The following is a 211,397-nucleotide window of genomic DNA, read 5'->3' as shown; positions in this document are numbered from 1 at the left end:
TCTTGACTCCAGCGTGACCGGCTCCAACCCGCACACCGATCCTTCGGACAAGCCACAACCCGGACCCACCACACAGGCTAACCCCCACACCCCGAGAAGGTCTTGACCTAAAGGGGTGCCATTTCCGTGCCGAGTCACGCGACGCGCGCGCCGCCGTTCCTCGTCTCGGAAGGGGCATGCGGGCGGGCAACGGAGCGGCCAGCAACCTCCTGAGGACACCTCAGCAAACACCGAGTGACCTCTATTGCGGAGCGCGCGCAGTGCACATACTTCGTATGTACTCCGGCAGACGTAGCGCTCCGAACGCCGGTCGCGATGTACCACCGAGAGACACCCCGAAACATTGTCGAGAAGGGACCGCGGGTGAACGTCCTGGTCGAAATGACCGCCCTGACTCTCGGCCGCCCCACGGCCGAGACCAACGACATCGAACGCGCCGCCTGGTATGAGGCCGTAGCCAACCTGCACTGGTACCTCGCCGGACAGGGCGGCCCCGACGCGGCCCGCGAAAACGCCCTGGCGGCAAGGGCACACGAGCGCTCACTCGAGCTGTTACGCCACCGGAACTGAACGATCTGTGTCCGGCTGCCGCCGACGCGACAGTGCACGTCGATGAGGCCCCGAACTGAGGGCGTGCCCGTCGGCGGCGCGAAGGCAAGGATTGGTGTGTGAACCCGCTGGCAGGCCGGCTCGAGTCGGACGCGAATTGCCATACGTGGGCAGACTGTTGACCGAAGAGATGGCTGAAGAAAGGCTATCCGCGCCAGGCGTGGCGGGCAGCGGATCTGATCGGATGCCGCGGCGACACGAACCCCGCCACCAGCCCACGAGTGGGTCAGCCGACTCGTTCGCTGGGGACGATGCGCACACGCACGTCGGTGACGATGCCGAGGCCCCGGTTCGGATCGCCGCCGATGCAGGCAACAGTGACGCCCCGGGAAGCACTGCCGAAGCCGAGTTGCGTGTATCGGCCCACGCCGGGCGCCAGCCCATATGTCAGAAAGACGCCGACACAGTCGACATCCACCTCGGCGCCCCAATCCGGGGGCAAGCCGGGACAGGTCACCGTGGCAGCGGTCAGTTGACGGTTCTCGACGCAGCCTTGCGGAGCAGCGGCGTGCGCGGGGCCCGAGCCGATCACCACAGTCGCGGCTCCCACGGCAGCGACGCCGAAGGCAGCGGCCGTCCGGCGCTTGCGGTTCGTCATAATCCTCCTTGTTCGGGAATTCCCGACGATAGCCGCCCCCAGTGCTCAGGTCATCCCCCCGAAAGCACCGGCAGCCCATTTCACGACATACCCACGGCACCAAGGTGTTTCGACAATGTGCGACCACCCTGTGGCCCACGAGGGGGATGGTGACCGCGTTCGAAAGGCTCCTTGCGGGTCGCCGAAGCGCTTGATCCTGTTCGAAAGTCGAGCAGCCGCATCGAGGATCGCCTCGAAAGTGCCCGGTAAGCGCTGCTGAGGGGTATGTGGGAGGTGCGGAAACGGTGGCCTCGAAGTCGAGTTGAATATCTGGGGCGCGCGCGAAACAATTATGTCGTGCAATCACTTCCAACTAATCCGTCTCCACCTCGGTTGAAAGTGGTTCTTGTTTCTTGATGCAGTACATAACTGGGGGTGTTTTATCCATGACAGCCGTAAAACGTTTGGTGCTGGCGTTCGATGGCACATGCGGACAGTGCAATGAGGTCGCGCATAACGTCGCACGGACATGCAAGGGCAGACTCGAGGTCCTGCCACTGGCGAACGCTGAGGTGCGACAGTGGCGCGCGCGAGCACTGGGGCCCAGTGCGCCATGGGCGCCGACTCTCATCAGGGTCGACGCCACGGGTGAGGTACGAGCGTGGACAGGCCGTTCGATGTCACGCCCGCTTCTGCGTTCGCTGGGACCGCGCATGAGTATGCGCGTTATCGGCGCCCTGGGTCGGCTACGCTACCCCGACATCGACCCACCACAGGCCACCGCGGCCCGCGCGACGATAAATCGTAAGAGCTTTCTGCGTTACGGTGCGGGTGCCGCCGTAGCCGCCGGCTTGCTGGCCACCGGCAACATCCCCGCCTTCGCCGCTTCGGGTCAGTCCCCAGTGCGGCAATGGGTCGAAGCGAATAGAAACCGGCTACCGCAAACGTATGACGAGTTCGTCGCACACTCGATGCCATATCGAAGGGCGATTTTCTCGGCGCTCGAACCGCGAGTCAAGAGCCAACTGTGGGTGACCCATCTAGCACGGTCACGCGACGCGCGGGCCGATCTGACCACGCAGCAACGCGAGGTGATCAACCGCGCCGTGGCGATTCTCGGCTCGGAGACCACGTATGCCCCTGCGGATCCAACAGCCGTCAAGACGGAGCTTGCCGCGCTCAAAGAGGCCGCAGTGGCGGCGTACGGCAGGCAAGACGCTGGAGCACTATTGGCTACGCTCGGGCCCGCTGACGTCGCGGCCTCGCCGGGTCCTGACTGTGCGTGTGCCGATCAGGATCCGTATTGCGATGATCCTCATATCTGCAAGTACAAGCTGCACGATTGCAATTTTGTCGGTGGATGCGGAACCGGATGGGTGTATGTGTGCAACGGCCTGTGCGAGTGATCGCGACACGTGTCGTGCGGGATGACCGGGCCCGTCCGAAACACGAGCATCGACGATCGTCGCCCCCGGTCCGACCGGAGTTACGGACCGACGGTGATCATGCGCCCCGGGTCGGCGGGGTTGTTCACAAAGAAGGTGGCTGACACCCTGTCCCATGAATCCCCCGTCGGACAGGAGGCGTCACCGGTTGTCCGGCTCGGCACCGTATCGAGGACCGTCATCGACGGCAGCGACTGCAGGCCGCCGTTGTTCACGCTGTTGGTGTAGGTACCGGCCACCGTCGCGGGCCCGTCCGGCGCGTATACGGTGGTGCAGTTCACAGCCCCGCTGGTTGTGATGGTCACTCCCCCTTGGGGAATGACCAGATCGGCGGCGATCGAGGACCCGTTCTGTGCCGCGATTCCCCAGCTGCCGGTGGTTGTTACCTCGACGGTGCGACCGGACTGGTCGGTGCTGCATTTGCCCAGGGTCAGGGGCCCGAGCGAAACGGTCACCGGTCCGCTCGAGTTCTTGTTGTTCGGTGCCGCGGGAACGGAACCGCCACTGGTCGTGCCGGTATAGCAATTGACGGTCGAGGTGCCCGTCCCGAAGACCACCGCACCGTTGTTCGCGGTTGCGACGCCGGCTCCGGCCGGGCTGACCGTGGTCGAGCTGTCGGCCTGTGCCGGACCGGCGCCGACCACCATCGCGGCCGCGGTACAACTCACCGCGATCAGGGCCGCCCGTGCGTAGAACAGTTTTCCGAACATTGCGAAACTCCTTCGAGCGATCCAACAGCGAGTCAACGACATTCCCGCGGATGCCCGAGTCACCTACTCCGCATCGACGACGAACTCTTCGACACGGCTGGTGATCTCGGACCGGCCGAAACCGGCGGCATGGTGGGTTCGCGAATGCTCGTGTTCGATAAATCGGTGCGGTAATCACATCGGGGTGTCACACCCCGTGCTCGATCATCGAACGCCCGGTTTGTCCGGTAAAGCCCCTATAACGTTGGGGCTCCCAGTTCTCGAGAACCGGTTGATGGAACCGGCATGCTCCGGTATACGCCCACACGGAAAGACGTAGTTTGTCGGTTCGGTGGACCGTCGGCCAGGAGAAGTTGCCGGGGGCGACCGTTGGATCTTGCCAGAAGGTTTGCCGCACAAGGCAGTTCGGTGAACGCGGAGTAGCCGGCTGGTCTGCTGGGCAATCCCCTACCTCGATCGTCGAGTCGAGGTTTCACCGAGGCGCCACCCCGGCTTCACTTCCGATGATCGGGTTTCATCCGCCCCCTTTGGAGGAGCCGACATGCCTCGCATCCCTCGCCGTGTCAGGGTCGGTCTCGTCACCGCCGTCGCTACCGCTCTGCCGCTCGTGCTGTTGTTCGGGCCGGCCGGGTCCGCCAGTACCGAAACCGGCGCGCCGCCCGAGCGGCAACTGGCCGACTCGATCGATATGCGCAATGTCAAGCGACATCTGGAGAAGTTGCAGTCCATCGCCAACACCCACGGCGGCACCCGAGCCTCGGGCACATCCGGAGACGACGCCTCCCGTGACTACGTGGCCGGCGAGCTACGCGGCGCGGGTTATCAGGTGACCCTGCAGGCGTTCACCTTTCCGTCCTTCCGGGAACGAACGGCACCGATCATGGAACAGGTCTCCTCCCACCGCGCGACGTTCACTCCAATTCCGCAGGGCAGCAACGCTTTCGGCGACTTCGCCAGCTCGATCCATTCAGGCTCGGGGGATGTCGAGGCGGCGATCCAGGGTGTCGATCTCACCCTGCCGCCCGGCCCGCGACCGAACTCCTCGACCTCTGGTTGTGAGGCCGCGGACTTCGCCGGCTTCACTCGTGGCAATATCGCGCTGCTGCAGCGCGGTATCTGCACGTTCGCCGACCAGGCGCGAAATGCCCAGGCGGCAGCGGCATCCGGGGTGATCATTTTCAACGAAGGCCAGCGCGGTCGCACCGAAGTCTTCACCGAGCCGCTCGATCAGACCGGCATCACCATCCCGGTGGTCGGCGCGAGTTTCGCTGTCGGCCAACGGCTCGCCTCGCCCGGCAAGGTGGTGCGGTTGAAGACCAACACCGAGTCCGCGCCCCGAACCACCTACAATCTCCTGGCGGAGTCCAAACAGGGCAACGCGAACAACGTCGTCATGGCCGGGGCACACCTGGATTCCGTGCGCACCGGGGCCGGGATCAACGACAACGGTTCCGGCGTCGCGGGACTGCTCGAGGTCGCGCGCCGGATGGCCACCGTCCAACCGAAGAACAAGCTCCGCTTCGCCTTCTGGGGCGCCGAGGAACTCGGCCTGCTCGGCTCCAAATATTACGTGTCGAACCTGTCCAAAACCGACCACCGCAGGATCGGGCTCTATCTCAACTTCGACATGATCGCCTCGCCGAACTTCGCCTACATGATCCGCGACGGCAGCGCCGGACCGGCCGGATCCACCGAAATCGAAAAGAACTTCGCCCGCTACTACGACGTCCGCAACCTCCCGCACATCAGCGCACCACTCAACGGCCGCTCGGACTACGACCCGTTCATGCGGGCCGGAATTCCGATCGGCGGCGTGTTCACCGGCTCGGACGGCATCAAAACCCCCGAAGAACAGCGGATGTTCGGCGGCCAGGCAGGCCGGGCCTATGACTACTGCTACCACCGCCCTTGCGACACGACCACCAACATCAACGACACCGCACTGACCGTGAACACCGGCGCGATCGCCCACGCGGTACAGACATACGCCTCCACCGACGATCTACCCGCCCGCCACACGGCACGGAATCCCAGCCTCCAACCTCCTCGGTCCCGCGGTCCACACCGATGATGCTCACCAGTATTTCGTGTAGTGAAAGGGTTCCTACACTGCGGTCATGGTCACCTCGTTGCCTGTTGTCGCGGAAACGGGCCGACGCGCCGGCTCGGCTGGACGATCAACGGGCGACACCGCGTACCGGGTGCGGGGCTGGCGCACCAGGTGTGTGCCGCGACTGTTCGGGTAGGCGGTGAACAGGCCATCCATCATGAATGGCCGGTCCTACCGGACGATTCGAGGAGGCACTCCATGACCACCGTGCGCGACATCATGACTACCGGTGTCGAATGCGTACGTACCAGCGATACGGTGCTCGACGCGGCACGCAAGATGGCCGAACTGGATATCGGCGCCCTGCCCATCTGCGGCGAGGACGACCAGCTGAAAGGCATGCTCACCGACCGCGACATCGTCGTGAAAGTAATTGTCCAGCGCAAGGATCCGATCGGCGTGCATGCCGGCGAGCTGGCCGAGGGCACACCCGTGACAGTACAGGCCGACGACGAGGTCTCGAAGGTGTGCGAGCTGATGTCGCAGCACCAGATCCGCCGAGTGCCCGTGCTGGACAACGACCGGTTGGTCGGCATCGTTGCCCAGGCCGACGTGGCTCGCGAACTGGAAAACCCGCAGTCGGGCAGCGTCCTCGAGGCCGTCTCGAAGGAATGATCGAGCCTCGACTACGTGCGCCATACACCATCGGAGGTTGCGAATCTCCGCACCGCGGAAGGTGATTCACGGCAATCGACCGTGGGCACCATCGTGTCGGTGACGCCCGAACGGTAGCTGTGCGGGCCCGTGATGCGGACGATGCTCGGTGCGGTGGCGTTCCCGGCGTGGGGTAGGCGCGTCGGGCTGCGGGTCGGAAGGCACGTCGACCTCCGGACCACTCGGTGCGTCGGACGCGCCGGAGGAGGTGTCCGGCGAGACGGGATCGCCTGCACTCGTCGAATCCACCTGCTGTGGCTGCGCCGCGGGCGGCGGTGGCGCGGGCGGCTGAGGCAGTGCCGCGGAAGGCGGATTCGGTTGCGCCGCGGTCTTCAACCGACGGTCCTCGTTCTGGGCCCTCGGTTCTCGGGGGGCGTTCTGCGGTGCCAGGACGGCCTGCGGTTGCGAGGTCTTCGTCGGTCCCGGCTGCATGAACAGCGTCCCCGCGGACACCGCCACGACGGACAATGCGGCGGCCCCGGCCAGAACCAGCGGCCGACGACCCGTGCGCGCGGTCTCGACCACCCGCGCGTCGGCGGTCCGGGCCGCCCGGACGGCGGCTCCGATCGCGGCACTATGCCCCGGATCGGCCGATGCGACCACGGGACGCCCGAGTTCTGCCATGACACCCGCGACTTCGGACCCTCGGGAAGCGCCGCCCACCACCAGGATTCGATCGACCTCGCTGATGCTCGTCAACGCCGATCGCAAGCATTCGTCGACCACGCGGAACGAGTAGCGCACGTGCGCGGCTCGCAGCTCGTCGCAGTCGGTGAGCGCGGAAGGCGGCCGACCGTCGCCGGACGGGGCGACCTTCTCGGCAATCCACTCGCCGAGGGGCCTGCCGCCGAAATCATAGGAGCGCACAGGTGTGCCGACGATCATCGGTTGCCCCGGACCGACCCGCACCAGTGCGACGTCCAAGGAGGTCGCGCCGAGATCGTAGACGAGGACGAGCCCCGGGTCCGGTGTATCACATTCGTGCGCAAGCCATTCCACGGCGGCGACCGGTTCGGGCACCAGGAGCACCGACCGGGTGACCGACAGTTCCAGCGCCTGCCGCAGCAACTCCACCTGTTTGTCGGAGTAAACGGCGGGGTAGGTGATGGCGACATCCGCGGCGGGGCGGACCGAATCGAGGAGGTTGCACACCAGCGAGGCGATCAGCATCGTCGGGGACCAGACCCGGCCCGCGACCGTGACGGTCTCCGGTTCCCGGGCCAGATCCGCGAAATCGGCGATAACGGTACCGAGGGCGCCGTCGGCCTCGGCCGCGGCGGCGCCGGACGGATCGATTGTCACGGCGGTCTTGCGGCTCGAGACCGCGGTCCGCCCGGCGCCGGTGACCGACGCCGATACCGTTTTGACGGCGCCAACGCTGATACCCACGCCGACGACCGACGTCCTGCGGCTCCGGCGCGGCCGGTGCCCGTCGAGCGGACCGTTCACAACAACCATGGGGACTCCCTCGAATCGAGGTGCGCCGATCAACTGGTCATGCGATCGTTTGCTGAACGGTAGCTGAAGGTGGAGTCGGACCGCCAGGGCCGTGTTGCGTGAATCATGTTCGACCTTCAACCGAGCATCCGGCGCCGCGCCCCGGAACTCGCCTCATCGGTTGCGCGCCGGTCGAGTCCAGGGCCAGGTCATCAAGGCCCACACGAAGAGGAGGAGAACGGCAACGGTGGCCAGGTACCAGGGCCAGGGGCCCAGTACATCGAGCAGCGACGGCGTGGCGGGTTTCGCGTTGACGAATCCGTAGTTGGTCCCGGCAATGGAATTGAATACGAAGGTGACCGCGACCCACACCGTGGTGGTCAGCACGGCGATGCGGTAACTGCGCCAGTCCGGATGTATGCCGATACCCCAGGTCAGATAGATCGCCGCCCAGACCACGACCAGGTGGATCGCCCAGAAGGCCACGAACTCGGGGTGCGGGAAGTCGAGGCTCTGCAGTGCGGGCGACACGAGCGCTTGCGTGCTCAAGGTGAGGCACCAGTAGTAAGTCAGCGCGCACGCCCAGGGGCGGTGCGACCACAGCGCGTACGCGGCGACCATGGTTGCCAGATCGGTCAGGCGCAGCGGAACAGCGCGATCGATGGTCGGAGGAACCAGTGCGACGAGGTAGATCGTCAGATACAGCGCCAGCGTCAATGCGCCGAAGATCCGACCGAAACATCGTGCGGTGTCAGCACTTCGGTGACTGCGCCCTATCCGGACGATCACTATCGCACCCACCACGAATACGGCCAGCGCCACCCAGTGCGACAGTCCGTACGCGGAGAACTCTCGTTGCGCCGACGGCGTGTCCACAGCTCCCAGTGTCAGCCCCGACGCCCATTCTCGCTGACGGTCCCGAAACCGGACCGGGCGGTTCCGAAGGCGGGGGCACCACCACGAACCGAAACATGCTGCAAGATAGGACATTCCATCGGTGGGTGCACATCGCGTGACTACAACACCCAGCGCGGCCTCAGTGCGTGGTCCAGCCCCCGTCGATCGGCAGTGCCTGCCCCGTGACATAACTCGCCCCATCCGACAGCAGCCACGCCGCCGCCTCGGCGATTTCCTCGGGTTCGCCGTGGCGGGCCATGGGGATTCGAGAGAGCATTTTCTCGTTGTCCAGGATTCCCTTTCGGAATCCGTCGTCGAGCATGGGCGTGTGGATCGTGCCCGGACAGATGGCGTTGACGCGGATGCCGGTTGCGGCGTAATCGACCGCGGTGACCATGGTCAATCCGATCAGGCCGTGTTTGGCGGTGGTGTAGCAGGTCTGGCGCGGGGAACCGCGTAGTCCCGCCACCGAGGCGGTGTTGACGATGGCGCCGCCGCCTTGCGAAAGCATCTGTGGGAGCTCGTATTTCAGGCACAGCCACACGCCGGTCAGATTGACAGCGAGCATTCGGTCCCAGTCCGCCCGGGTGACCTCGTGTGCGATCGCGGGGTGGCCGTCGATACCGGCGTTGTTGAACGCACAGTCCAGACGGCCGAACCGTTCGACCACCGCTCGCATCATCGCCGCGACGTCGTCCTCCGAACTGACGTCGGTGTGCACGAACAGAGCTTCCCCGCCGGAATTTTCGATCTCGGCGGCGAGTTCATTGCCTTTCTCATCATTCAGATCCGCCAAAACCAACTTGGCACCGTGCGCGGTGAAAACCCGCGCCGCCACCGCACCGATTCCCGATGCGGCCCCGGTAATCAGAGCAACCTTGTCCCCGAGAAGCGAATCGTTCATCTGTTCACTTTCCTCGATAGGGCGAATGAATCGGAAATTTCCTCGGCCGACCGCACACTGGCCTCTAGACTAATCGTGAGTTACTTCATGGCAATCTATTGACGAACGTGACGGGACCGCGAGTCTCCGGCCGAATCGCCCGGCGCGGATCGCCGCAGCGGGTGTCTATTACGTCATATTGACGTCGAGGGGGCGCGCGGGAACGGGTTATGGAGTTAGCCTTCAAGTGTAGTTGAGTTACCGACTGGTTCGTCAACTTGGAAGGAAAACTGCTATGACCAGCAAACTCGCAACAAAGGATGGCCGCATTGTCGAATTGACCGCTGAACCCTGCTCGGTGCGTGTGGAGCACGCGGAGGGCCCCTTCTGGTACGACAATCGGCTGGGTTGGGTGGACTCCGGTACCGGCGTGCTGCGCACGGCGGCCGTCGACGGCACACAGGTCACCGACATCAAGGCTTATGAGACCGGCCAGTGGCTGGGGTCGGCGGTGCCCAAGGCCCGCGGCGGCTGGCTGGTCGCAGCCGGTACGCAGATCCTGGACCTCGCGACCGACGGCACCGTCACCCCGCTCACCCCGGAGCTGGGGGACCCCGCCGTCGTGCAGATGAACGACGGCAAGTGTGATCCGGCGGGCCGTTTCTGGGCGGGTTTCATGCCCGCGCAGTACAACAGCGACTTCCCGCACCATCGCGGGCAGCTGTTCCGCTTCGACGGCACCGCCCGTCCGGTTCTCTCGGAGGTGAGCTGGTCCAATGGACTGGCCTGGAGCCATGACACCCGCACGATGTATTACATCGACAGTTCCGACTACCGGATCGACGCCTTCGACTACGACCTCGACAGCGGCGCGATCACCAACCGGCGCACTTTGGTCGACCTCGGAAGCCACAAGCGCTACCACGCTTTCGACGGCATGTGCATCGATGACGAGGGGTGCCTGTGGGTCGCGGTCTACAACAAGGGCGCCACCACCGGCACCGTCCATCGCTATGCCCCTGACGGCACCCTGGCCGCGCGCGTGCACGTATCCACTCCCAATGTCACCAGCTGCTGCTTCGGCGGCCCGAACGGCGACGTCCTGTTCATCACCACCTCTCAGATCCAGATGACCGCCGAACAACGCGCCGCCGACCCCAACGCGGGCCGCATCTATCGGGTCGAACCCGGCGTCGGCGCACCGCCCGCCACGCCGTACAACGGCTGACAGAGCGGTCGACTGCATTTCGCGCACGACAAAGGTGCTCGGTGTTCGAGCACCCTCTTCGATCGAAAGGGGAGAAAATATGTCTGGACACGCGGATATGGCGGCGGCGCCGGATACGGCGCTGGCCCGGGCGGCGACCGACCTGCTGACCGACTGCGCACCCGAGGTGCTGGTCAACCATTGCCAGCGGGTCTACCAGTGGAGCTGTGCCCTCGGCGAAAACCGCAACTGGCAGGTGGACCCGGAGCTGCTGTACCTGGAGGCCATGCTGCACGACCTCGGTGTGACCGAGCGTTTCGACGGGCCGGAATCGTTCGAGGTGGAAGGGGGCAACGCCGCCGAGAAGTTCCTCCTCGAGCACGGCTACCCCAAGAAGCGCGCCGAGACCGTGAAGGAAGCGACCCTGCTCCACGTCGACCCCACGACCTTCCAGGACCCCAGGCACGAAGTGGCCTTGCTGGCCATGGCCTGCGCCATGGAAAACCGGGGCGAGTTCTCCGACGAGTTCGACGCGGACTTCGTCGACGCCGTCCTGCGGAAATGGCCACGCCAGGCCTATCGGGACTACACCCGGCGTGTCAGCCAGGACCACGCCGAACGCAAACCGGACTCCCTTTCCGCCCAGCTCGTCGAATCCGGCGTTTTCGAGCGGAAAACGCAATGGGGATGAACCTTCTCGACGGCAAGGTTGCGCTGATCACCGGTGCCGCGTCGGGTATCGGTGCGGCAGCGGCACAGGTGTTCGCCACGCAGGGCGCACGCCTGGTACTGGCCGATCTCAACGAGGAAAAAGGGCGCGAACTCGCGGATGCGGTCCAGAATGCCGGTGGCGAAGCGATATTCGTACGAACCGATGTGTGTTCGCACGACGACGTCGCCGCCATGGTCGCCGCGGCCGTGACCCGATTCGGCCGCCTGGACTGCGCCTTCAACAACGCGGGCATCTCCGGAACCTCGGCTCTGCTACACGAGATCACCACCGAGAACTGGGACCGGATGATCGCGGTCAACCTCACCAGCGTATGGGTTTCGATGAAATACGAGATCCCGCAAATGCTTTCCCAAGGCGGGGGCGTGATTCTCAACAACGCTTCCGTCGGTGGCCTGGCGGGTTTTCCACGGCAGGCGGATTACGACGCGGCCAAACACGGGGTCGTCGGACTGTCCAAACAGGGCGCGGCCGAGTACGGCCGACAGGGCATTCGGGTCAACGCCCTCTGTCCGGGCGGGATCCGAACGCCGATGATGGAAACCGCCATGCAGACCGGATCCCTCACCGAATCGATGGTGTCCCGAATCCCTTTGGGACGGTTCGGCGAACCCATTGAGGTCGCCGAGACGGCGGCATGGCTGTGCTCCGACGCAGCCAGCTACATCACCGGACATGCGGTGCCCGTCGACGGCGGGCTGATCCCGTAGGAGGATTCTGATGGCTCGGATAAAACTTCTCGACCCGTCGGAGATGGAGCCCGACAAACGCCGGGTGTATGAGGCTTTCCCCGCCAACCTGATCAGAGGCATGCTCACGACCAGCCCCGAAATCGCGGAGGGCTATCTGCGGCTGAGCATGAGTTTCGCGCAGTCCTCCCTCGACCCGGCCCTGCGGGAGCTGGCGATCCTGCGGGTCGGCACACTCACCGGCTGCGACTACGTATGGCTCCAACACGTCGGCCGGGCCAAGGACGCAGGAGCATCCGACCAGCAGATCGATGCGGTGCAGACGGGCGATTACGCGACACTCGACAAGCTGTCGGCAACCGCGCTCGGCTACGTCGACGAATGCGTAGCGAATTTCCGTGTGCCCCAAAAGACCTTCGACGCGGCCCGCGCGGCGCTGGGCGACGAATACCTCGTCACGCTCACCCTGCTGGTCGGCCACTACCTGGGGACGGCACGATTCGCGGAGACCTTCGACATCGACCTCGACGCCAAACCCAGCGCCGTGGGCTCGGCCGCCAATTCGTGACGACCAGCGCCCCACATCTCGCCCGAGCGATGTGCCGCTCGCTCACATCGCGTTGAGGGCATCCAGCGCCGCGGCTTGGGTGGCGAAATCGGGCGGGTCGTCCGGGCGCGCCGGGCCCTGCCATCGGAAACCGAATTCGTCGGAATCGATTGGCAGTGAATTTGCCTGGTGGGCAAGGAATTCCAGGCTGGCGGTCCGGGAACGGCCGGTGTCCAGCAGTTGGCGGTAGTTGCGGACGAAGACGCCCTTGAAGGTTTCCGCGTCGCGGCATTCGGGGCCGGGGCAGTTCGTGGCGCTGGGTTCCCGCAGGACGCCGTCTCGCATGAACGGTGAGCCCGCGCGGGTCGCCGCCGCCGCGATCGTATCGGCGGTGGCGAGCAGATCCTCGCGTCCGGTGGCCCGATGCAGCGCGACCAGTCCGCCGATCAGCGCGCCTTGGACATAGGTCCACCGGGTGCCCTCGTCGGCGAGGGCGCAGGTCTTGCCGTCCGGCGAGCGGTCGAGGTGGTCGTTGATCAATCCGGAGGGATCGAGCAGCGCACGTCCGGCGCGGGTGGTGAACCAGTCCCAGATCCCTTGCGCGCGAGCCAGATACGACGAGCGGTCGGCGGGTTCGACCCGGGTGCTCAGCTGGGCGGTCGCCGTCAGGTACAGCGCATTGGTTATCGCGTTGACCTGCGTCCACGGCCGCTGTTCCGGATCGGTCCCCACGCGCGCCCAGGCCAGCCCGCCATCGCAGAACGACGCCCGCTGATCGTCGAGCCCATCCACGATCGGCCGTGCGGCCGTGCGGTAGCGCGGATCGTGGGTGAGGTCGAAGGCCCGGATCCAGGCCAGCGCCCACCACAGTTCGTCGTCGTTGTAGCCGGTCTTCGCGGGCACTCCCCGATCGGTGTGCCGATACGTCGCGTCGGCATAGGCGAGGTACTGCGGATCGCCGGTGCGCGCCGCGAAGTCGATCACAGCGGTCAGGGCGTTGGCGCTCTGCCAGATACCGGGGTCGTTGTGCCACAACCCCGTTCCCATGTCGTAGCGGTCGAGCAGTCGCTCGACGGCCCGCAGCCGCCGGTCCGGTGGTCGGTCGGCCGCCGCGGTCCACCGGGTACAGCGGATTTCCGGACGGTCACCGGCCTTCCCGCAGGCGCGCACCGGACCGTTGTCGTATCGGAGCCACCGCGTCTGCCCGGTGGTGGCGCCCGCGGAAACGGTTGCGGTATCCGCTCTTTCGGCTTCGACGCCGATCCGGTCGAGCCACACCGAATCGCCGGGCTGCCCGTTCGCGATCTTCGCCGAGGCTCCGCGGTCGTCGGTGGTCAGCGTGATCGCGCGCGCCCACACCCGTACCTGCGAATTCACAGCGCTCGCACCGACCGCGGCCCGGGGTTCCGGTTTCCCAACCAGATACACCGCCAGCACCAGGCCGACAACCACGCCGAGCCCAACGGCTCGCCGAGCCCATCCGCCTTCGACCACGCGCCCACGATAGCCTCACCCAACCTTCGCACCCTGTATCGCCCTTCGCACCGGTTCCAGGCAGTCGGAACGGGTGCGAAGAGCGGGAAAGGGTGCGAAGAGTTCCGGGCGCTAAGGCTGCGGGACGACGATTTCTATCGTGGCCGGATTGGGGTTGGTGCTCACCGACGCCTCGATCCGGCCCGGCCCGCGAAGGCTCACCTGAGCCCCACCCTGCCGAAAACCGGTGGGCGTAACCATTACCGTCTCGGTTTTCTCGGCCCCGGTATCCAGGTTGCGCAATGTGACCGTCGCCGGCAGCGCGCAGGCAGAATCGGGCACAACCGGCGCATCGGACTTGTCCCGATCGAACCACACGGTCACTTCGGAAAACGTGTAACTCCCGACATCCATGCCCTCGTACGCGGGCGACGGAATCGCCGATTGCCCGCGCACCGAGGCCCGAGCCGTCCCCGTACACCCCGGAACCGGCGCACTGACCGGCGCCGCCTCGAACTCCTTGAACACCTCGCTGTCGGCGGCCGCAATGGATCCGCTCGACATCAATCCGGCCATTACAGCAGGCACCACAGCCGCGCCAATAAATGTGATGAATCTCATCCCAACCTCTTTTCCGAATCTCGGTGGTTACGGACGTGAAACAGCAGATCTGCGCACTGAACGAACAAAGTCTGGATCGTGCAGACCTCGTCCACTGTTACACAAATCGAGAATTCTCGACAGACCGATCGTCGGGTTGTAGCTGTGACCGCCTATCCGCGTGTTTCACACGGGATAGCAACCAGTAATCCAGTCGAGGCCGCCAAAGCGCTCGTGTGGGTGTGCTGGAAACCAGCACGGCGCAGCAGCGCCGAGAATTCCGCGAGGGTACGTTCCCGGCCGGGGTGCAGGGCCAGCATGATGATGTCGCGCAAGATGCCGTCGTGCTCGCAATTGTGTTCGGGCAGCACGGCATCGATGACGAGCAGCCGACCGGTGGCGGGTATGGCCGCGCGGATGGCGGTGAGGATTCGGTGGGCGCGGGCGTCGTCCCAGTCGTGCAGGATCATCGACAGCAGATAGGCGTCGCCGCCGGGTGGAACCGATGCGAAGAAGTCGCCGCCGATCAGCTCGATGCGGTCGGCGACACCGGCGGCGGCCACAACCGCTGGGGCGTCGGCGATTACGTGCGGGCGGTCGTAGACGACGGCGGTCATCTCCGGATACCGGCGCAGGATCGTCGCCGCGAGGTGGCCGTGGCCGCCGCCCACATCGATCAGGCGGCGAACGCCGGACAGGTCGCAGGTGGCCACGGCGGCGGCGTGGATCTGGCGCGCCAGATCTCCCATGGCGCTGTTGAACAGCGCGGCCTGCTCAGGATGCGCGCTCAGATGGGACCACCAGTCGGTCCCGTGGATCTGTTCGAACGCCGGGCGGCCACTGCGCACACCGACGAGCAGTTCGCTGATCGCCCGGCCGCGCTCCGGCAGCCCCCACAGTCGCGCCCAGTTCCGTATCGATCCGGGTGCGTCGGTGCGCAACGCGTCCGACAATTCGGTCGCCGCGAAGCGCTGCCCGTCCACCTCGCGGAAGACGTCGACGCTCGCCAGCGCCCGCAGCACCCGATACAGCGATGCGGCGTCGGTGGCGGTGGCCGCGGCCAATTCGCCGACCTCGCGCGGGCCGTCGGCGACCAGATCCGCGATACCCAATTCGGCGGCCACCGCGAGCAACTGCGTGACCAGCGACGCCTGCAACATCGTCATCAGCCGCTGCTGTGGCGCGAGCCACGACCGGATCTCATCGACGTCGTCGATCGCGTTCATCGCGAACCTCCCAGATGATGGTCGCGCAGCAGCGCGTCCAGCCGATCCAACCCGATATCGATCTGCGCGGGTGTGAGCGCACTGCACGACAGCCGCAGCTGATTTCGGGGCGCATGCCCGTCGTAGAAGTGGCACAGCGGCGTCCACAGCACGCCGTATTCGCGCGCCGACAGCTCCAGCAACTCGTCGTCCACTGGAAAGCCCGCGTCCAGCACCACGAAGAAGCCGCCCCGCGGGGTATTCCACCGCACCGGCAGATCCGCGCAGCGCGCACGCAATCCCTCCAGCAGCCGACCCAGATTGCGGCGGTACACCTCGATCTCGGCCGCGTTGGCCTTCCCCACGCTGCCACCGTTCTCGAGCAGTTTGCCGCCGATCACGGCCTGCGCGATGGGCGAGGTGTTCACCGTGAACATGCTCTTGACCTTGGCCAGCTGGTCGGCGAACGGACCGATGACGCGGCCGCGGTCGGTCACCGGCTGGTCGGCGACCACGAACCCGACACGGGCACCGGGCAATCCGGTCTTGGCGAAGGAGCCGAGATAGATCACTCGGCCGTGCCGGTCGAGCGCCTTGAGGGTGGGCGGGCGGCGGTCGGGTTCGGCGTGGAAGATCCCGTACGGATTGTCCTCGAGTACCAGCAGGTCCAGGCGCCGCGCCTCGTCGAGCAGCCGGTGCCGGGTCGCCGGATCCAGGCTGATTCCAGAGGGATTGGCGAAGTCGGGCACCAGATACAGCGCGCGGGGACGCCACCCGGCCTGTTTCGCCCGTCGCACCTGCAGGTCCAGATCCTCGAAATCCACACCCCGTTCACCCGCCGCGACACCGAGTACCGGCATGTCCAGCAGGCGCGCCACGCCGGTCAGTCCGACGTAGGTCGGCGTCACCGCGAGCAGCACGTCGCGCACGTCGGCGCGCAGCGCGCGCAGCACCAGCACCATGGCCTCCTGGCAGCCGACGGTGACGACGATGGTTTCCGGATCGACCTCGATGGCCTCGTCCAGGCGCAGCTGCTCGGCGATCAGGTCGTGCACGATGCCCTTGGTGCGGCCGTACTGAAACAGCGTCCGCCGGATCCGGTCCTCGGTCAGCCCGCAGTGCTCCCGCAGGTGGCGACAGTAGTTGTCGAGATAGCGCGGTATCGCATCGAGCTCGAACAGCTCCTCGTAGGGCCGACCGGGGGCGAAGGACACCGCATCGGGAAACCGGTTGGCCACCTCGTTGAGGAAGTTCATCGACTCCGCGGCCGGATCGGCCAGGCCCGGGTGCAGATCGGACAGTCGCAGTTCGGTCATTCGAACATCACCACATCCCACGACGGTGTGACGGTTCTGGTGCCCAGGTTCGCCGCCGACGCGAGATCGGGACATCCGGCCAGGCGCATGGCCGTATGCAGTTGCTGCCGCAGCAGCGACAACGTCCACTCGACGCCGTCCGCACCGGCGAGCGTCAGCCCCCACAGCACGGGTCGGCCGATCAGGACGGCGCGCGCGCCGAGGGCCAGCGCGCGCAGTACATCGGTTCCACACCGGATTCCGCTGTCCAGCAGCACTTCACAGTTCCCGTCGACCGCCTCCACCACGCCGGGCAGGGCGTCGATGCTCGAGATCGCACCGTCGAGTTGCCGGCCACCGTGATTGGAGACGATCACCGCGTCGATACCGAACGCCGCGGCCAGCGCGGCATCGCGCGAATCCAGAACACCCTTGAGCACCAGCGGAAGTCGGGTGTTGTCGCGCAGCCACCCCAGATCCGACCAGCAGAGCCCGGGGTCGAACAGGTCCTCGGTATGCGCGATCACCGCCGACGCCCCCGCCCGGCGGAGATGGGCGGGGCCGCGGGCCTCCTCCGGCAGATGGACCGCCCGCACGGTGTCGGGCACGGCGAAGCCGTTGCGCATATCGCGCAGCCGTCGTCCCATGACCGGCGCGTCGACCGTCAGGATCAACGCCGCGCAGCCCGCCGCCTCGGCGCGCCGGATCAGCTTCCGCATGAGGGCCCGATCGCGCAGCCAGTACAGCTGGAACCAGGTGTCCGCCCCGGTGGCGGTGATCCACTCCACCGGAACGCTGCTGAGTGTGGTTGCGGTGAAGGGGATTCCGGCCGCCGCGGCGGCGCGGGCGGAGGCCAGTTCGCCGTCGGGGTGCACCAGCCGCTGATAAGCCATGGGCGCCACCGCCATCGGCGCGCTCGCCGGACGACCGAAAAGCGTTGCGCCGCAGTGCACTCGGTCGACGTCGACCATCACCCGCGGCACCAGTCGAACGCCGTCGAGGGCGGCCCGGTTGGCGGCCAGGGTCTGCTCCGACTCGCTCCCGCCGGTGACGAAATCCCGGATATCGGCGGGCATCCGCTGTTCGGCCCGGCAGCGCAGCTCGTCGATCGAATGCACCGAGCGCAGGTCGTCGAGGACGTCGGTCATCGGATCGCGGACCCTTCGTGCTCGAGCTCGACGGCCTCGTACAGTGCCCGGATATTGCCGCTGCCGAAGGTACGCGCGCCTTGGCGCTCGATGATCTCGGCGAAATAGGTGCCGCGTGAATGGGTGGAGCGGGTGAAGATCTGGAACAGCTGACCGTCGTGGTCGGTATCGACCAGAATGTCGCGCGCCCGCAGTTCGGGCACGGTATGGCGGTCCAGCGCCGCCCGCCCGGCCAGCAGCGTGTAATACGCATCCGGCGCCCGCAGGAAGCGCACGCCCCGCGCGCGCAGCGCGCCGACCGATTGCACGATGTCGTCGGTGCCGAAAGCGAGGTGCTGCACCCCCGGGCCGCCGTGATCGCGAAGGAACGCGTCGATCTGCCCGGGCGACGCGGTCGGGTCGGGCTCGATCAGCACCAACGTCACCCCGCCGGCATCGTTCTGCACCACCGTCGACAGCATCGCCTGATCGCCGACGACGACGCGCTCCTCGTAGACGACGGCGAACCCCAATGTGTCCCGGTAGAACTCGACGGTGGCGGTGAGGCGCCCGGGCTGGACACAGACCGCGATGTGATCCACCGTCGCCAACCGCGCGGCGGACAGCGGGGCAACGCCGCGCCGGGCGGCGCCGTGCTGCACGAAGGTGTGCACGACGTCGCCGAAGGCGCCGATGGTGGCGGTCACCGCCCCGGTGTCCGGATCGACGGCCGGGTGTGTCACCGGCCGCGCTCCCCGCCGCACGGCCGCGGCGAAGGCGGCGCGGGCGTCACTGGTGGTGAGCGCGATATCGGCGATCCCGTCGCCGTGTGCGGCGACGTATTTTCGAGCCGGGTGATCGGGGTCGTCGCTGGTGGTCAGCACGATCGTGATGTCGCCCTGACGCAGCCGGACCGAACCGGCGGCGGTGGCGGTATCGCTGATGAAGCCGTATCGATCGACGAACTCGGCGGTCGACTCGGACAGCGAATCGACCTGGAATCCGATGTAATCGATCGCCAGCCCTGCCAGGGCGGCAGGCAATGCAGTAGACACCGCTACTCTCCTATCGCGTCGAAAAAATGCCTGCCGACCCGATCGACGAATTCCGTCGCCACCCGCTCGCTCTGGTAGGTGAATTCGACCATCGCGGAACCGTCGCATTGCGGCCACACCTCGGTGATCAGCTCGAACGGGGCACGCTGGCGGGGCATGCGTCGAAATTCCGCGGTGCGGCCGGGCAGGGTCAATGCGGGACGTTCGTTGTTCTGCAGCGCGAACATCGTTTGATGGGGCGAGGTCCGGCCCGACTCGGGTCGCGGTGCCATCGCGGACAATTCGAGAAAAGGCACGTCCTGGCCGGACAGCGCGTCCTGCACGGCGGTGTGCAGCGCCGCGATGGCCCCGTCGCGGTCGTCCGCGCCGGCCAGGCGGACCCGCACGATGATCATGTCGATGAAGCAGCCGATCGCCCGCTGCCGAATCGGCGTCTCGCGCTTCACGATCGGCACGCCGATGCCGAAATCCGAGCGGCCCGTGACGGTGTGCAGCGCCCACGCGTAACAGGCGAACAGCACCGTGAATCGGGTGCTGCGGTGGTGTGCGGCCAACCGATCCACCCGCCGCATTCCGGCCGCGCCGATCCGACGCGCCCGGACGCCGACCGGCCCGGACGGGACAGCGGAGCGCGGCGCGGGAAAGTCCAGGAATGGGATGTCGCGCAGCGTATTTCGCCAGTATGCGCGCTGTGTCGCGAGGTCGGCGAGCGCGAGCTGGCGACGACGCTCGCTCTCCAGTTCCGCCAGGGTGGCGGTGGCCGCATCGAAACACGGCGCGGCGCGGCCGCTGCGCGCGGCGTAGCAGTCGCCGAGTTCCTTCGCCAACACCGCCTCCGACCATCCGTCGAAGGCGACGTGGTGCACCGCGACACCGAGCAGGCAGTCCGCGCCGACGTCCACGATCGCGGCGCGCCAGATCAGTCCCGCCGCGAGATCCAGCGGAGCGGTCAGCACGGCCAGCAGTTCGGTCTCGGCGGCGGTCGCGTCGGGGATGCGGCGCAGATCGATGAGCCGCACCGGCGGCGGGGGGTCGGGCAGCACCGCGACCGGATCCGCACCCAGGTGCCGGTACGCCGCGCGCAACGGCTCGTGGCGCAGGTGCAGATCGATCATCGCGTCGGTCAGCACGCTCCGCTCGACCGGACCGTCGATGCGCCAGACCATCAGGCAGTGATACGCCGGACTGGCCGGATCGGCGCGGTGGCGTGCCTCGAAGAAGGCTTGGATCGGCGACAGCGGCACCCGGTCGGCCGTCTCGACCGCGCATTTCCCGTCGGCGGCCGGGGCCGCCGTGGTCAGCCAGTGCGCCAGTTCGACCACCGTGGGGTAGCGCGTCAGGATCGACAGCGGAACCGGCAGGGACAGCCGCGCGGACAGCCGGGTCGCGAGCCTGCCCAGGCCCAGCGAATCGCCGCCGAGCGCGACGAACGAAACCTCGTGCGGCACGGTTCGCATGCCGAGCACCGAGCCGAAGGCGGCGGCGACCTCCGCCACGAACGGCAGCCGCGTCGTCCTCTCGTCCGGCCACACGGGTTCGATCGCGCTCCGATCGATGCGCGACAGCAGCGCCGCGCTGTCGAGTTTTCCGTTGTCGTTCCACGGAAAATCGGCCACCGCCTGCAGCAGCCGCGGCACCAGATACCCCGGCAGCCGGTTCTCCAGGTGCGCACGCAACCGCCGGGCGGTGTCACCGTCGGGGTGTTCGCCCCGATAGAACAGCGCGAGCCCGCGATAGCCACCCGCCGGATCGGGCAGCGGAACCGCGGCGCACCGACCGAGCCAGGGCAGTTCGGCCGCGGTGCGCTCGATTTCGGCCGGCTCGACGCGATGCCCGCGAATCTTGACCTGCCGATCGACTCGGCCGTCGAAGTAGAGCAGTCCGTCGGCGTCCCGGTATCCCACATCGCCCGTGCGATACGCCAGCCGCTGTGCCCCGTCCAGGTGCAGCGGCACGAACCGCGCGGCGGTCTGCTCGGGATCGGCCAGATAGCCCAGGGCCAGGCCGTCGCCGGTGAGCACGATCTCCCCGCGGCGTCCGGGCTCGAGGACCTCACCGTCGTCCCACAGGTGCACGCCGGTGTTGGGCACCGGCAGTCCGAGCGGAATCCCGTTCTCCCGCAGCCGATCCCCGGCCGTCACTCGGTAGGTGGTGGCGAAGATGGTGCTCTCCGCCGGGCCGTAGCAGTGCACCAACCGGATCGCCGGATGCCGCTCGACGAACCGCCGGACATGCTCCGGAGAGACCCGCTCCGCACCCACGAAAAGTTGCCCGATGCCGGTGAAACAGTCGAGGTCCTCGTCGACGAACATGGCGAACACCGAGGCGGTGAGCGACACCGTGTCGACGCCGTACCGCTCGACACCCGCGCGCAGCGCGCCCGGGGTGAGATACGGCTCGTCGATGATCACCGAGCAGCCGCCGTTCATCAGCACGCTCCACAACTCCAGGCCGAAGGCGTCCCAGGGCACGGCCGCAGCCAGCGGCATGACCGTCTCGGGCCCGAATCGCGCGAACGGGCAGTCCCCGAACAGCCGCACCGTCCCGCGATGCGGGGACACCACGCCCTTGGGTTTGCCGGTCGTTCCGGAGGTGAAGAACACCGCGCACGGGCTGGTGCCGGTGACTTCGACCGCCGGAGCATCCGGCCGCGACAGCGTGACCGCGCCGGATTCGGGCACCCGGCAGGTCGGCACGCCGCCCGCGCGCAGCAGTTCGTCGCTGATCACCACCGGCGGTGCGAGCAGCCCGAGCAGGTCGCGAATCCGCTCGTCGGGCCAACGGGGATCGAAGGCGGAATAGGCCGCGCCGCACTCCAGCACGGCCAGCAGCGCGACGACCAGCCGCGCCGAGCGCGGCATAATGACCGGCACGACGGTACCGGGTCCGACGCCGAGACCACGCAGCTCGGCGGCGAATATCCCCGCGGCCGTATCCAATTCGCGATAACCGATGCGTCGACCGTCGTGGATCAGTGCGATCGCCTCCGGCCGCTCGGCCGCGCACCGGCGAAACAACTCGTGGATCAGCTCGCCACGCGCATAGGGCCGCGCCGTCACCGCTCCTCCCCGCGCAATCGCACCGGCAGCTTGTCGATGCACATATGCCTGCCGTTCTCGTAGAACCGCCGCACGGGGCCCGCCGATTCGACGATCGGGATGCGGGCCAGCCCGCGTAGGACCGCGCTCAGTTCCGCCCTGGCCAGATGCACACCGAGGCAGAAGTGGATGCCGTGGCCGAAGGACAGATGCCGGTTCGCCGGGCGATCGAGGCGGAACTCGTCGGGTGCGTCGAACTCCTCGGGATCGCGATTCGCACTGCCGGACAACAGCATCACCCGGGCACCCACGGGAATGGTCGTCCCGCCCACCGACACCGCGCGGGCGGTGCGCCGGGTGCCGTGATCGACCGGCGTCCACAACCGCAGCGTCTCGTCGATCACCCGCGGCGCCAGGTCGGCCTCGCGGCGCAGTCGCCGTTGCAATTCGGGATCGGCGGCGAGGTGAGCGAGCAGGTGGCTGATCGCGTTCATCGTGGTCTCGTGGCCCGCGATGCTCAGCGGCACCAGGATGTTCGCCACATCCGCATCGGTCAGCGGGCGGTCGCCGAAGCGCTGGCCGACCAACCAGGACAGATAGTCGTCACGGGGTTCGGCTCGGGCACCGGCGATCTCGGCCGCGAACAGCGCGGTGAACTGCGGCCAGAAGCCGTCCGGATTGTCCTCGGTCGGCATCCGCCGCCAGGTGTTTGCGGTCAACTCCCGGATCCGCTCGCCCACCGTCGCCGAGACGCCGAGCGCCAGGCACAGCACGGTCAGCGGCAGCGGAACGGCGAGCCCGGCGACGAGATCCCCGCCGCCCCGCTCGACCAGCGGTCGCAGCAGATCGTCCACGACTCGATCGATCCGCGGCGTCAGCTCGCGCACCGCGGCCGGGGTGAGCGGGGGCTTCACCAGCGCGCGATAGGAGGTGTGGTGGGGCGGATCGAATTCCAGCGGTGGGAAATACGGCGTTCCGGCCGCACGCGGATGGAAGACGCCGTGCCCGGAGCGGAAGGTCTCGTGGTCGCGCAGGGCGGCGTGCACGTCGCGGTAGCGCCCGAGCACCCACACCCCGCCGTGTGCCGCCGTCCGGGTGACCGGGCAGCGGTCGCGGATCTCGCGATACACCTCGGTGGCCAGTTCGGGGGTGAAATCCGGATCGTGTGGGTCGAAGTTCCGCACGAATTTCTCGATGCGCGGATCGCTCATTCGGCGACCACCTCCGTCGGAGCCAGCGTCTCGGCCAGATAGTCGATCAGGGCCGCCGCGGTCGGACGGTCCCACAGCACCGAACCCGGCACCGCGACGCCGAACCGGTGGCCGAGGCGTTGCCGCACGGCCGTGGCCAGCAGGGAGTCCACACCCATCTCCGCCAGCGGCCGACGGAGATCCAATTCGGCCGGTTCGATGCGCAATTCGGTCGCCACGGCCGCGCGCACCGCGTCGGCCAGGTGGTCGCCGAGTTCGACGCCCGACAGCTCCGACCAGTCCGCCGGTCCCGGGCTCTGCTCGGCGACCAGATCGTCGCCGAGTTCGCGCTCGACCGCGCCGAATCGCACACCGGTCAGGAAGGCGATGCGGACGCCGTCGGGTCCGAGGAGTTCGATGTCCACGTCGACCTGCTCGGGTGCGTCCGAATCGGTCTGCGGGCCGGTGGGTTTCACCAGATCGACGGCGACGACGAGCTCCGTGTCGGGTGTGTCGACGAACCAGGCCGTGCGGAAGCGGCCCGGCATCCGCAGCATCGGCGTACCCGGAAAGATCATGGGAGCCACCGACAGTGCGGCGTCCAGCGCACTGCCCCACCGGCGCGCTCCGGTGTCGCCGGTGTCGATGCGGGCGATCAAACATCCCGCACCGCGCCGCAATTCGGTCACCCGCCAGGGAAATCCGATGCCGTCCACGCCGATTCGACGTAATCGGGTCGTGACCGCGCCCGGATCCAACCGCTCATCGCACCGCCGCCGGATCATCTCCGGATCGACGGGCCGGTCGAGCGGCTTTCCGCCCAGCGTCGCGGTGGCGTGGGTCAGCCAGCCGTGATCGGTGCGGTCGGTGACCAGACGCGAGCTCAGGCGCAGGGCCGAGTCCTGCGCGACGACCTGCAGATCGCGCGGGGCCGACAGCGAAACCGGCACGCGCAGTTCGAGATCGGTCAGCAGCACCGGCAGTTCGGTCCGCGCCGCGGCGACGAAGGTGTTCAGTACGACCGCGGCCGGAATCACTTCGGTGCCCAGGACGGCGTGCCCGCCGGGGTAGGGACGGGTCGCGAAGTCGAGCCGCGTCTGCCACAGTATGACCGGCGAGCCGCCCTGGACGACGGTGCGGCTGCCCAGCAGAGTCTGTTCCTCGGGATCGTGGCTGCTGGCGGCCCCGCCCGGACTCGATACGGCATCGACCCAGTACCTGCGATGCTGCCAGGCGATGTTCGGCAGGTCGGCCAGCTCGCCGGACGGCTGGAGTACCGACCAGTCGACCCGGGCGCCGTGGCAGTACAGCGCCGCGAGGTTGTCCAGTAGGGCGGCCTGCTCCGGCTGTCCGCGGCGCAGCGTGCACGCCACGAAGGCATCGTCGATGTGGTTGTGGGCCAGCGTTTCCCGGATCGAATGCGTCACCACCGGATGGGCGGAGATCTCGACGAACAGGCGGTGCCCGTCGGCCGCCGCGGCCGCGATCGCCGCCGCGAAGCGCACCGGATCGCCCAGATTCGCCGCCCAGTACTCCGCGTCGCGAGCATCGGTGGCGCGCGGATCGGCCAGCGCCGTGGAGTACACCGGCAGGGTCGGTTCCCCGGGCATGAGCGCCGCGAGCGCCTGTCGCAGATCGGGCAGCAGCGGTTTCATGTCCGGACCGTGGAAGGCCACATCGGAGTCGATCCACCGCACGGTGAGCTCCGCCGTGGCCTGCCACTGCGCGAGCACCTCCTCCACGGCGGCGCACGCGCCGGACAGCACCGTCGAATTCGGTGCGGCGGCAATGGCGGCCACCACGTCGCGGCGGCCCGACAGGCGCGCCTCGACCTCGGCGAAGGAGCGATCGACCAGCGCCATCCGCCCCTTGCCCGCCACGCGGCGCAGCAGCAGCGAGCGTCGGCAGATCAGCCGCGTCGCATCCCGGATGTCGAGCATGCCCGCACTCACCGCGGCCGCCACCTCGCCGACGGAGTGGCCGACGACGGCCGCGGGCCGCAGCCCATAGGACCGCCAGATCCGGTCCAGGCCGACCTGCACGAGGAAGATCAGGGTTTGGACCCGGGCGACATCGCCGAGGTCGTCGGACAGTAGGGCCTGTCGCGGCGAGAACCCCAGCTCCGCTTCGACGATCGGGGTCAGCTCGTCCAGGGCGCGCCCCAGCAGCGGCTCGCGGCGCAACAGGTCGCGGCCCATGCCGACCCACTGCGCGCCGTGTCCGGAGAACACCCAGACCGCGTCGCGGCCGCGTGTCGCGCGCGACACGCGTGCCGACGCGATGCCGACCACGTCGTGCCCGGCTGCCAGTTGCCGCAGCCGGGTGGCCAACTGGGCGCGGTCGGCGGCGACCACGCAGGCGCGCGCATCCAGATGGGCGCGGCGGTGGGCGAGCGTATGGCCCACCGATTGCAAAGGCGCATCATGGGTTTCGAGCCAGTCGGCCAGGCGTGCGGCGGTCGCGCGCATACCCGCCGTCGACGCATGCGACAGCGGATACAGCCGCGGGCCCGCGCCGACGGGTGGTTCGGAAACGGGTTCGGCCGCGGGCGCCTCCTCGACGAGGACGTGGGCGATGGTGCCGCCGTAGCCGTAGTTGGCGATTCCGGCCCGGCGCGGCCGATCGGCCGCGGGCCACGCGGTGCGCCGGTCGACGATGCGCAGTCCCGAGCGATCCCAGGCGATGGCCGGATTCGGCTCGGTGGCGATCACCGTGGGCGGAATCTCGGCGTGGGTCAGCGCGAGCACGACCTTCATCACCCCGGCCACCCCCGAGGCCGCCTCCAGGTGACCAATGTTCGTCTTCACCGAACCGATCAGGCACGGCCGGTCGGCGGCTCGCCCGGTACCCACGACCGCGCTCAGTGCGCCGATCTCGATCGGATCGCCCAGGGCCGTGCCGGTGCCGTGCGCCTCGATGTAATCGACTGTGCCGGGGTCGATTCCGGCGTCGCGGCAAGCCTTGTGGACCATATGTTCCTGCGCGGCGCCGCTGGGAGCCATGATGCCGTCGGTGCGGCCGTCCTGACAGACCGCGCTGCCCGGGATCACCGCCAGCACCCGATGGCCGTGCCGCCGCGCGTCGCGCAGCCGCTCCAGCACCAGCACGCCGCAGCCCTCACCGCGCCCGTACCCGTCGGCCGAGGCGTCGAACGCCTTCGACCGGCCGTCCGGAGACGTCGCGCCGGCGGCTGCGAGCACCAGCGCGAAGCTCGGGCTCGCGACCAGCATCACACCACCGGCCAGTGCGAGTGTGCTCTCCCCCGCGCGCAGGCTCTGGCAGGCCTGATGCACCGCGACCAGCGAGGCCGAGCAGGCGGTGTCCACCACAATGCTCGGTCCGCGCAGATCCAGCGCGTAGGACACCCGATTGGCCACCCCGCACAGCGAGGAGCCGATCCCCATCCACGCCTCCAGCCGGGGCAGATTCTCGAGCAGGCGGCGACCGTAGTCGTCGCAGCAGACGCCCATGAACACGCCCGTATCGCTCCCCGCGAGGGCCTGCGGATCTATCCCACTGTGCTCCAGAGCTTCCCAAGCCACCTCGAGCGTCATCCGCTGCTGCGGATCCATGAGCTCGGCCTCGCGCGGGGCTATGCCGAAGAATTCGGCGTCGAATCCCGCGATGTCGTCCAGATATGCGCCCAGCGGGTTGGCCTGGCGCAGCGCCGCGGCATTGCCGTCACCCGCCGCCCGATAACCGGCCCAACGCTCGGGCGATATCTCGCCGACGACATGGCGGCCCGATTTCAGGAATTCCCAATAGCTTTCGGGGCTGTCGATGCCGCCGGGAAAACGGCATGCCATGCCGACGACAGCAATGGGTTCCGCGGTCATATGGCCTCCACTACAGGATGGTTGTCGAACCTGCGTCAACACCCCCGTGACGCCGAAAACCGTAGCAGCAGAAGCTTTTAGAACTCCATGATAATTCGTCAATTATGCATAATGCCCCGCTCCCGCCAGCGGATGGCGCAGTGATACTCGGTTGTTTCCGCCGTTGCATCGGCTCTCGCGCCGCGATGTTCAGGAAAGATCCAGGGCGGCCGAGACGATGCTGTCGGTGTCGATGCCGTGCAGGCGGTAGACGTCGTCGAGATCTCCGGCCTGGCCGAATTCGGTGACACCCAGGCCGATGTGGCGGACCCGGGATACGGTGGCGAGGAAGGCGAGGGTGTGGGGGTGGCCGTCGAGGACGGTGATCAGCGGGGTGCGGCGGTGTTCGGGGAAGAGCTGATCGAGGATCCAGGTCTCCCCCGTACCGCGGCCCTGGCGCGCCCGCAGGGCGCGGAACAGCAGACCCGGGCTGGTGACGCAGAGGACATCGGTGGCGACGCCGACCTCGTCGAGGCGCCGCGCCGCGGCCAGGGCCTCGGGCAGCACCGCGCCCATGGCGGCGATGGTCAGCGCCGGATCGGCGGTGCGGCGCAAGGGATATCCGCCCGCGACTACCTGGCGGCGACGACGCTCCCGGGCCGCACTGTCGGTGGGCACGTCGGCGAGGGTCTGGTCGATCGGCCGCGTGGACAGCCGCAGGTAGGCCGAGCCGCCATCGGGTCGGCCCAGGCGCGCCAGGCAGGCGAGCAGGGTCCACTCGGCGTCGAGGGCGAAGGCGGGCTCGTAACCGACGCAGCCGGGCTGTTCCAGGGCGATCGACGGCGTGGTGATCGATTGGTGCGCACCGCCTTCCGCGGCCAGCGTGACGCCCGAAGGCGTGCCGACCAGCAGTGACTGCCCGCCCGCGTACATGCCGAACGACCACGGCTCGAGCGCGCGCTCCACGAACGGGTCGTAGACGACGCCGATCGGGAACAGTGGGCGGCCCCAGCGGCTCCAGGTGGCGCCGAGCTCGCCGAGCAGGCCGACGAGATTGGTCTCGGCGATGCCCAGCTCCATATGCTGCCCGGTGGGCTTCTCGCGCCAGTGCAGCAGAGTCTCGCGGTCGTCGGCGAACCAGTCGTGCCGTTCGCTCGGCGACCACACGCCCACCTTGTTCACCCAGCCCGCGAGATTGGTCGTCGAACTCACGTCCGGGCTGACCGTGACGACCCGCCGGGCCGCCTCGGGCGCCTCCCGAGTCAGGTCCAGCAGCGCCCGGCCCAGCGCGGCCTGGGTGGAGGAGGTGCCCTTGGGGGTCCGACCGAAATCGGCGGGGACCGAAGGAGGTTGAGTGATCGCGGCGGGCTCGCGGCGCAGCCGTTCGGCGGTGGCGCGGCACAGTCGGCCCGGATCGCTGTCGGCCGGGAACCGTTGCCAGGGCCGCTCCGGGTCGATGCCGAATTCGGGTGCCAGGCGGCGGTATTCGTCGACACTCAGCAGCGAGGAGTGGTTCTGCGGATGACCTTCGATGGGCAGGCCGTAGCCCTTGATGGTGTAGGCGAGAATGACGGTGGGGCGGGTGTCATCGATCTGCCGATAGGCGGCCGACAGTGCCGACAGGTCGTGACCGCCGAGGTTGCGGATGGCGGCGGCCAGGGTGGCGTCGTCGAGCGCGGCGATCAGCGCCGCGATCTCCTCGCGCCCGGACCCGTTGCCCGGCAATCGCTTTCGCAGCTCCTCGGCGTCGCAACGCAGCAGCCGCTGATACTCCGGGTTCGGCATGTCGAGGATGCGGGTCCGCAACTCGGCCCCGCCCGGGCGGGTGAACAGCGATTCGAGCAGTCGCCCGAACGCGACGGTGATGACCTGCCATCCGGCCGCGTCGAACATCTTGGCCAGCCTGCGCGCGGCGATATGCGGCACCACCCGGTCCAGCGACTGCCGGTTGAGATCGACGATCCACACCACCTCGCCCAGGTCGACCACGCCCGGGTCGAGAATGGCCTCCCACACCGCGCCCTCGTCGAGTTCGGCGTCGCCGACCAGCGAGTACTGCCGTCCGGTTCCGGCGTCCCCGCCATGGGCGTTGACGTAGCGGCGCGCCACCGCGCCCCAGATCGGCGCGGTCGCGCCGATACCCACCGAACCGGTCGAATAATCCACCGGATCGGGATCTTTCGTCCGGCTCGGATACGCCTGCAGCCCCCCGAACTCACGCAGCCGGGTCAGATAGGACTCGTCGAGCTCGCCCAGCAGGTAGTTGACCGCGTGCAGTACCGGCGACGCATGCGGTTTGACCGACACCCGGTCCCCGGGGCGCAGGTGCTCGAACCACAGCGAGGTCATGATCGAGACCATCGAGGCGCACGACGCCTGGTGCCCGCCGACCTTCAGCCCGCTCGGATTGGGCCGCACCCGATTGGCGTGATGAATCATCGCCGTCGACAACCACAGCACCCGGCGCTCGATCGCGGCGAGTGCGTGCGGGTCGGCCCCCAGCTCCGGCTCCGTGACGGCGTGCATCAAATCTCCTCGATCGATTGTGCAGAACTGCCGAACAGTGCAACAACCTCGCGAAATCTGCGCAATACCCGCTTGTGGGCATGAGCATATTGCACACCGTCGAGCGATGCGGCGGACGCGCAGTGCACCGGAATGCTCACACGGAGGTCACGGCGCGACCGCCCCGCGCGGTGCCGGATTCGGCGGCGGGCTCGGCGTCCGGCAGCGCCACGCCGATGCGCCGGCTCAGCTGCTCGACCTTGCGCAGGATCGGCTCGGCCTCCGCGGCCCGACCGGCGGCGGTCAGCGCCCGCCCGTGCACGCGCATCGCCCGCAGCCGCCGAACCGTCGCCGAGACCTCGGTGAGCGCCCGCACGGCCTCCGCGGCGATCGGCACGGCCGCCTCCGCGTCGCCGCCGTAGAGGATCACCTCGGCCAGGCGGGTCAGCGCCCAGCCCTCCTGATGCCGCCGCCCGCCGCGGCGCGCCACGTCCAGCGCCGCGACGCACAGCTCGCGCGCGGTCGTGGGGTCACCGCGTTGCAGCACCGCGAATCCCAACTCGTGCAATGCCATCGACTCGATCCGCAGGCTGCCGACCAGCCGAGCGATGAGCAGAGCCCGCTCGGCCGCGTCCACGGCCTCCGCCCAGCGCCCGGCGTCGCAGTAGGCGCGGGCGATCGTCGCCCAGCTCATGCCCTCGCCCCACTGCGGGCCGGCCTGACGGACCAGCTCGATGGCCCGCCGGAAGTGTTCCACGGCATCGTCCAACCGGCCCTGATAGGTTGCGGCCGTGCCGAGCATCTGCTCGGCGATGATCATGCCGGGCCGGTCGCCCACCTCGCGCAGAACCGCACCAGCGCAACGCAGTTCACGTCCGGCGCGCAGATCGCCCATCCCGACCAGCCGGGCGATGGCGGCGGCCAGCTGGGCCCGGGCCATGGTGCGGCGATCCCCGTCGGCCGCGGCGGCCCGGCCCAGGACCTCGAGCGCCTGCGCCACTTGGGGCAGATGTTCCCCGGCATCGCCGGCCACCGCGAGCAGCAACGCGAGATCCACTGCGAGCGTGCGGGTTCGAGGATCCGGCAGAGTGGCCGCCTGGCGATAGAGCGCCACCAGGCCGAAGCGCTCCGAGGTCGCCCACACGGTGCACTGCCGCTCGTCGGCGAACCGCTGCCCGGCTGCGTCGGTCACGGCATAGTAGTCGGTACCCACCCCCGGGTCACGCAGTTCCGCAACGTTTTTGGCGGTGGCGAGGTAGAAGTCGGCCAGCCGCCGCAGGGCCCGCGGCCACTCCTCCCGATGCTCTCGGTCGGCCACCTCGCGCCCGAACAGGCGCAGCAGGTCGTGGTAGCGGTAGCGGCCCGGTTCCGGCGATTGCACCATGCTCAGGTCGACGAGCGTTTCGCACAGCCGCTCGGCCTCGGCCGGCTCGCGGTCGAGCAGGGAGGCGATGGCGGCGACCGACAGATCGGGTGCGTCGGAGAACGTCAGCAGCACGAAGGCGCGAGCCAGTTCGGGGTCGAGTTGCCGATAGCTGTGCCGGAAGACCGATTCCACGGTGGTCTGGCCGACCGTGAACTCGGCCAGCCGGCCGCGCTCGTCGGCCAGCCGCTCGGCGACCGCGGCCAGCCGCCAGGTCGGCCGGCTCGCGAGCCGAGCGCCGACGATGCGCAGCGAGACCGGCAGCCGGCCGCAGGCACGCAGGATCTCCTGTGCCGCATCGGGTTCGGCCGACACTCGCTGCGCCGACACCATGCGCTCCAGCAGCGTGCGCGCCTCCTCCGGGGTCAAAACGTCCAGCGGAACCAGCCGCGCGTCGAACAGCTCGGCCAGGCTGGAACGGCTGGTGACCAGCACCGCGCTCGCACCCACGCCCGGAAGCAGCGGCGTGAGCTGGTTGACGTCGCGCGCGTTGTCCAGCACCAGCAGCATCCGTCTGTGCGCAACGGTGCTGCGCCACAGGGCCGTTCGCTCCGGCAGGTCGGGCGGCACGTCGCCCGGATCGACGCCGACCGAGCGCAATGCGACGGCGAGCAGCACATTCAGCGGCCGCGGGCGCTCGTCCATGCCGCCGAGGTCCAGATACAGCAGGCCGTCGGGGAATCGTTCGCGCACCCGATGCGCGAGATGCACTGCGAGAGTCGTCTTTCCGACGCCTCCCATGCCGGTGATCGCGACCACGGGACGTCGATCGGAGTCCGCGCCCAGCTCGGCGGCGAGTTGGCGGATCAGATCGTCGCGGCCGACGAAATCGGCGATGTCGGGCGGAAGCTGCCGTACCACCGGCGCCGGCCGATCGGGCCCCGGTTCGCCCCTCGGCGACAGGTCGATCGAGTTCGGCGCCGGCGGCCGCGCCGCGAGAATACGCTGATGCAACTGCACCAGCCGGGGGCCGGGTTCCAGGCCGAGTTCGTCGGCGAGCAGGCGGCGCGCGTTGCGGTACACCTCGAGCGCCTCGACGCGCCGACCGCCGGCGTCCAGTGCGAGCATCAGCAGTTCGTGCCACCGCTCGCAGTGCGGCTCGGCCGCGATGAGTGCCTCCAGTTCCGCCACCGCGGCCGAATGCCGGCCGAGATCCATCGCGACGGCCATCGCGGATTCGCGCAGGGTGGAGCGCAGCCGACGCAGGCGGGTGCGCTCGCTCTCGGCCCACGGCCCGGGCAGGCCGACCAGCGGGTCCCCACGCCACAGCCGCAGCGCCGCGGCGAGTTTCGCCTCGGCCTGTTCCGCCGCCCCCGAATCGCGATCGGCCTCGGCACCCGCGATCAGTGATTCGGCCTCGGCGACATCGGTTTCCACCGGCACGGTCAGCTGGTACCCGCCGCGGGTCGAGGCCAGCCACTCGGCGCCCGCGCCCGTGCGGCCGTGCGCATCGAACTGGCGACGCAGGGCGAGTACCAGATTGCGCAGCACCCCGACCGCCGTCGCGGGCTGCCTATCGGCCCACAGGCGCCCGGTCAGCTGCGCCGTCGACAACGTCCTCCCCCGCTCGGCCGCGAGTACGGCCAGCACCACCAACTGTTGCGGCGCGGCGATATTCAGACGGCTCTCACCCAGCCACACCTCGACCGCGCCGAGCAGATGCAGTCGAAGAACCCCCGAACCCGTCTCGCCACCACACCGGTCCTGCCGTCCTGCCAAGCAAATCCCTCACATCCGGCGCGGATGCCACCGCGCCACCAGCGAGCTTACTTCCGATCAACAGTTTCGGCCCATTTTTCGGTGCGGGACAACCTGTTCGGCGCATCATGGACCGATGGAACTGACTGCCGTGCGCATCGACAAACCCGACGATCTCAACGTCATCATCGGCCAGTCCCACTTCATCAAAACCGTCGAGGACCTGCACGAGGCCCTGGTGGGCACCGGCCCCCACCTGAGATTCGGCCTGGCCTTCTGCGAGGCCTCCGGCCCCCGTCTGGTCCGCCGTTCGGGCAACGACCCCGACCTGATCGAACTCGCGACCAAGAACGCCACCGCCGTCGCCGCGGGCCACTCGTTCATCGTCTTCCTGCGCGAGGGCTACCCGGTCAACGTCCTCAACGCCATCCGCCGCGTCCCGGAGGTCTGCGCAATCTTCTGCGCCACAGCGAATCCGGTGGACGTCCTGATCGCGGAGACCACGCTGGGCCGCGGCATCGTCGGTGTCGTGGACGGTCAGCCGCCGCTGGGCGTGGAGGGTCCGCAGGATCAGGCCGATCGCCGCCAATTGCTGCGGACCATCGGCTACAAGCTCTGAGTCCGGCGCTCACAGCAGGGCCTTGCGGGTGACGGTGAGTTCGCCTGCCTGCTCCAACGCCTCGATCACCGGGCCGAGTTTGGTTCGGTTGTCGATGATCAGGTCGAAGGTATAGCCCCTGCCCTTCGCCCATTTGGCGTACGCGCTGATCTGGTTGACCGCGCGGGCGTCTCGACCCAGGTCGGTGACGTTCTTGATTTCCACCAGCACCTTTTTCGCCTGGTCCAGGACATCGGGGATGAATTTGTCCTTGCCCACCCAGATGGGGGTCTTCCTCGCGAAGGGGTCGCCACCGCCGCGCACCTCGCCGATATCGCCCTTGATTCCGGCCTCCTGCGGCGGAGCACCCTTGGGCGCGCCGGTCTCTCGCATCCTGGGCGCGGCGCTTGCCTCCTGTTCCGCCAGATGCTTGCCCTTCGCCTGCACGTCCGCCAGCTCTTCCGCGATCTCCTGATCGGTGAATTGGCTCGGGGTGCCCGGTTTACGCGGCCCGGACCCGGGGGCACCGGCCTTGGACGGATGCACCTTGGGCGGCACCAGATCGGAGACCTTCGCCGGTGCGGTGCGGGTGGGCAGGGCGCGCGATTCCAGCGCCGCCGCGCCCTTGGTGTCGGGAACGGGCATTTCGACGCCGCCCACGTTCGTCTCGGCGACCTCGGGCAGCATCTCCGCCATCAGCGCGCGCAGCTTGCCGAGCAGGGCCTTGAACTTCTCGAAGACCTCGGCGGCCCTGCCGCTCATCGACTTTCCGATGCGCGCCACCCATTCCACGGCCTGGCCGAGCATGCGGCCCACCGCGCGCACCACGGTCACGACGCCCTCGACGGCGCGGGCGGCGATCCGGCCGGCGAGCTCGGCCGCGCCCTTGACGATATTGCCGATGGCGTCCGAGGCGACCAGCAGGACGATCTCGAACAGCACACGCCCCACGACCTTGCCGATATCGCGGCCGAACGAGTACCAGTCCTCCTCCGCCAGCGCGAGGATGTCCTTGGCCGCGCCGCGCCCGAACGAACGCACCTTCGCCAGGGCCGCCTGCGCGACCAGCTCGGCCATCCCGCTCAGCGCCTGCCAGGTCTCCTTGGGATTCTTCAGCAGATCCGCGACGAGACCCTTGATGCCCCCGCCCTCCGCGAGGGCCTGCTCGAGGCGCGGACCGTATTTCGCGGCCAGCGGCGGCAGCGTCTCGTAGGCGAATGCCGCGGTCTTGTAGGGCAGGGTGACCAGGGTCCACAGACCCTCGACCAGGCCCCACAGACCCTGGCCCAGACCGATGACGAGGCCGACCAGATACCCACCGGCGTACTTGGCGGCATTGATCGGGCCGAAGTCGTCGAACTTCTTGTCGATGCGGGCCTGCTGGTCCGCTTCGACCGAGGCCAGCCCACCGCGCAGCCCGCGCAGGAATTCCCGGGCGATCGTCCACGACGTCGGCCCGAGCACCGCCTCCCCGGCGCGGGTCACCAGGGCGTTGTCGAGCGCCCCGAGCGAGACCTTCGCATCCGGATCGTCCTGATCGGCGGGCTGTCTGGCCAGCACGACCGACCCGCGGGCCTGCTGCGCGACATGGGTGAGCTCGTGGGTGAGCGTCTGCCGACCCGCCCGGGTATCGGGTGCGAACCGGCCCGCGCCGAACACGATATGTGACCCGACTGTATAGGCTGCGGCGTCGACCGCCCGCGCGGAGGACTCCGCACGCGGGCCGGTGTGGATGCGCACGTCGCTGAAGTCGGCACCGAGTCGTGTCTCGGCATCGCGCCGCAGCCCGGCGGGCAGGGTGGCGCTTGGCTCCGAAAGCGCCGCGCGGACCGAACTTTCGGCCTCCGGACGCAGCGGCCGTTCCTCGGAGCCGTGCGCGTGCGGTTCGGGCCCGGGCGCGGTCGCCGCCAGCTCGCGCCGGTCGGAGGGCGTCGTCATACGCAGCGGAATCGCCGCCAGATCCGTTCCGTACCAGGCGGGCTCGTCCGCGATCTCCGGCGTGGTTCGCGAATGCTCCTGACCGGCGGCGCTTTTCGGCGGCGCGGTCGCCGACCGTGCACGTCTGGAAAGGTGAGCATGCTCAGGCATCGGGCAGATGATCGAACTGGTGACGGCGATCGGTGGCCTTGCCCTGGCCGTCGATGAAGGCCAGGGCCGCATAGTGATAGCGCACGCCGTCGGGCAGGCGCGGAATCGGCCCGTCCTCACCCTGCGGCCATTCGATATCGCCGGTCACGGTGCGTGCCGCGAAGATCCAGTGATCTCCGGGCCGATAGGTGCCGGTGACGCGGTCGTTGTCGCCGTCACTGGGCATGGGCTGCGAACGCGGCGGGGTGAACAGCACCTCCAGCCCGTCTTCCACTGCGATCCAGACGTTTTCGACGATCGGCAGCGCGCCGTCCGCCGCGATGTTCTGCTTGTCGGAGTCGTACCGCGTGGGTGCGCTGTGATCCCACCGGCGCAGCATGGGATGCCTGCTCCGATGCATCCCGCACTCCCCCGGGGTCCGTCCCGACAGCGTGACCGTGCGGGAATCGGCGTCGATGGCGGTCACCCGAAGCAGCGCGGGCGCCCGCTGCACCGTGGTGAGATCGCGATCATCGGCGACCCGGGCAGCCACCGCATCATCGGTGAGTTCGACCCAGTCCCCGATCTCGAGTCCCAGTTTCCCGTCGCGCCCCAGCGAGGCGAGCCGCACCTGATTACCGCTGACGGAGACGACCGGAAAGACCACCGACCCATTCTCTCGCGACCACTTGAAGGTCGCCCCGCTCAACGCCTTTCGTCTTCCCTGCTCGGGGAGCACGGCCGCGGGCCCACCGCTGTGCACCTCGATCCGATAGAGCTGATTCTCGGGCCCGCGGAACCTCGCCTCCGGCGGCAGGTGGCACGGATCGGCATCGACATCGTGCGGCCGTCGAGCACGAGCGACCATCCGTCCCGGCCGCGGGTGCGCCTCGGCAAGCCGATTCGCCAGTACGGTCACCACCCTCGTGCCCGGATCGCGGGTCACCGGCAACGTCGCCAACTGCCAGACCACCCGCGCCCGCGCCGCCGTGTCCGGGCCGGGATCACCGAGCGCGACCTCGCGAATGCGCGGCGCCTGTACCGAGTTGACCAGCTGTTCCCACACCCGCAGATAGGCGACGAACGGCTTGCCCTGCGGCAGTTGGTCACCGGGGGCGTCGGGGTCGAGGAAGCCATCGGGCTGGTTCCAGTAGCCGGTCCAGGTGGTGTCGTCGTCCCGATCGCCGCCGTCGTTCTCGACGAGCAGGCCGTCGACATACATGCGGCCGGGACCGATCGCCAGCTCGGCGATCTTGCCGTCGTCACCCTTGACGACCCGGATCTCGAATCCGGCGTCGCGCTTGGGCGCGGCGGCCGGGCCGACGATATCGGCGACGACCGTACGCAGATAGTGCAGCATGATCCGGGCGTGCTCGTTGAAGTCGGCATCCAGTTGCACCCGGCCCTGCTGGAACAGCACCGCGGCGAAGTGGTCGGCCGCCTGGAAGGTCTGGCGGGAGAAGTCGCCGTGCATCGTGGTCTCCTAGGTGACGATGAGGATGGCGGAATCGGTTCCGGCCGGGGTGTATTCGTCCAGCCGCAGGCGCAGGGTGTCGGTGCGCTGCGGTTGGAACAGGTCATGGAAGACGCCCATTTCCGAGCCGTCCTCCGCGCCGCGGCGGATCTCGTCGGGACACCGGATCGCGAGTTGGCCGTAGCCCGGAGTGCCGTAGCGGATGCTGGTGAACCGCGGAAAGACACGGTCGGGGTCACCGGAATGCGCTGGTTCGCAATGAAATCGCGCAGGCGTTCGGGAGCCCGGCGGGAGCCAGCAGAAGCGGAAGCAACCGACCTGCCGCCGCGCGATACACACCTCACCGGTGACGATCGAATTCTCGAACAGCAGCGCCGAATGCGCCCGCACCCGCCCGAGAATCGTACAGCGGCGAGCGCTCACCTCAGCGAAGGCGAACCCCTCCCCCGCGCCGATCAACGCGGCCAGACAATCGTCGGTGGCGTCGATGATGCTGTCGGACAGCCGGATTCGGTTCGGCTGGTGCCGTGCCTGATCCGCGTCCACGAGGATCATGCCGACGATACTGCGCTCGATCTGCACGCAGGCGGTGGTGTCGACGAGCTCGAGGCTGGGTTCCTCCCGATGTTGCGGACCGCAGCGCTCGTCGAGCGTCCAGCCGGGCACCAGGGTGGTATGTCGGATCGTGACGGTGCCGATGCGGCCCTGCACACGCACGCTGCGGCCGGTGACGAGCAGGCCGTCGAAGACCACCGTGGGCGGTGACTCGCATGTACCGGTCGGCCCGAGCACGCGCAGCGCGTCCGGGCGGTTGCTGTACCAATCCAGCATCCGGATCACCGGGCGCGCGCCCTGCGCCGCGCGCAGCGTGAGGTGATCACCGTCGTCCAGGCGAATCTCCAGCTGCTCCTGATACGCGCCGCTGTCGGACAATTCGATCACCGCCACCCGGGCGGCCGGATGCGCCCGCTTATCGGAGTGCCATTGCCGCAGCGCCTCGGTGATCTGTGCGAACCGCTCCCCCGGCCCCACCCGGTACAGCTGGTCGGCGACCCGCGGCCGGAGCGGCCGATGGTATTCGCCACCGCCGAGGTCGTCGGAGAAGCCGTAGTGATAGTCCACCCACGCCCCGGTATCGGGCGCATGCCGGGCGGGAAAGGCAATGCGGCCCAGTACTGGATCGATCGCGACCTGACCGGGTCGCGGACGATAGCGCCAGTCGGACAGATCCGCGGGCACGATCGCCGACAGCGGCACGGCGACCCGTTCGGTGGCCTCCGCATCGTCGACAGCGGTGTAGACGCACAGGCTCTTCCCCGGCCCGTAGTAGTCGGCCAGTCGTTCGGCGAATGCCTGCCGCCGGATGAAGGCGGGCACATTCGTCTCATCGGCGATATGGGTCGCAGCCGGTTCCCGCTCGGGCCTGGTGATGAGTGCGGTGTCGTTGCCGAGAATGCTGAAGGTGAACCGGGCGCGGGCGCGATCCTCGCAGTAGGCGGGTGCGCCGGTGATCGGGTAGGCGCGCAACCGCCAGACAAACAGGCCGATCTCGGGAATGTTGTAAAGGCCCTGCCCGCGAACGGAATCGACGCGCCGCATATCGACGGTGTGGGCCAGCGCATCGAACGGACCGTCCACCCGATCCAGTACGTCCACCCGGTGCACATCGGTCAGCGTGCCGCGACGCAGCCGCCGCGCATCGGCGCGAACGTCGCGCCCGTACAACCGGATCGCCTGGGTGACCCCGAGCAATCGGCGGAATTCCACCGCGCGGGCGGGCCATCCGGCCGCATCGGCCGCCAGCTCCTCCAGCAGCGCCAGGGTCCCCTTGCGCCGCCGATTGCCCACGGTGTGGGCGACATCGCGGCGAACGGCAATGGCGGCCAGCAGTTTTCGCGCTTCGTCGGTCGCCTCGGCCAGCGCCTCGGCCATGCCGGGACCCGGCCGGAACCCGACCAGCTCACCGAGATAGGGCAGGATCCAGTCCTGGCAGGTCTCCACGAACCAGTCCTCGCCCAGCCGCTCGATATCGCCCTCGAGCAGATCGGCCTGTTCGGTGACGACGCCCAGCAGCGCGCGCAGCGGTCCGCCCTGTTCGGCGTCGCGGGACTGGTAGACGCGGGGCAACAGCTCGAAGAGCCGATCGGGTGCTCTGGTCACGAGATCCTCCGCAGGGTCAGGGCCTCCGGCACGTCACCGGGAAGCACGGCGATCCGGGCGGGCCGAATGCCCCGGAACACGGTCAGCGCCCGGTCGCCGATCTCGATGTCGGCCAGGCCGGGATTGAGTTCGGCCAGCTCGCTCAGCGTCAGCCCGACCCGCAGCGCGAAGTCGGTGAGCGATTCGCCGTCGTTTACCGCCACGGTGACCTCCTGAAATTCGGCCGGACCCGCCGCGACGCGATGTTCGACGCCGGTCAGCCCGGCGGCCAGGTTCAGCAGCTCCAGCGGGGTGACGGTGTCGGGCACACCTTGGAAGACCTCGATGTCGACGTAGTCCACGCCCGGCACCGACTGCATGGCCGCGATCGCCCGGCTCAGGTGGGCCGGTTCACCGAGCCCGCTTGCGGCGAAGGAGAATTCGTTCAGCACCGCGGCCCGCACGGCCGGTTCGACCAGATCCCAGGAGTGGTCGGGCAGCACCGCGACACCCGCGCGCAGGATCAGCAGCACCAGCTCGCGCGCGTCCACCCGCACCGGAACGCCGATATCGCCGAACGCGCGCAGCGCCTGTTCCAGGCCGACGATCAGCCGCGCCGACGGATCGAGCGGGGCATCGCCGACGGCCGCGACCGTCACATGCACCACCTCGGCCTGCCCGTCGAACAGCTTGCGGGCCGCGGCCTTCGCGATACCGGCGCGGGCCCGGGTGAAGTCCTCGTAGTCGCGCACCGACACCAGCCGGTCCAGCGCGAACATCCGCAGCGGTATGGTGGCGCGCATGTCGTCCGGCCCGTCGCCGTCGGTTCCGCCCACGGCCGCGACGGGGTTGACGACCGCGTTCACACCGAGCGGGCGACTCGCCAGCTGAGCGATCTGCTCGGCCGCCACATTGCCGGAGCGTCCCGCGCCGACCCGGAAGGCCGCGGTGACATTCTCCACACCGGTCGCGGGGCGCGCGCCGCGCTCGCCGTCGCCGAATCGGACGGTCAGCGAGTTGTCCACGGCGACATCGGTAGCGTAGACCCGATCGGTGGCCGCGTGCATGGCCAGCGATTCCGTTGCGCGCCAACGCACTCCATTCACCGACACCGACAGGGTGTCGTCGAAGCCCGCCGGGTTGTCCGCGGGCAGCGCGGTGAGCGGGGTGGCCGGCGAGATCTGGCGGACCGGGAAGCGCTGCCCCGCCACGGTGGCATCGCCCGCGCCGAGGACCTCGCGCCGGGTCTCACCCTGATTCGCCTCGGCCACGTTGCCGTAGACGGTCACGGTGTCGCGGCGATAGCGGTAGGCGAGTTCGCCGGACAGTTCCAGGACCGTTCGCAGCGCCGAGCCGGGGCGATCCGGGTTCATTCGCTGCCGCACCCCGGCCAGCAGGGTCACCTCCGCCGCCCGGACACCGCTGGTGTGGGGCACATCGGTGCGCTCGCCCGCGACGACGAGCAGGCGGCCGGGTTGCAGGCCCGGATAGACCTGCGCCAGTTCGACTTCCGCGCCCGCGATGTCACCGGTGATCGGATCGCCCTGCGGTGTCAGCGTTTCGCCCTGTGCCCATACCGCCGTGCCTACCGCCGGACCCTGATGGCCCTGGCCCCAGGGCTCGCTGCCCGCCACGGTCAGCACCGTGCACGGAATCGACACCTTGGCCGCCGCATTGCCGGGGACGGACTCCTGGCGCACCCCCTGCACCACGTCGACGACGCGATGTGCCTCGGTCCGCACTGTCTCGCCCAGGACGCGGCTCTGGTCCACCAGCGTGACGACCACCCAGCTACCCGCCAGGATCTGGTCGTAGACCGTATCCAGCCACACCTCCCCGACGGGCCGCCCGCTCGGCCTCGCCGCCACCGTCGCCTTGGTGCGCAGCACCTGCAGCCCGGCCAATTCCGCTGGGGCCGTGAGCTGTTGATTGGTCCAGGCGTGATGCAGATTCGGGGCCAGTCGGCGATCCGCGGCGATCAACAACTTGGGATGCGCATCGGAATCGGGCCGGAACTGGTCGGCGGTCGCGGCGGCGGTGTCGCGCGGCCTGCGCGGCGGTCGCGACGGGTCGCGTCGCAGCCACGGCAGCACGGGGGTCAGGGCCGCCAGTGCCGCGCCCTCGTCACAGTCGCGATCCGCAGCGAAGCAGTCCGCGTCGCCGGGTGCCACCGCGCGACCGGCCACCCGGTCGCCCCCACATCCAGGGCACAGCGTCTCGTAGGCCATCCACCGGGTGGTGGCCAGTTCATCTGGCAACCGCCGCTCGGCCCGCCGCAGCAGTTCGGCCAGGGCCCGCCCGGCGTCGATCACCGGCTGCACGTGACCGATGCACCAGTCCACGACGGCACACGAGTCGCGCACCACCGCCAACGCTTTCGCCTCCGCGAGCCGATCGATCAGAGACAGCGGCAGCGCGCCGCCGTCCCATTCGGCCAGCGCGTCGTCCAGCGGCTTCAGATACCGTTCATCGATATCGGCCGCAGACCTCGCCATCGGCACCGCCTCGCGCGCCGCGGTCACGGCGGCGTGCAGTGCCGCGATGGCGGCCTCCCGGGCGTCGTCGGGCGATACCAGCGTCACCACCGTGCGATCGGCGGGGAAGTCGGGTTCGCTGCGCTGCACCACCCGCACCGCGGTGTCGGGCTTGCCGCCGAACAGGAACAGCAGGCGGTCACCGGCCTCGAGATGGGCCGTGGTGCCCGCGATGATCACGCTCGGTTTGGTGCGCACGTCGTCGGCGCGGCCACTGGCCGGATCCGCCGGCGCGTAGTAGGCGATATCCACCGGTCGGGTGCGCGCGGGCGTCAGGGTGTTCCATTCCGCGCGCGCCGACAGGTCCTCGACGGTCTCGAAGGTCTGGGGCAGCTCGTTCTGCTTCGCGATACTGCGCGCGCCGGAACCGGCCGGAATCACCGTCGCCGCACCGGGATCCAGCGTGAAAGCGAGGTAGGTGCTCGCGCCCAAGGCCGGGCGGGGGCGGTAGCCGACCAGGCGGCCCAGCCGGGCGAGCGAATACGGTTCGGTCGCGGTGCGCAGATAGCCCTCGTTCGCGATGCGTTCGGAATAGAAGGTCAGGACATCGCCGAGCACCGCGAAGCAGTCCAGCAGCGCGATCGCGGGATCGTCGGCCTCGCGCGTGGTCAACCGCGCCAGCTCCGGTCGGGTCGCCAGCCGGGCCAGCAGCGTCTCCCGGAAACTGCCGTAGGTCCCGACCCGATAGCTCAGGGCGGGCAGCCCCGGCCGGTTGTAGGACCCCGCCGGGGTGCGCGCCCGCACACCGACGCAGCAGTCGCAGTCACCCGCGCAACTCATCGCCCACCTACCAGATTCAGTCGCAGCCGACCGTGCTCCGGCCGCGTGGGATCGTTGTCGAGCCGGGCCACCTCGAGCGGCCCCAGCGGCAGCACCCCGGTGTCCAGCGCATTGCCCGACGGCCCGAAAAGCCGCTCCGCCGTGGTGAACTCGGCGCTGCGCACCCCCGGCACCGCGACCACGGCCGCGATGATCCGACTGAGCCGGACCGGCGTGCCGAAGCTCAGGCCCCCCGGATCGAAGATCCGGCCGAGTACGCGCAGCACGGCCGCGCGCACGTGGCCCGCGAGATGATCCGGGGCGACCTCGACGCACAGTCCCAGATCCAGTGCGACCGTGATCGCGCTCGCCACCGCGAGATCGTGGCCGATGCGCCGATACCGGTGCAGTGCCGCCCGCACCTCGTCGAGCAGCCAGTCCGGCGCCTCGGCCGCCCCGAACGGCAGCACACCGACCTGTGCCTCGTACCAGCTCCCGGTCCAGCGCAGATCGGCCGCCGCTGCCCGCACGCCGGGCACCGTCGCCGCCGCGGCGGCGTAATCGGCCGCGGTGACGGCGCGCAGCTGCCGCAGCCGGGCCTCGTGCGGGGCCTGCATGCGGACCTGGGCGACCGGCTCCGGGCCGGTGCCGCCGGTGGCGGCAATCGGGTTGCGCACCTTGGTGATTCCGTGGCCGTCCACATCGGTGAGTAGACGGTCGATCGCCTCGGCCCCGACATTGCCCGCGCGGCCGCTACCGACGCGATAGGTGATGGTCGTGGGTGGTTCGTCGCCGCGCGGCAGACGCTCGAGCGGTTCGAACACCGCCCCATTGCGGCCGTCGCCGAACCGCAGGCACAGATATCCGTCATCGTCGGTCTCGCCGACGAAATGCCGGTCGTCCGGATCGCTGTCGAGCAGATCGCGCCGTGGCGTCCACTCCTCACCCCACCGGTCGACCACGGTCACCGCGGGCAGCGCCGCCCGCGGGTCCACGCTGAGCGCCGCCGCCGCTGCGCCGTGAAACGCCGGATTGCCCGGGTCGATCGCCGCGCCCTCGGCCTCGCCCCACTGCTCGCGGATCTCCCACCCCTCGCTGTCCGCGGTCAGTAGATAACCTCCGCGCGCCCGGAACGTCAGGTGGTCCAGGCGAGCCAGCTTGCTGGCCAGCAGGTCGTCGAAACGAGCCAGCAGCAGTTTCAGCGCGGGTCCGGCCGCCTCGCCCAGGTGTACACGGCGCAGTGTCCGCGCACCGAATATTGTTGTCAGATAGGCGATATCGCCCTCGCCGAGCTCGTCGTGCATCGCCTTGTCCCGCAACGCCCGCAGCCGCACCCGCACGCGCTCCGGCAGCGCGTGCAGCCAGCGAGCCTGTTCGGCGGCCACCACCGCGGGCGCGGGAAACGGCGCGGCCTGGGTGACCGGCCGGTGCTCAAGCCGGGGCCGGAAGCGGATCGGCAGCGGCGGATAGTGCGGCCGGTGCGCGGGGTTGGTGACATCGGCGCAGCCGAAGCAGGGTGTGTCGGGACACCCGGGCTCGTCGGGCTCGGCGACGGGCACCTCGGGCCGTTCGGTCACCGTGGTGCCGCCGTGCTCGACCAGCACGACATTGCCCCGAGCCACCGCGACGGTCAGGTCGGTGCAGTGAGGGCCACCGATACTGTTGATACACAACGGGAAACGCAGCGCATCGTCGCGCGCCCAGCTCACCTCGAGCAGGGCCACGTCGTAGATCCGATCCATGGTCTCGGTCACCGAGGTCAGCCGAACGGCCTGGCGATGACCGCGATCCGCGTCGGCGGCAAGCCCCGTCTTCGGACCCACCAGCTCCTCGAAGATCAGCACATCCCCCGGTGCGAGCCGCAATCGCCGCCGCGGCCCGCCGTCCGCGCCGGACCGCCTGCCGTCGACCAGCGTGGCCGAGGTCGCACCCGTCGGCAGGCAGCATTCGTGATCGCCCCAGGTCCACAGCTCGATTCGGTTGTGCGCCCGGCGCAGCGACAGTTCCCGCGACCCGATCGGCCGATAGATCTGCGGGCCCGCGGCAAACCGCACATCGGCTGGGTTCAACCGCACATCGTGCGACACCTCGAGACACACCCAGGCCCGCGCCGCGCACCCGTCGTGCATCGTATAGTCGACCAGCCGGGCATGCCTGCGCACCGAAGCGCGCAGCCGGGCGGTGTCCAGATACGCCTCGGTGGCCGCGGCATCCTGGCGATAGCTGAGCCGATCCCCCTCGTGCGCAAGCAGTTCCACCAGTGCGACGCCGATATCGGGCACATGCCGCTCGGTCCACTCCGGCATGATCAGGCTCATCCGTTCCAGCAGCAGCTGCCGGAAACTCGCATAGTCCTTGGCCAGATAGTCGATCGCCACCGACGGCTCCGGTTCCGGCGGCCACTGGCACGCCGGGGCGCAATCGAGGTCGTCGCATCCGGTCACGAATCGGAATTCCGCACTGCTGTACCGGGAATCGAAGCCGTGCAACCCGACCACGCGCAGCCGATAGGTGGAGATGTCGCCGACCCGGTCCACACGTAGCCGCACACTCGCCACGACCTCCGGATCGTCGGACGGACCCGGCTCCACCCCCACCACGCGAATTCCGCTGACCTGCACACCGCCCTCGATACGGAAGTCGCGCGCCGTCGGCTCCTCGTCGAGCGGGGCGAAGAACAGCACCGTCAATTCGTGCCGATCCGTCCCCACGTCCACCGAGTCGATTCCGTTGTGCCCGTGCGCACGCACCGCCGCGCGGCGGCGTTGGTCCGAGCAAACCGGCCCGTTCATGCCGCACTCCCCTCGATGACGTCCGTGCGGCGCTGCCCGGTGGCCAGCAGCAGGTATTCGATCTCGATCCGCAAGGTGCACTCCTCGGCGGTGACCGACAACCGCTGTACGGCGATCACATCGCCGAGCCAGCGCATCAGCGCACCCTCGGCCGAGACCTGCACCGCCGCGGCCAATTCCGGGCTGTTCGGCTCGAACACCAGATCCAGCAGTCCGCAGCCGAAGTCGGGCCGATTCAGCCGCTCCCCCGGCCGGGTGAACAGCAGTTGCTCGATCATCTGCCGTACATGGTCGGCGTATTCCGCGTTGGCGGTGCCGCCGCGGCCGTCGATGGTGAGGGGAAAGGCGATATCCACGGCCATCACATCCCGGTGACCTGTAGCTGGACGGCCATGAGCACGGGCGGCCCGGGCGTGGCCGAGCCGAGGCAGGTGCCGTTGCCCGGCCCCGGCGGCGGATTCGATTGCAGCAGTAGCGGTTTGCCGCCGAGCAGCGTGGTGCCCACATTCAGCCACTGCACCTTGGTGCACGGCGACGACGACCCGGTCAGCGAACAGCCCGTCACCAGCAGCTGATCCGCGGCCGTCGCGACCGGTTTGCCCGCGATCAGCGCCAATGGCGGTCCGGCGGGCACGAAGTTCACCTTCCCGCCGTGCGGGCAGGTCATCAGGGTGCCGAAATCCACTACGAAACCAGGCATTGGTACTCCCCCTTCACGGAGCGATGTTGACGGTCTTGCCATTGATCAAGATCCCGGCGGCGGTGATCGTGATCGTCGCCCCGGCGGGCCCGGCCGAGAGCACGATGCCCACCTCGCTGATCTTGATCGAGGGTCCACCCGGCGCTTTGATCTGCAGCTGAATGCCACCGGTCGGACCTGGTGCGTCAGTAATGAGCAGGCTGTTCTGGAGCGAGGTCCCCATGACGACCTTGGGCACTCCGGGCGGCACGGCCGCGGCGATGGGTTTGATCTGGTCCAGATCGCTCGGCCAGAACCCGGTCCACTTGGCGCGGTCGATATCGCCGTCGGTGAACTGCACCACGACGCCGTCGTTGATCTTCGGTACGACCACCATGCCCGGGATCGCTGTCACCGGCTCGCACCAGATGCACGGATCGTCGCCGAGCACGTCGCGCACCCGCACCATGATTCGATTGCCGCCGGTGAGATCGACATTGTTCACCACCACCCCGCGGTAGAGGTGCGGGAATTTCTTGGCATCGGTTGTCATGGCAGCACCTTCGGGATCAGGGGACCGAAACCGTCGCGGGTGAGGGTGAAGCTCTGCTTGTACTCACCGCGTTTGATGTCGTGAGTGACGCTGGCGACGTAATACAGTCCGTCGTAGGTGATTCCGGCCCCGCGCACGCCGACCAGGCTGCGCGCCTTCAGCACGTGGCCGTAGCGCAGCACGTCGAGTTTGCCCTGCGCGGTCACCGCATCGGCGCCGCGCGCGGATTCGCCGAGCCCGCGCAGGGCGATATCCATGACGGGCCGATCGTCCACATCGGGTAGCGGCTGTTCGCGCAGCGCGATCGCCGGGCGCGGCGCCAGCGGCGGGCGCAGCAGCGAGATGTCCGGAATCGGCACGGCGATACCGAGTTTGGTGTTCGGCTCGGTGAAATGAATGGTGTATTGCGTGCGTGCCAGGCCGTCGAAACCGAACGACAGCGATTCGACATTGGTCGCGGTGCCGCTGTTCACGGTCAGGGCGGGCTGCACCATTCCGGCCCTGACCTCCGGGCCCCAGTACGCGGTGCTCACCCCTGGAACCGGTCCCGGGATGAGGAAGAACGAATATCCCGCCTCCGACGCCAGCGCCCGCACGTATTCCAGATCGGTGCCCGACTGGATGGGAATGCTCTGCAACGGATTGGGCACGCTCACGATCACCGGCGGCACGGCGGCCGGAATGATGCCGTAGCGCGCGTATTTCAGCAGGATGAGCATGACCCGCACGTTGAACGGCATGGCCGGATAGCACTCGTGCTCGTGACGCAGATCCATCAGCAGCGTAAGGTCCTCACCGGTGAGGGTCAGCGTGGACTGACCCGGGGTCTCGGCGGGCCCGAATTCGTGACGGGTGATCACACCATCGATCAGTACCTCCGGCAGCCCGCCGAGCAGCCCCACGATCACCACCCGCGCGGGCGGATCGAGCAGTCCGGTGGGCAGCAGGGTGTCGGCGATGAGCGAGTTCTTGCTCACCGCGAAGGTCAGCTGGAAACCGCTGCGCTGTCCCGCACTCGTGGTGACCTGCACCGACTGCAGCGCGTCGATGAGTGGCCGCGGCACCGGCCGCGGCACCACCGGCCCCATCAGCAGTTGCACCTGCAGGCTCTTAGCCATGGCCGGGACCCGCCTCGGCGATCAGGCCGCCCGCGGGCAGCTGCGACGGCAGCGTCACCCGCAGAATCCGGCCGGGGCGGGCGGTCAGCTCGTCCGGATCGTCGGCCCGGTTGCCGTCGGCGAGCCGCCACCACTGTTCGGCGTCGCCGAAGACCGCGAAGGCGATGTGATCCGATCGCCGCGCGGGACGCACGGTGTGCGAACCGATCTGGGCGAGATCCTCCGGCTGCGGCAGAATACGGCGGCGCACGTAGGTGATCGCCCGGCCGTCGGCGGTGTGCTGAACCGCTATTGGAATCCCCTGGTAGCGACTGGTTGCGGCGAACATGTCATACCCCTAGATCGAGGACACGCCGAGCGTGCCGAGTGCGGAATCGACCGGATGCGCGAAGCGCTCCTTCTGCGACTGATGGGCCAGGTACAGCAGCCCGCCCTTGTGCCGATAACCCAGATCGTCGACGGTCAGCACGCGCACCCCGATGCTCACCTTCGCGCGGATCGGCGCGAGCGCCTGATCGAACGCCTCCTCGGTGACGCTGAAATCGGCGATCCGCACCGGCACAACGCGTTTGGGCCCGAGCACGAGAACGGTCAGCGGCGCTTCGACCGGCGCGATCTCCAGGGTGCCCCGCCCGGCCTGGGCATCCTCCTCGCGCAGCTGCGCGACGTTCGGGTACATGCTCAGTTCCAGCGCCGCCAGCACCGGATGCAGGCCGTCCGGATGTTTGTCGGCGGCGTCGGCGGCGTCGAATTCGGCCTCGAACTTCATCGTTTCGTGCGGTGGGCCCTTCAACCGCAGCGCCTCCAGCCGATCCCCGGGCTCGCTGCCGATGCCCTGCGGCTGCAGTGTGCGGGTGAGGGTATCCGGATTGAATTGGAACGGAATGGTTTTCACCGGCTGCCCGGTATCCGGATCGACCAGGACGAATCCGCCGCGTACCGATTTCGCGCGTCCCGGAAAGCCGCTCATCGGTCTCTCCGTTCCAGATATGCCGCCGCGGCCCGCGCGAGCGGGGCGATCGCGGCGGTCCGGACGAGGACACGCGGCCACTCGTGCCGCCGCAGGGAATTCGCCAGCGGCGGCGACAGCCGGTAGTACGCCCGGACGAAAGCGCGTCCCGTGGCGTGGGTTCGCAGGACACGGTCCCGGAACGTGCGCAGTACCAGCACCTCCCGGGCCGATGGTGAGCCGTAGCAGGCCGTCGCGATGAAACACCCGCCGCCGGAGGCGCGCGGATCCTCCTTGCTCGCCATCCGCAGATCCGGATAGCCGAGCGAGAACGAGATCAGCCGCTCGGAGCTGCCGAGATACGCCTCGCGCGCCGCCGCGCCCCAACCCCGGGAGGCCTCGGTCACCGACACCGTCTCGATGCGGTTACCGCTGATCACCAGGCTCTTCAGATCCATGCCCATATAGGCGGTGCCGCCGCCCAGCTGGCCCGAGACATCGGTTTGATAGCGCACCAGCAGGGTGATGTTGACGAAGGTGGGGGTGCCCGCCGCCGCGAGGCGGTCGATGGTCGCCTGCTGGGCGGTGATCAGCTTGTCGATGCGGTCCTGATACTTGTCCAGATCGCGGGAAAACGCCTCGGCGTTCTTCTCGTCGAGAATGTCCTGCACGTAATGCTGCACGACCAGTTGCGCGATCACGTCGACGATCGCCCCGCCGACCGCGATGCCGACTCCCGCGCCGCCGCCCCCGGACCGGCCGCCGGTGCGCGGGGTTCCTTTCGGGGCCACCTTGGGCGCGGCCGGTTTCACCTCCGGTTCCTTGGGCGGGACAACAACTTTCGGGGCCGCCGGTTTCGCCTCCGGCGCCTTGGGCGCTACCTCGACCTTCGTGCCCGGTTTCGGCGCTTCGCCCACCTTTGTGCCCGCCTTCGGCGGCGGTGCGTCGAGGTCCCTGAATTCGACCCCCTGCCCGGCGAGCCGGGCGGTGACCCCGGTCGAACGGCCGCCGACACCGGTGACGATGAGCCGGACCGTCGTCGAAAGCTTCTGCCCGGCGGCCAGGGCCTTGCGCGCCGCGGCCAGTTCCGCGCGAATCTCGCCGATACGCGGAACATCGTCGAAATCCTTGGAGCCGATCCGGCTGATCAGCTTGTCGAGATTCTTGCCGAGGTTCTTGGTCAGCGCCGACGCGCTGGACACATTGCCCTCGCGGGCGAGGGACTTGTTGTCCAGGATGTGGATCTCGATCGCGCCCTTGGTCCGCACGGCCACGCCGTCGAACCCGGTGGCGGTGATGCCGTGGCCCTTCGCACCGCTGGGACCCTCGAGGAAGAACCAGCCGTCCTCGGCGCGGTAGCCAAGAAATCCCATGCCCTGTTCCCCGGCGTGCCCGCGGGCGTGCGCGGGCGGGATATTCGATCCGGTCGGTTGCCGCCGCACGATCGGCGCGGTGGTGAGCGTCTCGCCGTGCTCGGCGGGGTCGTCGCGATCGCCGACGCGCAGGTCGCCGAGATCCGCGCCGGAGAGCGGACGCTGCTGCGTGGTGTGCATCAGCTCGTGTTCCAACAGGCGCTCGGAATCGGATGCGCCGCTGTGGTATTCGCCGGGGGCGAAGACGATGTCCTTGCCCGCGGTGTAGGCGCGGGCATCGATCGCACGTGCGGAATCGCCCGCGCGGGCATCGGTATGTACGCGAATCGCGCTGAAGTCGCTACCGAATCGGCCTTGCATCCGTGCCCGCTCGTCGGGCTCGAGCGGGCGTCCCGGCCCGGCCAGCGCCTCGCCGACGGCATCCGGTGCCGCGTCGCGCGCGACGGGCGGGCGAACCGTCGGTTCGGGCTGGGGTTCCATATGCTGGGCCGTCATCGTGCGCCCCGTTCGCCGTCGAACAGTCCGGCGCACAGCGAGCGCGCGATGATCCCACCCCATGCGGCCGGATCGGCCGCGATTTCGTTCGCGTGCACGGTGATTCGGCGTCGCTCACCCGCCCGCCACGACGCGGCCGAGGTCGTGGCCAGCAGCCGGGTCAGTTCGGCGCACACGGCCTCTCGCACGGCGACGGCATCCGTCCTCGAACACCCGTGCCGCACCGCGGTATCCACCACGATCCGATCGATCCGCACCTCGATGGTCATGACTCGCTCACCTCGTCGATGACGAAGTCGCGGTCCCGGATCGGCAGCTCCAGCTTCTCGAATTCGGTGCGTGCCGCCGCGAGCGCCTCGCGCATGGTGATGTCGCCGCCGCGGGCCGCGGCCAGGAAGGCGGCGTTGACCGCGATATTGCGGGCCATGCCGCCGCTGACGGGCAGCCGCGCGAGCCGATCGAAGTCCAGTCCGGCCACGGGTGCGTCGGTGGGAAAGGAGCGCTCCCAGATGCCCTTTCGCTCCGCGATGCCGGGGAACGGGAAGTCCACGATGAATCGCAGCCGCCGCAGGAAGGCCGGATCGAGCGCACTGCGCAGATTGGTGGCCAGGATGGCCAGGCCGCGATAGGTCTCCATGCGCTGCAGCAGATAGTTGATCTGGATATTGGCGTAGCGATCGTGCGAATCCTTCACCTCGCTGCGGCGGCCGTAGTAGGAATCGGCCTCGTCGAAGAACAGCATCGCCCCGCCGCGTTCGGCGGCGTCGAAGACGCGGCGCAGCTTCTTCTCGGTCTCGCCGATGTACTTGTCGACGACCTCGGAGGGATCGATCCGGTACAGATCCAGTTTCAGTTGCGCCGCAAGCACTTCGGCCGCCATCGTCTTACCGGTGCCGCTCGGCCCGGCGAACAGCACGCTCACCCCGAGCCCACGGCTGATCCGGGCCCCGAATCCCCACTGCTGGTAGACGGTGGTCCGATGCGATACCTGATCGGTGATCCGGTGCAGCACCGCCAGCACCGCATCGGGCAGCACGATATCGTCCCACCCCACCCGCGGTTCCAGCCGCTGCGCCAGCGCGTCCATCCGCGGCCGGGTCCGCGCCCGGCAGGCCCGCCACGCCTGCTCCGCGCTACCCCCCGCCGTCCGCGCCACCTCGCGAATATCGCTGTCCTCCAGCGCGAACTGCGCCGACAGCGCATCGATCACACCCGCGTCGGCGCCCGGCGACAGAGCTTCGCGCCAGGCCACCGCCCGCTCATCGGCCGTCGGCGCGGCCACATCCAGCACCAGCGCCCGACGCCCCGCCTCCGACCAGCTCTCCCGACTGGCCAGCACACATCGCCCCCGCACCCGCGTCAGAAATCGCTCCACCGGCGGCCGATCCGCCCCACCCTCATCGACCTCCTGCGCGTCCAGATACAGCACCAGCGGCGCAAGCACCGCCTCCCGCTCCCACAGCCGCGCCAACTCATCGAGCTCCACCGGTGCGGCAGGCAACAGCGCGGCGGGCAGCCGATAGACGACGAGGCCCGAATGGGCGGCGGCCTGCGCGGTAACCAGTTGCTTGGCAGCCGGTTCCGCCCCGGCCAACTGGATGATCGGCGCGCTCGGGACGAACCCGCGCCACTCGCGAGCGCGGTCGTCGGCCACCCCGCGCTGCGAGGACGACAGCGAATCATCGGTCGATTCCACCTCGACCTGCTGACCGCTGAGCGTGTCCCCACGCGATTCGCGGGCGTTTGCCCCCGCAGACTGGACGCTCGGCCCGCCCGGGGTGTCCCCACGCCATTCCCGAGCGAGCTCCTCGGCGACTCGTTGCTGCGAGGGCGGTAGCGGACGCGCGGCCGGTTCCAGCTGGGTGACCAAGGGGGTGAGGCGAATGTCCAGATGGTCGAGCCCCTTGAGGTAGTTGAGGATTCGCTCGTCGACGCGTAGGCCCGCGGTGAGGATGCCCTCGCCGGGGCGTTGGGTGATATCGATGAGTCGCCACCGGCGCAGACCGGAGCACGGTGCGACCGCCTCCCACGCCGGATTCGGCAGGATCGCCAGGGCCAGGCCGAAGGTCGGGCAGCGCAGCTGCTCGTCGCCGTGGGCGCGGGCGCACAGCGGGCCCGCCGCCGGATCCAGTTCGACGGCCGCGCAGAGCAGCAGCGTGTCCCGCTCGAATCGCGACAGGCCGAGGCGACCGGCCAGCCGGACCAGGGCCGGGGGCGGCGAAATATCCGCCGCGGCGGTCACATCGGCGGCGGCCGTGGCGATCTGGGACTCGGTCACCCGGGCGGAGAACTCCTCCTCCCGGCGGCCGCCCGGCCAGCCCCGCCGAGGTGCGACCGCGATACCGGCGCGTTCATCGATGCGGCGGCGCAGCAGCAGCCGGATCCAGGCCAGCGAGGCCGCCAGGAAGCGGCCGTTGGCCGTTTCCCAGTCGTCGTGGTCGAGGATCGGGCTCATCACGTCACCGTCAGGGTCTGGGCCGGGTCGAAGCGCGGCTTGGGCTGCGAGCGATCGATCAGCAGACTGTCCACGCCCGCGATCCGCAGCCGCAGCGGGTGATCGCCCGGCTCGGCGCGGTCGATGACGAACGTCAGGGCGGTCCCGGTGATCGGGATGCCGGTGCCGGAGCGCTTTTCGGCCACCGCCCGGCCGCCGACGATGAGCGATGCCGGCTGACCCGACCGCACGGGCGGGTCGCAGGTGAGGCCGACCGTCGCCACCCCTGCCGGATCACGCGCCACGCTGATCGGCAGGGCGCTGGTGATCCGCGGCGCGACGCCCAGCGGTACCGCATTGGTCGTGGTCGAGACCTGTTGTCCGGCAACGGTATCGGTGAGCTCCAGCGCCACCGACCACAGTCCGGCGGGGATGCCCGCGGCGGGCAGGACGAATTCGACCGCGGTGGCCGCGATCTTCGACACCGGGACCGGTACGGGATCGGCCAGCAGCGGATGCACCAAGTGCACCGCCACGCTCGCGGCCGCGAGATTGGCGCCCCGCAGCACGACGATGTCACCGAGACGCGCCGCACTCTGGCCGTTCGGCGGCGACGCGAGCTCCAACTGCGGGAAGGGCGAGCTCACCTCGCCGCGCGCAATCGGTCCCTCGTCGGCGAGTCCACGCTTGATCACCGGCACCGGGGCGCGCGGCGCACGCCTGCTGTCGATGAGCACCACGCGCACCTCGAAGGCCGCCGACAACCGATACGGCGTCTGGAACGCCGACCACAGCGAGTAGATATCGCCCGCGGCCAGCGGCTGCCAGGTGATCCGGATCCGGTCCAGCTGCGCCGCGACATTGCTGAACGGGCCGGAATCGGTGAGGCTTCGGCGACTGAGCAGGCTCTGCTCGTGCACCGCGCGCACGGCCAAGCCGAGCAGACGATGCGCATCGGGATCCTTACCGCCCTGGATATATGGCGTGATCAGATAGTGCAGCACCAGCGGCAGCGGCGGATCCCCGGACTCGCCCGGCCGCAGCTCGAGCGGCTCCTCGTTGCGCAGCGCGGCGTCCACCTCGGTGCGGTAGAGGAACAGATTGCATTGCAGCGGTTCGATATCGGTGCGCACCTCGTGCGGCGGCTGGGCGATCACCTTCACCCCGCCGCCGAAGCCCAGCCCGGTGTCGTTGACGGCATCGTCGATGAGCTGCAGCAGCGTCCTGGTGACCGCCTCGATGGCGCGCGCGTCGCTCATGAGCGGACACCTCCGTCCCGCCCGCGCAGATAGTCGTCCAGGCTCAGGCGGGGCCGTTTCGGCGGGTCGGTCCGGCGGGTCGGCTCGGCGGCCGGGGCGGCAGCTCGGATCTCGACCCGGCCTATGCTTATCCGCACTTCGGGTTCGGGTGGGCGTCCGGCACGGGACGCGGTGGCTCGGCGGGACGGGGACGCGGGCGGGACCGCGGCGGGCTCGTACACCGGAACCGATTGCCTGTGAACGAGTTTGGTGTGCGCTACCACGCTCGTCGCGGACCTGTGCGCCGGCTCCGACGGCATCGGTGGCTCGACGACCGGTACCGTCACCGGCGGCTCGCCCGACCGCGACTGCGTCACGGGTTCGGGCGCGGCGACCGGCACAGCGGAGCTCGGCTGCCGCTCCGGAGGCAACGCACCCACCGTCGGCCGAGGCTCGCGCGCCTGGAGGATCCGGATCGGATGCGACTGTGCCGCTGGTGGGCAGATGGGTTCCGCCGCGCCGCCGCTGTTTTCGCCGTGCGCGGTATCGGTGACCGTGCCCAACACCAACGGCTCCCCGGCGCGCCGCCTCGCCAACGGCTCGAACAATGTGGGAATCATCGGCCGAATGGCCGCACCGGTCGCGCGGCCCAGCAGTCGATCGACGAAATCGGTCATGACGCCGCCATTTCCAGATAGCGCCGCCGCCGCGCCGGACCCACCGCCAACACCTCGGCCTCCGACCAGCCGTAGCAGCTCGCCAGCGCGTGCACCTCGTACAGCAGCCGCCGCGCATGCGCGTCCAGCTCCGCCCACAGATATGCGCTGATCTCGAAGGGAGCCGACCACTTGTATTCGCAGACCGCGCAATCGAGTTCGACCATCACATCGGCCTGCGGATCCAGCGCCGCCAGCTCGGCGACGACTACCGCCTCATCGGCTCGCCCGAAAACACACCGCGACAACAGCTCTCGGCGCGGATCGGCGGCTCCGGCCACCGCCAGCAGATCGGCGGAGGTGATCGCCCGGCAGAGCGCGCCTTCCGATTCGGCCGGTGCGCGCCGCAGCTGCGCGGCGGACAACGTCAATTCCAGCTCCACCGCACAACCGGGACAGCTCACCACACAGTCGAATTCGTCACCCAGCCACCGCTCGCGCAGCACATGCGTGAACTCGTCGCGCCGGCCCACGCTCAGCCGAGCGACGGTCCGCGCATCGGCCCCACCGGCGACCGCCAGCACCAGCGCCCGCCCGATCGGGCCCTGCCCGGCCGCCGATTCCCAGATCGACAGCAGCTCGACCTCGCTGACCCCGGACATCACATCACCGGATCGGTGAAGGAGACATCGGCGGGCTCGGGCAGATCCTCACGCACCCAACCCTCGTTCTCCAGCCGGATGTGCTGGATGGCAACGGCATTGGCGTTGGCATCCAGATCCGAAACCGGCTGCCACTCCGACACCCAGCAGTTGAAGACCTGATACGACAGCACCTTCTGACCGCCCTCGTTGAACACGTCCACGATCAGGTCCTGGCGAAAGTCCTTCAGCGAGGTCTCCAGCCCGCCCGCCGCATTGGTGAAACTCCAGACCCGGTTGGCCCACTGCTCGAACACCTTGTCGGTGGTGACGCCGCGCTCGAGCACGATCGGGTCGAATTCGGTGCGTCCGGGCAGTTTGGTGCTGGTGGCCGGATCGCCCCCCGCGCGATGCTTGATCACCTCGGTGGTCCGCTTGAATCCGGTCACCTTGCTCACTCCGAGCATGTACTCGCTACCGCCGCTGAACTTGACCCGGAACCGGAAGTTCTTGAACGGGTCGCGCCGCTTGGTTTTTGCCTCGCCCATGACTGAAAGTCCTTCCCTGCCTTCAGACCTGGATCTGACCGGCCAGCTGCTGAATGTGGATGATCACGAATTCCGCGGGCTTCAGCGGCGCGAAACCGATCAGGATATTGACGATTCCGCGATCGATGTCGTTCTGTGGATTGTTCGTGCTGTCGCACTTGACCAGATACGCCTGCTGCGGGGTGCGGCCCTGGAACGCGCCCTGGCGGAACAGGTTGTTCATGAACGCGCCGACATTGAGCCGGATCGAGGACCACAGCGGCTCGTCGTTCGGCTCGAACACCACCCACTGCGTGCCGCGGTACAGGCTCTCCTCGATGAACAGCGCCAGCCGCCGCACCGGCAGGTACTTCCACTGATCGGCCAGCCGGTCCGCCCCGCGCATGGTGCGCGCGCCCCAGGACACCGGGCCGACCACCGGAAAGGAACGAAGACAGTTGATACCCAACGGATTCAGGATGCCGTTCTGCAGATCGGTGATCTTCAGTGGCACGTCGTGGCCCAGCGCCGCGACGCCATTGAGCGAGGCCGCGGTGCCCGCGGGCGCCTTCCACACCCCGCGCTGCACGTCGGTGCGCGCCCAGATGCCCGCCACCACACCGCACGGCGGGAACTTCTCGACCGCGCCGCCGTGCAGCGGGTTGCCGACGCGCACGTTCGGGAAATAGATCGCCGCGTTCTTGGTGGAGTCGCCCTTCAGGTGATGGGCCCTGTTGGGATCGGCCGCATCGTTGACCGTCTTCCACTCGTCGGGCGGGTCGACGATCAACATCGCCCGCCGCTCGACGCACAGCTGCAGCGCGGCATCCTGGACGGTGTTCGCCCCCGCGGTGCCCTCGGCGACGCCGAGCAGCCCCGGCAGGCAGAGCATGTTGAAGATGTCGGTCTTGCGCAGTTGATACAGCCCGGTGGTCGAATTGTCCCCGACGTAGTCGGCCTGAGCCATCGCGGCGCTGTCGGTGCCGCTGCCCGCGGGTGGCTCGGAGTACCAGCCGCCGGGCGGATCCCCGACCTTGCCGTCGGCGAAGGGGTCGAGGCCCGCGGTCACGGCCGCGTGGGCGTTCGGGCGCGTGGTGGCGTCGCCATCGAGTACCACCAGCCGTGACCCGCTCAGCACATTGGCGAGGTAACGCGGATTCGACTGGTCGATGCTGACGTTGAGATAGGTCTCCTGCGCCCCGATGCCCGCGTCGCGGATGGTGAGGTTGTAGAGCTTGGTGTCCGAGGGATCCTTGGTGTCGTAGTCGACCCGGACCCGCAGCTTGTTGCCCCAGGATCCGCCGCTGGCCGCCTTCAGCTTCGGGCCGCCCCCGGCGGGTGGATTGCCAGCGGGTGCGGGCAGCAGCTGGATCGTGGCCGCGGCACTGGCACCGACGAGCCGGACGATCTCGGCCTCGCTGCCGCCGTTGAGGTAGAACTGGTACACCGCGTGGCTCATCGGGCTCTGCTCGTGCAGACCGCCGAAGGTCTGGGTGTAGTCGTCGAAGTTGGTGATGTGCACCGGATCGGCGGGACCGCGCGGCGCCCAGCCCACGAAGGCCGCGATCGAGGTCGGCACCCCGACGATGGTGCGGACCGCGCTGGGCAGTTCGTCGATGTACACACCGGGATAGGTCGGGCTCACTGGCATGGCGGGTTCTCCTCTGCTGACGCCGTGACGGCGTGGATCGTGTCGACGAGGGTGTCGATGGACGGCGCGCCGAGCGCGGTGCGCTGGGGCAGCAGCCGCCACACGGCACTGCCGCGGCCGTCGTCGATGATCGCTATGACCGGGAATCCGCCGGTGGCGCCGAACAATTCGGGTCTCCGGTCGAGCATCGCGTCGTCGTCGAGCTGCCAGACCACCACGTCGGGCGCGAGTCGACGCAACCGCTGCGGATCATGAGCCGGGGCGTCCTCGACGACGGTCACATCGGCGCGAGCGCGCAGGCCGCGACGGATCAGTCCGCCGATGATCCCGGAGCACGCGACCAGCGCGACCGTGGTCCCGGTCATGTCGTTCATCTGGGCCTCGTAACCGGCGTCGCCACCGACGCCACCGCATTCAGTAACGCCCCGCGGGCTCGGCCGGGACAATGGATCCCCCGGGTCCGACTTCGCCTGAACCCGGTCCGGATCCGATCCGGGCACGGCACGGACGAGGAAAGTTCGGTGAGCCGTTACTCCGAGAGATGAGCGGCGATCTCGGCGCGCTGCACCGCGCCGAGTTTGTCCAGGATGTTGTGGACGTGGTTCTTGACCGTGCACAGCTCGATGCCCAACCGCTCGGCGATCGCGCGGTTGCTGAGGCCGAGGGCGACCTGATCGGCGACCTCCCGTTCCCGGGCGGTCAGGCGGAATCGGCGGCCGGTGTCCGGGCGGCGACCGTCGGCGAGCCGGGCGACGCGGCGCATGAGCACGCCGGTGATCACCGGGGAGCACAGCATCTCGCCCTTCACCGCATGTCGCACCGCGGCGATCAGATCGTCGAGGGTGCCCTCGCGCGAGACGTAACCCACGATCCCGGCCTCCGCGCAGGCAATCACCGACTGCTCGGTCTCGGGCAGCGCCAGCGCCACGACATTCACCCCCGGCAACTCGCGGGTGAATACCCGGGCCGCGGCCGCACTGCCCACCGCCGTCATATCCAGCAGCGCCACCTGCGCCCCGATCCGTCGCGCCGCATCGATACCCTCGATCGCCAGCGCGCACGCGCACACCTCGGCCACATCATCGAGCGCGTCGAGGACCGCCGCCACGCCGTCGCGATACAACCGGATGGGCGACACGATGACGATGCGCAGGGCGACCGCCTCCAGCGACCGCACGACCACTTCGGCATCGAATCCGCCCGAGCCAGGCTTGCCGGTCACGGACTGGTGGGCCATCGCGCACTCCTTCGACACCACGTGGTACGAAGTCGCGGCGGCGATCCCGTCCACGCGTGCTGTTATAGCAATCGTCGATGGCGTCGCAAGGGTTAACCAGAGTGGTCGACTACTCGAATTTCCCCCGGCCACCAGTACGGCGGCGTGGAACGCTCGGGCCATCGTCGAGCAAGATCATCAAGCTGCTACTTCCTGGATCTGCCGAGGTATCGAAACGGCGTCGACGTCCTCGCCACGCTGCTGCACAACGAGGTCGTGGGCCACACCGCCGACGGTCGCCGGATTGCTCAATGGTTGCGCCGCGGCGCGGGCAGATCCAGGGTCGATCGCAGGGTTTCGGAGGACCACATCTGCCGCTCGGTCATCAGCGCAGGATGGCTGCCAAATAGGCGGCGGTCTCGGCGAGCACGGCCTGGTTGTATTCGGCGTCCCGGGTCGTCTTGCTGGACATGGTCGAGATGACGAGTGGGGCGGAGGCCGGGGGCCAGGCGATGGCTATGTCGTTGAGGGTGCCGTAGTCGCCGGTGCCGGTCTTGTTGGCGATTCGCCAGGTTGCGGGCAGGCCCGCGCGGAGGCGCTGGGCGCTGGTGACGTTGCGCTCCAACAGGTCCCGCAGGAAGGCGCGTTTGTCCTCGGGGAGGGCGTCGCCCAGCACGATCTTATGGTAAGCGGTGCCGAAGGCTCGGGGGGAGGAGGTGTCGCGGGGGTCACCGGGGGTGGCCTCGGTGATGAACGGCTCGATGCGATCCATGCGAGTGACCGTGTCGCCCAGCGTGCGGGCGTAGGCGGTCAGCTGAGCCGGGCCGCCGAGGTCGCGCAGCAACAGATTGCCCGCGGTGCCGTCGCTGAAGCGGACGGCGGCGTCGCACAGGTCGCGAATGGTCATGCCGGTAGCCACATGCTTCGGGGTGATCGCGGCATTCTCGGTCAGATCCGCTTCGGAGTACCTGACGACCATGTCCAGGTGCGACAGCGGGTTACGGCTCAAGACCGCGGCCGCCGCCACCCCCTTGAACGCCGAGCAGAAGGCGAAGCGCTCGTCGGCCCGGTGGGCGATGGTCGCGCCGGTGCCGGTGTGCACGGCATAGACGCCCAGCCGCGCGTCGAATTTTCGCTCGAGTGCGAGCAACTCGGGGACCAGCGGCGCGGGCCGGGGTCGCGTCGCGGTCACGGGCGCGGTCTTGTCGGCACCGCATCCGGCCAGCGTCACGAGAGCCGCTGTGGCCAAGAGGTTTCGGCGACTGATGGTGGTCACGATCAGAATCTAGTGGCCACTCCCCGCCCGGAACACGGCCAGATCGGGATCGGTGGCGATGCGCGCGGCCGTTTCCGCGTCCGGCGGATACGGACGCACCCGCACCAGCCATTCCCGGCGCAGTTCGGGGACGACGACCTGGAGGGCGTCGTAGTCGTGTACCGGCGTCGGCCGCCAGTCCATCCGGCACGGTTTCTCGGCGGCCGTCAGCGACATGGTGCGCTCCAGGTGGTCGTTCCACCTGCCGTAGGAGGTGGTCACGGTCAGCTCGTTCGGTATGTCGAGCTCGAGCAGGTCGACGCCACGGGCCCACTGGTCGTCGCCGAGCAGCAGATTCGCCGTCATACGCACCTGTTTGCGCGGCCGGGCCCGCCCCGGCCAGCACCACACCGGCGGACCGTCGCCGCAGTCGATGCCTCGGCGGCGCATCTCGATCAACATGTCCCCGTACGCGATTCGCCAATTCACGGGGACCCGGTCCCAGTCCGGTCGATAGCGGCCGGTGCGGCGAAGCGCACTCGCCACCTCCGGCGCCTGCAATGTCCACACTCGCATCGGCGTATCAGTCGAGATCGATCCGGATGGTGAGCATCCGCTCGCCGTGAGCCAGCCTGCGCAGCACAAGTCCGTCGAGCCGAAACATCGGCCGCCCCCGGCCGAGTAGCCGATGCCGGGCCGCCGCGTGGTCGTCCTCGAGCAGCGTCGCGGTGCCGGTTCGCCAACGCAACCGCACACCGTCGCGAAGCCGGGCCGGGCGCGCGCGAACTCGCACCCGGGGATCGGCCCGAATATTGCGTACGAACTGCGCCTCCGCACCCAGCCCCGCGATCAGCCAAAACACGTCGCCGTCCAGCCCGTTGGCCACCGGCGTCAGGCGGCGTTTCCCGGTGCGCCGCCCGGTCGTCTCCACGAGCGCATAGGTCGGCGGCCCGAACCGCTCGATCACCCAGCCGATCAGCGGATTGCACAGCCGAAGCACCACCAGCTCATAGCGTTTGAGCCGACTCACCGGGCCTCCCCTCCCGTACGACACTCCCCGATCCACCGTACCTGTCGTCCGGCCGACGCTACGAACCGACGCCGATTGCTTAATCAGGGCTTGAAATCTGTTGAGCCACGGCTAATGTTGCTCGCCCTTGGCCGGAGTGCGCATTAGCCTTCACTGCGCTTGGCGGAGCGGAGAGGGCGAGACTGATGGGTAGACATCGTCGGCGGAGCGAGACCACGATCAACCGGTGGGGCGCCCGGGCCGCGGTGGCCGCCGGGGTGACCGCGGCGGGGTTCGGTTCGACGGCCACCGCGCAGGCTCAACCGCTCTGGCCCGCCGGGCCGCTGTGGCCAGCAGGACCCGAAATACCTGCCGCACCGACCATTCCGAATCTGCCGGTGAATCTGCCCGCGCTCCCGGCTCTGCCGACACTCCCCGGTGTGCCGCCACTCCCGGCCCTGCCCGCCGTCCCGGGCCTGTCCGCGCTGCTTCCGCCCGCGCCGGTCACGGCACCCTGCTCGGCGCAGGCACGGGCCTGCTTCCGCCTGTCCACCAACGAGGGCTGGCTGATGGACAACGGAAAGGTGATCTACGGCCCCACCCCGGTCTCCTTCGGCCGCCCCGGCTACGAAACACCTCCGGGCGTCTTCCAGGTCAACTTCAAGGAGATCTACCACTGGAGCACCCTGCACAACGCGGAGATGCGGTACGCGGTGTTCTTCAACGGCGATATCGCCACCCATATCGGCCCGATCGAGGAACAGTCACACGGCTGCGTCCGAATGACTCCAGAGGGCGCCCGCGCGTTCTTCGAATACCTCGAACCCGGTGACGTGGTCGAGGTGGTGGAGTAACTCCCCAGGCCGCGCTCGGCACAACCCCGGAGTCAGGGCCGCTCGAGATCGAGATGGCCAGAGATGATCCCCGCTACCTCGGTGATGTGTGTGTCGAGGTAGAAGTGGCCGCCGTCGAAGGTGTGGGTGGAGAATGGGCCGGTGGTGTGGTTGCGCCACTGGTCGGCCTCGTCGGCGGAGGCGCGGGGGTCACCCGTGCCCCGCAGCACGATGATGGGGCAGTTGAGATCCGGGCCCGGGTGGAGGGTGTACGACTCGGCGGCCCGAAGGTCGTTGCGAGCGATCGGCAGGATCATCGCGCGCATCTCCTCGTCGTCCAGTAGTCGCCCGTCGGTGCCACTGAGACATCTGATTTCGGCCAGTACGTCGGCATCGGTGTCGAACGCGACCCGGTGGGCGGGCGGGAGCGAGGGTGCGCGCCGGCTCGAGACGAACAGCGACGACAGTGGGGTACCGCGTCGGGCCCAGCGCCGGGCGACTTCGAAGGCGAGGGTGGCGCCCATGCTGTGTCCGAAGAAGGCGGTAGGTAGCTCACCGGTGGCCAGTGCGTCGGTGAGCAGGTCGGCGAGGGTGTGGAGGTCGCCGATCAGTGGTTCATGCCTACGATCCTGCCTGCCCGGATACTGGACGGACTCCACTCGGACGGTGGGGCCGAGGGCGGCGGACAGCTGCCAGAAGTAGGTCGCTGACCCACCAGCGTGTGGGAAGCACACGAGCCGGGCGGCGGGCGCGGGGGTCGGATGGAACGTCTTGTACCACTTCGCGGTATCGAGGGTGTCGGTCATGGTCTCTGCCTTCGTGATCGAGCGGGTACCGTTCGCCGTCAACCCGCGGCGCCGATATTGGGCCGGTGGTTGGAATCGGCCAGTAGCACGAAGGTCAACTCGGTGCGGCGGGCCACGTTCAACTTTCGATAGACGCGGGTGAGATGCTGTTCGACCGTGCTGGTGGTGATGTCGAGGGTGCGGGCTATATCGGAGTTGCGCTTACCGTCGGCGGCGAGTTCGGCGACACGGAACTCCGCGGGGCTCAACGAGTCGATCGTCCGGGGCAGGTCGACCCGTGTGGGGACGGGCGTAACGTGCTGTGTGCGAACGGGGTCGAGTTCCTCGAGCAGCGCATCCGCCCCACATGACTCGGCGAGCCGGGCGGCGTTGCGGGTCAGCGTCCGCGCGCGGGTGCGATCACCGATGCTGCGATGCGTTTTGCCGAGTTCGGCCAGCACCATTGCCATTTCATACCGGTCGCCGCCGGCTCGTGCGATGGCGGTGGAGTCGCGCAGCAGTGGAATCCGTTGGTGCACGGTGCTCGTGAGCGCCAGAATCCGCAGCGACACCCCATCGGTGCGGTGGTGATCGCCGCACCCGGGCCGATCCAGATGCAGGGTGGCGAAGGTCTGCGCGCGGCGGCGATCACCCAGTCGCAGGTAGGCCTCGGCCGTGTCGTTACGCCAGGGCACGAGTCCCGGAACGTCCATCTGCCAGCGCTGCATCAGTTCGCCGCAGCGGTGAAAGTCCCTGAGGGCGTCTTCGGTACGACCGAGCGCGAGCAGATGATGGCCGCGAGCGTGCAGATAGGGCAGGCAGAATCGCGACTCGAGCATCGCCGCGGGCACCGGGCGTTTGAGCTGTGCGGCGGCCTGCTCGTGGTGTCCGCGCGCGGTGAGCGCCCGAACCAGTATCGCGAGGGGAAGGCCGACCTGGACGCCGAGGTTGCCCGCCGGAACCGCGTTGAGCGCCGCGGTGGCGTACTGCGCCGCGGCGTGCAGGTCGCCCTGGCGCAGCGCCGCATCGGCGCGAAGACTCGCGAAGGCCGCTTTCCAGGTCGGCGCGCCGCGGGCTTCGGATTCGGCGAGCAGCGCGTCGGCCCAGGTAGCGGCCGCATCGAGTTGATTGGCGATGAGCAGGCAGGTCAGCGCGGTCACGAGCGCCTCGACGGTGTCCATCGTGAGCCGCGAGTGCGCCAAGATGTGGTGCGCCAATTGGATATTCACCTCGAGCGGCTGCCCGCTGAAGGTCCCCTCCAACAGGTCGGCGACCTCCGTTCGCGCTGATCCACCACGGGGATCGCCGCCGCGGGCCGGGCCCATCTCGGAGCGCAGGCGCAGTGAACCGCGGTGTCTGCGATGGTGTTCCGGATGGGTGTACTTCAACCAGGTGTCCAGCGTGTGGAATTCGTGCGCCGGGAGCGTGGTGTCCTTGGCATTACCGCACAGTTGGTCGAGGGCGAGGTCCGCTTTGTCGCGACGGCCATGCCAGAGCAGATATCTGATCACGAGGGGGAGATCCCGGGCCGGGACGAGTCCGGTGCCGACCGCCGCGATCAACCGCGTGAAATGGCGCGTCCGCGTCGAAGGGTTTGTTCGCCACTCGGTTGCCACCAACGATACGGCGATAGCGGCCCGGTCGCAGGCCTGGTGGCTCAAGCGGTACGCCAGGTCGAGACAAGCGGTGGCCCGGTCGACCCGATCGTTGCCGACCTCCTGCTTCGCCCCGGCGAGCAGTACCGCGGGAGCCCAGGTGAAGCGGACGGTCACGGCCCCCAGGAGATGTTCGGCAATGGTGGCGGCGGGATGCCCGCGCTTGTACAGCACCGCGGCCGCGCGGTGGTGCAGCTCCTGTCGGGTGTCCATTCGCATGTCACGGAGAATTCGCTCCCGAATCGATCGGTGCGGTATCGCGGCGTTCTCGACGATTCCGACCGCGGTCATATCCTGGATAATCGAATTCACTTCGGCCACATCGAAACTCAACATATCCGCGATCAGCTCACCGGTACTGGAGGCGCCGAGAATTGCCATCACCCGGGCGACATCGATATGAGCTCGAGAACTATTCCTCAAATATGTCAGAGCAGCGCGGCCTCGATGCTGGCGCACCTGCCGAATAGGCACTCGACCATTGCTGGTACTCGGTATCTCAGACATTTCGTTCATTTAACGAACTCCCCTCGCTGCGATGCTGGCGCCGGAGTGGAGCTGGCGTACACTGCACCGTCGACGGCCGCGGCCATCGGATCCCCCCGGTGAGCCCGAACGAGATGCAACCGTATGTGAAGGTAAACCGTCAAGACGGTATCACTAAGGGCTTGACCGTGATTTCAAGATCGCCGAAATGATCCACAGGGGGTTCTAGGGGTAGTTACTCACGATATCCGAAGTAAAGATGTCCCGAGATGGGCATTGCTGATGTCCGGCTCTATTCGCCGTACCGTTAGGGAGACTTCCGCCATGGACCGAGGGCGCTATCGAATGTTGACGAGTGGTACAGCCGCGGCGATGGCGGCCCTGCGCGCCGCAGGTGCCGCGGAGCGTGATCCCAACCTGCGCCACCCCGACTACCTGGCCCGGAAGATGCTGCCCCTTACGCCGCATATGACCGTTTACACGAAGTTCCGCCCCTTCCTCGCGCTCGCTCCCCGGGTGTTCGAACTCGTCTCCCCCGGCGTCTACTACTACGAACTCGCGCGGGGCAAGCACATGGACAAGGTGCTCGCCGACGAGATTTCGGACGGATTGGACCAACTGGTAGTACTTGGTGCGGGTTACGACACCCGCGCGCACCGCTTCGCCGATGCCCTCGACGGCGCCATGACCTACGAGGTCGACCATCCGCTCACCCAGGAGAAAAAGCGACGCTCGGTCGAGCGCATATTCGGCAAGTTACCGGAAACGGTCCGATATGTATCGGCTAACCTCGAGGTCGACAATGTATTGGACTCGCTGGTCGAGGCCGGTTACATGGAAGACGTCCGAACGCTCTTCATATTGTCGGGTGTGAGCGGGTATCTCACCGACAACGCCATGTCATCGATATTCCGAGGTGTGGCCGAACGATCCGGAAAAGGCAGCTCGATCGTCTTCGACTACTGGCATCGCACGATCGTGCAGGGCGATTACAGCGCCTACGGCGCATACCGACTGGTGCGACGGGTCGAGCGATTGGGCGAGCCGTTCCGATCCGGGATCGACCCCGCAGCGCTGCCCAAGGTGCTTTCCGATCACGGTTTGCAGCTGATCAGCGATCTGAGCCCACGGGACATGTGCGAGCGTTATCTCGTCACCAGCTCGGGCGCCACGGCGGGGCGGCCCTACGAATTTCTGAATATCGCGCATGCGCGAGTTTCCGGATGAGGCTTCCGTTTCGGGGGCCTCGGAGCGAGCTCGGTCGTGCGAGCGACCAGTCGTCACCGCACCGGTTGCCGCTTGTGCAGGACGACCTGAATCCCGCGCTTGGGCCGGAGGATGACACCACGCCGATCCAGTTCATCGGGACGATCGGCGGCGTAGAAATCACCGTGGCGGACGAGGTAATGCAGCGAAGTGCGGACTTCGAGCATGGCGAAAGCGGCGCCGAGGCACCGTTTGATGCCGCCGCCGAACGGAATCCAGGTGAACGATCCGGGCGGGCTGTCGACGAAGCGTTCCGCGCGGAACTCCCACGGGTCCTCGTAGATGTCGGGTCGGTGATTGACCCCGCCGATGTGCAGCACGATCCAGGTGTTGGGTGGCAGCTGCCATTCGCCGAGCCGGTAGTGATCGGCAGTGACGCGAGCGGTGGCGACCGCGGGCGGCCGCAGGCGCAGCACCTCCTGGATCACGGCGTCGGTGAATTTACTGCCGCCGGTCTCGGCTTCCTCACGAACGCGCGCCATGGCGGCCGGGGCGCGGGTCAGTTCGTGGACGCACCACGCGAGGGTGTTGCCGGTGGTTTCGTGCCCGGCCAGCAGCAGGGTGATGAGGTCGTCGTGGATCTCCCGATCGGTGAGCAGTTCGCCGTCGGCTCCGACCGTCGCCAGCAGAATCGAGAGCACATCGTCACCGCGGTGGTCCGGTGGGGTCGCGCGCCGGCGCGCGACGAGGTCCTGGAGCATGGGGTCCACTTCGGCGAAGGTGCGCCGCAGTCGTCGCCAATACTTCAGGGTGCCGAACGAGCGATAGGCGTAGCGAATGACGATTTCCTCGCTGACACCGAAACGCAGCAAACGCTGGAGTGGGCCGACCATGGCGGCCACTTCCGCATCCTCGGTCACACCGAATATCACCCGGATAATAATGTCCAGAGTCAGACGGTGCGTTTCGTGTGACAGGGAGAATTTCTCATTCTCCGGCCAGGTGTCGAACGCCGCGGCGGTCCGTTCGAGCATGGTTTTCTCGTATCCGGCGAGTGCTTTGCCGATAAACGCCGGTGTGAGCATCTTGCGTCGCCGCATATGTTCGGGCTCCTCGTGCACGAACATCGAATCCGTACCGTAGATCGGCACGGTCGGCGATACACCCTTTCCGCCGAGCAAGATATCGGGCCGCTCGGTGAAGACCTGTTTGATGAGGGCAGGCTCGGTGACCACGACATTCTTGCCGAACATCGGCGCATTGAACTGGAATGCGCCACCGTACTTCTGGACCATCTCATCGACAACGGTTTCGCCGCGGAACAGATAACGCAGCCCGTCCCGCAGGAAGCGGAGGGTGCCCAGTGCACCCTCCGTGGGGCCGGGCGGAAAGGTGACACGGGGGGTATCGGCGGTTCTCACCGAATACAGTCCGAAGTGACGCACGCCTGTATTGTCGCGCGCGTCTGTAAATTGCCGAAACCCCTATCACCCCCCTCATATTTCGAGGGCAGATTTCGGTGCACAATAACGATTCCCTTGCTATCGTCGACGATATGAGACGCACGCTGGACAGGCTTCTCTATTTTCCCACTCGCCCGATACGGAGAACACCGGCCGCGGTCGGCGCCCATCATGTCGATGTGGAAATAGCGAGTTCCGACGGAGTGATCCTGCACGGCTGGTGGGTACCCGCCGTCGGTGAATGCCGGGGACACGTGCTCTTCGCACACGGCGCGGTGGGCAATATCGGCGACTGCGTGCTGCACGTCGCGCTGCTCGCCGAGGCCGGATTCGATGTGCTGGCCTTCGATTACCGCGGCTATGGCAGCAGCTCGGGAACACCCGACGAAACCGGTACATATCAGGACGCGCGGGCGGCGCTGCGGGAGTTGGCCCGACGCGATGGCGTGCATCCCGGTCGCGTGTTCTATGCGGGCGAGTCGATGGGCGGCGCGATCCTGCTGGAGTTGGCACTGACGCATCCCCCGGCCGGTCTGATTCTCACCTCGCCCTTCACGAGCGTGCGCGACGTCGTCGAGGCGATGGGCACGCTGGTGCCGCGCTGGCTGGTGCCGGATGCCTATCCGAGCCTGCGCCGGATTTCGGCGCTGCGCTCACCGCTGCTCGTCATGCACGGCAGCGACGATTCGGTCGTACCACTCGCGTCCGCACGGCAGTTGTTCGGCGCCGCGCCCGAACCGAAAACGTTCCAGGTCATCGACGGCGCCGGGCACACCGATGTCGTACTGGCCGAGGGCGCGGCGTGGGCGGAGCGCATCGTGGTCTGGACGGCCGGCCTTCGCGCGCATAACGACGACAGGCCGCGAGCGGGTAGGTACGTTGGGACGCAGCGGGATCGCGGTCCGCACGAGGAACGGTAACGGGGGTCTACCGATGGGCGTGTCGAGTCTGTCGAGGGTGCGGCTGCTGAACCTGCGCGAGTTCCGGCGGCACTGGGGCCGCGCGATCGCCACCGTCGGTGTCATCGCGGTCTCCGCCGCACTGCTCGTGGCGGTCATCGGCATCTCCGGATCCATCACCGGGTCGATCGAGCGGCTGGCCAACAGCGTCAGCGGCGATGCCGACCTCGAGGTCTCCGGAATCACCGACGCCGGGTTCGATCAGGCACTGGCCCAGGAGATTCGGCGGGTACCAGGTGTCGGTGCGGCCGTGCCGATGGTGCGCACGCAGGCCCCCGTCGCGAACGGGCAAGTGCTGCTGCTGGGTGTGGATCTCAGCGCCAGCGCGCTGGGCAGCGATCTGCAACGGTCGATCGATGGGCAGCTCGGCGGCGGCGGCATACTGCTGAGCGTCCCGAATGCCGCCGCGGTGGGCGCGGGCTCGGGTTACCGTGTGGGCGACACGATCACGACCGGAAGCCACCGGCTGACGGTGGTGGCGGTGGTGCACGGCGCGGAAGCCGAACGTCTCAATGGCGGCCGCTTCGTCATCACCACCCTTGGTACCGCCCAGGCGGTGACAGACCGCGCACGACTGCTGGATTCGGTTCTCGTTGTGGTCGCCGAGGGCACCGAGGTCGCTACCGTCCGCTCCGATATCGCCCGGGCGCTCGATGGCCGCGCGGTCGTCGCCGCGCCTGGATTGCGGGCAGCGCAGGCCAGTGGCTCGGTCATGGTGCTCGGTGCGATGGCACTGATGGCGGCGTCGGTGTCGCTGGTCGTCGCCGCGTTCCTGGTCTACAACGTCATGAGCATGGCCATCGTGCAGCGCCGCCCCACCCTCGCCATGCTGCGCGCCCTCGGCGGCAAGCGGCGCATGATCTTCGGCGACATGCTGATCGAGGCGGCGGTGCTCGGGCTCGTCGGTGGCGTGCTCGGATCGCTGTTGGGGGTACTGATCGGTGGCGTGTCCATCGGGCGGTTACCGTCCGCGCTGGTGCAGTCGCTGGAGGTGCAGAGCGAGTACGTGCTGCCGCCGTACGCGATTCCGCTGGCGGTGATCGCCTGTGTCGTAGCGAGTGTGGCGGCGGCGGCGCTGGCCGCGCGCCGCATCTACGCGGTCTCGCCGATCGAGTCCTTGGCGCCGGTCCTCGTGTCGAAACCGGAAGCGGGCGGCCTGGCGGCGCGGGTGGTCGCGGGTGTGCTCGGTGTGGCGGCGGTCGCCGGGGTCGTCCTGGTCGTCGTCTCGGATCTGGGGCGGGTCGCGATGATCGCGATCGCCCTGGCCTTCATCGCGGGATGTCTGCTCGGATACGCGTTCTCGGTGCCGCTGGTGCGGTCCGCGGCGGCGATAGCCAGACGCTTCGGATCGCCCGGCGCCTTGGCCGCGGCGAATATCGAACGCGCTCCGCGTCGCGTCTGGGTGACGGTGATGACGGTGTTCACCGCGGTCGCCACGACCGTGTCGGTGACCGGTGCGAACGCGAACGGTCTCGCGTCGGTGATCGATTCGTTCTCGTCGGTGGCCGAGACCGATATCTTCGTCAGCGCCACGCCTGCCGATGTTTTCCCCACCGCGCCGATCCTGCCGCAGGATCTCGAGCAGCGGGTCGCCGCGGTCCCCGGCGTCGAGCAGGTGATCGCGGGGCAGGCCGCCTTCGCGATGGTCGAGGGCACGCGCGTGATGATCCAGGGTTTGGAGGCGGGCTCGCACCGCGAAATCTATACGGCCATGTCCGAATCCGCGCGGACGCGGATGCTGCAGGGAGCCGGTGTCGTACTGTCGCGCGATGTCGGGCGCGGGCTGGGCGTGACCGAGGGCGACGAGCTGGCCTTGCCGACGCCGGGCGGTATCCGCCAGGTTCGGGTGCTGGAGTTGGTGCCGTTCTTCTCCGGCCTGACCGGGATCATCGCCATGAACCTGCCGCAAATGCGGGACTGGTTCGCCCGCGATGGTTCCACCGAACTCGAGGTCATGGTGTCGCCCGGAACCGATCGCGACACGGTCATGGCCGCCGTCCGATCGGTGGTTCCCGCCGAGTACTACGTCTTCTCCGGGACCGCGGCGCTGGAACAGATCGGCGGCTCGCTCGCGCAGATCACCATCGTGATCGCGGTCATGGCCTGGATCGTGGTTCTCGTCTCGGCGATCGCGCTGCTCAACACCCTCATGCTCGCCACCCTCGACCGCCGTCGCGAACTCGGGATGCTGCGCGCCCTGGGAGCCAACCGCCGCTTCGTATTGCGCATGATCCTGGCCGAAGCCGCCGGTATCGGCATTGTCGGTGGGGCCATGGGCATGGCGATCGGCACCGTCAACCAATTCATGATCACCACCACCCTGTCGGACGTGCTCAGTCTCGATGTCGCCTTCGAGATACGGCCGTTGATCCTGGCGATCGGTGTCGGTGCGCTGGCTATGTGCCTGGCAGGGTCGTTGCCACCGGCGATCCGGGCCGCGCGTTTGGAGATCGTCGACGCGGTGAGCGCGGATTGAGCGACGCCCGAACGGTTTCGGGCTCGATCTAGTTCCAGTCCGGAACGGAGTGGAACATCGCGACCGCGGCGGTCCAGGTGAACCCCAGGCCCGCATTGAGCAGCAGGACCAGGTCGCCCGGACGCACGAGTTTCTCGAGGATCAAGTGTTCGAGACCGGCGAACTGGTCGCCCGCGCCGAGGTGGCCGACCCCACGGCCCCATTCCCACAGCGTCCGATCGATCGGGATGCCGAGTGGTTCGAGGAATTCCCATTCGAGGGTCTCGCGTCCGACGTTGGGCAGCACCACGAATGCGATCTCGTCGATCGAAACCTGCGCCACGGCAAGCGCTTTGCGCGCAACGGTGCGGGTGCCCGTGGTGAGCGCGTCGAAGACCGTCGACGATCCGGCGCGGTCGAGAAAGTCCCGTTTGAGCCTGCGGAGATCGATCGGCGTGTCGTGCTGGAGCGCCGCATCGGAGAAGCAGCCGTGATCGCGAGTGAGTCCCTCGAGCGAGCTGTCCGCGACCGTCACGATGCTCAGCAGTTCGACGAATCCGGGTCTGGTCGATACCTCGATCGAGGTCGCGCCGTCGGAGTAGATCTGCCCGACGTCGGTGCGCCAGCGGTCGAATCCGGGTTCGGTGTAGCGGTCCGCGGTCACCACGTAGGCCGAGGAGGGCTCCGCGCGACCTGCCAGTCGGCTCGCCATCAGATCGAGGGCGAGCATGCCTCCGTTGGACGCCTCCCGCACGGTGAAGAACGGGCAGGAGCCGTGCAGTACGCGTTGTGTCACGTAGGCCGCCGGGCTCCAGAAGTCCTGGCCCTGGTGATAGAGGTGCGCGTACGCGAGCGCGCTGACCTCGGTGGGACTTGCCGGGGTGCGCTCGATGGCGGATCGTGTTGCGAGGACCGCCATTTCGGGTGCGGCGAGATCGGTGGCGACGCGGATTCCGGTGAGTTCGGTCTCGGCGAGTTCGTCCGCGGGGTACCGGCCGTCGGCGACGGCCGCGGTGACCGGCACCGGGTCGGGGAGATGGGTGGCGACACTGCGGATATAGATGCGCGGCCCGGTCATTGGTCGGCCGCTCGGTCCGACGGCGGCACCGCATCGGGCTCGCCGAGGATACGGAACAGTTCGTCGGTGGAGACCGGTTCCATCGCCAGGTCCGCGGTGGTGAGCGTGCCGGTTCCGGTGCGGTGGGCCCAGTTGGTGGTGAGCGCGTTGAGCCGTAGCGTGATTCGTTCGCGTAGCGCGTTGTCGGGCGCCAGCGTGGCAAGCATGGTGTCCAGGCGATCCAATTCCGCGAGGACGGTCGTGCTGTCACCGGAATCGTCCTGGCCGGGATCGGCGTCGTCGGCGAATGCCGTGACGAGGCATTCCGAGACGGCGGCCGGGCTGGGGTGGTCGAAGATCAGCGTGGCGGGCAGTTTGAGACCGGTTGCTGTGCGCAGGCGATTACGCAGTTCGACGGCGGTCAGTGAGTCGACGCCGAGTGCTTCGAAGGAGTGGTCCACCGACAGCGTCGTGGGATCGGTGACGCCGAGTACGGCGCACACCTCCCGGGCGACGAGGTCGTGCACGCGCCGCCGACGTTCTCGTTCCGACAATCCCGCCAGTTCGGGCCCAACGGAATACGTTGCGGCACTAGCGGATCCATTGGTCCGGACGAGTCCGCGCAGTACGTTCGGGACAGTGTCGGCGTGCGGCGCGGCGGTATCGAGGCGGGCGGCCACGACGAAGGCGTCCCCACTGTCGCGGGCAGCGTCCAGCAGCGCCGTCGCCTCGGCGGTCGCTAGTCCAGCCAGTCCGGTTCGCCCGAGTCGCGCGCGGTCGGCGTCACCGAGTGCGCGGGTGAGTCCGGTGGGTTGTTCCCACAGGCCCCAGGCGATGGCGGTGGCGGGCAATCCCATCGAGTGCCGGTGGTGGGCGAGGGCGTCGAGGAAGGTGTTGGCGGCCGCGTAGTTTCCCTGCCCGGGTGAGCCCAGAATGCCCGCCGCGGAGGAGAACAGGACGAACTCCGCCAGCGGGAGGTGCGCGGTCGCCTCGTGCAGATGCCACGCGCCATCGGCCTTGGGACGCAGTACCGCGTCCAGACGGTTCGGGGTGAGCGATTCGACGAGACCGTCGTCGATGCTGCCGGCGAGGTGGTATATCGCCGTCAGCGGATGCTGCCGCGGGATATTGGCGAGCAGCGCCCGCACGGCGGCGGGGTCAGCGATATCGCAGGACGCCACCCGGATGTCGGCGCCGGTCGCGGACAGCTCGTCGACGAGCGCGCCGACCTTGTCGGCGGAGTCGGCGTGGCGGCCGACGAGCACGAGTCGGCGGATGCCCCGGGTTTCGACGAGGTGGCGTGCCACGACGGCGCCGAGGCCGCCGGTGCCGCCGGTGACCAGGACGGTGCCCTGCGGATCCAACGATGCGGGGACGGTGAGCACGACCTTGCCGATATGCCGGGCCTGGGAAACGAACCGGAATGCCTCGCGGGCGCGCCGGATATCCCAGACCGTGGTCGGCAGCGGCCGCAGCGCGCCGGTGCGCAGTAGTTCGCGGGCCTGGTGCAGCAGTTGCCGGATGCGTTCGGGTTCGGCGTCGCGCAGGTCGAAATCCCGGTATCGGGCGGCGGCGCCGGGCGCGATCGCCGCGATCTGCTCGGGGGTGCGGACATCGGTCTTGCCGAGCTCGATGAAGCGCCCGCCGTAGCCGAGCAGGCGCAGCGAGGCGTCGATGTATTCCCGGGTCAGCGAGTTGAGGACGACATCCACACCGCGCCCGTGCGTGGTGTGGTGGAATTTCTCGGCGAAGCCGGTGTCGCGGGAGGACGCGATGTGGTCGTCGTCGAGGCCGAGATCGCGCAGGGCCTGCCATTTGTCCGGACCGGCGGTGGCGAAGACCTCCGCGCCGAGGAAGCGTGCGATCTGGACGGCCGCCGATCCGACGCCACCGGCCGCGGCGTGCACGAGCACCGAGTCCCCGGGTTGTACCGCGGCCAGATCGGTCAGCGCGTACAGCGCCGTCGCGAAGGCCATGGGCACCGAGGCACCGGTCGTCATGGTCCAGTCGTCCGGTATGCGGATCACCCAGTGGTGGTCGGTGATCGCCAGCGGGCCGAAGGCGCCGCGGAACAATCCCATCACCCGGTCACCGGGTGCGAGATCGGTGACGTCGGGAGCTGTTTCGACGACAACACCGGCGGCCTCGCTACCGATGACATCGTCGCCCGGGTATACACCGACGGCGATGAGCACATCGCGGAAATTCAGCCCGGCGGCGTGGACCCGCACGCGCACCGTGCCGGGGTCCAAGGGGCGCGTCGCCTCGGGAGCGGCAGCGAGGTGCAGGTCGTCCACGGTGCCCGCACCGGTGACCCGCAGCCGCCAGGCCGATGTCTCGGCGGGTATTCGCGCGAGCTCCCCCGGGTCGGCGCGATCGAGCCGCGGCTCCAGTGCGGCGCCGGAACGGATGGCGAATTGGGTTCGGTGCGCGGGCATCTCGCGGCGCAGCGCCGCCAACTCGGTCCGGTCGTCGATATCGACGACAATGAACCGGTCGGGGTGCTCGGCCTGCGCCGAGCCGAGCAGTCCCCACAGTGCCGCACCGACGAGATCGGTGACCCGGTCGCCGGGGCGTGCGGCCACCGCGCCCTGAGTGACGCAGACCAGGCGGCAGTCCTCGGTGCGCGGGTCTGCCAGCCAGGAACGGAGCGCGTCGAGAAGCCGGTGCGTCGCATCGTGCAGTGCGGCGACCATCCCGGGTGGATCGCCCTCCGCGTCGATGCCGTTGCGGCAGGGCAAGACGGCGTAATCCGGTAGCGGAGTGCCCTTGTCGGCGGCGGCGAGCAGCGCCGCGATATCGGGGTAGTGCCGCATCGATTCGGTCGAGCGGCCGGTACTCACCGAGGAGGCCGCGCTGCCCAGCATCGCCCAGGTTCCCGGTGTCGCGCCCGCCCGGTCGTCGAGAGGAGGGACCCAGCGCAGTCGGTAGAGTGAATCCTCCTGTGCGGCGGTGATTCCCAGCGGGCGGCGGAGCTGTTCGGGATCGACCGGGCGGGTACGGATGGATGCGATGCGTGCGACCGTGTTCCCGGCGGCATCAACCAGTTCTATGCTCAGCCTGTCGGTGTCGTCGGGCTCCCAGCCGATGCGCGCTCGGGTGGGTACGGCGCGCGGTCGCCAGACGGTGATACCGCTCCAGACGAAGGGCAGGCGTAGTCCCGCGTCCCGAGTCGCGTGCACCCACTGGTGCAGCGCGGAATCCAGAATCGCGGGGTGCAGCACGAAATCCGCGGCCCCCGCGGTCGGTGGCCGTTGCGGGTCCAGCTCGCAGTAGTACCCGTCCACGGTTCGCCACGCCCTGCGCAGCCGTTGGAAACCGGGTCCGTATTCGACACCCGCGGCGGCGAGTTCGGCGTAGATCCGGTCCACCGACACGTCGACGGCGTCGGTGGGCGGCCAGGGCGAGTCCGCCCACGAGCATCGCGGCGCGTGCGGGCTGTCATCGCGCGGCGCCAACAGCCCTTCGGCGTGCAGGCGCCAGGCGGTCTCGGTGTCGTCGGAATCGGGCCGTGCGTAGACCGATACGGCCCGGCCGCCGCCCGCGTCCGGATCGGTGAGGAGCACCCTGATCGCGAGGCCGCCGTCCGGTGGAACGAGAAGCGGCAGTCGAATGGTCAGTTCCTCGATGTGATCGTGGCCGGTCGGACCGCCGGCGCTCAGGAACAGATCGACGACGGCCGCACCGGGCACCAGCAGCGATCCGCCGATCGTGTGCTCGCGCAACCACGGGTGGGCGGTCGATGACAGTCGCCCGGTCAACAGGGTGGTGCCGGGTGCGGCCGCCGCGGCGGTGAGGATCGGATGGGTGAACGGATCCAGGCCCAGCATCCGCAGATCGCTGCCCGGCGTGGGCGGCGCGTCGAGCCAGTAACGCTGATGTTGGAAGGCGTAGGTGGGTAGGTCGACGGGCCGAGCGCCGGTGTCCGCGTACGGGATCGACCAGTCGATCGCGGACCCGTGGGTGTGGGCGGTGGCCAACGCGGTGAGGAACCCGTTGGTTTCGTCGCCGGTGCCGCGCAGCAGCGGCGCGGTGACCGATGCGGTGGAATCCGGATCGTCGAGGCAGTCGTGGAGCAGCGCCGACAGCGTGGCGCCGGGACCGGTTTCGAGGTAGACGGCGCGACCCTGGCCGAGCAGCCAGCGGGCGGCGTCGTGGAACCGCACGGTGGCGCGGACGTGGTCGACCCAGTAGTCGGGATCGCGCAGTCGACCGCTCTCGGCGGGCCGGCCGGTCAGCGTCGACACCACGGTGGTGGTGGGTTCGTGGTAGGTGAGACCGCGGCACACCCGGGCGAACTCGGCCAGCATCGGATCCATGAGCGGAGAGTGGAAGGCATGGCTGACGTTGAGCCGCTTGACCTTCCGGCCCCGACCGGTGAATGTCGCGGCCAGCTCCGCGACGACGTCGGCCGTACCGGAGACCACGGTCGCGGCGGGTCCGTTGATCGCGGCGACGCTCGCCCTGTCGCCGTACCCGTCGAGCGCGGCGGCGACCTCGGACTCGCCGGCGGCGAGGGAGATCATCGCGCCGCCGTCGGGCAGTGCCTGCATGAGCTGGCCCCGGGCGGCGACCAGCGTGCACGCGTCCGGCAGCGACCACAGGCCCGCGGCATAGGCCGCGCTTATCTCGCCGATGGAGTGTCCGAGCAGGAAATCCGGTCGCACGCCCCATGATTCGACCAAGCGAAACAGCGCCACCTCCACGGCGAACAAGCCCGCCTGGGTGTAGGCCGTCCGGTCGAGCAGCGCAGCGGTCTCGGTGCCGGGCGCTGCGAACAGCACATCGCGCAGCGGCGGATCGAACCGGGAATCGAACTGGGCGCAGATCTCGTCCACCGTGGCCGCGAACACCGGAAAGCGGTGGTACAGATCGCGACCCAGATCGTTGCGCTGTGCGCCTTGGCCGGGGAACAGCAGCACCGTCGCCGTCGGGTGGGTGGCCGCACCCGATACCAGCCCCGGCGCGGATTCGCCCGCGGCCAATGCCCGCAGCCCGCTGAGCAGTTCGTGGCGATCGGTACCGAACACCATCGCCCGATGATCGAAGGTCGCGCGCGTGGTCGCGAGCGCATATCCCACATCCACCGGGTCGAGTTCGGCATGCGTGGTGGAGAATTCGGCCAGTCGTTCGGCCTGAGCCGCCAGCGCCGCGGAGCCGCGTCCGGACACCACCCAGGCCAGTGCGGGCGTGTGGCCTCTGGGCTGTGAGCGCGGGGCCGGTGATTCGGGTGGTGACTCCAGTATCGCGTGGACGTTCGTTCCGCCCACGCCGAACGAGCTCACCCCGATTCGGACGGGCCCGGTCACCGCGGTCAAGCGATCGACGACCGAGAACGGGGTAGTGGGGAATCGGATGGCGGGATTGGGGGCGGTGAAATTGGCGGTCGGGGCGAGCATCCGGTGCTGGATCTGGAGAACGGCTTTGATGAATCCGGCGATTCCCGCGGCCGATTCCAGGTGTCCCACATTGCTTTTCACCGATGAGATGCCGCAGAACGACCGCTGGTCGGTGTATTCGCGGAAGACCTTGGTCAGTGCCGCGACCTCCATGGGATCGCCGATCGGCGTGGCGGTGCCGTGCGCCTCGATGGCGGTGATGTCGGCGGCATCTATTCCGGACAGTTCCAGCGCGGTCGCGATGACCTCGGCCTGCCCGTCGATGCTGGGCGCGGTGAACCCGATCTTGTTGTCGCCGTCGTTGTTCATGGCGGTCGCCTTGATCACCGCGAGCGGCCGATTGCCCTCGGCGAGGGCGTCGTCGAGGCGCTGCAGGAGCACCGTGCCCACCCCGCTTCCGAACATGGTGCCGTTGGCCTCGGCATCGAAGGAGCGGGTGCGTCCATCCGGCGAGAAGATCAAGCCGTCTTCGTAGAGGTAGCCGACATCGTGGGGCACCCGCACGCACACACCGCCGGCGAGGGCGAGGCGGCATTCTCCTCCCAGCAATGCGGCCACGGCCTGATGGACGGCGGCCAGTCCGGAGGAGCAGGCCGTCTGGACGGTGAACGCCGGTCCGGTCAACCCGAGTTTGTAGGCGGTCCGGCTGGCGACGTAGTCCTTGTCGTTGTGGATCTGCAGCAGAAAGGTGGCGGCGCTCATGCGCAGCGGCTCGCCGTGCAGCAGATTGCTGATCAGGTACGCGGGCATATTCGCACCCGCGAACACCCCGACATCGCGTTGCGCGCCGGGAATCAGTTTCGCGGTCTCGAAGGTATGCCAGGCGCATTCGAGGAACAACCGTTGCTGCGGGTCGAGCATGGCGGCCTCGCGGGCGGTGAAGCCGAAGAAATCCGCGTCGAATTCGGCCAGACCCGTGATCCGCTGCGCCACCGGCACATAGTTGGGGTCGCTCAGCAGGTCGGCGGGTACACCGGCGGCCCGCAGCACGGCATGGTCGAGGCGTTCACCGGAGTCGCTGCCCGCGCACAGGTTGTCCCAGAAGGCGGCGAGATCGGGGGCGCCGGGGAACCGCCCGGACATACCGATTACCGCGATATCCATCTCGTTGTCCATGGCGGGCGCCTCAGTTCTGCGAGCTCGGGCCGGGTACGCGCTGCCGTGCCGCCCGCCGGGCGCGGGCCCGCTCCCTACCGGTGCCCACGGCGTCGTTGGCCGGGGCGTCGCTGCGCAGCGCGGTCGCCAGCGAGCGGGCATCCGGATTCTCGAAGAGTTGGAGCAGATCGAAGGTGACGGACAGGCGTTGCGACAGCAGGGCGTGAATCCTGGTCAGCGCCACCGAGTTCGCGCCGGCCTCGAGGAATCGCTCGTCGGCTCCGACCCGGTCGACGCCGAGCACCTCGGCGACGGTGTCGGTGATGACGGTTTCGACGGGGTTGGCGGGTTCGATGTAGGAACGTACTCCGCGGTGGGTGCTGAGCCTGGTGCGCAGAGCGGCGCGGTCGACCTTGCCGCGATGGTCGATCGGCAGCCGGGTGAGCACCTCGATGCGGTGGGGAACCATGTAGTTCGGCAGCCGGTCGCGCAGCGTGGCGGTGAGTTCGGCGACGAGGGCGTCGACGTCCGCGTCCGCTACGGGTTCGTCGGGGACGACGAAGGCGGCCAGGGAATCGGGTGCCAGCACGACCGCGGCGCGGATCAGTGGATGCTCGAGCAGCGCGGCTTCGACCTCCCCGGCCTCGATGCGGTGCCCGCCGACCTTGAGCTGGAAATCGGTGCGCCCCAGTATTTCCAGGCAGCCGTCGGCGCGGTAGCGGGCCAGATCTCCACTGCGGTAGAGCCGTTGGCCGGTATCGGGGTGGGTGATGAAGGAGGCTTCGGTGCGTTGGGAGTCGTTGTGGTATCCCACGGCCAAACCCGTTCCGCCGATATAGATCTCACCGGCGACACCGTCGGGTACTTCTTCGAGTCGGTCGTTGAGCACGTGCAATTCGTGATTGGGCAGCGGATATCCGTACGGTATCGATGTCCAGGCCGGATCGGTGACGCCGACCTCGAAGGCATTGGTCCACACCGAGGTTTCGGTGGGGCCGCCCATGGCGATGACGCGGGCGCGCGGCGCGGCGGCGCGGATGCGGTCGGGCAGCGCGACCGGGATCCAGTCACCGGAGAGCAGCACCAGCCGCAGCGCGTCGAGTCCCGTGTCGGTGTGTTCGAGCAGCATCGTGAGCAGCGCCGGAACACTGTTCCACAATGTAATGCCGTGCCGCGCCATGAGTTCGGCCCAGGTCGCGGGGTCGCGGGTGCGATCGGCGGGCGGAAGGACCAGGGTCGCGCCCTTCATGGTGACGCCGAAGGTGTCCCACAGCGACAGATCGAACGACATGGACGACAGTCCCAGTACGCGGTCGGCCGCCGTGATCTCGAAGCGTTCGTTGACCCAGTGCAGGGTGTTCACGACGGCGCGATGGGTGACCGCGACGCCCTTCGGTGTGCCGGTCGATCCGGAGGTGTAAAGGATGTAGGCCAGATCGTCGGGGCCCGCCAGATCGCGCCAGCCCTCGATGGTGGTGGTGGCGGCGACGGGCAGCTCGTCGCGGTCGGTGAGCATCGCGCGGCAGCCGGAGTGCTGCGCGATCCACTCCTTGCGCGCGGCGGGCAGTGCCGGATCGATGGGCAGGACCGCAGATCCGGCGGCCATCACCGCGGCGACGGAAACGACTTGCCGCCAGCCTTTTTCCGCTTCCACTGCCACCACATCCCCGGGACCGAGGCCCTGTTCGCGCAGGGCGGCCGCGGTCCCGATGATGTGGGCGCGGGCCGCACCATAGGTGAGGGTGCGATCGGGGGCGATTATCGCGACGGCGTCGGGACCGGCCGGGGCGGTGAGGAAGCCGTCGTGGAGCATGGTGTCGAGCGGCTCGGTGGTGACCCGCGTCGCGGCTCGGATCCGGCGGGTGCGTGCGGGCAACGGCACCTTCGGTGCGGTCTGCCATCCGTCTTCGGTGGCGATGTGGTCGAGCAGGCGCATGTAGGCCAGGAACATCTCGTCGATGACCGTTTCGGAGAGCACGCCGTCCCGGGTGTCCCACACGATCAGCGCTCGCCCGTTCTGTTCGAACACTTGGTGGTCGAGGTAGACCTGCGGGGTCTGCGTGATCGCGAAGTCGGGTTCGCCGAAACCGGCGAAGACCGTGTCGTATCCCTCCTCCTCGCCGCCCAGGGTGCTGGTGAAAACCACCGGGAACAAGGCGGAGCCGACCCCGCAGCGCTGGGCGGCGAGTTCGCGCAGCGCCTTGATGCCGCCCGCCTGAGCGTGTTCGAGATCGGCCCACAGCCGCGACTGCACGGCGGTGGCGAGTTCGTGGAAGGTGGCGGCCCGCTCGACATCGACCTCGAGCAGATCGACATTGGTGAAATCGCCGACCAGATCGTTGATTTCGGGGTGCAGGGGCGGTCGATTGAACAGCGTCACGTCGACGGTGAAGTGTCCGGAGCCGCTCCACCGCGCCAGGACCACCGAGTACGCGGCCAGCAGGACCGCCGACGGAGTGACGGAGCGCTGCGCGGCGAGCTGCTTCAGCTGTGCCCACACCGGCCGCGAGACGTGGAATCGGCGCCGACGGAAGCGCTTCTCGGCGGCATGGACGGCCGCCGGGAGCGCCGGGGCATCGGGCAGTTCGAGAATTCGGTTCTCCCAATAACGTTGGGACTTCTCGAACTGCGGACCGGTGGCCATCCGGGCCTCGTGCAGCACCACGTCGCGGAAGGTGAGCCGCAGCGGCCGCGGATCGTAGGCCGGGTCGGAGTAGTAGCCCCACCAGTCGCGCATGAGAACGCGCCAGGCCCACAGGTCGGCCACGAACAGGTCGATGCTGAAGAAGATGCGCAGCGCCGTGCCGGGCAGCCGGGCCACCGTAATGTGGTACAGGGGCACGGTGTGCAGATCGAAGACCTCGTGGGAGCTCCGGTGGCGCAGATCCGCCAGCTCCTTGGTCAGCTGCTCGTCGGTGGCCGCGCGGAGGTCGAGAATGTCGAATCCGGTGCTCGGCGAATTCGCCGATACCTGCTGGCGCCCGTCGGGACGAACCTGCATGCGAAGCGCGTCGTGCCGGTCAACGACTCGATTCCACGCGGTGCGGAGCTGCTCGGGATCACCGGTGTCGCGGGTGAATTCGAAGTAGGCGTGGCCGCCGAGCCCGCCCAGTTCGAAGACATCGCTGCGGCCCATGAGATAGGCATACTGCAAGTCGGTGAGCGGGAATGGTTCGAACGCGTTGGCGGGGTCCGGCTCGATGTGGTCGACCGGCTCGTGCGCGCTCGGCTGTGCCGCCGCGACGAAATCTGCGATGTCGTCGATCGTTTGCACGGCCAGCGGTATTTCGACACCGAATCGCTCGGCGATCAGAGCACGCAGTCGGACGGTGCGCAGCGAGCTCAATCCGATTTGCGTCAATGGCGTAGTGAATTCGATCTCCCCCGGCGGGGCGTGGGTGATGTCGGCGATCTTATCGACGACCCAACGGACAACTTCGAGACGACTGGTCGTTTCTTGGCCTGTATGTGTCATCGCGCCCGCATCTTTCGATTTCCATGCTCTCGACCGAAGTTCGCGAGAAATTGCGAACCAGTCGCAAACTAGCATGTGCGACCCATTACCACAGCAGCACAGAACTCTCGTTCTGTCACACCAGTAACTCGACTATCAGCGGAGCCACTGGGCGGCCGTTGAGAAATACCAGGTCAACAAGCTTTCAGGGGCTCCGGGACCAATTCCACCCGTTAGGGGAGCATTAGGGGTTTTTCCCCCTCCCCGAGTGCGGGACCGTTGATGGCAACGCTGGGGAACGGTGTGCGCGAAGCGATTCCGCGCTCCGTCGAGAGCCCCGGAAAACAGTGGGAGGCGGAGGACATGGCCGACGAAGAAGAACTGCGTTCCTATTTGAAACGCGCCGCTCGCGATTTGCATCAGACGCGGCAGCGATTGCGCGAGATCGAGGAACGGGCGACCGAACCGGTGGCCATTGTCGGAATGTCGTGCCGCTATCCGGGTGGGGCGAATTCGCCGGAAGAGTTGTGGGACTTGCTGATCGAAGGCCGCGATGCCGTGCGCGACTGGCCCACCGATCGCGGCTGGGATCTGAATGTGCTCTACGACCCCGAGGGCAAACGCGAGGGCACCACGTATGTGCGTGAAGGCGGCTTCATGGAAGTCGCCGGATTCGATGCCGGGTTCTTCGGCATCAGTCCGCGTGAGGCTTTGTCGATGGACCCGCAACAGCGGCTGCTGTTGGAGTGCGCGTGGGAGGTCTTCGAACGCGCGGAGATCGACCCGGCCAGGTTGCGCGGCAGTGATACCGGTGTTTTCGCGGGGATTATCGCTGCCCCCTATGGCGGGCCGGTGTGCGATGATCGGGACGGCAATGCCGCATTCATGCTGACCGGGCGAACTGCCAGCGTCGCGTCGGGTCGGATCTCCTATGTGTTCGGATTCGAAGGCCCCGCGGTCACTTTGGACACCGCGTGCTCCTCCTCGCTGGTCGCCATCCACCAGGCCGTCCAGGCACTGCGCACCGGCGAGTGCTCACTGGCACTGGCCGGCGGAGCGTGCGTGTATCCGCATGCCGATGTCTTCGTCGGCTTCGCCGCCCAGCGCGGCCTGTCCGCGGATGGGCGCTGTAAGTCCTACTCCGACAGCGCCGACGGCACCGCCTGGGGCGAGGGCGTCGGATTGGTACTACTGGAACGACTCTCCGACGCACAAGCACACGGCCACCGAGTACTAGCGGTAGTCCGCGGCTCAGCGGTCAACCAGGACGGCGCCTCCAACGGACTCGTAGCACCCAACGGCCCCTCCCAACAACGAGTAATCCGCGCCGCACTGGCATCGGCAGGACTGTCGACAGGCGACGTCGACGTCGTCGAAGGCCACGGCACCGGCACCGCACTCGGCGACCCCATCGAAGCCCACGCACTACTGATGACCTACGGACGCGGACGCGGCAACGCCGAACCACTCCTACTCGGATCAATCAAATCCAACATGGGCCACGCCCAAGCCGCCGCCGGAGTCGCCGGCGTAATCAAAATGGTGATGGCGATGCAACACGGCCTCGTCCCCCCAACACTGCACGTCGACACCCCATCCTCACACGTCGACTGGACCGCCGGACAAGTCGAACTGGTCACCGAAACCCAGCAATGGCCACACACCGACCGACCCCGCCGAGCCGCCGTCTCCTCCTTCGGGATCAGCGGCACCAACGCGCACATCATCGTGGAGCAGGCTCCTGCACAACCGAATTCCGAAGAGTCGAACCAGCAACGGGAACGCGCGCGGCTGCCGCTGTACGCGTGGCCGGTGTCGGGTAAGGGCGCCTCCAGCGCTCTGGCCGCCCAAGCGGGCCGATTGGCCGAGTTCGTCGCGGCGCACCCCGACCTCGACCCGGCCGACGTGGCCTACTCGCTGGCGCGTACCCGGGCCGTGTTCGACCACCGCGCGGTGGTATTCGGCGCCGACCGCGACGAGTTGCTGTCGGGTCTGCGAAGCCTGGCGACCGGTACGGCCGCGCCGCTGGTGGTGACCGGCGTGACGGCCCGGCCCGCGGCAACCGCCCTGCTGTTCCCCGGTCAGGGCGCGCAGCGCCCGGGCATGGGCCGCCAGCTCCGCGAACGGTTCCCGGTCTTCGCCGCCGCGACGGACGAGATCTGCGCGCACTTCGACGGCCATTTCGATCCGCCGTTTCGCGAGGTGTTCTTCGCCGAACCGGACACCCCGGCCGCGGCACTGCTGGATCAGACCGCGTACACCCAGGCCGCTCTGTTCACCATCGAGGTGGCATTGTTCCGGCTCCTCGAATCCCTCGGTGTGCGACCGGATTTCCTGCTCGGCCATTCCATCGGGGAGATCAGCGCCGCGTATGTGGCCGGGGTGTGGTCGCTGTCGGACGCGTGCGCCCTGGTCGCCGCCCGCGGCACCTTGATGCAGGCGCTGCCCACCGGCGGGGCGATGGTGTCCATCGCCGCGAGCGAGGCCGAGGTGCGCGCACGGCTGAACGGGCACGGCGACCTGGTGGGCGTCGCGGCGGTGAACGGGCCCGCCGCCACGGTGATCTCCGGCGACGATTCCGCCGTCACCGAGATCGCCGCCCGATTTGCGTCCGAAGGACGAAAAACCAAGCGTCTCAACGTCAGTCACGCCTTCCACTCACCGCTCATGGAGCCGATGCTGGCCGAGTTCACCCGCGTATGCCACGGCTTGGAGTATCACGAGCCGACCATCACGGTGGTGTCGAACCTCACCGGAGCGCCCGCGACCGGCGCGCAGCTGTGTGATCCGCAGTACTGGGTTGCCCACGTGCGCTCCACCGTTCGCTATCACGATGCCGCGCGCTGGCTGCTCGATCAGGGCCCGGTCGTCCATCTCGAAGCCGGTCCCGGCACCACATTGACCGCGATGCTGCACGGCTGCCTGCCCGATCCCGATACGGCCGCATTCACGAGTGCGCCACTGTTGCGCTCGGGCGAGGACGAAGTTTTCGGCTTTCTCACGGCTTTGGGTACCGCCCACACCGGCGGCGCCACCATCGATTGGGCCCACGCCCACCGTGCCGCCGACCCGCGCACCGTCGCGCTGCCCACCTACGCCTTCCAGCATCAGCGTTACTGGCTCGATCCGGTCTATGGGCTCGGCGCCCGCGAAACCGGCGTGCGCGGCGTCGAGCATCCGTTGCTCGGCGGTGAACTCACCCTGGCCGACAGTGGTGGCGTACTGCTCACCTCGCGGCTGTCGCTGCACACCCATCCGTGGCTGGCCGACCACACGATCGGCGGCTCGGTCCTGCTGCCAGGCACGGCCTTCGTCGAAATGGCGCTGCACATCGGCGATTCGATCGACAGCCCCGTGGTGGAAGAGCTGATACTGCAGGCACCGCTGGTGGTGCCCGAGACCGATCCGGTCGAACTCCAGATCATCGTCGGCGGGCCACGCGAGACCGGCGGGCGTGCCATAGCGTTCTACTCCCGGCCGACGGGTGCGCCCGCCGATACGGCGTGGACCGCACACGCGACCGGTGTTCTCACCGCCGACGCGGCCGGATCGGCGGCGGACGCCGATTTCGGCGCCTGGCCACCGCCGGGAGCGGCCGCGCTGCCGATCGGTGCGGCGTACGAGGGGTTGGCCGAGTTGGGCTACGACTACGGTCCGCTGTTCCGCGGCCTGAAGTCGGTGTGGCGGCAGGGTTCCGAGGTGTTCGCCGAGGTGGAGCTGCCCGAGAACGCACGAGAATCCGCCACGCGGTTCGGAATTCACCCCGCGCTGCTCGACGCCGCCCTGCACGCCATCGCGGTCTCCGGTGCGGTCGGTGTCGACGAAGGCATGGTGAAACTGCCCTTCGCGTGGGAGAACGTATCGCTGTTCGCGGTCGGCGCGGCGTCGCTGCGGGTGCGGATCGCCGCGACGGGCGCCGACGCGGTGACCATCACCATCGCCGACCCCGCCGCCGGTGTGGTGGCCTCGGTGGAAACGCTGCGGTTCGCGGCGATCTCGGTCGATCAGCTCGCCCTGCGCGGCGAGGGCGCTGCCACCACCGCGGACGCGCTGTTCGAGCTCACCTGGGCTCCGGCGACCGCCCCGGCCGTGGAATTGCCGGACGCGGACTGGGCCGCGCTGACCGCCGAGACCGATATCGACGACGAGCAGGCGCAATCGCTGGCCGGTGTCGAACGGTTCGTGCGCGACGGCCACGAGGTGGCGGTCCTGACCTCACCGCACGCCGACGCCGTCGACGCGGAGTCGGTCCGCGAGCGCGTCACCGCCGTCATGACCCAGGTGCAGCGATTGCTCGCCGGCGGCCTGCCGGCCCGTATGCCGCTGGCGGTGGTCACCTGCGGGGCGGTGGCCGTCGACGGCGGCGAGGATGTGCTCGACCTGGCGGGCGCGGCGGTGTGGGGTCTGCTGCGCAGCGCACAGAACGAGAATCCCGGTCGGATCATCCTGATCGACGTCCCGGACCGGAACGCCTATCGCGACGGCGTCGCGACCGCCCTGTCCGTCGTGGGTGAACCACAGCTGGCGGTGCGGCGCGGAGGCGTCCTGGTGCCGAGACTCGCCCGTGCGGGCGCGGATTCGGTGGGCGGCGCGGCCGAGCTGATCGGCGGTGACTGGTGGCTCGAGACCAAGGGCGCCGGCACGCTGTCGGGAGAGAACATGGTCGCGGGCGAGCTCCCCTCGGTCGCGCTGGAATCCGGTCAGGTCCGGGTCGGTCTGCGCGCGGCGGGCATGAACTTCCGTGACGTGCTCATCGTGCTCGGCATGTACCCCGACCCGGACGCCCCGATCGGTGGCGAAGGCGCCGGCATCGTGCTCGAGGTCGGCCCCGATGTGACCGACTTCGCTCCGGACGATCGGGTCATGGGCCTGTTCCCGGGGGTCGGATCGGCCGTGGTCGCGGACTCGCGGACCCTGGTGCCGATTCCGGCGGGCTGGTCCTTCGAGGACGCGGCCGCTGTGCCGATCGTCTTCGCCACCGCGTACTACTCGCTGATCGACCTGGCGGGAGTGCGGTCCGGGGAATCGATTCTGGTGCATGCCGCCACGGGTGGCGTGGGTATGGCGGCCGTACAGCTGGCCCGCCACCTCGGACTCGAGGTCTTCGCGACGGCCTCCCCGCCGAAGTGGAATGTGCTGCGCGGCATGGGATTCGACGATGACCACATCGCCACCTCGCGGTCGGCGGAGTTCGAGTCGAAGTTCCTGACGACTACCCAGGGGCGCGGCGTGGATGTCGTGCTGGACTCGCTCGCCGGCGATCTCGTCGACGCCGGACTGCGATTGCTGCCGCGCGGCGGCCGGTTCGTGGAGATGGGGTTGACCGATCTGCGGGACCCGACGGCGATCGCGAATCAGTATGCCGGAGTGACCTATCGGGCCTTCGTGCTGATGGAGGCCGGGCCGGTGCGGCTGGGCCAGATCCTGCGGGAGTTGCTGGCGCTGTTCGATTCCGGTGCGCTGCGCCCGCTGCCGGTGACGCGGTGGGATGTGCGGCGCGCCCCGGAGGCCTTCCGGTACCTGTCGCAGGCCCGGCACATCGGCAAGAACGTGCTCACCGTGCCGCGCGGCCTGGACGGCGACGGCACGGTGCTGATCACCGGTGGCACCGGCGGGTTGGGGGCGATGCTGGCCCGCCACCTGGTGGTCTCGCACGGTGCGCGGCATCTGCTGTTGCTCTCGCGCCGGGGCCCGGCCGCCGAGTCCGCGGCGGAGCTGGACAGCGGGTTGCGCGCGGCCGGTGCGGAGACCGTGCGGATCGTCGCCTGCGACGCCGCCGATCGCTCCGCCCTCACCACGGTGCTGGCGGATATCGACGCGCGGCATCCGCTGACCGCGGTGGTGCACACCGCCGGCGTCATCGACGATGCGCTGTTCTTCGCCCAGACCGATAAACAGGTCGAGACGGTGTTCCGGTCGAAGGTGGACGCGGCGTGGAATCTCCACGAGCTCACCGCACACCTGGATCTGACGGCGTTCGTCATGTACTCGTCCATCTCGGGTGTCGTCGGTGGTCCGGGGCAGGCCAATTACGCTGCGGCGAACAGCTTCCTGGATGCGCTGGCGCAGTATCGGCGGGTCCGCGGGCTGCCGGCGCTCTCGCTGGCCTGGGGTATGTGGGGCCCGGCCACCGGAATGACGGAGCACCTCGGCGAGGCCGACCGGGCGCGTATCCGCGGCCGGGGTGTGGTGGCGCTGTCGGAGGCCGAGGGCCTGGCGCTGTTCGACGACTCCTGGGCATCGGGCGCGACGATGACGGTGCCCGCAGGCCTCGATACCGCCGCGATCCGGGCCAACACCGATGCCGACGAGATCCCACCCGCCTACCGCGGGCTGTTTCGGGCCGGTCGGCGCGCCGCCGATGCCGGTAGCGGTGAATCCTCGAAATTTGTTTCCTCCCTTGCCGGTTTGGATCCCGCGGAGCAGGAAAAGCGCATTCTCGAGGTGATCCGCACGCACGGTGCGGCCATCCTGGGCCACGATTCGCCCGATGTCATCGGACCCGATCAACCGTTCATGGAGCTGGGTTTCGATTCGCTGGGCGCGGTGGAGTTCCGCAACCGGCTCAAGGCGGCCACCGGCTCGAAACTGCCCACCACGGTGATCTTCGACTATCCGACCCCGGCGGCACTGGCCAGTTACATCCGGCAGGAGATAGCGCCGACCGACAAACCCGCACTGCGCATTCTGGCGCAGGTCGATTCGCTCACCCAGGCGGCCACCGGTGCCGCGTGGGAGGCCGGCGACCTCACCGAACTCACCACCAAACTCACCAACCTGCTCAACACACTGCGCGGCGTGGTACCCGACGGCGTCAGCGAAAAGCTCGAATCCGCGGATGATCAGGAGCTCTTCGAGTTCATCGATCAGTCCTCGACCCTCTCCTAGCCCGTACGGATCGGTGGGTGGCACATCATGGCCAGTGAAGCGGAACTGCGTACCTATCTGAAGCGGGCCGCCCAGGACCTGCATCAGACTCGTCAGCGGCTGCGTGAGGTGGAGGACAGGGCGCACGAACCGATAGCGATCGTCGGTATGGCGTGCCGCTATCCGGGTGGGGCGAATTCGCCGGAACAGTTGTGGGACTTGCTCGTCGAGGGCCGTGACGTCATCTCCGGGTGGCCTACCCAGCGCGGCTGGGACAGCTCGCTCTACGATCCGGACGGGAAGCGTGAAGGGACGACCTATGTGCGGGAGGGCGGCTTCATGGAGGTCGCCGGATTCGACGCCGGATTCTTCGGTATCAGCCCCCTCGAAGCGCTGTCGATGGATCCGCAGCAGCGGCTGCTGCTCGAATCCGCCTGGGAGACCTTCGAACGCGCCGAGATCGACCCGGATACGCTGCGCGGCAAGGACGTCGGCGTCTATGTCGGGTCGATCGCGACGCCGTATGGTGGCGCGCCCTCCGGCGATCGCGACGGGCTGGCCCCGTTCATTCTGACCGGCCGTACCCCGAGCGTCGCGTCGGGTCGGATCTCCTATGTGTTCGGATTCGAAGGCCCCGCGGTCACTTTGGACACCGCGTGCTCCTCCTCGCTGGTCGCCATCCACCAGGCCGTCCAGGCACTGCGCACCGGCGAATGCTCACTGGCACTGGCGGGGGGCGTGTGCGTCACCTCGACACCCGAACTGCTGGTCGCCTTTTCGATCATGAAGGGTCTCGCCCCCGATGGGCGCTGTAAGTCCTACTCCGACAGCGCCGACGGCACCGCCTGGGGCGAGGGCGTCGGATTGGTACTACTGGAACGACTCTCCGACGCACAAGCACACGGCCACCGAGTACTAGCGGTAGTCCGCGGCTCAGCGGTCAACCAGGACGGCGCCTCCAACGGACTCGTAGCACCCAACGGCCCCTCCCAACAACGAGTAATCCGCGCCGCACTGGCATCGGCAGGACTGTCGACAGGCGACGTCGACGTCGTCGAAGGCCACGGCACCGGCACCGCACTCGGCGACCCCATCGAAGCCCACGCACTACTGATGACCTACGGACGCGGACGCGGCAACGCCGAACCACTCCTACTCGGATCAATCAAATCCAACATGGGCCACGCCCAAGCCGCCGCCGGAGTCGCCGGCGTAATCAAAATGGTGATGGCGATGCAACACGGCCTCGTCCCCCCAACACTGCACGTCGACACCCCATCCTCACACGTCGACTGGACCGCCGGACAAGTCGAACTGGTCACCGAAACCCAGCAATGGCCACACACCGACCGACCCCGCCGAGCCGCCGTCTCCTCCTTCGGATTCAGCGGCACCAACGCCCATCTCATTCTCGAACAGGCTCCCGAGCCCGCACCCGCGGAACGCGATTCGGTCGAGATGCCATCGAGCCTGGCATGGGCGATCTCCGGGAGAAGCGCGGCGGCCCTCGCGGGCCAAGCAGAGCGGCTGGCCGATTTCGTCAGCGAGCACAGTGGGTCGAACCCCGCCGATATCGGATACTCGCTCGCGGCCACGCGCGCGGTCTTCGAGCACCGCGCGGTCGTCGTCGGACGCACCGGGCCCGAGCTGACGGCGGGTTGTCGCGCCGTCGCCGCGGGCGAATCCGCCGCGCACACGATCGCGGGCACCGCGAATGTCACGGGCAAGACCGCCTTCCTTTTTCCGGGGCAGGGTTCCCAATGGGTCGGCATGGCCGGGGATCTGCTGTCCTCCTCACCGGTGTTCGCGGCCGAAATGCGTGACTGCGCAGCGGCATTCGACGAATTCGTCGACTGGTCGCTGCTGGCGGTGCTGCGCGGCCAGCCCGATGCCCCGGGGTTGGATCGGGTCGATGTCGTCCAGCCGGTCCTGTTCGCGACCATGGTGTCGCTGGCCGCGCTGTGGCGGTCGGTGGGCATGGAACCCCAGGCGGTGCTCGGCCATTCCCAGGGTGAGATCGCGGCGGCGTACGTCTGCGGTGCGCTGTCACTGCGCGATGCGGCCCGCGTGGTGACCCTGCGTAGCCGGGTGTTGCTGGCCGTCGCGGGAACCGGCGGTATGGCGTCGATTCCGCTGCCCCTCGACCAGGTCCGGGCCCGCCTGTCGGCGCGTGCGGACGGAATCGGTATCGCGGCGATCAATGGCCCCACCAGCACGGTGGTCTCCGGCGCCGCCGAGGATCTCGACAAATTGCAGGCCGAACTCGAGACCGAGGGCCTGCGCGTGCACCGCATCCCGGTCGACTACGCCTCCCACTCGGAGCAGATGGAGCGACTGCGAGAACCGCTGCTCGACGCGCTCGCCGAGATCGCCCCGCGCACGTCGGAACTGACGTTCTTCTCCACCGTCCGCGGCGAATCGGTGGATACCGCGACCCTGGACGCCGAGTACTGGTACCGCAATATCCGCGAGACCGTGCTGTTCCAGACCGCGGTGTCGGCCGCCTACGAGGCCGGCTACCGGGCCTTCGTCGAGTGCAGCGCGCACCCGGTGCTCACCGTCGGCGTCCGCGAACTGCTCGACGACACCTCCGATGCGGAACGCACCGTGGTACTGGGCACGCTCCGCCGCGACGACGGTGGCCTCGAGCGGTTCCTGCTCTCGGCCGCGGAAGGGTGGATCCGCGGCCTGCCGGTCGACTGGCGACGCACCTACCCCGGGCACACCGGCACGACGATCCCCCTGCCCACCTACGCCTTTCAGCATCAGCGCTACTGGCTCGACACGGCCATCGGCGCGACGCAGTACGGCATGGTCGAATCCGATCACCCGCTGCTGAGCGCCTCGCTGGGGCTCGCCGCCGACGGCGGCCTGCTGCTCACGACCAAGCTGTCGAGCCATTCCCACGAATGGCTCGCCGACCACGCTGTCGGTGACACGGTGCTGCTGCCCGGTACCGCGTTCGTCGAATTGTGTTCGCACGCGGGCTATCTCGTGGACTGTCCGTCCTTGGCCGAACTCGTATTGCAAGCCCCGCTGGTGGTGCCCGCGTCCGGGTCGGTCGAGCTGCAGGTCGTCACCGGCGGACCGCAGGAGAACGGGGACCGTTCGGTCGCCGTGTTCTCCCGCTACCGGGACGCCGAGGCCGTGGCGGAGGCCGGGTGGACCCGCCATGCCACCGGCACACTCGCGCGCGCCACCGACACGCCCCCCGGGGCGGAGCTGACCGAATGGCCCCCGGCCGGGGCGTCGCCGGTGCCGATCGACGGACTGTACGAGGGGCTGGCCGAGGTCGGCTACCGGTACGGTCCGCAGTTCCGCGGCCTGCGCGCGGTCTGGCGGCGCGGTGCGGAGGTCTTCGCCGAGGTCGAACTGCCCGAGCCCGCGCGATCGGGCGCCGGGCGCTTCGGGGTGCATCCGGCGCTGCTGGATGCGGCCCTGCACGCGATCGGGGCGTCGGGTGCGGTGCGTACGGAGATGGGCAGTGTGAAACTGCCGTTCGTCTGGGAGGGTGTGTCGCTGTACGCGGTCGGCGCATCGTCGCTCCGCGTCCGCATCACCGTCCCCGAACCGGATCAGGTGGAATTGGTGCTGGCCGACCCGCGCGGCGGACCGGTCGGGCTGGTGCGGCGGCTGCGTTTCGCGACGCTGTCCCTCGACGCGCTCGGCGCCAAGGCGACCGCCGCACTCGAGGATGGATTGTTCGAGCTGGCCTGGACCGCCGCGCCCCGCGGCGCGACCGGTCCGGAGGGCGAATGGTCACCGTTCACGCTGTCCGACACCGCCGACGCGGAACTCTCGGTGAGCAGCGACCCGGACCGGTATCTCACCGCCGACGGACGCGAATACGTGGTGCTGCGGTTCGGCCCCGACTCCGCGGCGACGAATGCGGGCACGATACGGGCACGCGTGATCGATCTGCTGAGCACGCTACAGCGGCTGCTCGCCGGCGCGATCGCGCCCGACGCCACCGTCGTTGTGGTCACCCGCGCGTCGGTCGCGGTACACGGCGGCGAGCGCGTCGACGATCTGGCCGGGGCCGCCGCGTGGGGACTGCTGCGTAGCGCGCAGAACGAGAACCCGGGGCGCGTCGTCATCGTGGACGTCGAGGACTGGGCGGCGTATCGCGCGGGCGTGGTCGCCGCACTGCACGGGCCGGGCGAGCCCCAGGCAGCGGTGCGCCGCGGTTCGGTCTTCGTTCCTCGGCTGATCCGCGCCGGCGCGGATTCGATCGGCGCGGCCGAACGGGTGAGCGGCGGCGACTGGACGTTGCGGCTCAACGGCACGGGAACACTGTCCGGCGAGAACATCGTCGCGGCCGAGCTCGATTCGCCGCCTTTGGCGGCCGGTCAGGTGCGGGTCGCACTGCGCGCGGCGGGGCTGAACTTCCGGGATGTGCTCATCGCGCTCGGCATGTACCCGGACCCGGATGCACCGCTCGGCGGCGAGGGCGCCGGTGTGGTGATCGAGGTCGGCCCGCAGGTCACCGACCTGGCCGTGGGTGACCGGGTGATGGGCCTGTTTCCCGGCGTCGGATCGGCGGTGGTGGCCGACGGACGAACGCTGGTACCGGTACCGGCGGGCTGGTCGTTCGAGGATGCCGCGGCCGTACCGATCGTCTTCGCGACCGCCTACTACGCCCTGGTCGATCTGGCCGATGTCCGGGCCGGGGAATCGATTCTGGTGCACGCCGCCACCGGTGGGGTGGGCATGGCGGCCGTGCAACTGGCGCGCCACCTCGGGCTGGAGGTTTTCGCCACGGCGTCACCGCCGAAGTGGGATGCCCTGCGGCGCATGGGCTTCGACGACAACCACATCGCCAGTAGTCGCACGGACCAATTCGAGGCCGCCTTCACGGCGGCGACCGGCGGGCGTGGCGTGGACGTGGTCCTCGATTCCCTGGCCGGCGAACTCGTGGACGCCGGTTTGCGCCTGCTGCCGCGCGGCGGGCGATTCGTCGAAATGGGCCTCACCGATGTGCGCGACGCGACCGCGATCGCGAATCAGTATGCGGGAGTCGCCTATCGGGCATTCATCCTGATGGAGGCCGGACCGCAGCGGCTGGGTGAGATCCTGCGCGCGTTGGTTGCCCTGTTCGATGAAGGGGCACTGCGTCCGCTGCCTGTCACACACTGGGATGTGCGCCGCGCCCCGGAAGCCTTCCGGCACCTCTCGCAGGCCCGCCATATCGGCAAGAACGTGCTGACGCTGCCGCGCCCGCTGGATCCGGACGGCACGGTGCTGATCACCGGCGGCACCGGCGGTTTGGGCGCGCTGCTGGCCCGGCACCTGGTGTCCGAACACGGCGTGCGGCATCTGCTGTTGCTCTCGCGCCGCGGGCCCGAGGCCGACTCCGCGCCGGAGTTGCGTGCGGAGTTGACCGAGCTGGGCGCCGAGGTCGAGATCGTCGCCTGCGACGTGGCCGACCGTGCGGCGCTGACCCGGGTGGTGGCGGATATCGACGGCACGCATCCGCTCACGGCGGTGGTGCATACCGCGGGCGTCATCGAAGACGGCCTGTTCTTCACGCAGAGCCGACGCCATATCGAGAACGTCTTCCATGCCAAGGTGGACGCGGCCTGGAATCTGCACGAGGTGACGTCCTCGATGAACCTGTCGGCATTCGTGCTGTATTCCTCGATCGCCGGGGTGATCGGCAGCCCGGGACAGGCCAATTACGCCGCAGCCAACGGCTTTCTCGACGCGCTGGCGCAGTTCCGGCGCAGCCGCGGTCTGCCCGCGCTGTCGCTGGCGTGGGGCATGTGGGCCCCGACCACGGGGATGACCGCTCACCTCGGCGAGGTCGACCGGGCCCGTATCCGCGCCCGCGGCGTGGTCCCGCTGTCGGGGCCCGAGGGCTTGGCGCTGTTCGACGCGGCTCGCGCCCGCGGTGCGACGACGCTCGTTGCGGCACGCATCGACACCGCCGCCCTGCGCGCCCACACCGACCCCGACGAGATTCCACCGGTACTGCGCGGTCTGCTGCGGGCGGGGCGGCGCGCCGCGGACGGTGGTACCGGAGAATCCTCGAAATTCGTTGCCTCCCTCGCGGGTCTGGATCCGGCCGAGCAGGAGCGGCGCATTCTGGAGGCGATTCGCTCGCACGGTGCCGCCATTCTGGGCCACGACTCCCCCGAAGCGATCGGAGCCGATCAACCGCTGCTGGAGTTGGGGTTCGATTCACTCGGCGCGGTCGAGTTCCGCAATCGTCTCAAGGCCGCCACCGGATCGAAACTGCCCGCCACCGTCATCTTCGACTACCCGACCCCCGCCGCGCTGGCGAAATACATTCGCGCCGAGGTCGCGCCCGCCGACGATCCCGCCGCGCGCATTCTGGCCCAACTCGACTCGCTCGTGCGGGCCTGCGCCGCCACAACGCTGCCACCGCAGGACCACGGTCAGCTCACGACCCGACTTGCCGGCCTACTCGATACGCTCACCCCGGCCGCAGCCGCGCCGGTCGAGCCCGTACCGGACACGAACGGCGCCACCTCGCGAAAGTGGCGCGACAGACTGCGTTTACGTTCTCGCCGCAATGGTTCGCGTGTGCGTATCCTCGGATTGCGGTCGGAGTTCCGGCGGCGGATCGGTCGAAAGTGAGGGATCTGCGTGCGCGGTGCTGCCGACAAGCCGGAATCCGTACTCGTCATCGGCGCCGGTATCGCCGGGCTGACCATCGCCCATCAGCTGAGCCGCCAAGGGATTCGGGTGACCGTCTGTGACGGGGTCGGCGTCGGCGCGGGTGCGTCGTGGGGCAATGCCGGGTGGGTGAACCCGATCCAGGCCGGGCCCATGCCCGAGCCGCAGGTCGTGCTCGACAGTGTGCGGCACCTCGGGTCCGGGCAATCCAGCACCAAAATCGCGATGCGCGATATTCCCGGACTCGCGGGGTGGTTACTGGCCTTTCTCCGCAACTGCACCCCCGCCCGCTATCGCCGCGCGGCAGGTTGGCTGGCCGAGTTGGGGCGCACCAGTGTGGCCGATGTCGAACAGCTGGCCGAGGACGGGGTGGTTTTCACCCATCGCCGCGGTGAACTGCTCGCCGTGGCGCGCGACCCCCGGTTGGTCGACGCCTTTCTCGCGGCACGAAAACCACTGTGCACAAGCGGGTTACGGCTACCGTCAACGGTACTGACCGGCTCCGAGCTGCGGGATCTGGAACCGATTCTCTCGTCCCGGATCACCGCCGGCGTGCGTGTCGAGGACCACCTCGACATCGATTCGGCCTCGCTGCTGAGGGGCTTGTCCGATCACCTGAGGGACAGGGGCGTGATCATCGCCGAGGGGGTGACCGCCACCGAGGTGCGCGCGGTGGATGGGCGCGCCGACGCGGTCGTGACCGATCAGGGCGACTATCGTTCGGATGCCGTGGTCGTGGCGACCGGGGCGATCCCCAACCCGCTGTATCGCGGATTTCCGATGATCGGCGCACGGGGCTACAGCTTCGATGTCGCGGCGCGACGGCGGCCCGGCCGATCGGTGCTGCTGTTGGGATCGCATATCGCCTGTGTGCCGCGCGATGGCCGCGTACGCATTGCCGGCGGTGTGGATTTCGGACCGTCGGCGCGGCTGAGTTCGGCGCGACTGGACGCCATGGTCGCATTGGCGGAGCCGTCGCTGGTCGGTGTGGACTGGGGCGACCGTCGCAACGAGTGGACGGGACAGCGGCCGGTGACGCCCGACGGATTGCCGGTGGTCGATCGTCTGCCGCCGTACTCGAATGTCTTCGTCGCGACCGGCTATGCGACGCTGGGCATGACATTGGCGGCATCCATTGCCGTACTGGTGGCGCGCTGGATCGTCGAGGGCGAACGGGCTCCCGTGCTGGCGCCGTTCAGGGTGGATCGCTTCCGATAGCCGACGGCACGACGCGCCCGCCCTCGAGCGGTATCGAGGCGCGCAGTCGCCAGCCGGTCTCGCATCGCCCCGATGTCAGGGTGCCACCGAAGCTTTCGGCCCGCTGCCGCATGCCCGCGATACCCATACCGCCGCGCAGCTCCAGCGCCGACTTGGCGCTCGGGAGGTTGTTGGTCGCGGTGATCTCGACCACCGTCGGCGCGATCGTCACACGCAGGTGCGCCGCCTCACCGGGTGCGTGCTTGGCGATATTGGCCAGCGCCTCCTGAGTGATCCGAAATACCGCGAAACTCACCGCGGGAGAGATGGTCTCGGCCCGGTTGTCGTATTCGTAGGTCAATTGCAGTCCGGCGCGTTCGAATTCCCCCACCAGCGCTCTCAGGTCATCCACTCCGGGCTGCGGGGCGCCGGATTTCGCCTTGTCGAGCAACGCGATCGTGCGGCGGATGTCGACCATGGCCTGGCGGCCCAGCCGCTCGGCATCGGTGAGCGCTGCCATCGCCTCGCGCGGATCGTCGTCGGTCTCGAGTGCGTGCCGTGCCGCGGTCAGATGCAACAGCGTCACACTGAGCGAGTGCGCGATGACGTCGTGCACCTCGCGGGCGATGCCGCGCCGTTCCTCATCGGCCTCCCGCGCGTCGAGAATCGCCTGGTTCTCGCGCTCCTGGTGCAGGAACCGGCGTTGGTACTGCAACATGAGCCCCACCATGAACCCGAGCACGATGGCGATCAGATACGTTGGGAGGCTGTCGATTCCGGGGCCGAGCACGGCAAAGCCGATCAATTCGAGAATGGCCGCGACAGTGAACGGAATGCTGACCTTCTTCGGCGCGATGGCCGCCACTTCGCCGGCGATGATGGTCAACAACAGCGGCGAGACGTCGAAGGTCACCGGCTGGGTCAGAAAGAGTCCCTGCGCCACCAGCCCGGCGAGACAGAACGGTATCGGCCGGGGTTGCACGCCGACAATGGCGAGCAGCGGGAACATCACATTCACCAGCACGATGGCAAGGAGCGGCAGCACGGTCGGGAAGTACGAATACCGCTGAATCGTGGCCGCTACCGAGACGATCACCAAAGCGAGATCGGCGATCAAAACGACCGACGGCGGATAGTCCCACGGCAACTCGTCGACATGCCTGCGCAGCGCGGTCGCCGGATCGCGGAACAATTCGGCGAGCCGGCTCACCCCGCGGTGAAACACGGTCGGTGCGCCCCGCATCCCCGCTCCCGCCCCGGGCCTACCTCCAGCCTCGGAAGTGGCACCCATCACGTCCATCCATTGAGGCTATCCAACCACCATGGCCAGTGCATCCTGCCCGAACCGAAGCCGACAACCACCGAGAACAACTCGGTCGGCGCGTTTCACCGGACATCGGCGCCCCGTCGAACGTACCCTCGAACCATGCGGTCGATCTGGAAAGGCTCCATCGCGTTCGGACTGGTGAATGTCCCGGTGAAGGTCTATACCGCCACCGAGGACCACGACATCAGGTTCCACCAGGTGCACGCCAAGGATGGGGGGCGGATCAAGTACGACCGGGTGTGCACGGTGTGCGGGCAGTCGGTGCAGTATGCCGATATCGATAAGGCGTACGAGTCGCCCGAGGGGGACCGGGTGATTCTGACCGACGAGGATTTCGCGAAGCTGCCGGTGGCCGAGAAGCACGAGATTCCGGTGCTGCAATTCGTCCCGGCCGAGCAGATCGATCCGATCCTGTTCGAGCGCAGCTATTACCTGGAGCCGGATTCGAATACGCCCAAGGCCTATGTGCTGCTGGCCAAGACGCTCGACCAGACCGATCGGGTGGCACTGGTCAACTTCACACTGCGGCAGAAGACGCGCCTGGCCGCGCTGCGAGTACGCGACGGAGTGCTGGTACTGCAGACCCTGCTGTGGCCCGACGAGGTGCGGGCGGCGGATTTCGAATCGCTGGACGGGGTGGCCGAGCCGCGCAAGCAGGAGCTGTCGATGGCCGAGACCCTGGTCGACAGCATGTCCGACGACTTCGATCCGGGCCTGTACACCGACGAGTACCAGATCGAGCTGAAGAAGATGCTCGACGAGGCCATCGAATCGGGTTCGAGCAAGGTCACCCGCCCGGCCGAGCCCGCGCCCGCGGAGATGGATGCCGAGGTCGTCGACCTGGTGGCCGCCCTGCAGCGCAGCCTCGAGGCCACCGGCCGCCGCGGCACGGCCAAATCCGAGCCCGCGGCCAAGACCACCGCCAAGAAACAGCCCGCCAAGAAGGCCGCGAAGAAGACCACCAAGAAGGCGGCGGGCAAGGCGTCCAAGACCGCGTCCAAGACATCGGCCCGCAAAGGCGCCTGACCCCGTCTCCCGAGGTCGGGGGCCTCAGCTGGCAAACTGTCGGCCATGGATGTCGACATAGCCATCGTTCCCATGGGCCTCGGTCACCTGCGCGAGGTCCTCGACCTCGGTGACGAGGTCTTCGACACCGACACCAAACCCTATACGTCCTGGTCGCTGACCTCGATCGCCGAACATCTGGACAATCCCGACGGTTCCTGCTGGGTGGCCCTCGATTCCGACCGAGTGGTCGGCTTCGTGCTCGGATCCATGGAGTTCGAGCTGCGCGAGGACTGGGCCTATCTGGAATGGATCGGCGTCGCCCCGCATATGCAGGGCCGCGGCATCGCGGGCCGACTGGTCGACATGTGCTGCGCGGCGCTGTTCGCGCGTGGGGCCCGCCGCATCGTCACCGACGTCGAAGCCGGGAACACGGCATCGGCGGCGCTGATGACGCGGCACGGCTTCACCGATGGCACGACGGTGACCCTGTTCGTCCGCCCCAATCCGGATCAGCCCGAGGCCGCCGCCGATGCGCCGGGCCTGTCCCCCGCCACCAAGCGCACCTTCGCCCGCACCGGCCGCCTGCGCCGCTGAACCGGTCGGCCTGCGGTCAGGATTCGGCGGCCCGCTTGCGGCCCTCGTTGAAGAATTCGAGCAGGGCCGCGACCGTCGGCACCTCCGCGCGGGTGCGCATGGCCCCGAACGGGGCGTTCCAGAACTCGCCCTGGCGGCGGGTCCACGGGCCGACATAGGCGTAGGGCTGGGGGTTGTCCCAATCCCCCGGGGAGACACCGAAATTGGTCTGATCGACCGCGACCGACAGATCGAAATGCTCCGGCCACAGCACCGGCGGCTGATCGGCGAAGCGGCGCAACGCGGTGTCGCCGACGGCGAACCAGTCGTGGATCAGCTCGGTCGCCTCGCCGTCGAGGGTGAATGCCTCCTTCGGGTCCATATCGGTGCCGTCGCTGTACAGCCCCGGCGGCGGCCCCTCGGCCTCGAATCCGGCCAGCTCGCCGAGGTGTTCGTAGCTGCCGCGCAGCGGGGTGCGGCCCTCCGGCCACACCAGCTCGGTGCCCACCACCGACACCGGCCATTTCACGCCGACGAAACCACCCAGCACGATTCGCATCCGGACGGTGCCGAAGCGCCGGTACTGCGGACCGGCTATCAGCAGTTCGGACACCGCGTGCAGGGCGAAGCGGGTGTCCTCGTAGATGATGTCGTCCACCCGACCATCATTGCCGCAACCGGCACGGCGAGCGTGCCGATTCCATCGGGATTGCCGCGCGTTTCCGATCCCGCACCTACAGCCTCGACGCCATCCGTGGTGAAGTCTGAGCTACTCGCGGAACTTCGCCTCGAGCCGGCGCAGCGCTTCCCGCAGCTGGGCGGGATCGTTGGTCTTGAAGATGCCGTCGAAGCCCGCCTCGGCGCGAATGGCGGCCTCCACCTCGGGGTCGTGATAGATCTGCACCAGCTTCGCCAGCCTCGGGTCGTCCTGATCGGCGGCCCGAGCGGCGAAGATATTGATGTACTGCGCCAACTCCGGCCGCTGCGGATCGTCGGTGAAGATGACCTGCTCGTGGGTCAGACCCGCCTGCCGCGCGAAGGTGTCGTCGACGAACGCGGCGTCCACGCTGTCCAGCGACTGCGCGGTCAGCGTCGGATCGATCGTGGTCAGCCTTACCTTCGACGCCGCCGCATCGACATCCTCGAGCTTGGAATCCCAACTCCCGCCGCCCTTCAGGGCGACGAGTCCGGCCGCCTGCAGGCCCAGCAGCGGCCGCACCTGATTCGCGGGATTGTTGCTCAACGTGATCCGCCCGCCTTGTGGAATCTCGGCCACCGATCTGTGCTTCTTGGAGTACAAGGTCAGCGGGTAGATCTCGGTCGCGCCGATCGGCACCAGGGTGTCGTGATTGCGGACGTTGTAGTTCGCCAGATACCGGATGTGCTGGAACTTGTTGAGGTCGATACGCCCTTGCGCCAGTGCGGGATTGGGCTGGTTGTAATCGGTGAAGTCGACGAACTCCACCGTGATGCCCGCCGCCGCGGCCTTGCGCTGGTAGACCTGCCAGTGCGGCTGTGCGAGATCGTTCACACCAATGCGCACCACATCGCCGCGGTGCTCCGCACCACAGGAGGCGACGGCCGCGGCCACCGCGAGCAGGACGGGGATCACCAGAAACCGGCGCAGCCTTCGCATTTCGTGCAAATTAGACGTTCGGGACCTCCGGTTGCGAGGGTTTCGCTCATCGCAATCGGAAACCTTGTTCGCCGCCGGGCCCAGCCGCTTGGATGGCCGGGTTCTCATCACGACGATCTTTGGAGCACGAGTGAAATTCCGTCGGGCACTGGCGATCCCGGTCCTGGTAGCAACCGCGGCCCTCACCCTCGCGGCCTGCGGTGGAAATGGCGAGGCCCCGTCGGGCAATGTCGTGCGCATCGGCACCACCGACCGCGATCACACCTGGGAGGTCTTCGAGCGGAAGGCCAAGGCCAAGGGCATCACCCTGAAGACCACCAACTTCTCCGACTACAAACAGCCCAATCTGGCGCTGGCGCAGCAGCAGATCGACGTGAATCTGTTCCAGCACCTGCAGTTCCTGGGCCAGTACAACGTCGCCAACAACGACACCCTGACCCCGATCGGCGCGACCTACATCGTGCCACTGGGCCTGTACTCCAAGAAGCACAAGTCGGTGGCCGAGATCCCGCAGGGCGGCGAGATCGCCATCCCGAACGATCCGACCAATCAGGCCCGCGCCCTGAACGTGCTGCGGTCGGCCGGTCTGGTGAAGCTCACCGGCACCCCGCGCCAGCCCACCCCCGCCGATATCGACAGGGGCGCCTCGAAGGTGAAGGTCACCCCGGTCGACGCCGCCCAGACCGCGCTGTCGCTGAACTCCGTGGACGGCTCGGTCATCAACAACACCTTCCTGGAGCGCTCCGGCGTGGACCCGAAATCGGCGATCTACAAGGATGATCCGAAGGATCCGGCGGCCGAGCCCTATATCAACGCGCTGGTGACCCGGGCCGAGGACAAGAGCAATCCGTTGTATCTGCAGCTGGTCGACCTCTGGCACGACCCGGAGGTGCAGCAGGCGCAGGCCGAGACCACCAAGGGCACCGCGGTCGAGGTCGAGCGCAGCGGTCCGGAGCTGGAGCAGATCCTGCAGCGCGTCCAGCAGCAGCTGCGCGAGCAGAAGTGAGCGAATCGACCACGGCGGCCACCGATCTCGCCGCCGTCGAATTCCGTTCGGTCACCAAGACCTTCACCGCGGGCAAGACGAGCACGGTCGCGCTCGAGGAGATCGATCTGAGCATCGAGCGCGGCGAGATCTTCGGCATCATCGGCTATTCCGGCGCGGGCAAGTCCACGCTGGTGCGGCTCATCAACGGCCTGGAGAAGCCCAGCGCGGGCACGATCCTGATCGGCGGCGAGCCGATCACCGGTGTGTCCGAGGCGCGGGTGCGCGGGCTGCGCCGCGATATCGGCATGGTGTTCCAGCAGTTCAACCTGTTCCGCTCGCGCACGGTCGCGGGCAATGTGGAGTATCCGCTGAAGGTGGCCCGCTGGCCGCGCGCGAAGCGCAAGGCACGGGTCGCCGAGCTGCTCGAGTTCGTCGGCCTGTCGGACAAGGCGCGCAACTATCCCGACCAGCTCTCCGGCGGGCAGAAACAGCGCGTGGGCATCGCGCGAGCGCTGGCCACCTCGCCGTCGCTGCTGCTGGCCGACGAGGCGACCTCGGCGCTGGATCCGGAGACCACCCAGGAGGTGCTGCGGCTGCTGCGCAAGGTCAACCGCGAGCTCGGCGTCACCATCGTGGTGATCACCCATGAGATGGACGTCATTCGCGCGGTCGCCGACCGGGTGGCGGTGCTCGCCGAGGGCCGGGTGGTCGAATTGGCCTCCACCTTCGCGGTTTTCGCGACCCCGCAGGCGGCGCCGACGCGCTCGTTCGTGGATACCGTGCTGCACAACCGGCCCGGCGCCGAGGAGCTGCGCCGCCTCGGCGAGCGGCATCCGGGACGGCTGGTGACGGTCGATCTCGGCGAGGACCGCGGCATCGGGGCGGCGCTGGCGACCGCCACGCACGCCGGGGTGCGGTTCGAGGTGGTCTACGGCGGGGTGAGCGCATTGCAGGACAAGACGTTCGGCAGCCTCACCCTCGCCCTCGACGGTCCCGAGGACGCGGTGGACAAGGTGATCGACGAACTCACGACGGGGGCCTGATGCACACCGATTGGGATCAACTGCGACCGGTCCTCGGCGAGGCCGTCGGCACCACCATCTACCTCGTCCTGCTCACCTTCGTCGTGGGCGGGCTGGTCGGCCTGGCGCTGGGCACCGCGCTCTATGTCACGCGCAAGGGCGGCCTGCTGGCCAACGCGCCGATCCACCTGCTGCTCAACGTGCTGGTGAACGTCGTGCGCCCGATTCCGTTCATCATTCTGCTCGCGGCGCTGGGGCCGGTGACGCTGCGGGTGGTGGGCACCACCATCGGCACCGACGCGGCGGCGTTCGTCATGATCGTCGCGGCCTCGTTCGCCATCGCCCGCATCGTGGAGCAGAACCTGGTCACCGTCGATCCGGGCGTGATCGAGGCGGCGCGGTCGATGGGCGCGGGACCGCTGCGCATCATCGCGACGCTGCTCATCCCGGAGGCGCTGGGCCCGTTGATACTCGGCTACACCTTCGTGGTGATCGGCATCGTCGACATGTCGGCCATGGCGGGCACGGTAGGCGGCGGCGGGCTGGGCGATTTCGCGATCGTCTACGGGTATCAGCGTTTCGACTGGCAGGTCACGCTCGTCGCGACGGTCGTCATCATCGTCGGCGTGCAGGGCGTGCAGTTCGCGGGCAACTGGCTGGCGCGGCGGGTGCTGCGGCGCTGATCACACGCCCTTGGGCGCGGGGCCTTTCATGAATCCGAATAGATATCCGGCCACCCGCCGCATCTGGATCTCCTCCGCGCCCTCGGTGACCCGGTAGCGGCGGTGGTGGCGGTAGATGTGCTCGAAGGGTTTGTGCCGCGAGTAGCCGAGGCCGCCGTGCACCTGCATGGCACGGTCGGCGGCCTCGCAGCACAGCCGATTGGCCCAGTAGTTGCACATCGAGACCTGTTCGGAGGCGGCGAAGGTGCCGTGGCGGTCCATGGTCCAGGCTGTCTGGCGGATGAGCGCGCGCAGCATCGCGCACTGGGTGTGCAGTTCCACGAGGGGGAACTGGATGGCCTGATTCTCCGCCAGCGGCCTGCCGAAGGGCGTGCGCGCCTTGGCATATGCCACCGACTGGTCGATACAGTACTGCGCCGCGCCGAGACTGGACGCGGCCTGGCGGATGCGATTCTCGTTGAAGAAGTGCTGCACCACGGCCAGGCCGCGTCCCTCCGGACCGAACATCGCGGCACCGGGTACGCGCGCCCCGCGCAAGGCAACGCGGCCGTGGTCGGTGGGCATGTTGAAGGTCCAGAGATATTCCTCGATCGTGAAACCCGGTGTGTCCGTGGGCACCAGGAAGGCGGTGATGCCCGCGGCATCGCCGGGCTCGCCGGAGGTGCGGGCGAAGATCAGGTCGGCGTCGGCGCTGTGAATACCGCTGTTCCAGGTCTTCTCGCCGGTGATCACCCAGTCGTCGCCGTCGCGGATCGCGGTCGTCTCCATATGGGTGGCGTCGGAGCCGTGTTCGGGTTCGGTGATGCCGAAGGCGAAGAATCGGGTGCCGGAGGCCAAGCCGTCGACCCATGCGGATTTCTGCTCCGCCGAACCGTATTCGAGCATGAGCCGCAGGCCCACGTTGTTGGCGACCACGGCGTGCTCGTTCTGCAGATCGGCGTGCAGGCCCAGGCCGCGGTGGGCGAGGTGTTCGCGGATGACGGCCATGTCGAGGTTGGTACCGTCGCGGCCGCCGTGGGCCGCCGGGAACGCGTAGCGATAGTGCCCGGCGGCGTCGGCGCGGCGGCGGGTCTCGGCCAGCAGGGCCTCCCAGTCCCGGCTCGGCAGTCCGCCGCGGTCCCAGTCGGTGCGGGCGTTTTCACGGCGGTGGTCGAAGAAGCGGATATTGTCCTCGGCCTGTTCGAGCGGAACGATTTCGCGGTCGATGAACTCGTCGAGCTCGGCCAGATAGGCGACCAACTCCTTGGGCAGTTCGAAATCCACGGCGGCTCCTAACCTTCCGGCCGGATCTGCATGAGCAGATCCCACTCGATCTCCGAGATCCGTCGGCCGCTGGCCGCCATCACGATATCGCGCACGCTGCCGTCCAGATGGGCGGCCGCCTGCCCCGCCAGGCCGACGCCCCAACCGAGCGTGCACAGCACCTTCCACCAGCGAAAGCGATCGGCATCGAAGATCCCGCCCACCTGTTCGTAGCCGTGCCGGAACGGTTCTCGACCGGCGAAGCCACCGAATTCGGCCCGGTCGGCGCCGAATCGCCACATCCGCAGCGCCGCCCAGGCGGCGTCGCGCATGGGATCGCCGAACCGGCACGCGCCCTCCCAGTCCAGCACCGCTTGCAGCCCGTCGCCGTCGACGATGAGATTGCCATTGCGCATATCGGTGTGCAGCAGCACCTTTCGCGGCGGCGGCTCCGGGACGCGGTCGCGCAACCAGCGCAGCGCCAGCGCGAAGACCGGCCGGTCGGCGAGCAGCTCCGCCACCCCGCGCTCGACCTCGGCCAATTCCGCACCGACCGGATCGGTTTCGGCATCTCCCGGCAGCGCCGCCGGTGCGGAATGCGGATCGATGGCGTGCAGGCGGCCCATCGCCTTGCCGAGCTGGGCGGCCACCTGCTCGCCGATCCCGGCGGCGTGTACCAGCCGCAAGACCTTGCGCGGCACCGTTTCCCCGTCCATTCGCTCGGATACCAGGAAGGGAGCGCCGACGAACCGCGGATCGGTGCAGGTGGCCACGACCGGTGGCACCGGAACGCCGTGTTTGCGGGCCAGCTCGCGCACCTCGGCCTCGGCCTCGACGGGCAGCCGCTGTATCGCGGGCGGCACGATGGTCGCCACGAACCGCCGACTGCGTCCGCCGCGTTGCGCGTCGAACGCCACCGATCGCCGTCGCGCCCCCGCCGAGAGCTGTCGTAGATTCGAAACCGATACCGCCGCACCGATTTCCGCGCTCAAGAACGATGCGAGCCCCGCGGCCGTCCCCACGGTCATCGCCCCTCCCACTGGTCGTACCCCGGCTTGGCAATGGCCAGATCATCCCGCACCACCTCGACCAGCGCACGCCAGAGCGCCGCCTCCGTACCCGCGGGCACGACCCCATCGGCCACCTCGGGCCCGACGGCGGAGAGAAGTTCGTCTTCGCGACGCTGCGCGGCCGGGCCCAGTTCCAGTTCCCGGCGCACGATCCGGGTGAGATTGGCCGCCACCCGAGCCCGGTGCCGCAGCTCCTCGGGTAGCGCGGGCAGGAGGGTGTTGTCGAGCAGTTCGGCGACCGAGTCCAGAATCTCGGTCGCCGTCGGGCGATACTGCATGGCCGGACCTCCGTGGCATCCGGAATCAGCATCCCACGAACCGATTCGGCCACCACCGGATTCACCGGGATTGCGAACTCACTGTTGCAACTTCGTGTTGGGACGCCTACTTCTCGAGGTCGGCGTAGTACTGCTTCAGGGCCGGGTAGTAGTCGTCGAAGTCGGGGTGGGGTCGGTCCTCGCGGGCGGCGGCGAGGGCGTCGAGGTAGTACTCCCAGCCCGGTCCCACCTCGGCAATGGCGGCCTGCGGGTCCAGGTGGTGGATCAGGCGCAGTTCGGTGACGCCCGCGGTCTCGGTGAGCGACGCCTCCAGGCGCCAGGTTCCGAACTCGTCGCGTGTGGTCAGGGCGAGGTGATGCGGGGGCTCGCAGGCGTCGATGTGCGCGTCGCACCAGGGGGCGCCGTCCTCGAAGGCCAGCTGCATCTTGATCGTGCGCCCGGCGCCGCCCTCGCCCTCCCAGGGGCCGAACCAGCGTGCGGTACGGGCGGATTCGGTGATGCTCGCCCATACGTCGTCGATCGGGGCGCGAAAGGTCCGGGTGAGTTCGAGGTCGCGACCGTCGGGGGTGCTCAGCAGGCGGCCGGTGGGTGTGGTGGTCATGCGGTGTCCTCCCTGGGGGTGTCGGAGGAGCGGGTCGCGCGATGGTCGCGGCGCGTCCGGTAGACCTCCGTTTCGAGCGCGTCGAGGTGGCGTTCCCAGGCGTCGGCCCGCTCGAATTGCGCCAGCCACGTGGCGATTTCGCGCAGGGGCTCGGGGTCGAGCCGGTAGTAGCGGTGCCGCCCGACGAGTTCGTCGCGCACCAGGCCGCTGTCCCGCAGCACCCGCAGATGTCTGCTGATCGCCGGGCGGCTGATGGCGAATCGGCTCGCGATCGCGCCGACGGTCAACCGGCCGGTCCGCAGCATGGTGAGAATTTCCCGCCGAATGGGATCGGCTATCGCCGCGGCCACCTCGTCCACCCGGGAAGCGTAACACGTCGGTTACGCTTCCCGGTGGTGAACGAGCGCTCTCATGCCGTCCGCTCGGCCACCTCCCGCCCCCGCCGCGCCTGGATCGACCAGGCGGGGCGGCGCTCACCCGCGCCGAGTCGCTTACCCCAGCTCGAGCCCGCCGCAACGACTTCCGCCCTGGACAGCGGGCGGATGCCGGTGACGATCAGGCCCCAGGCCGCATAGGGCGCGACGAGGGCCTCCAGGGCCCCGGCGTCGGTGACCGGCGGCAGCTCGGCGCTGTGGTCCTGGTCGGTGACCGACAGCAGGATCGACAGCGCCGCACCGGGTTTCATGATCCGCACCAGGCCGCTCAGCACGGTGTCCTCGGCGGTGAGGAGGCCGCGAAGCAGGGAGCCCCACGGGAAGTTGATCGTCACCTCGTCGGCGACGCCGTCCAATTCGCTCGGCAATCGTTCGGCCGCGGCGACCACGAACAGCGTGTTGGCCAGGCCGTCCCGCGGGCGCAGCGACCGACGGGAGGCGTCGATCATGCCCGCGGCACTGGCGTCGATGCCGATGACCAGGCGGCCGGGATCCGACGCCGCGGCGGCCAGCACCGCGCGGCCGTCGCCGGTTCCCAGGTCGATCCGCACCCGCGAGTATCGGGCGATCAGTTCCTCGGCTTAACCGACGTCCACGTCACGTATCTTCTTGCCGTACAGAATTCGCATGACCGGTACGTTAACGACGCCCGCGGCGGACGGCATCCGATTTTTCCTCGGAACGCCTCAGTCGGCATTGGCGGTGCAGACCGACAGCACCGGTTCGGCCGCGCGCGGCGAGGCGCTGCCCAGATCCGGGAACGGCGGCGCGCTCAGGCCGAGCGATTCGACCGCCGCCCGCTCCGCCTCGACCTTGGTCGGCGCCGAGGCCCAGCCGAAACGATGGTCCGCCCCCTGGGCGACGGCCCCGCACGCATTGACGAAGCGCAGGACCACATGACAGTCGTACACCCCGCACTTCACATTGGCCCCCGCATCGGCGTGAATCCGATCGGTGTAGTCGACCGCATAGGCAACCGTCCCGGTACTCGACGACAGCGCCATCGCCCCATACAGATCCCCCGGCGCGGCACCGGCCGGCCCGACCCCCACCGACACGAGCGCGCCGACCGCCGGAACGGTCAGGCACCAGGCGGCCTTGTGCAGCAATGACATTGGAGAGTCCTCCCCGTCGGAGAATGCGAACGGGTGAATCCTCCCCCGCCTGCGCCCGGTATGTCCAAAGAAACGCTCGGCAACGCCGGGCCCGGGTGCGTGCACGCACGAATGCCTCGCGCGGAACCCGACAACCGAGGGACGTCATCGCCTCGCTGTGGAAACACGGTTGCGACACCCGCAACTCCTGCCGGGACGTCGACGGCCGGGCCATGGTGGTTCCGGTGGCGGGCCAGGTTCGCCTGGCCGTGCACATCCTGGCGGACACCGGAATCGCGGCCGGTCTCGTGGACGACGTCGTCTGTTTCGACCTGCCCACGGACCGGCCGTCCGGCGAAACTAGACCGTGAACCCCAACGCGCGCAGCTGTTCCCGGCCGTCCTCGGTGATCTTGTCCGGGCCCCACGGGGGCATCCAGACCCAGTTGATCTTGAGGTCCTCGACGAGGCCGCTGCGGACCAGGGCGTTGCGGGACTGGTCCTCGATGACGTCGGTCAGGGGGCAGGCCGCCGACGTCAGGGTCATGTCGATGACCGCGGTGTCCTCCTCGACGCGCAGGCCGTAGACCAGGCCGAGGTCGACGACGTTGATGCCGAGCTCGGGATCGACGACGTCGCGCATCGCCTCTTCGATGTCCTCGAGCAGACGCATCTCCTCGGCGGAAAGCTGCTGCTCCTCGGTCGCGGGTGTCTCACTCATGACGTTCCCCATTCCCCATGGCGGGCTTGGTCTCCTGTGCGGAGGATATCCGGACCACGGCGTCCTTGAACGCCATCCACCCCAGCAGGGCGCACTTCACGCGCGCCGGATACTTCGATACCCCGGCCAGCGCGATACCGTCGCCGAGCACCTCCTCGTCGCCCTCGACGGTGCCGCGGCTGGAGATCATCTCGTTGTAGGAGTCGACGACCTTCAGCGCCTGCTGCACCGGCAGGCCGATCACCTGGTCGGTGAGGATCGAGGTGGCGGCCTGGCTGATCGAACAGCCCTGACCGTCGTAGGAGACGTCGGCGACGTCGCCGTTGTCGTCGATCGCGACGCGCAGGGTCACCTCGTCACCGCAGGTCGGGTTGACGTGGTGCACCTCGGCACCGAACGGCTCCCGCAGCCCGCGGTGATGCGGGTGCTTGTAGTGGTCCAGGATGACTTCCTGGTACATCTGCTCCATGCGCATGATCTATGCAACCCCGAAGAAGCTCTGGGCCTTCCGCACCGCGGCGACCAGGGCATCCACCTCGTCGAGGGTGTTGTAGACCGAGAACGAGGCGCGGGCCGTGGCCGGAATGCCCAGCCGCCGCATGAGCGGCCACGCGCAGTGGTGACCCACGCGGATGGCGACGCCCTCGTCGTCGAGGATCTGGCCCACATCGTGGGCGTGGATGCCGTCGACCACGAACGACACCGCGCCGCCGCGGTTCACATTCTCCGTCGGCCCGACGATCCGCACGCCGTCGAGCGCGCCGAGACCCTCGAGCGCCGCACCGGTGAGCTCGTGCTCGTGCGCCGCGACGGCTTCCATACCGAGCTCGTCGAGATAGCGCACGGCCGCGGCCAGCCCGATGACCTGCGAGCTCATCGGCACCCCGGCCTCGAACCGCTGCGGCGGCGCGGCGAAGGTGGTGCGCTCCATGGTCACGGTCTCGATCATCGAGCCGCCGGTAATGAACGGCGGGGTCTCCTCCAACAGCGCGTAGCGGCCGTAGAGCACGCCCACCCCGGACGGGCCGAGCATCTTGTGGCCGGAGAAGGCGGCGAAATCGACGCCCAGCGCCCGGAAGTCCACCGGCATGTGTGGCACCGACTGGCAGGCGTCGAGCACCGTCAGCGCGCCGACTTCCTTTGCGCGCCGGACCAGTTCGGGCACGTCGGTGAACGCGCCGGTCACATTGGAGACGTGTGTGAACGCCACCACCTTGGTCGCCGGGGACAGCTCGAGCGAATCGAGGTCGATGCGGCCGTCGTCGGTGATGCCGTACCACTTCAGCGTGGCCCCGGTACGCAGCGCGAGCTCCTGCCACGGCACCAGGTTGGCGTGATGCTCCAGCTCGGTGATCACGATCTCGTCGCCCGGACCCACGTGGTACGGGAAACGCTTGTCGGCGAAGGAGTAGGTCACCAGGTTCAGCGACTCGGTCGCGTTCTTGGTGAACACGATCTCACCGGTGTCCACGCCCACGAACCGCGCGACATCCGCGCGGGCGGCCTCGTAGGCGTCGGTCGCCTCCTCCGACAGCTGGTGCGCGCCGCGGTGCACGGCGGCATTGCGGGTGGTGAGGAACTCCCGCTCGGCGTCGAGAACCTGCAGCGGACGCTGCGAGGTGGCCCCGGAGTCCAAGTACACCAGGGGTTTGCCGTCGCGCACGGTGCGGTTCAGAATCGGGAAGTCCGCCCGAATCCTCGCGACATCGAGTGTGCGCACGGTTGCGGTCATATCAGGCTCCAGCGGTAGCGGTCTGGGTGAAGCGCACGTAGCCGTTGGCATCCAGCTCCTCGGCGAGCTCCGGACCGCCCTCGGCCACGATGCGCCCGCCCACGAACACATGCACGAACTGCGGCTGGATGTAACGCAGGATGCGGGTGTAGTGGGTGATGAGCAGGACGCCGCCGTTCTGCCGCTCCTTGTAGCGGTTCACGCCCTCGGAGACGATGCGCAGCGCGTCCACGTCCAGGCCGGAGTCGGTCTCGTCCAGGATGGCGATCTTCGGCTTCAGCAGGCCCAGCTGCAGAATCTCGTGGCGCTTCTTCTCACCGCCGGAGAAGCCCTCGTTGACGCTGCGCTCGGCGAAGGCCGAGTCGATCTCCAGCTCGGCCATCGACTCCTTGACCTCCTTGACCCAGTGCCGCAGCTTCGGGGCTTCGCCACGCACGGCCGTGGCCGCGGTGCGCAGGAAGTTCGACATGGAGACGCCGGGCACCTCGACCGGGTACTGCATGGCCAGGAACAGGCCCGCGCGGGCGCGCTCGTCGACGGACATGGCCAGCACGTCCTCACCGTCCAGGGTGATCGAGCCCTGGGTCACCGTGTACTTCGGATGACCGGCGATGGCATAGGACAGCGTCGACTTGCCCGAGCCATTGGGGCCCATGATGGCGTGCGTCTCACCGGATTTCACGGTGAGGTTTACACCCTTCAGGATCTTGATGGGCTCACCGGTCTCGTCCGGATTGGCGACCTCGACGTGCAGGTCCTTGATTTCCAGGGTGGTCATCGAATTCGAGTTCCTTTGTGGGTGATTAGGTTCGTGGGTCAGACACCGATCGCGGCGAGCTCGGCCTCGATGGCCGTCTCGAGCCGCTCCCGGATCTCGGGGACCGCGATCTTCTGGATGATCTCGTGGAAGAAACCGCGCACCACCAGGCGGCGGGCGGCGTCCTCCGGAATACCGCGAGCGCGCAGGTAGAACAGCTGCTCATCGTCGAAACGCCCGGTGGCCGAGGCATGTCCGGCGCCCAGGATCTCGCCGGTCTCGATCTCCAGGTTCGGCACCGAGTCGGCGCGCGCGCCATCGGTGAGCACCAGGTTGCGGTTGGCCTCGTAGGTGTCGGTGCCCTCGGCCTCCGCGCGGATCAGCACATCGCCGACCCACACCGTGCGGGCGTCGCCCTTCGAGGAGTTCGGATCGCCCTGCAGCGCGCCCTTGTACAGCACGTTCGACTTGCAGTGGGGCACCGCGTGATCGACCAGCAGTCGCTGCTCGAAATGCTGACCCGCGTCGGCGAAGTAGAGGCCGAGCAGTTCGGCGTCGCCGCCGGGACCGGCGTAGCGCACGGTGCCGGTCAGGCGCACCACATCACCGCCGAGGGTGACCGAGGTGTGGCGCAGGGTGGCGTCGCGGCCGAGCCGGGCGTGATGCGCGGTGGCGTGCACGGCGTCGTCGGCCCAGTCCTGCACCGCGACGACGGTCAGCTTGGCGCTGTCGCCGAGCACGAATTCCACGTTCTCCGCGTAGGTCCCGCTGCCGCGCTGATCGAGGACCACCGTGGCGACGGCGAAGTTGTCCAGGCGGATCTGCAGGTGGCCGTAGGCCGTCTTCCCCTCGCCGGGACCGGTGACGGTGACGGTGACCGGCTCGGCCACCTCGGTCTCCTTGCCGACGGACACGATGGTCGCCCGCTCGAAGCCGGAGTACGCCTGGGCCGCAACGCGATCGGACGGAACGCCCGCCGCGCCGAGACGGGAGTCGGTGCGGTCCACCGTCTCCACGGTGACGCCGGAGACGGGGGTCACCTCGACCGAGGCCTCGCCGTCGCGGGTGGCGGTGCCGTCGTGCAGGCCGCGCAGCCGACGCAGCGGGGTGAACCGCCACGCCTCGTCCTTCGCCGAGGGCACCTCGAAGGCGTTCACGTCGAAGGACGTGAACACCTCGCCCTTGTTCAGCGCCGGGCTCAGCCCATTGGTCGCTCCGCGGGCTCCGCTCCGGTGAGCCTCGGCGGCCTCGGCAACGTTCTCGACCGGCATCAGCCGACGGCTCCTTCCATCTGCAGCTCGATCAGGCGGTTCAGCTCGAGCGCGTACTCCATGGGCAGTTCCTTGGCGATCGGCTCGACGAAGCCGCGCACCACCATCGCCATCGCCTCGTCCTCGGTGAGGCCGCGGCTCATCAGGTAGAACAGCTGGTCCTCGCTCACCTTGGAGACGGTGGCCTCGTGGCCCATCGTCACGTCGTCCTCGCGGATGTCGACGTAGGGGTAGGTGTCGGAGCGGCTGATCGTATCCACCAGCAGCGCATCGCATTTCACGGTCGACTTCGAGCCGTGCGCGCCCTTGTTGACCTGGACCAGGCCGCGGTACGAGGCCCGCCCACCGCCGCGCGCCACCGACTTCGACACGATGGTCGAGGAGGTGTGCGGCGCCAGGTGCAGCATCTTCGCGCCGGTGTCCTGATGCTGGCCCTCGCCCGCGAACGCCACCGACAGCACCTCGCCCTTGGCGTGCTCGCCGGTCATCCAGACCGCCGGGTACTTCATGGTGACCTTGGAACCGATATTGCCGTCGATCCACTCCATGGTCGCGCCCGCACCCGCCTTGGCCCGCTTGGTGACCAGGTTGTAGACGTTGTTGGACCAGTTCTGGATGGTGGTGTAGCGGCAGCGGCCGCCGTCCTTGACGATGATCTCCACGACCGCCGAATGCAGCGAGTCGGACTTGTAGATCGGCGCGGTGCAGCCCTCGACGTAGTGCACGTAGGCGCCCTCGTCGACGATGATCAGGGTCCGCTCGAACTGGCCCATGTTCTCGGTGTTGATCCGGAAGTAGGCCTGCAGCGGGATGTCGACGTGCACGCCCGGCGGCACGTAGATGAACGAACCGCCCGACCACACGGCCGTGTTCAGCGCGGAGAACTTGTTGTCGCCCGCCGGGATGACCGAGCCGAAGTACTGCTTGAACAGCTCCGGATGCTCCTTGAGACCGGTATCGGTGTCGAGGAAGATGACGCCCTGGGACTCCAGGTCCTCGCGGATCTGGTGATACACGACCTCGGACTCGTACTGGGCGGCCACACCGGCGATCAGGCGCTGCTTCTCCGCCTCCGGGATGCCCAGCTTGTCGTAGGTGTTCTTGATGTCCTCGGGCAGCTCGTCCCAGCTGGCGGCCTGCTTCTCCGTGGAGCGCACGAAGTACTTGATGTTGTCGAAGTCGATGCCGTCGAGGTTGGAACCCCAGTTCGGCATCGGCTTGCGATCGAAGATGCGCAGCGCCTTCAGGCGGATGTCGAGCATCCACTCGGGCTCGTTCTTCTTGGCCGAGATGTCGCGCACGACCTCCTCGGACAGACCTCGCTTGGCACTGGCACCGGCGACATCCGAGTCAGCCCAGCCGTAGCCGTACTTGCCCAGGGAGGCGATCGTCTCCTCCTGGGACAGCGGCTGCACCTGGTCGGTGGTCGTCGTCATTCGGCACTCCTTCCGGAGTCGTTCGTGGTCTCCGCTGCGGGCTGGGCAGCGGCCTCATCTGAGTTCTGGTTGTCGCCACTCGTATTCGGCAGTACGAACAGCGGGACGTGGGTGGTGCAGGCGCAATCGCCGTTGGCGATGGTCGCCAGCCGTTGCACGTGGGTGCCGAGCAGGTCGCGGAACGCCTCCAGCTCGGCGGCGCACAGCTCCGGGAATTCCTCGGCGACGTGCGATACCGGGCAATGATGTTGGCAGATCTGCACACCCGCTCCCACTTTGCGGGTCGAGGCCGCGAATCCGGCGTCGGTGAACGCCTCCGCGATCTCGTCGGCCTTGGCGGCCGTGGCGTCGGGCGTATGCCGGGCGAGCTTGTCGATTCCGGCCACGATCGTGGCGACCCGCTGCCGGGCGAAATCGACGATCGCCCGGTCCCCGCCGATCGCGCGCAGCTGGCGCATGGCCGCACCCGCGAGATCGTCGTAGGCGTGGCCCAGGCGGCCGCGGCCCGCGGCGGTGAGCTGATACTGCTTGGCGGGCCGGCCGCGGCCCTTCTGCTGCCACGGCGCGGACCGGGTCGCGCGCGCCTCACCGGATTCGATCAGCGCGTCCAGATGCCGACGCACCCCGGCCGGGCTCAGGCCCAGTCGCTGACCAATGGCGGTCGCGGTGATCGGGCCCTCCTCCAGCAGCAGCTGGACGACCGCCGCGCGGGTCTGCCCCTCCGCCGTCGGCGTCGCGGGCACGACAGCGGTCCGGGCGTCGTTGCGACGCCCGGCTTCCGTCTCCACGTTCCGCAAACCCACGGTTTTCACAACATCAGTGTGACGGAATTCCTTCCCGCATTCTAGTAAGGGTGACCTGAGTAAACGGCCGCCGCACCGGGGGTTCGTGCCTATTCCGCCGGTCGGTGTGATGATTTCCGCACTTCCCACACATAACGGAACGGTCGCGGCCGCCGTGCGCGAGACGAATCCCGCAATATCGCGACGGCGAACTAGGCTCAGCAGCGTGGTGGCACTCGAGGGCGCTCGGCGCAGCATGGTGGAGTGGGGACGCCGGGCCTTGGGCCTGGATGTCCCGCCCGCCGATCACACCATCGCCGTCCTGCACAGCGTGGAGACCGAGGTCCCCGGACTGGATGCGCGAGAGACCCGTCAACTCGGGCGGATTCGGCTACTCGGGGCCACCGGGACGGTCCTGATCGGCATCAGCGCCCTGGGGGTGGCCGCGCAGCCGGTGCTACAGAATCCGGTCTCCGGGGTGCGCGTGATCGGAGTGTTCGCGCGCTGGCAGACCTCGTCGCTGGCGCTGTCGATGATCGGCACGGTGCTGGTCGTGCTGGCGTGGTTGCTGTTGGGGCGCTTCGCCGTCGGCGGACTCGGCGGCGAGCCGGTGCACCGGCTGAGCCGGTCCCAGCTCGATCGGACCCTGCTGCTGTGGATTCTGCCGCTGTCGGTCGCGCCGCCGCTGTACTCCACCGACGTGTATTCCTATCTGGCGCAGAGCGAGATCGCCAAGCGCGGGATGGACCCCTATGTGGTGGGTCCGGCGCAGGGGCTCGGCGTGGGCGATGTGCTGACGATGAACGTGCCCAACATCTGGCGCGAGACGCCCGCGCCCTATGGCCCGCTCATCCTGTGGATCGGGCGCGGCATCTCGCAGCTGACCGGGGACAACATCATCATCGGCGTGTGGTGCCACCGACTCATCGCACTCGGCGGGGTGGCGCTGATCGTCTGGGCGCTGCCGCGGCTGTCGCGACGCTGCGGCGTCGCGGGGGTGAGCGCGCTGTGGCTCGGCGCGGCGAATCCGCTGGTGCTGTTCCACCTGGTGGCGGGCGTGCACAACGACGCGATCATGCTCGGGCTGATGCTCGCGGGCCTGGAGTTCTGCCTGCGGGCGATCTCGGACGAGGGCCGTGAGGTCGACAACCGGTTCGATCGGCGGGAGTGGACGCTGCTGATCTTCGGCGTGGTCGTCATCGCGCTGTCGTCGACGATCAAGATCTCCTCGTTGATAGCGCTGGGCTTCGTCGGCATGGCGCTGGCCCGGCGCTGGGGTAGGGGCATCCGGTCGGTGCTGGCGTCGGCCGCGCTGCTGGGCGCGATCGCCCTTGCCACAACGCTTTTCGTGAGCCTGGCCAGCGGGCTGGGGTTCGGCTGGCTCTATACGCTCAACACCGCCAGCGTGGTGCGCAGCTGGATGTCGATGCCGACCGCCATCGGCATCATCACCGGATTCGGCGGCGTGTTGCTGGGGCTGGGCGATCACACCACCGCCCTGCTGAGCATCACCCGGCCGATCGCGCTCGCCGTGGCGGGCTTCGTCACCCTGCGCATGCTCATCGCCACCTGGACCGGGCGGTTGCCCGCGGTCGGCGCGCTGGGCGTCTCACTGGGCGCGATCGTCTTGCTCATGCCCGTGGTGCAACCCTGGTATCTGCTCTGGGCGATCGTGCCGCTGGCCGCGTGGGCGACCACCCCGGCATTCCGGGTCCCGGCGGTGGCGTTCTCGGCGGTGGTGAGCGTGATGCTGATGCCGCGCGGTGCGGATTACGGGGTCTTCCAGATCATCGAGGCCGCGATCGCGGCGGTGGTGGTGACGGTGTCGTTCATCGTCGCGACGCGGAATCTGTTGCCGTGGCGCAAACCTGCGGGGGTGTCTGCTCCGTCACAGCGGGCCGCGGCCTACGGTATTTCTTCGTGAGCGCGCCCCCTGAGCCTGCCGTCCGCGTCGACGGTGTCGTGAAACGGTACGGCGACGTCACCGCGGTCGACGGGCTCAGCTTCGAGGTGCACCGCGCCGAGGTGCTGGCCCTGCTGGGCCCCAATGGCGCGGGCAAGACCACGACCGTGGAGATGTGCGAGGGCTTCGGCGCGCCCGATGCCGGTGCGGTGCGGGTGCTGGGTCTGGATCCGATCGCCGACTCCGACGCGCTGCGACCGCGCATCGGGGTGATGCTGCAGGGTGGCGGCGCCTATCCCGGGTCGCGGGCCGGGGAGATGCTGGATCTGGTCGCCGCCTATTCGGCCGATCCGCTGGATCCGGACTGGCTGCTGGACACCCTCGGCCTGCACGAGGCGCGCCGCACGCCGTATCGACGGCTGTCCGGCGGGCAGCAGCAGCGGCTGGCGCTCGCGTGCGCGCTGGTGGGACGGCCGGAGCTGGTATTCCTCGACGAGCCCACCGCGGGGATGGACGCGCAGGCGCGACATCTGGTGTGGGAGTTGATCGATGCGCTGCGCCGCGACGGGGTGAGCGTGCTGCTGACCACGCACATGATGGACGAGGCCGAGCAGCTGGCCGACCGACTGGTCATCATCGACCACGGCCGGATCGTCGCCGAGGGCACCCCCGCCGAGGTGACCTCCGCGGGCGCCGAGGGGCAGCTGCGCTTCACCGCACCGCCGAAGTTGAACCTGGGCCTGCTGAAAAGCGCCCTGCCGGAGGGCTTCTCCCCCACCGAGACCTCCCCCGGCTCCTATCTGCTGCAGGGCGACATCACCCCGCAGGTGCTGGCCACGGTGACGGCGTGGTGCGCCCGGATCGACGTGCTGCCCACCGACATTCGCATCGATCAGCGGCGGCTCGAGGACGTCTTCCTGGAGTTGACCGGGCGGGAGCTACGCGGGTGATGAGGAGTACTGCCGTGACCACGTCGACCGAACGTTTCGCACCGGGCACCTTCACCCCCGCTCCGCGCCCCGCGGCCCGGCCCGCGATGCTGGCGGCCCAGACTCGCATGGAGCTGATCCTGTTGCTGCGCAACGGCGAACAGCTGCTGCTGACCATGTTCATTCCGATCGCGCTGCTGATCGGGCTGACCCTGCTGCCGATCAGCGGTCTCGGCGAGCACCGCGTGGATCGGATCGTGCCCGCGGTGATGATGGTGGCGATCATGTCCACCGCGTTCACCGGGCAGGCCATCGCGGTCGGATTCGATCGGCGCTACGGCGCACTGAAACGGCTGGGCGCCACCGCATTACCGCGCTGGGGCATCGTCGGCGGCAAATGCGCCGCGGTGCTGATCGTGGTGGTGCTGCAATCGGTGCTGCTGGGAGCCATCGGCGCGGCGCTGGGCTGGCGGCCCTCGCTCGGCGGGCTGATCTGCGGAGCGGCCGTGATCGCCCTGGGCACCGCCACTTTCGCGGCGCTGGGGCTGCTGCTCGGCGGCACGCTCAAGGCCGAGATCGTGCTGGCGCTGGCCAATATCCTGTGGTTCGTCATGCTGGGCACCTCCAGCCTCGTCTTCGCCGCCGGCAATGTGCCGCACTGGTTGAGCGTGGCCGCCCGGATCATTCCATCCGGGGCGCTGGCCCAGGCGCTGGAACAGGCCCAGCGGCTCGAGGTCGACTGGTACGGGTTGATCGTGCTCGTCGGATGGGGTGTGGTCGGCGGCTATTTCGCGGTCCGCTGGTTCCGTTTCGACTGATCGATCAGCCCGCTTACGCGGTGGGCAGCAGCCGCTGGGCGAGTAGCGCGGTCACCGCGGTCAGCAGCAACAGGGCGATGATGTAGCCCGAGAACAGGGCCGGGTGCGCGGCGAACTGCTGCTTCAGCGCGGGAGTGGTGCCGCCGAAAACCGCGGAGGTGATGCTGTACGGCAGTGCCATCACGGTGACCCGATGGCGGGCCGGGGCGAGCATCGCGGTGGCTCCCGGCAGGATCGCCGCCAGGGTGACCACGCAGACCGCGGAGACGACGATGAGTATCCAGTAGGTCGAGAGGGTGGCCGAATTCAGCAGCAGTTGCATCGGCAGCGTCGCGATCGCCAGCACGATCGCGGCACCGGCCATCCAGCGCAGCGCACCGAATCGCTGTGCGAGCGTGCCGAACAGCGGGGCGGCGGCCATATACGCCAGCTGCGCGACCACACCCGCCCAGAGCACCTGCGCGTCGGGCATTTTCAGCACGGTGATCGCATAGCTGGTCGGCGCGGTGATCCACAGGTAGTACGACGAGAGCGTGCCCGCGGTGAGCCCCGCCACGGCCAGACCCGGCCCGAGCAGCGCCCGCCACTCCCGCCGCCAGGTCACCGGTTCGGTTGGGCCGGGCCGGGTTTCGGGCAGCGCGCGCCGGGCGAGCAGGAAGATCACCGAACCCGCCGCGGCCACCAGGAACGGGATGCGCCACAGTCCGTCCCGCAGCGCCGCCGCGCCGAATCCCGCCGCCAGTCCGGCCACGAACAGATTCGCGGCGATGGTTCCCAGGCCGTAGAAGATCGAGTACACGCTCGTGCCCGCGATGCGCCGGCCGGGCGGGGCGGTCTCGTAGAGATACGCCTGGGCCACGGCCTGTTCGCCGCCGAAGGAGAAGCCGAGCAGCAGCCGCCAGAGCAGCAGCAGGATCGGCGCCGCGGCGCCGATCGTGGCGTGGCCCGGCGTGATCGCCATGCCCAGCGTCGCCACGCCCGCGAGCGCGAGGGACAACATCAGCGCCGGTCGCCGCCCGCGCCGATCGGCCACCCGGCCCAGCACCAGCGCGCCGATCGGCCGGATCACGAAACCGACGGCGAAGACGCCGAAGCCGTAGAGCACCGACCGGGCCAGGTCGTTGCCGAAGTACTGCGGTGCGAAGTAGACGACGGTCAGTCCGTACAGCGACCACTCGTAGGCTTCGAGCGCGGCGCCCGCGGCAATCGCGGCGATCCGGCGGGCCGGACGCACGGACGGGGAGATCACGGTATTCATAGGCGGGCCCACCCTACACAGCGGTCACTTCCCTACTCCCCGAGCCGGTCCACCGCCTCTCGCAGGGCGCGGAATTCCGCGGCCAGGCCGTCGATCGTGTAATGCGCGTTGAGCCCGCTCGGATTGGGCAGCACCCAGACCTCGGTGTCGCCGAGGGCTTCCGGTTGGCGGCCGACGGTGGTGCGGGGGCGGTCGAAGGCCGTGCGGTAGGCCCCGAGGCCCAGCACGGCGAGCACCCGGGGCCGGTAGGTCGCGACGCGTTCGCGCAGGGCGATGCCGCCGTCGCGCAGCTCCTGTTTGGTCAGCTCGTCGGCCTTGGCGGTGGTGCGCGGCGCGACATTGGTGATGCCCAGGCCCAGATCGAGCAGCGCCTGCTGCTCGTCGGGGCGCAATTGCCGGGGCGTGAAACCCGAGCGATGCAGGGCGGGCCAGAAGCGATTGCCGGGGCGGGCGAAGTGATAGCCCGTCGCGCCCGACCACAGTCCCGGATTGATGCCGCAGAACAGCACGCGCAGGCCGGGGGCGACCAGATCCGGAATCGTCACATCGCGCGCGGCGGCCAGATCGTCGGGGGTGGGGCGGTAGGTCGGGGCGGAACGCGGCATCCGATCAGTCTGCCGGATGCGACAAACGACATCTTGTAGTAGCCCGGCCGATTCGGCCCGATGGGCGGCGACTACGATCGGTGCGTGCTGACTCGCGCCTTTCTGCGACTGGTCGACCTGCTGCCGCTGCCCTCGTTGCGGGCGCAGCGGATCATCGCGCTCGCGGTGATTCTCTCGCAGGCCGGGATCTCCGTGACCGGCGCGATCGTGCGCGTCACCTCCTCCGGACTGGGCTGCCCCACCTGGCCGCAGTGCTTCCCGGGTAGTTTCACCCCGGTCGCGCACGCCGAGGTGCCGGTGCTGCATCAGACCGTCGAATTCTCCAATCGGCTGCTGACTTTCGTCGTCACGCTGTGCGCGGCGCTCGTGGTGCTGGCCGTGGTCCGCGCGCGGCGGCGGCGCGAGGTGCTGGTGTACGCGTGGCTGATGCCGGGCGGGACGGTGGTGCAGGCGGTGATCGGCGGCATCACGGTGCGGACCGGTCTGCTGTGGTGGACCGTCGCCCTGCACCTGCTGGCCTCGATGTTCATGGTGTGGCTGGCGGTGCTGCTGTACGCCGAGATCGGCGAGCCCGACGACGGCGTGCAGGTGTCGCAGGTGCCCGCGCCGCTGCGGTGGCTGACCGCACTGGGCGCAATCGCCTTGGGCGCCACGCTGGTCGCGGGCACGCTGGTGACCGGGGCCGGGCCGCATGCGGGCGACAAGAGTATCGAGAAGCCGGTGCCGCGGTTGCAGGTCGAGATCGTGACGCTCGTGCACGCGCACGCGCAGTTGCTGGTCGCCTATCTGGCGCTGCTGATCGGGCTGGGCTTCGGCCTCGCCGCGGTCGGCATGACCCGGGCGATCCGGGTGCGCTACCTCGTGCTGATCGCCCTGGTGTGCGCGCAGGGCCTGGTCGGTGTCGTGCAGTACTTCACCGATGTGCCCGCCGCGCTGGTGGCCGTGCACGTCGGCGGCGCGGCCGCGTGCACGGCCGCCACCGCCGCGCTGTGGGCGGCGCTGCGGACGCGCGAGAAGGTCGGCGCCGCAGCGGCTTCGGCGGTCGCGCAGCCCGCCTGAGCGGGCCGGGCGTGACCACCTCGGGTGTCGTACCGGATAATTCCGCCATGCCGACCTACGCCTACCGCTGCCGCGAGTGCGGCGAGACCTTCGAACTCGTCCGGCCGATGAGCGAATCCGGTGCTGCCGCACCGTGTCCGGGCGGGCATGCCGACACCGTCAAACTGCTCACCACGATCGCGCTGACCGGATCCGCCGGTGCGCCCGCCGCCGCGCCCGCGCCCGCGGCGGGCGGCTGTTGCGGCGGCGGGTGCTGCGGCTAGGGGGCCCAGTCCGCACTCATGGTGTTCTGGAAGGCCAGGATTCGGCCCTCGCGCACGACGAGGGTCTGCACGCTGTCGTAGTGCCCCTGCCGGGGGCCGTCGGCCACGTCGAGAGCCGTGGCCGTGTGGAGCAGCGTCGTGTCCTCCGACAGCGGGCGGCGGTCCAGTTCCCACATCTTCAAATGACTGTTGCAATAGATGGTGTCGAGGATCTTGCGCGCCGACGCCTCGATCTCGGCCCGGCCGCGCTGCAGTCGAGCCACCACGTCGACGAAGTCGGCATCCTCGCTGAAATGGTCGGCCCACGCCTGACTGTCCCGGCGATTCCAGGCGTCGGCGAGTCCTTCGATAATCCGCTCGATGGTCACGAGCATCCCTCCTCCTATACTTGGAACATCGATCCAAAAGTTGGAACGTTGTTCTAGAAGGAGCATACATGGCCGATGATCTGCCGGGACTAGTGCGGCTGCGGGACCGCCGCGAGGCGCTGACGCTGCGCACGATCCTCACCGCGGCCCGGCGGCTGTTCGCCGAGCGCGGCTACGCGCGCACCCCGATCCGGCTGATCGCCCAGGAGGCGGGCGTCGCGCCGCAGACGATCTACGCCCACTTCGGCTCCAAGGCGGGGGTGCTGACCGGCCTGGTCGATCTGCTCGACGACGAGACCGGCATGCCGGATCTGATCGCCGCCGCGAACCGAAGCTCCGATCCCGCAACACTTCTCGGCCTGCTGGCCGCGGCCGCCCGCCGGATCCGCGAGAACTGCGGCGATATCGTCACGATGCTCGCCTCGGGCGCCGCGGTGGATCCGGATATCGCCGCCACCCAAGCGGAAGGCCAGCGCCGCAATCGCCTTGCCGTGGAAATGATCGTCGGCCGCATTCGCGCGGCGGGGGCGCCGGTCGCCCCGCGCGCGGCCGACGTGGCGGTCGCGCTGATGAGTCTCGGCGTGCACGACAGCCTCGTCGCCGAGGCCGGCTGGTCCTATGACGAATACGAGACCTGGCTGTCCGACATGCTTTTCACCGCCGTCGTCCAGAACGCGGCGGAAGCGCCCACGCCCTGAACGACATTCGCGCCCTGCCTCATCGTCGCGCGGGCAGCGCGGCATCCTTGTGCCCGGCCACGATCTCGCTGAGCCGGAAGACCGCGCGCGGGTCCGGCAGCACATGCTGTTTGGCGAACACCGCGACCCGTGCCAGGCGGCGCACCGCGACGGTGAAAACCCCTGGGGGCCGCGCGATCCCGAGAGTGTCGATCACATGTTCTTCGGAGAACGCCAGGGCCAGCCAGCGGCCGAACCAGCGCAGCGGCCGGGGAAACCAGCGCGTGGCGAACTGATCGAGCAGTGCGTTCGCCAGCCGCTGTCCGGCCGGTGAATACGCGAAATGCGGACCGTGTTCGTAGGACTCGAGCAGTTCTTCCATGCCGTGCCAGGTGTGTGGAATATCGGTGACGCCCAGCCTTTCCGATACCGCGCGCCAATGCCGGAGCTGGGCACGGCGCTCGGTGTCGCTCAGGCCGGGCGCCCCCGCGATTCGGCGCAGGAGCCGGTCGTAGATGAGCGTGAAGACCGCGGCACTGTGCTGGAAGGTATGCGCCGGCATCGGCCAGGTACGGGCGACGCCGGAGTGCCAGTGGCGCACCTGGTCGAGGCCTTCGCGGCTCGCGGCGTCGAACACTCCGTCGTCGATCCAGGAGAACAGCTGGAACATGGTCTCATCGGCGCGTCGGATGCCGTGCTCGTACACCATTCCCGTCCCGTCGCGGTCCACCGCGGCCGCCGACTCCGGTGGTCCGGCGAAGCGGACGAAACCGACGGTATAGAACAGATGCACCACGAGCAGGCTCCTCGGGAGCAGTCGGCAGCTGGTCAGGCGCACGATTCGCGCGCTGTCCGCCTCGGAATCGAGGCGTTCGATCTCGGCGCGCATCCATTTGCAGCCACGCTTCTGGGTTGTCATCGAATCTTTCCGATCACCGGTGGGTTGGGGCATTGTCCGCGAGCTCGTGCGCCGCGACCGGAGCGGGAGGGGTGCGCAGCAGGGCCACGGTCAGCACCGCGCCCAGCGCCGCCAGTGCGGCCGCCGCGGCGAAGGCGACGTTGAGACCGGCGCGGTAGGCATCGGCCGCGGTCCAGTGGCGGGTCACGAGGTCGGCGAGTAGGAGCACGGCGGTGACTCCGAGTCCCGATCCGACGCGCTGGGCGGTATTGACAATGCCGGCGGCGATTCCGGCGTCGGCGGTGTCGACCGAGGTCACCGCGGGTGCGGTGACGCCGACGAAGGCCGCGGGCAGGCCGATGCCGAGCAGCACCGCGCCGGGCAGCACGTCGATCGGGTAGTCGCCGTGTGCGGGCAGGCGGGCGAACCAGGCCATGGCCAGGGCCTGCAGTCCAAGGCCCGCCGCCAGCACTCGCCACGGACCGAAACGATCCAGCGCGAAGGGAATCAGGCTGCGGGAGACGACGATATTCACCACCGCCACGGGCAGCACCGCCAGACCGGACGCGGTCGGGCTGTAGCGCTGCGTGTTCTGCAGGTACAGCGCCAGCAGCGCGAAGGTGGGCACATGCGCCGCGCCCACGAGTGCGTTCACCACGGCCGACCCGCTCACCTGACGAATCCCGAACAGCCGCAACGGCATCAGCGGATGTGGGCTGCGGGCCTCGAGGAATACGAAGCCGCCCAGCAGCGCGAGCCCCACGCCGAGCAGGATGGCAGCGGGAACACGACTCGACTGGTCGCCGAGCGCACCGATGGCATAGCCGACGATCAGCAGCCCGGCCGTGCCGGTGACGGCGCCGGGCACGTCGAGCCGACCCAGGACCCGACTCGACCATGTCGGATCCGGCGGCAGCAACCGGGCGAAGGCGCAGGCGAGCACCCCGACCGGGAGATTGATCAAAAAGACCGACGGCCATCCGAACAGATCGGTGAGCGGTCCGCCGACCGCGGTGCCGATGGCCGCACCGGCAGCGCCCATGGCACTCCAGACCCCGAAGGCGCGATGGCGCGCGGCCGGTTCGGTGAACGCCCTGGTGAGCAGGGCCAGCTGGGCGGGGATGACCACGGCCGCGCCGAGCCCCTGCAACGCCCGGGCGGCGATCAGCACCGCGGGCGTGGTGGCGAGTCCGGCCAGGGCGGAGGCCACCGTGAACACCGCGATGCCGCCGACGAAAACCCGCCGCGGTCCGAGCAGATCGGCGGCGCGCCCACCCAGCAGCAGAAATCCGCCGAAGGCCAGCAGGTAGGCGTTGGTCACCCAGCCCAATCCCGCCTCGTCGAGCCCGAGCTCGTCGCCGATGCTGGGCAGCGTCACATTCAGCACCGTCGTGTCCAGGAAGATCACCAGTTCGACGACCGTGATCAGCAACAGGATCATGTAACACCTTCTCACTAGAGCAGCACTACAGTCAGATTTCACTGTAGTGGCGCTCTAGTCAAGTAGAATTCGGGATATGGCAGGCAAAACCACCGGTGTTCGCGCCGCCAAGACGACGGCGAACCGAGCGAAGATGCTGGCGGCGGCACGGGAACTGTTCACCACCCGCGGCTATCCGGCGACCACGATGAAGGCCATCGCCGAGGAGGCGGGCATGGCCGTGCAGACGCTGTATTTCACCTTCGCGACCAAGCGCGCGATCCTGGCCGAGCTACTCGACATCGAGATCGCCGGGGACAGCGAACCCATCGCCACCATGGAACGGCCCTGGTTCGCTGCCGCGGTGGCCGCACCGCCCGCCGAGCAGATCGAGCGCCAGGTCGCCGCGGCGGCGGCGATTCTGGCCAGGGTCGGTCCGCTGTTGGAGGTGATCCGATCGGCCGCGGCGACGGACCCGGAACTCGCCGAGATGTGGCAGACCAATATCGCGCAGCGGCATACCGTCCAACTCCGTCTCGCCGCGGCCCTGGCCGCCAAAACGCCACTGCGGGAAGGGATCACCCCGGCCCGCGCCGCCGATATCGCCCTGGCCGTGCTCGCGCCCGAGACCTACCAGCTGCTGGTTCACCAGCGCGGTTGGACTGGCGCACAATGGGAATCGTGGGCCACCGACGCGCTCACCCTGCAGTTGCTCCCGCCCCGGGGGAAGGACGACCGATGAGCGTGCTCGTGCTGGGCGGGTATGGGACGGTCGGCACCCACCTGGTCCGTTTTCTGCGCGCGGACGGGATTGCGGTGCTCGCGGCCGGACGCGATCCGGCACGTGCCGACCGGGTGGTCGATCTGGCCGCGGTCGACGGTTTCGGGACCGCGCTGTCCGGGGTGTCGGTGGTGGTCGATTGCGCAGGCGCCGAGGATATTCGGCTCGCCGCGGAGTGCGCCCGGCGCGAAATTCCGTTCGTCGAGATTTCCGCGACCTCCGACTACGTGCAGGCATTGGAACAGCTCGAGGGACCGATAGCGCTCGGAATCGGCTTGGCGCCCGGCCTGACCACCCTGCTCGCCGCCGAGGCGCTGAGGGACCGCCCCGGCCCGGTCGACATCATGATCGGCCTCGGCTCCGGTGAGCGGCACGGCCCCGCCGCGACGGCCTGGACCTATCGCCTACTGGGACAACACTTCCCCGACCCCGACGGCACCAGGGTCCGCAACTTCACCGGACCCGCGAAGTTCCCGATTCCCGAAGCGGCCGGATACCGGCCGTTCCCCGCACTGCGCGCCGACTTCGCCGACCAGCACCGGCTCACGCGCGAATTCGGCGTCCCGGTCCGCACCTACCTCAGACTGGACTCCCGCCCGGCGACGGCCGGGCTGGCCGCCCTGACCTGGGCCCCCGCGCTGCGATCGCTGGCACCGTCTCGAATGCCGGGCGGCGATCGCTGGGTCGCACTGGCCCGCGCCGCCGACGGGTCGACCCGATGGGCGACCGGTCGCGGCCAATCCGCGGCCACCGCCGCGATCGCGGCCGCCACCATCCGGGAATTGGCGCGCAACCGGATAACCGCACCGACATGGATCCACGAAATACTCGAGCTCGACCGACTGCGCCGCGATCCACCGGCAGCGGACATCGAATTCGGAACTGCCTGACGCCGCGGCAGCCCCTGTCTTCGCCGTCCCCGCAATTGCGGGCATGTTGGACAGCAGCCACCAAAGATACTGTGGCCGCGCACGTTTCAACGAGGCGAAAGGCATTTCGTGAAGTATTTCGGTATCAGGACCCTGGCCGCCGGTGTGGCCGTTCTCGCGATCGGCGCCGGGGCGGCACCCGCACTGGGTGCCGGCATCCCCCTGGAATCCGCGACGAACAGCTCGGCGACGGAGGTGAATGGCACCACGGTGGACAGCGGTTCGTCGAAGTCGCTGTCGGAGCTGCTCCTGAGCGGGTCCACCGGAAAGAAGTGCCCGCCCGCGTCGACCTGCTGATCTTCCAGGTCTCCCGATGGGAACGCCCCGGTACCAATGGACCGGGGCTTCTCTTTCGCTCAGGCCGTGGCGTGGGGGCCGATCCAGTCGGCGAACAGGCGGTCGATGCCGCCGGTGAGCCGTTGGATGGTCAGCCAGGTGTTCACCTCGGCGGCCAGGAGGGGGTCGTTCTCGCGGATGAGGAAGATCTTGTCGAAGGAGTCGAAGGGGTGGTCGGGGTGCAGGACCACTAGGCCGGGGTGCAGGCGGGTGCGGTAGCGGCCCTCGACCGCGTCGGTGACGAAGACGTCGGCGTTGCCCTGGGTGAGCTGGTCGAAGATGGTGATGTTGTCCGGCCAGAGGATGAGGTGGGCGTCGGGGAAGTGGGTGCGAGCGAAGGTTTCGTTGGTGCCGCCGCGGTTGACGATCACACGGACCTCGGGGCGGTTGATCCGATCGATCGTGGCATATTCGTCGGCGTTCTCGGCGCGGGTGATGGGCGCCTTGCCGTCGGTGCCGTAGGCGACCGAGAAGTCGGCGTATTCGCGCCGGGCCGGGGAGTCGGAGATGCCACCCACCGCCAGATCGCAGTGCAGGGCGGCGAAGTCGGTTTTCAGCGAGGCCCAGGTGGTCGGCACGAAGCGGACGGGCCGGCGGATCATCTCGGCCAGCCCGCGGGTGAGTTCGATGTCGACGCCGCGGTAGCCGCCGTTGCCGTCGGCCACCGCATAGGGCGGGTAGTCACCGGGGGTGCACACCCGCAGCTGCGCCGCGTCCTGCGCGTGCGCCGGAATCGCCAGCGCGACAACGGAAAGCACGGTGGCCGCGAGCGCGGCCGCGTACCGGCGAACCCCCATGCTCAGCGCTCGTTACGCGCCCTGGGGAAGCGGCTCTGATGGGCGACCCACCCGGCCATCTTCGCCCAGTGCCCCCGCGCCGGATTGGCCGCGGCGCTGGTGTCGCGATCCCAGTGCTCGGTCTCGGTGACGCCCTCGACGGCCTCGACCACGGCCTTGGCGGTCGCCAGATCGTCGACCACCCGATCGCCGAGCACGCCGTCGGCGCCGACGAGGGTGATCCGCACGCCGATGCGCCCGATCGGCTGCAGCACGGCGGTGGCCGAACCGCCGTGAGCGGCGACGAACTTACGCACCGAGGTGATGACGGCGGACGACGGCTTGGTCACGGTGGCGGTGTCGGTCATGCCGATCAGTTTACCGATGGGTAAGGTCGCGTCCAGCGGGTGCCGCGGACAGTGCGCGCGGGCCGGTGTAGAACTGGATTCCATGCGCGCCATTCAGGTTTCCGAGCACGGCGGTCCCGAGGTCCTGAAGTACGCGGAAGTGCCCGACCCGCAGCCGGGCCCGGGGCAGCTGCTGGTCCAGACCGAGGCGATCGGCGTCAATTACATCGATACCTACTTCCGCACCGGCGCATATCCGCAGGACGTGCCCTACATCCCCGGTTCGGAGGGCGCCGGCGTGGTGCGGGCGGCCGGCGACGGGGTGGGCGAATTCCGGATCGGCGACCGGGTGGCGTGGGCGGCCGCGCCGGGCAGTTATGCCGAGCGGGTGCTCGTACCGGCGGCGGTCGCCGTGCCGGTGGCAGACGGCGTCGAGCCCGCGGTGGCGGCCTCGGCGCTGCTGCAGGGCATGACCGCGCACTACCTGGTCGAATCGATCCATCGGCCCGAACCCGGTGCGGCGGTGCTCGTGCACGCCGGTGCGGGCGGCGTGGGCCTGCTGCTGACCCAGCTGGCGGCGGCCAAGGGCGCGCGGGTGATCACGACCGTCTCCAGCGACGAGAAGGAGGCGCTCTCGCGCGAGGCGGGCGCGGCCGAGGTGCTGCGCTACGGCGACGATCTCGCCGATCGGGTGCGCGAGCTCACCGGCGGCGAGGGTGTGGCGGCGGTGTACGACGGCGTCGGTAGGGCGACGTTCGAGGCGAGCCTGGCGTCGCTGCGGATTCGCGGCATGCTGGCGCTGTTCGGCGCGGCCAGCGGGCCGGTGCCGCCATTCGATCTGCAGCGGCTCAACCGAGCCGGATCGCTGTTCGTCACCCGCCCGACGCTGGCGCACTACACCCGCACCCGCGACGAATTGCTCTGGCGCGCGGGCGATATCTTCGATGCGATCGCCAAGGGCACGCTGCGCGTGCGCGTCGGTGCGACCTATCCGCTCGCGGAAGCCGAACGGGCACACCGGGATCTGGAGGGCCGCAAGACCACCGGCTCGATCGTATTGCTGCCATAGGTCTTTCGCGTCAGTAGTCGCGGCCGGTCAGGCCGCGGTAGACGAATCGGGTCAGACCGTCGACCGCCTGATCGTCGGTCAGCTCGACCGCGCCCTCCGCCACCGCCTGCAGCAGCGCGTGCATCATCAGGAACATCATCGCCAGGCTGCCCTCGCGCGTGCTCGGCAGCCGTAGGCCCGCGGCGTCGAAACCGTCGAGGTGATCGGCCACCTCCGCCCGCCCCTCGGCGGCGAAACGGCTTGCCAGCTGGGCGAATTCGTCATTGACCAGCGCGGCCTGGTCGACCGCGCGCAGCACCGGCCAGTGCCGACGCGCGAAATCCCAGTAGGCGCGCACGTGGTAGTGCACCGCCTCCGGATCGGTGAAATCCGGTTTGTGCTCGCGCTGCTCCGCCGCGGCGTCACCCTCCGCACCGAAATCCCGAAGCAGCGCCTGCAGCAGTTCCTCCTTGCTCGCGAAGTGGTTGTAGAAGGAACCGGCGGCGCGACCGGCGGCCGTGGTGATGTCGGTGATCTTGGTGTTCAGATAGCCGCGTTCGGCGAACAATCGGCGCGCGGCGTCCTTCAAAGCCTGTTCGGTTTCGGCCGACTGCTCCTTGCGGCGGGCCATCCTCACCTCCTTGTTGACAGCGGACCCTACCAACCCGAATACTGAATTCAGATTCATTGAATTTGGTTTCACTCACTGGAGGACAGGTGTCTACGCAGGTACTCGTCGCGGGAGCGGGCCCGACCGGGCTGACCCTCGGCATCGAATTGGCCCGGCGGGGCGTGGCCGTGCGCATCGTCGAGCGGGCCGGCCAGTTCTTCGTCGGCTCGCGTGGCGACGGCATCCAGCCGCGCACGCTCGAGGTGTTCGACGATCTCGGCGTGATCGAGGCGGTGCTGGCCGCGGGGGCGGCGGTGGCGCCGATGCGGATCCACATCGGCGGGGAGTTCGTGGGCGAGCGCCGGCGGGCCGAACCGCGCGAGCCCAGTCCGGCGATTCCGTATCCCAACGCCTGGGTGCTGGGACAGTCGCAGGTGGAGGGGATTCTGCGGGAGCGACTGGCCGAATTCGGGGTGAGGGTCGAATTGTCCACCGCGGTGGTCGATTTCACCCAGGACGAGGCGGCGGTGACGGTCGCCCTCGACGGCCCGGGCGGTGTGGAGACGGTACGGGTGGACTACCTCGTTGGCGCGGACGGGGGTGCGAGCACGGTACGCAAGGTGCTGGGTGTGGCGTTCGAGGGCAGCACCGACGAGGCGTTTCGCATGCTGATCGGCGATGTGCGCGCTGATGCGCTCGACCACGACTACGGGTACTGGTTCGCCCCGCCCGAGGCGGCCATGGACGGCGTCGCCCTGACTCCCCTGCCCGGCGGCCCACTGTTCCAGTTCATCGCGCCGCTGACCGATGAGCAGCCCACCCGCGCGGTGATGCAGGCCGCGTTGGATCGCTGCTCCGGCCGCACCGACATCGTGCTCGGTGAGCCGGTGTGGGCCTCGGCCTGGCGGCCGAATATTCGGCTGGCGCAACGGTTCCGGGTCGGGCGGGTGTTCCTGGCCGGGGACGCGGCGCATGTGCACCCGCCGACCGGCGGGCAGGGCATGAACACCGGCGTGCAGGACGCCTACAACCTCGGCTGGAAGCTCGCGGCCGCCCTGGAGGGCAACGGCGATTTGCTCGACAGCTACGAAAGCGAGCGGCGCGGAGTGGCGGCGCGGGTGCTCGGGATCAGTACCGATCTGCTCGACCGGCATCGGGCGGGCGACGAGGCGGCGATGGAGCGGGGCGAGGACACCATGCAGCTGGATGTCAGCTACCGATCGCCCGGCGCGACCGGACGGTTGGTCGCGGGCGATCGGGCGCCGGATGCTCCGCTGCGCCGCGCCGACGGGAGGTCGGTGCGGCTGTTCGACCTGTTTCGGGGGCCGCATGCCACGCTGCTGTCCTTCGACGCGCCCGCCGCACCCGCCGCGGCGGGGGTGCGCAGCTATTCGATCGCCTCCCCGAAACGGCCGCCGACCGGCGAACAACTCGTCGCCGTCGAGGGTCACGCGTTCACCGACTACGCGGCCGCGGCGGGCACCCGAATCCTGATTCGGCCCGACGGCTATCTGGCCTGGCGTCGAGAGGGGTGACCCGCACGTAACGCGGCGGCACGGATACTGGATGATCTGTGCTGCCGCACAAGCCGATTCGCCCGGTTCCCCGGTACCGTGGTCGAACGACCGCTCGGGCGGCCGACAGATGAGGCATCGATCAGGGGTTGATCACGATGTTGGTGAAGGTCCGCAACGACGACCCGTCGCGCCTGTCCGCCACCGAACGGACGGTGGTGAACTGGTTGAAGTCGTGGACCGGGGCGCATGCGCTGCCCGGGATCGCGGTGGTGAAGGCCGGTGGCGCCGACGCGATCGTGTGGACGCCCAAGATCTGCGTGGCGATGACGGTCAAGGGCTTCACCGAACGGATCAACGGCGCGCTGCACGTCGCCGCGGATGCGCCGTGGACGATCGACGATCGGGTCGCACCGCTCGAGGGCACGGAGAACGGCACCGAGGCGATGGCCGAGATTCGCGCGCGCACCGACGAGATCCAGCGCCTGCTGCGCGCCGCACCGGGCCGCGAGGACGTGGGCGTGATGGGCATCGTGCTCGTCATCCCGCAGCTGGGCACCCGGGTCTCGCTGGAGAAGGGCGAGTTGCCCGCCGACATCGATGTCGTGGTCGGTGACGGACCGTCCTCGCTGCGTTCGTATTTCACCCGCATCACCGCCGACGCCCCCGATTCCTGGAACGCCGCCCAGGTCGGCCAGGCCCTCGGCGCCCTCGGTTTCGCCGCCGCGGCAACCTATTCCGACCTCACCACCGAGGGTTTCCCCGCCCCCCGCGCCGACCGCACCCCACCCCGCCCGGCCACCGACCGCCCCGCCCCGGTCACCGCCCCCCAACCGGCAGCCAACCCCGCCCCCATCCCGGCTCCGACCGCCGCGGCCCCCATCCCAGCCGGCGGCGCACCCGTTCCCCCGCCGAGCGGCGCACCCATACCGCCACCGACCGCCCCCACGGCCAACCCCGGCGTACCGATCCCCCCGCCCAGCAACACCCCACGCGGCCCACAACCGGGCGCCCGCGAATTCGCCGCTCCCCCACCGGGACCCGCACCCACCCCGCAATTCACCCCCAACCCCCACCCCTATCCCCCCACCCCCCAGCCGTATTCGGTCCCCTTCGACCCCCGCCCACCCCAACCACCCCGCCGCCGCGGCCGCGGCATCGCCCCCCTGGTAATCCTGGCCTTCCTCGTAATCCTCCTGGCCACAGCCGCCCTGTGCTCCGGCGGCGCCAACAAACCGGCCCCTGCCCACTCCCCCGGCTCCACCCAAACCACCAAACTTCCCTTCACCCCCGCCCCCAACCGCACCATCCCCACCGAAACCCCCGGCCCGGCCTGCTACCCCTTCCAGCCCTGTCCGCCCTGATCGCCGGGACCCCGGCGCCGCCCGCTGGGCGGACGGCGCCGGGGACAAATGGAAGCCCGCCGCGCAGGGAATCAGATGAAGAGCCGCGCAGGGAATCAGATGAAGAGCCGCGCACGAAAATGAAGACCCCGCCCGCGGGAGAACGAGAGCCCGCCCGCATCAACCACCCGAGCGAGGTCCCCGCCCGACGGCCCTTCCGCTGTACCCGCCCAACGACCCTTCCGCTGTCCCCGCCCAACGACCCTCCCTCTGTCCCCGCCCAACGACCCTCCCTCTGTCCCCGCCCGACGGCCGCCCTCTGTCCCGACGGTCCTCCCTCTGTCCCCGCACCGTCCGCCCAGCGGGCGGTGCGGGGCCTTCAGCCGATGGACCAGAACGAAAACCGCGCCCGGTGAACGGACGAAGCCGTCAAAATAGGCGCGCCCCTCCGATTCGAGAACCGGAAGGGGCGCGCGGTGAAAGCCGTGGGGGCTCAGCCGAACAGGGTGTTCCCGATGGTGTGCCAGCCCAGGACCGAATCGACCGCCAGGCCGCAGAAGACGACCGCGAGATAGTTGTTGGACTGTAGGAACAGGCGCAGGGGCTTGACGGATTCGCCGCGACGGACGCCGGAGTAGAGCTGGTGGGCCATGAGGAGGAACCAGGCGCCCGCGGCCAGGGCGACAGCGGCGTAGACGACACCGGTGGCGGGGATGAGGGCGAGCGTGGCCAGGACCGTGAGCCAGGTGTAGATGACGATCTGCTTGGTTACGGCCTGTTCGGTGGCGACGACCGGGAGCATGGGGACGCCCGCGGCGCGGTAGTCCTCCTTGTAGCGCATGGCCAATGCCCAGGTGTGCGGCGGGGTCCAGAAGAAAATGACCAGGAACAGCACGATCGCGGGCCAGCCGATGGTGCCGGTCGCGGCCGACCAGCCGACCAGGGCGGGCATACATCCGGCCGCGCCGCCCCAGACGACGTTCTGCGAGGTGCGGCGCTTGAGGCCGAGGGTGTAGACGAAGACGTAGAAGAGGATGGTCGCGACGACCAGCACGCCGGACAGCAGATTGGCCTGCCACCACAGCCACGCGAAGGATCCGATGCCGAGCGCGACGCCGAAGACGAACGCGTTGCGGGTCGGCACGGCCTCGCGGGCCAGCGGCCGCCGCGAGGTCCGCTTCATCACCTTGTCGATGTCGGCGTCGGCGACGCAGTTCAACGTGTTCGCACTCGCCGCACCCATCCAGCCGCCGAACAGGGTGGCCAGGATGAGCCGGATGTCGACATGCCCGCGATCGGCCAGCAGCATCGTCGGAATGGTGGCGACCAGCAGCAGCTCGATGACGCGCGGCTTGGTCAGCGCGATGTAGGCCAGCACGCGCCGGGCCAGCGTCGCGACCGGACCCGTACCGGTCACCCGCTCAGCCAGCGCCGTCGCGGAGGAGCCATGCGCACCACCCGGCTGTTGCCCAATCCGCACTGTCTCTCCTCGCAGGTGGTGCACTCGATCCGATAGGAACTACTACGCACGATGGTAGACCCCGCGCCGGTGTGGTCTCGCACGCACCCGCCGCGAATCCGCCCGTGCCGCAGGCATGGTGCGCGTTCAGCGCGGTAATCATCCACCGTAACGAAGCGAGGACACCGGCCCGGCAGCGGGCGGGTTCCCGCATCGCGGGATTGCGATGACCTCTAGGGTGGTGGGTAGCCCGAAGCCGTGCCAACAGATGACGAGAAGGTCAGGAGAACCCCGGTCGTGTCGATCACAGACGACATCCGCGCCCTCACCCAGCCGAAGCACCCGAGCGACTGGACCGATCTGGACACGCGAGCCGTCGACACGGTCCGCGTCCTCGCCGCCGACGCGGTGCAGAACGCGGGCAACGGACACCCCGGCACCGCGATGAGCCTCGCCCCCCTGGCCTACACCCTCTACCAGCGCGTGCTGCGCTACGACCCGAGCGATCCGGACTGGACCGGGCGGGACCGGTTCGTGCTGTCGGCGGGCCACTCCAGCCTCACCCAGTACATCCAGCTGTACCTGTCGGGCTCGGGCCTCGAACTCGACGATCTGAAGAACCTGCGCAAGTGGGGCTCGCTGACCCCGGGCCACCCGGAGTACCGGCACACCCGCGGCGTCGAGATCACCACCGGCCCGCTGGGCCAGGGCCTGGCCTCGGCGGTCGGCATGGCGATGGCCGCCCGTCGCGAGCGCGGCCTGTTCGACCCGAACACCGCCCAGGGCCAGAGCCCGTTCGATCACTTCGTCTACGTCATCGCCTCCGACGGCGATATCGAGGAGGGCGTCACCTCCGAGGCGTCCTCGCTCGCGGGCACCCAGCAGCTGGGCAATCTGATCGTCTTCTACGACGACAACCGCATCTCCATCGAGGACGACACCACCATCGCCCTCACCGAGGACACCGCCGCGCGGTATCGCGCCTACGGCTGGCATGTGCAGGTCGTCGAGGGCGGCGAGGACGTGGTGGCGATCGAGCAGGCCATCGCCGAGGCGCAGGCCGTGACCGACAAGCCCTCGTTCATCCTGCTGCGCACCGTCATCGGCTATCCCGCGCCCAACAAGATGAACACCGGTTCCTCGCACGGCGCCGCACTGGGCGCCGACGAGGTGGCCGCCACCAAGAAGATCCTGGGCTTCGATCCGGAGCAGACCTTCGAGGTCGACGACGCGGTCATCGCGCACACCCGCGCCAATGCCGCCGACCGCGCCAAGGCCGCCCGCGCCGCGTGGCAGGACCAGTTCGACGCCTGGGCGCAGGCCAATCCGGAGAACAAGCAGCTGTTCGACCGCCTCGTGGCCCGCAAGCTGCCCGAGGGCTGGACCGATGGGCTGCCCTCCTGGGAGCCGGATCCCAAGGGCATGGCCACCCGCAAGGCCTCGGGCAAGGTGCTCGCCGCGCTCGCGCCCGTGCTGCCCGAATTGTGGGGCGGCTCGGCCGATCTCGCCGAATCCAACAACACCACGATGCCCGATCAGCCGAGCTTCGGCCCGGAGTCGATCTCGACCGGCATGTGGAAGGCCAACCCGTACGGTCGCACCCTGCACTTCGGCGTCCGCGAGCACGCCATGGGCTCGATCCTCAACGGCATCGCGCTGCATGGCCCGACCCGCCCGTACGGCGGCACCTTCCTGGTGTTCTCCGACTACATGCGCCCGGCGGTCCGCCTGGCCGCGCTCATGCGGGTGCCCGCGATCTACGTCTGGACCCACGACTCCATCGGCCTGGGCGAGGACGGTCCGACCCATCAGCCGATCGAGCACCTCGCGGCGCTGCGCGCCATCCCCGGCCTGAACGTGGTCCGCCCCGGCGACGCCAACGAGACCGTGCACGCCTGGCGCGCGATCCTGGAACTGGAGAGCACCGAACGGGATTCGCACTTCACCCCGGCGCAGGGCCCGTTCATCGACGGCCCGTCCGCGTTGGCGCTGACCCGCCAGGATCTGCCGATCGTCGAGGGCACCAGCTACGAGGGCGTCCGCAGGGGCGGCTACATCCTGGCCGAATCGTCCACGGGCACACCGCAGGTGATCCTGATCGCCACCGGTTCGGAACTGCAGCTCGCCGTCGAGGCCCGCACTAGGCTGGAGGAGCAGGGCATCGGCACCCGCGTGGTCTCGATGCCGTGTGTGGAGTGGTTCGACGCGCAGGAACAGTCCTATCGCGACGAGGTGCTGCCGCCCGCGGTCCGCGCCCGCGTCAGCGTCGAGGCCGGAATAGCGATGCCGTGGCACCGGTTCACCGGAGATGCGGGTGAATCCGTGTCGATCGAGCACTTCGGTGCGTCGGCCGATTACAAGACCCTGTTCCGCGAGTTCGGCATCACCGCCGACGCCGTGGTCGAGGCCGCCCAGCGTTCACTCGACAAGGTGAAGGGATAAGCGACAAATGGCACAGAACGAGAATCTCGCCGCGCTGTCCGCGGCGGGCGTGTCGGTGTGGCTCGACGATCTTTCGCGCGACCGCATCCGGTCCGGCAACCTCGCCGAACTCATCGACACCCGCAGCGTGGTCGGCGTGACCACCAACCCCACGATCTTCCAGGGCGCGCTCAGCAAGGGCCACGCCTACGACGATCAGATCAAGGAACTGGCCGCCCGCGGCGCCGACGTCGACGCGGCGATCCGCACGATCACCACCGACGACGTGCGCGCCGCCTGTGATGTGCTGGCCCCGGTCTTCGAGGCGAGCAAGGGTGTGGACGGCCGTGTCTCGATCGAGGTCGATCCGCGCCTGGCCTTCGACGCCGACAAGACGGTCGCGCAGGCGATCGAGCTGTGGAAGATCGTCGACCGGCCCAACCTGTTCATCAAGATCCCGGCCACCGAGGCGGGCCTGCCCGCGATCACCAAGGTGATCGCCGAGGGCATCAGCGTCAACGTCACGCTGATCTTCTCCGTGGAGCGCTACCGCAGCGTGATGGGCGCCTATCTGGACGGTCTGCGCAACGCGCGGGTCGCGGGCCACGATCTGGCCCGGATCCATTCGGTCGCTTCGTTCTTCGTCTCCCGCGTGGACTCCGAGATCGATAAGCGGCTGGAGCAGATCGGCACGCCCGCGGCGCTCGAGCTGCGCGGCAAGGCCGGTATCGCCAACGCCCGCCTGGCCTTCGCCGCCTATCAGGACGTCTTCGACGGCGGCGCGCACACCTCCACCTACGACCAGCTGGCCTCCTCCGGCGGAAACCGCCAGCGGCCGCTGTGGGCATCGACCGGGGTGAAGAATCCGGACTACCCCGACACCATGTACATCACCGAGCTGGTCGCCCCGAATACGGTCAACACCCTGCCGGAGAAGACCCTCGAGGCGTTCGCCGAACATGGTGAGCTGCGCGGCGACACCGTCACCGGCAAGGCCGCCGAGGCCCAGCAGGTCTTCGACAAGCTGGCCGCGGTCGGCATCGACCTCGACGACGTGTTCGCGGTGCTCGAGCGCGAGGGTGTGGAGAAGTTCGAGAAGTCCTGGGACGAACTGCTTTCCGCGACCAAGGCCGAGCTCGAGACCACCGGAAGCAACTGAGCGCGATGGCCGGCGTAGAGACGACGGCCGCACCGGTGAATCCGCTCCGCGAAGAGCGGGACAAGCGGCTTCCCCGGATCGCGGGTCCGTGCAGCATGGTGATCTTCGGGGTCACCGGTGACCTGTCGCGCAGGAAGTTGATGCCGGCCATCTACGATCTGGCGAATCGCGGGCTGTTACCGCCCGCGTTCGCCCTGGTCGGCTTCGCCCGGCGCGATTGGGCCGACGAGGACTTCTCCCAGGTCGTGCTCGATGCGGTGAAACAGCATGCGCGCACGCCGTTTCGCCAGGAGGTGTGGGATCAGCTCTCGGCGGGCCTGCGCTTCGTCCAGGGCACCTTCGAGGACGACAACGCCTTCACCGAACTGGCCAACACCCTCAAGCAGCTCGATCAGGAGCGCGGCACCGGCGGCAATCACGCCTTCTACCTATCGATTCCGCCGAACGCGTTTCCAACCGTGCTGCAACAGCTTTCGCGCACCGGGCTGGCCCAGCAGAGTCGGGCCGAGCCCGGTGAGCAGGCCCCGTGGCGACGAGTGGTGATCGAGAAGCCGTTCGGCCACGATTTGAAGAGCGCGAAGGAGCTCAACGCGCTGGTGAATCAGGTCTTCCCGGAGGAGACGGTCTTCCGCATCGACCACTATCTGGGCAAGGAGACGGTGCAGAACCTGCTGGCGCTGCGCTTCGCCAACGAGCTGTTCGAGCCGATCTGGAACTCCAACTACGTCGACCACATCCAGATCACGATGGCCGAGGACATCGGATTGGGCGGGCGCGCAGGCTATTACGACGGCATCGGCGCGGCCCGCGACGTCATCCAGAACCATCTGCTGCAGCTGCTGGCGCTGACGGCGATGGAGGATCCGGTCAGCTTCCAGCCGCGGCAGCTGCAGATCGAGAAGATCAAGGTGCTCTCGGCCACCAAACTGGTGGAGCCGCTGGACGAGACGACCGCGCGCGGGCAGTACACCGAGGGCTGGCAGGGCAGTGAGAAGGCCGTCGGCCTGCTCGAGGAGGACGGGTTCGATCCGAACTCGCGCACCGAGACCTACGCGGCCATCACCCTCAATGTCGACACCCGCCGCTGGGCGGGGGTGCCGTTCTATCTGCGCACCGGAAAACGCCTGGGGCGCCGGGTCACCGAGATCGCGATCGTGTTCAAGCGTGCGCCGCATCTGCCCTTCGATCAGACAATGACCGAGGAGCTCGGCCAGAACGCGCTGGTCATCCGCGTGCAGCCGGATGAGGGCATCACCCTGCGCTTCGGGTCCAAGGTGCCCGGCTCGGGCATGGAGGTGCGCGATGTGAACATGGACTTCAGCTACGGCGAATCGTTCACCGAGGCGTCCCCGGAGGCCTACGAGCGGCTCATCCTCGATGTGCTGCTCGGCGAGCCCTCGCTGTTCCCGGTCAACGAGGAGGTCGAATTGTCCTGGCGCATCCTCGATCCCGTGCTCGCGCACTGGGCCGCCGACGGCAAGCCCGAACCGTACGAGGCGGGCACCTGGGGTCCGGCGGCGGCCGACGAGATGCTCGCTCGCACCGGGCGGGAATGGCGGCGACCGTGATAGTGGATATGCCCGATACCACCACCCAGGACGTCGCCAAGCGGCTGGTGAAGCTGCGCGAGAGCAACGGCGTGGTCACCCAGGGCCGGGTGCTGACGCTGGTGGTGTGCACGCTGGACTCCTCGGAGGCCGAGGACGCCATCGATGCGGCCAACGACGCCAGCCGCGAACATCCGTGCCGGGTGATAGTGCTGGCGCGCGGTGACCGCTTCGCCGAGACCAAGCTCGACGCCCAGATAAGAGTCGGCGGGGACGCGGGCGCGGCGGAGGTGCTCGTGCTGCGGTTGCAGGGTGAGCTGATCAATCACGAGAGCAGCGTGGTGATTCCGTTCCTGCTGCCCGATACGCCGGTGGTGGCGTGGTGGCCGCGCGGGGCGCCGGAGTATCCGTCGAAGGATTCGGTGGGGCGCTTGGCGATTCGCCGCATCACCGACGCCACCTTCGCCGCCGATCCGCAGGCCGCGATCAAGAAGCGGCTGGCCTCCTACGCACCCGGCAACACCGACCTCGCGTGGAGCCGGATCACCTACTGGCGCGCGCTGCTGGCCGCCGCACTCGACGAACCGCCCTACGAGCCGGTCGAATCGGTGACGGTGTCGGGCCTGTACGAGGAGCCCGCGCTGGACGTGCTCGCGGGCTGGCTCGCGGCGCGGCTGAAGTGCCCGGTGCGCCGCCGCACGGGCGAGCTGAAGGTGGAGCTGCACCGGCCGACGGTCTCGATCACCATCTCCCGCCCCCAGACCGGGCGCACCGCGACCATGTCGCGCACCGGTGAACCGGATCAGCGTTTCGCGCTGGCGCGCCGGGAAACCAAGGACTGCCTGGCCGAGGAGCTGCGGCGGCTGGACGCCGACGAGGTCTACGCCGAGGCCCTGGCCGGAATCGAAAGGGTTGTGTATGAGTGAGCCCGGCGTCGAAATCCTCGCCGACACCGACGCTTTGGCGGTCGCGGCGGCCGAACGGTTCGTCGAGATCGTGACCGCGGCCCAGCGCGCACGCGGTCGGGCATCGGTCGTGGTCACCGGCGGCGGAACCGGTATCGCCACCCTGGAGCAGCTGCGCAAGCTGGGCGGCGAGATCGACTGGTCGCGGCTCGACATCTTCTGGGGCGACGAGCGTTTCGTGCCCACCGGCGACGCCGAGCGCAACGAATTGCAGGCCCGCCGAGCGCTGTTCGACCATGTCCCGGTCGATCCGTCGCGGGTGCACCCGGTGGCCGCCTCCGACGGCGAGTATCCGGACCCGGTCGAGGCCGCCGCCGAATACTCCGCGACCGTGCACGCCCACCTGGCCGAGTTCGGCTCCTTCGACCTGCACCTGCTCGGCATGGGCGGCGAGGGCCACGTGAACTCGCTGTTCCCGCATACCGATGCGACCCGCGAACAGCACGAACTCGTTGTCGCCGTGACCAATTCACCCAAGCCCCCGCCGGTTCGAGTCACCCTGACCCTGCCCGCGGTCCAGCGCGCCCGCCACGTCGTCCTCATCGTCGGCGGCGAGGCCAAGGCCGCGGCCGTCGCGGCGGCCCTCGCGGGAGCGTCGCACCTCGACATCCCCGCCGCGGGCGCGAAGGGCAGCGAATCCACGACATGGCTGCTGGACGAGGCGGCGGCGGCGGATCTGCCGCGCTGAGCGGATCGATAGACTGGGCGGCGTGCCGATCATCGAGGTGACCTACGCGCCGTCCGTTTCCGCGGACACGCTGCGGGAAATGTCGTTGCGGCTGCCGCATTTGGTGTCGGTGGCCGTGGAATGTCCGGAGGAGCCCTACGACGGGAATCTGCAGCCCGGGGATGCGGAGGTGCGGTTTCGGCAGTGGGGGCCGTTCGATCGGGGCGGGCTCGAGGTCGTGGTCGAGGTGAAGTCGAAGTTCTTCCCGAGCCGGGCCGACAATCGGCAGGAGCGGGTGGAGCGGCTGCATCGGGAGATCGAGAAGACGTTCGGCCTGGCGGAGGTGGGGGTGTATCTCTCGCTGCCCGTCGCCGCGTGGGAGCAGAGCGAATGAACCGGTGATTGGCAACGAACAGGTTTCAACCCGATCGGCTCGGGATGAGTGATCCGGGGGCAGCCGGTAGCGTCGGGCCGGTGGACGAGGCGATCACGACGCTGCGATCGGTGCGGCACTTCCAGCCCAATCCGGTGCCCCGGGTGACCATCGAGCAGGTCATCAATGTGGCACGCTGGACCGGTTCCGCGCGCAATCGGCAGCCGTGGCGTTTCGTCGCGGTGACCGATCCGCGGATGCGCGGCGCGCTGTCGCGCTTCGGCGACTACGCCATGCTGCTCAGCCGCGCGCCGCTGGTACTGGTGCTGCTGTCGGAGGACAACGGCATGGGCGACACCGAATTCGATCTGGGCCGCATCGCCCAATCGGTCTGCCTGGCCGCCCAGCAGCGCGGCCTCGGCAGCTGCGTCACCACCTTCCATCCCGACGAGAACGTCCGCCAGGCCGCCGACATCCTCGCCGCGCCGCCGGGCTGGCTGCCGCGCCACGCGATCGCCCTCGGCTATACCGACGACGAGAACCACCGCTCCCCCACGGCGATTCCGCTGGGGCGGCTGTCGGTGGACGATCTGCTCACCTGGGTTCCGTGACGGCCCGCGCCTCGGCCGGTGCGGGCAGGTCGAGGGCGGACAGGTGCCGGAGCAGGAAATCGTTCACGGCCGCGGTGCGTTCCAGCTGGACCAGATGTCCCGCGCCCGGGATCTTCTCGACCGCGCGCAGGTCGGGGACGTGTGCACGCATGGTGGTGAGCGGATCGCGGCCGCTGAAACCCTCCATATCCGGGTCGTTCTCGCCGTAGAGGAAGTGCGTGGGGACCTCGACGGTAGTGGGCAGGTCGGCGGTCAGCTCCCAGTTGCGGTCCAGGGCCCGGTACCAGCTGAGCGGCCCGGTGAAGCCGGTGCGCTCGAATTCGGCCGCGAGGGTGTCCACTTCGCTCTCGTCGAGCCACGGCCAGGGCAGCGCGGGGGCCTGCGGCAGGACGTCGAGGTAGCCGAGGCCGGGCGGATTCTTCCAGGTGTCGAGGTAGTGGTAGTCGCCGCTGAGGGAGTAGAACACCCGGGCGAGGAATTCCCGGGGGCGGGCGGCGAGTTCGGCATCGGCCACGCCGGGGGTCTGAAAGTAGGCCAGATGCAGGAAGTGGCGCTGGGCCGCCCGCTGCCAGAACGCCGACGGCGGCTTGGGCGGACGCGGCGCGTAGGGGTTGTTCAGCACGAAGATCGCCGCCACCCGCTGCGGCTCCCGCAGCGCCAGCTCCCACACCAGCTGCGCGCCGAAGTCCAGGCCGACGAATACCGCCCGCCGCGCGCCGATGTCGTCGAGCAGGGCGAGCAGGTCGCCGATCACCGCGCGATTGGTGTGCGCCTCGATCCCCGCGGGGGCCTCGGTGCGCCCGTAGCCGCGCAGATCCGGCGCGATCGCCCGGTATCCCGCGGCCGCCAGCGCCGCCAGCTGCCGATGCCAGACGAACCAGCCGTGCGGGAATCCGTGACAGAAGATCACCGGACAGCCTCGCCCCTGTTCGGCGACGTGCATCCGAACGTCGCCGGTCCGCACGAACCGATATGTCGGCTCCACGCCGCCTCCCGAGTACTAGAACGTGTTCTTATTTCACGGTAGTGTCCCGGAGTCGTGAACGGAATACTCGCCGACCGGGTCGCGGTCGTCACCGGCGCCAGCCGGGGCATCGGCAAGGGCATCGCGCTGGAGCTGGGCGCCGCGGGCGCGACGGTGTACGTCACCGGCCGCACCACCGCACCCGGCCGCCTGCCCGGCACGGTCGCCGAAACCGCCGCGGCCATCGACGAACTCGGCGGCATCGGCATTCCCCACATCTGCGATCATCGCGACGACGAGGCGGTTGCCGCGCTGTTCGCCAAGGTCGGAGCGGATCACGGCCGCCTCGACGTGCTGGTGAACAATGTCTACAACTCTCCGGCCTCGGCCCGCTGGCTGGGCAAGCCGTTCTGGGAGGTGCCGCCGAAGGCGTGGGACTCCGGCTTCGACATCGGCGTCCGATCCCATTACGTGGCAAGCCACTTCGCCGCCCGCCTGCTCATCGAAACGGGCGGGCTGATCGTGAACATCTCCTCGCCCGGAGCCGAGCACTACACCCACAACGCCGTCTACGGCGTCGGCAAGGCCGCCGTCGACCGCCTGACCGCCGACCTCGCCCACGACCTCGCCGACACCGCGGTCACGGTCGTCTCCCTCTGGCCCGGCATCGTGAACACCGAACTACTGCAACTGATCCCGCCCGATCCCGAGGGCCGTCGCCTGGTCACCCTGCCCGGCGAAGGCACCTTCGATCTGAACGACGCGGAAACCCCGCACTTCCCCGGCCGAGCGGTGGTCGCCCTGGCCACCGATCCGAATCGTCGCGATCGCACCGGAAGGCCCTGGCGGGTAGTCGATCTCGCCGACGCCTACGGCTTCACCGATATAGACGGCCGCCTCCCGTACTCGCAACCGATCACGCCACATCCAGGAAACGCTGGACCGAGCGAGGCGGGGCGGGCGTGACGCGCCAGACCAGGTGGACCTGCGACGGTGGGGCGTCGGGAACGTCGAGGTAGACCACGCCCGGATGCGGGGCGCGGTGGCGGGCCAGTTCCGGGACCGCGCCGATGCCGCGGTCGGCGGCGATCAGTTCGATCCATTCGTCGAAATTGGTGCAGGTGACGACGGGGCGGGCGGGGCGGGGTGTGGGCCAGGACGTTTCGTCGGTGGTGCCGGTGATGGTGTTGACCACCAACGGGTATCGGGCGACGTCGTTCCAGTTCAGGAAGCGGGCGCGGGCCAGCGGGGAGTGGGCCGAGACCGCGAGGACGCGCCGTTCGGTCGCGATCACCCGTGTGGCCAGCTGGGCGGGTAGCCGGATGTCCTTGCGGAACAGGGCGATATCGATGGTTCCGGACAGCAGCGCGGAGATCGGATCGTCGATGCGATGGATCTGCACATGACCGCCCAGGGCCTCGAAGCGGGTGCGAGCCGCGGCGAACCAGGCGTCGGGCAGCAGCCACGAGAAGCCGATCGACACCGCCGAGCGCAACTGCAGATCGGCGACGGCCGCGTCGAGATCGGCGACGATCCGGCGGGCGGCGGTCAGGAACTGCTCGCCGTCGTCGGTGAGGGCGAACCGGCGCGAGGTGCGCTCGATCAACCGGCAGTCCAGGACGCGCTCCAACTGCTGGATCGTGCGAGTCAGCGACGGCTGGGTCATATGCAGCCGGTGCGCGGCGCGGGTGTAGTTGCGCTCCTCGGCCACCGCGAGATAGGCGCGCAGGTGCCGCAGCTCCAGATCCATGCGTCCAGCGTATACATGGTGCGCAGAAAGCATTTCACGGGGTGGTTCCCGCGCCCTAGCGTCGAATGACGTGACAATCACGCTTCCTCGACAGCACACCCTGGCGCCCGCGGTCCGGGCCTCGGCGGGACTCGCGGCCGCTGTGGGCATCGGGCGCTTCGCCTACACACCGCTCATGCCGGTGATGGTCGGCGCGGGCCGGATCGGCGCACAGGCGGGCGCGGTGATCGCGGCCGCCAACTACGCCGGATATCTGATCGGCGCGGTCGCGCTGGCACGACGACCGGAATGGGTCGGGCGCACCACCTTTCGCGCCGCCGCGGGCACCCTGGTGCTCAGCGAGGCGCTGATGGCCTGGCCCGCCCCGGCCGCCGTCCCGGCGGCGCTGCGGCTGATCGCGGGCATCGCCAGCGCGGTGGTGTTCATCGGCTGTGCGGGGATCGCGGTCCGGCACGAGAACCGGCGGCGGGCGGCCGGGATCGCCTTCGCGGGGGTGGGCTGTGGCATAGCGCTCACCGGCGCGCTGGCGCTGGTGTTCGGGCCGCTGGTGTCGTGGCAGGCGCTGTGGCTGGGCGCGGCCGCGCTCACCGCGCTGCTGCTACTTCCGGCAGCGAACCTCGAGATCGTGCCGGGACGCCGGGCGCGGGCGGGCGCGACCCGGTCGGTCGGGGCGTGGCGGGCGCTGCTGATCGCCTATTTCCTGGAGGGGCTGGGGTACATCGTGATCGGCACCTTCCTGGTGGCCGCGGTGCGGGACGCGACGCTCGGCACCACCGTATGGGTGCTCGTCGGCCTGGCCGCCGCGCCCGCGACCGTGCTGTGGGGCGTCCTGGCCCGGCGGCGAACTCCGGTGCACGCCTTGGTGATCGCGCTCGCGCTGCAGGTTTGCTCCGCGCTGTTGCCGGCGCTGTCGCCGGGCGCGATCACGGCACTGGTGTCGGCGGCGCTGTTCGGTGCGACGTTCATGGGCATCACGATGCTGGCGATCGAGATCGGCGACGACCTGGCCGGGGCCGGTGCGGCCGCCACGCTCACGGCCGGATACGGACTCGGCCAGGTGCTGGGGCCGCTGGTGGTGACGCCCGTCCTGGGGTCGAGCTACGCCGCGGCCTTCGCCATCGCCGCCGTCGTGCTGGCGGCGGCGACCGGTGTGGCGCTGTGGATCAGGACGCGAACTTGATCTCGAAGCCGATGCCGAGAATCGAGATCAGCCAGATCAATCCGATGAAGACCGTGATGCGGTCCAGATTCTTCTCCGCGACGGTCGAACCCGACAGGCTCGCCTGCACGCCGCCGCCGAACAGGCTGGACAGGCCTCCGCCCTTGGCCCGGTGCAACAGGACCAGCAGCACCAGCAGCACGCTGGTGATGATCAGGAGGATATCCAGGAACATGCGCATGCCCGACAGTTTATGCAAACACCCGCGCGGGCCTCGAATCCGCCACGGCGATCAGCCCCGCCGCCATGTCCGCACCGGCTGGACCGGCGGCACGGCCACCAGATGCAGGGTGCGGCTCACCCCGGTGGTGTAGCGCTCGATCTCGTCCTCGGCCAGCCGGTCCTGGGCGGTCAGCCGCACTTGATGCTGGCGCATATGCTCCTCCCAGGACCGCACCACGAACGCCTCGATATAACGATCGACCGCGCCGACATCGCGATAGAGCCGCCACTCCATCGCACCCGTGCGCTGGCGGGAGCGACCCACCCGGGCCATGGCCGCGGCGAAGTCGGCGGCCGCCTCGTCGGGGACGTGATAGGTCACCAGCACCAGCACCGGCCCGTCCTCGGGGTCGGGTTCGATCTCGAGCTCCGGTTCGGGCCAGTACGCGGCGGGCGTGGTGTCGAGGGCGGTCACCCGCACCGGCAGCCACAGCGTGCTCACCGCGCACAGTCCCAGCAGGGCGGCGGCGCACCACAGCGCGACCGCCGTCCCGAACGCCCCGGCCACCACGCCCCACACCAGCGCACCGACCGCCTGCCCGCCCATGAACACCAGCTGATACACCGACAGCCCGCGCGCCCGCACCCACGCGGGCAACAGCAGCTGCATGATCGAATTCATCGTCGACAGCGCGGTGAGCCACGCGAACCCACCGAACACCAACGCCACCAGCACCATCCACGCCGACGGCGCCACCGCCGCGGCCACCGTCGCCGCGCCGAACAGCACCGCAGCCAGCGCCAGCAGGCGGGTCGGGCTCAGCGCGCGCCGCAGCCGCGCCAGCTGGGTCGCGCCGCCGACCGCGCCCACCCCCAGCGCACCCAGCAGCAGGCCGTACCCCGACGAGGACAGCCCGAGCCGGGCGTGGGCGACCACCGGCAGCAGCGCCCACAGCGCACTGGCCGGGCCGATGAACAGGATCGATCGCACCAGCACCCGCCGGATCGCGGGCGCGGCGCGGATGAACCGCAGCCCGGTCTGCAGGGCCGCGATCGGGCGCTCGGCGGGCAGGTCCTGATCGGTCGCGGGCCGCCGCCAGGCGACCAGCACCGCGACCACCCCGAGGAACGAGGCGGCGTTCACCGCGAACACCAGCGTCGGCCCGACCAGCGACACCAACGCCCCGGCGATCGCGGGCCCGACCGCGCGGCCCACGTTCTGGCTCATACTGCCCAGCGCCGCGGCCGCCGGAATCTGGTTGCGCGCCACCAACTCCGGCTGGATGGCCTGCCAGGCGGGCGCGGTCATCGCCTGCCCGACACCGAGCAGGAACAGCAGCGTCAACAGCACGCCCGGGGTGATCGCCCCGGTGGCCGTCACCACCGTCAGCACCCCCGCGCAGACCGCCATGGCCGACTGCGCGCCGATCAGCAGTCGGCGGCGATCGAGCAGATCGGCGAGCACCCCCGAGGGGATGGACAGCAGCATCACCGGCAGCGTCGTGGCGGTCTGCACCAGCGAGACCAGCGTCTCGGCATTCCGCTCGTCGACCAGCAGCCACTGCGCGCCGACCGTCTGCATCCAGGTGCCGAGGTTGGAGACCAGCTGCGCGATCCACAATGCCCGGTACACGCGCGAGGCCAAGGGCGCCCAGGTGGATACGGGTGCGGTCGGCGGTGCGGTCATAGTCGGAGCGTAGTCAGAGCCGTCGGGAGGACCCGGGACGCGAGCCCGAAGCCTCGGAATGAGAGCCCCCGGGCGCCTCGGGATGCGAGCGCACCGCTTCCGGGCCCGGGCGCACGGCATCGGTGACCCGAGCCCGGCCCGGTCCGTCGCGAGCCCCATCCGCCCCTCCAGCAGCGGTCCGCCGACGCGTCCATACCTTTCGAGTGGCGAGGCCACCCGGGGGCGCGAATCGCCGGATCGCGATCGCGGGTTCACCCGCCCGCACCGCGGCTACGATCGCCACATGTCGGCCATTTCGCTGCGCTGGATGCCGCTCATGGCGATCGCGGGTTTGGTGATCGGATGCTCGTCGGACCACGACCACTCCGACGGGCCGACGCCGATGGGCCACACCTTTGTCTCCACCAAGGTCGAGGGCGCCGCGATCCCCGGTGGCGGCCCGCTGGTGCTGACCTTCGCCGACGGGCGAATATCCGCGCAGGCCGGATGCAATACCAGCAGCGGCCCGGTCGAATTCGACGGCGCGGTGCTGCGGGTGTCCGGACTGGCGACCACGATGATGGGCTGCCCGGGTGAACGCGGCGGGGCCGACGGCTGGCAGACCGGACTGCTGCAGTCCGCGCCGACCTGGAAGCTGGACGGCAGCACGCTCACCCTGACCGGCAACGGCAGTACGGTCACCATGCTGGACAAGAAGGTGGCCCAGCCCGATCGGCCGCTCACCGGCACCGCCTGGACGGTGACGACGCTGGTGCGGCCCAACGGCCAGATCACCTCACAGGTCTTGGAGCAGGCGAAACCCAATCTCACCATCGGCGCCGACGGACAGGTCAGCGGTAGTGCGGGCTGCAACCGGATGACCGGAACGGCCGCGATCGCGGCGGGTGGCCAGGAGATCACCTTCCGGATCGCAACCACCCGGATGGCCTGCGAACCCGAGGTGATGGAGGTGGAGCGGCAGGTGCTCGAGGCGCTCGACGGCAAGACCCGCGCCACGATCGATGCCGACACCCTCACCCTGCGCAACGACGGCAACAACACCGGCCTCGTGCTGCGCGCCCAGGACTGATCCGATCCGATGGAAAAATTTCGGCCCACAGGCCGCTGCGACACAACATTATTGGAGATGTGATCAACGAACGAGAAGCAGAACTGGATCGACGGTTTCGCGAGGCGGTGCAGGCGGCGACCCCCGGACCCCGCCGCGCCGCCACCGACCCCATCCGGACGGGCAGCCCGTACACGGGTCTGACCTGTCTGGAGCTGTTCGACGCACAGGCCACCAGCCGCCATCTCGATCTGGCCGCGCGCCGCCTGACCGCGGCCGGGCGCGGGTACTACAGCATCGGCTCGTCGGGTCACGAGGGCAATGTGGCGCTGGCGGCCGCGCTGCGCACCACCGATCCCGCGCTGCTGCACTATCGTTCGGGTGCGTTCTTCGTCCACCGCTGCCGCCGAGTGCCCGGCCTGGATCCGATTCGCGACGTGCTGCTCGGCGTGGTCGCCGCGGCCGCCGATCCGATATCCGGTGGACGGCACAAGGTTTTCGGCTCCCAGCCCGCGGCGGTGATTCCGCAAACGTCGACCATCGCCTCGCATCTACCGCGCGCCGTCGGCCTGGGCTTCGCCCTCGACCGCGCCGAACGACTGGGTCTGCGTAGCGAATGGCCCACCGATGCGGTGGTGCTGTGCACCTTCGGCGACGCCTCGGCCAACCACTCCACCGCCACCGGCGCCGTCAACGCCGCGATCCACACCGCCTACCAGCAGGTTCCGATGCCGGTGCTGTTCGTCTGCGAGGACAACGGCATCGGCATCAGTGTCCCCACCCCCACCGACTGGATCGAACACGCCTACGGCTCTCGCCCCGGCCTGCGATATTTCACCGCCGACGGCTCGGAACTGCTTGCGGCCCTGGAGGTTTCCGCCGAGGCGGCCCGCTGGGTCCGCGAACACCGCCGCCCCGCCTTCCTTCGTCTGCGCACCGTCCGCCTACTCGGCCACGCCGGATCCGATGTCGAATCGGCCTACCGCCGCGCCGCCGACATCACCGCCGACCTGTCCCGCGACCCGGTCGCGGCCACGGCGGCCCTCCTGGTCGAATCCGGCGCCGCCACCCCCGACCAGATCCTCGAACGCTACGACTCGATCGCGGCCCAGGTCATCGAGACCGCGGCCCGCGTCGCCGACGAACGCAAACTGAGCACCACCGCGGAGGTGATCGCCCCCCTGGCCCCCAGCCACCCGGCCGCGGTCCGCGAGGACGCCCTGCGCACGGCCCGACTCGACACGCTGCACGCGGCCGCACCCGACCCCACCGACAACGATCGAGCCGCCCACGGAGCCAACGGCTTCGACCTACCACCGGTCCGCCCGGGCAGCTCGGTGGCCGCCGCGGGCGACGCCGCCGAATCCACCGCCAACCCCGTTGCCGGGCTGTGGGACTCCGCCACAGGCACATCGACCGCAACCGGCAACAGCGCCGAGAGCGCAAGCGGCATCGAAACCAGCGCAACCAGCGGCCACGCCGAAGCGCGCGCCGCACGGACCGACGCGACCGGCAACCGTAGCGCCGGGAGCGCGGGCGGCCCGCAAACCGAAGCGACCGATGACCCCCGCAAGGCGGGCTTCGCGGGTAGCGAGGTGGTCCGCGGAATCGCGAGGCCAAGTGGCGGGGGTTCCGGCGCGGCCGGTGGCGTGGCCGGCCGGATCGGGAATGGCGATGCGGGGAATACGGTTTCGCTTCGAAGCGGTGGTTCGGCGCGGGGCGGGCGACGGGCAGTCGCGGGTGGGGCGAATTACGCTGCGCGGGTAGCGGATTCGATGACGCTGGCGCAGGCGATCAATCACACATTGGGGGCGCTGCTGGAGCGGGATGGGGACATTCTGGTGTTCGGGGAGGATGTCGGGCGCAAGGGTGGCGTGTACGGGGTGACCAAGGGGTTGCAGAAGACGTTCGGGCGGGGGCGGGTGTTCGATACGTTGCTCGACGAGCAGAGTGTGCTGGGGACCGCGTTGGGGGCGGGGCTGGCGGGGTTCGTGCCGATTCCGGAGATCCAGTATCTGGCCTATGTGCACAACGCGCTGGATCAGATCCGGGGCGAGGCCGCGACGCTGCGATTCTTCTCGGGTGGGCGGTATCGCAATCCCATGGTCGTCCGGATCGCCGGATACGCCTATCAGAAGGGGTTCGGCGGTCACTTCCACAACGACGATTCGGTTGCCGCGCTGCGCGACATCCCCGGCGTCGTGGTCGCCTCCCCCGCTCGCGCCGACGACGCGGCCGCGATGCTGCGGACCTGCGTATCGGCGGCGCGGGTGGACGGGCGGGTGTGCGTGTACCTGGAACCGATCGCCCTCTATCACACCCGCGATCTGTACGAATCCGGTGACGACGACTGGCTCGCACCGGTCTCCGGCGATCCGGTCGACATCGGCCGCGCCCGGATCTACGGCGACGGCGCGGATCTGACCATCGTCACCTTCGCCAACGGCGTTCGCATGAGCCTGCGCGCGGCCCGCCGACTCGCCGAGCGCGGCGTCGCGGCCCGCGTTCTGGACCTGCGCTGGCTCAGCCCCCTGCCCACCGACGATCTGCTGCGGCACGCCCACGCCACCGGCCGGGTGCTCGTCGCCGACGAAACCCGCCGCAGCGGAGGCGTTTCCGAATCGGTCTGCGCCGCCCTCCTCGACGGCGGCTTCACCGGGCCGATCGCCCGAGTCACCAGCGTCGACAGCTTCGTCCCGCTCGGTCCCGCCACCGCGGCGGTGCTGCTGGACGAGTCCACGATCGAGACGGCGGCACAGCGGCTGGTCGAGCGCCCCGCCGCCGAGCCCGACGATCGGGTCATCGCCCGACCGTAGGCCGCCCGCGCCACCGGGTCCGTGCCGATCGCCGATCGGCACGGACCAGTGCCCCTCTGGATCCGGTCCAGCATCCCCGAACCCCCGGGCGTGATGCGGTGCGGCGCAACGGCATCGCCGGGCCGACCGGTTCGGGTGCGGTCAGCGAGTCTTGATCGTGGTCGGCACCGAGGCGAAGCCGCGGTTGTTGGACGCGTGCACTCGTTTCGTCCCGGCCGGATCGATCTCGTAGTCGGCCACCCGGGCGGCGATCTCCTGCAGCGCCACCCGCAGTTCCAGCAGGCCCAGATTGGAGCCGAGGCAGTGGTGGCGGCCGCTGCCGAAGACCAGCGACGCACTGGTATCGCGATCCAGGTCGAAGGCGTCCGGATGCTCGAAGACCTCCGGATCGCGATTGGCCGAGCCGGACAGCAGCAGGATGCGGGACTCGGCCGGGATGCGCACGCCGTGCAGCTCGATCTCCTCGGTGGTAGTGCGCAGATTCGACTGGGTCGCGGGGTCGTAGCGCATCCCCTCGGCGATGAACGCGTCGAGGCGACCGTCGAAGCCCTGCCGACGCTGATCGGGATGCTCCCATCCGGCGTACCAGAGATTGCCCAGCGTCAGCATCGTGGTCTCGATGCCCGCGCCGATCAGCAGGATCAGCACGCCGACGATCTCCTCCGGGGTCAGCCGGTCCGCGCCGTCGGCCGCGTCCAGCAATCCGGACAGCAGATCGTCGCCGCGCCGCTTGCTGCGCTCGATGGTCAGCTCGGTGTAGTAGCCGACCAGCGCACCGATCGCCTGCATCGCCTCCGGACGAAGGTCGGTAGACTCCTCATCGGTGTACATGATCTCCATGCCGAGCCGCAGAACCAGCTCGCGGTCGGCCTCCGGCACACCCACGAGTTCGGAGATCACATGCGTCGGGAACGGTCCGGCGAACTCGCTCATCAGGTCGAACGAGCCGCGTTCGAGCAGCGGCTCCAGCAGCCCGCGCGCGATCTCGCGCACCCGCGGCTCCAGCGACAGCACCCGGCGCTGGGTGAACGCCTTGGTCACCAGCCCGCGCAGCCGGGTGTGCTTGGGTGGATCCATGGCCACGAACGAGAAGAACTGCTCGGCCTGCGGGCCCCAGAACGCGGGCTCCATCCGGAGGCCGTTGCGGCTGGAGAAGCGATCGGAATCCCGAAACGCCGCCAGCACATCGGCGTGCCGCGACAACGCCCAGAAGTCGTCGACCTCGTTCCGGAACACCGGCGCCTCGGCCCGCAGCCGGGCGTAGTACGGGTACGGGTCGTCGTGAACGTCGAAATCGTAAGGGCTGTACTGCAATTGCATTGACCGAGCCTTCCATGAGCGCGGCGGTGTCGCTACCCGGTTCGCGAATTCGCGCTGACAGGATCACAGTAGTCGAGAGGAAAGGGGCGTAAGTGGACTCCGAATGGGCGCCGCCCGGAATTGACGTGTCGAAACCGCATCCGGCCCGCCGATACGACTATTGGCTGGGCGGTAAGGACAATTTCGAGGCCGACCGGGAATCGGCCGAGCTCGTCGCGGAGGCGTTCCCCAGCGTGCAGTTCTCCGCCCTGGAGAATCGCGCGTTCCTGCGCCGCGTGGTGACCTTCCTGGCCGCCGAGGCCGGGATCCGGCAGTATCTCGACATCGGCACGGGCCTGCCGACCGCGGGCAATGTGCACGAGATCGCGCAGGACATCGCGCCGGATTCGCGCATCGTCTACGTCGACAACGACCCGATCGTGGCCGTGCACGCCCGCACCCTGCTCAACAGCGCCCCCGAGGGCAAGACCGCCTATCTCGAGGCCGACGTGCGCGAGCCCCAAACCATCCTCCACCATCCGGACCTGCTCGCCACCCTCGACCTCACCCGGCCGGTGGCACTGATGCTGGTGGCGGTCATGCACTTCATCGTCGACGAGGAGCAGCCCTACGAACTGGTCCGCGAGCTGTGCCGGGCGCTGCCGTCGGGCAGCTACCTGGTGATGAGCCATGCGACCAGCGACCACCTCACCCCCGAGGACATCGCCGAGAGCGAGGAAGCCAACAAACGCAGCGGCATTCCGTTCCGACTACGCTCCACGGCCGAATTCGCCCCCTTCTTCGACGGCCTCGAGATCGAACCCCCGGGCATCGGATCGATCATGGCCTGGCGACCGGAGGGCTGGCGGGCCCACCCGCGTCCCGAGGCGGTCTCCATGCTCGGTGCGGTCGCGCGCATCCCGTAACCGCATCGACCGACCGGCGGCCGAACCGACTACGGCCCGGTATCGCGCGAGCGATACCGGGCCGTCCGGTCTTCAGCCGATCAGGGCAGGGGACCGCCCGCGGCGATCGCCGAGAGGGTGGCGAATTCGTCGCCCTTGAGCGACGCACCGCCGACCAGGGCGCCGTCGACGTCGGTCTGGGCGACCAGCTCACCGACGTTTTTCGCGTTGACCGAACCGCCGTAGAGGACGCGCACGCTCGCGGCGACCTCCGGATCGGCCAGCTCGGCCAGTTCGGCGCGGATGGCGCCGCACACCTCCTGCGCGTCCGACGGGGTCGCGACCCGGCCGGTGCCGATGGCCCATACGGGCTCGTAGGCGATGACGACCTTCGAGATCTCCTCGGCCGTCAGGCCCTTGAGCGAACCGCGCAACTGCTCGAGGTTGTAGGCGACGTGCGTCTGCGACTCGCGGACGTTGAGACCCTCGCCGATGCAGACGATCGGGGTCATGCCGTTCTTCAGCACCTGCTTGGCCTTGGCCAGCACGACGGAATCGTCCTCGGTGTGGTACTGCCGCCGCTCCGAGTGCCCGACCACGACGAAGGTGCAGCCCAGCTTGGCCAGCATGGACGCACTGATCTCGCCGGTGTACGCGCCGGAGTCGTGCACCGAGACGTCCTGCGCGCCATAGGTGATCAGCAGCCGATCGCCCTCCACCAGCGTCTGCACACTGCGGATGTCGGTGAACGGCGGGATCACCGTGACGTCGACCTTGTCGAAGTACTTGTCCGGCAGCGCGAAGGCGATCTTCTGCACCAGGGCGATGGCCTCGAGGTGGTTGAGGTTCATCTTCCAGTTGCCGGCGATGAGGGGTTTACGCGCCATGGCTCAGTCCTCCAGCACCGCGATGCCCGGAAGTTCCTTGCCCTCCAGGTATTCCAGCGACGCGCCGCCGCCGGTGGAGATATGCGAGAAACCGTCCTCGGGCAGGCCGAGGGTGCGCACGGCCGCGGCCGAGTCGCCGCCCCCGACCACCGTGAACGCCCCCTTACCGGTGGCCGTCACGATCGCCTCGGCGACACCGCGGGTGCCCGCGGCGAACTTCTCGAACTCGAACACGCCCATCGGGCCGTTCCAGAACACCGTCTTCGCCTCGGTGAGCAGCGCGCCGAACCGGTCGACCGACTCCGGGCCGATGTCCAGGCCCATCCAGCCATCGGGAATCTCGTTGGCGGGCAAGACCTTCGACTCCGCGTCGGCGGCGAACTTGTCGGCCACCACGATGTCGCGGGGCAGGTGGATGACGTCGCCGTAGGTCTCCAGCAGCTTCTTGCAGGTGTCGACCATCTCCTCCTGCAGCAGCGAGGTGCCCACCGAAAGGCCCTGGGCCGCAAGGAAGGTGAAGCACATGCCGCCGCCGATCACCAGGGTGTCGACCTTGGGGGCCAGCGCCTCGATCACCGCGAGCTTGTCGGAGACCTTCGAGCCGCCCAGGACGACGGCATACGGCCGCTCCGGATCGCTGGTCAGCTTCTTCAGCACCTCGACCTCGGTGGCGACCAGACCGCCCGCGTAGTGCGGCAGCAGCTTGGCCACGTCGTAGACCGAGGCCTGCTTGCGGTGCACCACGCCGAACCCGTCGGAGACGAAAGCGCCGTCGTCGCCGACCAATTCGACCAGGGCCCGGGCCAGCTTGCCGCGCTCGGCGTCGTCCTTGCTGGTCTCGCGGGGATCGAAGCGGATGTTCTCCAGCAGCAGCACATCGCCGTCGGTCAGGCCCTCCGAACGCGCGAGCGCGTCCTGGCCGACCACATCACCGGCGAGCTGCACATTGCGGCCCAGCTCCTCCGACAGCTTCGCCGCGACCGGGGCCAGCGACAGCTTCGGGTCGGGCTCGCCCTTCGGGCGGCCCAGGTGGGCGGTCACGATCACCTTGGCGCCGGCCTCGGCCAGCGCCTTGATGGTGGGGACCGAGGCGACGATGCGGCCCGGGTCGGTGATGACGCCGTTGTCGAGGGGGACGTTCAGGTCGGAGCGCACCAGCACGCCCCGACCCTCGACACCCTCGGACAGCAGATCCTGAAGTGTCTTGACTGCCATGGCTTTACAGCGACTTGCCGACGAGGCCGAGCAGGTCGACCAGGCGGTTGGAGTAGCCCCATTCGTTGTCGTACCAGGAGTACACCTTGACCTGGTCGTCGATCACCTTGGTCAGCGGCGCGTCGTAGATCGAGGAGTGCGGATCGGTGACGATGTCGCTGGAGACGATCGGGTCGACGTTGTACTTCAGGATGCCCTTGAGCGGGCCCTCGGCGGCGGCCTTGAAGGCGGCGTTGATCTCGTCGACGGTGGCCTTCTTGGCCAGGTCCGCGGTCAGGTCGGTGATCGAGCCGGTCGGCACCGGGACACGCAGCGAGTAGCCGTCCAGCTTGCCGTTGAGCTCGGGCAGCACCAGGCCGATGGCCTTGGCCGCACCGGTGCTGGTCGGCACGATGTTCAGCGCGGCGGCGCGGGCGCGGCGCAGATCCTTGTGCGGGCCGTCCTGCAGGTTTTGGTCCTGGGTGTAGGCGTGGATGGTGGTCATCAGGCCCTTGACGATGCCGAACTCGTCGTTGAGCACCTTGGCCAGCGGGCCGAGGCAGTTGGTGGTGCACGAGGCGTTGGAGATGATGTTCTGGCTGCCGTCGTACTTGTCGTCGTTGACGCCCATCACGATGGTGATGTCCTCGCCCTTGGCAGGCGCGGAGATGACGACCTTCTTGGCGCCCGAGGCGAGGTGGCCCTTGGCCTTGGTGGCGTCGGTGAAGATGCCGGTCGACTCGACCACGACGTCCACACCCAGGTCGCCCCAGGGCAGGGCCGCCGGGCCCTCCTTGATGGCGAGGGCCTTGATCCGCTGGTCGCCCACCACAATGGTGTCCTCGCCGTCGAGCGAGACGTCCTGCGGGAGCCGACCGAGGATGGAGTCGTACTTCAGCAGGGTCGCCAGGGTGGCGTTGTCGGTGAGGTCGTTGACCGCGACGATCTCGATATCCGTGGTACCCAGCGCCTTCTGCGCCTCCACCGCCCTGAAGAAGTTACGACCGATGCGGCCGAAGCCGTTGATGCCTACCCGGACAGTCACGTTATCGCTCCTCAGCTTTCAAGCGGATTCGTTCCGTTGCAAAGTCCACCCTAATGCCCGCCTGTGATGGCACAGACATGCCCCTGCTCACAGCGAATATGCGTGCGTGAGCTGTGCTGACCGGCCGACCCGCGACGCGTGCGGCCGACCGATCGTCACCTCGCCGCGGGGGGCCGACTCACTGGTTGTCGCGGCGATCGAATGCCCGCACCAGCACGTCTTTCATCTCGGCAAAGCCCTCCTCCAGCGACCGAATCGAACCACGTAGGTCCGCGATACATCCATCGGTGCGGGCGAAGCCTTCGTCCATGCGGTCGAACCCAGCCCGGGTCTCATTCTGAAACTCCGCCAGTCGTTCCCCGAGTGTGTTCGTCAGCTTCCGCTGAATATCCGCCTGCCGTTGCAGAGACGCCTGCCCCGTCTCCAACGCCACCTGCCTAGCGACCAACGATGCCTGCCCCTCGACCAGCGACGCCTGCCCCACCTCCAACGCCGCCTGCCCAGCGACCAACGATGCCTGCCCCTCTACCAGCGACGCCTGCCCCACCTCCAACGCCGCCTGCCCAGCGACCAACGATGCCTGCCCAGCCTCCAACGATGCCTGCCCAGCCTCCAACGACGCCTGCCCAGCGACCAGCGATGCCTGCCCCTCGACCAGCCCCGCCACCCTCGCACCGAGATCCGCCTGTCCCTCCTCGAGCACCGCGAATCGTCGAGCGTTCTCCTCGTAATGGACATCCATTTTGACGTCGAGTGCGTGCACCGCGGCAAGCGTCGCCCGCCCCTCGGCTTGATTCGCTTCCAGTGCCGCCACCCTCGCCTCCAGCTGAGCCAATGTCGTCATCGTCTCTCCCCCTTGTGCGTTCGGTTGCCCCTGCGATCAGGGTTCGAACCTACCGCATCGCCGCCGTTCCGGAGGCTGCTCGAGAGGGTGTCTGTGGATAACTTTTCGCCTGTGGATAAACCGAATCAGAGACGCGAAAACCGCCGCCGCACAAGGGATCTCGTGCGACGGCGGCATCGGGAAAATGTCTGGTTCAGGCGTCTTCGAGAAGTTCCGCGGTGACGGCGGATTCCGTATCGGGTACGCCCAGCTCCTTGGCGCGGCGATCGGCCATCGACAGCAGGCGGCGGATGCGGCCCGCCACCGCGTCCTTCGTCATCGGCGGGTCGGCCAGTTGGCCCAGTTCCTCCAGGGAGGCCTGGCGGTGCTGGACGCGCAGGCGGCCCGCGGCGGCCAGGTGGTCGGGCACGTCGTCGCCGAGGATTTCCAGGGCGCGTTCAACGCGGGCCGCGGCGGCGACCGCGGCGCGGGCCGAGCGGCGCAGGTTGGCGTCGTCGAAGTTGGCCAGGCGGTTGGCCGTGGCGCGGACCTCGCGGCGCATGCGCCGCTCCTCCCACGTCAGGCGCGTGTCCTGGGCGCCCATGCGGGTGAGCAGGGCGCCGATGGCCTCGCCGTCGCGGACCACGACGCGATCGGTGCCGCGGACCTCGCGCGCCTTGGCCGAAATACCCATCCGCCGGGCCGCGCCCACCAGGGCCAGGGCGGCCTCGGGGCCGGGGCAGCTCACCTCGAGCGCCGAGGAGCGGCCGGGCTCGGTCAGCGAGCCGTGCGCGAGAAACGCCCCTCGCCAAGCGGCCTCGGCGTCGGAGATGCTGCCGCCGACCACCTGGGCGGGCAGGCCGCGCACCGGACGCCCGCGCACATCGAGCAGACCGGTCTGGCGGGCCAGGGCCTCGCCCTCCTTGGACACCCGCACGACGTAGCGGGAGGTCTTACGCAGACCCCCGGCGCCGAGAACGTGCACGTCCGAACCGTAGCCGTACAGTTCGAAGATCTCCCGACGCAGCCGCCGCGCGATCGAGCCCATATCGACCTCGGCCTCGACGATCACGCGGCCGCCGACGATGTGCAAGCCGCCGGCGAACCGGAGTAGCGCCGACAACTCCGCCTTGCGTGAACTCACCTGCGAGACGGAGAGACGGCTCAGCTCGTCCTTCACCTCGGCTGTCATCGCCACGAGACCCGCTCCTTTCCACCCAACGCGGACCGCACCTGCTGGCCGCGGTGCCGTCCTTCGACTCGAAGCCCTGCCAATTCCGGCCGAGGTTGCCGGATCACCTGATCCAGTGCGGCGGCTAGCTTTCCAGGGTGGTGCCGGTCCGTTCCCGCCTCGGCGACATCAGCGAAGGTTACTCGCGCACGCAGCTGTTCGGCAGCTCTTGCCACATGTTCGCGTTCCCTACCCTCGGGTACGGACCCGGAATCCACCACCACGTGGTCGACCGCGAAATCCGGTGCGTGCTGGGACAATACATGCAGGTGCCGCTCGGCGGAGAATCCGGCCGTCTCTCCGGGCTCGGCGGCCAGATTGAGTACCAGCACTTTTCGGGCACGGGTATGCACCAGGGCGTCGTGCAGACCGGGCACGAGCACATGCGGGATGACACTGGTGAACCACGAGCCGGGCCCGAGGATCACCAGGTCGGCGTGCTCGATGGCCGCGGTCGCCTCGGGGCTGGCGGGCGGATCCTGCGGAATCAGCCGCACCCGCCGCACCTTGCCCGGCGTGGTCGCCACCGCGACCTGACCGCGGATGCAGCGACTCACCCGCGGATCGGCCTCCAGGCCCGATACGTCGGCCTCGATGGTCAGCGGGGTCGGCGACATGGGCAGCACGCGGCCGGTGATCCCGAGCACCTTGCCCATCTCGTCCAGGGCGGCGACCGGATCGCCCAGCACCTCGGTCAGACCCGCCAGGATCAGATTGCCGACCGAATGCCCGGCCAGCGCGCCGGTGCCGCCGAAGCGGTGCTGCACCGTGCGCGCCCACAACCCGTCGGTGTCCGCGGCCAGCGCGGCCAGTGCCATGCGCAGATCGCCCGGCGGCAGCATGCCCAACTCGGCGCGCAGCCGGCCGGATGAACCGCCGTCGTCGGCCACAGTCACCACGGCGGTGATCCGTTCGGTCATCCGCCGCGCCGCGCTCAGGGTCGCGTACAGCCCGTGACCACCGCCCAGCGCGACGATCGCGGGCGCGGAGTTCTCGTCGGTCATTCCCGCCCCAGATCTCGATGCACCACGCGCACGACATCGCGATCGGCCTCGCCGAGCGCTTCGCCCAGCGCCTCCGCCATCGCCACACTGCGGTGCTTACCGCCGGTGCAGCCCACTGCCACGGTCATGTAACGCTTCCCCTCTTGGCGGTACCCGTTGGTCGTCAGATCGATCAGATGCCGACAGGTCCGCAGATAGTCGTCGGCGCCCGGCTGCGACAGCACGTACTCGCTGACCACCGCGTCCTGTCCGGTGTATTCGCGTAGTTCCGGTACCCAATGCGGATTGGGCAGGAAACGCAAATCAAACACCATGTCGGCGTCCAGCGGAACTCCGTACTTGAAACCGAACGATTGGATCGTCACCTGCAATGCGGTCGGTGCGCCGCTGCCGTAGGCCTCCTCCAGCTTGCGGTGCAGTTGATGCACCGACAGCGCGGTGGTGTCGATGACCAGATCGGCCGCGGTCTTCACCCTCGCCAAGCGTTGCCGCTCGGCGGTGATGCCGGCGGACAGCGTACCGTCGGCGCTCTCGCTCTGTAGCGGGTGGCGTCGGCGCGCGAAGCCGAACCGGCGAATCAGCACGTCATCGGAGGCCTCGAGGAACAGCACCCGGGTGCGCACCCCCGCGGCGCGCAGCTGTTCGGTGACCCCGGACAGATCGCCGGTGAAGAAGCGGCTGCGCACGTCCATCACCAGTGCCAGCTTGCGGATCGGCGGCTCGGTGGCCGAGCCCAGTTCGACCAGCCGGGCGATCAATTCGGGCGGCAGATTGTCGGCCACATACCAACCGAGATCCTCGAGCACCCGCGCCGCGGTCCCGCGTCCGGCCCCCGACAGCCCGGTGACGATGACCACCTCGACCCCCGCGCCGTCGGAGCCGGGCCGCGCGGGCACCGCCGAGGCGCGGGGGTCCGCCGCGCTGTTGTTCGATTCGACGCTGGTCATGTCCTATCGGGTCCGTCTCTGGCTGTTCATTCGATCATCCTGCCCTGCACACGCTTCCGGCGGCGGACACACGCGAGGGACGAAACCTGGTCGTGACGATTTCGTCTGCGCGCCCCGCCGCGGACGCGAGTCGTTCGATTCGCGCTCATTCACCGTTGAGGGCCGCGAGCACCGCCTTCGCGGTCGCCACCCCGATGCCCGGCACCTCCGTGATCTCCTCTACCGTAGCCTCCTTGAGCCGGGCCACCGAGCCGAAGTGGGTGACCAGCGCGGTGCGCCGCGATTCGCCGAGCCCGCGCACCGAGTCCAGCGCGGAGGCGGTCATGCGGCGCGAGCGCTTGCTGCGGTGGAAGGTGATGGCGAACCGGTGCGCCTCGTCGCGCACCCGCTGCAGCAGATACAGCGACTCGCTGTTGCGCGGCATGATCACCGGATCGGGCTCGTTCGGCACCCACACCTCCTCGAGCCGCTTGGCCAGCCCGATCACCGCGACATCGGTGATGCCCAATTCGTCGAGCACCTCGGCGGCCGCGTTCACCTGCGGCGCGCCGCCGTCGACGACGAACAGATTGGGCGGATAGGAGAACTTGCGCGGCTTACCGGTCTTGGGATCGATGCCGGGGGTCGGATTGTCGCCGTCCTCGGCCTCGAGGGCCTCGAGATCCTTGCGCAGCCGATAGAACCGTCGCCGGGTCACCTCGGCGATACTGGCCACATCGTCGGAGCGCCCCTCCCCCGCGGCCTCCTTGATGGTGTAGTGCCGGTACTCCGATTTGCGGGCCAGCCCGTCCTCGAACACCACCAGCGAGGCCACCACATCGGTGCCCTGCACATGGCTGATGTCGACGCATTCGATGCGCAGCGGGGCCGAGTCGAGGTCGAGCGCGTCCTGAATCCCCTGCAGCGCGGCCGATCTCGCGGTCAGATCACCCGCCCGCTTGAGCTTGTGCTGCGCCAGCGCCTCGGCGGCATTGCGCTGCACGGTCTCCATCAGCGCCTTCTTGTCGCCGCGCTGGGGCACCCGCAGCTGCACCGCCGAGCCGCGCAGCTCCGACAGCCAGCCCTGTACCTGATCCGGATCGGTCGGCAGCGCGGGCACCAGCACCTCGCGCGGCACCACCGTGGCGGGGGTTTCGGTGTCGGTGTCCTCGGCGAAGGCGGCCTGCTCGCCGTAGAACTGGGTGAGAAACTGCTCGACCAGGGCGGGCAGTTCGCCACCGGTCTCGACGTCGTCGACCGCGTCGCCGGATTTGTCGACCACCCAGCCGCGCTGACCGCGTACCCGGCCGTCGCGCACGTGGAAGATCTGCACCGCCGCCTCGAGCTCGTCGGTGGCGAAGGCGATCACATCGGCGTCGGTGCCGGTGCCCAGCACCACCGCCTGCTTCTCCAGCGCGCGTTCGAGCGCCTGCACATCGTCGCGCAGCCGGGCGGCGGTCTCGAAATCCAGATCCGCTGCGGCGTCCTGCATTTGGCGTTTGAGTTCGCGCACCATCCGGTCGGTCTTGCCGGAGAGGAAGTCGCAGAAATCCTCGGCGATGCGGCGATGCTCCTCGGCGCTGACCCGCCCGATACAGGGGGCCGAGCACTTGTCGATATAGCCCAGCAGACACGGCCGCCCGATCTGCTGATGCCGCTTGAAGACCCCGTTGGAGCAGGTGCGCACCGGGAACACCCGCAGCAGCAGATCCACGGTCTCGCGAATCGCCCAGGCGTGGGCGTAGGGGCCGAAGTAGCGCACGCCCTTCTTGCGCGCGCCCCGGTAGACGAACACCCGAGGATAGTCCTCGTTCATGCTCACCGCGAGCATGGGATAGGTCTTGTCGTCGCGGTAGCGGACGTTGAAGCGCGGATCGAATTCCTTGATCCAGTTGTATTCCAGCTGAAGGGCTTCCACCTCGGTGGTGACGACCGTCCACTCCACGCTGGCCGCCGAGGTGACCATCTGCCGGGTGCGCGGATGCAGCGAGGCGACGTCGGCGAAGTAGGAATTCAGCCGACTGCGCAGACTCTTGGCCTTGCCGACATAGATGACCCGCCCGTGCGCGTCCCGGAACTTGTAGACGCCGGGTTCGACGGGGATGGTGCCCGGCGCGGGCCGGTAGGTCGCGGGATCTGCCACGGGAACCAGGTTAACGACCTGCACCGACAGGTGGACCCGGAGTATCCGAGCGCAGTCGCCGCGCCGCGGCGGTGATGGCCTCGTAGAGCGCGCGTTCGGGCTCGGAGAGCCGGTCGCGGCGGCGCAGCAGCACGAACTCCAGCTCTCCCAGCCCGGGCAGGCGGGTGTCCTCTACCGCGAAAAGCCCTGGCGGCAGCAGGCTTTCGGCGTGCACGACCACCCCGAGCCCGGCCAACACGGCCGCCCGCAAGCCCAGTTGACTGTCGCTGACGCAGGCGATCCGCCAGGTCCGCCCCTCCCGCTCCAGCGCGCGCAGCGCGACGTGGCGGGTGATGCTCGGCGGCGGATAGGTCACCAGCGGCACCGGATCCTCGAAACCCGTTGCACCCGAACGGCCCGCCCAGACCAGCCGGTCGCGCCACAGCAGCTCACCGTGCTGCTCGCCGGGCAGCCGCTTGCCGACCATCAGATCAAGTTCCCCCGCCGCCATGCGCGTCTTGAGATTCTCGCTGAGCCCCACGGTCAGCTCCAGATCCACGCCCGGATGGCTGCGCTGGAATTCGAACAGCACGTCGGGCAGTTCGCGCGCCATCACATCGTCGGAGGCGCCCAGCCGGATCAGGCCGGTCAGCCGGGACTCGGAGAAGTAGCGCTCGGCCCGGGCCTGCGCGTCCAGGATGGACCGCGCGAAGCCGACCATGGCCGCGCCGTCGGCGGTCAGCGCGAGATTGCGGGTGTCGCGGCGGAACAGCTCCCGCCCGGCCGCCTGCTCGAGCCGCGCGACGTGCCCGCTGACCGTCGATTGCCGCAGGCCCAGAATCCGACCGGCCGCGGTGAAGCCCCCGGCCCGCTCGACGGCGAGGAAGGTCCGCAGCAGCTCCGGATCGAACATATTCATCACGATACTCGTTCAGAGATATCTACTCCAACGTCTATCGTGATCATTCGGTCACTGGCTACCGTCGAGTAATGAAGTTCCTCGCCAAACTCCGCATCGATGCCTTCATGCTCGGCATCCTCGCCAGTGTGCTGGTGGCCGCCGTGCTGCCCGCCCGGGGCGCGGCCGCGGGCGTGCTGGACTGGGCCACCACGATCGCCATCGGGGTGCTGTTCTTCCTCTACGGCTCCCGGCTCGAACCCCGGGAGGCCATCCAGGGTCTCAAGCACTGGCGATTGCATTCGGCGGTACTCGCGGTCACCTACGTGGTGTTCCCCCTCATCGGGCTGGCGCTGCGACTGCTGGTGCCCTCGGTGCTCACTGAGGAGCTCTACACCGGTTTGCTGTATCTGACGCTGCTGCCCTCGACCGTGCAGTCCTCGATCGCGTTCACCTCGATCGCGCGCGGCAACGTGGCCGGGGCGGTCGTGAGCGCCTCGCTGTCCAACCTGATCGGCGTGTTCGCCACCCCGCTGCTGGTCATGCTGCTCATGAACACCACCGGCGGCGCGACGGTCTCGCCGAAGGCGGTGCTGTCGATCGTGCTGCAGCTGCTGTTGCCGTTCCTCGCCGGGCAGTTGCTGCGGTCGCGGATGCGGTGGCTGCTGAAGCACACGGCCGTCACCAGGGTTGTCGATCGCGGATCGGTGTATCTGGTCGTGTACGCGGCCTTCAGCGCGGGGATGGTCGAACACATCTGGAGCAGCATCTCGCCGTGGTCGCTGGTCGCGGTGGTCGGCATCTGCGCGGGCATGCTGGCCGTGGTGCTCGGCTTGACCTCGGTCATGAGCAAACTGTTCGGCTTCGATCGCGGCGACCGGATCGTGATGATCTTCTGCGGTTCCAAGAAGAGCCTGGCCAGCGGGCTGCCGATGGCGACGGTGCTGTTCGCCGGGCATGCGGTGGGCCTGATCGTGCTGCCGCTGATGATCTTCCACCAGATCCAGCTGTTCACCTGCGCGAGCCTGGCGGGCCGCTGGGGCCGCCAGGCCGAGGAAGCCGAGGCGGCGCAACCGGTTTCGCCGCGGCAGTCCGCGGTCGCGGCCTGAGGCCCGCGCGGCCTCCCGGGCGCCCGCCCGGGAGGCCGTTCGGCCGATGCGGTGTTGCCCTCAGGTAGCCCTTACCCTTACCCGGTGAGTTCCCCCAGCACCTTGCGTTCCGGTGCGCTTTCCCTGGTTTCCAGCGTGGTGATCGGCGTGGCCTCCGCCGGGCCCGCCTACAGCATCACCGCCACCCTCGGCCTGGTGGCCGCCGCCGTCGGGCTGCACGCGCCGATCATCGTGCTGCTGGCCTTCGTGCCGATGCTGCTGGTCGCGATCGGCTATCGCGAACTCAATCAGGTGGAGCCGGATCCGGGCACGACCTTCGTGTGGGCCACGCGGGCGTTCGGGCCGTTCACCGGGTGGATGTCGGGCTGGGCGATCGTGGTGTCGGATCTGCTGGTGATGGCCAGCCTGGCGCAGATCAGCGCGCAGTACACCTTCCTGCTGGTGGGCGCCCAGGGCATCGGTTCGGATCCGACCAGCGGCTGGGTGCTGTTGCTGGGGATCTGCTATCTGATCGTGATGACGATCGTCGCGGTCTGCGGGATCGATGTGTCCGCGCGGCTGCAGTCGGCGCTGCTGACCGTCGAATTCGGCATGCTCGTGCTGTTCTCGGTGGTCGCGCTGGTGCGGGTCGCGACCGGGCACGCGCCGCCGGGGGCGAGCGTGCCGGACCTGTCCTGGTTCGATCCGTTCGCGATCGGCACCTTCAACGACTTCGTGACCGCGGTGCTGTTGATGGTGTTCATCTACTGGGGCTGGGATTCGGCGGTGTCGGTCAATCAGGAGACCGTCGATCCGCGGCGCACGCCCGGGCGCTCGGCCGTGCTGTCGACGGTCACACTGGTGGCGCTGTATCTGCTCGTCACCGTGGCGGCCCAGGCCTTCGCCGGGGCGGGCCGCGAGGGTCTGGGCCTGGCCAATCCCGCCCATGTCGACGACGTGCTCGGCGCGCTGGGCAGCGCGGTGTTCGGCGACAGCACCGTAGGCGACGTGCTGGTGCACTTGCTGTTCCTGATGGTGCTGACCTCCGCGGCGGCCTCGACCCAGACCACGATCCTGCCGACCGCCCGCACGACGTATTCGATGGCGCTGCATCACGCGCTGCCCAGGGCATTCGGCCGCATCGACCCGCGCTGGCTGACCCCCGCGTTCTCCACCATCGTGTTCGGCGCGATGTCGGTCGCCCTGTACGTGGTGCTCAACTTCGTCTCCGGCGGCCGCCTGATCAGCGAGGCGGTCACCGCCATCGGCATCTCGATCGGCCTCTACTACGGCCTGACCGGTCTGAGCTGCGCCTGGCTGCACCGCCACGACTTCACTTCCGACGCAAGGACTTTCCTGATCAAGGGCGTGCTCCCGGCACTGGGCGGCATCGCCCTGCTGTTCGCCGCCGGCTGGACGGCGGTGACCTCCTGGCAGCCGGGCGCCGACGATGCCGCCTGGCTCATGCCCTTCCCGCCGCACTGGCGCATCGGAGCGATCTTCCTCCTCGGCGTCGGCACCCTACTGATCGGCATCCCGCTCTACCTGATCCTCGCCCGGGTGATGCCGAGGTTCTTCCGCGGCCAGGTCCTGGCCCGGCGGCTGCCCGCCCCGGGGGACGCGATCATCGCCGAGGACGCGACGGTCAATACCTGACGGATCGGCGAGTACCGGGCCGATACCCGAAAGACGTTCCGGCGCGGTCTATCCGGCGGCGCAGAACTCGTTGCCCTCCGGATCGCGCAGCACCCACCAATGTCCGGCGGGGCCCTGGTCGACCTCGTCGACCCGGGTTGCCCCGAGCGCCTCCAGGCGGGCCACCAGCTCGTCCAAGCCGCCGGGTGCGCTGTGCACATCGATGTGCAGGCGGTTCTTGCCGGACTTGCCCTCGGGGACGTCCTGGAAGAGCAGCCGCCGCCCCTGGCCGATACCGCTGACCGGGTCGAATGGATCGTCGGGGTGGCGGATCGCGGCGTAGCCCCGGAAGTTCTTGCGGCCCCGGTGCTCGGTCACCGCATCGCCGCCGATGTGGCCCGCGGCCAGCAGCTGGTCGATGAGGACCGTGGGGTCTTCCACCTCGTATTCCAGAGCGGCCGCCCAGAACTCGGCGAGGGCCGGGGCGTTTCTGGCGTCGATGACCAGTTTCCAATTCAGTGCCACGGCCGAAACCTACCTGCCGGGTCCGACAGAAACACGGCGATCTCGTCGACGGTTGGGCCGCGGCCGCGCGATCGCGGGTTAGCCTTCCCAGCGACCCCATAGTCGCGCCGACAGGAAATCCATGACGATGACCGACGAGCATCCGGGATCCGCGCACGAGTCACCGTACGAGGAGATCCAGCAGGTCCCCCTCGTACTCCTGCGGGACGAACCCGCCGCCGCGGCGGCGCGGGAGCGACTGCTGCAGGCGATCGGCCGCGAGGCCGACGCGGTCGCGGACCTGCAGCCCGGCAATGCCGCCGGGGCGCTGGCCGAACTCGCCCGCGCCTACGCCCTGATCACCTCCACCGAGACCACGACGACCGCGGCGCTCAGCGCGCCCGCACCAGCCGGGCGGACGGCACCCGATCCGACCACCTAGGCCGCGGCGGCGAAGGCACCGCGCAACGGAACGATCAGATCGCCGCGCTCGCCGACCTCGATGGTGTCCAGTTCCAGCCAATCGGCAATCTCGCGCAGCGACCGGGCCAGTTCCGCGACCACGTACGGGGAGTCCCGGCCCGGTTCGGCGAAGGCGCCGGGCACCAGTAGCCGCCCGGTGCCGCGCTCGGCGCGCAGATCGACCCGGGCCACCAGCTCGCCGTCGAGCAGGAACGGAAAGACGTAATAGCCGTGCACCCGTTTGGCTTCCGGGGTGTAGATCTCGATGCGGTAGTGGAAATCGAAGATCCGCTCGGTGCGCGGCCGGAAGAAGATGAGCGGATCGAACGGGCACAGCAGCGCGCCGCCCTCGACCCGCCGCGGCGTGCGCGCACCCGCGCTCAGATAGGCCACCCGATCCCAGCCGGCCACACTCACCGGTTCCAACTCCCCCGCGTCCACCAGCGCGGCGATCGCGGGCTCGGTCTGGCTTCGATGCAGGCGGTAGTAGTCGCGCAGATCGGGCTCGGTGGCGATGCCCAGCGCCGTCGCGGCGCGGCGCACCAACTCCAGCACCGCCTCCGCCTCGTCCGGCGTGCGGGCCAGCACCTCCGGCGGCAGCACCCGCTCGGTGAGGTCGTAGTGGCGCTGAAAGCCGACGCGCTTGGCCACCGACAGCTCGCCGGTGGCGAACAGCACCTCGCAGATCACCTTGGTATCGCTGTAGTTCCAGCCCCAGTGGTCCTTGCTGCGCGGGCGATCCAGTTCCAGATGCCGCTCGACCTCACCGGCCGTGCTGGCCCCGAATTCGCCGATCACATCCAGCACATCCTGGGGCAGATTCGGATTGCGCCGCAACACATTCTGCGCGCCGCCCCAGCGACCGTGCCGGTAGCGCTCCATCCGCCACCGCAGCAGCGGCCAGTCCTCGACCGGTATGAGCGCGGCCTCGTGCGCCCAGTACTCGACCAGCCGCCGCGGCCGCCGGGCGCTGTGACTCCACGCCGCCTCGTCCAGCAGCGCCCGGTCGTAGGCCCCGATACGGCTGAACACGGGCGCGTAATGGGCCCGCACCACAGCCGATACCGAGTCCAACTGCAGCAGCTGGGTTCGCTCCAGCGTGCGCAGAATCGTGCGGCGGGAGGGCGGGGACGCCGGGCGCGGCGCGGCGAATCCCTGGGCGGCGAGCGCGGTCCGGCGGGCCGCTGCGGCGGTCATGGTACGCACATGCGAACCATGCCAGACGGCACCGACAAGTTATTTCACCGACCGCGCCTTGGCGGCCACGGCCTCCCCCACGGCGGCCAGCGCGTCGACCGGAGTTCGATTGCGGCCGTGGGTGTCCTGGCCCAGCTGCGGCCACCCCTGACCGTCCGGACCGCGCAGTTGGGTCCAGATCTCGCGGGTCTTGTCCAGCAGCTCGCGCTGCTCGGCCTCGTTCAACGCGGACATGAAATCCTCCTCTGTACCAACGCCGCACCGTGCGGCGAAGTCCTCGGGCGAGAGCCCGTTGGCGGCGTTCATATCGCAGCTGCCGAAGGGCGGGCAGCCCTCGGGCAGGCCGCCGCCGTACCCGTTTCCGTCGGTGTATTGATGCGCGATCTGGCCGGGCAGATGCGGATCGCGACCGTAGCCCGCGCCGATCAGGCGTAGGCCCTGCGGCCGCGTCGGCCACATGCCGAACAGATCGCCGGCATTGGCGTAACCGATCACCCGCCGGGCGTCGCCGAGCCATCCGGCCAACTCCCAGTAGGCGCGGTTGATGCCGTCGGACTGATCCCCGCCCGGATTGCCGCCCGATTCCACGTCGATCATCACGATCATGCGCGGATGCGGGCCGCCACAGCTCGCCACCATCTCGCGGTGGGTGCTCACCGTCTCGGCCCAGTTGGGCCGCCAGTAGAAATAGACGATGAAACACGCCAACCGGCCGTCGTCGGCGGCCGCGGTGGCCCAGGCGTAATTCGCGGCGAAGTTCGGATCCCGGAAGGTGCCGTCGTTGGAGCGGAAGCTCAGGATCCGGTACGGATAGGAATCGTCGACCGGCACCTGGAAATACGAGACATCGGCGAAGAGACTGTCCACCATCGTCGTTCCTTTCGGTCGGTGTGTGCGACCAAGTCTGGAAGCGGCGCATCTCAGCGACATCTCACCGACGTTTCACCGAATCGGACCGATGGGTTGGTCCCCGTAGGGGGTGAAACATACTTGCATTTTCGCCCGATACGCAGGCATGATCGTCAGCCGAAGGCGGCAGTGCGGGCTGCCCGACGAACGCGGCGATCGAGCCAGCCGGTGACCTTCCGCTCGGGGGTTTCGGACATCGGCCCGACAGCAACCGGATCGTCCACCGACGATCCGCGCAGCGGAAGGTCGAGGGTGAACAGCGTGCAGGTAATTGTCAAAAACGAGACGACGAGCGGTCGCAGCGTGCTGGAGGGCGCGTTCGCACTGCTCGAGGTGCTGGCCGACGGCGAAGACCGGGGGCTGACCGGTATCGCCGCCGCGGCGGGCCTACCGAAGGCGACCGCGCATCGGCTCCTGGACCAGCTCGTCAACCTCGGCGCGGTGCAGCGCCGGGGCGGGCGATACACCTTGGGGCCGCGCACTTTTCGGCTCGGTCAGTCCTGGCGGCCCGCGCGGCTGCTGCGGGCGGCGGCGGCCCGGCCACTCGGGCGGCTGGCCGCCACCACCGAGCGCGGCGGGTTCAGCCTGGCCGTCGCGGAGGCGGGGCAGACCATCCTGGTGACCGGAATCGGCCGCGAGGTGAACGAGGTCTTCCCGCTGCGCGCGGGCGTACTGCTGCCGCCCGGTACGGCGGCGGAGAAAATCATCAGGGCCACAACGCCTTTCACCGAACCGCCGCAGGGATATTCGACGCGCGAGTGGGCACAGGCGGCGAGCACGGCGCGCGATCGCGGCCTGGCCTACGACCTGGACATGCGCGCCTACGCGGTGGCCTGCGTGGCCGCGCCGGTGCGCGCGCCCTCGGGCACGGTGGTGGCCGCCCTGGCCGCCACCACGTTCGAGGCGCGCCGGATCGATGCCGTGACCGAGGCGGTGCGCCGCACCGCCGACCAGATCAGCGTCGAACTGGTCCGGCTCGTGCGGGCCGAGCGCGCGGCCTCGCCCTGGCCAGGTTATGAGCCGTGGCCCCAGCCGGATCGGCCGCCCAGCGCCGCGAACGGTTCGTCGCACGCCAGCCATTCGCGCACGGCCTGAAGCCGGGCGGTGTAGCGCACCCAGCCGAATCCGGACCGGGCGTAGTCCCGGCCGACCTCGTCGACGAGGTGCCGAGCCCGCGCCCGGTCACCGTCGGCGGCGGCCAGCACGGCCGAGATCGCCCGGGCCGCAAGCCATTGCGTGCCACCGGGCGGGGCCTCGGCGTAGACGCGCTCCAGCAGCGAACGCGCGGCCGGCATCTCGCCCTTGGCCAGCAGCACGTCGGCGAGATCGATATCGGCCATGCTGATGTCGTCCCCGAGACACGCCTGCGCCGTGCGGCAATGGGTTTCGGCGACGTCGAGGCGACCAGCGGCCGATGCCACCGCGGCGCGGACCAATTCGTTGAGCGACAGGATCTGCCGATCGTCGAGCCGCTTGGCGTACAGATCGGATTCCTCGGCCGCGCACAGGGCCTCGCTCTCGCGGCCCAGCGACAGCAGTGCCTTGGCGGAATTGCTCAGCCCACGGGCCAACCCGTGCTCGTCGCCAAGCTCGCGATCGATGTCCAGGGCACGCCGGTAACTGCCCAGGGCCGCGAGCGCGGCGCCCGCGAACAGCTGGGCGGTGCCCCGGGCGTCGGCGAACGCCGACATCCGGGTCCGGTCGCCGAGCCGCTCGGCCAGCCGCTCACCGGTTTCCAGCGCGTCGACCGCCGCGGGCAACCGGCCGCGCTCGATATCCACGATGCCCTGGTAGTACCGGATGCCCAGCAGCAGCGCCTCGTCGTCCAGGCCGTCGGCCAACCCGGCGGCCTGCCTCAGCAGCTCGGCCGCCCGGTCGAGTCCGCCGGTCATCAACGCGTGAAAGGCGTGGCGGCTCAACGCGTTCGCGCGTTCGGCCGATGTCGCTCCCGGCGCGTCGATCAGGGCGCGAAAATGCCGCTGCGCCTCCCGATACCAGGATCGGACCAGCCACGGCTCGTGCAGCGCGGTGGCCAGCCGCAGACCCGTGGGCGCCCACGCCGTGCCCGGCGCACACTCCAGCGCCTCGAGCAGATTCGGCCATTCGGCGAAGACCTCGGCCACCGCACCGGCCGAGGCGAACCGACGGTCCGCACCAGCCGTCGTCACCAGCTCCAGACACCAGTCGGCATGTCGCGCGCGAGTGAGCGAGACCTCCTGCGCCGCCGCCAGTTTCGTGAGCGCGTACGCGCGAACGGTCTCCAGCAGCGAGAACCTCCGGCCCGCACCATCGATGTGGACCGCCACCAGGCTGCGCTGCACCAGCTCGGCCAGCGCCGGTGCGACCCCGGTCCGATCCAGCTCGTCATCTGGCACAACCGCCTCGGCGGCCTCCAGCACGAATCCGCCCGCGAAGACCGAAATCCGGCGCAGCACCGCCTGTTCGACCGGCTCCAGCAGTTCGTAACTCCAGTCCAGGGCCGCCTGCAGGCTGCCGTGGCGACCGCCGGGACCCCCGACCAGCAAGCGCACCCGGGCGTCGATGCGCTGGGCGAGCTGTGCGACGGTGAGGGTGCGGGTGAGACCGGCCGCGAGCTCGATGCCCAGGGGCAGCCAGTCCACCGCGGCGCACACCGACACCAGATCGGCCCGCTCGGCCGCGGTCAGCGGCCCGACCGAGCGGTCGACGAACAGCTCCACGCTCGCGGGGCGCTCCAGCGCGCCCAATCCGATGACGAACTCCCCCGGCTGGTCCAGCGCGCGCTGGGAGGTGACCAGCACGGTCAGCCCCGGTGTGAGCCGCAGCAGCGTCGCGGCGGTCAGCCGCGCCGCGGCGAGCACATGTTCGGCGCCGTCGAGGACCAGCACCGCATCGCGCAGCACCGGCGCCAGCGCCGCGGCCCAACCCTGCGGCGGCGCATCCACTTCCAACGCGGCCGCCACGGCCGGACCGACGGTGTCGGCGCGGTGCAGCGGGCCCAGTTCCACCAGCCGCACCGCGCGCCCCGTGCTCACCAGCCGTCGCGCCGCCTCCAGCGCGAGCCGCGACTTCCCGCTGCCGGGCGGGCCCACCACACTCACCAATCCCGGCCGCGAGGCCGCACCCAGCACCGCGGACAGCTCGCGCCGCCGACCCAGGAAGCTGTCGGTCGGCACGGGCAGCGCGCCGGTGTACTCACTCCCGGCGGGTTCCGGAGCGGGGGCGAGACGGGCGGGCGCGGTGCGCAGCGCCGGATCGTGGTTGAGCATCCGCAGTTCCAGCTCCGCGGTCTCCGGCGCCGGGTCCACGCCCAGCTCGTCCGACAGCGCCCGGCGCAGCCGCTGCAACCGATCCAGCGCATCGGCCTGACTTCCCGTGCGGTACACCGCGATCGCGTGCAGCCGGGTCAGCGGCTCGTGCAGGGGATGCTCGTCGACCAGGGCCGCCAGCTCGGCGATCACCTCGGCCTCGGCGCCCAGCGCCACCGCCGCGTCGAGTCCGGTGACGGTCAGCCCGAGCCGCCACTCCTCCAGCCGCGCCGCCTCGGCCCGCACGAACGGCACCGCCATCAGATCGGCCAGCGCCGTTGCGCGCCAATGCGACAGCGCCTCGCGGGCCGCGGCGCGCACCTCCTCGTGCCGCCCGGCCCGCCGCGCGGCATGCATGCGGTCGGCCGCGGCCTCGGCGGCGGCCAGATCGGCGAGCACGATATTCGCGCGATAGCCCGCGGGCGAGCGCAGCACCGCGTTGGCATGTCCGCCCAATGCCGCGCGCAGGCGCGAAATCAGCACGCGCAGACGCGGAATCGGCCGGGTAAGATCGCCGTCGCCCCACAGATCGACGGCCATTCGCTGATCCGGAACCGGCGTACCGCGCGCCAGGCCCAACCGCACCAGCACCGCCCGTTCCAGCGGACGGTCGACGGCGATCTGCCGTCCCTCGGCCCATACCAGCACCGGACCGAGCACTCGCACCTCGACGGGGGGCTCCTCCGACCCGCCCCCGCGTTGCCGACTCGCTACACTCATCGCCCCTCGCGATCGTTCTGTCGTGCACCGAACCGACGGCTCTCGCTTTGTGAAGCGCCAACCCCGACCGTCGGCAGTGCGGTTCGAATGTCCGAAATGAAGCCCCCGAGCCCGCCCGCGAGCACGAGCATGGCGGACCGGCCCTGCTGAACGGAAGTAATCGGTCCGGTCAACGGACCGCGCGACAACTATGTCGAGCGGCACCGACAGATCGACCGCCTCTGCTACGGTGACAGCATTCGATACATCGATGTATCCAACCTCGCCGAATGGAGGACCCGTGCCGTCGTCGCAACAGCCGGATGTGATCGTCGTCGGAGCCGGACTGGCCGCATTGGTGGCCACCTACGAGCTCACCAAGGCCGGGCGACGCGTCCTCGTCCTGGATCAGGAGAATCGCAACAACCTTGGTGGACAGGCGTTCTGGTCGCTGGGCGGGCTGTTCCTCGTCGACACCCCCGAACAGCGTCGGCTCGGCATCAAGGACTCGGTCGAGCTGGCCTGGCAGGACTGGCAGGGCTCGGCCGGGTTCGACCGCGACGACGAGGACCACTGGGCCCGACAGTGGGCCCGCGCCTACGTCGAATTCGCCGCCACCGAGAAGCGGCAGTATCTGCACGACCTCGGGCTGCGGGTGGTGCCGCTGGTGGGGTGGGCCGAACGTGGTGGGGCGGCCGCGGACGGACACGGCAATTCGGTGCCGCGCTTCCATCTCACCTGGGGCACCGGGCCGGAGGTGGTGCGGGTCTTTCTGGAGCCGGTGCTCGCGGCCGAACAGCGCGGCCTGGTCGAATTCGCGTTCCGCCATCGCGTGGACGAGTTGATCGTGGACAACGATGCGGTGGTCGGAGTGCGGGGCGCGGTGCTCGAGCCCACCGATCTGGACCGTGGCCGGGCGTCCTCACGAACTGTGGTGGGTGAGTTCGAATTCCGCGCCCCCGCGGTGCTGGTGGCCTCCGGCGGCATCGGCCACAACCATGAGTTGATCCGCAAGAACTGGCCGACCGACCGGCTCGGCCCGTGCCCGAAGACCCTGATCTCCGGCGTGCCCGCGCATGTCGACGGGCGCATGCTGGCCATCACCGAGGCCGCCGGTGGCCGCATCGTCAACCGCGATCGGATGTGGAACTACACCGAGGGCCTGCACAACTGGGATCCGATCTGGCCCGACCATGCCATCCGCATCATCCCGGGACCGTCCTCGCTGTGGTTCGACGCCAACGGAAAGCGCCTGCCCGCACCGTGTTTCCCGGGTTTCGACACCAACTCCACCATGAAGGCGATCCTGTCGACCGGCTACGACTACTCCTGGTTCGTGCTGTCGCGGACGATCATCGAGAAGGAGTTCATGCTCTCGGGCTCCGAGCAGAATCCGGATATCACCGGCAAGGATCTGAAATACGCGATGCGCGCCCGACTCGCCAAGGGCGCGCCGGGACCGATCCAGGCGTTCGTCGACCACGGCGTCGACTTCGTCGTGGGCAAGACGGTGACCGAACTGGTCGAGGGCATGAACAAGATCAGCCGCGGCCCCCTGCTCGACGCCGCGGACATCGAGCGCCAGATCGTCGCCCGCGACCGCGAGGTGGCCAACAAGTTCAGCAAGGACGCCCAGCTGATGGCCATCGCCAATGCCCGCCGCGCCCTCGGCGACAAACTCGCCCGCGTCGTCCCCCCGCACCGCATCCTCGACCCCGCCCACGGCCCGCTGATCGGCATCCGCCTGAACATCCTGACCCGAAAGACCCTGGGCGGCGTGCAAACAAACCTCGACTCCCAGGTCATCCGCCCCGACGGCACCCCCTTCCCCGGCCTGTACGCCGCGGGTGAGGTCGCCGGCTTCGGGGGCGGGGGCGTGCACGGCTACAACGCCCTCGAGGGCACCTTCCTCGGCGGGTGCGTCTTCTCCGGTCGCGCCGCGGGCCGCGCCCTCACCCGCGTGCTGGACTGAGCGGGCGGGTCAGCTGATCCGGGGCAGGTTGACGACCTGGCCCGCATAGGCCAGACCGGCGCCGAAGCCGAGCAGCAGGGCGGTGTCGCCCGGCTTGGCCTCGCCGGAACGCAGCAGTTGTTCCATGGCCATGGGGATCGAGGCGGCGCTGGTGTTGCCGGTGCGCACGATATCGCGGGCGACGGCCACCGAATCCGGGATGCCCAGGGCCTTGATCAGCGCGTCGATGATGCGCATGTTGGCCTGGTGCGGGACGAAGGCGTCCAGCTGGTCGGCGCTGACACCGGCCTGGTCGAGCGCGTCGCGACACGCCTTCTCCAGGAAGGTGACCGCCCAGCGGAACACGGCCTGGCCGTTCATGCGGATATAGGGCCGCACCGTGCTGCCGCCGTTGGCCTCGGCCGCCGCGACCTCGGCGAAATACTGCTGGAAGTCCTTGTCCTGCTTGATCGCCGAGGTCTGGCTGCCGTCCGAGCCCCAGGCGACCGGGCCGATGCCCTCGGTGTCCGACGGCCCCACCACGACCGCGCCCGCACCGTCGGCAAAGATGAACGCGCAGGTGCGGTCGGCCGGATCGAGCAGGTCCGACAGCCGCTCCACGCCGATCACCAGCACATATCGGGCCTGCCCGGCCCGCACCAGGTTGGCGGCATTGGCCAGCGCGTAGCAGAAGCCCGCGCAGCCCGCCGAGACGTCGAAGGCCGCGGTGTCGTGCATGCCGAGTTCGGTGGCCACCACCGCACCCGCCGACGGACCCAGCACCATCTGCGACGAGGTCGCCAGCACGACCGCGTCGATCTGCTCGGGCGCGATATCGGCGGCCGCGAGGGCCTCGCGGGCGGCCGCGGTGCTCATCGACACGATCGTCTCGTCGGCCTCGGCCCAGTGCCGGGCCTCGATGCCGGAGCGCGTCCGGATCCACTCGTCGGAGGAGTTGATCTGCTCGACGATGTCCGCGTTGGGCACGACGCGACGCGGGCGATACACCCCGAGTCCGAGCAGGGTGGCGTGAGCGACCGGGGTGGCGGTTGCGATTGGGGCGGGCACGACTTCCTCTCCACATGAACCGATCGGTTCACCTGCCTACGATCTAACATGAACCAATCGGTTCACACAAGGTTTGAAAGGGGGCTCTAATGACGACGGCGGGCCCGCGCGCGCGTTTGCTGGCGAGCACCATCACCATCGTGCAGGAACACGGCGTGCACGCCGCCGGTCTGAGTGCACTGCTCGAGCGCAGCAACGCCTCGCGCAATTCGCTGTATCAGCACTTCCCCGCCGGGAAGGGCCAGCTCGTGGAGACGGCCGCGCGAATCGTCTCGCGCCTGGTCTATCAGCATCTGAGCACGGTCGCCGACGCCCTGGCCAGCGCGTCCTCGGCCGAGCAGTGGCTCGACGATCTGTTCGCCTTCTGGCGTCGGCCACTCGAGTCCAGTGACTATCGCAAGGGGTCGTTCATGATGGCCGCCGCCCTGGACGAGCTCGATCCGGCCGTCCAGTCCGCGGCCGGGCAGGCATTCACGGATTGGACGGCCCGGCTCGCCGACGGCATGGTCGCCGCGGGCATCGACAAACCCGACGCCTCCGCGCTGGCCAGCCTGCTGCTGTCGGTGATCGAGGGCACGATCGTGCAGAGCCGCGCCCTCAAGTCCACCGAGCCGTTCACCGATGCCCGCACCCAGCTCGCGGTGTTACTGCGCCATCATCTGCCCGGAAGCTGAGTTCAGAGCAGGCCGTACGGCGAAAGCGCGTCGATCAGCCCGGTCCGCCGCTCCAGCGTGGGCGCGGGATCGACGAGCGCGAACCGGCAGCCGACCGCCGTCGCGCCCCCGTCGGCATGTTCGCTGTCGCCGACCATGAGCGCGTTGCGGGTCCCCACGCGCTCCAGGGCCCACTCGAAGATGCCCGGATCGGGCTTGACCGTGCCGATCTCGTAGGACAGCGCGAAGGCCGTGATGTGGCGATCCCAGCCGCGCGCGGCGAAGGCGGGCCGGAAGTCGAAGGCGATATTGCTGACCACCGCGATCGGAATACCTTGGGCGGCAAGCCCTTCCAGCACCTTCCCGGTATCCGGATACGGCGTCCACCCGGCCGGATCCACGCTGCGGGCGTACAACCGCTCGGCCTGCGCGTCGGCCAGACCGGACTTCCGCAATACCGCCAGATAGGCATGCCGGTGCAGCGCGGGGTCCAGATCCCGGTGGTCCCAGGCGTATTGGGCGCGCTCGTCGAATGTCACCGCCTGCCCCACCGGCGTGGTCATCCGCCGCAGGATCTCCGCCGATTCCTCGGCGTCCAGCGGACGCCCGTCGGCCGTGATGAGATCCGCCGCCCAGCTCTCGTCGTCCTCGAGTCGGAAAAGGGTCCCGGAGAAATCGAAAAGCACCGCTTCGACAGTCACGCGGCCAGCGTACCGAGTCGTCCCATGACCCGACTCACACATCAGCTTGTCTGAGGAGTTTGCTACCGTGATCGCATGGTCGGCTCCCCCATTCTCCAGGTCGACGCCGTCGACTTCGTGCGCAACCGCAACCCCATCCTCCGCGCGGTCTCGCTGGCCGTCCGGCCCGGCGAGCACTGGGCGCTGCTGGGGCCCAACGGCGCGGGCAAGACCACCCTGCTGAAACTGCTCGGCGCGGTGGAACATCCCACACACGGTTCGGTCGAGGTCCTCGGCCACCGCCTGGGCCGGGTGGATATGCGCGAACTGCGCACGGCCATCGGCCATGTCGACCCGCGCCACACCCCGCCCTATCCGCTCACCGCGCACGAGGTGGTGCTCACCGGGCGCACCAACACCGCGGATCTGAAGCAGCGCTGGAGTCCGACCGCGGCCGATATCGCCGAGGCCGACCGGCTGATCGATCTGCTCGGCCTCACCCACCGCCGCGACGCCCGCTGGCCCACCCTCTCGCAGGGCGAGCGCGGCCGCGCGCTGATCGCCCGCGCGCTGCTGCCCAATCCGCGGCTGCTCCTGCTCGACGAGCCCGCGACCGGACTGGACGTCGCCGGACGCGAACAGCTCATCGACCGCATCGATCGACTGCAGGCCGCGCATCCGGACCTGGCCTCGGTGCTGGTCACCCATCATCTGGAGGAACTGCCGCCCGGCACCACGCACGCCATGCTGCTGCGCGCGGGCCGCAGCGTCGCCCAGGGGCCGGTCGCGGACGTGCTCACCGACGCCCATGTCAGCGCCTGCTTCGACCACCCGATCCGGCTGACCCGGATCGAGGGCCGCTGGCAGGTGCGCACCGACCGGGCGGTGCGCACCTAGCGGTCAGTCGCCGTCGAGCGGAATATTGGCCACCACCGGGAATTCGCCCGTGTAGCCCTCGCGCTCGCGGGCGATCCCCAGCACCCGCTTGCGGGCGGCGAACCACCCGACGATCAGCGCCGGGACGAGGACCACCAGGCTGGCCACGGTCCAGGTGCCCACCGGATAGTCGAAGGCGGTCAGCACCAGCACGGCCAGCAGGAATGCGAGCGTCGCGAAGCTGGTGTAGGGCGCACCGAACATGCGGAACGCCGGACGCTCGGCCTCGCCGCGCTTCCACCAGCGCCACAGCTGCAGCTGGCACAGCACGATGGTGGCCCAGGAGGCGAGGATGCCCAGCGAGGCCACGTTCAGCACGATCTCGAAGGCCCGGGCGGGTACGAAGTAGTTCAGCGCGATGCCGAACAGCGCGACCACACTCGTCAGCAGAATGCCGCCGAAGGGCACGCCGCGGCTGTTCATGCGGCTGGTGAACTTGGGCGCGCTGCCGTTCATCGACATCGACCGCAGAATGCGACCGGTCGAATACAGCCCGGCGTTCAGGCTGGAAAAGGCCGCGGTGAGCACCACGAAGTTCATGATGGAACCGGCATTGCCGATGCCGAGCTTGGAGAAGAACGTGACGAATGGGCTCTCCCCCGCCGAATACGCCGTATAGGGCAGCAGCAGCGCCAGCAGGATCAGCGAACCGACATAGAACACCGCGATTCGGAAGATCACCGAGTTGATCGCCCGCGGCATGATCTTCTGCGGATTCTCCGTCTCGCCCGCCGCGGTGCCGACCATCTCCACCGCCGCGTAGGCGAACACCACCCCGGAGGTGACGGTGACCAGCGGCAGGATGCCGGTCGGGAACCAGCCACCGGTATGGGTGATGACACTCAAACCCGTGCTCTGACCCTCGATCTCGAAGCGCCCGGCCAGGAAGATCGTGCCGATGATCAGGAACGACACCAGGGCGACGACCTTCACCAGCGCAGCCCAGAATTCCAGCTCGCCGAACCACTTCACCGAGATCAAGTTGATGCTCAGCACGATCAGCAGCGCGATCAGCGCCAGGATCCACTGCGCGATCGGCTGGAACGGACCCCAGAAGTGCAGGTAGGTGGCGATCGCGGTGGTGTCGACGATGCCGGTCATCGACCAGTTCAGGAAGTACATCCAGCCCGCGACGAAGGCGGCCTTCTCGCCGTAGAACTCGCGGGCGTAGGAGACGAACGATCCCGACGAGGGCCGGTGCAGCACCAGCTCACCCAGCGCTCGCAGGATGAAGAATACGAAGATGCCGCAGACGGCGTAGACCAGGAACAGGCCCGGCCCGGCATTGTGCAGGCGGCCACCGGCACCGAGGAATAATCCGGTGCCGATTGCGCCGCCGATCGCGATCATCTGCAGCTGACGTGGCTTGAGGCTCTTGTGATAGCCATCGTCTTCCGCGTCGAGGTACGTGTTGCCTCGCACTTGGGTCATCTGTCGGTTGTTCCTTCTTCGACTCCGGGAGGCCCTGACGTTACCTGGTCAATAGCCGGGCCCCGCACATCGGCCTCGGATTTCGACCTGCACACACAATAGAGTCCGATAGGGCAAATTCGGTTCAGCCGAGTGGAAATAGCTGGGTAAACGCTCCGATCCGCCGGTCGGCGTAGGGGATCGAAATCCCCGCCCGCTGCCGGACCCGGGCGATACAGTCCGATCATGAGGCGCACGCGACAAACCTGGGCCGGCGCGGCCGGTGCACTGCTGCTCGCCACGGCGGTGCTCTCCGGCTGCACATCCTCGACCGACACCGCCGCCGACCGAACGTGCGCCGAGGCCCGCAACGGCACGATGGTCACCCCACCCCCCAGCGGCCCGCCACCGACCAGCGTGAACCTGAGCACCAACCCGGAGCTGGCCACGGGTTACCGCAGCAATATGACCCCGGTGCGCACCGGCGGCTTCGCGGTGTCGGCGGCCAATCCGCTTGCCACCCAGGCGGCCTGCCGGGTGCTGGCCGACGGCGGCACCGCGGTCGACGCGCTGATCGCGGCGCAGGCGGTGCTGGGTCTGGTCGAGCCACAGTCCTCGGGCATCGGCGGCGGCGCCTTCCTGATGTACTACGACGCCAACACCAGATCCGTCGAGGCCTACGACGGCCGCGAGGTGGCCCCGGCCGCGGCGACGGAGAACTATCTGCGCTGGATCAGCGACACCGATCGCACACCGCCGCAACCGAATGCGCGCGCCAGCGGCCGGTCCATCGGCGTGCCGGGAGTGCTGCGGATGCTCGAGCTGGCGCATCGCGACCACGGCAAGCAGCCCTGGCGGGATCTGTTCACCCCGGCGGTCGACCTCGCCGACCGGGGCTTCGCGATCGGTCCGCGGCTGGCCGCCCAGATCGCCCAGGCCGCACCGGATCTCGCGCGCGACGAGAACGCCAAGGCGTACTTCCTGCAGCCCGACGGCTCGCCGAAACCGGCCGGATTCAACCTGACCAATCCCGGCTACGCCAAGACGCTGGGGGCCATCGCCGCCGACGGGGCCGACGCCTTCTACACCGGGGCGATCGCGCGGAGCATCGTCGACGCGACGGCGAGCACCTCCGGCGGCCGCACCCCCGGCCAGCTCACCCTCGCCGATCTCGCCGGATATCAGCCCAAGAAGCGCGAGGCCATCTGCACCCCCTACCGCGACCACCAGATCTGCGGCATGCCCAACCCGTCCTCGGGCGGTATCACCGTCGCGGCGACACTGGGCATTCTGGAGAACTTCGACCTGGCCGCCGTGGCGCCGGACAATCCGGACCGCAACGGCGGTAAGCCGAAAGCCAAGGCGGTGCACCTGATCTCGGAGGCCGAGCGGCTGGCCTACGCCGACCGCGACAAGTACATCGCCGACTCCGACTTCGTCCCGCTGCCCGGCAATACGCCGAATACGCTGCTGGACAGGAACTATCTGAAACAGCGTGCGGCACTGATCAATCCGGACCGCGCCATGGGCACCGCCCAGCCGGGCGACTTCGGCCCGGTCCCGCTGGGCACGGGTCCGCAGCCGCCCGAGCACGGCACCAGCCACGTGTCGGTGGTGGACAAGTACGGTAACGCCGGGGCCCTGACCACCACGGTGGAGTCGGAATTCGGCTCGTATCACCTGGTGGACGGGTTCCTGCTGAACAACCAGCTCACCGACTTCGCCGCCAATCCGACCGCCCCGGACGGCACCCCGGTGGCCAACCGCGTGCAGGCGAACAAGCGGCCGCGCAGTTCGATGAGCCCGACGCTGGTCTTCGACAGCGCACCCGACGGCGCGCGCGGGCAACTCACCCATGTCACCGGTTCGCCCGGCGGCTCGGTGATCATCCAGTTCGTCGTGAAAACCCTGGTGGGCATGCTGGATTGGCAGCTGGATCCGCAGCAGGCGGTCTCCGCAGTGGCGTTCGGCGCGGGTAATACGCCGGTGACCGGTGTCGGCGGTGAGCATCCGGCGATCAATGCCACCGACAAGGGCGACCACGACCCCCTGGTACAGCAGCTGCGCGCGATGGGGCATCAGGTATCGGTGAATTCCCAGTCCAGCGGGCTGAGTGCGCTGAAACGCGACGGCGACGGCTGGATCGGCGGCACGGATCCCCGGCGCGAGGGCGCGGTCATGGGGGATGTGAAGTAGCACGAATCAGGGTGGCGGCCCGGCATTTCGGGCCGCCCCCGACCTCCCGGCGCGGCAGGACTAGCCGGCCTGCCGCACCGAGTAGAAATACTGATCGCCCTTCACCGACGAGATGGCGAAGGTGACGGGTACGGTCTTACCGCCCGCCTCGGTCACGGTGCACTGCCGCACGCTGTTGACCTCGAGTTTCTGCAGACCCTTGCAGTCCACGCCCCTCACCGGGCCCTCGGAGAACTGGCGGTACATCCGAGCGACCTTGTCCCGGGCATCGGCGAGAGCGACCAGCTGGTCGTCGAAGGTGGCCTCGACATCGACCTTGTCCCCCTCGACCTTGGCGACCTTCGCCGTAACCGGCCAGGTCTTCCCCGCGCTGTCGTCGGCCTTGCATTTGACGGTCGCCCCGGCCTGCGCGGCGAGCGTGCCCTCGCACGACGACTTCGCGGGCGCCTCGGCGGCATTGTTCTGGAACAGATCGGCGATGGCGGCCTGCGTGTCCTTCTCGTCGACCGATTGTCCGGAGCCGGACGAACAGCCGACGGCAACGACCAGAATCGGCAGCAGGAGCAGCATACGACGCATAGCGGAATACCCTTCGAATCCTTCGGTCGGTGACCCCTCATCGGTCACCGAGCTAAGAAGTGCTATCACGCCCGGCGGCCATCGGCCACACGAACGGGAAGGGTCGCGGATGTGAACCGTTGCCGAACGATTGCGACAACGGGCATACCTCCGGCATCACACGAAGAGAGCACGACCGGAACCCGCAGACAGCGAATTACCAGCATCCATCACTCAGTTGGCTTGCGCCCCGGTGTATTTCGCACCCAGCGCGCGGAAGCGATCCATCGCCCGGGCGGCGTGTTCGCCGTCGTTCACGCGAATGGCGAGCATGGGCACGTACTCGTCGCCGACCAGTTCCAGCCGGGCCCAGGCCTTCTTGTCCGGAATCGACACGCCGCGAATATCGGGCCAGCGGAAGTCGCTGTCGCCCAGGATGTTCCGAATCGAGACACCGCCCGGACCGACCCGCACCCGCGGCCGGGTCAGCAGCAGCACCGCCCCGGCCAGCAGCAGGCCGAAGCAGACGATCGCGATCTGATCCGCCACCCGCAGATTCACCCCCGTGGAGGTGTGCGGGGTCGCGATACCGGCGGCGGTGAAGGCGATCGCGATGACCGCCGCCACGATCCGCGCGGTGCGCACCGAGCGGCGGGGACGAATGATCAGATCCCACTCCGGCGCCGCGGCAGCCCCCTCCGCCCGCTGCGGTTCTCGCTTCCAGATACGAACGACCGGCACGTGATCACACGCCCTGGCGCAGCGCACGCAGGGTCAACGCCGCGTCCAGCGCGGCCGCGGCGGCCTGTTCGCCCTTGTCCTCGGCCGAGTCCGGCAGCCCGGCACGGTCGAGCGCCTGATGTTCGGTGTTGACGGTGAGCACGCCGTTGGTGACCGGAGTGCCCTCGTCGAGCGAGACCCGGGTCAACCCGGCCGTCACGGCATCGCAGACGTACTCGAAATGCGGTGTCTCACCGCGGATCACCACACCCAGCGCGACCACCGCGTCGTGCGTGCGCGCCAGCGCCTGCGCGACCACCGGCAGCTCCATCGCGCCCGCGCAGCGCACCACGGTGATCTCCTGCACCCCCGCCTGCCGCGCCACCCGCTCGGCATTGGCGACCAGCGTGTCGCAGATCTTGGTGTGCCAGCGCGAGGCGACGATGCCGAGCTTGAGCTCCTTGGCATCCTCGAGCGCGAAATCCGGTACGCCCGTACCGCTCATCTGAGGTGTCCGCCTTTCTGTGTTTGTTTGCCTCGCTTCGCTCGGAGTGTTCGCGACCCCTGAGGCTCGGGCCTTCCCTCCTCCGCTTCGCTCCCGGCTCCGTCAGTCCAGGCCCGAGCCGGGCCGCGAACCCAGGGGAACCCCGAGCTTTCGAGGCACGCGCCTATTGCGCGGTCTCGCCGAGGTCCAGATCGTCCAGGCCGACCAGGTCGTGGCCCATCCGGTCGCGCTTGGTGCGCAGGTAGTGCAGATTTTCCGCGGTGGCGCGGACCGGCATGGGGACGCGCTCGGTGATGCTCAGGCCGTAGCCGTCCAGGCCCACCCGCTTGGCGGGGTTGTTGGTCAGCAGCCGCATGGACGTGACGCCGAGGTCGACCAGGATCTGCGCGCCCGTGCCGTAGTCGCGGGCGTCGGCGGGCAGGCCGAGTTCGAGGTTGGCGTCGACGGTGTCGTGGCCGCTGTCCTGCAGCTGATAGGCCTGCAACTTGTGCATCAGGCCGATGCCCCGGCCCTCGTGCCCGCGCATGTAGAGCACCACACCGCGCCCCTCGGCCGCGACCATCTCCATGGCGGCATCCAGCTGCGGGCCGCAGTCGCAGCGCAGCGAGCCGAACACATCGCCGGTCAGGCATTCCGAGTGCACGCGCACCAGGACGTTCTCCCCGCCGTCGACGGCGATATCGCCCAGCACCAGCGCGACGTGTTCGACCTCGTCGTAGATGCTCTTGTAGCCGACCGCGCGAAAGACGCCGTGGTGGGTGGGGATCCGGGCCTCGGCGACGCGCTCGACCTGCTTCTCGTGCTTGCGCCGCCAGGCGATCATGTCGGCGATGGAGATCAGCGCGAGGTCGTGCTCGTCGGCGAAGACGCGCAACTCCTCGGTGCGCGCCATATCGCCCTCGTTCTTCTGGCTGACGATCTCGCAGATGACGCCCGCGGGGCCGAGCCCGGCCATGCGCGCGAGATCGACCGCCGCCTCGGTATGGCCGGGCCGCCGCAGCACGCCACCGTCCTTGGCGCGCAACGGAACCACATGTCCGGGCCGGGTGAAGTCGCTGGCCTTGGCCAGCGGATCGGCGAGCAGCCGCATGGTGGTGGCGCGGTCGGCGGCCGAGATGCCCGTGCTCACGCCCTCGCGCGCATCCACCGACACGGTGTAGGCAGTGCCGTGCTTGTCCTGATTGACCGCGTACATCGGCGGCAGTCCGAGGCGATCGCAGTCGGCACCGGTCAGCGGCACACAGATGTAGCCGGAGGTATAGCGGATCATGAAGGCCACCAGCTCGGGGGTGGCCTTCTCCGCGGCGAAGATGAGGTCGCCCTCGTTCTCCCGGCCCTCGTCGTCGACGACGACGACCGCCTTACCCGCGGCGATATCGGCGACGGCGCGCTCGATGGTGTCGAACCTGGTCACGTCTGTTGTGCTCCATCTCGAATTCGGTGCCCCCATAACACTACGGCGTGGGAGATCGCGTGGGTTCGTCGGGAATATCACCCGCGTTGCTGCAACCGTTCGACGTACTTGGCGATGATGTCGACCTCGAGGTTGACCGTGGCTCCCACCGGGGCGGTGCCGAGGGTGGTCAGCTCGCGGGTGGTCGGGATGAGCGAGACCTCGAACCAATCGCGGTGGCCCGGCTCGCGCGTGTCGTCGACGCCGATGCCGGAGACGGTGAGCGAGATGCCGTCGACGGTGATGGAACCCTTCTCCACCACGTAGCGGGCGAGGTTGTCGGGCAGCGAGATTCGCACCACCTCCCAGTTCTCCGCGGCGGTGCGCGCGAGGATGGTGCCGGTGCCGTCGACGTGGCCCTGCACGATGTGGCCGCCCAGGCGGCTGTTCACCGCGGCCGCCCGCTCCAGGTTCACCCGCGAGCCGACACCGAGTTTGCCGATGCCGGAACGGTTCAGCGTCTCGCCCATCACGTCGGTGGTGAACGAGTCGCCGTCCACCACGTCGACGACGGTCAGGCACACACCGTTCACGGCGATCGAGTCGCCGTGCTTGGCATCGGAGGTCACCAGCTTGCCGCGGATGGTCAGCCGGGCCGAGTCGGCCAGCGGTTCACTCGCGACGATCTCGCCCAGCTCCTCGACGATGCCTGTGAACATGCCCGCTTCTCCTGTCACCGATGCCCGCCGCTCGGGCGTCCCGCTTGCGCCAACAACCCCGGCCGACGTGACTATTCCCCCGCCGGTCCGGTGTGCCACCAGCCTAACGACGGCGTTTGGCGGTCGATACCCGGCCGTCCCCGGAGTGCGAGCCCGCGGTCCGGTTCATGCGGGACGAGCAGACGGCTCGACAGGAAATTCCGCCAAATATCGAATAAATCCTTGAAATTTCCGGAATACCGAACCGAAGATAGCCCTAGGGAAAACAATCCGACCGTTCGGAATATAAGACCAGTGTTATCCGACGACGCAAATAGGGGCCGAAGAAGAATATTTACCCACTGGACGACATGCCTACACGCCGAGCTTGCGTACGGATAGCAGCGGATGCGATATTGTTATGTAGCTGATCCCAAACGTTCAACTTCGCGGACGACAGATCACAGATGGGGGTACGGGCGTGACCACGCTTCTCGATTCGACACTGGAAGTTCGCTGCGATCAATATCGGCACGAATTCCATCTCCCCGCGTCCATCGATCCGGTGTCCCGTCACATCCTGCTGGAGATCGGCAAACGCTACTGCGCCATCACCATGCCCGCTGACCTGGGCGAGCGCGTACAGCAGCGGCTGGCCCAGGCCGGGCTCGCCGGACCGGTCGTCCATCATCCCCGCGCCCGGCGCTGGACCTTCGTCACCGGCGCGGTCCGCCCGGACACGCTCACCAAATCGGTTTCGGCCGAACTGTTCCGGCTCTACGCCACCGTCGCCTGCACCGGCAGCCAGGTCGTGCTGCCCTCGGCCGACGACGAGCGCACCGGATACCGCACCTGGGTTCAGGCCCCCGAGACCGCCGACACCGTGCCGCCGCTGGAGGCGGTCATCGAGGCGACCCGGGCGGTCGGGGCGCGCAAGGCCACGGCCTAGGACTCGACCGCGATCACCTTCTCGCGCAACTTCTCCACGGTCGCGGCCGGATCGTCGGTGCCGTAGACGGCCGAGCCCGCGACGAAGCAGTCGACACCCGCCTCGGCGGCCTGTTCGATGGTGTCCATATTGATACCGCCATCGATCTCGACCACCAGGCGCAGCTCACCGGAATCGACCAGGCGGCGCACGGTGCGGGCCTTGTCGAGCACGTGCGGAATGAACGACTGCCCACCGAAACCGGGCTCGACGCTCATCACCAGCAGCGTGTCGAAATTGCGCAGGATCTCGAGATACGGCTCGATCGGGGTGTTCGGCTTGACCGACAGTCCGGCCTTACCACCGGCCGCGCGGATATCGCGCGCCACGGCGACCGGATCGTCGGTGGCCTCGGCGTGGAAAGTCACGTTGTAGGCCCCGGCCTCGGCGTATCCCGGGGCCCAGCGGCCCGGGTCCTCGATCATCAGATGGCAGTCCAGCGGAATGTCGGTGACCTTCAGCAGGCTCTGCACCACCGGCAGGCCCAGGGTCAGATTCGGCACGAAGTGGTTGTCCATGACGTCCACGTGCAGCCAGTCCGAACCCGCGACGGCCTCGACCTCGTCGGCCAGATGCGCGAAGTCTGCGGACAGGATGGACGGGGCGATCATGGGCGACGGACGGTGGAACGGCGCGTTCGAGGCGGTGGACACGGCGCAGAGTGTAGCGACGCCCGGTCACAGCCTGGACACTGCGGGGATACCCCCGATTACCTGGGGGCATTTTGGGTAGCCTACGTAGGGTGATCAATATTTCGGCGGAGAAGGGGCTGCGCAGCACCCCGGTGGAGATCGGCGTTGCCGCAACCGTGTCACAGTTGCCGATCGTGCGCGGACTCGCCGAAACCCTAGTTCTGCTCAGCGAATTCACCCTCGACGAGGTGGCCGATATCCGGCTCGCCGTCGACGAGGCGTGCTCGACCCTGATCGCGATCGCCGCGCCCGGGTCCACGCTGCAGTGCCGGTTCCTCGTCGGCGACAAGGATCTGCTGGTGCGCGTGACCGGCGTCGCCGCCCGCGAGGGCCTGCCCGATGAGCACGCGTTCGGCTGGCACGTGCTGCGGACGCTCACCGACGAGATCGCCGCCACCCAGGATGCCTTCGACGAGACGGTGTCCGGCTACCCGACGATTGTGGAATTCCGGCGGGTCCGGGGGAAGGCGTAGTGGCTGACGAGGACACCGTGTTCGATCCCACCCCGGCCCATCCGGCCACCCCCGCCGAACCCCCGGCGCCACCCGAGACCACCCCGACCCCCGACGACGACAACGACCTCGACGACAACGAGGTCGACACCGACGAGGTCGACGAGGTCGCCGAGTCGGTCTCCGGATACGACGACGTCACAGCGCTTTTCGAGGAGCTGGCCGCGGCCGGAGACGACCCGGCTCGGCGCGCCACGCTGCGCGCCGAGCTGATCCACCGCTGCATTCCGCTGGCCGATCACATCGCCCGCAAATTCAGCGGCCGGGGTGAGCCGTTCGACGATCTGACCCAGGTGGCCCGGGTCGGGCTGGTGCATGCGGTGGACCGCTTCGATATCGCGCGCGGCTCGAACTTCCTGTCCTTCGCCGTGCCGACGATCATGGGCGAGGTCCGCCGCTACTTTCGCGACAACACCTGGGCCATGCGGGTTCCGCGCCGAGTCAAGGAGACGCACCTGCGCATCGGCGCGGCCATCGACGCGCTGTCGCAGACGTTGGGCCGCTCCCCCACCGCCAAGGAGATCGCCACCGAACTGGGCATCTCCGCCGACGAGGTGACCCAGGCCGTCATCGCGGGCAATGCCTACCAGCCCAGTTCGATCGACGCGGTCTCGGTGGGCCGCGATTCGGAGGCCTCGCTGCTGGACACCCTCGGCGAGGAGGAGTCGCAGTTCGACCGTGTGGAGGAGTACGTGGCCATCCGCCCACTGCTGGCGGGCCTGCCCGAACGCGAACGCCGCATCCTCACCATGCGCTTCTTCGAATCCATGACGCAGACCCAGATCGCCCAGCGCATGGGCATCTCCCAGATGCACGTCTCCCGCATCCTCGCCAAAACCCTTGCCCGCCTGCGGGAACAGTCGGCGCGGGAGTGACCCGGGCCGCTCACTCCGCAACGCGCTGTGCGCGCAACTGCTCGACGAGATCGAGCAGATCGGCGCGCTGCAGCGCCGCGGGGTCATTGGACACCGAGCGCAGCTGGCCATAGACCTCGAGGGTCACCAGGCCGTGGATGCGGCCCCACACCCGCAGCGCGAGCGCGGCCACGGCCGGTGAGATCTCGGGCGCCTCGGCCCGGACCTTCGCCACGTAATCGGCTGGGAAGTGCGACCATTCGACGCTGCCCACGGGCTCGACCGGATCCGGACACAGCTCGGCCACCAGGCGATTGAGCCCGCCGCAGACCCGACGCGCCGCCCGTTCGGCTGGCCCGTCTACCGGCGGCCGATAGCCGGGGATCGGGTCACCGTAGACGAGGCGGAAACCCGCGGGGTTGGCCAGCGCCCATTCACGCAGCGCGATACCCCATGCGAACAGCCGGGCTCCCGGATCGGCGGCCTCGTCGCGGGCCCGTTCGAGCGCGTCGGCGAGCGAGGTGTTGATCTCCTCGACCAGCGCGGTGACCAGATCGTCGCGGGTGGCGAAGTAGCTGTAGATGGCGCGCGCCGTCATGCCCATCTCACGGGCGATGCCCCGCAGCGAGATCGCCCCCGCGCCGTCGGCGGTCAGCTGAGCCAGGGCGAGGGATTTGATCTCCCGCGTCGTCTCCGCCCGCAACCGGTCGCGTCGGGTCGTTCGAGGTTCCGTCGTCAGCGCCACGGTTGACACCCTACGCCGCGTCGTTATGATTCGCCGTATCAAAACTACACGGCGTTTCCGATTGTGACGGCGATGCCGAAACAGCTTGGAGGTTGACATGTCCGTCTATGTGGTCGTCGACGCGGTCGTTCTCGACGGCGAGCGAGCCGGGGAATACCGCAGGCTGGCCGAGGCGACGATCGAGCGGCACGGCGGTCGCTACCTCGTCCAGGGCGTCGAGCCGCAGGCCGTCGAGGGGCAGTGGCCCGCGGACCGGAGCATGACCGTGGTGGAGTTTCCGGACCGCACGAGCGTCGAACGGTGGTACTCCTCCGCCGAGTATCAGAGGGCCGTTCGCGTGCGCGACGGGGCCATCGACGTGCGCCTGTTGTTCGTCAAGGGCGAGCGGGCCGCCTGACCGACCCCACCGAGAATCGCTGGTGCCCTGCTTCTTCGGCCCGACGTAGTGCGCGCGCAATGTCGGGCCCGTGCCGTAGATTGCGAACCACCATGATCACCTCGTCCGGGTTGTGAAGGGGGTCGGCGTGTCGCAGGAACTGCCGTTCGAATCGCTGTATCGGCACGGGTTCGCGCGGGTGGCGGTCGCCGTGCCGGCGGTGCGGGTCGCGGATCCGGAGTTCAATGCCGAGCGGACGCTGGAGGCGGCGCGGCAGGCCGCCGCCGACGGGGCCGTGCTCACGGTGTTTCCCGAGCTCGGATTGTCCTGTTATACCGCCGACGACCTGTTTCATCAGGACGCGCTGGACCAGGCCGTCGGTCGGGCGTTGGATCGGATCGTGGCCGAGAGCGCCGAGATCGCGACCGTACTCGTGGTGGGCGCGCCGGTGCGCGCGCAGGGGCGGTTGTTCAACTGCGGCATCGTCGTCGCGGGCGGGCGGGTGCTGGGCGCGGTGCCCAAGAGCTATCTGCCCAACTATCGTGAGTTCTACGAGAAGCGGCAGTTCGCGGCCGCGCGCGAGGTGCTCGACGACCACGTCACCGTCGCCGGGCAGCGGGTGCCGTTCGGCGCGGATCTGCTGTTCGCGGCGCGCAATCTGGACGGATTCGTCTTCCACCTCGAGATATGCGAAGACGGGTGGGTTCCGTTGCCGCCCAGCGGTTTCGCGGCGCTGGCCGGGGCGACGGTGCTGGTGAACCTGTCGGCGAGCAATATCGTCGTCGGCAAGGCGGACTATCGGCGGCAGCTGTGCGCCTCGCATTCGGCCCGCTACATCGCCGCCTATCTGTATTCGGCCGCCGGACACGGGGAGTCGACCACCGACCTCGCCTGGGACGGACAGGCCCTGGTGTGCGAGAACGGTGAATTGCTGGCCGAGGGCGAGCGGTTCGCCGACCACCCCCGACTGGTGACCGCCGACCTGGACCTGCACCGCCTGGCCGCCGACCGGCTGCGGATGACCAGCTTCGCCGACAATGCGCACGACCACCGCGACCGGCTCACGCGCCTGCGCCGCCTCGAGATCGAGCTTCCCATTCCGGCCGCGGCGGTGCCGCTGCGCCGCGAGATTCAACGCTTCCCCTATGTTCCCGCCGATCCCGCGGTCCGCAACGAGCGCTGCGCCGAGGTGCACCACATCCAGGTGGAGGGGTTGAGCACCCGCCTGGCGGCCACCGGCTCGCGGCATGTGGTGATCGGCGTGTCGGGTGGCCTGGATTCGACGCTGGCGTTGATCGTGGCCGTCAAGACCATGGACCGGCTCGGCCTGCCCCGGGAGAACGTGCTCGCCTACACCATGCCCGGCTTCGCCACCGGCAGCCGCACCCGCGGGGACGCGCACCGGCTGATGAACGCACTGGGCGTGACGGCGCACGAGATCGATATCAGGCCCTCGGCGACGCAGATGCTGCGGGATCTGAATCATCCGGCCGCCGAAGGGGTTCCGCAGTACGACGTGACCTATGAGAATGTGCAGGCCGGGGAGCGGACCTCACATCTGTTCCGGCTGGCCAACCAGCACCGGGCGCTGGTGGTGGGCACCGGCGATCTCAGTGAGCTCGCTCTGGGCTGGTGCACCTTCGGCGTCGGCGATCATATGGCGCACTACAGCGTCAACGCGTCGGTGCCGAAGACCCTCATCAAATACCTCATCGCCTGGGCCGTCGCCACGGGCGAGCTGGGCGAGGCGGCCGAGGAGGTGCTCACCTCGATCCTGGCCACCGAGATCTCCCCCGAGCTCGTGCCCTCCGCCGCCGGTCCCGGCGACGCCGAGGCCCAACCCGCGCAGAGTTCGGAGGCCACCGTCGGCCCGTACGAGTTGCAGGACTTCCATCTGTACTACCTGCTGCGCTTCGGCTATCGACCCAGCCGCATCGCCTATCTCGCCCAGCACGCCTGGTCGGATCGCGACCGCGGGCGCTGGCCGGATCTCATCCGCCCCGAGGACCGGCACGAGTACGATCTGCCGACCATCAAGCACTGGTTGGCCGAATTCCTGCGGCGCTTCGTGCAGACCAGCCAGTTCAAGCGGTCGACCCTGCCCAATGCGCCGAAGGTCGGCTCCGGCGGCTCGCTCTCACCGCGCGGGGACTGGCGGGCGCCCAGCGATGCGGTGGCCACGGCCTGGCTGGACGAATTGCGATGCAACGTCCCCTGATTCGGCGACGCCTCGTGCACGGTGAGCAGTAGATGGTCGAAGGCGTTCTGGACGCCGGGCGGCGGCGGGTCGAGCGTATCGAGTTCGGCGATCAGCCGGGCGGCCAGCAGCCGCAGCGGGACACCGGTCTCCTCTCCTTCAATTCCGCGCGGCATCACTGGGCGTACAGGGTTCGAACCTGGGTGCACAGTCGCCGATAGATGGCGGGGAGGTCGGCATCGTCGGCCCCGGCCGTGCGGGCGTCGATCCATTCCGATACGGCCGCGGACACGCTGACGCGATTGATGTCCAGCAGTAGCCGCAGCCGCAGACGCGCGCCGGGCTCGACGGATTCGATCGCCGCCTGGGTGCGGGCATTCCATTCCGTCAGCATCGCCGCCTGCAAATGCGGCGTCAGGGTGATCACCCGGAACGTCCGGGCCATTTCCTCGGCGTTCCCGGAAGCCGCCACGGGATTGTCGACGACCTCCCCAAGGACATGTTCGGTGGCGGCCTCGATATCGGCCGGGCGCAGCGTCGCGGCGTCCGCCGTCGCGATCACCGACTCGATGGCCTGGTTGAAGCCCCACCGGTCGTGCAGAACGGCACTCTCCTTGGTCGGAAAGTAGCGGAAGAACGTCCGCGGCGAGACGCCCGCGCGGGCGGCGATCTCGTCGACCGTCACGTTGTCGAAGCCGCGCTGTTCGCTCAGCGACACCGCGGCCCGATGAATTTCGTCCAGGGTCTGCGCTCGGCGACGTGCCCGTAGATCCGGCTTGTCGGCGGCGGACCGGTCCTCGGCTGTGGTTTCCACCACTCCAACCTTACCCAGTTGGCATAGAAGTCCTACTTGTCATGTTATGTCTATATGGCAGTCTCTGCCATAAGACCGCCACCAAGGTTCGGAAGGAGAACGAAAGCATGGGATCATCACCGACAACACTGATTCGGCCGCTGGCGCCCAGCGAGGCCACATTCGCCACATTCGGCATCTACGTCGGCTACGCGACCCTGGTCCGCGGCCGACTCGATACGACCGCCCTGATGGAGGCGTTTCGAGCGCTGCAACGGGCTTATCCGGTCCTGGCCAGCAGGATCGCCGACGACTCGGGTCGCTCCGTGCTCGAACGCGCCGACGGCGCGGGCGCGATCAGCCGATGCGAGCGGAACAGCGGCGATCCACTGGCCGGGCTGCCCGATCCCAGGAGCCGAGCGGCCCTGGTGCATATCGCGCCGGACGATTGCGACCAGACATGGGTCACGCTGCTGACCCATCACTCGATCGCCGACGGCCATCATGCCCTGCAACTGCTGGCCGACCTGTGGGCGCTGTACACCGATATCGTCGAGGGCCGCGAGATCTGGACGAACCGGCACGGTTATCCCCGTCCCGCCGAGCAGTTGCTGGCCGAACGGGGCGTCACCGGCGACCCCGGGGAGCCCATGGACTGGTCGACGCAGCTCGGTCAGCACCCGGACCCGGCGCCCCCGTCGACCCCCGCGACGGTGCGCACCCGGTTGACCGCGGCGGAGACGAAAGCCCTGATCGCCTTCGGCCATCGGGAGAACACGACCATCAACGGCCTGGTGTCCGCGGCCCTGCTGCGCGCGGAGGCCGAGGTCCGCGGTGTCGGCGTCGGCGGCCTGACCTACCGCTACGTGGTCGACCTGCGCACCCGGGTGGATCCGCCGATGGGCTACACCGACGGAACCAACGTGCTCGGTCTGGCCACGTTCGTCGCGGATGCCGACGCGTACCCCGGCATCGCCCACCTGGCCCGCGCGATCAACGACGAATTCGCCCGGGACCTGGCCTCCGGGACGATCCAGCGGTCCGCCCTGCGGCTTCCCGAGCAGTTCGCCGCCTCCGGCGACGTCGATGTCCAGTCGACGAACTGGGGCAGGATTCCGCCGCTGCGCACCCCCTCGGATGCGTCAATCGAGGATTTCCGCCCCCTCGGTCACACCGTGGGCGCATCGCTCGCATCGGGTGGTTGGCCACGGGCCATGCACATCATCACCACGTTCGCCGGGCAGCTGACGATCGACTCCGAGGTCACCGGCTCCCCGACGACCGACCGGATCCGCGCCCTGCTCACCGAGCTGCCGGGCTGATCAGGGCGCCGGATCCCGGCCTCAGACGACGGTGAAATTGCCCTCGCTGTCGAGCGCGCGCTGAATCTCCTCGGCCTTCAGCGCGTGGTCGGCCTCGACGGTGACCGTCGAGACGCCCTTCATATTGAGATCCACGATCACCGAGCGGACGTCGGGGATGGTGTGGATGCTCTTCTCGACGGTGCCGACGCAACCCCAGCAGTGCAGTCCGTCGACCGAGAATGTTGCCTTCGACATTGCGGTTCTCCCGATCTCGTAAGGTCGAGCACGGAATTTCGATAGCGAACCACTATAACGGAGCCGACCTACCCGTCGGACTGGGGCTTGCGCAGGGCCGCCAGGAACATGGCGTCGGTGCCGTGGCGGTGCGGCCACAGCTGCGCGGCGGGGCCGTCGCCCAGATCGGTGACGCCCGGCAGCAGTTCGCGGGTGTCGAGCTGCTCGGCGTCGGTGCGGCGGACCAGATCGGCCACCACGGCGACGGTCTCAGGCAGATGCGGGGAACAGGTGGAGTACACCACCACACCACCCGGGCGGAGCAGATCCCATGCGGCGCCGAGCAATTCGCGCTGCAGCGCGGTGAGGTCGCGGACGTCGGCGGGGGTGCGCCGCCAGCGGGCCTCGGGGCGACGGCGCAACGCGCCCAGCCCGGTACAGGGCGCATCGACGAGGATGCGGTCGTAGCCGGGGGTCAGCCCGCTGGACCGGCCGTCGGCCACATGCACGGTGACCGGTAGGTCCCGGGTCGCCTTGCGGACCAGTTCGGCACGATGTTCGGCCGGTTCGACCGCATCAACACCGAAGCCGTCGATATCGGCGAGCGCGCCCAGCAGGGCGGCCTTACCGCCCGGCCCCGCGCACAGGTCCAGCCAGCGACCGGTGTCGGGACCGAGCAGCGGGGCCCGGGTCAGCGACAGCGCCACCAGCTGACTGCCCTCGTCCTGGACCGCGGCCATACCCTCGCGCACCGGCTCGAGCTTGCCCGGATCTCCCCCGTCCAGATACACCGCATACGGCGACCAGCGGCCCTCCTCGCCACCGGTCACCAGCGCCAATTCCTCGGCGGTGATGTCGCCCGGCCGGGCCACCAGGTGGACGGCCGGGCGTTCGTCGTCGGCAGCCAGCAGGTCCCGCAGTTCCCCGGCCCGCGCCCCGAGCGCATCGGCGAACGCCTGCGCGATCCAGGTCGGATGTGCGTACTCGAAGGCCAGGCGCCCCACCGGATCTCGCGGCGCGAGTGCGTCGACCCACTCCTCGGGCGTCCGCTCGGCCACCCGCCGCAGCACCGCGTTGACGAACCCCGCCCGCCCGGAACCGAATTCGGCCCGCACGAGATCCACCGAGGTGTCGACCGCCGCATGCGCGCCCACCCGGGCGCGCAGCATCTGATACGTCCCGAGCCGCAACACATCCAGCAGCGGCCCATCGATCTCGCCGACCGCCCGCCCCGCCCCGGCCTCGATCACGGCATCGAGCACCCTCAGCGACCGGCACGCCCCATAGGCCAACTCGGTGGCGAACGCCGCATCCCGCCCCGAAACCCCCCGCTCCCGAAGCAACCCCGGCAACACGAGATTCGCATAGGCGTCCCGCTCCCGCACCGCCCGCAACACATCCCGCGCCACCAGCCGAGCAGCATCCACCGACGCCTCTCGCCCCCGCCGCCTGGCCGATCCCCCGGCCCCGGAAGCACCACCGCGCCCACGCGAATCGCGTTCGCCTCGTGCGTTGCCGCCACCGCCACGCCCCGACGATGATTCGGTTACCCGCCGCGAATCCCCCTCGCCTCGCGCGGCTCGACCACGCCCCGACGAACCCGCGGACCTCTCCCGCGAGATCCCCTCGTCTCGCGCGCCACCCCGAGGACGACCCGATGCGCCCGACCGGCCCCGACCCGCCGAACGCCCGCCCGAGACGGCCTCGCCGCGCGCCCCGGATCCGCCCGCGGGCGATTCACGCCGCGACGCCTCCCGCGCCCCATTCTCTCCCGCGCCTCGTCGTCCGTCCGTACGCGAATCCCCCTGCCGCGCACCGTAGTTCGCGCTCGAGTCGTCGCCCTGCCGCCCCCGCTGCGGGCGGGTCACTCGGCCACCGCACCGGGCTGGAGCCGGGCGCCGCGGGCCCAGTCGAGGGCGGGCATCATGCGTTTGCCCTCGGGTTGGACCTGGGTGAGGCGGACGGCGGTGGTGGCGGTGCCGATGTAGACGCCGGACTTGCGGACCTCGATGGTGCGGGCGGGCAGGGATTCCTCGACCAGTTCGACCGGGCCGAGTTTGAGGCGTTTGCCCTCGACCTCGGTCCAGGCGCCGGGGGCCGGGGTGACCGCGCGGATGCGGCGGTTGATCGCCAATGCGGGCTGGTCCCAGCGGATGTGACCGGCGTCGGGCTCGATCTTCGGCGCGTAGGACACACCCTCGGTGGGTTGGGGCACGGCCTGCACGGTGCCGTCCTCGATGCCGTCCAGCGTCGATTCCAGCAGGCGCGCACCGGTTTCTGCGAGGCGGTCGAGCAGGACACCGGCGGTGTCGGTGACGCCGATCTTCTCGGTGACCACGCCGAATACCGGGCCGGTGTCCAGTCCGGCCTCGATGCGGAAGGTGGAGGCGCCGGTGATCTCGTCACCGGCCAGGATCGCGGCCTGCACGGGCGCCGCGCCGCGCCAGGCGGGCAGCAGCGAGAAGTGCAGATTCACCCAGCCGTGCCGCGGAATGTCGAGCACCTGCTGGGGCAGCAGCGCGCCGTAGGCCACGACCGGACAGCAGTCCGGCGCCAATTCGGTGAGCTGGGCGAGGAATTCGGGTTCCGACGGCTTGCGCGGGGTGAGCACCGGGATGCCGTGCTCGTCGGCCAGGCGGCCGATCGGCGAGCGGGTCACCTTGCGGCCGCGGCCCGCCACGGCATCGGGCCGGGTCACCACGGCGACGACCTCGTGGCGCGCGGACTCGATCAGCCGCCGCAGCGACGGCACGGCCGGTTCGGGCGTACCGGCGAAGACCAGGCGCATCAGCTGCTCCGCTCCGCCGCGGCGGACTTGGCCGTGGCCACCTCCGCGGCCGACATCACCGTCTTACCCATGGTGAACCAGGTCGATTCGCGCACCGCGCGCATCGCCTCCTTCCGTGTCGCCGGAGTCAGACGGTCCAGGTACAGCACACCGTCGAGATGATCGGTCTCGTGTTGCACACAGCGCGCGAGCAGGCCCGCGGCCTCGAATTCCACCGCGGCGCCCCGGAAGTCGACCCCGCGCGCCCGTAACCGCAGCGCGCGGGTGACGTCGTAGCGCAGTCCCGGGATCGACAGGCAGCCCTCGGGCCCGGTCTGCTCCTCCTCGCCCAGCACCTCGTAGCTCGGATTCACCAGATGTCCCGCGGCGTCGCCGGTGTCGTAGACGAACACCCGCAGGCCGACCCCGATCTGCGGCCCGGCCATGCCGACCCCGCCGCTGGCATGCATGGTGTCGGTGAGGTCGGTCACCAGCTGGCGCAGCTCCCGGTCGAAGGTGGTGACCTCGTCCGCGCGGGCGCGCAGGACGGGATCGCCGAACAGGCGAACGGGCTGGACGGTCACGAGCAACTCCCCGGGCGATCGAATGCGGACGTCTCATTTTACGGACGTCGCTCGCTCAGGAGTGCGCCCCCAGGATCACCTCCGGGATTCCGGTCCCCAGCGGCACGAACCGGCACACCGGTTCCTGCGCATGGGCCGGGTCCAGGACATTGCGGAGCAACTGCTGCACGAACGGGTCGTAGACCATATGGAAATGCCCGGTCAGATTGATCGCGCACATATCCTGCAACACCAGATTGGTCGCCCCGGGCCCGCGCAGCGCGATGTTGTCGAACGGCTGGATCATCTCGTCGACTCGGCTGCCGATCGTGGTGTAACGCACACCCGCGACGGTGTCGCCGCCCGCATTGAGCTCGACCATGAACGGCGCGCCCTGCGCCTGCTGCACCGCCGCCTTCGAGGTGACCTTCTCGAACACACCCCACAGCGGCGGCAGCGCGTTCGCCACCGGCACCAGGCCGAACATGACACCGCCGTAGCTCGGCGAGGCCAGCCCCACCCACTGCCCCACCTTGGGCGCCCCGCCCATCTTGTTGACCCAGTACCGAGTCACGCTGGCGCCCTGGGAAAATCCGACCAGATCGACCTGAGCCGCCCCGGTCGCGGTGAGCACCCGCTCGACGAATTCGCCAACCTGCCGGGCCGACAGCCACAGATCCTCGGTGCCGTAGCTGGTCGCGCCGACCTTACCGCCGTAATTCAGTGCGAAGACACAGAATCCGGCCTCCTTCAGCTGCGGAGCGATGGCCGACCAGTCGGAATAGGCGGAGGCGTCGGTGCCGTGCGCCAGCACGACCGGGCGCGGATGTTCGGCGCTCGGGCGGCAGCCGAAATCGTTGGCGCCCATGGGCGCCGCGTTGGGATGGGCCTTCATGTACCAGGAGGCGGTCAGATGTTCGGGCTGCACCGGACCGGGTTCGGTGGGTACGACCGCGGCCCGGTAGGTCGGCGTCTCGGACTTCTCGCCCGGATTCGGTTCCGCCAGGGCGGACGCGCCGGTGCCGAACACCAGCGCGCACACCAATCCACCCGTAATCGTTCGCCGCCACTGTGAAATACCCCGAGCCCACCGACTCCGACGCTGTACCATGTCACGATCATTCCGCATCGCGAGCGGAATTTCGCGCTGCGGCACCGCGTTTCGGAGCCGCTACTTTTCCTGGGTGTCGTCGTCGGCCAGGATCCGATAGAGCGAACGCCGCGCCTCGGTGAGCACCTCGGCCGCCTTGGCCGCCTGCTCCGGCGTCCCGGCCCGGGCCACCTGCGCGACCGCGCCCATCAGCTGGCCGACCAGCTCGCGCAGATCCAGCGCCTGATCACCGATGCCGTCGCGCACCTCTCGCCAGGGATCGCCGAGTTCCTCGGCATGCGCCCGGACGTACTCGACACCCTCGTCGGTGAGCTTGGCGGTCTTGCGACCCGATACCCGCTCGATGAGCACCAGGCCCTCGTCCTCGAGCTGCGCCAGCGCCGGGTAGATCGAACCCGGGCTGGGCCGCCAGACGTCGTCGCTGCGCTCGCGGATCTGCTGAATCAGTTCGTAGCCGTGCATCGGACGTTCCTGCAGCAACAGCAGGATCGCCGCGCGCACATCACCGCGCCGACCCCGGCCGCCGCGGCCGCGCCCACGCCCGAAGTGTCCGCTCGGACCGAAACCGGCGCCGAAGTCCGCACCGAATGGTCCGAACTCGGGACCGAAACCGCCCCGACGACCCCGCGGATGGCGGTGGAAGTGCTCGGGGCCGCCCCGCTCGGGAAGGTAGCGCTCCCGACCCGGTCCGCGGCCGCGCCAGCGGCCGCGCATCTCGATGTTCTCCATGTTTTCCATGGCGTGCCTCCTCAGGCTGATTATTTCGTTGACGCATTCGACGATATATCGGCAATGCATCATCGACAAGTGTGAGGACGCACACGAACCGACCGCTACGTACTAAGTGGTCGGCACCCAGTTGCCATGAAATCCCGCCGGGACCCGCACCGGCAGATGCACCCGCGCCACATCCTCGAGCGTGCCCGCGTCCAGAATCGCCAGATCGGTGGTGTCGGAACCGGAGTCGTAGACGAAGCCCATGAGCACGCCCTCGTCCTCGGCGGCGTCGGGCCTGGCGGGCTCGAATACGAACTCCCCCAACGCCGTTCCGGGCCCGAAGGAGCGCACGGCCGTGCTCGCGCCGACCAGATCGTGCTTGTACAGCTCACCGCCTCCGGCCAGCCCGCCACGGATGCCCGGCGCATAGCCGTAGCGATGCCGCCTACCGGTCAGGCGCTCGTCCACCCGCGGGAACTCCTGCGGGCGATCGTCGACCGAGCCTTGGCGCACCTTGCCGGAATCGAGATCGATCTCCCATCGATCCAGCGTCGGCGCACCCTCGTTGGGGCCGGTGAGGTCGGTGTCGAACATCTTCGGATGCCGCACCACATCGAGCACGATCGTGTTGCCGTCCTCGTAGGCGTTCATGGGGTGGTAGACGTAGCACGGCTCGATGTCGAACCAGCGCACGTCGGCGTTGTCGCCCGAGCGCGGCATCACCCCCAGGCGCGCCTGATATTTCGGATCCCAGCGATAGGGCAGCCGCCGATCCCGCGACACCCGGTTCTGTCGCGCCGCGGGCGGATTCGGGATCGGTACCCGGCCGACCATGGCCGACAGGATCAATCGGGCGGGCCAGCGCAGCAGGCGCGGCACCGAGATCTCCGCCGCCTGGCGCACATCGAAGGTGACCGGCAGGTCGTAGAAGACGACGTAGTTCTCGGTGAGGGACAGGTCGTGCATCATCGGCGCCCCGCCCACCTCGATGTCGACGACGCGACGCGCGCGGCCGTCGGCCCCGATCACCGAGTACTGCACCTTGTTGCCGCGCCGGAAGGTATAGGAAACCGCATGCAGCTCACCGGTTTCCGGATCGCGCTTGGGGTGGGCGGTGTACCCGCCGGGCAGCGTGCCGTCGAAATCGCAGATGCCGACGGTGTCGAGCTCCTCGTCGAGCTCGTAGTTGGGCAGACCCGCCTCGACGAGGGCCAGCGTGCGCCCGGCGTGCCCGATGACATTGGTGTTGGCGCCCGGACCCCAGGCGTGGTCGAGTCCGGGCGGCGGCTGCTCGCCGAGCGCGCGGGCGGTGGCGGGCCCGCGCACCCAGCGGTTGCGGTACCACTCGGCGCGGCCGTCGCGCAGGCGCACACCGTGCACCATGCCGTCGCCGATGAACCAGTGATAGAGCGCGGGATCCAGTTCGCCGACCGGATTGGGTCCGTTGCGCAGGTAGCGGCCGTCCAGGTGGGCGGGAATGGTTCCGCTGACCCGCAGACCGGTCAGCGTGTACTCGTGTTCGATCGGGGCGAAGGCGCCCTCGAGATAGCGATTGCCCATAACAGACCCCCAGATGGAATAACAGTGTTATGCACCTAGAATAACGGCGTTATGGAGGTGAGGCAACGGTGAATCCCCGCTCCCGGCAATCGGGTTCGACCATGCGTGCGCAGCTGATCGAGGCCGGTATCCGGCTCTTGGAGTCGGAGGGACCGCAGGCGCTGCAGACCCGGCGCGTGGCCGCGGAGGTGGGCGCGTCGACAATGGCGGTCTATACCCACTTCGGCGGCATGACCGAGCTGATCTCGGCCATCGTGGCCGAGGCCTTCGCCCGCTTCGGCGCGGCGCTCGCGGTGCCGCCGAGCGCCGATCCGATCGAGGATTTTCTGCTCATGGGCTACGCCTACCGCGCCTACGCGCTGGCCGCCCCGCAGCGCTATCTGCTCATGTTCGGCCTGACCAGGACGCCCGAAACCGCCTCGCGGGCAGTGGATCACACCGCCGGCCCGGTCACCGACGCGATCGGCGCGGAGACCTTCGAGCAGCTGGTGGCCGTGGTGGAGCGCATGATGGCCGCCGAGGTCATCGGCGGCGACTCCGCGCACGAGGTGGCGGCCCGGCTGTGGGGGCTCATTCACGGGGTGGTGTCGCTGGAGCTGGCGGGCAAGTTCGGTACCGACGGCCGGGCGGCGCCGCGGGTACTGCTGCCCGCCACCGTCGATCTGCTGGTGGGGATGGGCGCCGATCGCGCCCGCGTGGACGCCGCGGTGCGCCGGGCGACCGGCAGGATCCGGGCCGCGCAGGCGAGCTGAAAATCAGGGTCCGATCAGGGCCGTGCCCGGATGCGGCCGGTTCGCGCCCGAAAGACCATGGGCGGCATGGGAATGTCGAGTCGGCGGGCCAGGCAGCTGCTCGTCTGGCTGCACGTGGTGACCTCGATCGGCTGGGCGAGTCAGGCGGTGGCACTGGGAGTGCTGCTGTCGGCGAGTGCGCTGAGCGAACCGGGTGCGATCAAATCCGGGCTGGCGCACGGGGCCCGGCTGCTCGACGAGTCGGTGCTGGTGCCGTGCGCCAATGCCGCCGCGTTCTCCGGATTCCTGCTGGCCGCGTGCACCAGTTACGGCTACTTCCATCGGCGTTGGGTCGCCGTGAAATTCGTGCTCACCCTGGTGCAGTTGTTCATCGGCATCGCGATCCTGAGCCCGCGCATGCCCGCCATCGTCGCGGCCGCCGACGCCGGGACCGACGGTCCCGCCCTGATCTCGATCCTCGGTGCGGCGCTCATGTCCAGCGGTCTGGCGTTCCAGGCGTGGGCATCGGTGGCCAAGCCCTGGGGCAGAACCGCTTTCGCCGAGCGTGGGCCGCGGCTGCACAACGCCCCGGCGTGGGCGTTCACCCTCGCGATCACCGCGCTGCTCGCCGATTTCGCCCTGCACCTGGCGGGCGTGCCCCCGCTGTGCGCCCCGATCGCGCTGATCGTCGCCCTGACCGCACGCGCCCGCTCCCATCGCGTACCCCGGCCCGCGCTCATCGGCGCGGCCTGATCTCGCCGTCCAGCCGCAACCCGGTGTGGTGTGCGGCAAAGGCGAGCAGCAGGATCAGGGCCCGGTCGGAATCGGGGCCGCCCCCGGCGTGCCCCTTGCCCGCGATCACGTCCAGCAGGATGGGACCGCCGATCTCGCGTTGCAGGGCCGCGACCATCTTGCAGGAGTGCACCGGCGGCACCCGGGTGTCGGCGTCGCCGGTGGTGAACAGGGCGGGCGGCCAGTGCCGCGGCGATTCGCCGGAGCGCGCGGTGACGTTGTAATACGGCGAGTAGCGCAGCAATACGGCGAGGGCGGCCGGATCGGTGGCCGAACCGTATTCCTCGCGCCAGGCGCGGCCCAGCCCCCAGCGTTCGTAGCGGACCATGTCCAGCGGGGCGCCCGCGCTCACCACGGCCGCGTACGCGGCGGGCCGCTGCACCATGGCGCCGACCGCCATCAGGCCGCCGTTGCTGCCACCGAGCAGCGCCAGCTGACCGCGGCGGGTCCAGCCGGTGTCGACCAGCCAGTCCCCCGCGGCGTGCAGGTCGGTGAAGGCATTGAGTTTGTGCACGCCCGCGCCGTCGAGGTGCCAGCGGCGGCCGCGCTCACCACCGCCGCGCACCCCGGCGATCGCCATGACGCCCCCGGCGAGCACCCAGGTCAGGCCGTCGGGCTGATAACCCGGGCGGAAGGTGATGCCGAAGCCGCCGTAGCAGCTGAGGATGGCGGGCCGGGGCACGCGCGGTCCGCACGGGGCGAGCACGGTCAGCGGCACCTCGGTGTCGTCGGCGGAGCGATATGTCGTGCGGATGACGGTGATTCCGGGCAGCGTGCGCGCGGCGGGCTCGACCGGGGCGACCCGCCCCGAGCGCAGATCCAGCCGCCATGCCCCGAGCGGGCGAATCCAGTCGGTGTAGCTCAGCACCAGTATGCCGGGCTCGTCGCCGGATCTGATCGCCGCGACCGTCCCCGCGCCGGGCAGCTCGACATCGAAAAGCCAAGTGCCGCATCGAGCGTCGTGCACCGACAGCTCCGCGTAGCCGTCGCGGGTGCGCAGCACCAGCAGCCGGTCGCCGTCCTCGGCCGGGGCCAGGGCGAATGCGGACAGCACCGCGGGCGCGTCGGCCGTGACCAGCACCCGCCACGGACCCCAGCCGCCCCCGGGCTCCGGTTCGGCCACGAGCAACTGCCCGAATTCGGAGCTGGCGGTCGAGAGCGCCACAATCCGGCCGTCGCCGTCGACCACGACCCCGGCCGAGGAGAGCCCGCCCAGATCCAGCGGTCGCGGCGCGCCGCCCTCGGCCACATCGACGATCGACACGCGGGTATTGCGGCTGGTGCCGGAGCGACCGGTGATGATCAGCCAGCGGTCGTGCCAGAAGGTGAGGTGATAGCGGCCCACCGGATTGTCGTCGCCGACGAGCAGTTCGTCGTCGGCGATCGCGGTGCCCACCCGATGCCGGTAGACGCCACTGCCGCCGCGGTCGGCGTGCCGCCGTACGTAGTAATAGCCGCTGCTGTCGGCCAGCCACTCCACCGGCGCGTACCGGGTCAGCGCGCAGGTGCGCAGCACGGCGCCGGTCGCGGCGTCGAGCAGCGCGAGCGGGGTCGCGGCCTCGGACCCGCCCACGCTGGCCTGCACCGCGACGAAACGGCCGTCGGGCGAGGGCGTCCAGCGCCGCAGGATCGCCCCCGCGCCGAGGGCGGACGCGTCGAGCAGCGTTCGCCAGTCGGCCTCGGGCCCGTCGGCGACCTGGAGCTGCCACGGTCCGGCCGCCCGGGCCCGGCCGACCCGGAAGCGGCGGCTCCCGGCGGATTTCACCGGCGAGGCGGTGGGTCCCGCAACGACGATGTCGTCCAGCACTTCTCGCAATCGCCGCTGACCGGGCAGGTCGGCGAGATAGCTCTCGGCCAGCCGCCGCTGGGCCGCGACCCAGGCCAGATTCGCCGGATCCTCGGGATCCTCGAGCGGCCGGAACGGATCGGGAATCCGCATGCCGTGCAGGTCGTCCCAGGCGTCGGACGCGGGGGCATCCGGATATTCGGCAGTCATCACGCCACCTTCACAATCGAATCGTCAGTGCTGTCGTGGACCGTCGGCGCGCGGCCGACGATCAGGAGAAAGGCGAGGGCCGCGAGCAGATCGGCGACCACGAACGCCCAGATTCCGATGCGGGTCCCGCAGCGTTCGCCGAGCACACCGGCCAGGACCGCGCCGAACAGACTCGCCGCGGTGGTCCCGGTGGACAGCAGCGCGCCGATCCGGGCGAAATATCCGTCACCGACGCCCTCGCCCACCACCGTCACCAGCGCGATATTGAGCACCGCGCCGAAGAACATGGGCACCGCCGCGCCGAGGCAGGCCGCCAGCAGCACCGCGGGCATCGGCCCGGCCGCCAGCGGCAGGGCGGCCGTGCCGACGGCCCCGCCGAGCACCGCCACCGACAGCACCCGCCGCGCGGGCACCGCCCGGGCATGTACCCGTGGCGCGAGCAGCGCCCCGGCGGCCCCGGCCAGCGTGGCCACCACGGCCGGAATCCCGTACACCGCAACGGGTAACGAGACCTCGTCGAGCAGAAATACCGCCCGCAGGGCGGTGACACCGCCCGAGGCCGCCCCACCCGCCAGCAGATACATCGCCAGTGCCGCGAGCAGCGGGTGCCCGCGCAATGCCCGTACGCCGTCGAGGAATTCGCGGCCGAAGCCGCAGCGCTGCCGGATCGGCCGCCGGTCCGGCGCCCGCAGCCGGGTGAGACAGTAGGCGCTCACCAGATAGCTGACCGCGTCGCAGGCGAACATGGCCGCCGCCCCGACCGAGGCCACCAGCGGACCCGCGGCCGAGGCGCCGACCGACCGCGCGATCATCGTCGTCGATTGCAGTCCGGCCCGCGCCCGGCCGATATCGGCGACCCCGAGCGTCCGCAGATGACCGAAGTACAGGCCCTCGATCACCACCCGCGCCAGGCCCAGCACGAACGACTGCGCGGCGAGTCCGGCCACGGTCAGCACGCCCGCGGTCATCGCCGCCGCACAGCACAGCACGGCCGTCGCGGCGACCAGGTCGGCTCCCAGCATCAGCCGGCGCGGCCTGCTCACCCGGTCCAGCAGCACCCCCGCCACCGGGCCGAGCACCAGCGGCGGGATCGTCCCGGCGGCGACGATGAGCGACACCTCGTGCGGCCCGGCCTCCAACCCGACCACCGCGACCACGGAGACCGCGGTGGCGGTGAGGGTGCTGCCAAGGGTCGAGGCCGCCTGCGCGACCCGGTAGGTCCGCAGGTCGGCCCCGGGCGAGGCCGCGATAGCCGATGCGGTCATCGTGTCACCCGAAATACGCGTCGTCGCAGTAGGCGACCGAGAACACGCTGATCGGCGCGTCGTCGATCAGTTCGTCGTCGGTCACCATGGTCGCCAGTGCGACCACGTTCTGGATCTCCATTGTGCTGTCCTTTGTTCTCTTTCCTGTGAATTCGCTTGCCGTACAAGAGACTTCGCCGGGCGCGGATATCCTGCGCCCGGCGATGTGGTCGGACTACAGCGCCTCTTCCGAGCCGCCGCCACCACCGCCACCGCAGTGGTGCTCGCTGTAGGAGCTCATCGGGGCGTCATCGCCCAGCTCCGGATCCGACTGCAGTTGCAGCCGCAGCACCTTGGTCATGTCGTTCACCTCCTCTCGTGATGTCGTTGTCGGTTCAGAGCTGCTCTACGCCGCACAGATGCAGGCTGAAGGCACTCATCGGGATGTCGTCGTCGAACTCCGGATCGGTGTGGACCTGGAGTTTCAGGACGCTGGTCATGTGCGTCACCTCCGCGCTCAGAGCGCCTCGTCCGCGCAGCCGCCACCGCCACCGCAGTGGGCCTCGCTGTAGGTGCTCATGGGCGCGTCGTCACCGAGCTCCGGATCGGACTGCAGCTGCAGCTTCAGCACCTTGGTCATGTCGTTCACCTCCTTTCCGGGGTGTGGATTCGGGTCAGATAGCCTGCTCTTCGGCGTTGTTGCAGTGATGCTCGCTGTAGGAGCTCAGGGGGGCGTCGTCGCCGAGCTCCGGGTCCGACTGCAGCTGCAGCCGAAGCACTTTGGTCATGTCGTTCACCTCCTCCCGTCGGTGATTTCGCTCAGCTGCCCGACCCGGCCGAACCGATCGGCGGACGCGAGGCAGTGGTCGAGGGTGAACAGCGGATCGGCGACACCGGCGGTCGCGTGCTGCAGCGCCAGCAGGATTCCGGCGGAACCGGAGGCCAGGTCGGCGCTGAGCCGCTGCCCGCGCCCACCAAGCCAGCGCACGCCGGTCGCACCAGCGATCGCGTATTTGAACAGCGCGGTCGCGCGGGCCGCCGGATCGGACAGGAAGTGCTCGTCCGGGAAACGGGCGGCCAGTTCGGTGTGTACGAGTGCGGTACCGGCCTGCCCCTGGAACAGTCCCGGGGCCGCGGTGAACCGAATGCCCACGGCGCGCACGCAGGCGCGCAGGAGTTCGGTGAGTTCGGGATCGGGGCGGCGGGCGAGATAGCGCGCCAGCACGTAGCCGAATCCCGCACTGCCACAGGCCAGATACGGCATATTGCGGCGGTCGGTGGCCGAGACCCGGAAACCCATGGCCCCCACCGGAATCGGCTCGGCGTAGCCGAGTTCGTCACGCAGCAACCGCAGCCCGCGCTCGAACGGCGCACGCGCGCCGGTGAATTCCGACAGATAGTACAGCGCCAGGGCGATACCGGCCCGTCCCGCCACGAGCCCGGACGGCTGATCCGGGCCGAGCAGCGGGATCAGCGCGTCGCCGTCGGGCACCGCGTCGAGCAGCCGCTGCGCCCGGTCGAGGTGGTCCGGATCGCCGGTGCGGTGGAAGAACGACAGGTGGGCCATGGCGACCCCCGCCGCACCGCCGCCCCAGCTCGCCGCCTCGGTCGCGAGCCGATGCGTGCTCGCCGCGGCGAGCAGGGTCGTCGCCGCGTCGCGCTCGCCGAGATCGTCGAGGACCCAGGCGATTCCGGCATTGCCGGACATCAGCCCCGGCCCGGTCGCATGCCGCTCGCGCAGCGCGTCGTCCCGCAGCCTGCGGACCACCCGCGGGTCGATCTCGCGACCGGCGGCGCGCAGCGCGTGCAGCACGCCCGCGGTACCGTGGGCCACGCATCGGGCATTGGACCGCAGTCCCTCCGGCGCGGTCGGATACACCCAGCGCGGATTGTCCGGCTCGGCCATGCGCTCGAGCGCCTCGGCCGTGCGGTCGCGCAGCCAGCGCACCGCGTCGCCCGGCGCCGAACGCACCTGCGCGGGCGCGGGCAGGCGCAGGACCCGCGGCGCGGGCTGCGATCGCAGTACCGTCGCCCAGAGATCCGTTGGGGGCGGGCACAATTCGGCCAATTCGGCATACAGGTGGGCCAGCGTTTCCGGACTGCGCCGCGCGGCCTCGTGCATCGGGAAGATCAGCAGCTGCGCGATCGCGGTCAGCGCGTAGGCGTCCACGCGCAGCGGATCGGTCTTGGCCCGCGCGCCGGGCGACCGCGATTCCGGTGGTTCGTAGCCGGGCGTGCCGAGCAGGCCCAGGGGATGGTCGACGGGCTGGGCGGCCTCGAAGTCGATGAGCCGCACGGTGTCGTCGTCGCCGACCAGGATATTGCCCGGCGACAGGTCGACGAAGGCGTAGCCGAGCTCGTGCAGCGTCTCCAGCTGCGCGGCAAGCTGATCGAGAATGTGGGTGCAGCGCCGGTAGTAGGCGGTGAACGCCGCCCGATCCTCCCCCGCGCGAATGAGCGGCGAGGTCGCGACCATCCACTTGCTCAGCGTGCGGCCGGGCACGAATTCGGTGACCAGGAAGGTGTGCTCCCACTCGGTGAACAGCTCGACCGGTTCCGGGGCCAGCCCGGGCGCGGCGGCGTGCAGGGCGCGCAGCGTCAGATATTCGCGCTCGAGCCGCACGCGGGCATCCTCGTCACCGGCGTAACCGTTGTGCGCGCGGGCCTCCTTCACGAAGACGACGTCGCCGTCCGCGCGGCGAGCCCGGTACGCGCCACCGGCATTGCTGGACTGCAGCACGTTCTCGAAGGTGTAGCCGTGGAAACTCACCTCCTCCTCCCCGTCCGTCTCGGGCACCGCGCCGAACGGGTCGGCGATGCCCGCGGGCAGCAGGAATTCGGGGCGGCGCTCGTCGGGGACCTCGGTGCCGTCGAGGGCGAGCATCACCGGCACCCGGGTGCCGTCGGCCTGCAGCCGGTGCCGTGGACGGAACGCGCCGTAGCGGTAGGACACGCACCGCGAGGAGCCGAACCGCCGGTCGGTGAGCACGTACGGCCCGGCCACACCGGCCAATTCGCGTTCCAGCCGTTCCAGCAGGGCGTAGGCCAGCTGCGGCGTCGGCGGATACAGTGCGCAGAACTTGCCGCTCTGCACGCGGCTGCCGTGTTTGCCGTGCAGCCAGAGGAAGTACTGCTTCCCGGTGAGATGTTTGAAGGCGACTCCGAGTTCGGCGCAGGCGGCGCTCACCACGTCGAGCACCTGCTGCGCGGTGGCCAGCGAGCTCGACACATGCACCTTCCAGCCCTGCTCGGGCAGTTCGGCATGCGGCGGCGTCCACTGGGTCCACACCTCGAACTCGCGGCGGGTCCAGCCCGCGGGCGGGCGGGTCGGGTTGTACCGGCGGCCCGGATCGGTGCGCTCGAAGGGTTCGTAGTAGTCGGGGTGGGCGAAGGTGAACGCCGCGTCCTGAAGCATTGTGCCGCTGCCCTTCTCGGATTCGGCCTGGTCGCCGGTGGAATCGAACGACTAAAGAATGGCCGGGGGCGGGGCTCGCGCGAATCGGAGCGAGGTGGTGTTCCGCGATTACCGCGAGGCGATGAGATCCGTCATCGCGCCGCGGTAGACCCGCCGTTCGTGCGACACTGCTGCGCATGACGAAGGTCGTCGTGTACGCGGTCGGCGACGCCGGGGCAACCGGTGGGTTCCTCGGGGTGGCAACGCTGCTCGAGCCGGAGTACGCGCTGGTCCATCCGCCGCTCAATCGCGCGCTGGCCGACGCCTCGCGCGCACTGCGGGTGGGTGTGTTCGACGCCGAGCGCGATATCGGCGAGGTCATCGACGTCGCCCGGGTGCGGGTGATTCCCGACGATCCGGAGCTGGTGCTGCTCGAGCTCGCGTTCGGTTCGACCGCGCCGGTGCGGGGTGTGCCCCTCGAATTACCCGACGATCCGCTGAATTTCGAACAATTCCTGGAGCCCAGCGACGCCGAGATCGTCGCGGGGGTGCGCCGGGTCTTCGACGAGATCCCGCCGCCGCACGAGCCGACCTTCGAGGAGCTGATCGCCGAGGCCGAATCCGGTGGCGGAACCCCGGCGGACGATCCCATCCGGTGGCTGGCCAAACTCTTCGGCGGTGGCTGAAAACCCTTCCGTGCGGGACTGTTTCGGCTGGTGAGACGGGGTGAACGGGCGACCCGCCGCCGTGATTCGTGGGAAACTGCTGTTCATGATGCGGTGGCCGGGGCCTGTTCCGCGTCGCCGGATCGCCGACGCGGCACTGGTGCTCGTCACCTGCGGGGTGGATCTAGCCTTCTGGGCGGGCGATCGCGATCTGATCACCGGTTCGCGCTTGCCGCTGTGGGCGGTGCCCGTCGCGGCCGTGGGCCTGG

General features: G+C 69.0%; 175 protein-coding genes and 1 pseudogene (1 of these 176 running past the window's edge). 63 read left to right on the top strand and 113 right to left on the bottom strand.

What is annotated here, in order from left to right:
* Positions 1–363 precede the first annotated feature (363 nt).
* Positions 364–570 carry a hypothetical protein gene (locus tag NDR87_RS23050; protein ID WP_251914913.1) on the top strand — a complete coding sequence of 69 codons (207 nt, stop codon included), beginning with the start codon at positions 364–366 and terminating at the stop codon, positions 568–570.
* A gap of 265 nt (positions 571–835) precedes the next feature.
* Here NDR87_RS23050 and NDR87_RS23045 read toward each other — a convergent pair whose 3' ends face one another.
* A complete protein-coding gene (locus NDR87_RS23045) occupies positions 836–1,207 on the bottom strand; it encodes a hypothetical protein (RefSeq protein WP_251914914.1) in 372 nt (123 codons plus the stop codon).
* Positions 1,208–1,899: 692 nt separating this feature from the next.
* Between NDR87_RS23045 and NDR87_RS23040 the strand changes: the two genes are divergently transcribed.
* A complete protein-coding gene (locus tag NDR87_RS23040) occupies positions 1,900–2,592 on the top strand; it encodes a bacteriocin fulvocin C-related protein (protein ID WP_251914915.1) in 693 nt (230 codons plus the stop codon).
* Between the two features lie 80 nt (positions 2,593–2,672).
* Here the strand turns inward: NDR87_RS23040 and NDR87_RS23035 are convergent, their stop codons facing one another.
* Positions 2,673–3,278, bottom strand: coding sequence for a hypothetical protein (locus NDR87_RS23035; protein ID WP_251914916.1), 606 nt, complete (start codon positions 3,276–3,278; stop codon positions 2,673–2,675).
* 604 nt (positions 3,279–3,882) lie between these two features.
* Between NDR87_RS23035 and NDR87_RS23030 the strand changes: the two genes are divergently transcribed.
* A complete protein-coding gene (locus tag NDR87_RS23030; RefSeq protein WP_251914917.1) occupies positions 3,883–5,412 on the top strand; it encodes a M28 family metallopeptidase in 1,530 nt (509 codons plus the stop codon).
* A gap of 237 nt (positions 5,413–5,649) precedes the next feature.
* On the top strand, positions 5,650–6,066 hold the full coding sequence (locus tag NDR87_RS23025) for a CBS domain-containing protein (protein ID WP_251914918.1): 417 nt from the start codon (positions 5,650–5,652) through the stop codon (positions 6,064–6,066).
* A gap of 66 nt (positions 6,067–6,132) precedes the next feature.
* On the opposite strand, the gene NDR87_RS23020 is transcribed toward NDR87_RS23025, so the two are convergent.
* The 3 genes from NDR87_RS23020 to NDR87_RS23010 form a co-directional block, all read right to left on the bottom strand.
* A complete protein-coding gene (locus tag NDR87_RS23020; protein WP_251914919.1) occupies positions 6,133–7,563 on the bottom strand; it encodes an Hsp70 family protein in 1,431 nt (476 codons plus the stop codon).
* Positions 7,564–7,716: 153 nt separating this feature from the next.
* Positions 7,717–8,418: a TIGR02206 family membrane protein gene (locus NDR87_RS23015; protein ID WP_251914920.1), complete on the bottom strand. Its 702-nt coding sequence runs from the start codon at positions 8,416–8,418 to the stop codon at positions 7,717–7,719.
* A 160-nt stretch (positions 8,419–8,578) separates the two neighbouring features.
* Complete coding sequence (locus NDR87_RS23010; protein ID WP_251914921.1) at positions 8,579–9,343, bottom strand: SDR family NAD(P)-dependent oxidoreductase; 765 nt, start codon at positions 9,341–9,343, stop codon at positions 8,579–8,581.
* A 274-nt stretch (positions 9,344–9,617) separates the two neighbouring features.
* On the opposite strand from NDR87_RS23010, the gene NDR87_RS23005 reads away from it, so the two are divergent.
* The 4 genes from NDR87_RS23005 to NDR87_RS22990 all read left to right on the top strand — a co-directional run bounded on the left by NDR87_RS23005 (position 9,618) and on the right by NDR87_RS22990 (position 12,516).
* Positions 9,618–10,550: an SMP-30/gluconolactonase/LRE family protein gene (locus NDR87_RS23005; RefSeq protein WP_251914922.1), complete on the top strand. Its 933-nt coding sequence runs from the start codon at positions 9,618–9,620 to the stop codon at positions 10,548–10,550.
* 97 nt (positions 10,551–10,647) lie between these two features.
* Positions 10,648–11,220 (top strand): HD domain-containing protein, encoded by a 573-nt coding sequence (locus NDR87_RS23000; RefSeq protein ID WP_251941207.1) that lies wholly within the window; start codon positions 10,648–10,650, stop codon positions 11,218–11,220.
* Positions 11,211–11,969, top strand: a complete 759-nt coding sequence (locus tag NDR87_RS22995; protein ID WP_251914924.1) for an SDR family NAD(P)-dependent oxidoreductase — start codon at positions 11,211–11,213, stop codon at positions 11,967–11,969. Before NDR87_RS23000 ends, NDR87_RS22995 begins: the two co-directional genes overlap by 10 nt.
* A 100-nt stretch (positions 11,970–12,069) precedes the next feature.
* Positions 12,070–12,516 carry a carboxymuconolactone decarboxylase family protein gene (locus tag NDR87_RS22990; RefSeq protein ID WP_251914925.1) on the top strand — a complete coding sequence of 149 codons (447 nt, stop codon included), beginning with the start codon at positions 12,070–12,072 and terminating at the stop codon, positions 12,514–12,516.
* 42 nt (positions 12,517–12,558) lie between these two features.
* Here the strand turns inward: NDR87_RS22990 and NDR87_RS22985 are convergent, their stop codons facing one another.
* The 11 genes from NDR87_RS22985 to NDR87_RS22935 form a co-directional block, all read right to left on the bottom strand.
* The gene (locus NDR87_RS22985; protein ID WP_251914926.1) at positions 12,559–13,989 is read right to left on the bottom strand and encodes a glycoside hydrolase family 76 protein; all 1,431 of its coding nucleotides are present in this window, start codon (positions 13,987–13,989) and stop codon (positions 12,559–12,561) included.
* 111 nt (positions 13,990–14,100) lie between these two features.
* Complete coding sequence (locus tag NDR87_RS22980; RefSeq protein ID WP_251914927.1) at positions 14,101–14,589, bottom strand: hypothetical protein; 489 nt, start codon at positions 14,587–14,589, stop codon at positions 14,101–14,103.
* Between the two features lie 152 nt (positions 14,590–14,741).
* Complete coding sequence (locus tag NDR87_RS22975) at positions 14,742–15,794, bottom strand: methyltransferase (protein WP_251914928.1); 1,053 nt, start codon at positions 15,792–15,794, stop codon at positions 14,742–14,744.
* Positions 15,791–17,089 carry a PLP-dependent aminotransferase family protein gene (locus NDR87_RS22970; protein ID WP_251914929.1) on the bottom strand — a complete coding sequence of 433 codons (1,299 nt, stop codon included), beginning with the start codon at positions 17,087–17,089 and terminating at the stop codon, positions 15,791–15,793. Before NDR87_RS22970 ends, NDR87_RS22975 begins: the two co-directional genes overlap by 4 nt.
* Positions 17,086–18,216, bottom strand: coding sequence for an alpha-hydroxy acid oxidase (locus NDR87_RS22965; protein ID WP_251914930.1), 1,131 nt, complete (start codon positions 18,214–18,216; stop codon positions 17,086–17,088). The genes NDR87_RS22970 and NDR87_RS22965 overlap by 4 nt, the downstream gene beginning before the upstream one ends.
* Positions 18,213–19,250 (bottom strand): 4-hydroxyphenylpyruvate dioxygenase, encoded by a 1,038-nt coding sequence (gene hppD / locus NDR87_RS22960; protein ID WP_251914931.1) that lies wholly within the window; start codon positions 19,248–19,250, stop codon positions 18,213–18,215. Before hppD ends, NDR87_RS22965 begins: the two co-directional genes overlap by 4 nt.
* A gap of 2 nt (positions 19,251–19,252) precedes the next feature.
* The gene (locus NDR87_RS22955; RefSeq protein WP_251914932.1) at positions 19,253–22,309 is read right to left on the bottom strand and encodes an AMP-binding protein; all 3,057 of its coding nucleotides are present in this window, start codon (positions 22,307–22,309) and stop codon (positions 19,253–19,255) included.
* Entirely contained in the window at positions 22,306–23,499 is a 1,194-nt protein-coding gene (locus NDR87_RS22950; RefSeq protein WP_251914933.1) for a cytochrome P450, read from the bottom strand. The genes NDR87_RS22955 and NDR87_RS22950 overlap by 4 nt, the downstream gene beginning before the upstream one ends.
* A complete protein-coding gene (locus NDR87_RS22945; protein ID WP_251914934.1) occupies positions 23,496–27,314 on the bottom strand; it encodes a type I polyketide synthase in 3,819 nt (1,272 codons plus the stop codon). The genes NDR87_RS22950 and NDR87_RS22945 overlap by 4 nt, the downstream gene beginning before the upstream one ends.
* Before the next feature lie 189 nt (positions 27,315–27,503).
* A complete protein-coding gene (locus NDR87_RS22940; protein WP_251914935.1) occupies positions 27,504–29,819 on the bottom strand; it encodes a pyruvate dehydrogenase in 2,316 nt (771 codons plus the stop codon).
* Positions 29,820–29,955: 136 nt separating this feature from the next.
* A complete protein-coding gene (locus NDR87_RS22935) occupies positions 29,956–32,940 on the bottom strand; it encodes a BTAD domain-containing putative transcriptional regulator (protein WP_251914936.1) in 2,985 nt (994 codons plus the stop codon).
* A gap of 115 nt (positions 32,941–33,055) precedes the next feature.
* Here NDR87_RS22935 and NDR87_RS22930 point away from each other — a divergent pair, with 115 nt between their 5' ends.
* Positions 33,056–33,538 (top strand): adenosine-specific kinase, encoded by a 483-nt coding sequence (locus NDR87_RS22930; protein WP_251914937.1) that lies wholly within the window; start codon positions 33,056–33,058, stop codon positions 33,536–33,538.
* A 9-nt stretch (positions 33,539–33,547) separates the two neighbouring features.
* On the opposite strand, the gene NDR87_RS22925 is transcribed toward NDR87_RS22930, so the two are convergent.
* The 24 genes from NDR87_RS22925 to NDR87_RS22810 form a co-directional block, all read right to left on the bottom strand.
* On the bottom strand, positions 33,548–35,605 hold the full coding sequence (locus tag NDR87_RS22925) for a DUF4157 domain-containing protein (RefSeq protein WP_251914938.1): 2,058 nt from the start codon (positions 35,603–35,605) through the stop codon (positions 33,548–33,550).
* Positions 35,598–37,058 (bottom strand): DUF6519 domain-containing protein, encoded by a 1,461-nt coding sequence (locus NDR87_RS22920; RefSeq protein WP_251914939.1) that lies wholly within the window; start codon positions 37,056–37,058, stop codon positions 35,598–35,600. The genes NDR87_RS22925 and NDR87_RS22920 overlap by 8 nt, the downstream gene beginning before the upstream one ends.
* Positions 37,059–37,067: 9 nt before the next feature.
* A complete protein-coding gene (locus NDR87_RS22915) occupies positions 37,068–39,218 on the bottom strand; it encodes a hypothetical protein (RefSeq protein ID WP_251914940.1) in 2,151 nt (716 codons plus the stop codon).
* The gene (locus NDR87_RS22910) at positions 39,215–42,511 is read right to left on the bottom strand and encodes a putative baseplate assembly protein (protein WP_251914941.1); all 3,297 of its coding nucleotides are present in this window, start codon (positions 42,509–42,511) and stop codon (positions 39,215–39,217) included. Before NDR87_RS22910 ends, NDR87_RS22915 begins: the two co-directional genes overlap by 4 nt.
* Positions 42,508–45,282, bottom strand: coding sequence for a putative baseplate assembly protein (locus NDR87_RS22905; RefSeq protein WP_251914942.1), 2,775 nt, complete (start codon positions 45,280–45,282; stop codon positions 42,508–42,510). The genes NDR87_RS22910 and NDR87_RS22905 overlap by 4 nt, the downstream gene beginning before the upstream one ends.
* Positions 45,279–45,644, bottom strand: a complete 366-nt coding sequence (locus NDR87_RS22900; RefSeq protein ID WP_286013950.1) for a GPW/gp25 family protein — start codon at positions 45,642–45,644, stop codon at positions 45,279–45,281. The genes NDR87_RS22905 and NDR87_RS22900 overlap by 4 nt, the downstream gene beginning before the upstream one ends.
* Complete coding sequence (locus tag NDR87_RS22895; RefSeq protein WP_251914944.1) at positions 45,644–45,982, bottom strand: hypothetical protein; 339 nt, start codon at positions 45,980–45,982, stop codon at positions 45,644–45,646. The genes NDR87_RS22900 and NDR87_RS22895 overlap by 1 nt, the downstream gene beginning before the upstream one ends.
* A gap of 13 nt (positions 45,983–45,995) precedes the next feature.
* Entirely contained in the window at positions 45,996–46,514 is a 519-nt protein-coding gene (locus NDR87_RS22890; protein ID WP_251914945.1) for a phage baseplate assembly protein V, read from the bottom strand.
* Positions 46,511–47,632 (bottom strand): hypothetical protein, encoded by a 1,122-nt coding sequence (locus tag NDR87_RS22885; RefSeq protein ID WP_251914946.1) that lies wholly within the window; start codon positions 47,630–47,632, stop codon positions 46,511–46,513. Before NDR87_RS22885 ends, NDR87_RS22890 begins: the two co-directional genes overlap by 4 nt.
* A complete protein-coding gene (locus NDR87_RS22880; protein ID WP_251914947.1) occupies positions 47,625–47,960 on the bottom strand; it encodes a hypothetical protein in 336 nt (111 codons plus the stop codon). The genes NDR87_RS22885 and NDR87_RS22880 overlap by 8 nt, the downstream gene beginning before the upstream one ends.
* A 9-nt stretch (positions 47,961–47,969) precedes the next feature.
* Positions 47,970–48,602, bottom strand: a complete 633-nt coding sequence (locus NDR87_RS22875; protein ID WP_251914948.1) for a hypothetical protein — start codon at positions 48,600–48,602, stop codon at positions 47,970–47,972.
* The gene (locus NDR87_RS22870) at positions 48,599–50,449 is read right to left on the bottom strand and encodes a DUF4157 domain-containing protein (protein WP_251914949.1); all 1,851 of its coding nucleotides are present in this window, start codon (positions 50,447–50,449) and stop codon (positions 48,599–48,601) included. Before NDR87_RS22870 ends, NDR87_RS22875 begins: the two co-directional genes overlap by 4 nt.
* Positions 50,446–50,718 (bottom strand): hypothetical protein, encoded by a 273-nt coding sequence (locus tag NDR87_RS22865; protein ID WP_251914950.1) that lies wholly within the window; start codon positions 50,716–50,718, stop codon positions 50,446–50,448. Before NDR87_RS22865 ends, NDR87_RS22870 begins: the two co-directional genes overlap by 4 nt.
* The gene (locus NDR87_RS22860) at positions 50,715–52,904 is read right to left on the bottom strand and encodes an ATP-binding protein (protein ID WP_251914951.1); all 2,190 of its coding nucleotides are present in this window, start codon (positions 52,902–52,904) and stop codon (positions 50,715–50,717) included. The genes NDR87_RS22865 and NDR87_RS22860 overlap by 4 nt, the downstream gene beginning before the upstream one ends.
* Positions 52,904–54,142 (bottom strand): DUF4255 domain-containing protein, encoded by a 1,239-nt coding sequence (locus tag NDR87_RS22855; protein ID WP_251914952.1) that lies wholly within the window; start codon positions 54,140–54,142, stop codon positions 52,904–52,906. The genes NDR87_RS22860 and NDR87_RS22855 overlap by 1 nt, the downstream gene beginning before the upstream one ends.
* Entirely contained in the window at positions 54,139–54,798 is a 660-nt protein-coding gene (locus NDR87_RS22850) for a hypothetical protein (protein WP_251914953.1), read from the bottom strand. Before NDR87_RS22850 ends, NDR87_RS22855 begins: the two co-directional genes overlap by 4 nt.
* The gene (locus tag NDR87_RS22845; protein ID WP_251914954.1) at positions 54,795–55,439 is read right to left on the bottom strand and encodes a hypothetical protein; all 645 of its coding nucleotides are present in this window, start codon (positions 55,437–55,439) and stop codon (positions 54,795–54,797) included. Before NDR87_RS22845 ends, NDR87_RS22850 begins: the two co-directional genes overlap by 4 nt.
* A complete protein-coding gene (locus tag NDR87_RS22840; RefSeq protein ID WP_251914955.1) occupies positions 55,439–55,966 on the bottom strand; it encodes a phage tail protein in 528 nt (175 codons plus the stop codon). Before NDR87_RS22840 ends, NDR87_RS22845 begins: the two co-directional genes overlap by 1 nt.
* 22 nt (positions 55,967–55,988) lie before the next feature.
* The gene (locus NDR87_RS22835; protein WP_251914956.1) at positions 55,989–57,596 is read right to left on the bottom strand and encodes a phage tail sheath C-terminal domain-containing protein; all 1,608 of its coding nucleotides are present in this window, start codon (positions 57,594–57,596) and stop codon (positions 55,989–55,991) included.
* Positions 57,587–57,970, bottom strand: a complete 384-nt coding sequence (locus NDR87_RS22830; protein WP_251914957.1) for a hypothetical protein — start codon at positions 57,968–57,970, stop codon at positions 57,587–57,589. Before NDR87_RS22830 ends, NDR87_RS22835 begins: the two co-directional genes overlap by 10 nt.
* Before the next feature lie 155 nt (positions 57,971–58,125).
* Positions 58,126–58,833 (bottom strand): response regulator transcription factor, encoded by a 708-nt coding sequence (locus NDR87_RS22825; protein WP_251914958.1) that lies wholly within the window; start codon positions 58,831–58,833, stop codon positions 58,126–58,128.
* 364 nt (positions 58,834–59,197) lie between these two features.
* Positions 59,198–60,088, bottom strand: a complete 891-nt coding sequence (gene bla, locus NDR87_RS22820; protein WP_251914959.1) for a class A beta-lactamase — start codon at positions 60,086–60,088, stop codon at positions 59,198–59,200.
* Positions 60,089–60,097: 9 nt separating this feature from the next.
* On the bottom strand, positions 60,098–60,643 hold the full coding sequence (locus NDR87_RS22815; protein WP_251914960.1) for a hypothetical protein: 546 nt from the start codon (positions 60,641–60,643) through the stop codon (positions 60,098–60,100).
* Positions 60,644–60,650: 7 nt separating this feature from the next.
* Positions 60,651–61,097, bottom strand: a complete 447-nt coding sequence (locus NDR87_RS22810) for a nitroreductase/quinone reductase family protein (RefSeq protein WP_251914961.1) — start codon at positions 61,095–61,097, stop codon at positions 60,651–60,653.
* A 185-nt stretch (positions 61,098–61,282) separates the two neighbouring features.
* Here NDR87_RS22810 and NDR87_RS22805 point away from each other — a divergent pair, with 185 nt between their 5' ends.
* A complete protein-coding gene (locus NDR87_RS22805) occupies positions 61,283–61,930 on the top strand; it encodes a L,D-transpeptidase (protein WP_251914962.1) in 648 nt (215 codons plus the stop codon).
* Between the two features lie 32 nt (positions 61,931–61,962).
* Here the strand turns inward: NDR87_RS22805 and NDR87_RS22800 are convergent, their stop codons facing one another.
* Both NDR87_RS22800 and NDR87_RS22795 read right to left on the bottom strand, forming a co-directional pair.
* Positions 61,963–62,715 (bottom strand): thioesterase II family protein, encoded by a 753-nt coding sequence (locus NDR87_RS22800; protein WP_251914963.1) that lies wholly within the window; start codon positions 62,713–62,715, stop codon positions 61,963–61,965.
* 38 nt (positions 62,716–62,753) lie between these two features.
* Positions 62,754–64,640: a LuxR C-terminal-related transcriptional regulator gene (locus tag NDR87_RS22795; RefSeq protein WP_251914964.1), complete on the bottom strand. Its 1,887-nt coding sequence runs from the start codon at positions 64,638–64,640 to the stop codon at positions 62,754–62,756.
* Positions 64,641–65,117: 477 nt separating this feature from the next.
* Between NDR87_RS22795 and NDR87_RS22790 the strand changes: the two genes are divergently transcribed.
* Positions 65,118–66,062, top strand: a complete 945-nt coding sequence (locus NDR87_RS22790) for an SAM-dependent methyltransferase (RefSeq protein ID WP_251915227.1) — start codon at positions 65,118–65,120, stop codon at positions 66,060–66,062.
* A 53-nt stretch (positions 66,063–66,115) separates the two neighbouring features.
* Here NDR87_RS22790 and NDR87_RS22785 read toward each other — a convergent pair whose 3' ends face one another.
* Positions 66,116–67,486, bottom strand: a complete 1,371-nt coding sequence (locus NDR87_RS22785) for a cytochrome P450 (protein ID WP_251914965.1) — start codon at positions 67,484–67,486, stop codon at positions 66,116–66,118.
* A gap of 110 nt (positions 67,487–67,596) precedes the next feature.
* Here NDR87_RS22785 and NDR87_RS22780 point away from each other — a divergent pair, with 110 nt between their 5' ends.
* Together NDR87_RS22780 and NDR87_RS22775 are read left to right on the top strand one after the other, a co-directional pair.
* On the top strand, positions 67,597–68,424 hold the full coding sequence (locus NDR87_RS22780; protein WP_251914966.1) for an alpha/beta hydrolase: 828 nt from the start codon (positions 67,597–67,599) through the stop codon (positions 68,422–68,424).
* Positions 68,425–68,437: 13 nt separating this feature from the next.
* Positions 68,438–70,939, top strand: a complete 2,502-nt coding sequence (locus NDR87_RS22775; protein WP_251914967.1) for an FtsX-like permease family protein — start codon at positions 68,438–68,440, stop codon at positions 70,937–70,939.
* A gap of 28 nt (positions 70,940–70,967) precedes the next feature.
* Here the strand turns inward: NDR87_RS22775 and NDR87_RS22770 are convergent, their stop codons facing one another.
* From NDR87_RS22770 to NDR87_RS22760, 3 genes are read right to left on the bottom strand one after another with little or no spacing between them, the layout of a single operon-like run.
* Complete coding sequence (locus NDR87_RS22770) at positions 70,968–71,996, bottom strand: ketoacyl-ACP synthase III family protein (RefSeq protein ID WP_251914968.1); 1,029 nt, start codon at positions 71,994–71,996, stop codon at positions 70,968–70,970.
* Positions 71,993–78,490, bottom strand: coding sequence for a type I polyketide synthase (locus tag NDR87_RS22765; protein WP_251914969.1), 6,498 nt, complete (start codon positions 78,488–78,490; stop codon positions 71,993–71,995). The genes NDR87_RS22770 and NDR87_RS22765 overlap by 4 nt, the downstream gene beginning before the upstream one ends.
* A gap of 10 nt (positions 78,491–78,500) precedes the next feature.
* Complete coding sequence (locus tag NDR87_RS22760) at positions 78,501–81,944, bottom strand: amino acid adenylation domain-containing protein (protein ID WP_251914970.1); 3,444 nt, start codon at positions 81,942–81,944, stop codon at positions 78,501–78,503.
* Positions 81,945–82,286: 342 nt separating this feature from the next.
* Here NDR87_RS22760 and NDR87_RS22755 point away from each other — a divergent pair, with 342 nt between their 5' ends.
* Genes NDR87_RS22755 through NDR87_RS22745 form a run of 3 tightly spaced genes read left to right on the top strand, consistent with a single transcriptional unit; the run spans position 82,287 to position 96,647 of the window.
* The gene (locus NDR87_RS22755; protein ID WP_251914971.1) at positions 82,287–88,811 is read left to right on the top strand and encodes a type I polyketide synthase; all 6,525 of its coding nucleotides are present in this window, start codon (positions 82,287–82,289) and stop codon (positions 88,809–88,811) included.
* 27 nt (positions 88,812–88,838) lie between these two features.
* Entirely contained in the window at positions 88,839–95,390 is a 6,552-nt protein-coding gene (locus tag NDR87_RS22750) for a type I polyketide synthase (protein WP_251914972.1), read from the top strand.
* A gap of 9 nt (positions 95,391–95,399) precedes the next feature.
* Entirely contained in the window at positions 95,400–96,647 is a 1,248-nt protein-coding gene (locus tag NDR87_RS22745; RefSeq protein WP_251914973.1) for an FAD-binding oxidoreductase, read from the top strand.
* Here NDR87_RS22745 and NDR87_RS22740 read toward each other — a convergent pair.
* Positions 96,625–97,869 (bottom strand): sensor histidine kinase, encoded by a 1,245-nt coding sequence (locus tag NDR87_RS22740; RefSeq protein WP_251914974.1) that lies wholly within the window; start codon positions 97,867–97,869, stop codon positions 96,625–96,627. The genes NDR87_RS22745 and NDR87_RS22740 overlap by 23 nt on opposite strands.
* A gap of 183 nt (positions 97,870–98,052) precedes the next feature.
* Here NDR87_RS22740 and NDR87_RS22735 point away from each other — a divergent pair, with 183 nt between their 5' ends.
* Positions 98,053–98,979 carry a Ku protein gene (locus NDR87_RS22735; protein ID WP_251914975.1) on the top strand — a complete coding sequence of 309 codons (927 nt, stop codon included), beginning with the start codon at positions 98,053–98,055 and terminating at the stop codon, positions 98,977–98,979.
* A gap of 45 nt (positions 98,980–99,024) precedes the next feature.
* Positions 99,025–99,555 carry a GNAT family N-acetyltransferase gene (locus tag NDR87_RS22730; RefSeq protein WP_251914976.1) on the top strand — a complete coding sequence of 177 codons (531 nt, stop codon included), beginning with the start codon at positions 99,025–99,027 and terminating at the stop codon, positions 99,553–99,555.
* Between the two features lie 16 nt (positions 99,556–99,571).
* Here NDR87_RS22730 and NDR87_RS22725 read toward each other — a convergent pair whose 3' ends face one another.
* Together NDR87_RS22725 and NDR87_RS22720 are read right to left on the bottom strand one after the other, a co-directional pair.
* Entirely contained in the window at positions 99,572–100,192 is a 621-nt protein-coding gene (locus NDR87_RS22725; protein ID WP_251914977.1) for a hypothetical protein, read from the bottom strand.
* Between the two features lie 111 nt (positions 100,193–100,303).
* Complete coding sequence (locus tag NDR87_RS22720; RefSeq protein ID WP_251914978.1) at positions 100,304–101,170, bottom strand: MetQ/NlpA family ABC transporter substrate-binding protein; 867 nt, start codon at positions 101,168–101,170, stop codon at positions 100,304–100,306.
* Between the two features lie 130 nt (positions 101,171–101,300).
* Between NDR87_RS22720 and NDR87_RS22715 the strand changes: the two genes are divergently transcribed.
* Genes NDR87_RS22715 through NDR87_RS22705 form a run of 3 tightly spaced genes read left to right on the top strand, consistent with a single transcriptional unit; the run spans position 101,301 to position 103,863 of the window.
* Positions 101,301–102,176, top strand: coding sequence for a MetQ/NlpA family ABC transporter substrate-binding protein (locus tag NDR87_RS22715; protein ID WP_372494254.1), 876 nt, complete (start codon positions 101,301–101,303; stop codon positions 102,174–102,176).
* Entirely contained in the window at positions 102,173–103,201 is a 1,029-nt protein-coding gene (locus tag NDR87_RS22710; RefSeq protein WP_251914979.1) for a methionine ABC transporter ATP-binding protein, read from the top strand. Before NDR87_RS22715 ends, NDR87_RS22710 begins: the two co-directional genes overlap by 4 nt.
* Positions 103,201–103,863: a methionine ABC transporter permease gene (locus NDR87_RS22705; RefSeq protein ID WP_251914980.1), complete on the top strand. Its 663-nt coding sequence runs from the start codon at positions 103,201–103,203 to the stop codon at positions 103,861–103,863. The genes NDR87_RS22710 and NDR87_RS22705 overlap by 1 nt, the downstream gene beginning before the upstream one ends.
* Here NDR87_RS22705 and NDR87_RS22700 read toward each other — a convergent pair whose 3' ends face one another.
* From NDR87_RS22700 to NDR87_RS22635, 14 genes are all read right to left on the bottom strand, one after another.
* A complete protein-coding gene (locus NDR87_RS22700; RefSeq protein WP_251914981.1) occupies positions 103,864–105,126 on the bottom strand; it encodes an acyl-CoA dehydrogenase family protein in 1,263 nt (420 codons plus the stop codon).
* 8 nt (positions 105,127–105,134) lie between these two features.
* Entirely contained in the window at positions 105,135–106,133 is a 999-nt protein-coding gene (locus tag NDR87_RS22695; RefSeq protein WP_251914982.1) for a phosphotransferase family protein, read from the bottom strand.
* Entirely contained in the window at positions 106,130–106,453 is a 324-nt protein-coding gene (locus NDR87_RS22690; protein ID WP_251914983.1) for a DUF6285 domain-containing protein, read from the bottom strand. The genes NDR87_RS22695 and NDR87_RS22690 overlap by 4 nt, the downstream gene beginning before the upstream one ends.
* 106 nt (positions 106,454–106,559) lie before the next feature.
* Entirely contained in the window at positions 106,560–107,054 is a 495-nt protein-coding gene (locus tag NDR87_RS22685) for an SRPBCC family protein (protein WP_251914984.1), read from the bottom strand.
* Positions 107,051–107,413, bottom strand: a complete 363-nt coding sequence (locus tag NDR87_RS22680) for a metalloregulator ArsR/SmtB family transcription factor (RefSeq protein ID WP_308212133.1) — start codon at positions 107,411–107,413, stop codon at positions 107,051–107,053. Before NDR87_RS22680 ends, NDR87_RS22685 begins: the two co-directional genes overlap by 4 nt.
* 50 nt (positions 107,414–107,463) lie before the next feature.
* Complete coding sequence (locus NDR87_RS22675; protein WP_251914985.1) at positions 107,464–108,039, bottom strand: class I SAM-dependent methyltransferase; 576 nt, start codon at positions 108,037–108,039, stop codon at positions 107,464–107,466.
* A 135-nt stretch (positions 108,040–108,174) separates the two neighbouring features.
* Positions 108,175–108,603 carry a DUF4189 domain-containing protein gene (locus tag NDR87_RS22670; RefSeq protein WP_251914986.1) on the bottom strand — a complete coding sequence of 143 codons (429 nt, stop codon included), beginning with the start codon at positions 108,601–108,603 and terminating at the stop codon, positions 108,175–108,177.
* A gap of 339 nt (positions 108,604–108,942) precedes the next feature.
* Positions 108,943–109,302, bottom strand: coding sequence for a metal-sulfur cluster assembly factor (locus tag NDR87_RS22665; protein ID WP_251914987.1), 360 nt, complete (start codon positions 109,300–109,302; stop codon positions 108,943–108,945).
* Positions 109,295–109,777, bottom strand: coding sequence for a Fe-S cluster assembly sulfur transfer protein SufU (gene sufU / locus NDR87_RS22660; protein ID WP_251914988.1), 483 nt, complete (start codon positions 109,775–109,777; stop codon positions 109,295–109,297). Before sufU ends, NDR87_RS22665 begins: the two co-directional genes overlap by 8 nt.
* 3 nt (positions 109,778–109,780) lie before the next feature.
* The gene (locus NDR87_RS22655; protein WP_251914989.1) at positions 109,781–111,034 is read right to left on the bottom strand and encodes a cysteine desulfurase; all 1,254 of its coding nucleotides are present in this window, start codon (positions 111,032–111,034) and stop codon (positions 109,781–109,783) included.
* A 1-nt stretch (position 111,035) separates the two neighbouring features.
* Entirely contained in the window at positions 111,036–111,812 is a 777-nt protein-coding gene (sufC, locus tag NDR87_RS22650) for a Fe-S cluster assembly ATPase SufC (protein ID WP_251914990.1), read from the bottom strand.
* Positions 111,813–111,850: 38 nt separating this feature from the next.
* Positions 111,851–113,062: a Fe-S cluster assembly protein SufD gene (gene sufD, locus NDR87_RS22645; protein WP_251914991.1), complete on the bottom strand. Its 1,212-nt coding sequence runs from the start codon at positions 113,060–113,062 to the stop codon at positions 111,851–111,853.
* The gene (gene sufB, locus NDR87_RS22640; protein ID WP_251914992.1) at positions 113,062–114,498 is read right to left on the bottom strand and encodes a Fe-S cluster assembly protein SufB; all 1,437 of its coding nucleotides are present in this window, start codon (positions 114,496–114,498) and stop codon (positions 113,062–113,064) included. The genes sufD and sufB overlap by 1 nt, the downstream gene beginning before the upstream one ends.
* Positions 114,495–115,301 carry a helix-turn-helix transcriptional regulator gene (locus NDR87_RS22635; RefSeq protein WP_372494255.1) on the bottom strand — a complete coding sequence of 269 codons (807 nt, stop codon included), beginning with the start codon at positions 115,299–115,301 and terminating at the stop codon, positions 114,495–114,497. The genes sufB and NDR87_RS22635 overlap by 4 nt, the downstream gene beginning before the upstream one ends.
* A gap of 235 nt (positions 115,302–115,536) precedes the next feature.
* Here NDR87_RS22635 and mptB point away from each other — a divergent pair, with 235 nt between their 5' ends.
* Genes mptB through NDR87_RS22620 form a run of 3 tightly spaced genes read left to right on the top strand, consistent with a single transcriptional unit; the run spans position 115,537 to position 118,930 of the window.
* Positions 115,537–117,204, top strand: a complete 1,668-nt coding sequence (mptB, locus tag NDR87_RS22630; RefSeq protein ID WP_251915235.1) for a polyprenol phosphomannose-dependent alpha 1,6 mannosyltransferase MptB — start codon at positions 115,537–115,539, stop codon at positions 117,202–117,204.
* On the top strand, positions 117,201–118,133 hold the full coding sequence (locus NDR87_RS22625; RefSeq protein WP_251914993.1) for an ABC transporter ATP-binding protein: 933 nt from the start codon (positions 117,201–117,203) through the stop codon (positions 118,131–118,133). The genes mptB and NDR87_RS22625 overlap by 4 nt, the downstream gene beginning before the upstream one ends.
* The gene (locus tag NDR87_RS22620) at positions 118,133–118,930 is read left to right on the top strand and encodes an ABC transporter permease (RefSeq protein ID WP_372494256.1); all 798 of its coding nucleotides are present in this window, start codon (positions 118,133–118,135) and stop codon (positions 118,928–118,930) included. Before NDR87_RS22625 ends, NDR87_RS22620 begins: the two co-directional genes overlap by 1 nt.
* A 13-nt stretch (positions 118,931–118,943) precedes the next feature.
* On the opposite strand, the gene NDR87_RS22615 is transcribed toward NDR87_RS22620, so the two are convergent.
* Positions 118,944–120,188: an MFS transporter gene (locus NDR87_RS22615; protein WP_251914995.1), complete on the bottom strand. Its 1,245-nt coding sequence runs from the start codon at positions 120,186–120,188 to the stop codon at positions 118,944–118,946.
* Positions 120,189–120,220: 32 nt separating this feature from the next.
* Entirely contained in the window at positions 120,221–120,793 is a 573-nt protein-coding gene (gene mug, locus NDR87_RS22610; RefSeq protein ID WP_251914996.1) for a G/U mismatch-specific DNA glycosylase, read from the bottom strand.
* An 84-nt stretch (positions 120,794–120,877) separates the two neighbouring features.
* Between mug and NDR87_RS22605 the strand changes: the two genes are divergently transcribed.
* Both NDR87_RS22605 and NDR87_RS22600 read left to right on the top strand, forming a co-directional pair.
* Positions 120,878–121,852 carry a heme A synthase gene (locus NDR87_RS22605; RefSeq protein WP_251914997.1) on the top strand — a complete coding sequence of 325 codons (975 nt, stop codon included), beginning with the start codon at positions 120,878–120,880 and terminating at the stop codon, positions 121,850–121,852.
* 47 nt (positions 121,853–121,899) lie between these two features.
* Positions 121,900–122,115 carry a zinc ribbon domain-containing protein gene (locus NDR87_RS22600; protein ID WP_251914998.1) on the top strand — a complete coding sequence of 72 codons (216 nt, stop codon included), beginning with the start codon at positions 121,900–121,902 and terminating at the stop codon, positions 122,113–122,115.
* Here NDR87_RS22600 and NDR87_RS22595 read toward each other — a convergent pair.
* Complete coding sequence (locus NDR87_RS22595) at positions 122,112–122,489, bottom strand: SgcJ/EcaC family oxidoreductase (RefSeq protein WP_251914999.1); 378 nt, start codon at positions 122,487–122,489, stop codon at positions 122,112–122,114. The two genes, NDR87_RS22600 and NDR87_RS22595, sit on opposite strands and share 4 nt — an antisense overlap.
* Before the next feature lie 62 nt (positions 122,490–122,551).
* On the opposite strand from NDR87_RS22595, the gene NDR87_RS22590 reads away from it, so the two are divergent.
* Positions 122,552–123,181, top strand: coding sequence for a TetR/AcrR family transcriptional regulator (locus tag NDR87_RS22590; RefSeq protein WP_251915000.1), 630 nt, complete (start codon positions 122,552–122,554; stop codon positions 123,179–123,181).
* A 19-nt stretch (positions 123,182–123,200) separates the two neighbouring features.
* Here NDR87_RS22590 and NDR87_RS22585 read toward each other — a convergent pair whose 3' ends face one another.
* Positions 123,201–124,079: a DUF2236 domain-containing protein gene (locus NDR87_RS22585; protein WP_251915001.1), complete on the bottom strand. Its 879-nt coding sequence runs from the start codon at positions 124,077–124,079 to the stop codon at positions 123,201–123,203.
* Between the two features lie 13 nt (positions 124,080–124,092).
* Complete coding sequence (locus NDR87_RS22580) at positions 124,093–125,499, bottom strand: MFS transporter (RefSeq protein ID WP_251915002.1); 1,407 nt, start codon at positions 125,497–125,499, stop codon at positions 124,093–124,095.
* A 76-nt stretch (positions 125,500–125,575) separates the two neighbouring features.
* Here NDR87_RS22580 and NDR87_RS22575 point away from each other — a divergent pair, with 76 nt between their 5' ends.
* The 3 genes from NDR87_RS22575 to NDR87_RS22565 all read left to right on the top strand — a co-directional run bounded on the left by NDR87_RS22575 (position 125,576) and on the right by NDR87_RS22565 (position 127,485).
* Positions 125,576–126,220 (top strand): TetR/AcrR family transcriptional regulator, encoded by a 645-nt coding sequence (locus tag NDR87_RS22575; RefSeq protein WP_251915003.1) that lies wholly within the window; start codon positions 125,576–125,578, stop codon positions 126,218–126,220.
* A complete protein-coding gene (locus tag NDR87_RS22570) occupies positions 126,217–127,149 on the top strand; it encodes a hypothetical protein (RefSeq protein WP_251915004.1) in 933 nt (310 codons plus the stop codon). The genes NDR87_RS22575 and NDR87_RS22570 overlap by 4 nt, the downstream gene beginning before the upstream one ends.
* Before the next feature lie 108 nt (positions 127,150–127,257).
* Positions 127,258–127,485 (top strand): hypothetical protein, encoded by a 228-nt coding sequence (locus NDR87_RS22565; protein ID WP_251915005.1) that lies wholly within the window; start codon positions 127,258–127,260, stop codon positions 127,483–127,485.
* Between the two features lie 59 nt (positions 127,486–127,544).
* On the opposite strand, the gene NDR87_RS22560 is transcribed toward NDR87_RS22565, so the two are convergent.
* Positions 127,545–128,321, bottom strand: coding sequence for a transporter substrate-binding domain-containing protein (locus tag NDR87_RS22560; protein ID WP_251915006.1), 777 nt, complete (start codon positions 128,319–128,321; stop codon positions 127,545–127,547).
* Positions 128,322–128,323: 2 nt separating this feature from the next.
* Positions 128,324–128,668 carry a hypothetical protein gene (locus NDR87_RS22555; protein ID WP_251915007.1) on the bottom strand — a complete coding sequence of 115 codons (345 nt, stop codon included), beginning with the start codon at positions 128,666–128,668 and terminating at the stop codon, positions 128,324–128,326.
* Positions 128,669–128,750: 82 nt separating this feature from the next.
* On the opposite strand from NDR87_RS22555, the gene NDR87_RS22550 reads away from it, so the two are divergent.
* On the top strand, positions 128,751–129,716 hold the full coding sequence (locus NDR87_RS22550; RefSeq protein WP_251915237.1) for a quinone oxidoreductase: 966 nt from the start codon (positions 128,751–128,753) through the stop codon (positions 129,714–129,716).
* Between the two features lie 10 nt (positions 129,717–129,726).
* Here NDR87_RS22550 and NDR87_RS22545 read toward each other — a convergent pair whose 3' ends face one another.
* Positions 129,727–130,326, bottom strand: coding sequence for a TetR/AcrR family transcriptional regulator (locus NDR87_RS22545; RefSeq protein ID WP_251915008.1), 600 nt, complete (start codon positions 130,324–130,326; stop codon positions 129,727–129,729).
* Positions 130,327–130,412: 86 nt separating this feature from the next.
* Here NDR87_RS22545 and NDR87_RS22540 point away from each other — a divergent pair, with 86 nt between their 5' ends.
* Positions 130,413–131,840: an FAD-dependent monooxygenase gene (locus tag NDR87_RS22540; RefSeq protein WP_251915009.1), complete on the top strand. Its 1,428-nt coding sequence runs from the start codon at positions 130,413–130,415 to the stop codon at positions 131,838–131,840.
* Between the two features lie 137 nt (positions 131,841–131,977).
* Positions 131,978–133,183 (top strand): hypothetical protein, encoded by a 1,206-nt coding sequence (locus NDR87_RS22535; RefSeq protein ID WP_251915010.1) that lies wholly within the window; start codon positions 131,978–131,980, stop codon positions 133,181–133,183.
* Between the two features lie 472 nt (positions 133,184–133,655).
* Here the strand turns inward: NDR87_RS22535 and NDR87_RS22530 are convergent, their stop codons facing one another.
* Positions 133,656–134,642, bottom strand: a complete 987-nt coding sequence (locus tag NDR87_RS22530) for a heme o synthase (protein ID WP_251915011.1) — start codon at positions 134,640–134,642, stop codon at positions 133,656–133,658.
* A gap of 276 nt (positions 134,643–134,918) precedes the next feature.
* Here NDR87_RS22530 and tkt point away from each other — a divergent pair, with 276 nt between their 5' ends.
* The 7 genes from tkt to NDR87_RS22495 all read left to right on the top strand — a co-directional run bounded on the left by tkt (position 134,919) and on the right by NDR87_RS22495 (position 142,364).
* Complete coding sequence (tkt, locus tag NDR87_RS22525) at positions 134,919–137,063, top strand: transketolase (protein WP_251915012.1); 2,145 nt, start codon at positions 134,919–134,921, stop codon at positions 137,061–137,063.
* A 7-nt stretch (positions 137,064–137,070) separates the two neighbouring features.
* Entirely contained in the window at positions 137,071–138,201 is a 1,131-nt protein-coding gene (gene tal, locus NDR87_RS22520; RefSeq protein WP_251915013.1) for a transaldolase, read from the top strand.
* Positions 138,202–138,206: 5 nt separating this feature from the next.
* On the top strand, positions 138,207–139,769 hold the full coding sequence (gene zwf, locus NDR87_RS22515) for a glucose-6-phosphate dehydrogenase (RefSeq protein ID WP_251915014.1): 1,563 nt from the start codon (positions 138,207–138,209) through the stop codon (positions 139,767–139,769).
* Positions 139,766–140,674, top strand: a complete 909-nt coding sequence (gene opcA, locus NDR87_RS22510; protein WP_251915239.1) for a glucose-6-phosphate dehydrogenase assembly protein OpcA — start codon at positions 139,766–139,768, stop codon at positions 140,672–140,674. The genes zwf and opcA overlap by 4 nt, the downstream gene beginning before the upstream one ends.
* The gene (gene pgl / locus NDR87_RS22505; RefSeq protein WP_251915015.1) at positions 140,667–141,401 is read left to right on the top strand and encodes a 6-phosphogluconolactonase; all 735 of its coding nucleotides are present in this window, start codon (positions 140,667–140,669) and stop codon (positions 141,399–141,401) included. The genes opcA and pgl overlap by 8 nt, the downstream gene beginning before the upstream one ends.
* 22 nt (positions 141,402–141,423) lie before the next feature.
* Complete coding sequence (locus NDR87_RS22500; protein ID WP_251915016.1) at positions 141,424–141,774, top strand: hypothetical protein; 351 nt, start codon at positions 141,424–141,426, stop codon at positions 141,772–141,774.
* Between the two features lie 80 nt (positions 141,775–141,854).
* The gene (locus NDR87_RS22495; RefSeq protein ID WP_251915017.1) at positions 141,855–142,364 is read left to right on the top strand and encodes a nitroreductase family protein; all 510 of its coding nucleotides are present in this window, start codon (positions 141,855–141,857) and stop codon (positions 142,362–142,364) included.
* On the opposite strand, the gene NDR87_RS22490 is transcribed toward NDR87_RS22495, so the two are convergent.
* Complete coding sequence (locus NDR87_RS22490; RefSeq protein WP_251915018.1) at positions 142,348–143,349, bottom strand: alpha/beta fold hydrolase; 1,002 nt, start codon at positions 143,347–143,349, stop codon at positions 142,348–142,350. The genes NDR87_RS22495 and NDR87_RS22490 overlap by 17 nt on opposite strands.
* Positions 143,350–143,403: 54 nt before the next feature.
* Between NDR87_RS22490 and NDR87_RS22485 the strand changes: the two genes are divergently transcribed.
* The gene (locus NDR87_RS22485; protein WP_251915019.1) at positions 143,404–144,294 is read left to right on the top strand and encodes an SDR family NAD(P)-dependent oxidoreductase; all 891 of its coding nucleotides are present in this window, start codon (positions 143,404–143,406) and stop codon (positions 144,292–144,294) included.
* On the opposite strand, the gene NDR87_RS22480 is transcribed toward NDR87_RS22485, so the two are convergent.
* On the bottom strand, positions 144,245–145,078 hold the full coding sequence (locus NDR87_RS22480; protein ID WP_251915020.1) for a LysR family transcriptional regulator: 834 nt from the start codon (positions 145,076–145,078) through the stop codon (positions 144,245–144,247). The two genes, NDR87_RS22485 and NDR87_RS22480, sit on opposite strands and share 50 nt — an antisense overlap.
* A 70-nt stretch (positions 145,079–145,148) precedes the next feature.
* On the opposite strand from NDR87_RS22480, the gene NDR87_RS22475 reads away from it, so the two are divergent.
* Positions 145,149–146,258: a YbfB/YjiJ family MFS transporter gene (locus tag NDR87_RS22475; protein ID WP_251915021.1), complete on the top strand. Its 1,110-nt coding sequence runs from the start codon at positions 145,149–145,151 to the stop codon at positions 146,256–146,258.
* Here NDR87_RS22475 and secG read toward each other — a convergent pair.
* Together secG and NDR87_RS22465 are read right to left on the bottom strand one after the other, a co-directional pair.
* Positions 146,242–146,478, bottom strand: coding sequence for a preprotein translocase subunit SecG (gene secG, locus NDR87_RS22470; protein ID WP_251915022.1), 237 nt, complete (start codon positions 146,476–146,478; stop codon positions 146,242–146,244). The two genes, NDR87_RS22475 and secG, sit on opposite strands and share 17 nt — an antisense overlap.
* A gap of 51 nt (positions 146,479–146,529) precedes the next feature.
* Positions 146,530–148,146 carry an MFS transporter gene (locus tag NDR87_RS22465; RefSeq protein WP_251915023.1) on the bottom strand — a complete coding sequence of 539 codons (1,617 nt, stop codon included), beginning with the start codon at positions 148,144–148,146 and terminating at the stop codon, positions 146,530–146,532.
* A gap of 283 nt (positions 148,147–148,429) precedes the next feature.
* On the opposite strand from NDR87_RS22465, the gene NDR87_RS22460 reads away from it, so the two are divergent.
* Both NDR87_RS22460 and NDR87_RS22455 read left to right on the top strand, forming a co-directional pair.
* Positions 148,430–149,215 carry an META domain-containing protein gene (locus NDR87_RS22460; RefSeq protein ID WP_251915024.1) on the top strand — a complete coding sequence of 262 codons (786 nt, stop codon included), beginning with the start codon at positions 148,430–148,432 and terminating at the stop codon, positions 149,213–149,215.
* A gap of 59 nt (positions 149,216–149,274) precedes the next feature.
* On the top strand, positions 149,275–152,010 hold the full coding sequence (locus NDR87_RS22455; protein WP_372494257.1) for a thiamine pyrophosphate-dependent enzyme: 2,736 nt from the start codon (positions 149,275–149,277) through the stop codon (positions 152,008–152,010).
* Positions 152,011–152,151: 141 nt separating this feature from the next.
* Here the strand turns inward: NDR87_RS22455 and NDR87_RS22450 are convergent, their stop codons facing one another.
* Positions 152,152–153,330 (bottom strand): cytochrome P450, encoded by a 1,179-nt coding sequence (locus NDR87_RS22450; protein ID WP_251915025.1) that lies wholly within the window; start codon positions 153,328–153,330, stop codon positions 152,152–152,154.
* A 92-nt stretch (positions 153,331–153,422) separates the two neighbouring features.
* Between NDR87_RS22450 and NDR87_RS22445 the strand changes: the two genes are divergently transcribed.
* Positions 153,423–154,235, top strand: a complete 813-nt coding sequence (locus tag NDR87_RS22445) for an SAM-dependent methyltransferase (RefSeq protein WP_251915026.1) — start codon at positions 153,423–153,425, stop codon at positions 154,233–154,235.
* 80 nt (positions 154,236–154,315) lie between these two features.
* Here NDR87_RS22445 and tpiA read toward each other — a convergent pair whose 3' ends face one another.
* From tpiA to NDR87_RS22400, 9 genes and pseudogenes are all read right to left on the bottom strand, one after another.
* Positions 154,316–155,101 (bottom strand): triose-phosphate isomerase, encoded by a 786-nt coding sequence (gene tpiA / locus NDR87_RS22440; RefSeq protein WP_251915027.1) that lies wholly within the window; start codon positions 155,099–155,101, stop codon positions 154,316–154,318.
* Positions 155,102–155,104: 3 nt separating this feature from the next.
* A complete protein-coding gene (pgk, locus tag NDR87_RS22435) occupies positions 155,105–156,316 on the bottom strand; it encodes a phosphoglycerate kinase (RefSeq protein ID WP_251915036.1) in 1,212 nt (403 codons plus the stop codon).
* A 4-nt stretch (positions 156,317–156,320) separates the two neighbouring features.
* Positions 156,321–157,340, bottom strand: coding sequence for a type I glyceraldehyde-3-phosphate dehydrogenase (gap, locus tag NDR87_RS22430; protein ID WP_251915038.1), 1,020 nt, complete (start codon positions 157,338–157,340; stop codon positions 156,321–156,323).
* A 760-nt stretch (positions 157,341–158,100) separates the two neighbouring features.
* A pseudogene (locus tag NDR87_RS22425) lies at positions 158,101–158,184 on the bottom strand (hypothetical protein); the annotation flags it as partial.
* Positions 158,185–158,377: 193 nt separating this feature from the next.
* The gene (gene whiA / locus NDR87_RS22420) at positions 158,378–159,361 is read right to left on the bottom strand and encodes a DNA-binding protein WhiA (protein ID WP_251915040.1); all 984 of its coding nucleotides are present in this window, start codon (positions 159,359–159,361) and stop codon (positions 158,378–158,380) included.
* Positions 159,352–160,398 carry a uridine diphosphate-N-acetylglucosamine-binding protein YvcK gene (yvcK, locus tag NDR87_RS22415; protein ID WP_251915043.1) on the bottom strand — a complete coding sequence of 349 codons (1,047 nt, stop codon included), beginning with the start codon at positions 160,396–160,398 and terminating at the stop codon, positions 159,352–159,354. The genes whiA and yvcK overlap by 10 nt, the downstream gene beginning before the upstream one ends.
* Complete coding sequence (gene rapZ / locus NDR87_RS22410; RefSeq protein WP_372494266.1) at positions 160,395–161,294, bottom strand: RNase adapter RapZ; 900 nt, start codon at positions 161,292–161,294, stop codon at positions 160,395–160,397. Before rapZ ends, yvcK begins: the two co-directional genes overlap by 4 nt.
* A 196-nt stretch (positions 161,295–161,490) precedes the next feature.
* Positions 161,491–163,467, bottom strand: coding sequence for an excinuclease ABC subunit UvrC (gene uvrC, locus NDR87_RS22405; protein ID WP_251915047.1), 1,977 nt, complete (start codon positions 163,465–163,467; stop codon positions 161,491–161,493).
* A 10-nt stretch (positions 163,468–163,477) separates the two neighbouring features.
* Positions 163,478–164,365 carry a LysR substrate-binding domain-containing protein gene (locus tag NDR87_RS22400; RefSeq protein WP_251915049.1) on the bottom strand — a complete coding sequence of 296 codons (888 nt, stop codon included), beginning with the start codon at positions 164,363–164,365 and terminating at the stop codon, positions 163,478–163,480.
* Positions 164,366–164,436: 71 nt separating this feature from the next.
* Here NDR87_RS22400 and NDR87_RS22395 point away from each other — a divergent pair, with 71 nt between their 5' ends.
* Both NDR87_RS22395 and NDR87_RS22390 read left to right on the top strand, forming a co-directional pair.
* A complete protein-coding gene (locus tag NDR87_RS22395; protein ID WP_251915051.1) occupies positions 164,437–165,453 on the top strand; it encodes a bile acid:sodium symporter family protein in 1,017 nt (338 codons plus the stop codon).
* Between the two features lie 84 nt (positions 165,454–165,537).
* Positions 165,538–167,088: an APC family permease gene (locus NDR87_RS22390; protein WP_251915053.1), complete on the top strand. Its 1,551-nt coding sequence runs from the start codon at positions 165,538–165,540 to the stop codon at positions 167,086–167,088.
* Between the two features lie 48 nt (positions 167,089–167,136).
* On the opposite strand, the gene NDR87_RS22385 is transcribed toward NDR87_RS22390, so the two are convergent.
* Positions 167,137–167,592: a VOC family protein gene (locus NDR87_RS22385; RefSeq protein ID WP_251915056.1), complete on the bottom strand. Its 456-nt coding sequence runs from the start codon at positions 167,590–167,592 to the stop codon at positions 167,137–167,139.
* 121 nt (positions 167,593–167,713) lie between these two features.
* Here NDR87_RS22385 and NDR87_RS22380 point away from each other — a divergent pair, with 121 nt between their 5' ends.
* The gene (locus NDR87_RS22380) at positions 167,714–168,013 is read left to right on the top strand and encodes a hypothetical protein (RefSeq protein ID WP_251915058.1); all 300 of its coding nucleotides are present in this window, start codon (positions 167,714–167,716) and stop codon (positions 168,011–168,013) included.
* Here NDR87_RS22380 and NDR87_RS22375 read toward each other — a convergent pair.
* Entirely contained in the window at positions 168,010–169,239 is a 1,230-nt protein-coding gene (locus NDR87_RS22375; RefSeq protein ID WP_251915059.1) for a winged helix-turn-helix domain-containing protein, read from the bottom strand. The genes NDR87_RS22380 and NDR87_RS22375 overlap by 4 nt on opposite strands.
* A 30-nt stretch (positions 169,240–169,269) precedes the next feature.
* On the bottom strand, positions 169,270–170,100 hold the full coding sequence (locus NDR87_RS22370; RefSeq protein WP_251915061.1) for a hypothetical protein: 831 nt from the start codon (positions 170,098–170,100) through the stop codon (positions 169,270–169,272).
* A 300-nt stretch (positions 170,101–170,400) separates the two neighbouring features.
* Here NDR87_RS22370 and NDR87_RS22365 point away from each other — a divergent pair, with 300 nt between their 5' ends.
* Positions 170,401–171,234, top strand: a complete 834-nt coding sequence (locus NDR87_RS22365; RefSeq protein ID WP_251915064.1) for an IclR family transcriptional regulator — start codon at positions 170,401–170,403, stop codon at positions 171,232–171,234.
* Here NDR87_RS22365 and NDR87_RS22360 read toward each other — a convergent pair.
* Entirely contained in the window at positions 171,153–174,146 is a 2,994-nt protein-coding gene (locus NDR87_RS22360; protein WP_251915066.1) for a BTAD domain-containing putative transcriptional regulator, read from the bottom strand. The two genes, NDR87_RS22365 and NDR87_RS22360, sit on opposite strands and share 82 nt — an antisense overlap.
* A gap of 250 nt (positions 174,147–174,396) precedes the next feature.
* Here NDR87_RS22360 and NDR87_RS22355 point away from each other — a divergent pair, with 250 nt between their 5' ends.
* The gene (locus NDR87_RS22355) at positions 174,397–176,097 is read left to right on the top strand and encodes an FAD-binding dehydrogenase (protein WP_286013908.1); all 1,701 of its coding nucleotides are present in this window, start codon (positions 174,397–174,399) and stop codon (positions 176,095–176,097) included.
* 9 nt (positions 176,098–176,106) lie between these two features.
* On the opposite strand, the gene NDR87_RS22350 is transcribed toward NDR87_RS22355, so the two are convergent.
* The gene (locus NDR87_RS22350) at positions 176,107–177,144 is read right to left on the bottom strand and encodes a beta-ketoacyl-ACP synthase III (protein ID WP_251915071.1); all 1,038 of its coding nucleotides are present in this window, start codon (positions 177,142–177,144) and stop codon (positions 176,107–176,109) included.
* Positions 177,145–177,233: 89 nt separating this feature from the next.
* On the opposite strand from NDR87_RS22350, the gene NDR87_RS22345 reads away from it, so the two are divergent.
* Entirely contained in the window at positions 177,234–177,818 is a 585-nt protein-coding gene (locus NDR87_RS22345; RefSeq protein WP_251915072.1) for a TetR/AcrR family transcriptional regulator, read from the top strand.
* Between the two features lie 2 nt (positions 177,819–177,820).
* On the opposite strand, the gene NDR87_RS22340 is transcribed toward NDR87_RS22345, so the two are convergent.
* Complete coding sequence (locus NDR87_RS22340) at positions 177,821–178,540, bottom strand: HAD family hydrolase (protein WP_251915074.1); 720 nt, start codon at positions 178,538–178,540, stop codon at positions 177,821–177,823.
* Between the two features lie 33 nt (positions 178,541–178,573).
* Here NDR87_RS22340 and NDR87_RS22335 point away from each other — a divergent pair, with 33 nt between their 5' ends.
* The gene (locus NDR87_RS22335) at positions 178,574–179,374 is read left to right on the top strand and encodes an ABC transporter ATP-binding protein (RefSeq protein ID WP_251915076.1); all 801 of its coding nucleotides are present in this window, start codon (positions 178,574–178,576) and stop codon (positions 179,372–179,374) included.
* 3 nt (positions 179,375–179,377) lie between these two features.
* Here the strand turns inward: NDR87_RS22335 and NDR87_RS22330 are convergent, their stop codons facing one another.
* The gene (locus NDR87_RS22330) at positions 179,378–180,844 is read right to left on the bottom strand and encodes an amino acid permease (protein WP_251915078.1); all 1,467 of its coding nucleotides are present in this window, start codon (positions 180,842–180,844) and stop codon (positions 179,378–179,380) included.
* Positions 180,845–181,069: 225 nt separating this feature from the next.
* On the opposite strand from NDR87_RS22330, the gene ggt reads away from it, so the two are divergent.
* Complete coding sequence (gene ggt / locus NDR87_RS22325; protein ID WP_251915080.1) at positions 181,070–183,019, top strand: gamma-glutamyltransferase; 1,950 nt, start codon at positions 181,070–181,072, stop codon at positions 183,017–183,019.
* 60 nt (positions 183,020–183,079) lie between these two features.
* On the opposite strand, the gene NDR87_RS22320 is transcribed toward ggt, so the two are convergent.
* From NDR87_RS22320 to NDR87_RS22300, 5 genes are all read right to left on the bottom strand, one after another.
* Positions 183,080–183,598 (bottom strand): DUF4333 domain-containing protein, encoded by a 519-nt coding sequence (locus tag NDR87_RS22320; protein ID WP_251915082.1) that lies wholly within the window; start codon positions 183,596–183,598, stop codon positions 183,080–183,082.
* A gap of 213 nt (positions 183,599–183,811) precedes the next feature.
* Positions 183,812–184,318: a PH domain-containing protein gene (locus NDR87_RS22315; protein WP_251915084.1), complete on the bottom strand. Its 507-nt coding sequence runs from the start codon at positions 184,316–184,318 to the stop codon at positions 183,812–183,814.
* 4 nt (positions 184,319–184,322) lie between these two features.
* Entirely contained in the window at positions 184,323–184,802 is a 480-nt protein-coding gene (gene ribH, locus NDR87_RS22310; protein WP_251915087.1) for a 6,7-dimethyl-8-ribityllumazine synthase, read from the bottom strand.
* Between the two features lie 163 nt (positions 184,803–184,965).
* Complete coding sequence (locus NDR87_RS22305; protein ID WP_251915089.1) at positions 184,966–186,216, bottom strand: bifunctional 3,4-dihydroxy-2-butanone-4-phosphate synthase/GTP cyclohydrolase II; 1,251 nt, start codon at positions 186,214–186,216, stop codon at positions 184,966–184,968.
* A gap of 77 nt (positions 186,217–186,293) precedes the next feature.
* Positions 186,294–186,914, bottom strand: a complete 621-nt coding sequence (locus tag NDR87_RS22300; protein WP_251915091.1) for a riboflavin synthase — start codon at positions 186,912–186,914, stop codon at positions 186,294–186,296.
* A 460-nt stretch (positions 186,915–187,374) separates the two neighbouring features.
* Here NDR87_RS22300 and NDR87_RS22295 point away from each other — a divergent pair, with 460 nt between their 5' ends.
* The gene (locus tag NDR87_RS22295) at positions 187,375–187,842 is read left to right on the top strand and encodes a hypothetical protein (RefSeq protein WP_251915092.1); all 468 of its coding nucleotides are present in this window, start codon (positions 187,375–187,377) and stop codon (positions 187,840–187,842) included.
* On the opposite strand, the gene rpe is transcribed toward NDR87_RS22295, so the two are convergent.
* The gene (rpe, locus tag NDR87_RS22290) at positions 187,839–188,492 is read right to left on the bottom strand and encodes a ribulose-phosphate 3-epimerase (protein WP_251915242.1); all 654 of its coding nucleotides are present in this window, start codon (positions 188,490–188,492) and stop codon (positions 187,839–187,841) included. The genes NDR87_RS22295 and rpe overlap by 4 nt on opposite strands.
* A 131-nt stretch (positions 188,493–188,623) precedes the next feature.
* On the opposite strand from rpe, the gene NDR87_RS22285 reads away from it, so the two are divergent.
* Both NDR87_RS22285 and NDR87_RS22280 read left to right on the top strand, forming a co-directional pair.
* Positions 188,624–189,046, top strand: coding sequence for an ATP-binding protein (locus tag NDR87_RS22285; protein WP_251915093.1), 423 nt, complete (start codon positions 188,624–188,626; stop codon positions 189,044–189,046).
* Positions 189,046–189,960: an RNA polymerase sigma factor SigF gene (locus NDR87_RS22280; protein WP_251915094.1), complete on the top strand. Its 915-nt coding sequence runs from the start codon at positions 189,046–189,048 to the stop codon at positions 189,958–189,960. The genes NDR87_RS22285 and NDR87_RS22280 overlap by 1 nt, the downstream gene beginning before the upstream one ends.
* Before the next feature lie 10 nt (positions 189,961–189,970).
* On the opposite strand, the gene NDR87_RS22275 is transcribed toward NDR87_RS22280, so the two are convergent.
* Positions 189,971–190,684: a TetR/AcrR family transcriptional regulator gene (locus tag NDR87_RS22275; protein ID WP_251915095.1), complete on the bottom strand. Its 714-nt coding sequence runs from the start codon at positions 190,682–190,684 to the stop codon at positions 189,971–189,973.
* A 97-nt stretch (positions 190,685–190,781) separates the two neighbouring features.
* Here NDR87_RS22275 and NDR87_RS22270 point away from each other — a divergent pair, with 97 nt between their 5' ends.
* Complete coding sequence (locus tag NDR87_RS22270; protein ID WP_251915096.1) at positions 190,782–191,081, top strand: DUF1330 domain-containing protein; 300 nt, start codon at positions 190,782–190,784, stop codon at positions 191,079–191,081.
* 127 nt (positions 191,082–191,208) lie between these two features.
* Complete coding sequence (locus NDR87_RS22265; protein WP_251915097.1) at positions 191,209–193,278, top strand: NAD(+) synthase; 2,070 nt, start codon at positions 191,209–191,211, stop codon at positions 193,276–193,278.
* A gap of 154 nt (positions 193,279–193,432) precedes the next feature.
* On the opposite strand, the gene NDR87_RS22260 is transcribed toward NDR87_RS22265, so the two are convergent.
* On the bottom strand, positions 193,433–194,071 hold the full coding sequence (locus NDR87_RS22260; protein ID WP_251915098.1) for a TetR family transcriptional regulator: 639 nt from the start codon (positions 194,069–194,071) through the stop codon (positions 193,433–193,435).
* A gap of 107 nt (positions 194,072–194,178) precedes the next feature.
* Here NDR87_RS22260 and NDR87_RS22255 point away from each other — a divergent pair, with 107 nt between their 5' ends.
* Positions 194,179–195,372, top strand: coding sequence for a hypothetical protein (locus NDR87_RS22255; RefSeq protein ID WP_251915099.1), 1,194 nt, complete (start codon positions 194,179–194,181; stop codon positions 195,370–195,372).
* 21 nt (positions 195,373–195,393) lie between these two features.
* Here the strand turns inward: NDR87_RS22255 and NDR87_RS22250 are convergent, their stop codons facing one another.
* The 7 genes from NDR87_RS22250 to NDR87_RS22220 form a co-directional block, all read right to left on the bottom strand.
* Positions 195,394–195,609, bottom strand: a complete 216-nt coding sequence (locus NDR87_RS22250; RefSeq protein WP_251915100.1) for a heavy-metal-associated domain-containing protein — start codon at positions 195,607–195,609, stop codon at positions 195,394–195,396.
* Positions 195,610–195,677: 68 nt separating this feature from the next.
* Positions 195,678–197,015: an RsmB/NOP family class I SAM-dependent RNA methyltransferase gene (locus tag NDR87_RS22245; RefSeq protein ID WP_372494258.1), complete on the bottom strand. Its 1,338-nt coding sequence runs from the start codon at positions 197,013–197,015 to the stop codon at positions 195,678–195,680.
* 437 nt (positions 197,016–197,452) lie between these two features.
* Positions 197,453–198,376 carry a methionyl-tRNA formyltransferase gene (fmt, locus tag NDR87_RS22240; protein ID WP_251915102.1) on the bottom strand — a complete coding sequence of 308 codons (924 nt, stop codon included), beginning with the start codon at positions 198,374–198,376 and terminating at the stop codon, positions 197,453–197,455.
* Positions 198,376–198,939, bottom strand: coding sequence for a peptide deformylase (def, locus tag NDR87_RS22235; protein WP_251915103.1), 564 nt, complete (start codon positions 198,937–198,939; stop codon positions 198,376–198,378). The genes fmt and def overlap by 1 nt, the downstream gene beginning before the upstream one ends.
* Before the next feature lie 55 nt (positions 198,940–198,994).
* Complete coding sequence (locus tag NDR87_RS22230) at positions 198,995–199,960, bottom strand: esterase/lipase family protein (RefSeq protein WP_372494259.1); 966 nt, start codon at positions 199,958–199,960, stop codon at positions 198,995–198,997.
* 129 nt (positions 199,961–200,089) lie between these two features.
* Positions 200,090–200,758 carry a PadR family transcriptional regulator gene (locus tag NDR87_RS22225; protein WP_251915245.1) on the bottom strand — a complete coding sequence of 223 codons (669 nt, stop codon included), beginning with the start codon at positions 200,756–200,758 and terminating at the stop codon, positions 200,090–200,092.
* 111 nt (positions 200,759–200,869) lie between these two features.
* Positions 200,870–202,306, bottom strand: a complete 1,437-nt coding sequence (locus NDR87_RS22220) for a carotenoid oxygenase family protein (RefSeq protein ID WP_251915106.1) — start codon at positions 202,304–202,306, stop codon at positions 200,870–200,872.
* Between the two features lie 101 nt (positions 202,307–202,407).
* Here NDR87_RS22220 and NDR87_RS22215 point away from each other — a divergent pair, with 101 nt between their 5' ends.
* Together NDR87_RS22215 and NDR87_RS22210 are read left to right on the top strand one after the other, a co-directional pair.
* On the top strand, positions 202,408–203,058 hold the full coding sequence (locus NDR87_RS22215; protein WP_251915107.1) for a TetR/AcrR family transcriptional regulator: 651 nt from the start codon (positions 202,408–202,410) through the stop codon (positions 203,056–203,058).
* Between the two features lie 66 nt (positions 203,059–203,124).
* Positions 203,125–203,790 (top strand): hypothetical protein, encoded by a 666-nt coding sequence (locus NDR87_RS22210; RefSeq protein WP_251915109.1) that lies wholly within the window; start codon positions 203,125–203,127, stop codon positions 203,788–203,790.
* Here NDR87_RS22210 and NDR87_RS22205 read toward each other — a convergent pair.
* The 5 genes from NDR87_RS22205 to lanKC form a co-directional block, all read right to left on the bottom strand.
* Positions 203,774–205,825: a prolyl oligopeptidase family serine peptidase gene (locus tag NDR87_RS22205; protein WP_251915111.1), complete on the bottom strand. Its 2,052-nt coding sequence runs from the start codon at positions 205,823–205,825 to the stop codon at positions 203,774–203,776. The genes NDR87_RS22210 and NDR87_RS22205 overlap by 17 nt on opposite strands.
* Positions 205,825–207,090, bottom strand: a complete 1,266-nt coding sequence (locus NDR87_RS22200) for an MFS transporter (protein ID WP_251915114.1) — start codon at positions 207,088–207,090, stop codon at positions 205,825–205,827. Before NDR87_RS22200 ends, NDR87_RS22205 begins: the two co-directional genes overlap by 1 nt.
* Positions 207,091–207,304: 214 nt before the next feature.
* Complete coding sequence (locus tag NDR87_RS37435; protein ID WP_286013905.1) at positions 207,305–207,430, bottom strand: hypothetical protein; 126 nt, start codon at positions 207,428–207,430, stop codon at positions 207,305–207,307.
* Between the two features lie 156 nt (positions 207,431–207,586).
* Complete coding sequence (locus NDR87_RS37430; RefSeq protein ID WP_286013904.1) at positions 207,587–207,709, bottom strand: hypothetical protein; 123 nt, start codon at positions 207,707–207,709, stop codon at positions 207,587–207,589.
* Between the two features lie 153 nt (positions 207,710–207,862).
* Positions 207,863–210,484 (bottom strand): class III lanthionine synthetase LanKC, encoded by a 2,622-nt coding sequence (gene lanKC / locus NDR87_RS22195; protein ID WP_251915116.1) that lies wholly within the window; start codon positions 210,482–210,484, stop codon positions 207,863–207,865.
* A 176-nt stretch (positions 210,485–210,660) separates the two neighbouring features.
* On the opposite strand from lanKC, the gene NDR87_RS22190 reads away from it, so the two are divergent.
* Positions 210,661–211,149 carry a hypothetical protein gene (locus NDR87_RS22190; RefSeq protein ID WP_251915118.1) on the top strand — a complete coding sequence of 163 codons (489 nt, stop codon included), beginning with the start codon at positions 210,661–210,663 and terminating at the stop codon, positions 211,147–211,149.
* 85 nt (positions 211,150–211,234) lie between these two features.
* On the top strand, positions 211,235–211,397 hold the 5' end (the start) of the coding sequence (locus NDR87_RS22185) for a sensor histidine kinase (protein ID WP_251915120.1). 1,010 nt of this gene lie beyond the right edge of the window; only the first 163 of its 1,173 coding nucleotides appear in the window; the start codon lies at positions 211,235–211,237; the stop codon falls past the right edge of the window.

The sequence above is a fragment of the Nocardia sp. CDC159 genome (assembly GCF_023740735.1).
Lineage (GTDB): Bacteria > Actinomycetota > Actinomycetes > Mycobacteriales > Mycobacteriaceae > Nocardia > Nocardia pulmonis.
Note: the sequence above shows the minus strand (reverse complement) of the source record. Positions and strands in the feature narration are given on the sequence as shown.

Coding starts and splice junctions, on each gene's coding strand:
- NDR87_RS23045 (WP_251914914.1), bottom strand. CDS start 1,207: ATGACGAACCGCAAGCGCCGGACGGCCGCTGCCTTCGGCGTCGCTGCC.
- NDR87_RS23040 (WP_251914915.1), top strand. CDS start 1,900: ATGAGTATGCGCGTTATCGGCGCCCTGGGTCGGCTACGCTACCCCGAC.
- NDR87_RS23035 (WP_251914916.1), bottom strand. CDS start 3,278: ATGGTGGTCGGCGCCGGTCCGGCACAGGCCGACAGCTCGACCACGGTC.
- NDR87_RS23030 (WP_251914917.1), top strand. CDS start 3,883: ATGCCTCGCATCCCTCGCCGTGTCAGGGTCGGTCTCGTCACCGCCGTC.
- NDR87_RS23025 (WP_251914918.1), top strand. CDS start 5,650: ATGACCACCGTGCGCGACATCATGACTACCGGTGTCGAATGCGTACGT.
- NDR87_RS23020 (WP_251914919.1), bottom strand. CDS start 7,563: ATGGTTGTTGTGAACGGTCCGCTCGACGGGCACCGGCCGCGCCGGAGC.
- NDR87_RS23010 (WP_251914921.1), bottom strand. CDS start 9,343: ATGAACGATTCGCTTCTCGGGGACAAGGTTGCTCTGATTACCGGGGCC.
- NDR87_RS23005 (WP_251914922.1), top strand. CDS start 9,618: ATGACCAGCAAACTCGCAACAAAGGATGGCCGCATTGTCGAATTGACC.
- NDR87_RS23000 (WP_251941207.1), top strand. CDS start 10,648: ATGGCGGCGGCGCCGGATACGGCGCTGGCCCGGGCGGCGACCGACCTG.
- NDR87_RS22995 (WP_251914924.1), top strand. CDS start 11,211: ATGGGGATGAACCTTCTCGACGGCAAGGTTGCGCTGATCACCGGTGCC.
- NDR87_RS22990 (WP_251914925.1), top strand. CDS start 12,070: ATGCTCACGACCAGCCCCGAAATCGCGGAGGGCTATCTGCGGCTGAGC.
- NDR87_RS22980 (WP_251914927.1), bottom strand. CDS start 14,589: ATGAGATTCATCACATTTATTGGCGCGGCTGTGGTGCCTGCTGTAATG.
- NDR87_RS22975 (WP_251914928.1), bottom strand. CDS start 15,794: ATGAACGCGATCGACGACGTCGATGAGATCCGGTCGTGGCTCGCGCCA.
- NDR87_RS22970 (WP_251914929.1), bottom strand. CDS start 17,089: ATGACCGAACTGCGACTGTCCGATCTGCACCCGGGCCTGGCCGATCCG.
- NDR87_RS22965 (WP_251914930.1), bottom strand. CDS start 18,216: ATGACCGACGTCCTCGACGACCTGCGCTCGGTGCATTCGATCGACGAG.
- NDR87_RS22950 (WP_251914933.1), bottom strand. CDS start 23,499: ATGAGCGATCCGCGCATCGAGAAATTCGTGCGGAACTTCGACCCACAC.
- NDR87_RS22945 (WP_251914934.1), bottom strand. CDS start 27,314: ATGACCGCGGAACCCATTGCTGTCGTCGGCATGGCATGCCGTTTTCCC.
- NDR87_RS22940 (WP_251914935.1), bottom strand. CDS start 29,819: ATGCACGCCGTCACGGAGCCGGAGCTGGGGGCCGACCCGCACGCACTC.
- NDR87_RS22930 (WP_251914937.1), top strand. CDS start 33,056: ATGGAACTGACTGCCGTGCGCATCGACAAACCCGACGATCTCAACGTC.
- NDR87_RS22925 (WP_251914938.1), bottom strand. CDS start 35,605: ATGCCTGAGCATGCTCACCTTTCCAGACGTGCACGGTCGGCGACCGCG.
- NDR87_RS22920 (WP_251914939.1), bottom strand. CDS start 37,058: ATGCACGGCGACTTCTCCCGCCAGACCTTCCAGGCGGCCGACCACTTC.
- NDR87_RS22910 (WP_251914941.1), bottom strand. CDS start 42,511: ATGAGTTGCGCGGGTGACTGCGACTGCTGCGTCGGTGTGCGGGCGCGC.
- NDR87_RS22905 (WP_251914942.1), bottom strand. CDS start 45,282: ATGAACGGGCCGGTTTGCTCGGACCAACGCCGCCGCGCGGCGGTGCGT.
- NDR87_RS22900 (WP_286013950.1), bottom strand. CDS start 45,644: ATGGCCGTGGATATCGCCTTTCCCCTCACCATCGACGGCCGCGGCGGC.
- NDR87_RS22895 (WP_251914944.1), bottom strand. CDS start 45,982: ATGCCTGGTTTCGTAGTGGATTTCGGCACCCTGATGACCTGCCCGCAC.
- NDR87_RS22890 (WP_251914945.1), bottom strand. CDS start 46,514: ATGACAACCGATGCCAAGAAATTCCCGCACCTCTACCGCGGGGTGGTG.
- NDR87_RS22885 (WP_251914946.1), bottom strand. CDS start 47,632: ATGGCTAAGAGCCTGCAGGTGCAACTGCTGATGGGGCCGGTGGTGCCG.
- NDR87_RS22880 (WP_251914947.1), bottom strand. CDS start 47,960: ATGTTCGCCGCAACCAGTCGCTACCAGGGGATTCCAATAGCGGTTCAG.
- NDR87_RS22875 (WP_251914948.1), bottom strand. CDS start 48,602: ATGAGCGGCTTTCCGGGACGCGCGAAATCGGTACGCGGCGGATTCGTC.
- NDR87_RS22870 (WP_251914949.1), bottom strand. CDS start 50,449: ATGACGGCCCAGCATATGGAACCCCAGCCCGAACCGACGGTTCGCCCG.
- NDR87_RS22865 (WP_251914950.1), bottom strand. CDS start 50,718: ATGACCATCGAGGTGCGGATCGATCGGATCGTGGTGGATACCGCGGTG.
- NDR87_RS22860 (WP_251914951.1), bottom strand. CDS start 52,904: ATGAGCCCGATCCTCGACCACGACGACTGGGAAACGGCCAACGGCCGC.
- NDR87_RS22855 (WP_251914952.1), bottom strand. CDS start 54,142: ATGAGCGACGCGCGCGCCATCGAGGCGGTCACCAGGACGCTGCTGCAG.
- NDR87_RS22850 (WP_251914953.1), bottom strand. CDS start 54,798: ATGACCGATTTCGTCGATCGACTGCTGGGCCGCGCGACCGGTGCGGCC.
- NDR87_RS22845 (WP_251914954.1), bottom strand. CDS start 55,439: ATGTCCGGGGTCAGCGAGGTCGAGCTGCTGTCGATCTGGGAATCGGCG.
- NDR87_RS22840 (WP_251914955.1), bottom strand. CDS start 55,966: ATGGGCGAGGCAAAAACCAAGCGGCGCGACCCGTTCAAGAACTTCCGG.
- NDR87_RS22835 (WP_251914956.1), bottom strand. CDS start 57,596: ATGCCAGTGAGCCCGACCTATCCCGGTGTGTACATCGACGAACTGCCC.
- NDR87_RS22830 (WP_251914957.1), bottom strand. CDS start 57,970: ATGAACGACATGACCGGGACCACGGTCGCGCTGGTCGCGTGCTCCGGG.
- NDR87_RS22825 (WP_251914958.1), bottom strand. CDS start 58,833: ATGGCCCACCAGTCCGTGACCGGCAAGCCTGGCTCGGGCGGATTCGAT.
- NDR87_RS22815 (WP_251914960.1), bottom strand. CDS start 60,643: ATGCGAGTGTGGACATTGCAGGCGCCGGAGGTGGCGAGTGCGCTTCGC.
- NDR87_RS22805 (WP_251914962.1), top strand. CDS start 61,283: ATGGGTAGACATCGTCGGCGGAGCGAGACCACGATCAACCGGTGGGGC.
- NDR87_RS22800 (WP_251914963.1), bottom strand. CDS start 62,715: ATGACCGACACCCTCGATACCGCGAAGTGGTACAAGACGTTCCATCCG.
- NDR87_RS22795 (WP_251914964.1), bottom strand. CDS start 64,640: ATGACCGCGGTCGGAATCGTCGAGAACGCCGCGATACCGCACCGATCG.
- NDR87_RS22790 (WP_251915227.1), top strand. CDS start 65,118: ATGTCCGGCTCTATTCGCCGTACCGTTAGGGAGACTTCCGCCATGGAC.
- NDR87_RS22780 (WP_251914966.1), top strand. CDS start 67,597: ATGAGACGCACGCTGGACAGGCTTCTCTATTTTCCCACTCGCCCGATA.
- NDR87_RS22775 (WP_251914967.1), top strand. CDS start 68,438: ATGGGCGTGTCGAGTCTGTCGAGGGTGCGGCTGCTGAACCTGCGCGAG.
- NDR87_RS22770 (WP_251914968.1), bottom strand. CDS start 71,996: ATGACCGGGCCGCGCATCTATATCCGCAGTGTCGCCACCCATCTCCCC.
- NDR87_RS22765 (WP_251914969.1), bottom strand. CDS start 78,490: ATGGACAACGAGATGGATATCGCGGTAATCGGTATGTCCGGGCGGTTC.
- NDR87_RS22760 (WP_251914970.1), bottom strand. CDS start 81,944: ATGACACATACAGGCCAAGAAACGACCAGTCGTCTCGAAGTTGTCCGT.
- NDR87_RS22755 (WP_251914971.1), top strand. CDS start 82,287: ATGGCCGACGAAGAAGAACTGCGTTCCTATTTGAAACGCGCCGCTCGC.
- NDR87_RS22750 (WP_251914972.1), top strand. CDS start 88,839: ATGGCCAGTGAAGCGGAACTGCGTACCTATCTGAAGCGGGCCGCCCAG.
- NDR87_RS22740 (WP_251914974.1), bottom strand. CDS start 97,869: ATGCGGGGCGCACCGACCGTGTTTCACCGCGGGGTGAGCCGGCTCGCC.
- NDR87_RS22735 (WP_251914975.1), top strand. CDS start 98,053: ATGCGGTCGATCTGGAAAGGCTCCATCGCGTTCGGACTGGTGAATGTC.
- NDR87_RS22730 (WP_251914976.1), top strand. CDS start 99,025: ATGGATGTCGACATAGCCATCGTTCCCATGGGCCTCGGTCACCTGCGC.
- NDR87_RS22720 (WP_251914978.1), bottom strand. CDS start 101,170: ATGCGAAGGCTGCGCCGGTTTCTGGTGATCCCCGTCCTGCTCGCGGTG.
- NDR87_RS22705 (WP_251914980.1), top strand. CDS start 103,201: ATGCACACCGATTGGGATCAACTGCGACCGGTCCTCGGCGAGGCCGTC.
- NDR87_RS22695 (WP_251914982.1), bottom strand. CDS start 106,133: ATGACCGTGGGGACGGCCGCGGGGCTCGCATCGTTCTTGAGCGCGGAA.
- NDR87_RS22690 (WP_251914983.1), bottom strand. CDS start 106,453: ATGCAGTATCGCCCGACGGCGACCGAGATTCTGGACTCGGTCGCCGAA.
- NDR87_RS22685 (WP_251914984.1), bottom strand. CDS start 107,054: ATGACCACCACACCCACCGGCCGCCTGCTGAGCACCCCCGACGGTCGC.
- NDR87_RS22670 (WP_251914986.1), bottom strand. CDS start 108,603: ATGTCATTGCTGCACAAGGCCGCCTGGTGCCTGACCGTTCCGGCGGTC.
- NDR87_RS22665 (WP_251914987.1), bottom strand. CDS start 109,302: ATGAGTGAGACACCCGCGACCGAGGAGCAGCAGCTTTCCGCCGAGGAG.
- sufU (WP_251914988.1), bottom strand. CDS start 109,777: ATGCGCATGGAGCAGATGTACCAGGAAGTCATCCTGGACCACTACAAG.
- NDR87_RS22655 (WP_251914989.1), bottom strand. CDS start 111,034: ATGACCGCAACCGTGCGCACACTCGATGTCGCGAGGATTCGGGCGGAC.
- sufC (WP_251914990.1), bottom strand. CDS start 111,812: ATGACCACCCTGGAAATCAAGGACCTGCACGTCGAGGTCGCCAATCCG.
- sufD (WP_251914991.1), bottom strand. CDS start 113,062: ATGCCGGTCGAGAACGTTGCCGAGGCCGCCGAGGCTCACCGGAGCGGA.
- sufB (WP_251914992.1), bottom strand. CDS start 114,498: ATGACGACGACCACCGACCAGGTGCAGCCGCTGTCCCAGGAGGAGACG.
- mptB (WP_251915235.1), top strand. CDS start 115,537: ATGGTGGAGTGGGGACGCCGGGCCTTGGGCCTGGATGTCCCGCCCGCC.
- NDR87_RS22620 (WP_372494256.1), top strand. CDS start 118,133: ATGAGGAGTACTGCCGTGACCACGTCGACCGAACGTTTCGCACCGGGC.
- NDR87_RS22615 (WP_251914995.1), bottom strand. CDS start 120,188: ATGAATACCGTGATCTCCCCGTCCGTGCGTCCGGCCCGCCGGATCGCC.
- mug (WP_251914996.1), bottom strand. CDS start 120,793: ATGCCGCGTTCCGCCCCGACCTACCGCCCCACCCCCGACGATCTGGCC.
- NDR87_RS22600 (WP_251914998.1), top strand. CDS start 121,900: ATGCCGACCTACGCCTACCGCTGCCGCGAGTGCGGCGAGACCTTCGAA.
- NDR87_RS22595 (WP_251914999.1), bottom strand. CDS start 122,489: ATGCTCGTGACCATCGAGCGGATTATCGAAGGACTCGCCGACGCCTGG.
- NDR87_RS22590 (WP_251915000.1), top strand. CDS start 122,552: ATGGCCGATGATCTGCCGGGACTAGTGCGGCTGCGGGACCGCCGCGAG.
- NDR87_RS22585 (WP_251915001.1), bottom strand. CDS start 124,079: ATGACAACCCAGAAGCGTGGCTGCAAATGGATGCGCGCCGAGATCGAA.
- NDR87_RS22580 (WP_251915002.1), bottom strand. CDS start 125,499: ATGATCCTGTTGCTGATCACGGTCGTCGAACTGGTGATCTTCCTGGAC.
- NDR87_RS22575 (WP_251915003.1), top strand. CDS start 125,576: ATGGCAGGCAAAACCACCGGTGTTCGCGCCGCCAAGACGACGGCGAAC.
- NDR87_RS22570 (WP_251915004.1), top strand. CDS start 126,217: ATGAGCGTGCTCGTGCTGGGCGGGTATGGGACGGTCGGCACCCACCTG.
- NDR87_RS22560 (WP_251915006.1), bottom strand. CDS start 128,321: ATGGGGGTTCGCCGGTACGCGGCCGCGCTCGCGGCCACCGTGCTTTCC.
- NDR87_RS22555 (WP_251915007.1), bottom strand. CDS start 128,668: ATGACCGACACCGCCACCGTGACCAAGCCGTCGTCCGCCGTCATCACC.
- NDR87_RS22550 (WP_251915237.1), top strand. CDS start 128,751: ATGCGCGCCATTCAGGTTTCCGAGCACGGCGGTCCCGAGGTCCTGAAG.
- NDR87_RS22545 (WP_251915008.1), bottom strand. CDS start 130,326: ATGGCCCGCCGCAAGGAGCAGTCGGCCGAAACCGAACAGGCTTTGAAG.
- NDR87_RS22535 (WP_251915010.1), top strand. CDS start 131,978: ATGTTGGTGAAGGTCCGCAACGACGACCCGTCGCGCCTGTCCGCCACC.
- tal (WP_251915013.1), top strand. CDS start 137,071: ATGGCACAGAACGAGAATCTCGCCGCGCTGTCCGCGGCGGGCGTGTCG.
- zwf (WP_251915014.1), top strand. CDS start 138,207: ATGGCCGGCGTAGAGACGACGGCCGCACCGGTGAATCCGCTCCGCGAA.
- pgl (WP_251915015.1), top strand. CDS start 140,667: ATGAGTGAGCCCGGCGTCGAAATCCTCGCCGACACCGACGCTTTGGCG.
- NDR87_RS22480 (WP_251915020.1), bottom strand. CDS start 145,078: ATGGATCTGGAGCTGCGGCACCTGCGCGCCTATCTCGCGGTGGCCGAG.
- secG (WP_251915022.1), bottom strand. CDS start 146,478: ATGCGCATGTTCCTGGATATCCTCCTGATCATCACCAGCGTGCTGCTG.
- NDR87_RS22465 (WP_251915023.1), bottom strand. CDS start 148,146: ATGACCGCACCGCCGACCGCACCCGTATCCACCTGGGCGCCCTTGGCC.
- NDR87_RS22460 (WP_251915024.1), top strand. CDS start 148,430: ATGTCGGCCATTTCGCTGCGCTGGATGCCGCTCATGGCGATCGCGGGT.
- NDR87_RS22450 (WP_251915025.1), bottom strand. CDS start 153,330: ATGCAATTGCAGTACAGCCCTTACGATTTCGACGTTCACGACGACCCG.
- tpiA (WP_251915027.1), bottom strand. CDS start 155,101: ATGGCGCGTAAACCCCTCATCGCCGGCAACTGGAAGATGAACCTCAAC.
- pgk (WP_251915036.1), bottom strand. CDS start 156,316: ATGGCAGTCAAGACACTTCAGGATCTGCTGTCCGAGGGTGTCGAGGGT.
- yvcK (WP_251915043.1), bottom strand. CDS start 160,398: ATGACCGACGAGAACTCCGCGCCCGCGATCGTCGCGCTGGGCGGTGGT.
- NDR87_RS22400 (WP_251915049.1), bottom strand. CDS start 164,365: ATGAATATGTTCGATCCGGAGCTGCTGCGGACCTTCCTCGCCGTCGAG.
- NDR87_RS22395 (WP_251915051.1), top strand. CDS start 164,437: ATGAAGTTCCTCGCCAAACTCCGCATCGATGCCTTCATGCTCGGCATC.
- NDR87_RS22380 (WP_251915058.1), top strand. CDS start 167,714: ATGACGATGACCGACGAGCATCCGGGATCCGCGCACGAGTCACCGTAC.
- NDR87_RS22370 (WP_251915061.1), bottom strand. CDS start 170,100: ATGGTGGACAGTCTCTTCGCCGATGTCTCGTATTTCCAGGTGCCGGTC.
- NDR87_RS22360 (WP_251915066.1), bottom strand. CDS start 174,146: ATGAGTGTAGCGAGTCGGCAACGCGGGGGCGGGTCGGAGGAGCCCCCC.
- NDR87_RS22355 (WP_286013908.1), top strand. CDS start 174,397: ATGTATCCAACCTCGCCGAATGGAGGACCCGTGCCGTCGTCGCAACAG.
- NDR87_RS22345 (WP_251915072.1), top strand. CDS start 177,234: ATGACGACGGCGGGCCCGCGCGCGCGTTTGCTGGCGAGCACCATCACC.
- NDR87_RS22340 (WP_251915074.1), bottom strand. CDS start 178,540: ATGTGTGAGTCGGGTCATGGGACGACTCGGTACGCTGGCCGCGTGACT.
- NDR87_RS22335 (WP_251915076.1), top strand. CDS start 178,574: ATGGTCGGCTCCCCCATTCTCCAGGTCGACGCCGTCGACTTCGTGCGC.
- NDR87_RS22330 (WP_251915078.1), bottom strand. CDS start 180,844: ATGACCCAAGTGCGAGGCAACACGTACCTCGACGCGGAAGACGATGGC.
- ggt (WP_251915080.1), top strand. CDS start 181,070: ATGAGGCGCACGCGACAAACCTGGGCCGGCGCGGCCGGTGCACTGCTG.
- NDR87_RS22320 (WP_251915082.1), bottom strand. CDS start 183,598: ATGCGTCGTATGCTGCTCCTGCTGCCGATTCTGGTCGTTGCCGTCGGC.
- ribH (WP_251915087.1), bottom strand. CDS start 184,802: ATGAGCGGTACGGGCGTACCGGATTTCGCGCTCGAGGATGCCAAGGAG.
- NDR87_RS22300 (WP_251915091.1), bottom strand. CDS start 186,914: ATGTTCACAGGCATCGTCGAGGAGCTGGGCGAGATCGTCGCGAGTGAA.
- rpe (WP_251915242.1), bottom strand. CDS start 188,492: ATGATCGCCCCGTCCATCCTGTCCGCAGACTTCGCGCATCTGGCCGAC.
- NDR87_RS22270 (WP_251915096.1), top strand. CDS start 190,782: ATGTCCGTCTATGTGGTCGTCGACGCGGTCGTTCTCGACGGCGAGCGA.
- NDR87_RS22255 (WP_251915099.1), top strand. CDS start 194,179: ATGGGATCATCACCGACAACACTGATTCGGCCGCTGGCGCCCAGCGAG.
- NDR87_RS22250 (WP_251915100.1), bottom strand. CDS start 195,609: ATGTCGAAGGCAACATTCTCGGTCGACGGACTGCACTGCTGGGGTTGC.
- fmt (WP_251915102.1), bottom strand. CDS start 198,376: ATGCGCCTGGTCTTCGCCGGTACGCCCGAACCGGCCGTGCCGTCGCTG.
- NDR87_RS22225 (WP_251915245.1), bottom strand. CDS start 200,758: ATGGAGAACATCGAGATGCGCGGCCGCTGGCGCGGCCGCGGACCGGGT.
- NDR87_RS22220 (WP_251915106.1), bottom strand. CDS start 202,306: ATGGGCAATCGCTATCTCGAGGGCGCCTTCGCCCCGATCGAACACGAG.
- NDR87_RS22215 (WP_251915107.1), top strand. CDS start 202,408: ATGCGTGCGCAGCTGATCGAGGCCGGTATCCGGCTCTTGGAGTCGGAG.
- NDR87_RS22210 (WP_251915109.1), top strand. CDS start 203,125: ATGGGAATGTCGAGTCGGCGGGCCAGGCAGCTGCTCGTCTGGCTGCAC.
- NDR87_RS22205 (WP_251915111.1), bottom strand. CDS start 205,825: ATGACTGCCGAATATCCGGATGCCCCCGCGTCCGACGCCTGGGACGAC.
- NDR87_RS22200 (WP_251915114.1), bottom strand. CDS start 207,090: ATGACCGCATCGGCTATCGCGGCCTCGCCCGGGGCCGACCTGCGGACC.
- NDR87_RS37435 (WP_286013905.1), bottom strand. CDS start 207,430: ATGACCAAGGTGCTGCGGCTGCAACTGCAGTCGGATCCGGAGCTGGGC.
- NDR87_RS37430 (WP_286013904.1), bottom strand. CDS start 207,709: ATGACCAAGGTGCTGAAGCTGCAGCTGCAGTCCGATCCGGAGCTCGGT.
- lanKC (WP_251915116.1), bottom strand. CDS start 210,484: ATGCTTCAGGACGCGGCGTTCACCTTCGCCCACCCCGACTACTACGAA.
- NDR87_RS22190 (WP_251915118.1), top strand. CDS start 210,661: ATGACGAAGGTCGTCGTGTACGCGGTCGGCGACGCCGGGGCAACCGGT.